Annotated in this window: 203 protein-coding genes and 2 tRNA genes; 49 read left to right on the top strand and 156 right to left on the bottom strand. The window is 44.9% G+C overall.

The window, feature by feature from the left end; genetic code table 11:
- Positions 1–219: 219 nt before the first annotated feature.
- The 5 genes from ACESPQ_RS08180 to ACESPQ_RS08160 all read right to left on the bottom strand — a co-directional run bounded on the left by ACESPQ_RS08180 (position 220) and on the right by ACESPQ_RS08160 (position 2,379).
- The gene (locus tag ACESPQ_RS08180; RefSeq protein WP_038274627.1) at positions 220–438 is read right to left on the bottom strand and encodes a hypothetical protein; all 219 of its coding nucleotides are present in this window, start codon (positions 436–438) and stop codon (positions 220–222) included.
- Positions 423–629, bottom strand: coding sequence for a helix-turn-helix domain-containing protein (locus ACESPQ_RS08175; protein ID WP_257379359.1), 207 nt, complete (start codon positions 627–629; stop codon positions 423–425). Before ACESPQ_RS08175 ends, ACESPQ_RS08180 begins: the two co-directional genes overlap by 16 nt.
- 225 nt (positions 630–854) lie before the next feature.
- Entirely contained in the window at positions 855–1,220 is a 366-nt protein-coding gene (locus ACESPQ_RS08170; RefSeq protein WP_257379358.1) for an ACT domain-containing protein, read from the bottom strand.
- A gap of 28 nt (positions 1,221–1,248) precedes the next feature.
- On the bottom strand, positions 1,249–1,812 hold the full coding sequence (locus tag ACESPQ_RS08165; protein WP_257379357.1) for a YdeI/OmpD-associated family protein: 564 nt from the start codon (positions 1,810–1,812) through the stop codon (positions 1,249–1,251).
- Between the two features lie 39 nt (positions 1,813–1,851).
- Entirely contained in the window at positions 1,852–2,379 is a 528-nt protein-coding gene (locus ACESPQ_RS08160; RefSeq protein WP_002609732.1) for a GNAT family N-acetyltransferase, read from the bottom strand.
- Between the two features lie 367 nt (positions 2,380–2,746).
- Here ACESPQ_RS08160 and ACESPQ_RS08155 point away from each other — a divergent pair, with 367 nt between their 5' ends.
- Complete coding sequence (locus ACESPQ_RS08155) at positions 2,747–3,880, top strand: tetratricopeptide repeat protein (protein ID WP_109770890.1); 1,134 nt, start codon at positions 2,747–2,749, stop codon at positions 3,878–3,880.
- Between the two features lie 633 nt (positions 3,881–4,513).
- Here the strand turns inward: ACESPQ_RS08155 and ACESPQ_RS08150 are convergent.
- From ACESPQ_RS08150 to ACESPQ_RS08100, 11 genes are all read right to left on the bottom strand, one after another.
- Positions 4,514–5,272: an inositol monophosphatase family protein gene (locus tag ACESPQ_RS08150; protein WP_109770888.1), complete on the bottom strand. Its 759-nt coding sequence runs from the start codon at positions 5,270–5,272 to the stop codon at positions 4,514–4,516.
- A complete protein-coding gene (locus tag ACESPQ_RS08145; RefSeq protein ID WP_002609726.1) occupies positions 5,257–6,078 on the bottom strand; it encodes a PHP domain-containing protein in 822 nt (273 codons plus the stop codon). The genes ACESPQ_RS08150 and ACESPQ_RS08145 overlap by 16 nt, the downstream gene beginning before the upstream one ends.
- The gene (locus ACESPQ_RS08140) at positions 6,075–6,776 is read right to left on the bottom strand and encodes a phosphonate C-P lyase system protein PhnL (RefSeq protein ID WP_002609724.1); all 702 of its coding nucleotides are present in this window, start codon (positions 6,774–6,776) and stop codon (positions 6,075–6,077) included. The genes ACESPQ_RS08145 and ACESPQ_RS08140 overlap by 4 nt, the downstream gene beginning before the upstream one ends.
- Positions 6,777–6,781: 5 nt before the next feature.
- Entirely contained in the window at positions 6,782–7,423 is a 642-nt protein-coding gene (locus tag ACESPQ_RS08135) for a chloramphenicol acetyltransferase (RefSeq protein ID WP_373144240.1), read from the bottom strand.
- Positions 7,393–8,562, bottom strand: coding sequence for a phosphonate metabolism protein PhnM (gene phnM, locus ACESPQ_RS08130; protein WP_118003037.1), 1,170 nt, complete (start codon positions 8,560–8,562; stop codon positions 7,393–7,395). The genes ACESPQ_RS08135 and phnM overlap by 31 nt, the downstream gene beginning before the upstream one ends.
- A gap of 10 nt (positions 8,563–8,572) precedes the next feature.
- Positions 8,573–9,415 carry an ATP-binding cassette domain-containing protein gene (locus ACESPQ_RS08125; RefSeq protein WP_008728556.1) on the bottom strand — a complete coding sequence of 281 codons (843 nt, stop codon included), beginning with the start codon at positions 9,413–9,415 and terminating at the stop codon, positions 8,573–8,575.
- Entirely contained in the window at positions 9,415–10,263 is an 849-nt protein-coding gene (locus ACESPQ_RS08120; RefSeq protein WP_109770893.1) for an alpha-D-ribose 1-methylphosphonate 5-phosphate C-P-lyase PhnJ, read from the bottom strand. The genes ACESPQ_RS08125 and ACESPQ_RS08120 overlap by 1 nt, the downstream gene beginning before the upstream one ends.
- Entirely contained in the window at positions 10,247–11,359 is a 1,113-nt protein-coding gene (locus ACESPQ_RS08115; RefSeq protein ID WP_109770887.1) for a carbon-phosphorus lyase complex subunit PhnI, read from the bottom strand. The genes ACESPQ_RS08120 and ACESPQ_RS08115 overlap by 17 nt, the downstream gene beginning before the upstream one ends.
- A 4-nt stretch (positions 11,360–11,363) precedes the next feature.
- The gene (gene phnH, locus ACESPQ_RS08110; RefSeq protein ID WP_257334631.1) at positions 11,364–11,942 is read right to left on the bottom strand and encodes a phosphonate C-P lyase system protein PhnH; all 579 of its coding nucleotides are present in this window, start codon (positions 11,940–11,942) and stop codon (positions 11,364–11,366) included.
- A gap of 10 nt (positions 11,943–11,952) precedes the next feature.
- Positions 11,953–12,375 carry a phosphonate C-P lyase system protein PhnG gene (gene phnG / locus ACESPQ_RS08105; protein ID WP_009270830.1) on the bottom strand — a complete coding sequence of 141 codons (423 nt, stop codon included), beginning with the start codon at positions 12,373–12,375 and terminating at the stop codon, positions 11,953–11,955.
- A gap of 199 nt (positions 12,376–12,574) precedes the next feature.
- Positions 12,575–13,324: an AAA family ATPase gene (locus ACESPQ_RS08100; protein ID WP_118003039.1), complete on the bottom strand. Its 750-nt coding sequence runs from the start codon at positions 13,322–13,324 to the stop codon at positions 12,575–12,577.
- 325 nt (positions 13,325–13,649) lie between these two features.
- Between ACESPQ_RS08100 and ACESPQ_RS08095 the strand changes: the two genes are divergently transcribed.
- Complete coding sequence (locus ACESPQ_RS08095; protein ID WP_257376561.1) at positions 13,650–14,255, top strand: hypothetical protein; 606 nt, start codon at positions 13,650–13,652, stop codon at positions 14,253–14,255.
- 167 nt (positions 14,256–14,422) lie between these two features.
- On the opposite strand, the gene ACESPQ_RS08090 is transcribed toward ACESPQ_RS08095, so the two are convergent.
- The 15 genes from ACESPQ_RS08090 to ACESPQ_RS08020 all read right to left on the bottom strand — a co-directional run bounded on the left by ACESPQ_RS08090 (position 14,423) and on the right by ACESPQ_RS08020 (position 26,671).
- Positions 14,423–14,737, bottom strand: coding sequence for a hypothetical protein (locus ACESPQ_RS08090; protein WP_257328298.1), 315 nt, complete (start codon positions 14,735–14,737; stop codon positions 14,423–14,425).
- 484 nt (positions 14,738–15,221) lie between these two features.
- Entirely contained in the window at positions 15,222–15,905 is a 684-nt protein-coding gene (locus tag ACESPQ_RS08085) for a lysophospholipid acyltransferase family protein (RefSeq protein ID WP_002609702.1), read from the bottom strand.
- Positions 15,906–15,911: 6 nt separating this feature from the next.
- Positions 15,912–16,250 carry a holo-ACP synthase gene (gene acpS / locus ACESPQ_RS08080; protein ID WP_008817867.1) on the bottom strand — a complete coding sequence of 113 codons (339 nt, stop codon included), beginning with the start codon at positions 16,248–16,250 and terminating at the stop codon, positions 15,912–15,914.
- A gap of 105 nt (positions 16,251–16,355) precedes the next feature.
- Positions 16,356–16,790, bottom strand: coding sequence for a 3-hydroxyacyl-ACP dehydratase FabZ (gene fabZ / locus ACESPQ_RS08075; RefSeq protein WP_002609699.1), 435 nt, complete (start codon positions 16,788–16,790; stop codon positions 16,356–16,358).
- Between the two features lie 2 nt (positions 16,791–16,792).
- Complete coding sequence (fabF, locus tag ACESPQ_RS08070; RefSeq protein ID WP_257379354.1) at positions 16,793–18,031, bottom strand: beta-ketoacyl-ACP synthase II; 1,239 nt, start codon at positions 18,029–18,031, stop codon at positions 16,793–16,795.
- A complete protein-coding gene (gene fabG / locus ACESPQ_RS08065) occupies positions 18,032–18,763 on the bottom strand; it encodes a 3-oxoacyl-[acyl-carrier-protein] reductase (protein WP_257379353.1) in 732 nt (243 codons plus the stop codon).
- A gap of 4 nt (positions 18,764–18,767) precedes the next feature.
- Entirely contained in the window at positions 18,768–19,694 is a 927-nt protein-coding gene (gene fabD / locus ACESPQ_RS08060) for an ACP S-malonyltransferase (protein WP_257379352.1), read from the bottom strand.
- Between the two features lie 113 nt (positions 19,695–19,807).
- Positions 19,808–20,863: an NAD(P)H-dependent flavin oxidoreductase gene (locus tag ACESPQ_RS08055; protein WP_257379351.1), complete on the bottom strand. Its 1,056-nt coding sequence runs from the start codon at positions 20,861–20,863 to the stop codon at positions 19,808–19,810.
- On the bottom strand, positions 20,856–21,806 hold the full coding sequence (locus ACESPQ_RS08050; RefSeq protein ID WP_002609690.1) for a nitronate monooxygenase: 951 nt from the start codon (positions 21,804–21,806) through the stop codon (positions 20,856–20,858). Before ACESPQ_RS08050 ends, ACESPQ_RS08055 begins: the two co-directional genes overlap by 8 nt.
- A gap of 10 nt (positions 21,807–21,816) precedes the next feature.
- Positions 21,817–22,791, bottom strand: a complete 975-nt coding sequence (locus ACESPQ_RS08045) for a beta-ketoacyl-ACP synthase III (protein ID WP_002609688.1) — start codon at positions 22,789–22,791, stop codon at positions 21,817–21,819.
- Entirely contained in the window at positions 22,778–23,710 is a 933-nt protein-coding gene (locus ACESPQ_RS08040) for an acetyl-CoA carboxylase carboxyltransferase subunit alpha (RefSeq protein ID WP_008817874.1), read from the bottom strand. Before ACESPQ_RS08040 ends, ACESPQ_RS08045 begins: the two co-directional genes overlap by 14 nt.
- Entirely contained in the window at positions 23,707–24,546 is an 840-nt protein-coding gene (gene accD, locus ACESPQ_RS08035) for an acetyl-CoA carboxylase, carboxyltransferase subunit beta (protein ID WP_373144245.1), read from the bottom strand. The genes ACESPQ_RS08040 and accD overlap by 4 nt, the downstream gene beginning before the upstream one ends.
- A gap of 16 nt (positions 24,547–24,562) precedes the next feature.
- Complete coding sequence (accC, locus tag ACESPQ_RS08030) at positions 24,563–25,930, bottom strand: acetyl-CoA carboxylase biotin carboxylase subunit (protein WP_373144236.1); 1,368 nt, start codon at positions 25,928–25,930, stop codon at positions 24,563–24,565.
- Positions 25,927–26,391 (bottom strand): acetyl-CoA carboxylase biotin carboxyl carrier protein, encoded by a 465-nt coding sequence (gene accB / locus ACESPQ_RS08025; protein WP_257328292.1) that lies wholly within the window; start codon positions 26,389–26,391, stop codon positions 25,927–25,929. The genes accC and accB overlap by 4 nt, the downstream gene beginning before the upstream one ends.
- A gap of 55 nt (positions 26,392–26,446) precedes the next feature.
- Complete coding sequence (locus tag ACESPQ_RS08020; RefSeq protein WP_002609679.1) at positions 26,447–26,671, bottom strand: acyl carrier protein; 225 nt, start codon at positions 26,669–26,671, stop codon at positions 26,447–26,449.
- A 517-nt stretch (positions 26,672–27,188) separates the two neighbouring features.
- Here ACESPQ_RS08020 and asrA point away from each other — a divergent pair.
- The 5 genes from asrA to hflX all read left to right on the top strand — a co-directional run bounded on the left by asrA (position 27,189) and on the right by hflX (position 32,081).
- Positions 27,189–28,226: an anaerobic sulfite reductase subunit AsrA gene (gene asrA / locus ACESPQ_RS08015; RefSeq protein WP_002609677.1), complete on the top strand. Its 1,038-nt coding sequence runs from the start codon at positions 27,189–27,191 to the stop codon at positions 28,224–28,226.
- A 1-nt stretch (position 28,227) separates the two neighbouring features.
- Entirely contained in the window at positions 28,228–29,028 is an 801-nt protein-coding gene (gene asrB, locus ACESPQ_RS08010) for an anaerobic sulfite reductase subunit AsrB (protein ID WP_009588553.1), read from the top strand.
- Between the two features lie 12 nt (positions 29,029–29,040).
- On the top strand, positions 29,041–30,045 hold the full coding sequence (asrC, locus tag ACESPQ_RS08005) for a sulfite reductase subunit C (RefSeq protein WP_002609673.1): 1,005 nt from the start codon (positions 29,041–29,043) through the stop codon (positions 30,043–30,045).
- Positions 30,046–30,207: 162 nt separating this feature from the next.
- Complete coding sequence (locus ACESPQ_RS08000; protein ID WP_002609671.1) at positions 30,208–30,576, top strand: hypothetical protein; 369 nt, start codon at positions 30,208–30,210, stop codon at positions 30,574–30,576.
- A gap of 257 nt (positions 30,577–30,833) precedes the next feature.
- Positions 30,834–32,081 carry a GTPase HflX gene (hflX, locus tag ACESPQ_RS07995; RefSeq protein ID WP_257334561.1) on the top strand — a complete coding sequence of 416 codons (1,248 nt, stop codon included), beginning with the start codon at positions 30,834–30,836 and terminating at the stop codon, positions 32,079–32,081.
- Between the two features lie 227 nt (positions 32,082–32,308).
- Here the strand turns inward: hflX and ACESPQ_RS07990 are convergent, their stop codons facing one another.
- Both ACESPQ_RS07990 and ACESPQ_RS07985 read right to left on the bottom strand, forming a co-directional pair.
- Positions 32,309–33,526 (bottom strand): iron-containing alcohol dehydrogenase, encoded by a 1,218-nt coding sequence (locus ACESPQ_RS07990; protein WP_257334540.1) that lies wholly within the window; start codon positions 33,524–33,526, stop codon positions 32,309–32,311.
- 347 nt (positions 33,527–33,873) lie between these two features.
- Positions 33,874–35,403, bottom strand: coding sequence for an NAD(P)H-hydrate dehydratase (locus tag ACESPQ_RS07985; RefSeq protein WP_257334539.1), 1,530 nt, complete (start codon positions 35,401–35,403; stop codon positions 33,874–33,876).
- A 200-nt stretch (positions 35,404–35,603) separates the two neighbouring features.
- Between ACESPQ_RS07985 and coaBC the strand changes: the two genes are divergently transcribed.
- Together coaBC and ACESPQ_RS07975 are read left to right on the top strand one after the other, a co-directional pair.
- Positions 35,604–36,806 (top strand): bifunctional phosphopantothenoylcysteine decarboxylase/phosphopantothenate--cysteine ligase CoaBC, encoded by a 1,203-nt coding sequence (gene coaBC, locus ACESPQ_RS07980; RefSeq protein WP_002609665.1) that lies wholly within the window; start codon positions 35,604–35,606, stop codon positions 36,804–36,806.
- The gene (locus ACESPQ_RS07975) at positions 36,806–37,585 is read left to right on the top strand and encodes a type III pantothenate kinase (protein ID WP_002609663.1); all 780 of its coding nucleotides are present in this window, start codon (positions 36,806–36,808) and stop codon (positions 37,583–37,585) included. Before coaBC ends, ACESPQ_RS07975 begins: the two co-directional genes overlap by 1 nt.
- A 263-nt stretch (positions 37,586–37,848) precedes the next feature.
- On the opposite strand, the gene ACESPQ_RS07970 is transcribed toward ACESPQ_RS07975, so the two are convergent.
- The 6 genes from ACESPQ_RS07970 to ACESPQ_RS07945 all read right to left on the bottom strand — a co-directional run bounded on the left by ACESPQ_RS07970 (position 37,849) and on the right by ACESPQ_RS07945 (position 42,543).
- Positions 37,849–38,310 carry a GNAT family N-acetyltransferase gene (locus ACESPQ_RS07970; protein ID WP_109770876.1) on the bottom strand — a complete coding sequence of 154 codons (462 nt, stop codon included), beginning with the start codon at positions 38,308–38,310 and terminating at the stop codon, positions 37,849–37,851.
- Positions 38,311–38,795: 485 nt separating this feature from the next.
- Positions 38,796–39,956: a DNA glycosylase AlkZ-like family protein gene (locus ACESPQ_RS07965; protein WP_373144233.1), complete on the bottom strand. Its 1,161-nt coding sequence runs from the start codon at positions 39,954–39,956 to the stop codon at positions 38,796–38,798.
- A 35-nt stretch (positions 39,957–39,991) separates the two neighbouring features.
- Positions 39,992–40,858: a YitT family protein gene (locus ACESPQ_RS07960; protein WP_002609657.1), complete on the bottom strand. Its 867-nt coding sequence runs from the start codon at positions 40,856–40,858 to the stop codon at positions 39,992–39,994.
- Positions 40,859–40,932: 74 nt separating this feature from the next.
- Complete coding sequence (locus tag ACESPQ_RS07955; RefSeq protein WP_373144232.1) at positions 40,933–41,568, bottom strand: hypothetical protein; 636 nt, start codon at positions 41,566–41,568, stop codon at positions 40,933–40,935.
- On the bottom strand, positions 41,537–41,893 hold the full coding sequence (locus ACESPQ_RS07950) for a LiaF transmembrane domain-containing protein (protein ID WP_373144231.1): 357 nt from the start codon (positions 41,891–41,893) through the stop codon (positions 41,537–41,539). Before ACESPQ_RS07950 ends, ACESPQ_RS07955 begins: the two co-directional genes overlap by 32 nt.
- Positions 41,890–42,543: a DUF4004 family protein gene (locus ACESPQ_RS07945; protein ID WP_242406393.1), complete on the bottom strand. Its 654-nt coding sequence runs from the start codon at positions 42,541–42,543 to the stop codon at positions 41,890–41,892. The genes ACESPQ_RS07950 and ACESPQ_RS07945 overlap by 4 nt, the downstream gene beginning before the upstream one ends.
- Positions 42,544–42,761: 218 nt before the next feature.
- Here ACESPQ_RS07945 and ACESPQ_RS07940 point away from each other — a divergent pair, with 218 nt between their 5' ends.
- Genes ACESPQ_RS07940 through ACESPQ_RS07930 form a run of 3 tightly spaced genes read left to right on the top strand, consistent with a single transcriptional unit; the run spans position 42,762 to position 47,578 of the window.
- Positions 42,762–43,343, top strand: coding sequence for a TetR/AcrR family transcriptional regulator (locus ACESPQ_RS07940; protein ID WP_002609648.1), 582 nt, complete (start codon positions 42,762–42,764; stop codon positions 43,341–43,343).
- Between the two features lie 3 nt (positions 43,344–43,346).
- Complete coding sequence (locus ACESPQ_RS07935; RefSeq protein WP_257328288.1) at positions 43,347–46,277, top strand: acyl-CoA dehydratase activase-related protein; 2,931 nt, start codon at positions 43,347–43,349, stop codon at positions 46,275–46,277.
- Complete coding sequence (locus ACESPQ_RS07930) at positions 46,274–47,578, top strand: 2-hydroxyglutaryl-CoA dehydratase (RefSeq protein WP_373144229.1); 1,305 nt, start codon at positions 46,274–46,276, stop codon at positions 47,576–47,578. The genes ACESPQ_RS07935 and ACESPQ_RS07930 overlap by 4 nt, the downstream gene beginning before the upstream one ends.
- Positions 47,579–47,888: 310 nt before the next feature.
- Here the strand turns inward: ACESPQ_RS07930 and ACESPQ_RS07925 are convergent, their stop codons facing one another.
- The 14 genes from ACESPQ_RS07925 to ACESPQ_RS07860 all read right to left on the bottom strand — a co-directional run bounded on the left by ACESPQ_RS07925 (position 47,889) and on the right by ACESPQ_RS07860 (position 62,794).
- On the bottom strand, positions 47,889–48,059 hold the full coding sequence (locus ACESPQ_RS07925; RefSeq protein WP_181392546.1) for a hypothetical protein: 171 nt from the start codon (positions 48,057–48,059) through the stop codon (positions 47,889–47,891).
- 49 nt (positions 48,060–48,108) lie between these two features.
- On the bottom strand, positions 48,109–48,555 hold the full coding sequence (locus ACESPQ_RS07920) for a hypothetical protein (protein ID WP_002609641.1): 447 nt from the start codon (positions 48,553–48,555) through the stop codon (positions 48,109–48,111).
- Positions 48,528–48,656 (bottom strand): helix-turn-helix transcriptional regulator, encoded by a 129-nt coding sequence (locus ACESPQ_RS07915; RefSeq protein WP_157133776.1) that lies wholly within the window; start codon positions 48,654–48,656, stop codon positions 48,528–48,530. The genes ACESPQ_RS07920 and ACESPQ_RS07915 overlap by 28 nt, the downstream gene beginning before the upstream one ends.
- Positions 48,657–48,771: 115 nt before the next feature.
- Positions 48,772–49,440, bottom strand: a complete 669-nt coding sequence (locus ACESPQ_RS07910; RefSeq protein ID WP_002609639.1) for a uracil-DNA glycosylase — start codon at positions 49,438–49,440, stop codon at positions 48,772–48,774.
- Between the two features lie 184 nt (positions 49,441–49,624).
- Positions 49,625–50,407 (bottom strand): EAL domain-containing protein, encoded by a 783-nt coding sequence (locus tag ACESPQ_RS07905; RefSeq protein WP_373144228.1) that lies wholly within the window; start codon positions 50,405–50,407, stop codon positions 49,625–49,627.
- Between the two features lie 39 nt (positions 50,408–50,446).
- Positions 50,447–51,343 (bottom strand): sensor domain-containing diguanylate cyclase, encoded by an 897-nt coding sequence (locus ACESPQ_RS07900; RefSeq protein WP_373144226.1) that lies wholly within the window; start codon positions 51,341–51,343, stop codon positions 50,447–50,449.
- Between the two features lie 465 nt (positions 51,344–51,808).
- Positions 51,809–53,152: an FUSC family protein gene (locus tag ACESPQ_RS07895; RefSeq protein WP_373144225.1), complete on the bottom strand. Its 1,344-nt coding sequence runs from the start codon at positions 53,150–53,152 to the stop codon at positions 51,809–51,811.
- 18 nt (positions 53,153–53,170) lie between these two features.
- Positions 53,171–53,728: a hypothetical protein gene (locus ACESPQ_RS07890; protein WP_373144224.1), complete on the bottom strand. Its 558-nt coding sequence runs from the start codon at positions 53,726–53,728 to the stop codon at positions 53,171–53,173.
- Between the two features lie 344 nt (positions 53,729–54,072).
- On the bottom strand, positions 54,073–55,824 hold the full coding sequence (locus ACESPQ_RS07885) for an ABC-F family ATP-binding cassette domain-containing protein (protein WP_118002142.1): 1,752 nt from the start codon (positions 55,822–55,824) through the stop codon (positions 54,073–54,075).
- 163 nt (positions 55,825–55,987) lie between these two features.
- Entirely contained in the window at positions 55,988–56,902 is a 915-nt protein-coding gene (locus ACESPQ_RS07880) for a tyrosine-type recombinase/integrase (protein WP_373144223.1), read from the bottom strand.
- A 453-nt stretch (positions 56,903–57,355) separates the two neighbouring features.
- The gene (locus tag ACESPQ_RS07875) at positions 57,356–58,684 is read right to left on the bottom strand and encodes an RsmF rRNA methyltransferase first C-terminal domain-containing protein (protein ID WP_373144222.1); all 1,329 of its coding nucleotides are present in this window, start codon (positions 58,682–58,684) and stop codon (positions 57,356–57,358) included.
- 30 nt (positions 58,685–58,714) lie between these two features.
- Positions 58,715–61,156, bottom strand: coding sequence for a hypothetical protein (locus ACESPQ_RS07870; RefSeq protein ID WP_373144221.1), 2,442 nt, complete (start codon positions 61,154–61,156; stop codon positions 58,715–58,717).
- 244 nt (positions 61,157–61,400) lie between these two features.
- Complete coding sequence (locus tag ACESPQ_RS07865; RefSeq protein ID WP_008817908.1) at positions 61,401–61,943, bottom strand: NADH peroxidase; 543 nt, start codon at positions 61,941–61,943, stop codon at positions 61,401–61,403.
- Positions 61,944–62,032: 89 nt separating this feature from the next.
- Positions 62,033–62,794 (bottom strand): YwaF family protein, encoded by a 762-nt coding sequence (locus ACESPQ_RS07860; RefSeq protein ID WP_002609622.1) that lies wholly within the window; start codon positions 62,792–62,794, stop codon positions 62,033–62,035.
- 105 nt (positions 62,795–62,899) lie between these two features.
- On the opposite strand from ACESPQ_RS07860, the gene ACESPQ_RS07855 reads away from it, so the two are divergent.
- Positions 62,900–63,178 (top strand): ParB N-terminal domain-containing protein, encoded by a 279-nt coding sequence (locus tag ACESPQ_RS07855; protein WP_002609621.1) that lies wholly within the window; start codon positions 62,900–62,902, stop codon positions 63,176–63,178.
- Positions 63,179–63,334: 156 nt separating this feature from the next.
- Here ACESPQ_RS07855 and ACESPQ_RS07850 read toward each other — a convergent pair whose 3' ends face one another.
- From ACESPQ_RS07850 to ACESPQ_RS07785, 14 genes are all read right to left on the bottom strand, one after another.
- A complete protein-coding gene (locus ACESPQ_RS07850; RefSeq protein WP_002609619.1) occupies positions 63,335–63,883 on the bottom strand; it encodes a DUF1836 domain-containing protein in 549 nt (182 codons plus the stop codon).
- Positions 63,884–63,994: 111 nt separating this feature from the next.
- A complete protein-coding gene (locus ACESPQ_RS07845) occupies positions 63,995–65,275 on the bottom strand; it encodes a hypothetical protein (RefSeq protein ID WP_109770866.1) in 1,281 nt (426 codons plus the stop codon).
- Between the two features lies 1 nt (position 65,276).
- Positions 65,277–66,023: a hypothetical protein gene (locus ACESPQ_RS07840; RefSeq protein ID WP_009270854.1), complete on the bottom strand. Its 747-nt coding sequence runs from the start codon at positions 66,021–66,023 to the stop codon at positions 65,277–65,279.
- A gap of 9 nt (positions 66,024–66,032) precedes the next feature.
- On the bottom strand, positions 66,033–67,334 hold the full coding sequence (locus tag ACESPQ_RS07835) for a hypothetical protein (protein ID WP_257379338.1): 1,302 nt from the start codon (positions 67,332–67,334) through the stop codon (positions 66,033–66,035).
- A complete protein-coding gene (locus ACESPQ_RS07830; protein ID WP_373144219.1) occupies positions 67,331–68,767 on the bottom strand; it encodes a hypothetical protein in 1,437 nt (478 codons plus the stop codon). Before ACESPQ_RS07830 ends, ACESPQ_RS07835 begins: the two co-directional genes overlap by 4 nt.
- Positions 68,768–68,770: 3 nt before the next feature.
- Complete coding sequence (locus ACESPQ_RS07825) at positions 68,771–70,180, bottom strand: hypothetical protein (protein WP_373144217.1); 1,410 nt, start codon at positions 70,178–70,180, stop codon at positions 68,771–68,773.
- A gap of 13 nt (positions 70,181–70,193) precedes the next feature.
- On the bottom strand, positions 70,194–71,009 hold the full coding sequence (locus tag ACESPQ_RS07820) for a hypothetical protein (protein WP_008728542.1): 816 nt from the start codon (positions 71,007–71,009) through the stop codon (positions 70,194–70,196).
- The gene (locus ACESPQ_RS07815; RefSeq protein ID WP_002609607.1) at positions 70,987–71,736 is read right to left on the bottom strand and encodes an ATP-binding cassette domain-containing protein; all 750 of its coding nucleotides are present in this window, start codon (positions 71,734–71,736) and stop codon (positions 70,987–70,989) included. Before ACESPQ_RS07815 ends, ACESPQ_RS07820 begins: the two co-directional genes overlap by 23 nt.
- Before the next feature lie 57 nt (positions 71,737–71,793).
- The gene (locus ACESPQ_RS07810; protein WP_002609605.1) at positions 71,794–72,168 is read right to left on the bottom strand and encodes a GntR family transcriptional regulator; all 375 of its coding nucleotides are present in this window, start codon (positions 72,166–72,168) and stop codon (positions 71,794–71,796) included.
- Between the two features lie 133 nt (positions 72,169–72,301).
- Entirely contained in the window at positions 72,302–73,009 is a 708-nt protein-coding gene (rpiA, locus tag ACESPQ_RS07805) for a ribose-5-phosphate isomerase RpiA (protein WP_373144216.1), read from the bottom strand.
- Entirely contained in the window at positions 72,960–74,363 is a 1,404-nt protein-coding gene (zwf, locus tag ACESPQ_RS07800; protein ID WP_373144214.1) for a glucose-6-phosphate dehydrogenase, read from the bottom strand. Before zwf ends, rpiA begins: the two co-directional genes overlap by 50 nt.
- Positions 74,360–75,772 carry an NADP-dependent phosphogluconate dehydrogenase gene (gene gndA, locus ACESPQ_RS07795; RefSeq protein WP_373144212.1) on the bottom strand — a complete coding sequence of 471 codons (1,413 nt, stop codon included), beginning with the start codon at positions 75,770–75,772 and terminating at the stop codon, positions 74,360–74,362. Before gndA ends, zwf begins: the two co-directional genes overlap by 4 nt.
- 12 nt (positions 75,773–75,784) lie before the next feature.
- A complete protein-coding gene (locus ACESPQ_RS07790; RefSeq protein ID WP_002609598.1) occupies positions 75,785–76,717 on the bottom strand; it encodes a lactonase family protein in 933 nt (310 codons plus the stop codon).
- 237 nt (positions 76,718–76,954) lie between these two features.
- Positions 76,955–77,575, bottom strand: a complete 621-nt coding sequence (locus ACESPQ_RS07785; protein WP_118002131.1) for an ECF transporter S component — start codon at positions 77,573–77,575, stop codon at positions 76,955–76,957.
- Positions 77,576–77,823: 248 nt separating this feature from the next.
- Between ACESPQ_RS07785 and ACESPQ_RS07780 the strand changes: the two genes are divergently transcribed.
- On the top strand, positions 77,824–78,291 hold the full coding sequence (locus ACESPQ_RS07780; protein WP_002609593.1) for a GNAT family N-acetyltransferase: 468 nt from the start codon (positions 77,824–77,826) through the stop codon (positions 78,289–78,291).
- A gap of 713 nt (positions 78,292–79,004) precedes the next feature.
- On the opposite strand, the gene ACESPQ_RS07775 is transcribed toward ACESPQ_RS07780, so the two are convergent.
- Both ACESPQ_RS07775 and ACESPQ_RS07770 read right to left on the bottom strand, forming a co-directional pair.
- Complete coding sequence (locus ACESPQ_RS07775) at positions 79,005–79,754, bottom strand: hypothetical protein (protein WP_118002128.1); 750 nt, start codon at positions 79,752–79,754, stop codon at positions 79,005–79,007.
- Positions 79,745–80,713 (bottom strand): P1 family peptidase, encoded by a 969-nt coding sequence (locus ACESPQ_RS07770; protein ID WP_002609589.1) that lies wholly within the window; start codon positions 80,711–80,713, stop codon positions 79,745–79,747. Before ACESPQ_RS07770 ends, ACESPQ_RS07775 begins: the two co-directional genes overlap by 10 nt.
- 394 nt (positions 80,714–81,107) lie before the next feature.
- Here ACESPQ_RS07770 and ACESPQ_RS07765 point away from each other — a divergent pair, with 394 nt between their 5' ends.
- Positions 81,108–82,079 carry an Rpn family recombination-promoting nuclease/putative transposase gene (locus ACESPQ_RS07765; protein ID WP_118002129.1) on the top strand — a complete coding sequence of 324 codons (972 nt, stop codon included), beginning with the start codon at positions 81,108–81,110 and terminating at the stop codon, positions 82,077–82,079.
- A 901-nt stretch (positions 82,080–82,980) separates the two neighbouring features.
- Here ACESPQ_RS07765 and ACESPQ_RS07760 read toward each other — a convergent pair.
- From ACESPQ_RS07760 to melA, 7 genes are all read right to left on the bottom strand, one after another.
- Positions 82,981–85,209 (bottom strand): Ig-like domain-containing protein, encoded by a 2,229-nt coding sequence (locus ACESPQ_RS07760; protein ID WP_320077662.1) that lies wholly within the window; start codon positions 85,207–85,209, stop codon positions 82,981–82,983.
- Positions 85,210–85,663: 454 nt separating this feature from the next.
- Positions 85,664–86,734, bottom strand: coding sequence for an amidohydrolase family protein (locus ACESPQ_RS07755; RefSeq protein WP_002609585.1), 1,071 nt, complete (start codon positions 86,732–86,734; stop codon positions 85,664–85,666).
- Positions 86,731–87,825: an ABC transporter ATP-binding protein gene (locus tag ACESPQ_RS07750; protein WP_002609583.1), complete on the bottom strand. Its 1,095-nt coding sequence runs from the start codon at positions 87,823–87,825 to the stop codon at positions 86,731–86,733. Before ACESPQ_RS07750 ends, ACESPQ_RS07755 begins: the two co-directional genes overlap by 4 nt.
- A gap of 12 nt (positions 87,826–87,837) precedes the next feature.
- Entirely contained in the window at positions 87,838–88,674 is an 837-nt protein-coding gene (locus ACESPQ_RS07745) for a carbohydrate ABC transporter permease (RefSeq protein WP_002609581.1), read from the bottom strand.
- 1 nt (position 88,675) lies between these two features.
- Entirely contained in the window at positions 88,676–89,551 is an 876-nt protein-coding gene (locus ACESPQ_RS07740) for a carbohydrate ABC transporter permease (RefSeq protein ID WP_373144207.1), read from the bottom strand.
- Between the two features lie 56 nt (positions 89,552–89,607).
- Positions 89,608–90,888, bottom strand: a complete 1,281-nt coding sequence (locus tag ACESPQ_RS07735) for an ABC transporter substrate-binding protein (RefSeq protein WP_373144205.1) — start codon at positions 90,886–90,888, stop codon at positions 89,608–89,610.
- Between the two features lie 45 nt (positions 90,889–90,933).
- The gene (gene melA, locus ACESPQ_RS07730; protein ID WP_373144204.1) at positions 90,934–92,268 is read right to left on the bottom strand and encodes an alpha-galactosidase; all 1,335 of its coding nucleotides are present in this window, start codon (positions 92,266–92,268) and stop codon (positions 90,934–90,936) included.
- Between the two features lie 176 nt (positions 92,269–92,444).
- Between melA and ACESPQ_RS07725 the strand changes: the two genes are divergently transcribed.
- A complete protein-coding gene (locus ACESPQ_RS07725; RefSeq protein WP_002609572.1) occupies positions 92,445–93,455 on the top strand; it encodes a LacI family DNA-binding transcriptional regulator in 1,011 nt (336 codons plus the stop codon).
- Positions 93,452–94,420, top strand: a complete 969-nt coding sequence (locus tag ACESPQ_RS07720) for an N-acetylglucosamine kinase (RefSeq protein ID WP_118002125.1) — start codon at positions 93,452–93,454, stop codon at positions 94,418–94,420. The genes ACESPQ_RS07725 and ACESPQ_RS07720 overlap by 4 nt, the downstream gene beginning before the upstream one ends.
- Before the next feature lie 220 nt (positions 94,421–94,640).
- Here ACESPQ_RS07720 and nagA read toward each other — a convergent pair whose 3' ends face one another.
- The 3 genes from nagA to ACESPQ_RS07705 all read right to left on the bottom strand — a co-directional run bounded on the left by nagA (position 94,641) and on the right by ACESPQ_RS07705 (position 98,595).
- Entirely contained in the window at positions 94,641–95,765 is a 1,125-nt protein-coding gene (nagA, locus tag ACESPQ_RS07715; RefSeq protein WP_002609568.1) for an N-acetylglucosamine-6-phosphate deacetylase, read from the bottom strand.
- 61 nt (positions 95,766–95,826) lie between these two features.
- The gene (gene fusA, locus ACESPQ_RS07710) at positions 95,827–97,911 is read right to left on the bottom strand and encodes an elongation factor G (protein ID WP_002609566.1); all 2,085 of its coding nucleotides are present in this window, start codon (positions 97,909–97,911) and stop codon (positions 95,827–95,829) included.
- Between the two features lie 12 nt (positions 97,912–97,923).
- Positions 97,924–98,595: an ankyrin repeat domain-containing protein gene (locus ACESPQ_RS07705; protein ID WP_002609564.1), complete on the bottom strand. Its 672-nt coding sequence runs from the start codon at positions 98,593–98,595 to the stop codon at positions 97,924–97,926.
- A gap of 403 nt (positions 98,596–98,998) precedes the next feature.
- Here ACESPQ_RS07705 and ACESPQ_RS07700 point away from each other — a divergent pair, with 403 nt between their 5' ends.
- From ACESPQ_RS07700 to ytvI, 4 genes are all read left to right on the top strand, one after another.
- On the top strand, positions 98,999–99,454 hold the full coding sequence (locus tag ACESPQ_RS07700) for a MarR family winged helix-turn-helix transcriptional regulator (protein ID WP_002609563.1): 456 nt from the start codon (positions 98,999–99,001) through the stop codon (positions 99,452–99,454).
- Positions 99,451–100,086, top strand: a complete 636-nt coding sequence (locus ACESPQ_RS07695; RefSeq protein ID WP_002609561.1) for an HAD family hydrolase — start codon at positions 99,451–99,453, stop codon at positions 100,084–100,086. The genes ACESPQ_RS07700 and ACESPQ_RS07695 overlap by 4 nt, the downstream gene beginning before the upstream one ends.
- Before the next feature lie 9 nt (positions 100,087–100,095).
- Entirely contained in the window at positions 100,096–100,908 is an 813-nt protein-coding gene (locus tag ACESPQ_RS07690; protein ID WP_044906917.1) for a putative ABC transporter permease, read from the top strand.
- Between the two features lie 390 nt (positions 100,909–101,298).
- Positions 101,299–102,375, top strand: coding sequence for a sporulation integral membrane protein YtvI (gene ytvI / locus ACESPQ_RS07685; RefSeq protein WP_009270872.1), 1,077 nt, complete (start codon positions 101,299–101,301; stop codon positions 102,373–102,375).
- Positions 102,376–103,048: 673 nt separating this feature from the next.
- Here ytvI and ACESPQ_RS07680 read toward each other — a convergent pair.
- Positions 103,049–103,672, bottom strand: a complete 624-nt coding sequence (locus tag ACESPQ_RS07680; protein WP_008728528.1) for a flavin reductase — start codon at positions 103,670–103,672, stop codon at positions 103,049–103,051.
- A 259-nt stretch (positions 103,673–103,931) separates the two neighbouring features.
- Between ACESPQ_RS07680 and ACESPQ_RS07675 the strand changes: the two genes are divergently transcribed.
- The 5 genes from ACESPQ_RS07675 (at position 103,932) to ACESPQ_RS07655 (ending at position 108,937) form a co-directional block, all read left to right on the top strand.
- Positions 103,932–104,423: an RNA polymerase sigma factor gene (locus ACESPQ_RS07675; protein ID WP_002609553.1), complete on the top strand. Its 492-nt coding sequence runs from the start codon at positions 103,932–103,934 to the stop codon at positions 104,421–104,423.
- Positions 104,420–105,292 carry a DUF3298 and DUF4163 domain-containing protein gene (locus ACESPQ_RS07670; protein WP_002609552.1) on the top strand — a complete coding sequence of 291 codons (873 nt, stop codon included), beginning with the start codon at positions 104,420–104,422 and terminating at the stop codon, positions 105,290–105,292. Before ACESPQ_RS07675 ends, ACESPQ_RS07670 begins: the two co-directional genes overlap by 4 nt.
- Positions 105,292–106,662 (top strand): polysaccharide deacetylase family protein, encoded by a 1,371-nt coding sequence (locus ACESPQ_RS07665; protein ID WP_257334667.1) that lies wholly within the window; start codon positions 105,292–105,294, stop codon positions 106,660–106,662. The genes ACESPQ_RS07670 and ACESPQ_RS07665 overlap by 1 nt, the downstream gene beginning before the upstream one ends.
- A 332-nt stretch (positions 106,663–106,994) precedes the next feature.
- Entirely contained in the window at positions 106,995–108,362 is a 1,368-nt protein-coding gene (locus ACESPQ_RS07660) for a polysaccharide deacetylase family protein (protein ID WP_109770850.1), read from the top strand.
- Positions 108,363–108,436: 74 nt separating this feature from the next.
- Positions 108,437–108,937, top strand: a complete 501-nt coding sequence (locus tag ACESPQ_RS07655) for a nitroreductase family protein (protein WP_002609547.1) — start codon at positions 108,437–108,439, stop codon at positions 108,935–108,937.
- A 132-nt stretch (positions 108,938–109,069) separates the two neighbouring features.
- On the opposite strand, the gene ACESPQ_RS07650 is transcribed toward ACESPQ_RS07655, so the two are convergent.
- The 12 genes from ACESPQ_RS07650 to ACESPQ_RS07595 form a co-directional block, all read right to left on the bottom strand.
- Positions 109,070–109,483 carry a VOC family protein gene (locus ACESPQ_RS07650; RefSeq protein WP_373144203.1) on the bottom strand — a complete coding sequence of 138 codons (414 nt, stop codon included), beginning with the start codon at positions 109,481–109,483 and terminating at the stop codon, positions 109,070–109,072.
- 65 nt (positions 109,484–109,548) lie between these two features.
- Complete coding sequence (locus ACESPQ_RS07645; RefSeq protein WP_373144202.1) at positions 109,549–110,466, bottom strand: isoaspartyl peptidase/L-asparaginase; 918 nt, start codon at positions 110,464–110,466, stop codon at positions 109,549–109,551.
- Positions 110,467–110,849: 383 nt separating this feature from the next.
- Complete coding sequence (locus ACESPQ_RS07640) at positions 110,850–111,800, bottom strand: L-lactate dehydrogenase (RefSeq protein ID WP_002609542.1); 951 nt, start codon at positions 111,798–111,800, stop codon at positions 110,850–110,852.
- 104 nt (positions 111,801–111,904) lie between these two features.
- Positions 111,905–112,855, bottom strand: a complete 951-nt coding sequence (locus tag ACESPQ_RS07635; protein ID WP_373144201.1) for an L-lactate dehydrogenase — start codon at positions 112,853–112,855, stop codon at positions 111,905–111,907.
- A gap of 417 nt (positions 112,856–113,272) precedes the next feature.
- Positions 113,273–113,623 carry a class Ib ribonucleoside-diphosphate reductase assembly flavoprotein NrdI gene (locus ACESPQ_RS07630; protein WP_002609538.1) on the bottom strand — a complete coding sequence of 117 codons (351 nt, stop codon included), beginning with the start codon at positions 113,621–113,623 and terminating at the stop codon, positions 113,273–113,275.
- A 398-nt stretch (positions 113,624–114,021) separates the two neighbouring features.
- Entirely contained in the window at positions 114,022–115,065 is a 1,044-nt protein-coding gene (locus ACESPQ_RS07625; protein WP_002609536.1) for a ribonucleotide-diphosphate reductase subunit beta, read from the bottom strand.
- A 12-nt stretch (positions 115,066–115,077) separates the two neighbouring features.
- The gene (locus tag ACESPQ_RS07620; RefSeq protein WP_373144199.1) at positions 115,078–117,594 is read right to left on the bottom strand and encodes a ribonucleoside-diphosphate reductase subunit alpha; all 2,517 of its coding nucleotides are present in this window, start codon (positions 117,592–117,594) and stop codon (positions 115,078–115,080) included.
- Positions 117,595–117,729: 135 nt separating this feature from the next.
- Positions 117,730–118,332, bottom strand: coding sequence for a type II toxin-antitoxin system death-on-curing family toxin (locus tag ACESPQ_RS07615; RefSeq protein ID WP_373144244.1), 603 nt, complete (start codon positions 118,330–118,332; stop codon positions 117,730–117,732).
- Between the two features lie 77 nt (positions 118,333–118,409).
- The gene (locus ACESPQ_RS07610) at positions 118,410–118,679 is read right to left on the bottom strand and encodes a hypothetical protein (RefSeq protein ID WP_233105560.1); all 270 of its coding nucleotides are present in this window, start codon (positions 118,677–118,679) and stop codon (positions 118,410–118,412) included.
- Between the two features lie 694 nt (positions 118,680–119,373).
- The gene (locus ACESPQ_RS07605) at positions 119,374–120,012 is read right to left on the bottom strand and encodes a hypothetical protein (protein WP_002609530.1); all 639 of its coding nucleotides are present in this window, start codon (positions 120,010–120,012) and stop codon (positions 119,374–119,376) included.
- 198 nt (positions 120,013–120,210) lie between these two features.
- Complete coding sequence (locus ACESPQ_RS07600) at positions 120,211–122,838, bottom strand: heavy metal translocating P-type ATPase (RefSeq protein ID WP_109770847.1); 2,628 nt, start codon at positions 122,836–122,838, stop codon at positions 120,211–120,213.
- A gap of 16 nt (positions 122,839–122,854) precedes the next feature.
- Positions 122,855–123,118 carry a metal-sensing transcriptional repressor gene (locus tag ACESPQ_RS07595; RefSeq protein ID WP_002609526.1) on the bottom strand — a complete coding sequence of 88 codons (264 nt, stop codon included), beginning with the start codon at positions 123,116–123,118 and terminating at the stop codon, positions 122,855–122,857.
- 344 nt (positions 123,119–123,462) lie between these two features.
- On the opposite strand from ACESPQ_RS07595, the gene ACESPQ_RS07590 reads away from it, so the two are divergent.
- Positions 123,463–126,282 (top strand): glucosaminidase domain-containing protein, encoded by a 2,820-nt coding sequence (locus ACESPQ_RS07590; RefSeq protein WP_373144198.1) that lies wholly within the window; start codon positions 123,463–123,465, stop codon positions 126,280–126,282.
- Between the two features lie 79 nt (positions 126,283–126,361).
- A complete protein-coding gene (pepF, locus tag ACESPQ_RS07585) occupies positions 126,362–128,131 on the top strand; it encodes an oligoendopeptidase F (protein WP_373144197.1) in 1,770 nt (589 codons plus the stop codon).
- Between the two features lie 191 nt (positions 128,132–128,322).
- Here pepF and ACESPQ_RS07580 read toward each other — a convergent pair whose 3' ends face one another.
- Together ACESPQ_RS07580 and ACESPQ_RS07575 are read right to left on the bottom strand one after the other, a co-directional pair.
- Positions 128,323–129,294 carry a serine hydrolase domain-containing protein gene (locus ACESPQ_RS07580; protein WP_257376601.1) on the bottom strand — a complete coding sequence of 324 codons (972 nt, stop codon included), beginning with the start codon at positions 129,292–129,294 and terminating at the stop codon, positions 128,323–128,325.
- Between the two features lie 444 nt (positions 129,295–129,738).
- Positions 129,739–131,184 carry a leucine-rich repeat domain-containing protein gene (locus ACESPQ_RS07575; RefSeq protein ID WP_373144196.1) on the bottom strand — a complete coding sequence of 482 codons (1,446 nt, stop codon included), beginning with the start codon at positions 131,182–131,184 and terminating at the stop codon, positions 129,739–129,741.
- 302 nt (positions 131,185–131,486) lie between these two features.
- Here ACESPQ_RS07575 and ACESPQ_RS07570 point away from each other — a divergent pair, with 302 nt between their 5' ends.
- Positions 131,487–131,687 (top strand): cold-shock protein, encoded by a 201-nt coding sequence (locus ACESPQ_RS07570; protein WP_002609517.1) that lies wholly within the window; start codon positions 131,487–131,489, stop codon positions 131,685–131,687.
- A gap of 99 nt (positions 131,688–131,786) precedes the next feature.
- A complete protein-coding gene (locus ACESPQ_RS07565; protein ID WP_002609515.1) occupies positions 131,787–132,269 on the top strand; it encodes an HD domain-containing protein in 483 nt (160 codons plus the stop codon).
- Between the two features lie 156 nt (positions 132,270–132,425).
- Here ACESPQ_RS07565 and ACESPQ_RS07560 read toward each other — a convergent pair whose 3' ends face one another.
- From ACESPQ_RS07560 to ACESPQ_RS07510, 11 genes are all read right to left on the bottom strand, one after another.
- Complete coding sequence (locus ACESPQ_RS07560; RefSeq protein ID WP_257376602.1) at positions 132,426–133,106, bottom strand: hypothetical protein; 681 nt, start codon at positions 133,104–133,106, stop codon at positions 132,426–132,428.
- Between the two features lie 13 nt (positions 133,107–133,119).
- A complete protein-coding gene (locus ACESPQ_RS07555; RefSeq protein WP_009270888.1) occupies positions 133,120–133,734 on the bottom strand; it encodes a class II aldolase/adducin family protein in 615 nt (204 codons plus the stop codon).
- Positions 133,727–134,977, bottom strand: coding sequence for a 3-oxo-tetronate kinase (gene otnK / locus ACESPQ_RS07550; protein ID WP_257376603.1), 1,251 nt, complete (start codon positions 134,975–134,977; stop codon positions 133,727–133,729). The genes ACESPQ_RS07555 and otnK overlap by 8 nt, the downstream gene beginning before the upstream one ends.
- Before the next feature lie 101 nt (positions 134,978–135,078).
- A complete protein-coding gene (locus ACESPQ_RS07545) occupies positions 135,079–135,921 on the bottom strand; it encodes a class II fructose-bisphosphate aldolase (RefSeq protein ID WP_002609507.1) in 843 nt (280 codons plus the stop codon).
- An 11-nt stretch (positions 135,922–135,932) separates the two neighbouring features.
- Complete coding sequence (locus ACESPQ_RS07540; RefSeq protein ID WP_002609505.1) at positions 135,933–136,313, bottom strand: cupin domain-containing protein; 381 nt, start codon at positions 136,311–136,313, stop codon at positions 135,933–135,935.
- A gap of 22 nt (positions 136,314–136,335) precedes the next feature.
- Positions 136,336–136,977: an aspartate/glutamate racemase family protein gene (locus tag ACESPQ_RS07535; RefSeq protein WP_257376604.1), complete on the bottom strand. Its 642-nt coding sequence runs from the start codon at positions 136,975–136,977 to the stop codon at positions 136,336–136,338.
- A gap of 44 nt (positions 136,978–137,021) precedes the next feature.
- Complete coding sequence (locus ACESPQ_RS07530) at positions 137,022–137,852, bottom strand: PTS system mannose/fructose/sorbose family transporter subunit IID (RefSeq protein ID WP_002609500.1); 831 nt, start codon at positions 137,850–137,852, stop codon at positions 137,022–137,024.
- Entirely contained in the window at positions 137,849–138,658 is an 810-nt protein-coding gene (locus tag ACESPQ_RS07525) for a PTS sugar transporter subunit IIC (RefSeq protein ID WP_002609497.1), read from the bottom strand. The genes ACESPQ_RS07530 and ACESPQ_RS07525 overlap by 4 nt, the downstream gene beginning before the upstream one ends.
- Before the next feature lie 15 nt (positions 138,659–138,673).
- On the bottom strand, positions 138,674–139,159 hold the full coding sequence (locus ACESPQ_RS07520; RefSeq protein WP_373144195.1) for a PTS system mannose/fructose/N-acetylgalactosamine-transporter subunit IIB: 486 nt from the start codon (positions 139,157–139,159) through the stop codon (positions 138,674–138,676).
- 10 nt (positions 139,160–139,169) lie between these two features.
- Positions 139,170–140,297, bottom strand: a complete 1,128-nt coding sequence (locus ACESPQ_RS07515) for a 4-hydroxybutyrate dehydrogenase (RefSeq protein ID WP_373144194.1) — start codon at positions 140,295–140,297, stop codon at positions 139,170–139,172.
- Entirely contained in the window at positions 140,281–140,703 is a 423-nt protein-coding gene (locus ACESPQ_RS07510; protein ID WP_373144193.1) for a PTS sugar transporter subunit IIA, read from the bottom strand. The genes ACESPQ_RS07515 and ACESPQ_RS07510 overlap by 17 nt, the downstream gene beginning before the upstream one ends.
- A gap of 247 nt (positions 140,704–140,950) precedes the next feature.
- Here ACESPQ_RS07510 and ACESPQ_RS07505 point away from each other — a divergent pair, with 247 nt between their 5' ends.
- Positions 140,951–141,706 carry a DeoR/GlpR family DNA-binding transcription regulator gene (locus ACESPQ_RS07505; RefSeq protein ID WP_118002116.1) on the top strand — a complete coding sequence of 252 codons (756 nt, stop codon included), beginning with the start codon at positions 140,951–140,953 and terminating at the stop codon, positions 141,704–141,706.
- A 13-nt stretch (positions 141,707–141,719) separates the two neighbouring features.
- Positions 141,720–142,538 carry a sugar phosphate isomerase/epimerase family protein gene (locus ACESPQ_RS07500; RefSeq protein WP_373144192.1) on the top strand — a complete coding sequence of 273 codons (819 nt, stop codon included), beginning with the start codon at positions 141,720–141,722 and terminating at the stop codon, positions 142,536–142,538.
- A 351-nt stretch (positions 142,539–142,889) separates the two neighbouring features.
- Here ACESPQ_RS07500 and ACESPQ_RS07495 read toward each other — a convergent pair whose 3' ends face one another.
- On the bottom strand, positions 142,890–144,224 hold the full coding sequence (locus ACESPQ_RS07495; protein WP_373144191.1) for an MATE family efflux transporter: 1,335 nt from the start codon (positions 144,222–144,224) through the stop codon (positions 142,890–142,892).
- Positions 144,225–144,287: 63 nt separating this feature from the next.
- Between ACESPQ_RS07495 and ACESPQ_RS07490 the strand changes: the two genes are divergently transcribed.
- On the top strand, positions 144,288–145,082 hold the full coding sequence (locus ACESPQ_RS07490) for a MerR family transcriptional regulator (protein ID WP_002609482.1): 795 nt from the start codon (positions 144,288–144,290) through the stop codon (positions 145,080–145,082).
- Between the two features lie 63 nt (positions 145,083–145,145).
- Here ACESPQ_RS07490 and ACESPQ_RS07485 read toward each other — a convergent pair whose 3' ends face one another.
- The gene (locus ACESPQ_RS07485) at positions 145,146–145,772 is read right to left on the bottom strand and encodes a GNAT family N-acetyltransferase (RefSeq protein ID WP_002609480.1); all 627 of its coding nucleotides are present in this window, start codon (positions 145,770–145,772) and stop codon (positions 145,146–145,148) included.
- 188 nt (positions 145,773–145,960) lie between these two features.
- On the opposite strand from ACESPQ_RS07485, the gene ACESPQ_RS07480 reads away from it, so the two are divergent.
- On the top strand, positions 145,961–146,767 hold the full coding sequence (locus ACESPQ_RS07480; protein WP_118002114.1) for a MerR family transcriptional regulator: 807 nt from the start codon (positions 145,961–145,963) through the stop codon (positions 146,765–146,767).
- A 300-nt stretch (positions 146,768–147,067) separates the two neighbouring features.
- On the opposite strand, the gene ACESPQ_RS07475 is transcribed toward ACESPQ_RS07480, so the two are convergent.
- The 7 genes from ACESPQ_RS07475 to ACESPQ_RS07445 form a co-directional block, all read right to left on the bottom strand.
- On the bottom strand, positions 147,068–147,523 hold the full coding sequence (locus ACESPQ_RS07475) for a hypothetical protein (RefSeq protein ID WP_002609477.1): 456 nt from the start codon (positions 147,521–147,523) through the stop codon (positions 147,068–147,070).
- A 341-nt stretch (positions 147,524–147,864) separates the two neighbouring features.
- The gene (locus ACESPQ_RS07470; RefSeq protein WP_373144189.1) at positions 147,865–148,956 is read right to left on the bottom strand and encodes an ABC transporter ATP-binding protein; all 1,092 of its coding nucleotides are present in this window, start codon (positions 148,954–148,956) and stop codon (positions 147,865–147,867) included.
- Between the two features lie 15 nt (positions 148,957–148,971).
- Positions 148,972–149,142: a DUF6903 family protein gene (locus ACESPQ_RS07465; protein ID WP_002609472.1), complete on the bottom strand. Its 171-nt coding sequence runs from the start codon at positions 149,140–149,142 to the stop codon at positions 148,972–148,974.
- Positions 149,142–151,313 carry a 1,3-beta-galactosyl-N-acetylhexosamine phosphorylase gene (gnpA, locus tag ACESPQ_RS07460; protein WP_373144186.1) on the bottom strand — a complete coding sequence of 724 codons (2,172 nt, stop codon included), beginning with the start codon at positions 151,311–151,313 and terminating at the stop codon, positions 149,142–149,144. Before gnpA ends, ACESPQ_RS07465 begins: the two co-directional genes overlap by 1 nt.
- A gap of 13 nt (positions 151,314–151,326) precedes the next feature.
- On the bottom strand, positions 151,327–152,193 hold the full coding sequence (locus tag ACESPQ_RS07455; RefSeq protein WP_002609469.1) for a carbohydrate ABC transporter permease: 867 nt from the start codon (positions 152,191–152,193) through the stop codon (positions 151,327–151,329).
- Between the two features lie 12 nt (positions 152,194–152,205).
- On the bottom strand, positions 152,206–153,087 hold the full coding sequence (locus ACESPQ_RS07450; protein WP_002609468.1) for a carbohydrate ABC transporter permease: 882 nt from the start codon (positions 153,085–153,087) through the stop codon (positions 152,206–152,208).
- Between the two features lie 73 nt (positions 153,088–153,160).
- Positions 153,161–154,495 carry a carbohydrate ABC transporter substrate-binding protein gene (locus ACESPQ_RS07445; protein WP_044906992.1) on the bottom strand — a complete coding sequence of 445 codons (1,335 nt, stop codon included), beginning with the start codon at positions 154,493–154,495 and terminating at the stop codon, positions 153,161–153,163.
- 568 nt (positions 154,496–155,063) lie between these two features.
- Here ACESPQ_RS07445 and ACESPQ_RS07440 point away from each other — a divergent pair.
- Together ACESPQ_RS07440 and ACESPQ_RS07435 are read left to right on the top strand one after the other, a co-directional pair.
- Positions 155,064–155,465, top strand: a complete 402-nt coding sequence (locus ACESPQ_RS07440; RefSeq protein ID WP_118002111.1) for a hypothetical protein — start codon at positions 155,064–155,066, stop codon at positions 155,463–155,465.
- 142 nt (positions 155,466–155,607) lie between these two features.
- The gene (locus tag ACESPQ_RS07435) at positions 155,608–157,065 is read left to right on the top strand and encodes an arylsulfatase (protein WP_002609462.1); all 1,458 of its coding nucleotides are present in this window, start codon (positions 155,608–155,610) and stop codon (positions 157,063–157,065) included.
- A gap of 444 nt (positions 157,066–157,509) precedes the next feature.
- Here ACESPQ_RS07435 and ACESPQ_RS07430 read toward each other — a convergent pair whose 3' ends face one another.
- The 8 genes from ACESPQ_RS07430 to ACESPQ_RS07395 all read right to left on the bottom strand — a co-directional run bounded on the left by ACESPQ_RS07430 (position 157,510) and on the right by ACESPQ_RS07395 (position 166,757).
- The gene (locus ACESPQ_RS07430; protein WP_002609460.1) at positions 157,510–158,910 is read right to left on the bottom strand and encodes a HAMP domain-containing sensor histidine kinase; all 1,401 of its coding nucleotides are present in this window, start codon (positions 158,908–158,910) and stop codon (positions 157,510–157,512) included.
- A complete protein-coding gene (locus ACESPQ_RS07425; protein ID WP_002609458.1) occupies positions 158,910–159,569 on the bottom strand; it encodes a response regulator transcription factor in 660 nt (219 codons plus the stop codon). The genes ACESPQ_RS07430 and ACESPQ_RS07425 overlap by 1 nt, the downstream gene beginning before the upstream one ends.
- Before the next feature lie 189 nt (positions 159,570–159,758).
- Entirely contained in the window at positions 159,759–161,093 is a 1,335-nt protein-coding gene (gene glmM / locus ACESPQ_RS07420) for a phosphoglucosamine mutase (RefSeq protein ID WP_002609445.1), read from the bottom strand.
- 19 nt (positions 161,094–161,112) lie between these two features.
- Entirely contained in the window at positions 161,113–162,495 is a 1,383-nt protein-coding gene (locus ACESPQ_RS07415; protein ID WP_002609444.1) for a YbbR-like domain-containing protein, read from the bottom strand.
- Complete coding sequence (gene cdaA, locus ACESPQ_RS07410) at positions 162,495–163,895, bottom strand: diadenylate cyclase CdaA (RefSeq protein ID WP_002609443.1); 1,401 nt, start codon at positions 163,893–163,895, stop codon at positions 162,495–162,497. Before cdaA ends, ACESPQ_RS07415 begins: the two co-directional genes overlap by 1 nt.
- A gap of 667 nt (positions 163,896–164,562) precedes the next feature.
- Positions 164,563–165,246 (bottom strand): hypothetical protein, encoded by a 684-nt coding sequence (locus ACESPQ_RS07405; protein WP_257328263.1) that lies wholly within the window; start codon positions 165,244–165,246, stop codon positions 164,563–164,565.
- The gene (locus tag ACESPQ_RS07400; protein WP_002609440.1) at positions 165,236–165,574 is read right to left on the bottom strand and encodes a PadR family transcriptional regulator; all 339 of its coding nucleotides are present in this window, start codon (positions 165,572–165,574) and stop codon (positions 165,236–165,238) included. Before ACESPQ_RS07400 ends, ACESPQ_RS07405 begins: the two co-directional genes overlap by 11 nt.
- A 412-nt stretch (positions 165,575–165,986) precedes the next feature.
- Positions 165,987–166,757, bottom strand: coding sequence for an HAD-IIB family hydrolase (locus ACESPQ_RS07395; protein WP_002609439.1), 771 nt, complete (start codon positions 166,755–166,757; stop codon positions 165,987–165,989).
- Positions 166,758–166,862: 105 nt separating this feature from the next.
- Between ACESPQ_RS07395 and ACESPQ_RS07390 the strand changes: the two genes are divergently transcribed.
- Entirely contained in the window at positions 166,863–167,024 is a 162-nt protein-coding gene (locus tag ACESPQ_RS07390) for a hypothetical protein (protein WP_008816879.1), read from the top strand.
- A gap of 81 nt (positions 167,025–167,105) precedes the next feature.
- Here ACESPQ_RS07390 and ACESPQ_RS07385 read toward each other — a convergent pair whose 3' ends face one another.
- From ACESPQ_RS07385 to serC, 3 genes are all read right to left on the bottom strand, one after another.
- Positions 167,106–169,319, bottom strand: coding sequence for a DNA topoisomerase (locus ACESPQ_RS07385; RefSeq protein WP_109770834.1), 2,214 nt, complete (start codon positions 169,317–169,319; stop codon positions 167,106–167,108).
- A gap of 438 nt (positions 169,320–169,757) precedes the next feature.
- Entirely contained in the window at positions 169,758–170,924 is a 1,167-nt protein-coding gene (locus ACESPQ_RS07380) for a phosphoglycerate dehydrogenase (RefSeq protein WP_002609435.1), read from the bottom strand.
- An 11-nt stretch (positions 170,925–170,935) separates the two neighbouring features.
- Positions 170,936–172,021, bottom strand: a complete 1,086-nt coding sequence (gene serC / locus ACESPQ_RS07375) for a 3-phosphoserine/phosphohydroxythreonine transaminase (RefSeq protein WP_257334159.1) — start codon at positions 172,019–172,021, stop codon at positions 170,936–170,938.
- A gap of 245 nt (positions 172,022–172,266) precedes the next feature.
- On the opposite strand from serC, the gene ACESPQ_RS07370 reads away from it, so the two are divergent.
- A complete protein-coding gene (locus ACESPQ_RS07370) occupies positions 172,267–173,145 on the top strand; it encodes a LysR family transcriptional regulator (protein ID WP_109770833.1) in 879 nt (292 codons plus the stop codon).
- Between the two features lie 343 nt (positions 173,146–173,488).
- Here ACESPQ_RS07370 and ACESPQ_RS07365 read toward each other — a convergent pair whose 3' ends face one another.
- Positions 173,489–173,821: an AzlD domain-containing protein gene (locus ACESPQ_RS07365; protein ID WP_257328259.1), complete on the bottom strand. Its 333-nt coding sequence runs from the start codon at positions 173,819–173,821 to the stop codon at positions 173,489–173,491.
- Positions 173,818–174,507, bottom strand: a complete 690-nt coding sequence (locus ACESPQ_RS07360) for an AzlC family ABC transporter permease (RefSeq protein ID WP_009588646.1) — start codon at positions 174,505–174,507, stop codon at positions 173,818–173,820. The genes ACESPQ_RS07365 and ACESPQ_RS07360 overlap by 4 nt, the downstream gene beginning before the upstream one ends.
- 634 nt (positions 174,508–175,141) lie before the next feature.
- Here ACESPQ_RS07360 and ACESPQ_RS07355 point away from each other — a divergent pair.
- A tRNA-Ala gene (locus ACESPQ_RS07355) sits at positions 175,142–175,217 on the top strand.
- Positions 175,218–175,333: 116 nt separating this feature from the next.
- Here ACESPQ_RS07355 and ACESPQ_RS07350 read toward each other — a convergent pair.
- The 22 genes from ACESPQ_RS07350 to ACESPQ_RS07245 all read right to left on the bottom strand — a co-directional run bounded on the left by ACESPQ_RS07350 (position 175,334) and on the right by ACESPQ_RS07245 (position 195,985).
- A complete protein-coding gene (locus ACESPQ_RS07350; protein WP_373144182.1) occupies positions 175,334–176,389 on the bottom strand; it encodes an ABC transporter ATP-binding protein in 1,056 nt (351 codons plus the stop codon).
- Positions 176,390–177,070: 681 nt separating this feature from the next.
- Complete coding sequence (locus ACESPQ_RS07345; protein ID WP_002609426.1) at positions 177,071–178,315, bottom strand: hypothetical protein; 1,245 nt, start codon at positions 178,313–178,315, stop codon at positions 177,071–177,073.
- Positions 178,316–178,571: 256 nt separating this feature from the next.
- Entirely contained in the window at positions 178,572–179,156 is a 585-nt protein-coding gene (locus tag ACESPQ_RS07340; protein WP_002609425.1) for a hypothetical protein, read from the bottom strand.
- Positions 179,157–179,216: 60 nt separating this feature from the next.
- The gene (locus tag ACESPQ_RS07335; RefSeq protein WP_002609424.1) at positions 179,217–179,597 is read right to left on the bottom strand and encodes a hypothetical protein; all 381 of its coding nucleotides are present in this window, start codon (positions 179,595–179,597) and stop codon (positions 179,217–179,219) included.
- 480 nt (positions 179,598–180,077) lie between these two features.
- Positions 180,078–180,908: a hypothetical protein gene (locus ACESPQ_RS07330; RefSeq protein ID WP_002609423.1), complete on the bottom strand. Its 831-nt coding sequence runs from the start codon at positions 180,906–180,908 to the stop codon at positions 180,078–180,080.
- A 49-nt stretch (positions 180,909–180,957) separates the two neighbouring features.
- On the bottom strand, positions 180,958–181,572 hold the full coding sequence (locus ACESPQ_RS07325; protein ID WP_009588567.1) for a CpXC domain-containing protein: 615 nt from the start codon (positions 181,570–181,572) through the stop codon (positions 180,958–180,960).
- Positions 181,573–181,753: 181 nt separating this feature from the next.
- Positions 181,754–183,547, bottom strand: coding sequence for an aminopeptidase P family protein (locus ACESPQ_RS07320; RefSeq protein WP_002609421.1), 1,794 nt, complete (start codon positions 183,545–183,547; stop codon positions 181,754–181,756).
- Positions 183,548–183,657: 110 nt separating this feature from the next.
- Positions 183,658–184,089 (bottom strand): hypothetical protein, encoded by a 432-nt coding sequence (locus ACESPQ_RS07315; RefSeq protein WP_008728512.1) that lies wholly within the window; start codon positions 184,087–184,089, stop codon positions 183,658–183,660.
- Between the two features lie 49 nt (positions 184,090–184,138).
- Positions 184,139–184,963 (bottom strand): signal peptidase I, encoded by an 825-nt coding sequence (locus ACESPQ_RS07310; protein WP_008728510.1) that lies wholly within the window; start codon positions 184,961–184,963, stop codon positions 184,139–184,141.
- Positions 184,964–185,070: 107 nt separating this feature from the next.
- Positions 185,071–185,559, bottom strand: a complete 489-nt coding sequence (locus tag ACESPQ_RS07305) for a hypothetical protein (protein WP_002609418.1) — start codon at positions 185,557–185,559, stop codon at positions 185,071–185,073.
- Between the two features lie 135 nt (positions 185,560–185,694).
- Entirely contained in the window at positions 185,695–186,612 is a 918-nt protein-coding gene (locus ACESPQ_RS07300) for a LysR family transcriptional regulator (RefSeq protein ID WP_002609417.1), read from the bottom strand.
- 99 nt (positions 186,613–186,711) lie between these two features.
- Complete coding sequence (locus tag ACESPQ_RS07295; RefSeq protein ID WP_002609416.1) at positions 186,712–187,149, bottom strand: PaaI family thioesterase; 438 nt, start codon at positions 187,147–187,149, stop codon at positions 186,712–186,714.
- 69 nt (positions 187,150–187,218) lie between these two features.
- The gene (locus ACESPQ_RS07290; protein WP_002609415.1) at positions 187,219–189,150 is read right to left on the bottom strand and encodes a hypothetical protein; all 1,932 of its coding nucleotides are present in this window, start codon (positions 189,148–189,150) and stop codon (positions 187,219–187,221) included.
- 197 nt (positions 189,151–189,347) lie between these two features.
- Positions 189,348–189,836, bottom strand: coding sequence for a hypothetical protein (locus ACESPQ_RS07285; protein ID WP_002609414.1), 489 nt, complete (start codon positions 189,834–189,836; stop codon positions 189,348–189,350).
- Between the two features lie 6 nt (positions 189,837–189,842).
- Positions 189,843–190,715 carry a YitT family protein gene (locus ACESPQ_RS07280; protein WP_002609413.1) on the bottom strand — a complete coding sequence of 291 codons (873 nt, stop codon included), beginning with the start codon at positions 190,713–190,715 and terminating at the stop codon, positions 189,843–189,845.
- On the bottom strand, positions 190,712–191,857 hold the full coding sequence (gene alr, locus ACESPQ_RS07275; RefSeq protein ID WP_373144178.1) for an alanine racemase: 1,146 nt from the start codon (positions 191,855–191,857) through the stop codon (positions 190,712–190,714). The genes ACESPQ_RS07280 and alr overlap by 4 nt, the downstream gene beginning before the upstream one ends.
- Before the next feature lie 2 nt (positions 191,858–191,859).
- Complete coding sequence (gene dat, locus ACESPQ_RS07270; protein WP_109770818.1) at positions 191,860–192,750, bottom strand: D-amino-acid transaminase; 891 nt, start codon at positions 192,748–192,750, stop codon at positions 191,860–191,862.
- 16 nt (positions 192,751–192,766) lie between these two features.
- Entirely contained in the window at positions 192,767–193,192 is a 426-nt protein-coding gene (locus ACESPQ_RS07265; protein WP_002609408.1) for a PTS sugar transporter subunit IIA, read from the bottom strand.
- Positions 193,193–193,207: 15 nt separating this feature from the next.
- Positions 193,208–193,684, bottom strand: a complete 477-nt coding sequence (locus ACESPQ_RS07260) for a PTS system mannose/fructose/N-acetylgalactosamine-transporter subunit IIB (RefSeq protein WP_002609406.1) — start codon at positions 193,682–193,684, stop codon at positions 193,208–193,210.
- 4 nt (positions 193,685–193,688) lie between these two features.
- Positions 193,689–194,342 carry a bifunctional 4-hydroxy-2-oxoglutarate aldolase/2-dehydro-3-deoxy-phosphogluconate aldolase gene (locus tag ACESPQ_RS07255; protein WP_373144176.1) on the bottom strand — a complete coding sequence of 218 codons (654 nt, stop codon included), beginning with the start codon at positions 194,340–194,342 and terminating at the stop codon, positions 193,689–193,691.
- A 23-nt stretch (positions 194,343–194,365) separates the two neighbouring features.
- Positions 194,366–195,214 (bottom strand): PTS system mannose/fructose/sorbose family transporter subunit IID, encoded by an 849-nt coding sequence (locus tag ACESPQ_RS07250; RefSeq protein ID WP_002609402.1) that lies wholly within the window; start codon positions 195,212–195,214, stop codon positions 194,366–194,368.
- Positions 195,215–195,217: 3 nt separating this feature from the next.
- Entirely contained in the window at positions 195,218–195,985 is a 768-nt protein-coding gene (locus ACESPQ_RS07245; protein WP_002609399.1) for a PTS mannose/fructose/sorbose/N-acetylgalactosamine transporter subunit IIC, read from the bottom strand.
- A gap of 397 nt (positions 195,986–196,382) precedes the next feature.
- On the opposite strand from ACESPQ_RS07245, the gene ACESPQ_RS07240 reads away from it, so the two are divergent.
- Complete coding sequence (locus ACESPQ_RS07240) at positions 196,383–198,716, top strand: PRD domain-containing protein (RefSeq protein WP_257376621.1); 2,334 nt, start codon at positions 196,383–196,385, stop codon at positions 198,714–198,716.
- 128 nt (positions 198,717–198,844) lie between these two features.
- Here ACESPQ_RS07240 and gltX read toward each other — a convergent pair whose 3' ends face one another.
- Positions 198,845–200,305 (bottom strand): glutamate--tRNA ligase, encoded by a 1,461-nt coding sequence (gene gltX, locus ACESPQ_RS07235; protein WP_002609395.1) that lies wholly within the window; start codon positions 200,303–200,305, stop codon positions 198,845–198,847.
- A 116-nt stretch (positions 200,306–200,421) separates the two neighbouring features.
- Positions 200,422–200,497: transfer RNA gene (locus tag ACESPQ_RS07230), tRNA-Gln, on the bottom strand.
- A 762-nt stretch (positions 200,498–201,259) separates the two neighbouring features.
- Between ACESPQ_RS07230 and ACESPQ_RS07225 the strand changes: the two genes are divergently transcribed.
- The 8 genes from ACESPQ_RS07225 to ACESPQ_RS07190 all read left to right on the top strand — a co-directional run bounded on the left by ACESPQ_RS07225 (position 201,260) and on the right by ACESPQ_RS07190 (position 211,868).
- Positions 201,260–201,742 (top strand): PTS sugar transporter subunit IIA, encoded by a 483-nt coding sequence (locus ACESPQ_RS07225; protein WP_002607508.1) that lies wholly within the window; start codon positions 201,260–201,262, stop codon positions 201,740–201,742.
- 5 nt (positions 201,743–201,747) lie between these two features.
- A complete protein-coding gene (locus ACESPQ_RS07220; RefSeq protein ID WP_002607509.1) occupies positions 201,748–202,593 on the top strand; it encodes a PRD domain-containing protein in 846 nt (281 codons plus the stop codon).
- Between the two features lie 82 nt (positions 202,594–202,675).
- On the top strand, positions 202,676–204,073 hold the full coding sequence (locus ACESPQ_RS07215) for a PTS transporter subunit EIIC (protein ID WP_002607510.1): 1,398 nt from the start codon (positions 202,676–202,678) through the stop codon (positions 204,071–204,073).
- A gap of 60 nt (positions 204,074–204,133) precedes the next feature.
- On the top strand, positions 204,134–205,024 hold the full coding sequence (locus tag ACESPQ_RS07210; protein ID WP_002607511.1) for an alpha/beta hydrolase: 891 nt from the start codon (positions 204,134–204,136) through the stop codon (positions 205,022–205,024).
- Between the two features lies 1 nt (position 205,025).
- A complete protein-coding gene (locus ACESPQ_RS07205; RefSeq protein ID WP_257337877.1) occupies positions 205,026–205,916 on the top strand; it encodes an alpha/beta hydrolase in 891 nt (296 codons plus the stop codon).
- A 4-nt stretch (positions 205,917–205,920) separates the two neighbouring features.
- Positions 205,921–207,225 carry a glycoside hydrolase family 32 protein gene (locus tag ACESPQ_RS07200; RefSeq protein ID WP_257337879.1) on the top strand — a complete coding sequence of 435 codons (1,305 nt, stop codon included), beginning with the start codon at positions 205,921–205,923 and terminating at the stop codon, positions 207,223–207,225.
- A complete protein-coding gene (locus tag ACESPQ_RS07195; RefSeq protein WP_118002089.1) occupies positions 207,222–208,160 on the top strand; it encodes a carbohydrate kinase family protein in 939 nt (312 codons plus the stop codon). Before ACESPQ_RS07200 ends, ACESPQ_RS07195 begins: the two co-directional genes overlap by 4 nt.
- A 453-nt stretch (positions 208,161–208,613) precedes the next feature.
- Positions 208,614–211,868 (top strand): DEAD/DEAH box helicase, encoded by a 3,255-nt coding sequence (locus tag ACESPQ_RS07190; protein ID WP_373144174.1) that lies wholly within the window; start codon positions 208,614–208,616, stop codon positions 211,866–211,868.
- A gap of 60 nt (positions 211,869–211,928) precedes the next feature.
- Here ACESPQ_RS07190 and ACESPQ_RS07185 read toward each other — a convergent pair whose 3' ends face one another.
- The 5 genes from ACESPQ_RS07185 to ACESPQ_RS07165 form a co-directional block, all read right to left on the bottom strand.
- On the bottom strand, positions 211,929–212,117 hold the full coding sequence (locus ACESPQ_RS07185; RefSeq protein ID WP_118002087.1) for a hypothetical protein: 189 nt from the start codon (positions 212,115–212,117) through the stop codon (positions 211,929–211,931).
- A gap of 149 nt (positions 212,118–212,266) precedes the next feature.
- Positions 212,267–213,643: an aminopeptidase gene (locus ACESPQ_RS07180; RefSeq protein ID WP_002607516.1), complete on the bottom strand. Its 1,377-nt coding sequence runs from the start codon at positions 213,641–213,643 to the stop codon at positions 212,267–212,269.
- Positions 213,644–213,721: 78 nt separating this feature from the next.
- Entirely contained in the window at positions 213,722–214,501 is a 780-nt protein-coding gene (gene murI, locus ACESPQ_RS07175) for a glutamate racemase (protein ID WP_109770809.1), read from the bottom strand.
- 425 nt (positions 214,502–214,926) lie between these two features.
- Positions 214,927–215,181: a 1-deoxy-D-xylulose-5-phosphate synthase N-terminal domain-containing protein gene (locus ACESPQ_RS07170; RefSeq protein ID WP_257334721.1), complete on the bottom strand. Its 255-nt coding sequence runs from the start codon at positions 215,179–215,181 to the stop codon at positions 214,927–214,929.
- A gap of 417 nt (positions 215,182–215,598) precedes the next feature.
- Entirely contained in the window at positions 215,599–216,543 is a 945-nt protein-coding gene (locus ACESPQ_RS07165; RefSeq protein WP_373144172.1) for a PD-(D/E)XK nuclease family transposase, read from the bottom strand.
- Positions 216,544–216,864: 321 nt separating this feature from the next.
- On the opposite strand from ACESPQ_RS07165, the gene ACESPQ_RS07160 reads away from it, so the two are divergent.
- A partial coding sequence (locus ACESPQ_RS07160) for a [FeFe] hydrogenase, group A (protein ID WP_373144171.1) occupies positions 216,865–218,315 on the top strand: 1,451 nt, incomplete at its 3' end.

Below are 218,315 nucleotides of genomic sequence, written 5' to 3'. Positions count from 1 at the left end.
GGTTTTGCGGGTGATTAGCAGATAGGATACTAGAATATGTACGATATGATTTCATATTGGAAACCCTCCTTTTGTTGACATCATTATTCCACGGACGTGAGAGAAACTTAAGGAAAATTTCGTGAAAAATAGAAAGAAAACAAGGATGAAAAGTAATATGGCTGCATTCATCCCCCACCTGTTCATCGACCACTGAGGTGGGCGTATTCTGCCTGCTTTTTAAATAAACACCCCCATACCAAGCAGACGCCATGAGGAATGATTCGGAAACATACAGAATGGAATGCCGGCCAGTGCCCAGAACATAAATCCCACTGCTACGCTTCTGCTTATCCTGCTTTCCTTCATCAGAAACCCCTGCGCCATCTCTTTGCTTACATAATACCCCTTCTCCTCAGTACCCTCTTTACACGTATCATCCTTTAACAGATAATCCACGGACATTCCGAATATATTTGACAGCTGCAACAGCTTTTCCGTTTCCGGATAGCCCTAATTATTCTCCCGCTCTGCGCGCCTTCGGTGCATTTGCTGATTGCCTGCCTGGTCATTTTGATCTGCTCTGCCAGCGCCTCCTGTGATAGTCCCTTTTCCTTTCGCAGCTTCAACAGCTTTTCTCCTAAATTCATAAATCTGCCTCCTCACTCAAACACAGGTACATCATACCAAATCTCCATGTTATCTTCCATAGCTTTTCGCATGCACTTGCGCAACGCTGCGTTGCATTTCTGAATTTTGCTGTGATTCTTATAAAAAAACCCTGTCGTTAGATTCGGCAAGGCTTTTTTACGATCGCTTTATCCTAAATCTGATCGAAATCTTTGCGGCGTTTTCTTTCCTACGGTATGATTTCATCACAGGATACGATAGCCTGCTTCTGCAAGTATCCTCACTGCATTCTCAAACTGCTCCTCCTTCATCAGGATATAATCGGTGTTGTACGTAGATATGGCAAAGATGCCGATGCTGTTTTTCGCAAGCAGCGTTGAAATCTCGGACAGAATGCCGATCAGGGAGAAAACCAGAATTCCCTGTATGCGAAATGCCTTCCAGTGATCTTCACGCTCGATGGTATTTTCCGGTACCTCCTCCTGTAAACAGACAAGTGAATTTTCCTCATCTGTTTTTCCTATAAAGCAATAGGTGCTGTTCAAATTCACCATGGAATAATCCACCACCTTGCATACGGAAAAGCTTCCGTCCAGTTTTTTCAGCTCCATAAAATCTCCTTCTTTGCTTTCTCCAAGCTCACATTGGCTTTAAGTTTTTTTCCAGCCGATCCATCATCCATGCAAGACGCCGGCTGCGGCCCGCTTCTGTCTTTGCATCAAGATAAGCACGTGTATATGTCTTTTTCACCGATGCCGGCATCTTCTGAAAATTAGTATAAGCCTGTGCATTTTCCTTTAACAAGGCAGCAACTGCCGCAATCTGTTCCTCGCTGATTGCAGAAGGAGAAGCGGCGTTGTCCCACTGTCCGTTCTTTTTCGCCTCTTCTATTTTCCTGCGTCCGTATTCCGTCATGGCACCGCATACTTCCAGCTCCTGAACCAGCGCCTTGTTTTTCTGTGACCATTTGCTGCCAGCTCTTCGCGGCGCAAAATACTTCTTGTAGGATGTATCATCCATCTTCTTCATCACGCCGTCAATCCAGCCAAAGCAAAGTGCCTCCAGTAAAGCATCGTTTGCGGACAGTGTTTCCACCTCCTTTGTTTTGCCAAATTCCAGCCACACCCCTTCCCTGCGCCGGCAGTTTTCGCTCAGCCATTCTCTGAATGCTTCCCGTGTTTTAAATCGCAAAAGCTCGCTCATACATTTCCTCCTTTCTTAAGCTGCTGGTTTCAAATCACGTTATCCCAGCAGTTCTTTTTCTGTTATGACTTTTTCAAAGCCCAATTCATGCAGTGTCAAAGTATCATCAATAACCTCATGATAGATGCCCTTCGCCTGAATAAACCCGTTTTTCTCATACAGCCGGATGGCCGGTGTATTGCTGTCCACCGCAAACAGCCGTAAAACATCTGCCTGCCGTTCCTTTGCACAACGCATTGCTTCCCGTATCGCTGCTCTGCCAACACCCTTTCCCATCGCATCCACATGCACACCAAGGCGGTCAAGATACAGGGCTTTCTGTCCTGATAGATGCCAGTCGACGTGCTGTTCCCCCTTATTATGCTCGCATAATGCAAACGCAGCCAGTATCCGGGCATCCTTCTGCAGGACATACATACGCTCCTGTTTAATATCCTCCGGAAAACAAATGCAGGGATACACCGCATCCCATATACAGATTTGCTGTGCATACATATGTGCAATAATAGCTTCATACATAACCTGCAGCTGAGGCAGATCCTGTTTAACCGCTTTTCTAATGATCATACCGAACTCTCCTTACGCTTTTAAAAGTCGCCTGAATGTGTTTCCTATGTAATAACGATTACATATCCTATAAGCCACAGACTTATTTCCCTTACCCAAGCCTTTTCTTACCGTGCTGATCCCGATACAAGCGTCAGGTTTTTCATTATTATAACAAAATCAAACAGAATATGTATCTCTTTCTGCCATTCTTTTCTTTTTTGTGTAATCTAACTGCCTGCTTCATTATGATCAACAGGAATCAAGCAGGGTACATCTGTTGCATTTTTGTAAATTATTTACAATTTTTATTGGAAAATCATCTCCCTTTATTCCCTTATAATTAAAAAGAATGTATAATTTTAATGTCGAAATATAGGAGCATATTATGCCACAGGATACATACGATTTTAACCGTATAGATTTGAATGAGATTTACAGTCTGTTTCACACAAAAGATGAACGCAGGCTGGATTCCGTTAAGGAATTCATAGAAGCAGAAAACTATATGAAGGCTATTCATAAACTGAATGAGTTTTCTTCAAGCAATGAGCCCGCTGTCATTTTAAAGGGTATCCTTTTCCTATACCTAGGGGATATGCAGAAGGCCATTTCATTATGGAAGCCATATATCAAAAAGAATAAGGCGCACCCTCTGATGATGAGATACTATGCCATCGCCTGTCATTCCAGTGAAAAGTACAAAGAAGCAGTAAGGGTTTTTAAAACCGTTTATCCAACGGATACCAGAAAGGATGAAATCGTCTTATCGTATGCATCTTCCTTAAAAGAAGTACATAAATACAAGACGGCACGGAATCTTATACTGCCCTTTTATTCCTCCACTGTAGGAGATGACCTTATAGCTGTTATTCAAAATATGGAGTTTACAACCCTTCTTCTGGAGCTTGATGTACTGTTACAGGATGAAGATTCCTTTTCTGCACACTTTGCGCCCTATTTGTCACAGCTTTCCTCTGTTATGATTTTTGAGGATGCAAAGGAATTACTGGCATGCAATATCGTCATTTTGTCGGGTTATATGTCCACAAGGCGCTGTGAATGGCTGGCACCGCACTTTTATGAGCTTGTCAGGCTGACAGACAAAAATAACTATTTAAAAGACACGCCATATGAGATCGCCGTAAAGCGCGGCTATACCAGCTGGGAATCCTACTTTTATCAGCAGGATGAGCAGGTGCCAAAACCGTTGAAGGAGATTGGTTTGTACCCTCTTGAAGAATTGGAAATTGATGATGAAGTAAGTCAGAGTGTTATCTGCTGGAATGCCGCAAAGCTCTATCAGACACAGCCGGAATGCTTTCGCTATATGCGCAGCACGTATCCTCACACCTGGAATAAAATAGAATATATCGTGGATAAATTTAAAAGCAAGCCAACGGATTATCAGAAGCAGGTGGAGAAAAGGATCATGCTCTATGTGGATTATTCGCAGCAGGAATTACATGAAGAACTGGAAAGAAGATATAAAAAAGCTTATAAGACTGAGCATGACAGCTGACAGCCTTCTATATATGAAAATACGAGTATTCGCATTTGGTTCATTCTTACCTTAAAGTGTTTAAAAGAGAGGATTCAATTCCTATTGAACTACAGTCATGTTGAATTCTCTTTTTTTAATTTACCCGCTATCGGGCAGAAATCCACATTTTTATATACCGTTTTTCTATAAAACAAAGTAATTTAAGATAATACGCTCTATGTATCCATTTGATATTGAAATCATCTATGGTATTCAACGCTATATCTGATACAATCATAAGAAAACAGGAAGTATCGTTCACTTCTTGTTTTTTATATACGCTGAAGCAATCAGCTATTTTCGACTTTGCTGAGAAAGGTTTAAAGGCTGGCGTTCAAACCAAACGCTTATCGTATAGTTCACCGGCTGATTCAAGGTATGCCTGCATAACAATTCCTTGGCTATATCATAAATCACGCTTTTTCTCTATCGTGTGCTTTCGTAAAATAAAAGCAGGAAAAAAACAGCCTGCTTACTATAAACTTGAATGTTACATGAAAAATAGCATTTATAAGAAAGAGAATCCGCAAAACTTGATTCTGATCAATTATCTGATACAGATTTTTCTTATTCTATGCTGAATCAATATCACCGGCCTTTTTCTAATACATATTACAAATATTCCTTTTCCACCATGGTGATCAGTGATCTTCGGTTTGCGAACATAGCAAATGTGCCTGTGGTTGTAAAGAAGGTATTCTGAATGCTGTAGGCTCCCTGCACCTCCTCCAGTATGATTGCCGCAGCCGCATAGTCCCAGCATTTCACATGGGCAGACAGATACAGATCACTCAATCCCTGTGCAATCTGTACGATACTCAGGGATGCACAGCCCAGATAGCGATGGGCACGGAATTCATCCTGCATGGTTAACGGATCACTGCCATAGGTTCTTTTTATATAACCCAGAACGTGCAGGCCGGCATCCAGAATACATTCCCTCGCTTCTTTTTTGCGCAGCTGTGCCATCCTCTCCCCGTTTTTCCATGCTCCTTTGCCATGAACTCCAAGGAACAGCTCATCCCGCATGACATCATATACGATGCCGAAGACGGGCTGCTGCTTATGATAATAGGCCAGCGATATTGCGAAATCCCGGTGCCGGCTTACAAAATTCGTTGTTCCGTCGATCGGATCCAAAATCCATAGATGATCTCCGCGTTCCCTGACACTTTCCTCTCCCAGAAAGCTGTGTGTCGGAAATTTTACATTGAGAGCATTGCGAATCTGTTCCTCTATGCTGCGGTCGTATTCCGTTACCAGATCCTGAAAATCCGTTTTATATTCCGGTGTCACTTCGGATACGCGGCGCAGCTGTGCCCCGCAATCTCTTACCAGCTCTATCGCAAATTCTATTACATCCTGCTGCATACACTCACATCCTCATTCTTCATAAAGGGGTTCACCTGCCCAAGCACCGGTTCCTCGCCATAGCGTCCATGGGTATCGCTGCCCCCTGTTTCTATCAGCTTATACCTTTTTGCGATGGCATGCAAGTCATCCACCTGCTTTTGTCCGTGTGAGCTGTGCCAGGTTTCAATACCATCCAGTCCGATCCGGACATATTCGGGGATCGATCCTGTGACGCGTGAGATATAGGGATGTGCAAGCACGGCGATTCCCTGATCCTTATGAATGGCCCGTATCGCCGCTTCTACTGAAACAAAGGAGGCAGGACATACACAGATTCCGTTGTTTTTGAACAGTTTTCGATAGACATCGGAATATATGGTATCACTGTAGCCGTGTCGTATCATGATGTCCATGATGTGCTGCTTGTAGATAGCTGTGGATTGCTGTGCAATGCATTCCACTTCCTTCAGGCTAATCTGATAGCCGTGATCAATCAGCTGCTGCACCTGCCATAGGGAAATCGCTCTTCTCTGACGCAGAGTCGCTTCACACAGGGCATCCACATGCGAGGTGTCTTCTCCGAAGCCATAGCCGAGAATATGCACCTGCCGTTGTGCAACCTCATCAAAGGCACTGATCTCGATCCCCTTGATGAGCGTACAGGGCAGCAGATCGTACGGGATGTGACGGTATGCCGCAAAGGTATCATGATCCGTTATGGATATCATCTGCATCCGGCTTTCTTTAGCAAGGCTGAGAATCTGTGCCACCGTCAGTGAAGAGTCACTGCAAACGCTGTGTATGTGAAGATCAATACGGTTCATGCCATCATTCCCTTTTGCATATTGTACTCCCGATCACACAGCCCCTCCATGAATTCCAGATCATGAAAGATACCGAGCATGGTCGTTCCCTCCAGCTTCAGCTGCTCAATCAGATCACGGACCTTCTGCTTGCTGGTATGATCCAGACTGGCGGTCGGCTCATCCAGCAGCAGTAAACGCGGCTTCTTTACCATGGCAGCCGCAATGTTCAGCCGCAGCTTTTCTCCTCCGGAAAAGGTATTGGGATACATATCCCAGAGGGCCGGCTCCAGCTCGAAATGCTCCAGCATATGCTGTGCCCTGCGACGGGCGGTATCTTCATCCGCCCCCATTTCCAAAACCGCCTGTTCAATAATCTGCCGTGCAGTCGTTCGCGGCATAATGCGCAGAAACTGGGAAACATAGCCGATTTCCTGTTTGCGTAGATAAATCATCTGCCGCTCACTTGCCTGACAGAGGTCTAGCATCCCGAATTTTTCACTATCATACAATATCCTTCCCTTCTGCGGCAGATTGGTTCGGTAAATCCCCTTCAAGATCGTCGATTTCCCACTGCCGCTCTTCCCTGTGATTCCGATAAATTCCCCCTTCGCAAGATGCAGACTGATTCCCCTGCAGGCATGAATTTCACGCCTGCTGACATGCATGGTAAAGCTTTTTTCCAGATTCTCGATAACCAGTAAATCCTGTTGCTGCATATGGTTCACCCTTTCCTGTATTTACGGATAAATATGTCAATGTCCAATGAAAAATCATCAATTCGACTGCGGAATACTACATCCTCCCAGTTCCACCAGGCGATATCCAAAAGGGCGGCAATCTGCTCGCAGTCAAAGCGAAAACGAAGAATTTTTGCGGGGACCCCTGCAACGATTGCATAGGGTGGAACATCGTGTGTCACAATGGCACCACTGCCAATTACGGCTCCATCACCGACCTTCACGCCTGCCTCGATCAAGGCGCCATGCCCGATCCATACATCATGTCCGATTTCTGTCAGCTTGCTTCTGCGCTGCTCGAAAAAGGCTTCATCATCCGTATCCCGAACACCGTACATTCTGCGCCGGTAGGTGATATGATGAGTCGTAGGGCGTTGCAGGGGATGCTGGGTTGCTCCGATGCGTACATTTCTTGCGATATCCACAAAGCTGTGAATGATCGTGTTTTGTATCATCGCATACGGCTCGCAATAGGAATACCTGCCAAAGGAACTGTTTTCAATGACACTGTGTGCGCCTACCTTATTATATATAGAAAAGCTTACCTGGTTTAGCTCTACATCCTGTTCGATGGTTACTTCTCTGCTCAGCATGGCTATACCCGGTAATGGTTCTGTGCGATGCACATACCGTCCACAAAGACCTCGGTGATTGCCGGCAGCTCGTTGGGCAGGATACGGATAATCAGCAGGTCGGCCTTTTTACCTTTTTCAATGGAACCGTAGTCCCGATCAATGCCGGTAGCCCGTGCAGGGTGTATGGTCACCTTATTCACCATCTCTTCCAGACGCTGTCCCTTCTTAGTCATCAGAAATACTGCATGCAGAAGGCTTGCCGGATAATAATCACTGCATAAGATATCCGCTGCATCCTGTGCGATAGCGTCCGCCGCATTCATATTGCCGGAATGACTGCCGCCCAGCAGAATATTCGGTGCGCCGACAACCGTGTACATACCGCGTTTCTTTGCTTCCCTGGCTACCTCCAGCGTGATAGGAAATTCCGATATGGTTGCCCCGAACTTCTGCACCACATCCAGCTTTTCAATCGTATCATCATCATGTGAGGCGATCGAGATGCCCTGCGCCTTTGCCAATCTGGCAGCCGTTTGCATATTCTCCAGTGTCAGCTTGTCGCTGTTCATGCGGCGCGCCACCTCTTCCGCAACCTCCTCCTCACTCATGCTTCGGGCATTGCGGACATAGCTTTTGTATACCTCGATATTACGGTACTGCCCCTGTCCCGGTGTATGATCCATGAAGGAAATGAGGTGAACACGCTTTTGACGCAGATAGTCCAGCATCAGTGGAAACTGCTTCTGATTGTCGATTTCAAAGCGCATGTGAAAGCGGTGATGAATCAGATGCAGCTGCGTGTGGCTTTTTTCTATGATATCCGCCAGCTGCCTGACGAGCTCGGGACGTCGCATGGGGGAAGCTCCGACTCCCTCCCAGATACTAACGGAGTGAAACATGGTGGTGATGCCATGGGTACAGCATTCCTTTTCGAATTCATATACAGCCAGCTCCATATCCATGATGCTGCTGGGGCGCGGTGCCGCCATGGCCTCGATATGATCCGAATGCATATCGATGAAGCCCGGTGTGATGTATCCCCCATAGGCGTTGTACACCTCATCAATGCGCATAGAGGAAAGCTTTGCTTGTGGAACGATATCATAGATACGCTCCTGTTCAATCAGCAGAGCGTGATCCTTTAATATACCATGCTCCTGTACGATGTTTCCATTTATGATTGCAATCATGATGTTCTCCTTATAATAATGAATATACAAGCTGCTGGGTATAAGGGTGCTGCGGATCCTCCATGACCTGATCGGTCAGTCCCTGTTCAATGATTTCCCCATCCAGCATAACAATCGTTCGATCCGCCAGCATGCGAATCACCCCCAGATCATGCGATACCACAAGCATGGATACCCCCAGCTCCCGCTGTATTTTCTTAATCAGGTCTAATACATTTGCCTGCACCGATAGATCCAGTCCGGTTGTGACCTCGTCCAGCAGAAGAATCGGCGGATTGTTGCTGAGAGCCTTGGCAATCTGAACACGCTGCTGCATGCCGCCGGAAAATTTCCTCGGCTCCTCCTTCATGCGGTGCACCGGAATTTTCACAGCGTTTAGCAGCTCCTCACCGCGTTCACTCATAGCCTTCACATTGCGCTTTCCTGCCGCGATCAGCTTTTCAGCGATGTTTCCCATGCTGGAAAAATTCATTTTCAATCCGAGATAGGGATTTTGATATACCATGCCAAGTACGTGATTGCGGATATAGCGCTGCTGCTGGGCAGTCAGCTCAAAGATGTTGGCAGCTCCGTTTTTATAGGTACGGATTGTACAGCTGCCCCCTGTCACCTCCTGGTCAAAGTACAGGCACTGCATCATGGTGGACTTGCCGCTGCCGCTTTCTCCCACCACGCCAAGAATCTCCCCGTCATATACATCAAAGCTGATATCCCGGCAGGCATATACGGTTCCGCATTTCGGGCAATAGTTTCCCTGCAGCTTTACTGAATGGCTGCGGCAATGGGGACAGCCCTCACCAAAGCGTTTGTTGAGATGTGATACACGCATCAGCGGTACATCGTTGTAGTCCATTATGCTTCCCTTCCTTTCGCATTCAGGCGTTCCAGACACTGGCTGGTATCATTGCACTGGTAGCTGACACTGCCATTTGTTTCATCGATGATTTCATCCAGATAGACATGAGATGCCCCGCACAGCCGGCAGCATTTCCCCTGAAAATCTTCGGTCTCGAAGGGATGATCATCAAAGTCCAGCGATACGACCTTCGTATAGGGTGGAATCGCATAGATTTTCTTTTCCCGTCCGGCTCCCAGAAGAATCAGCGCCTCGCTTCTCATCATTTTCGGATTGTCAAAGCGGGGGATGGGAGAGGGAGCTGTCACATAGCGGTCGTTTACGAGTACCGGATGATCGGCACCCATGGTTACTCTTCCATATTTCATAATCTGTTCAAAAAGCAGCAGCCAGGCCCCGGTATATTCCTTTTCGGCATGCAGTCGTCTGGTTGCACGCTCGCTTGGCTCGTATTCCCGCAGCGGTTCCGGTGTTGGTACCTGTAAAATCAGAATCTGGTCTTTTTTAAGAGGTACCTCCGGTATACGGTGACGCGACTGTATGAGGGTGGCAAGAGCCGTATGCGTGGTCAGCTCTACTTCCGTGGTGGCCCTGATCAGATTTTTGATACTGATGGCATTGACGCTTTCATCACTGCCCTGATCAATCACCTTAACAATATCCCTTGGACCGACCAGCGAAAGACTCAGCTGAAGCCCGCCGGTTCCCCAGCCTCTGGCAATCGGCAGCTCCCGGGACGCAAAGGGCACCTGATATCCGGGTATACAGATGGCCTTCAGTGAGGCTCTGCGGATTTCCCGCTTGCTGCCTTCATCGAAGAAGGCAAAATTATATTTCTTTTTCATCATCGGCCTGTTCCTTCTTTGTTTTTCTCATGCTGTTTAATTTCGATTGAAATGTGACATAGTGGGGAAGCTTTAAGTGCGATATAAAGCCGGTTGCCTCCACCGCATCAATATGGTAGAGCACAAATTCCTCGTCATTGACCGCAAAGCCTTTATCCTCGCTTTCCAGGCATGTATCCAGAATACTCATAGCGATTGCCTTGGTTTCGTTCTGCCCCATGGTGATACCATAGCCGACCTTAAATTCCAGCTCCTTTTCCCCATTTGGATCGGTTATGGTAACCGGGATCAGACTCTCTACCTCTGTCACCTTGATTTCTCCGATATAATAGGAATCCTCCTCATGCTCTGGCTGCAGGGGATCCGGAACACTGATTGGCAGCTGCCCCACACGCAGCTCCCCCACTGTCGGATGCACAACACCATAGCCGCGCAGGGAAGCATAGCCCAGTGCGGTTACCGCCTGCGTCATCCCTCTGCTTAGAATCTGCAGACGCTCACTGCGCTGCGTGGGAAAGCTGAGCATCTGCTTTGTGGCATCCTTCGGAGCACGATTATCATTTTCCACCGGTGGCAGCAGCCCTTCCCTGCGCAGATAGTCGCTGACCCTTGGAAGGCGCAGATCTGTTTTCTCTTTGGTGCATTCCTCACTCAGAAACGCCTCCACATACTGCTTCAGCTCCTCCTCACGCTCCTGCAACAGATCAAAGTCAAGCAGGCGGTGTACGTAATCATAGCTCGTACCCAGAAGCTGTCCCTGTGGGATATCCTTAAAGGCTGCGGATATTCTGCGTTCGACCTCCATTTCCCGACTGTCAATAATATGGGAGTAGTACCTGCGCGGCAGTGTGGAACGATAGCTTCGCAGCAGAAATACCGCCTCCTCCATACTGCCCTCTCCCTGCTTGATTGCCAGTGCGGCGAGGGAGGGGTCGTACAGACTGCCTTCACTCATCACCTGATCCACCAAAAGCCGCATGCCCTGTTCAATCTGATCAACGCCGACACCGGCGCCCTTTTTGACACGTTCATATTTTAATCGGCGCAGGCTTTCCTCAATTGCCTGTTCGCCGCCCTTTACCGCAACATATGCCATTGTCCTATCCCCTTTCCACCTGTGTTGTTCTCGGCAGCGCCATACAGTTCGCATCCGCATCGATCAAAAGCATATCGAAGCCCAGAGGGAATTCCTCATTCATAAGAGCGCGGACCTCCACCCAGTCACTGTTTAGCGGAGAAGCAATCGTATGTGCGTGCGGTATGCCGGGACCTCGTAATATCAGCTCGTCTCCCTCCTGCAGAGAATCACATTCCACAAGTAGCGTCGCTCCCAGATGCGGATCCTCCAGCGTGCCTGTCTGAACCTTCTGCATGATTTCACACAGTCTGTCCCTATGCTTCCCTGTCACAATGACATGTGCTGCGGTTTCCAGCGAACAGCTTTGACAGTAGGTCAGTCTGGCGATGCTGTCTGTCAGCTGTTCCTCCTCCACAGCATGAAAGCTGGTATCCGCATCCAGCAGCATATACAGCAGTACACCGGTAGTAGCCCGGCATGGCAGCCCAGCCTCCAACCTGTCCGCCTCCTGCCTCAGACTTACTATTTCACCGGGATAGGCGAAGGCATGAACTACCTGACGGTAGGCATGCTGTATATCAAATACCATATCAAAGTTCATGTTGTTCTCCTTACACATCCATCGTTTCAAAGTTCACGCGTGTTTTCAATATACCTGCCACATGTCGTGCATGTGCAGCATCCTGCTTCTGTTTCTCCTGAGTCAGAGCCTTTTCCAGCTGATCCACACCGTCAAGCGCTGCATTGCAGGCAGCGTCGATCACTGCCAGAGCATAGGATTTCTCCAGCTCATTTCCCTGTATCAGTCCAATGCCGATTGTATCCCTGCACTTTACTCTGGTTTCGCTGACCAGCACCTCTCCCAGATAAAAGAGGGAATGCTGTGCGCTTTCTCTCATACGAAGCATTGTCAAAGCATTTTTCGGTTCCTCAATGACATGAAACTGCGTCTGCTGTTCAAAATATTGCGCCCACTGTGTGAGGAATTCATTTGAACAGTGTACCAGAATCCGGGTTCTTTCTTTACGTTTCATAAGCTCCTCCTTGTTACGAGTATAGCTTATCTTGTAGCCAAGAGAGGTTTGTTAAGCGGTTGTAAACATTGTGTATGGAAATGATGAAAAAGGTGTAAAAAAAGACATTTTGACCGTGGCATATCGATCAAAATGTCAATTTGTAGAAACAGAGGAAGCAGACCCTGCTTATGGGAGGCAGCTCCTGCCGCTTTTCACTTCATTCCTCCAGCAGATAGCTAAGATAGCGTTCGGGCTGTTCAAGAAATCTTCTTGTCAGCTGGTAGTGCTCGGTATCCTTATAAGAAACTTCCTGAATGCCTGCTTCTGAGAATTCCAGAAGCTTTGCATAGGGATAGGCCATAAGCATGGGAGAATGGGTGGCTATGATAAATTGAGAGTTCTGTTGAACCAGTTCATGCACCTCTGCAATCAGTGTGAGAATGCGGGAGGGAGACAGCGCCGCCTCCGGCTCATCGAGCAGATACAGCCCATTGCCGCCAAAACGATTGTGAATCAGAGAGAGGAAGCTTTCCCCGTGAGACTGCCGGTGCAGGGATACTCCGCCATAGCTGTCGATGATATGGCGGGAACGATCCGGATATTGATCAAGCTCGTCGATATTAGAGGCGAGATTGTAAAAGCTCTCTGCGCGTAAGAAATAACCGTCTTTTGGATAGTCGCCTCTCCCCAGCTGAATATGTTCATATAAAGAAGAGTGGGAATCCTGTGTTGAAAAGTTGAAATTTCTAGTGCCTCCTTCCGGGTTAAAGCCGTAGGAGACAGCGATTGCTTCCAAAAGAGTGGATTTTCCAGTACCGTTTTCTCCGACAAAGAAGGTGACCGGTGCATCAAAGGACAGCTGACCCATACTACTCAGACAGCGAACGGCCGGCAAACTTGCAAGATAGGAGTCCGCAGCAGGCGGTGTTGCAATTTTAACATTACTGATATATCTGTTTTTTATCATGTGTGCTCCTCCTGAGAATCCGGTGGTTATAAACCGCATATCGTATGGAAATTCTGGATGCATTTCTTGTATGTATCATAACATATATTTCAGAATTACGGGGATATGCTTTATCTAAAAAGCAGGCAGAATACGACCACCTCAATGGTCGATGAACAGGTGAAAGCTATGCTTCGTGATCAGGTGGAACAAACTTCAGATGTTAAGGAAAGCTTAGAGGTTTCCGATTTTAAATCTGGAAACGGTTCACAAATATCGAAACAGGCATCGCTTTTTCAAGCCGTCATATCCCTGGATCGACCTCAGTGATGAAGATTACTTATGTATGATCGGGGCAATAGGTAAGGATAAGCATGGAACGTTTCACCCTACAGGCGCAGGCTTACTCATGTTCGGCAACGAATATCGAATCATACGCCATTATCATGAATATTCTCTGGATTATCGTGAAATGCTGGACCCCACGATTCGCTGGACTGACCGCTTATACTCCTCTTCAGGCGAATGGACGGGAAACCTCTTTGATTTTTACTTCCGGGTCTACAACAAAATTATTCTAAATGTAAAAGTACCATTTAAAATGAATGGTGGTGAACGGGTGGATGATACCCCGGTTCATCGAGCACTGCGTGAGGTACTTGCGAACTGTTTGGTGAATTCCGATTTTTATGTTCCTAGAGGCATTGTAATCAAGCAGAAAAACTATATATTGATTATTGAAAATCCGGGTACGATCTGTGTTGGAAAATATCAAATGAAAGTTGGAGGCGAATCAGATCCAAGAAACAAAGCATTCATGAAGATGTTTAACCTGATCGGTTTGGTGAGCGTGCAGGCAGTGGGGTTCCGGAGCTATTCTCTGTATGGGATCAGGAGGGATGGATGGAGCCGGTTATTGAAGAATCATATAATCCGGGACGCACGATTTTAACGTTGACGTTTGTAAAAAAGGATGAAGAAGCAAAACTGCGGGAAGAAAACACTTCAGCAATATGAAATGATAATCGCTATGATGCAGCCGGATGTATGGTATCGCTCTTCTGACTTTCTCAGTTGCTGCAGGTGAAGGAGAGAAGAATTCAAACCCTATTAAGAGAGCTATGCGAAAACGGCTGCATCGAGGATAATGGTCTGATCAAAGGGAAAAGATATAAAAAAGCCCATAATTAAACAGGTGTTAATGATCAGCGTCAAATAATTATGTACAAGATCTTTTAATTCTAAACCAGTGACTAAGTTTGCATATTCAATGGCAATTACTTCTTCAAAATATTCTTTATGCCTTTCCTTTGAATAATTCAAAAAATCTGTAAAACATTTTTTGTACTGATTTATAGTTGAATCTTTATAATGTTTTTTGTGCATTATATCAATTAATGCATCAGCACAATGCGATATTTTAATTTTGTCCATAGTTAGGACCTCCTTCGTGGTTGATTCCACAAAAGAAGTATTTGCATATAAAAAAATAATGTAAAGTGGTTTCGCTCAATTCCCTTATAAATAAAGGCTTTAAAACTTCTACTTTACATTATTTCTAACTTTACATTATTTCCAACTTGCCGGACACCCTTTAGTACCATCGCTTTGCGTTCTTCACTAGCCTTCCATTCCATTAAGTTTTCAATTGCATTACGTTCCAAGGAAATCACCGTCCTTTCATTGTTAAATCTAGCTTGACACAGTATTCCTAATATATCCACTTATATTTTGCACATTTTCCTAATAAAAACATATCATTAAAAACACATTTTTCTAAAAATAGGATGATCTATCTCGGATATTGATGCATATCTAAACAATGCTTGTCACGCTTTATTTTATGGATTTAAAATGTCACTTCCAATAGGATTATAGAACAAAAATAACGGCCGCATGAATCAGCCGTTATCTCTCTTTATGCTTCATCCAGAACCCGCTGCATTTCCTCCTGCAGTTGTACAGTTACACCCTCCGCCTTTAAAGGCTTGTAATCTTCATAATACAGCGGCTTTAGGATATGAATATGAAACGTTCCCTTATGCTTCATCACATCCATATAGTCGTAGGAATTTTTTAATACTATAGGAACAATGCAAGCCTTTGCCATAAACGCCGGCTGCATGGAGCCAGCCTGCATGGGATGCATTACACCGCCCTTGCTTCTGGTTCCCTCCGGGAAAATCAGCAGATTATCCTTCGCCTTGAGCCGTCTTGCGGCCTCCCGCAGCATACGAATGGCACTTCCGCGATCCTCTCTGTCAAATAGTATGACCTCCAGTGTCTTTGACCACGCAGCCACATACGGCACCTTTTCATTTTCTTTTTTGGAGATAAAGGTAAACGGCAGATCAAGGACAGCCATCTGTAGCAGCATATCGAATTCGCTCTGGTGATTGCATACAAACAAAATCGGCAGATCCTTAGGCAGCTGTTCCTGAAATTGTACATCCAGTGTCACACGATAATGCGACAACAGCCTTTCCGACCATTTCTTCATACATGCATACCGCTGTGCAAACGGTTTTTTCCGTACAAGGACAGCATCGATCCAGCTTCTTGGAATGAGCCAGAGAAGATACAGACTTCGCAATATATACATAAACACCTACTCCTTCATCGCCGCTGCATAGGCAATGGCATATTCTTTTTCATGAGATATGGATACCTCTACCTGAAGACCTGCGATATAGCATGTGGGAGCACCAGCGGCATCCGCAAGAATTTCAACAGCGGAAAGGACATAGGATTTCTCCTTATGCACCGCTTTGATAACCGCCTCCTTAGCCGCAAAGCGACCTGCCAGCCATTCCGCACGGCGTTCTTTTGGAATGCGGTCAAACAGCTTTCGCTCCTGTTCACTCAGCACACGCAGAAACGATTCCTTTTCCATAGCACGTTTTATTCTTGCGATTTCCACAATATCACAGCCTACTCCAAGCAGCATAGCCCTACCTCTTTTCCTTATTATATACGGGCGAAAAGCGATATATTTCCACCCGTTGTGCGCAGCAGTTGTTGAGCTGGAAATGCGTGCTGCGTACACGGTTTTTTATTTCTTCGGATCTTCCACCGCAAACATCATTTCCGCAGTCAGTGCAACCTCACCATCCACGCTAGCAACGGCATTCACGAAGGCGATACCCATACGTTCTCTGGTAACCTCTGCCTCCAGCTTCAACACATCCCCGGGAATCACCTGACGCTTGAAGCGCGCCTTGTTGATACCGGCAAACAATCCGATTTTCCCTTTGTTTTCTTCCTTGCTCAGCAGCATGACTGCCACGGTCTGTGCCAGCGCCTCCAGCTGCAGGACACCCGGCATGATTGCCTTCTGCGGAAAATGTCCGAGAAACTGCATCTCATTGGCACTGATGCATTTGATTCCCACAACCTTGTTTCCCTCGATGCTCTCAATGCGGTCCACCAGCAGAAACGGATAGCGGTGCGGTATGATTTTCTGAATATCATCACTGTTATAGATCATGCTTACTTCTCCCATCTGCGAATAAGGATGCTCGCATTATGTCCGCCGAAGCCCAGAGAATTGGACATGGCGATACGGATATCCGCCTGCTTCCCCTCATTGACCACAAGGTTCAGATCACAGGCAGGATCCGCATGACGATAGTTGATCGTTGCCGGCACAAAGCCGTTCTTCACTGCCAGTGTCGAAATGATCGCTTCCAGTGCCCCGCTGGCACCAAGCAGGTGTCCGGACATGGATTTCGTGCTGGATACATACGGCTTCATCGCTACAGCACCAAACGCCTTTTTCACAGCCAAAGTTTCACTGGCATCATTGAGCGGCGTGCTGGTTCCATGCGCATTGATATAATCAACATCCGCAGCTGTAATAGCTCCATCCTCGATTGCCATGGTCATGGCACGGGCCGCCTGTGCTCCATCCGCAAGCGGTGCCGTAATATGATTGGCATCACAGGTACTGCCATACCCGATGACCTCCCCATAGATTTCCGCATTTCTGGCAAGCGCATGCTCCAGCTCCTCCAGAATCAACACACCGGCTCCCTCTCCCATAACGAAGCCCTTGCGATCCGCATCGAAGGGAATAGAAGCACGATTGGGATCCTCTCCCTCATGCAGTGCCCGCATACTCGCAAATCCTGCCATCGCCACCGGTGTTACTGCCGCTTCACTTCCCCCGGCAGCCATCACATCCTCATAGCCGTCACGAATGCGGTGGAAGGCTTCTCCAATGGCATTGGTTGCCGCCGCACAGGCAGTCACCACACTGGAAACATTGCCGTGTGCATCCATATCAATGGCAGCACTTCCCGCTGCCAGATTGATCAGGGACATGGGAATGAAATACGGAGAGATACGGCTTGGTCCACGGCTTTCAATCGTCTGGGACGCGCCCTCAATTGTGGAAATACCACCGATTCCCGAACCGATGATCACACCAAAGCGATCGCGGTTGAATTCCGCATCCTGCAGACCGCTGTTTTCATATGCTTGCTTTGCGGCTATTCGTGTAAATTGTGTAAAGCGGTCATTGAATTTCAGATCACGCTTTGTGAAATACTGCTCCATATCCAGATTTCTGACCTCACCGGCCAGCTTGGCACGGAAGTCACCCGCATCAAAATGCGTAATCCTATCAATACCGCAGCGGGAGTGCTGAACACTGTCCCAGACCTGCTCCACATCATTTCCAATCGGGGATACAACGCCCATCCCTGTTATGACAACTCTTCTCTTCATTTACATCACCATCCCGCCGTCTACGGCAATAACCTGCCCTGTGATATAGGTACTGTCCTCACTGCACAGAAACTTCACCACGTTGGCAACATCCTGAACTGCTCCGAATTTTTTCATCGGTATGGAGGCAAGCGCACTTTCCTTAACACTGTCTGCCAGCTTGTCCGTCATCGCAGTAGCGATAAAGCCCGGCGCAACGGCATTCACACGGATACCTCTTGACGCAAGCTCCTTCGCACAGCTTTTCGTCAATGCAATCACGCCGCCCTTACTCGCTGCATAATTGGCCTGCCCCATGTTTCCGCATAATCCGACAACACTTGCCATATTGACAATTGCTCCGGATTTCTGTTTCATCATGATCCTTGCGACATGACGGATACAGTTGTAGGTTCCCTTCAGATTGACGCGGATAACATCATCAAAATCCGCATCGCTCATACGCAGCAGCAGATTATCCTTTGTAATACCGGCATTGTTTACCACGATATCCAGATGTCCGTATTCCTTTACGATTTCCTCCAGCATGGCCTTTACCTGCTCTCCATCGGAGATATCGCACTGTATCATTTTGTGATGACCTTCAGGATCACACTGTGCCAGAACCGCACGGGCTCCCTCTTCACTGTGTGCATAATTAATGATCACGTTGTATTCCTTTGACAGGGTAATCGCAATGGCTTCCCCGATTCCACGGGATGCCCCGCTGATAAATGCAGTTTTTCTTTCCATAGCCTTATCCTTTCATATAATCCAGCGTTTCCGCAAGACTTGCCGCATCTTCCACATGCAGTATGTTCACATCCATGCCCTTTGCACATTTCTTTACAAAGCCGCTGACCGCCTTGCCGGGACCTACCTCGATAAAGGTATCGACACCGTCTGCCAGCATATTCCTTATGGTATCCTCCAGCAGTACGCTGTGTGAAATCTGTTCGCTTAACAAATCGATGAGTGGACGGTCCGCAACACGCGCGGTAAGATTATGCAATACCGGGATGCGCGGTGTCTTCAGCTCATATCCAGAAAGCACCTGATGCAGCTGTTTTCCGGCATCCTGCAATAAGGAGGAATGAAAGGCACCGGATACCTGTAAGGGGATCACTCTTCGTGCGCCTGCCTCCAGACATTTTTTTCCACATGCCTCAACCGCTGCTTTTTCACCTGTGATGACGATCTGTCCCGGACAGTTGTAATTGGCGATTTCACATACACCGATATCCTGTACCGCTTCACAGGCGTTCAAAATCGCTTCTTTATCCAGCATCAATACCGCAGCCATCGCACTCGTTCCTGATGGAAGTGCATTGGCCATCAGCTTTCCACGTTCCCGCAAAATTTCTGCGCCTGCCTGTACTGAAAAGCAGTCCGCATAGCACAGAGCACTGTATTCTCCTAGACTCAGTCCGGCAGTCACATCTGCATGTATGCCGTTTTCTTGTAATACAGCCGCTGCCGCCATTGCGTGGGCAAAAATTGCCACCTGTGTATATTGTGTATCGTCCAGCTGCTCCTTTGGTCCTTCAAAGCAAAGCGTTTTCACATCAAAATCCGTTGCTATGCTGTCGAAGACCGCCTTTGCACTGTCGTAGTTTTCATATAAATCCTTTCCCATGCCGGGATACTGTGCTCCCTGACCGGAAAACAGAAATGCTGTTTTCATGCCTGACTCCATTTCCCCGCGCATCCTGCGCAGTTCCTACTTACTGATAAACCGTTCTCTATTTAACTGATACTTTACGTTTTTAAGCTCCTGCATTTACGTAAGCTGATACATTACGCACACAGCTCCGCCATGAGATCATGCACACTCACGATGTCCGTAACACGCCATGCATTGGCTCCTGCGAATACCAGACCGTTTTCCACATCGCCCTCTACCGAATGCACGAGTGCATCACTGATACAATACGGTGTGGAGGCAGGAACACACGGCTTCATGCAGCCAATGCAGTGCTTTGGGGCAATTCTGCCCTTTGACGCATTGCGCATGAACGCTGTCATCACAGCACGGCCCGGAAGTCCTGCTGGACTCGCCACCAGCGTAATATCCTCTTTCCTGGCGTTTACGATTTTCTGCTTGAATGCCAGATCCGCATCGCATTCCGTTGTTGCGATAAAACGGGTTGCCATCTGGACACCGCTTGCACCGATATTCAACAATGCCGCAATATCCTCACGGGTATACACACCACCCGCCGCAAATACCGGAATGCTTGTCTGGTATAGTTCCTCATATGCCTGTATTTCCTGCAGTACCTCACAGACCAGCTCGGAAAGCTCCTTCACTTTGCCGGACAACAGCTCTTCCTTCTTAAAGCCCAGATGTCCGCCCGCCAGACTTCCCTCCACAACGATGAAATCCGGACAGCGATGATAATGACGATCCCAGCTTTTCAGAATCAGACGCGCGGCACGACCACTGGATACAATCGGTGCCAGAGCCACCTGATCGCTGCCTTCCACAGACGGCAAATTCATCGGCATACCTGCACCGGAAATGATAACATCCACGCCTGCCCCAATGGCAGCCTTCACATAGTCCTCATAATGATGGGATGCGACCATCACATTGACACCCAAAAGACCTCTGCCCCCGCTGATTGCTCTGGCTTTGGCTGCTTCCTCATATACTGCTTCCATGTTGCAGGCAAGGGGGTCCTTCCAGAAATTTTCTTTGCGATATCCCGGATGTGCCGCAGAAATCACACCCATGCCGCCTTCCTTCATGACAGCACCGGCAAGATTTCCCAGCGAAACACCAACTCCCATACCACCCTGAATAATCGGCTTTTCCAGATACTTTGAACCAATGGGAATGCGTTTACTCATAGCACAGTTCCTTTACCGCCTGCTGCAGCGTTACCACCTCTTCTTCACTTTCGTGAATCAAAGAGTCGAGGATATCCTGTAACGGACGGATATCCTTACACATACCGGCAACCTGCCCCATCATAACAGAGCCATGACGCATATCACCTTCCAGAACGGCTCTTCGCAGACCGCCCAGTGTCAGCTTTTCCATTTCTTCCTTATCAGCTCCGCTTTGTTCCAGCTTCAGATATTGCAGCGCCATCTGATTTTTCAGAATACGGACCGGTGTTCCCGTACTTCTGCCGGTGACAACAGAATCCATATCCTTCGCCTTCATAACAGCCTTTTTATAATTTTCATGGATTGGACATTCCTCTGCCAGCAGCAGACAGGTACCGACCTGCACACCTACAGCGCCCAGACACAGTGCTGCATTCAGCTGCCTGCCGCTTGCGATTCCTCCGGCTGCCAGAACCGGAATGGACACAGCATCCACGACCTGCGGTACCAGTGACATGGTCGTTGTTTCTCCCACATGACCGCCGGATTCTCCACCCTCGGCAATGACGGCATCCACTCCGGACTTTTCCAGGCGGCGTGCCAGTGCCACACTTGCCACAACCGGAATCACCTTACAGCCGCTTTCCTTTAAAGCCGGAATATACGGTCCCGGATTGCCGGCACCTGTGGTAACCACCGCAACCTGCTCCTCGCAGATCACCTGCATGATGGCCTGCGTATGCGGATTCATCAGCATGACATTGACGCCGAACGGCTTATTTGTTAACTGCTTACAGGTACGGATTGCCTCCCGTGTCTGGTGCTCATCCATGGCACCAGTTGCGATAATGCCAAGTGCGCCGCAGTTGGATACGGCTGCAGCAAATTCCGGCGTTGCGATATTTGCCATCGCTCCCTGGAAAATCGGATATTTGATTCCTAACAATTCATTTATTAACATACAACTCTCCTTACAGTTCGATATAGCAGCCGGCCCAGGTAAAGCCTGCACCAAATCCGCTCAGAACGATTTTCATACCCGGCTGCAGCAAGCCCTTCTCACTCATTTCTCCCAGAGCGAGCGGAATACTTGCGGCCGAGGTGTTTCCATATTCCTCAATATTGATATACACATGCTCTTTGTCGATGTGCATGCGTTTGCATACGTTGTTGATGATTCTCACATTTGCCTGATGCGGTACGATCCAGTCGATATCCTCAATGCGTTCCCCTGCCTGTTTCAGTACATCCTCAATGGCCTCCTGCATGGCTTTCACCGCAAAGCGAAAGGTCGCATTTCCTTCCATGCAGACCACGGAGGGCTGATAGGGCTGTTCTGAGAACAAGGGTCTTGGTTTGGGTGCATCACTGTGAATCACACCGGCGGCATCTCCCATACTCCCTGCAAAATGCAGCATACGCTTATTCGTATCCTCCTGCTTCACGATGGCAGCTCCGGCTCCATCCGCAAAAATGATACAGGTGGAGCGATCGTTCCAGTCCAGCTGCTTGGAAATGACCTCGGCACCGATGATAAGGGCACACGTCACCTGTCCTGCCGCAAGCATGGCATGGGCACTCTGCAATGCGTACAGAAAGCCGCTGCATGCCGCATTCAGATCAAACGCCATCATATGCTGATTGTTCAGACCCAGCTTTTCCTGAATCAGACACGCCGTGGAAGGGGTTGTCTGATCCGGTGTGAAGGTTGCTGTGATGATCAGGTCAATCTCTTTTGGATCAATGCCGGATTTGTCGATTGCCATACGGGCCGCACGTGCACCAAGATCACTCGTATTCTCTTCTTCCGAAATATATCTGGCACGGATTCCCGTTCTGCTGGAAATCCATTCGTCATTCGTATCGACAAAGGTGCTCAGCTCCTCATTGGTAACGCGGCGTTTTGCCAGCGCATAGCCCAGTCCCTTGATGCTACAGCTCTTCATAATTTGCCCCCATCACTCGATATTTTTCATACCGCTTTGCCAGCAGTACCTTTTCCTTTTTCTTGCACAAATCATCCAGAACATTTTCCAGCTGCTCCCGCAGATGCTCGACTACATAGTCAAAGCAGATATGCGCGCCGCCCTTTGGTTCCGCGATAATCGTATCAATGATACCCTTGCGCTTTAAATCCGCTGCCGTAAGCTCCATCACACCGGCTGCCTCTGCCGCTCTGGATTCATCCTTCCACAGAATGCTCGCAAAGCCCTCCGGGGAGAGAATGGAATAGATGGCATGCTCCAGCATCATGATGTGATCCGCAACCGAAAAGGCAAGTGCACCACCGCTGCCGCCTTCACTTAATACGATGGCAAGCACCGGGGTACGGATTTCTGAGAACACTGCCAGACACTGCGCAATGGCTTCCGCCTGTCCGCGCTCCTCGGCACCCTTTCCCGGATACGCACCCGCAGTATCGACCAGCGTAATGATGGGACGGTGAAACTTCTCCGCCTGCTTTGCCAGTCGGATTGCCTTGCGATAGCCCTCCGGATGCAGCATTCCGAAGTTGCGCTGCATGTTTTCCTCCAGCGTCTTTCCCTTGCTCTGGGCAAGAACGGTTACACTTCTTCCATGAAAGGTCGCAATGCCGCCCTGACAGGCCGCATCATCTCCATAGCAGCGATCACCATGCAGCTCCATGAAATCCGGAAACAGTGCCCGGATATAGTCTGCAGCCTTTGGACGCTTGGGATGGCGTGCCAGATAAACGGTATCCCAGGCATCCAGCTGCAGCATTGCTTCCTCTCGTAAATGATCGATCTGTAAACGCAGCTCATCGGCGTGAGGATCCATGGCATCCAGCTTTGCCAGCTCGGCTTCCAGAACTGCAATGCTGCTTTCTGCTTCCTTTATGCTCATGATGCTCTCCTTTCGTGCAGCTTCAGGATACGCCGCAAGGTATCCCTGCTGTCCTTTCGCTCCACAATCGCATCCACAAAGCCTTTTTCCAGCAGAAACTCTGCCTTCTGAAAGTTGGCCGGCAGCTCCTCCTTGACCGTGGAGGCGATAACACGTTTTCCCGCAAAGCCGATCAGGCAGTCCGGTTCACTTAGAATGATATCCCCCAGCATGGCGAAGCTTGCGCTTACCCCGCCGGTTGTCGGGTGTGTCAGATAGGATATATACAGCAGCCCTGCATCACTGTGCTTCGCAAGTGCCGCACTTGTTTTTGCCATCTGGACAAGAGAGAGGATTCCCTCCTGCATACGCGCTCCGCCGCTTGTCGTAAAAATCAGCAGCGGCAGCTTCTTCTTCGTCGCATATTCGATGCAGCGGGTAATCTTCTCTCCGACGATCTGTCCCATACTGCCCATAAAGAAATTGCTGTCCATCACGGCGATCGCACACGGAAAGCCGCCAATGCTCGCTGCACCGCAGACAACCGCTTCCTGCAGACCTGTTTTCTTCTGCAGGCGGGAAAGCTTCTCCTCATAGCCCGGAAAAGCAAGCTGCTCCTTTTTCAGAAAGAGCCTTCGATCCAGCTCGGTAAAGCTGTTTTCATCCACGATCTGGCGTAGGCGTTCCCGTGCGGTCAGCTTCATGTGATGTCCGCAATGGGGACATACATACAGATTGTGCATAAGATCCTCAAACAGGATACTCTCCTTGCACTGTGGACAGCTTTTATACAGATTATCCGGAGCCTCCAGCGGTTCTCTTACCGGCAGAGTACGGCGTTTTTTAAACAGGTCCAGACGGTTCTTTCGTACCTTAAATAATTGTTCCATCCTCTTTCAGCTCCTTTATAAATGATTCCATAAAGCCGGTATCGTAGCGGCCGCCGACAAATGTCGGATGATGCAGTAACAGATACTGAAATTCGATATTGGTTTCCACACCCTCGATCAACAGCTCCTCCAGTGCGGAGCGCATCCGCTTGATGCATTCCAGACGGGTATCCGCATAGGTGATGATTTTGGCAATCATGGAATCATAGTATGGCGGTATTTTATAATCGTTGTATACCGCACTTTCAATGCGCACACGGCGTCCCAGCGGAAAGTTGATAAAGCTCACCTGTCCCGGACTGGGCGCAAAATTATATTTGATATTCTCCGCATTGATACGGCATTCGATGGCATGACCACGGCAGACGATATCCTCCTGCCTATAGGCAAGCTTATGACCATCCGCAATGCGAATCTGCTGCTTGATCAGGTCGATGCCGCATATTTCCTCGGAAATGGTATGCTCCACCTGGATCCGTGTATTCATTTCCATGAAATAGTATTCTCCACGGGCATCCAGCAGAAACTCGATCGTTCCCACACTGTCATAGCCGACACTTTCTGCGGCACGCACGGCATCACGAAGCAGCTTTTCACGTACATCTTCCTTTAATATATGGCAGGGCGCCTCCTCCAGCAGCTTCTGGTTGCGTCGCTGACAGGAGCAGTCACGCTCATACAGATGCACGACATTCCCGTGCTTATCCGCCATCAGCTGCACCTCGACGTGCTTCGGCTCAACGATGAATTTTTCCATATAGACGGCGTCATCCCCAAAATTTGCACGGGCCTCCGCTTTCGCCGTATCAAAGGCATCCGCAAGCTCTTCGGCACAATCCGCACGGCGCATTCCGCGTCCGCCTCCTCCGCTGCTTGCCTTGATCAGCACCGGATATCCGATTTTCTCTGCCATGGCTGCGGCATCCTGTACGGTTTCCAACAGATCCTTACTGCCGGGAATGACCGGTACCCCGGCCTCCATCATACAGCGGCGGGCGTTGTTCTTATCTCCCATCTGCTCAATCACATCCGGATTGGGACCGACGAAGATCAGACCACACTGCAGCACCAGTCGGGCGAACTTCGCATTCTCACTCAGAAAGCCAAAGCCCGGATGAATCGCATCACAGGCTGTCATACAGGCTGCGCTTAGGATATTCTTCATATTCAGATAGCTGTCATTGGCTCTTGGACCGCCGATGCATACGGCATAATCCGCAAGCTGAACATGCAGCGCCTCTTTATCGGCAGTGGAATACACCGCAACTGTTTCAATATTCATTTCCTTGCAGGTACGGATGATTCTAACCGCGATTTCTCCACGGTTCGCAATGAGAAGTCGGCGGATCATGCGGCCTCACCGATGCGGATCAGCTCCTGATCAAATTCCACCATCGCTTCATTGGTTATCAGAATCTCCTGTACGATACCGTCCACCGGGGAAGGAATTTCATTCATGACCTTCATGGCTTCGATAATACACAGGACATCCCCCTTTTTCACCTGCTGGCCGATTTCCACAAACGGCGTTCCTCCCTGGGAGCGGGCATTGTAATAGGTGCCGACAAGCGGCGCCTTCACCCAGGTCCCCGCTGCCTTCTTCACTTCCACTGCAGGAAGCGGTGCAGTCTGTGGTACTGCTGCCACAGGGGGAAGCGGCTCCGTTATCACCGGTTCCATATGCACAGCCCTGCTGTCCGCAGCTGCCCCCTTCTCCATTTTTATTTTCATGTCATCCACTTCCAGCTCCATTTTGTGAAGTCCGCTTTCCTCGAAAACGCGGATGATGTCTTGGATCTTATCTGTATTCATGTACTTACCTCCTACGGATTTTAAAAAAGCCAAGGTATCTTGGCTTTTCTCTTGTTTACGCTTTGCTTTCCAGCAGGCTTACGATATCTGCTACGGTAACCAGCTTTGCCAGCTCTTCATCCTCAATGCGTACATCAAATTCTGTTTCCAGCTCCAGAGAAAGCTCCACGGCTGCCAGGGAATCAATTCCCAGATCATCCTTCAGGTTTGCTTCCATTTTAATCATATCTTCGTCGACGTTGATGGCCTCCATCAGTACTTCTTTTACTTTTTCAAACATACTTGTTCCTCCTGTGCAAATTCACTTTGACTGCTACCAGAATAACACTACTGGTAAAGAATGTCAACTATTTTAGTTTTAGATACTAGATTTAAAAGTAAATAATAACCCTAGTATTGATTACTAGGACGATATAATTCGATAATTTTGACGATATGAATCCCAAATACACAATATGCTTTGAAATTCAAATTGAATTATAGTACTTTGATTGTCAAAAGTAAATAGTTTGAACTTCAAATGTGTATTTTCACATATTTTCCCATAATCAGGAAGACGGTATCTGCCCTGCGCTGCATTTTCATGCACTTCTCCTGCACATACACGGAGAAAGCAGCACCATCCGTCAGACATTACCTGTATTTATAGAGATATTAGGATTGCTTATACATTTGTGAACATATTCACTTCGCCAGGGAAAGGGATTACAATATCTTTAGTACCGGTATGCATGACATGCTCTGTCCATGCATATGGTGGTTGTAAACATAGAGGAAGCACGTGAGGAGGACGACATATGTCATTTCAACTAACACTCGAGGAAGTGAATCAGGTTTTTGACACACTTCGGCAAAGCTATCGGATTTATGCTCCCAAGCGACTGAAGAATGCGGGGCGCTACTGCAATACCGATCTCATCCGCTATCAGGAAATCCGCAGTATGGAGGAAATCGAATGGGAACAGCGCAGTGACTATTCCCCGAAGGAGGTTTTCTACCCGATCAACCAGACGCTCTTTCATTTCACAGAGCATTATTTTCTGGAAAGTCAGGCAGATGAAAAGGACCTGCTGATATTTGCACGAAGCTGTGATATTCACGGCATTAAGCGGCTGGATAAGATATTTCTGGAAAACGGGCCGCAACCGGATCCCTATTATAAACGAATGCGGGACAAGGTGCATTTCATCCTGATGGAATGTCCGGAAAACGGCTGGGAATCCTGTGCCTGCTGTTCCATGGGAACAAATGTCACAGACGAATATGACCTTGCCATGCGTCCGCTGAAGGAAGAGGGACGCGTACTGGTGGAATGTCGCAGCGAACAGCTTGCGCATCTGTTTTCAGCATTTGAACACGCAGAATTTCAGCCGAAATTTGTCAGGGAAAACAAAACGACCATACAGGTGCCGGATATCCGTGAGGATATGGTAGACTCCATCCGTACACTGGAAATGTGGAAGGACTATCAGAGTCGCTGTATCGGCTGCGGTGCCTGCAATTCTGTCTGCATCACCTGTTCCTGCTTCAACACGGTGGATACGCCCTATACGGAAAACGGAAAGAGCGGAGAACGCCGCCGGACATGGACCGGCTGTATGAACGATGATTTCACGACGGTAAACGGCGGTCATGCCTTCCGGGATGAGTATAAGGACCGTATGCGCTTTAAAACCATGCACAAGGTATATGATTTCAAAAAACGCTTTGCCACGGACTATCAGATGTGTGTAGGCTGCGGCCGCTGCGATGATATCTGTCCGTCCTATATATCCTTTACGCACATCATCCAGCGTCTTCATGACGAGGTAGAACACATGAAGGAGGAGAAATGATATGAACAACCCATGGCTGCCGCAGAAGCACCGCATCCTGAATATCATAGAGGAAACCGATCTGGAATCCACCTTTGTTGTCGAATTCAGGGATCCGCAGATTCGGCATGGACAGTTTTTCCAGCTTTCTCTGCCGAAGATCGGAGAAGCTCCGATTTCCGTATCCAGCTTTACCGACTCCACCGTGGAATTTACGATTCGCAGAGTCGGCACACTGACCAATGTCCTGTTTGATCTTCACGCAGGGGATGATATCTATATCCGCGGTCCCTATGGCAACGGCTTTCCGCTGGAGGAATTCAAGGGAAAACACATTGCTGTCATCGCCGGAGGTACCGGCGTGTCCCCGGTGCGCAGTACCCTGCATCATTATCTGAACAATCCGCAGGACTGCAGAGATGTTTATGTCATCGCAGGCTTTCGGGATGCACAGCACGTTCTGTTTGAAAACGACCTGCGCCAATGGCGGCAGGCGAAGCATTTCCATACAACGCTGACACTCGATCACGGAGAACGCGAAGGCTTTCAGGAAGGCTTTGCGATGAATTATGTTAAGGATATCCCGTTTCAGGATTTTGGGGAGGAATATGCCGTTATCATTGTCGGCCCTCCCGTCATGATGAAGTTCACCGCACAGGAATGTATGAAATACGGCGTGACAGAGGACCATATCTATGTTTCCTTTGAGCGGAAGATGTCCTGCGCCCTTGGAAAATGCGGACACTGTAAAATCAATGAAACGTATGTTTGTCTGGAAGGCCCTGTCTTTCCGTATACCAAAGCCAAAGGGCTTGTGGATTAGGAGGTAAACGATATGTCACAGGATATGAATATCAACGCCCTTCGTACCAACTGCTTCCGTCAGTCCAAGGTCAAGGGTGAATACATGCTGCAGATGCGTGTTCCCGGCGGTCTGATACAGGCAAAGTATCTGAGCTTCGTCGAGCATCTGGCAGAAGCATACGGAGACGGCACCTTTCATTTTGGTTCCCGCCAGTGTTTTGCCATCCCCGGCATCAAATATGAGAATATCGATGCCGTCAATAAAGAGCTGAAGGACTATCTGGAGGATGTTGAAATCGCCCAGTGCGGTGTGAAAATGGAAACCGATGCCGGCTTTCCGACCATCGGTGCCCGCAATGTCATGGCCTGTATCGGCGGTATTCACTGTATCAAGGCGAATATCAATACACAGGATATGGCAAAAAAGATCGAACAGGAGGTATTCCCGAGTCATTATCATATCAAGGCTGCGGTTGCCGGCTGTCCGAATGACTGCGCCAAGGGACACTTCAATGATTTTGGAATCATCGGTCTGACAAAGCCGACATATCACAGCGATCTGTGTATCGGCTGCGGCTCCTGCGTAAAGGCCTGCGAATCCCATGCGACAAGAGTGCTCAGTCTGAAAAACGGCAAAATTGAAAAGGATACCTGCTGCTGTGTCGGCTGCGGAGAATGTACGCTGGTATGTCCGACCAATGCCATGCAGCGAAGCCCGAAGCCGTTTTATCGAATTCTGATTGGCGGCCGTACCGGAAAGCAGTACCCGCGAATGGGAAAGACCTTTGCAGATTTCCTGAGTGAGGATGCCGTTCTGGCAATCCTGCGCAACTGGCAGGATTTCTCCGCTGAGGTGCTGAAGGGACAGCCGCGCTATCTGCATGGCGGTCATCTGATTGACATGGCGGGCTATGAAACGTTCAAGGAGCTGATGCTGAAGGATGTCAAGCTGAATCCCGAGGCAAGAATTGCGGAAAATCTCTATTTCGCAGAAACAGAATATCGGGGAAGAATTCACGTCAAGCCTGTGAAATAATTTTGAGCCTTCCATGATATTCCCTACCTGAAGCATGTTCCCTGTATAGCGATACATCCGGGTATTACTGCCCGGATTTCTTCATTCTGCACACTTTTCTTATAATTCATATACTTTTTATACAACATATGATGTAGAAAAGGCAGGAAGGAGGAGCATTTCATGAAACGATCTGATTTCTTCACAATGGAAAACGGAATTCTGCATATCACATCCAACGCTCATACGTATCCCCTATCTACACTGATCAGAACAGAGCTGCTGCTCAGACCACTCAGTCACAATAATCTCAATACCATACTAAACGGCACGCTGTTCAGCGGAAACGGCTATGAGCCCCTGAACATCTATCTTCGTCTGCAGTTTCAGGATGGGACAAACGAGGACATGCTGTTAACACCAAAGCCTGTCATTCGCCATAATCTGGATTATTATGAGATTGTACGGCGCGGACGCAAGCTGCAGGAAATACTGAATTACTGGCTTCGGGAGATAGAAGCCACAGGAAAACCTGCGGCACAGCCGCTTTAGGCTTTCTTAATCCGGAATACAATCGCTTATATAAGCAGATTGTAAAAGAGCGGATGCCTGCAGGCATCCGTTTTTTACCGTATACACCTTCCTGCAGTCAGCGTGCAGGCATGCACATCATAGCATTTTCCCCTTCCCTGACAACGCCTGCGTATAAACGAAATCCGCATACTTTTACAGGATTGATTCGCAAATCCGAATTCTTTTCATAAACTGCAGGAAAACATGCTACAATAAGATACTAGAGGAGTGATGTCATGCAGCAGGTTATCATCGTTCTGGCGGATACCACAGAACAAGCAGAGAAAAACGAGGAATTTATTGAGCTGGTACAGGCAGCCGATATGGAAATAAAGGAAACCTTTAGACAGAATCTGAAAAGCATTACGCTGAGAACCTATATCGGTACCGGTAAATGTGAGGAAATTCGTGCATACCTGCAGGAGCAGGAAATACAACGCGTTGTGTTTAACCACGATCTGAGTCCCTTGCAAATCCGCAATCTGGAGGAAATCCTACAGACGCCGGTCATGGACCGTACAGAGCTCATTCTCGCCATTTTTGAAAGCCGGGCAGTCACACGTACCGCAAGACTGCAAATTGAGTGCGCACAGCTGAAGAAGCTGCTTCCCCGTCTGATTGGTGCCAATACACAGCTGGGAAGACAAAGCGGCAGCGGAAAAAACAAGGGTGCCGGAGAAAAGCAGCTGGAGCTGGATCGAAGAAGAATCAATGCACGGATTCAGGAGCTGCAAAGAGAGCTGAAGAAAATAGAGGCACAGCGCTTCAATCAGCGGCGGGCAAGACAGAAATCCATGCTGCCGCTCGTATCGCTGGTCGGCTATACAAATGCCGGAAAAAGTACCATCATGAATATGCTGCTGGAGCACAGCAGTCCCTATGAGGAGGATAAAAAGGTGCTGGAAAAGGATATGCTGTTTGCCACTCTGGACACCAGTATCCGCCATATCGATCTGCCGGATGGAAAATCCTTTCTGTTGTCCGACACCGTCGGCTTTGTTTCCAATCTCCCTCATGATCTGGTGGAGGCCTTCCATTCTACACTGGAGGAGGTGCAGTATGCTTCCCTTCTGGTTCAGGTTGTAGATGTATCCAGTGAGGAATATGCAAGACAGATGGAAATCACGCAGGAAACGCTGCAGCAGATCAAGGCTGCCGACATCCCGATGATTACCGTCTATAATAAGTGCGATCAAAGCGGATATCAATATCCGCAGGTACATGCGCATGATCTATATATGAGTGCCAAAGAAAAAGCCGGGCTGCAGGAATTACTGGATCTGATCCACAGTCACCTGTATCCGGATGAAAAGCATGTGGAGCTGCATATTCCCTACCAGCAGACCGGTATCTATTCCCTGCTGATGAAGCATGCACATGTCATCAGCCGCAGGGATGAGGAAGATGGTATTCATCTGGATGCAGTGCTATCGGATACGCTGTATCAAAAATACCGCAACTACATCATCTGCCTGAAAGATTAAGAATGACAACGCTGTATCCAGCACGAATTGCTTTTATACCCATCGGTTTACAGGATGAGAAAACTGGTGAAATCGAAAAAACCACACAGCTTTGCCGATGTGCAATCATACGATATGGAGACTGACAGCTGATCCAGGACAAAAACGGATAATCGGTTCACACCGGCTATCCGTTCTTTTTATATGCTATAAAGAAAGCATTTCACTATCTCTTTTCGATTTCTATACTAGAAATCCACTTCTGTATCATAATAGCAGCACTTCAGAAGCTTGACCATTTCCTCCTGGCTTGGCTGCCGCGGGTTGCTACCCGTGCAGGCATCCAGAATGGCATTTGCCGCAATATCCTCGACACGTGCCAGGAATACGTCTTCACTTACAAAGCCTTCATCAGCAGGTAATCCATCTTTTCCATAATGTGCGATACAATGCGGGATATGCAGCGCATCACTCATTTCACGTAGGTAGGCAATCAACAGCTCCACCTTTTCCTCATCACTGGAACCGCCCAGATGCATATAGTCCGCAATCACACCATAGCGCTTTCTAGCTGCTTCGTCCTTCGCATTGAATTTAATAACCTTTGGCAGATACATCGCATTTGCCGCACCGTGAATGATATGGGCTCCCTGATCTGCGAACACTGCCCCTGTTTTATGTGCCATGGAATGAACGATTCCCAGGAGTGCGTTGGAGAAAGCCTGTCCAGCCAGACACTGTGCATCATGCATCGCCGCACGGGAATCCATATCCCCGTTATAGGATTTTACCAGATGCTCCTTGATCATTTCAATCGCATGAATTGCCAGCGGATCGGTAAAGTTGCTGTTGGCTGTGGAAACATAGGCCTCCACGGCATGTGTCATGGCATCCATACCCGTATGTGCGACCAGCTTGATCGGCATCGTCGTTACCAGATCCGGATCGACGATTGCTACATCCGGTGTAATCTCAAAATCCGCAATCGGATATTTAATACCCTTTTGATAATCTGTGATGATGGAGAATGCGGTAACCTCTGTTGCCGTACCGGATGTAGATGAAATTGCACAGAACTGTGCTTTTCTGCGAAGCTTCGGTATACCGAACACCTTGCACATATCCTCAAATGTAATTTCCGGATACTCGTATTTGATCCACATCGCTTTTGCCGCATCGATCGGTGATCCTCCACCCATCGCAACGATCCAGTCCGGTTCAAATGCAAGCATTTCATCCGCCCCGCGCATAACGGTTTCCACTGACGGATCGGATTCGATGCCTTCAAATAAGCGAACCTCCATACCGGCTTCCTTCAAATACGCAACGGCACGATCCAGAAAACCTCCGCGGCGCATGGAACCTCCGCCGACACAAACGATTGCCTTCTTACCTTCCAGTGTCTTCAAAGCCTCCAAAGCACCTTTTCCATGATACATATCTCTTGGCAATGTAAATCTCTGCATGTCTGTTTTCCTCCTTATAGGGCTTACAAAACCCTTTCTATAGTTACATTCTACGCCTAAACCTATCGAAAAACAACCACTTTGTGTATATTTTCACAAGAAATTCATTCTTTCATAAACAGGAGCCGGATCAAAGCGAATATAAAAAAGAGACACCCGCATTGATGCAATGATCGGGTAGCTCTTTCTGACCTTCCAAATAGATTAGGTTATACATAATCCCATCCTTATTCGTGGTATCCTTTGACACATCAACATTATCCCTGCGGCTGATATATGCTTTCTGTTGGATAGGAAACAGAATCATTCGCTGTAATGTAAATCGTCTTTCAAAGAAACGCAGTGTATCACCTTTTCAGCTTCCGGTAGGTATCGGAAAGCACCGCAATCAGATCATTTGGCTGTATGCTGTAGGCATCCATTCTCTGTATGAGCTCATCTGCCGCGCAGGCATGGACATATACAGCGGCTGCCGCTGCCTGCAGCGCCTCTTTTCCCTGTGCATACAGTCCTGTAAGAATACCGCACAGCACATCCCCGCTGCCCCCCTTGGCAAGTGCATGATTGCCGGCCGTATTCATATACATATCGTCTTTCCTGCAGATGATCGTATGCTGATCCTTTAATACGAGCACGGTATTCTCATACCGCTTCACAAATTCCATGGCACACTGCAGAGGGTCCTTCAGCACTTCCTTCACACTGCAGCCGCACAGATAGCTCATTTCCTTCGGGTGCGGCGTCAGGATCGTAACTGCAGGACGATGCAGCAGCTCCATCAGCTTCCCTGCCTCATACAGGGCATCCCCATCCAGCAGACAGGGACGATCACTTTCCAGCACAGCACGAACCATCGCCTGTGTCACCTCACCCCGTCCCATACCGTTTCCAATGGTGATCATATCATATGCATTCAGATTGCGCTTCAACAAATCAACGGAAATCATAGAAAAGCTTCCATTCATTGACGGAGCCGGCAGCAGCATGCTCTCCTCCAGCTTCATGGAAATAATCTCAGAGATGCAATCCGGCAGAAACAGCGTCAGCGTCCCTGTCCCACTCTGCAGCGCAGCCTTCGCCGCAAGCGTTATTGCCCCGTGCATATAGGAGCTGCCTCCAACCATCATCACCCTGCCAAAGCTTCCCTTGTGGGAATGTGCATCCCGCTTTGGAAGAAATGCCCGCACAGTATCCTCATCCAGCAAATGAATGCTGTGTTCGATATTGGCTTTCACAGCTTTGGGAAGCGTTATATTTTTAACGATGATATCCTTGCAATAGCTGCTGCCCGGATACAGCAGCTGTCCCCTTTTCAGACATTCAAAGGTGATGGTTACATCACTTTGTACGGCACAGTTCATAATGCTGCCGGTATCCCCGTTAACTCCACTGGCAATATCGATACTGATGACATGCTTATTCAACAGATTCAGATACAGAATCAAAACATCATAGAAGCCTTCAATATCGCGTGACAGTCCCGTTCCAAACAACGCATCGACAACTACCTGTGCCTCATCCAGTGCCGGCTTGATCATCTCCATGTCCTGCGTCCTCATGATTTCTATACCATAGCTTTCCGCAATTCTGGCATACACAGCCTCATCATGACTCATACGGTCATAAGGAACACTGCAGTGGATACGGACATGTGAATAGCCCTCCTCCACCATGAGACGTGCAAGGGCAAAGCCATCCCCGCCATTATTTCCCGGACCGCACAGGATCATGATCCGGCTGTCCTTTGCGACATGCTCGCGGATATAGTCCATAACCGCCATCGCTGCATGCTCCATCAATATGATACCGGGAATGCCGTATTCATGAATCGCCTCCGCATCCATTTTCCGCATATCCTCTGTATTTACGATTTCCATAAGCTCCCTCCTCACGCTTTCGTTACCTATATTATAATAGCAATCAAAAAAAATTGCATCGAAATTATAAAAGGAAGTGTAAATATAAAGGAATGTTTCATTTGTGAATTTTTTATCTTTTTTCGCTTTGAAACAGTTGTGATGCGGAGAATGTTGCGTTATAATAGTAAACGACTTATAAAGAACCTGTGAGGGATACTATGAAAAAAACAGTTGTATTGGGAGTCAGCGGAGGTATTGCGGCCTTCAAGGCGGCACAGCTGACCAGCAATCTGATCAAGAAAGGGTATGATGTGGAAGTCATTATGACACAGAATGCCACGGAATTCATCACCCCCTTGACCTTTGAATCACTAACAAAGCACAATGTGATGGTTTCCACCTTTGAAAAGGTGGCGGATCGCAGTGTTAAACATATTTCCATTGCACATCGTGCGGATATCTTTGTCCTTGTACCGGCAACCGCAAATGTTATTGCCAAAATTGTTCACGGCCTTGCGGACGACATGCTCACAACGACCTTTCTGGCAGCTGACTGCCCTAAGGTGATCTGCCCTGCAATGAATACCGGCATGTATGAAAATCCAGTCACACAAAAAAATCTGGAAGCCGCAAAAGCACTCGGCTATGAGCTGGTGGAACCGGAGGTTGGATATCTTGCCTGCGGAGATACCGGAAAAGGAAAGCTTGCGGACATCACACATATCGAGGAATGCATTTGCCGTATTTTGGAAACCACCGGACTTCTCAGGGGAAAGCGTGTACTGGTCACAGCGGGACCAACCCGTGAGGCCCTGGATCCGGTACGCTTTATTTCCAACCATTCCTCCGGGAAGATGGGCTATGAGATTGCCAGAGCAGCCCGTGACATGGGAGCGGATGTAACATTGATCAGCGGTCCTGTCCAGCTGAACGTCCCGCATGGAGTTCGCGTCGTGCAGGTTGTCAGTGCACAGGATATGTTTGAAGCCGTACAGAAGGAATATGCAGACTGCGATATCATTATCAAGGCTGCCGCTGTCGGTGATTACCGCGCACAGAAAACAGAAGAAAACAAAATAAAAAAACAGGGAGAATTTCTGGAAATCACCTTTGTGAAAAACCCGGACATTCTGGCATGGCTGGGTGAGCACAGAGTATCAAATCAGATTATTTGCGGCTTTGCAATGGAAACCGAGCATTTGCTGGAGCATGCCGCTGAAAAGCTGAATAGGAAAAACTGCGATATGATCGTAGCCAATAACCTGCATGAACAGGGAGCCGGTTTTCAGGGGGATACCAATGTGGTTACTCTGCTTCAGAAAAATCATACAGAAACACTGGATCTGATGAGCAAATATGAGGTAGGCGTTGAGATACTTACACGTCTGGCTGCTCTCAGCAAGGAAAGAGGAGAAGCCTGATGTTAGTAGTCATTGATATAGGAAACACAAATATTACAATCGGAATCTATCACGGGGATAAGCTGATCGGCAATTATCGCCTGACAACCAAAATGAAACGCACAAGCGATGAATACGGGTTTATGGTCATGAACTTTCTAAATGCCTCCAAGGTACAGCCTGCGGATATAAAAGATGTCATCGTATCCAGTGTCGTACCGAAAATCATGCATTCCTTCCTGAATGGAATCCGCAAATATATGCATAAGGAGCCGATTCTGGTAGGTCCCGGAATCAAAACCGGTATCTCTGTAAAGGCTGAAAATCCAAAGGCCGTCGGTGCCGACCGTATCGTGGATGCAGCCGGAGCCTATTATGAATATGGAGGTCCGTGTCTGGTTGTCGATTATGGCACAGCCACCACCTTCGATTATGTGGATGCGAATGGAAATTTCGAATACGGTGTCATCACCCTGGGAATTGAAACCGGGGCACAGGCAATGTGGACACAGGCGGCCAAGCTTCCGGAAATTGAAATCAAAAAACCCGCAAGCATTCTGGCGAAGACAACAACAACAAGCATGCAGGCCGGACTGGTTTACGGCTATATCGGACAAAGTGAATACATTATCAAGGAATTCAAAAAGGCACTGGGCGTTGACATGAAGGTCATCGCTACCGGCGGCCTTGGGAAAATTATATATAAGAATACGGATGAAATTGATATCTATGATCGTAATCTGACCTTCAAGGGTCTGAAATACATTTACGAAAAGTATACTACAGAGAAAAAGAAATAGATTTCTGCAATAAAATAGTTTATTACCTGATTGCGGGTAATTCAAAACATCGAGAATGTGAAATGATTGTTTTAATCCATAGAATTTGAATTCTCCCTTTTGTAAACAACCTAAAACAAAAAAGAACCATAAAAAATACGTCTGCTCTTCAAGAAGAGGCTATGACTATCGTGCAGCTTATAACGCCACATGTCATACGACGTATTTTTTTATTTGGTAAACCTCCGTATTCGCATCCATGTGATGTGTGTTACAGTCTTCCTTTATTTCAAAAGCTTCTTCATATAAATCACATCCTCCATCGGATTGTCATAGTACGGCTCCGTTTCCTGAAAGCCGAAGCGCTTATACAGCCGGATGGCACTTTGTAAGGGTTCGATCGTATCCAGTACCATGCACGAATAGCCATCATCCTTCGCAAGCAAAAGAATCGTTTCCACCAGCTTCTGTCCGATTCCCTGGCCCTGATAGGACGGTTTCACATACAGCCGTTTCATTTCACAGCATTCCTTACTCAGGCGATGATACGCTACACAGCCCGAAACACAACCGTCATCCGCAACAGCAGCCAGCAGTCTTCCTTCTGTTCCACTGTATTTGCGTAATAAATCACGCAGTTCTTCCTCCAGCTTTTGAAAGCTTAGATCCCTTCCCAGCATCTGCGTGTATTCCCGAATCAGCTGTTCGACTTCCATCAGACAGGTTGTTCCATCAATCATATGCATAAATTCATCTCCCTGCTAATAACCATATTCTATATTCTGAAAGCATTGTTTCATAACAGTATTGTACTATCTGCATTCCGCATTTTCTACCCTTTCTCAATCTTTTTAGGTTTGTATGCTGTGTCTGCATCTGTGTGGTATAATACAAATAAAGACGAGGAGTTGATTACATGAAACGATTGCCGAACATTCTCGGATACGGCATTGCCTTCTACAAGAAAACCTGTACGATCAAAAGGGGTAAATAATTTTGATAGAAAGCTACTATCTGCTTATTGCAGGAAAACTACACAAACATGTTTAAATTCTCACATTATAAAAAGCTTCTGGTAGAATCCCCATATACCAGAAGCTTTTTTTACCTATACTGAATGTCTGAAAAGGACTGCTGTGTACTGGCGGCACAAAGCGCAGCATAACAGGCTGAATAATCGCATGTATCTCTTCAGCTACCAGTAACAGCCACTGAAATGCGATACCGGCTATCAAAGCCTGCTGATTTCGACCAGAATCCTCTGCCCGAGAAACTGTTCATATGCCTGTATCCAGATATGCAGACTCTTGGTGTCTATGTCTGTGAACAGTGTGATATGCAGCTCATTCACCGTTTTACGCTTCTTTGACCTCCAGATACCGCAAATCCTTCCACACTGAATCACAACACCGGGATTTTGCACTGTTTTCCATACCATGCGCTGTAATTTACAATCCTCCAGAAGCAAAGAGCGGTCCCAAAGGTCGAGAAAAGGATCATGTGGAGAAAGCAGTCGTACGGATTCATCAGTCTGTTGCTTTTCATAGGTATCCTTGTTCCAGATCGAATACTCTCTTTCCTGATACCTCACAGAAACACGTTCATGCTCAGAAAGTGCCCATAGACGCCTTGCCTGCGGCAGCTCCATCCCTGTCCATTTCGCAAAGCCCTTTACATCGCCTGGCCCGTATGCATGAAGAAACCGGCAAACCAGTGCGCAGCACACAGCATCACTGATACTGCCCGTTTTCGAAGCTGCGTTAGGAAAGGATGCAAATGTAGGTGAGCCCTTCTGTCTGGGTCCAAAGGCGATTCCCCTTTGAAAAGAAGCCGGCCGCAGCAAAAAGGAAACAATCGCCTCTCCATACAGCTGCCCTTTCGCAAATGGAGAAGCAGACAGCCACAGAGAGTGCAGGGAGGCGGGAATGCGTTGAAGCATGGCAGCAGCCAGCACCTGATCCAGTCGCTGCTTGGACACAACCGGTTCCTTCTCCAGTACCTGCAGGCATTGCATCAGCTCCTGCAACAGCACCGAAAAAGGAACACCGATTTCTTTCTGACAATAGCGCAGCCCGTTTGTATAGATCCAGGACTCCCCTTCCTCTGCACAAAGTGCATCCAGATACACCGCTGCATCATGAAGCGGAAAAATCCACGGTGCACCACGCAGACTCCATGCCTGCATAATCCCCCTGCCCTCATCCAGTTCCTGCTGCAGCTGCCATGCACTGCATGAACGCAGCCGGTTAAACGCCGCACACAGCCACGTACCGGGGGGACTGTTCTGAAACCCGCATACCCCCGCCGCTTCTGGTAAAGAATCTGTCGGAGTAACCAGATGATGTGCCTGAAAAAGATGGCTTCGTACCTCTTCCCTTGTGATGGTTCGCATAAGCAGCCTCCCTTCTATAGAGAAAAAGCGATTATTTACAACCGCTTCTCAAAATTCCCACTGATGCTCATACCCTCGTTGAAGATGACAAAAGCCCTGGGATCAATCTTATAAATGATTTTCTTCAGCTGTGTTACCTCATATTTGGAGATGACCGTGACAAGAATATGCGTATCTGTCTTCGTATACGCTCCTGCCCCCTTCCAGTAGGTAACCCCCCTGCCCATTTCCTTCATAATACTTTCCTGTACTTCCTCCTCTTTGGTGAAAATCATCGCTGTCATATTAATATTCTGATAGTGCGTCTTATCGACAACGAGATACATACAGGCTGTATAGATAATGGAATAGATCGCCGTGGTTACATTAAACAGAATCGCACAGACACCGAATACCAGAACATTGATGATATTGGAAAGACGTCCAACGCTGAAATCTGAAAACTTCTTTGTGAAGTATACCCCCAGAATATCCAGTCCGCCACCGCTTCCGCCACTTCGAAGAGCCAAACCAATACCGAAGCCGCAAATCAAACCGCCAATCAGACAGGCCGCAAGCACATCGTCAAGAATCGGTGTGGAGGGTATCATAACGATCGTAAAGGCAACCGTCTGTGTCAGGACACAAAGCAGCGTCTTCACAAAAAACTTTCTGGAAATGCTGCGATATGCCAGGATAAATAAAGGCACATTCATTAAAAAGTTGATAATACCGGCGATATCCAGCTGACCGAAGTCCATATGGGCATACTGCGCCAGCACTGTACGGATAATCTGTGCCATACCAATCACCCCGCCACTGTACAAATCCAGCGGTACAATGAACAGGTTCAGGCCAACGGCAAACAGAAAACCGCCGATCACAACATACACATAGTCATACATAATTTTTTGCAATTTCATACTATCACCATCCCCTGCAATCGTAAGAATTATATCATAAAAGCCGGTAAGCGCAATCCCTACCGGCCGTTTTTCTATTTAACAATTTTTTCACAATCACCGTCAATACTGCCGATGCGGCAGGTACTATCATATACCAGCTTGCCATCGCAGGTAATGTGATCAACACGGCAATGGCTGGACAGATGAATTTCGGTCGCACTGATGGAATGACAGGACATATTGCAGGCAGTCAGCTGACTGCACTCAATATTGCGCGCCGTATTTCTCTTTTCCGGCCGAAAGCCGAACAGACCATGGAAAATATGCTGACCATGACCATAGTTGATCCGGATATCATCACCGAACAGATCATTCAGGGAAGCACAGCCTTCAATACGGACCTTGTCGGCATTCACCTCTCCCTTATTGTTCAGGACACCCTCTACATAAATCTCATCGGCATACACCCGGATACCATCGCTCTTCACAACACCCTCGATATCCAGACGTCTTACACGAATATCCTTTTTACAGGTCATAACCCCCTGCACATCCATGGTGCCACCCTTTAAATTCCCGCTGCACTTGCAGGTACCCTCGATGCTTAAAACCTCAAACTCCAAATCGCCGTTAATCGAGCCGACACCTTCAATATCAATACGGCCGTATTTACCGCCGGAAATCGATCCGATTCCCTCAATCGTTGTATTTATGTGATCTGTATTCATACCAGCGAACCCTCCTTGTACATAATAAACGCAGTCCGATTGCAATGCAGATAATCGCCATCCAGACAGGATATGTCAGCTTTACATCAATCCACGCATTGGCATCTGCCAGAAAGTAGCAGCCTGCCAGCACTGTAAATATATTATAGAAATGCAGGCCGTGATCCAGCATGCTGTAGAGTGCAGGCAGAATCAGCAGCATGGTCCACCAGCCGGGAAAGAATATGGTGAAGTCCCACCAGTCCAGCTGCGTTCCCAGATAGCCGATCCCGATGGCGACAAACACCAGTCCCCAAAGAATCCGTTTTACGCGATATGTCATCATGATCTCATCTCCTCTTCATCAAATGTAAACTGAAAGGTTTCCTTGTATTTCAGCTTAATCGCATTGCTTAATTCATTCAAGTGGATGGAACGTATTGCAACAAGGCCGTCATCCAGATAAACCTCACTGCCTTCCTTTTTCAACAGAATATACAGGTGTCCCTGCGCCTGCAATAGCTCCAAGACATAATCCGCACTGTGCAGTTCACTCATCCTTTTACTTAAAAATGAAACGGCATGCGTACGTTCCTCCTCTGTAATTGCACTATCAACCATCGCCTGGGACAGGGCAATCATAACAAGCACCTCCAGAAATACGAAGCTGTCCTTGCTCATGGCATCCATGAAATCCGCTGCCACATCAATATCCAGCTCATCGAAATGCTCCAGATCCTCCTCACAGAACAGACGGTTGCTGACCTCCGGTGTCAGAATCCGGGCAAGCTCCTCTAAAGAATAGCTGTCCTTCAGCTGCTGTATGGCATGAATGCGCTTGAGTATCTTCTCCTGGGGGAAATAGGTTTCCTGCCCTGTCGGACTGGAGCGCTTGACAAACCATTCCTCGGGAATCAGACCCTCCCGTTTCCACCGATACAGCTGGCCATACGAGATGCCGGTCGTCTTCAGTAGATCCTTCTTGGATATTTCCATTGTATCACCTCTAACGTAACATTGTTTTATTACACCTATATATTAACAAAACATTGTTACATTGTAAAGAGGAAATTTTAATTTCTACAGAAAACGGTTACACATTCAATAAGAACAACACTTTTATGAATTCTGTCTGAAAAAAGGTGCAAATCTATTGACCGGCGGTCATTATAGGTATAAACTATAAAAATGTATAAATAAAGGAAGTGTTTTTTGTGGAAGAATCCGTAAGTAAACGATCACGCATTCAGGATGCTGCTGTCGCACTGTTTCATGAGCAGGGTGTGGAGGCAACCTCTGTCAATGAGATTGTCAAACGAGCAAATGTCGCAAAAGGGACGTTCTATGTATATTATAAGGATAAGAAGGAATTGATTTCTCAAATTCTTACCAAGCAGCACGGCTGTCTGATGAACGATATCCTCAATCACTCCTATGAGGCTGCACTTACTAACAGCACCTGCTGGAAGCGCACCTTCATCGACGAGCTGATCACCTATTATATTCAGCATCCGAAGCTGCTTCGTACGATTCAGAAAAACATTGCTTCTATATTGGATACAAAGGAACATCGGGATATGGTGTTTACCCATATCGAACGCATGCCGGATTTTCTGAAGCTGCTGAGGCGGGAACAGGAAACAGAAAAGAAAGCACTCAATCGTTTTCTGATGATGATGGAAATCATCGGATTTGTCTGTTACAACGCTATTTTCTTCGAGCAGCCGGATTCCATAGAGGAGATTCTGCCTGAACTGCGGGAAACGATGTTCAAAATGCTTGAGAGAAAGGAGTAGCCTATGACATATAAACTGGGAATAGATGTAGGTTCCACAACCCTGAAGGCAGTGGTTCTCAACGATCAGGATGAGATTGTGTACAAGAGCTATGAGCGCCACAAATCCAAGGTACGGGAAATGAGTGTTTCCAAGCTGAAGGAATTGCGAGAGCTGTTACAGGGACAGAGAATCGCACTTGCCATTACCGGCAGTGCGGGCCTGGGAATCGCAGATGATGCAGGTTTTCCTTTCGTACAGGAGGTATTCGCAACAGCCCAGGCTGTGCGTAAATATTATCCGGCAAGTGATGTTGTTATTGAGCTTGGCGGAGAGGATGCCAAAATCATCTTTTTACAGGGAACGCTGGAGGAGCGTATGAACTCCACCTGTGCCGGTGGTACCGGAGCGTTTATCGATCAGATGGCAACCCTGCTGGATGTCGATCTGGAAACGATGGATCAGCTGTCCCTGCAGCATACCACGCTGTATCCGATTGCATCACGCTGCGGTGTATTCGCAAAAAGCGATGTGCAGCCGCTGATCAATCAGGGCTGTGAAAAATCAAACCTTGCGGCAAGTATCTTTCAGGCGGTCGTCGATCAGAGTATCGCCGGACTGGCACAGGGAAGAAATATTGAAGGAAACGTATTGTTTCTGGGAGGTCCCCTGCATTTTCTAAAGGGGTTGCAGGAGCGCTTTAAGGAAACACTGAAGCTCCGTGATCAGGAAGCGAATTTCCCGGAGCTCGCCCCTTATTTTGTAGCACTGGGAAGTGCCGTCTATGCGGCAAATGAGGCTGTGGATTTCTCCTATGAGGAGCTGCTTGAAAAAATGGAGGCTATGGCTGCCAAAAAGATACAGACGCAAGGTCTTCCCCCACTCTTTGAAAGTGATGAGGATTATGAGGAATTCAAAAAGCGCCATACCAGTGCCAGTGTGGAGCGCAGTGATATCCACACCTACAGGGGCAATGCCTATCTGGGCATCGATGCCGGCAGTACCACAACCAAGCTGGTGCTGATCGATGAACAATGCCGCATTTTATATGAAAGCTATGCCGGGAATATGGGAAATCCCGTGGATGTTGTACAGAAGGAGCTCGCAAAGCTCTATGCCCTGATGGAGGACCGCATTCACATCATACACAGTGCGGTAACGGGCTATGGGGAGGAGCTGATGAAGCATGCCTTCCATCTGGATATCGGTGTTGTGGAGACGATTGCCCATTACCATGCGGCCCACTACTTCAACCCGCAGGTAGACTTCATCATCGATATCGGCGGTCAGGATATGAAATGCTTCCGGATTCGTGATCATACGATTGATGATATCCTGTTGAACGAAGCCTGCTCCAGCGGCTGCGGAAGCTTCATTGAAACCTTCGCAAAAAGCATGGGCTATGATATTGAGGAATTCGCCCGCATGGGGTTATCCGGAAAGCATCCGGTGGACCTTGGAACACGCTGTACGGTCTTTATGAATTCCAGTGTCAAGCAGGCACAGAAAAACGGAGCCAGCATGGAGGATATCTCTGCCGGCTTATGTATGAGTGTCGTAAAAAATGCATTGTATAAGGTCATACGTGCCAAAAGTCCGGATGATATCGGGAAGCAGATCGTCGTACAGGGAGGAACCTTCCTGAATGATACGGTGCTGCGAAGCTTTGAGCTGGAGCTTGGAAGAAACGTCATTCGTCCAAGTATTTCCCATCTGATGGGGGCATATGGAGCCGCATTGATTGCAAAGGAGAAAAAAGCCACTGCATCCTCTCTTCTGAAAAAGGAAGATATTGACAGCTTTACGCACAGCTCAAAGGCCTTTCATTGTGCTCTGTGCACCAATCACTGCAATCTGACCGTAAACACCTTTGCGGACGGGGCAAAGCATATCGCCGGCAACAAGTGCGAGCGTCCGGTGACCGGAAAGGTCAATAAGGAAAAGCTGCCGAATCTGTATGATTATAAATATGAGGAGCTGCTGAAGCTGAAGGGGGTTCCCGGCATCCGGGGGAAAATCGGGATTCCGCTTGTTTTGAATCTGTATGACAACCTTCCCTTCTGGCATTCCTTCTTTACCAATCTTGGCTATGAGGTCGTCTTGAGCGATCGTTCCAGCAAGGCACTGTATTCCCTTGGACAGCATACGATTCCAAGTGATACGATCTGTTATCCTGCCAAGCTGGTGCACGGTCATATTCAGTCGCTCATCGATAAGGGCCTGCAGACAATTTTCTATCCATGCATGACCTACAACGTCAATGAGGACATGGGAGACAATCATTTCAACTGCCCGGTCGTTGCCTATTATCCGGAGGTTGTGGAAGGGAATATGAATCTGGGACATGTAAAGTTTCTGTATCCCTACGTATATCTTGAGGATAAGCGTATCTTCGATCAGAAAATGTTTGAATATTTCAAAGCCCAGCAGATGGATATTCCGTTCAAGGATGTTCAGGCTGCCAGCAATCACGCCTATTTCGCCTATCAGCAGTTTAAGGACCGCGTGCAGGAGGAAGGTCGCAATGCCATAGCGTTCGCTCGACGCAATCACCGTGATGTCATAGTGCTTGCCGGACGTCCATACCATGTCGATCCTCAGATCAATCATGGAATTCACAGACTGCTGAACAATTTGGGATTCGTCGTAATCAGTGAGGACAGTATCGCTAAACAGGCCGTGCTGCCAAGTGTTCACGTTTTAAATCAGTGGACCTTTCACTCCCGTATGTACAATGCCGCACATTATGTGGCACAGCAGGAGCATATGGAGCTGATTCAGCTGGTAAGCTTCGGATGCGGAATCGATGCGATTACCGCAGATGAGGTTAAGGATATTCTACGAAGCAATGGAAAGCTGTATACACAGATTAAAATCGATGAAGTTGACAACCTCGGTGCGGTGAAGATTCGCTGCCGCTCACTGCAGGCTGCCATGGAAGAAAGGGAGGGATGAGTATGTCACATGTAGAATTCACGAAGGAAATGAAAAAAACACATACGATCCTTGTACCGATGATGCTGCCGATTCATTTCCAGTTCCTGCGCAATATTTTGTGCAAGGAAGGTTATCGTGTGGAAATCCTGAAAACAGAGGGACAGCAGATCATTGATGAAGGCTTAAAGAATGTGCACAATGATACCTGCTACCCCGCCCTGCTTGTAATCGGTCAGATGATCGATGCATTGAAAAGCGGAAAATACGATACTGCACACATTGCGCTGGCAATCACCCAGACAGGAGGCGGATGCCGGGCTTCCAACTACATCCATCTTCTGCGCAAGGCACTGGTTCAGGCCGGATTTGAGCATGTTCCGGTTATTTCTGTCAATTTTTCCCAGCTGGAAAAGAACAGCGGCTTCAAGCTGACTCCTAAGATGCTGCTGAGATTATTATATGCATTTTTATACGGAGATATGCTGATGTGGATCAAAAATCAGTGCAAGCCGTATGAATTGGAAAAGGGCAGTACAGATGCACTGGTAACCACATGGATCGATACGATCACCGCGCAGTTTGATTCCCTGTCCTATATGCGAATGAAGCATAATTATCAGGAAATGCTGCATGATTTTGCAGCTCTGCCGAGAAGCCAGAAGCCGAAAATTCAGGTGGGAATCGTCGGTGAGATTTATATGAAGTATGCCCCTTTGGGCAATAACGAGCTGGAGGACTTCCTGATTCGTGAGGGCTGTGAGCCCGTTGTCAGCGGTGTTCTTGACTTTGGTCTTTACTGCCTTGAAAACTCGCTGATCGATCACGCGTACTACGGGCGTAATAAAAAGAGCTACCGCTTCATTCAGATGGCGGATAAGCTGATTCAGAATATGCAGAAAAAAGCCATTACCGCAATACAGAAGCAGGGAACCTTCCGTGCACCGGATACCTTTCAGGAGGTTATCGAGAACAGCGAAGGAATCATCAACCGCGGGACCAAGATGGGAGAGGGATGGCTGCTCACCAGTGAAATGGTCACTCTGATCAAAAACGGTGTGCATAATATTGTCTGCTGTCAGCCGTTTGGCTGTCTTCCCAACCATATCGTTGCCAAGGGTATGACCAGAAAAATCAAGGATAAATATCCGATGGCAAATATTGTTGCAGTGGATTATGATCCAAGCGCAACAAAGGTCAATCAGGAAAACCGATTGAAGCTGATGCTGAGCAATGCGCGGTTAAGCGAACGCTTTGCAAAGGAGGATGAGGAGGCTCTTGCAAGTGAGCGACAGCGCAAGCTTGCCAGCTCCCGTTCATAAGCAAAAACAGTCCTGTATCTGAATTACTCAAATACAGGATTTTTTTTACATCGAATGCTCTGCAGTTTTTGTAAAGGTGCTCCTTTCGTTTTTGAAGCTAATACAGCATATACGCCACTGTTCACCGGTTGCATACTTATCTATATGCCATAGATGATGGGTATTCTCGACCTTGTGAATATCGATACAGCTCCTACATTTATAATCGAAAGTAAAAATAACATGCTCTTTTTACCAGTAATGCTCCTCTTTTGATAATATAATCGACACGATTCCACATAGGATTCCTCCGATTGGAAATACAATCCAGCTAACATTCCAAATATTCCATATAAAGCTGATAAGCAGATAAACAGCCGCACCACTTACCAATCAGCTCATCGTCTTTTTCTGCCATCTGCGCATAAGCAGTTGTTCGCTGATAGGTTTCTTTTCGCATACCGTAATATACAAGAAGCAGTATGGCAATTGTCACAAGCATGATATTCAGGTAGCTTCATTTCCAACAGCTGTTCAATGACGATACTGAATCATATAATCCCAATGGAAGTCACAACAATACTATTAAATATCCTATGAAAGCCATCCAGCTCATATGCAGTATAGATATCCTGAGGAATTTGCGGATATCTGCGCTTGAATGCGGTATCCTTCATACCGAAGAAGACAAGAATAAGGATTCCAATAATTGCGAAAATCAGAAATACAATATTCAACATGTCTTCATTATCCATAGAAGGTTTCAAAAAGCAATAGGCACAAATCCCCGCAAGAATACAACCAATTCCAACGGTGATTCCTTTCGTTTTTGTCAGCTCATGGGTCTCATAAGTATCACGACTCACACCGGAATTCTCTTTCATATCCCCTTTCAGTAAATCATACAGCGTACAGTGGAACAGCTCACAAATCAGCATCAGCTTATCCAGCTCAGGATAGGCACTTCCATTTACCCGCTCTGCGCGCCTTTGGTGCACTTACTAACCGCCTGTCTTGATACATTCAGCTTATCCGCGAGATTTTCCTGTGAATAGCCATACTGCTTCCTTGCCTCTCTCAAATTTTCTTCAAATTTCAATTTAATCACCTCGTCATCATTGTATAAAAACGGGCTGGCTTACACCACCAACCCGTATTAGCGCTTTGTATTATTTTGTCAACCAATGGTAGCATTCCCCTGTTTTAAGAGATTTTCAGTCAATCTGCCAGTCAATCTGCTGCTGTCCATGCTCTTGTAAAAAGGCATTCGTCTTTGAGAAATGACGACATCCGAAAAAGCCATAATCTGCACTGAACGGACTTGGATGTGGACAGCTTAGGATCAGATGAGCAGGATTTGTTATCAGTGTGCTCTTTTCCTTTGCATTCCTTCCCCATAACAGAAATACGATAGGCTTTTCACGCTCATTCAGCTTGCGAATGATCTCATCCGTTAAAATCTCCCATCCTTTGCCACGATGGGAATTTGCCTGCCCTCTACGTACTGTTAGAACAGTATTGAGCAGAAGCACGCCTTCCTTCGTCCATTTTGTAAGCTCTCCATGAGGCGGAATACTGCATCCCAGATCATCATGCAGCTCCTGATAGATATTTACAAGAGACGGCGGAGGATTTACTCCTTTTTTCACAGAGAAGCACAGACCATGTGCCTGTCCCGGACCATGATATGGGTCTTGCCCTAAAATAACAACCTTTACATCCTGATATGCTGTATAACGCAATGCATTGAAAATATCATACATACCCGGATAAATTGTCTGCGTTTTATATTCTTTTGCCAGAAAAACGCGCAGTTTCTGATAATACTCCTTCTGAAATTCATCCTTTAACAGCTCGTCCCAGTCATTTCCAATTTGTACCATGTTATCACCTAGTTGTATTCTACCGCATTTCCTTATAAAAGAAAACCGTTTCTGCAGGAAAACAGTACAGAAAGCGGTTTTTTTATCACTATTTACAGCTATTGCAAGTAACTGTAAACACGAAACAGAAGTGTCATGATAAGTCCGAGTATCTGTCACTCACACATTTAATATTATATTCTTTTTATCTAAGATATTTCTCAGCAAATTCAGTTGCTGCTATCGCACGACTGACCAGAAACCCCTGCCCGATATCACAGCGCAGCATCCTCAGGTCAGCGTATTGCTCCCTGGTTTCAATCCCCTCACAAATTACCTGCATACCGATGCTGTGAGCCATTTCAATGATTTTCCAGAATATTGTCATCTGGCGGCGGTCCGTATTGATTCCATTCAGCATCCCTTTATCCAGCTTCAGTATATCCGCATCCACCTGACTCAGCATACCGATACCGGCATATCCTGTTCCAAAATCATCGATAGCAATCTGAAAACCGGCAGCATGTATATCCTTCATAAATACCTGAAGGTCATTTGCATTATCTGTAAATGCAGATTCTGTCAGTTCAAAAACAAGCTTTTCATGAGGTATTGCATAGGAATCCACAATTTCACAAAACCTTCGTAGATATTGGCGCTCTTTTATATGCAAACGGGACTGATTTATGGAAATCGGCAGCAGCTCTTTCCCTTCATCGAGGCATGTCCGCATAAATTTACATAGCTTATGTAATACATAGAAATCAAAGCCAGATATCACGCCGTGCTTTTCAAATAGCGGGATGAATTCATCCGGAGATACACAGCTGCCATCCTTTAAAAACCAGCGGGACAGAGCTTCACCGGATACAACGCTCCCGTCACTTAACAGAAACTGCGGCTGTATGAACAACTGGAAGGTATCCTCCTGTATAGCTTTTACTGCTTCCTCAAGCAGCTCACTTCTGCGGTTTTTCTGATCCAGCATCCAATCCTCAAAATAAACAAAATCACTGACCCGGCTATTTCATTCCACATACTGCATTGCCAGTACTGCTTTATCCAGCATAGACTTTATACTTTCCCCACAGGCATCCTGAATCAGATAAACACCACCGATATATTGCAACGTATGCTTTAGACAGGACACGATAGGTTCGTCCAGCAGATGTTTGCGGATACAGTGCAGACGGTTATAAAAATCATCTATGCTTGTAAACCGTAAAAGTGCCGCAAAGGTATCCTTTTCGATACGCGCACACAGCTCGTCCTTCTGACAGAAGGATTGCAGGTTGCGGGCAATGCTTTTCAATACATCATCACCAAATGCATAGCCGTGAATCTGATTGATAAAACGAAAGTCACTAATACCAAATTTGAAAAGCGCATATTGCTGGTTTGTATGCTGTAGCAGCTCTCTTGCCGCTTCCACGAACCCCTCCAGATTAAAAATCTGCGTCAGTGTATCACAGTGCTGATTATATACAGGCAGCTTCGCTGCATTATGATGAATTCCCGAATTTTCACGCTCTGTAGCGTCATCAGAAAGGGATTGATGTATGTGGCGGATTTTCCATCCCCCTGCTTCCATCTCCCATACCAGAGAGACCTTCAATCTACACAGCAGTCCTGATCCGTGTGCATGCTGTATACAGGTATAAGCTACGACTGCAATATCCTGTTTTTGATATATGATTTCACAATAGACATCCTGAAGATGAACCATCTCCCCATAGATAATGGAAACCTCCTGTAAAGCACGCTCCACTTCCTGCATACCATGACATAAAGCTGACCGGTGTTCTCCCATCATGGATATTTCATTAGAAAGATATTCTTTTAAAAGCTCGAAATCATGCTCCTCAAAATAAAGACGGATCAGCTCAATGCTCAGCTTCTCCAGCTTCGCCTGTTTTCGTGACATACATATCATCCCTTCATTCCCCGTTAAATTCTATTAATATTATCTTTTTAGTACAACCCCGTAAACAAAAACCAGACATATACCGTTAGGCGGCATATGTCCGATAATTCTTTTGCTTATTTAAAATTTTATGTAACCCTTTTTACAATCCTATTGTAATCTATTTTTGTACTTATTTCAATATCTTGTAAGATTTATTATCACGCGGATATCACAAATTTCTACAGGATGCATATTGAGAATTTCACAATATACGAAAAGTGAAAACATATAAGCTTAGCAGCCTGAAGCACCTCTGACGAAAACAATCATAGAGATCAATAATCTGTATGCGAAAGCAGGAGTCTAGAATTCAATAATGATTAGGAAAATCAGATTGTTTTTTTGGACACGCTTTGTATACATAAGCTGTCCATCTCTGCTTCACTGCCCAAATGCAAAGCATAAGAAGCTTGCATTCTTCTCTTAAAGCTGTCTGGATAAGCAAATACTGCTGATATCCGATGCATGCCGATAATATCGCTGCATGAGCTGAAAGAGTTCATTGTTAGATACGTCCTCAGTAAGAAATGCCCTTTTCTCCTTTTGAACAATCTTTCCCACCTCACAGCTTTGAATCATTGCATCACACATATGAATAAATTGCTCTACTGACTGCTCCTGGTCCTCTGTTAAGGTATCATGCTGTACGGTAAAAATCATCTGCTCCATCTCCACGCTCATATGCCAGAATGCAGACAGCAAATGGCGATAAAGCTCGATATTCTCACTGCTGCCTTGCAGGTACTCCAGTATCTGGTCATACACCATATGAAAGCTGGTTAATGCGTCCATAATGATACCGTAATCCAGCGGTGCATGCAGACTCCCCTGCAGAATACGCAGATAGGAATGCTGCATATGAAACATCCGCTTCATGTTTGCTTGAAACAATCCGCTGCGACTGGTAGGAAAAAAGAACCGGTTGACGATCAATACAAGCAGAATTGCCACAGCTACATAGGTAAGGCGCATCTCAATCGCGATTGTTTCCTGCATGGCAAGCGAAGTCAGTGTGATGGCAAAGCAGGTAGAGAACATTGCCTGAATCCAGGTGCCCGGTGTTGCACAATACATCAGAGATACGACAATGCTGGCAAATAGAAAGTGTCCTGCAATGCCGGGAAAATGCGGAAGTACCAGATAAATAACCGTACAGCCGAAGACTGTTCCGATGAATCTGGTTTTCAGACGATAGGCGCTTTCCTCATACATGGGCTGCAGCAGCAGAAATGCATTCAGCACCAGCCAGTAGGAATGATCCAGCTTCGACAAACGGGCGAATAGAAATCCGCAGAGCAGAACCAGAGAAAGACGGCTTGCAAAACGAAATTCAAAGCTGTCCATACGCAGCCGATTACGCAGCTTTCGTTCCTCCGGCAGCTTCCATTCCTGATGGACTGCTTCTTTTTTGTTATCCTGCAAATCCTTGAGAATCTGCAAAAAGAGCTGTAAAAAGTTATGCAGAAACAGGGAAACGGCATCCTGCTTTTTTCGGCAGGCAGTAAACAGCTTCTGCCCTTCCTTCAGCAGTATTGAATTATCCGTACAGTTGAAATTCTCGGCATGCTTCAGGAACTGCATACATCTTTGTAAAAGCACCTGCTGCTGTTCACTGCATACAGGGATATTATCCATATTTTCCAGGAAATAACTGCTTCGCTGCAGAAGTAATGCAAACAGGTAACGCAGCCTTCCCTCCTTCGTCGCGATATAGGTGAAGCCGCGGCTCTGGTATGCCTGCTTATAAAGCGATCTCTGAATATTCACCAAATCTTCCTTCCGCTGCTAATCTGTTTTCTGTTTAAGATAGGCATCCAGCTGTTCCTGTAAAAGCGCTATCCCTTTTCTGGCCAGTGCATAATCATCCTCTCTGCGATGTCCATAGGAGGACAGCAGCAGACAGCATACTGCAAAACCAAGAGAACAAGCCATTACCAGCAGATAGGTCATGAAATCTGTATAGGGTATCGGACGCAGCTGTAAAAAGACAAACCCCATGGCACTTGCCATATATCCCTTTTGATTAAACTGCGAGGATTGCAGAAAGACAAGAAGAAAGGGTACTGCGATATTCAGCAGCACACAGGCAAGCAAGGAATGCGATGCCAGAAATGCCAGTATGCTCAATGCCATCTGCACAAAAAACATGATACATAATCTGCGCGGTGTTTGCTTCCTCTTTCTGCGTATTTTATAGAGCAGAGTCACAAAGGATACAACGATCACATACTGTACACCGAATAATACAAGAATTGCATAAAATAAAAACAAAAAGAAAAGAATGTCCGGCAGGGCATCCAGGATTTTTCTCTTAGCTGTCTGGTATAACACATCCGGTTTCAAAGATAAACCACTTCCTTTTAAGAGCCTTATTATACCATAATATGAAGGATACGTAAAATGTATACGGACTCGTAATTGTCGTCCCGTATGCAGTTTTCCAAAGTCCTATACCAATCATGCTAAGCAGTAAGCAGCACTGCTTCCTATTACAAACTCCTTTTATTTTGAAATGTGCTGTTGTAAAGGCTGATAGCACATAAAGCAATGTAACCTTCCTGATTTGAAAACAGGCGGATAGCATAGATGACATATGATACTTACGTAATTTTCCATTTGAAGCCGAATTTTCTGTTTCAACAAAAAAAGCCGGCAATACTGTCAGCTTTTCTGTATCCGTGATTTTATTATTTTCCCTTCGCGTTTTCAATTTCCTGCTTTTTATCCTCCAGAAACATCCAGCGCTCCATTTTCTCTTCTATGCTTTGTTCCAGAATATCGCGTTGATCTGCCAGCTCCTGTATCTTCTTGAAGTCATCTCCGGCAGCATTCATTTCCATGTCCAAATGCTCCAGCTGTTCCTGCAAAGCTGCTATATCCTCTTCCATATGCTCCAGCTCCTGCTTTTCCTTACTGCTCATACGAAGCTGCTGCTGTGAAACCCGCTCGACTTTTTTCTTTTCCTTCTTCTCTTTTGCTGTTCCCAGTTCCATATAGGCACTGTATCCGCCGATAAATTGCTGTACATTTCCGTTTTGAAATACAAACAGCTTATCGCATATACGATCCAGAAAATAGCGATCATGGGATACCACAATGACTGCACCGTTAAAATTATCCAGGTAGTCCTCAAGTATCTGCAGGGTCTGGATATCCAAATCGTTGGTAGGCTCATCCAGGAAAAGAATATTCGGTGCCTGCATCAGTATTTTCAATAAATACAGACGGCGGCGTTCCCCTCCGGATAATCTGCCGATAGGAGTATGCTGCATTCTGGAATCAAACAGAAACCGTTCCAGCATCTGTGATGCACTGTAGTTTCCCTCCAGTGTACGGATCTCATTACCGCTGTCCCGGATATAGTCAATCACCTTTTGTGACATATCCATTTCCTCGCAGCCCTGACGAAAGTACGCAAGCTTAACTGTTTCACCAAGCACGACGCTTCCCTGATCCGGTTCTATATCCTTTGCCAGTACATGAAGCAGTGTACTTTTGCCGCAGCCGTTTGGTCCCAGAATACCGATACGATCATTTCTAGTAAGCGTATAGCTCAGATTCTGAAACAATACATGACTCCCATATGCCTTGGAAATCGCATCGATCTCTATCGTTTTCCTGCCAAGACGCGAAGTTATCGTATCCAGCACAACCTGTCCCTGTTCTTTTACAGATTCCATATCATTCAGCTTATGAAATCGTTCGATACGCTCTCTGCTCTTCGTTCCCCTCGCCTGTACGCCCGCACGCATCCATGCCAGCTCCTTGCGAAGAATGCTTTGACGTTTCTTCTCCTGTGCCGCCTGTATGCTTTCTCTCTCTGCCTTTTCCTGCAGATAGGTGGAATAGTTTGCATGATAGGTATACATACTGCCGCGGTCAATTTCCATCATGGTATTGCATACACGCTCAAGAAAATAACGGTCATGCGTCACCATGATCAATGCATGTGCATAGCGGATCAGATAGGCTTCCAGCCATTCGATCATCTCATTATCCAGATGGTTGGTAGGCTCATCCAGAATCAGCAGATCACAGGGCTTCAGCAGCGCTCTTGCAAGGGCAACCCGCTTTCTCTGTCCTCCGCTCAAATGGGATATATTCAAAGAGCTGTCTGAAATCCCCAGCTTTCCCAGGATTGATTTTGCTTCGAATTCCTGTATTTCCTTATCCATAGACAGTATCTGATGAAGAATGGTATCGTCTTCATCAAAGACAGGGTCCTGTGGCAGATAGGATACACGCAATCCGCTTTTTTTCGTGATAGATCCTTCCTCATAGGTTTCCAGACCTGCCAACATACGCAGCAGAGTTGTTTTCCCTGTTCCGTTTACTCCGATCAATGCAATTTTATCCCGGTCCTCGATGGCAAAACTTACATCGTTGACAATTTCTTTTATGTTCTGGCGTTTGCTCAGATGCTCTACTGATATCAGCATATTCTCACCACTTTCCTGCCTTATTTTATCACATCCGTCAAAAATAAAAAAGGTGAAGTCCTTATCGTATGTAATTTGTTTTATAGTCGTCAAACAAGGCGCCACTGACATATAAAAAACAGGAAGCAAACAGTACCTGCTCATTTCCTGTCGTGTGCATCTATCAATCCGCATCCTGCAGCACCTTTACATATTTATAAAAGGTGGCCTTTTTCAGTGAGGTCCTTCTGCGGTAGGTCTCCAGCGGGATATGGTTTTTCTGACAGTATTCCACCTGTTCCCGAAAATCCTCCGGCAGGCTTGCACGCGGTCTTCCATAGCTCCTCGCTCCCTCTTTCTTCTTTTCCAGCGCCTTCACGATTCCCTCGCACAACTCCTCATTCATCGGTACCTTGCGCACTCTGCTGGATATTGTGGTCTGATAGACAAGTGGACAGCTGACCGTTCCATCTTCGTTATAGGTCATCACGCGATTCAGCGATTCATCCACCTCGATCAATCGCCTGGACAGACAGATATCCTCGATCCGCAGTGCACTCACCTCTCCGATGCGAAGACCCGCATGGATAGCGATCAGCACCGTCAGCAGGGAATTTTCCTTATATACAGGCGTGATGGCAGCTGTCAGACGCTTCTGTTCCTGCACGCTCAATACGCGGACCTCCTTCTTCACTTCCTTTGGATATTCCACACAGCGGCAGGGATCATAGGAGACGATACCCAGCTGGATCGCCCGCTTGAAGGAGAGCTTCAGGACCATGACATGCTCCTTCAGTGTTTTGACACCCAGACCTCCCTTTCCATCCAGTCTGCCGTTCTCATGCTTGATATTCACATAGGTCTGGAGGATAGGTTCTGTAATCTCATTCAGCGGATAATCACCGAGCAGAGGGCAGATATGACTGTAGATATAGCTGCGGAAGCTGGCATAGGTGTTCGGCTTTGCGTTCAGCTTCACAAAATGCTCGAGGAAATAGAGCAGCCACTCCTCAAGAGAGGGCATATGATCAAAGGGATCCTCACTGCGGCCATAGCGCAGGATATCCTCTGAAGCGAGAACACGTTTCTTGTTCAACATAGATAAGACTCCTTTCACAAAAAAATTCCAGTACCGGATGCGCACACAAAAGGACAGAGGAAAACAAGGTCCGCTGAAAAAGAGTGTGAAGCAGAAAGTATTGGAATCAACGTTGAAAACCATAAAAAGGGAAATCCTACAAAAAATTGCGAAATTCTCCACAAATTCCTACAAAAGCATTTACAAACTGTGACGCAGGTGTTATAAATATGAGTGTAAAGATCATTACATGGACTTACAGTAAGGTACTGTAGGACAACACACCAGCGACTGAAGAAGGTCGTTTTTTTATACCTGTTTTGTCACTATCGTTCCCTTTGCTTCTACATATTATCACATTTAAAGAATAGTGGAGATACGAAAAATCCCCCTAAAAAAGGGGTTTGAATAACTTTTAGATAAAAAAAAGACGCTGTTTGCGCCTAAACTCATGGTATCTGATGCAATTCTGCTTTAGTGAATCCGCAGTCCCTTGGGATACTTGTTTTTTAAAACCATGCCATCCCCCTTGGCAAAGCCGAGCGCATATCCTTTCCACAGCATCTGCGTGTAACCCTTATACCCTGCTATTGGCAGCTGCTGCCCCTGCAAAAAGCTGAGACATTGCGCATCATCCATCTCATAACACTGTTTCATGCCCGCTCCGTAAGCATTGGAAACATAGAAATGCTGATGCGGCTCCAGACGATTTTTCACGACTTCACCAATCTGACAGCCCTGTCGAAGAATACGGATGTCCTTCAGCTTTAAAAATGGCTGTTGCATGGCATATATACGACCGCTATTTTCATATAGAAAGGCAGGCTGCTCCTGCAGGGACTGCTTTATAAACTGTGTAGCGAACACCGGAACCACAGCCGGCTTTTCTTCCCGTTTGCGACTCTCTGCCTGCACGCCATGCTTTCTGAATTTTGCCACAAAATGACCTTCTCCCTGATCCATAGGAAAAATTCTTCGCAGCTTTTCCGTATCCAAATCCAGATAGGGCAGACCACTCCGTCCAAACGCAACCCCGCAGTCCACAAGCTCCATATCCGGATGCTGCTCCATGAATGCATATACCACCTGTTCATTTTCCTCCATGGAATACGTACAGGTTGAATACACGAGCGTGCCATCCTCCTTTAATGCGGCATAAGCACTATCCAGAATGTGCAGCTGCCGCTGTGCACAGGCAAGCACATGCTCCTCACTCCAGTCATCCATTGCCTTGGAATGCTTTTTAAACATGCCTTCCCCGCTGCATGGGGCATCCACCAGTACTCGGTCAAACCAGCCACTCATTTCCTTTGCGATTTGCTGCGGATGGGTGTTCGTAATCATGCATCGCGAAAAGCCGAGGCGTTCCATATTCGATAGCAGAATCTGTGCCCGCCTGCTTTCAATTTCATTACTGACAAGAAAACCACGATCCTGCAGCTTAGCAGCAATCTGCGTGCTTTTCCCACCGGGTGCCGCACACATATCCAGCACCCAGTCATCCCGCTGTACATCCAGAACCTCAACAGCACTGGCGGCACTTGGCTCCTGCATATAGAACAGACCTGCCAGATGCGCAGGATGATTACCAAGCCCCTTTATGTCCTTTGGTATATAAAAGGACTCCGGACAGATGGAGGATGGTTGGCAGGCACATACCTTCAAGTCGTGAAACTGATCGACAGACAGCTTTGCCGTATTCACGCGAAGCCCGCGATAAGCGTCCTCATCCAGCGTTTTCAGATATTCCTCATATTCCTCCTGCAGATATCCCTGCATACGTTTTAAAAATTGTTCGTTCATAATCTTCCTCACTTATTCCAGCATATTTTATCATATATTTCCGTTTTTCTCATCACAAAACAGCTCTTCAACTATGCATGTTCTTTTCACAAGCTGGTGTGTGATCAGAGTAAGCAGGAGCAGATAGCCTGCGGACACAAGCAGCGGAAGAAACAGTGACAGCAAAATCGTGACCGCTGCCGACAGCTTCATATAGATCATCAGGACGAATACGGATACTACCAGCGTTGCCATCAGGCAGCCTGCGACCGTATGCCTGCGAACCAGGGCAAGGATATGCTGCACATAACATCCCTTCAGTGTGTGCATGTTCTCTCCAAACATATAGTAAATGCTCATTTCCTTTCTGCCATCCTCCATAATCGATTGCAGCAGATGCACCAGCAGGGCGATGGAAAGCAGCATGGCAGCACCACCGCTGATAAATAGCAGAAAGCTCATTTTTTTGAGATCGACAACGAAAAACTGCAGCAGGCGGGAACGGCTGAAAAACGCGGAATAGGTTGGATGCTGCCGCAGATACTGCAATGCTTTCCGCATGTCCGTTTCCTTTTCTGAATGGAAATAAACACTTTGTATCATGGTATTGGGCTGCATGCAGTCTGCCACTGCCTCCTTGTTCATCAAAATACTTCCCTCATTCTTGAGATAATCCTCCATATAATCCCAGGTAATCGGAAACAGAAAGCCCTTGATTTTCACTGTTTTCTTCATCAGCGTGCTGTCATCCGGTGCTGTATCGATAGCATAGGCCTGCACCTCAATTGTTTTACCGATCCAGTTTTTAATAAAGCTGGTATAATCCGCCTCCCGCATATCCCAGGAAGGGAGTGCATCATCGCGATATCCTTCCAGATAGCGGGAGCGATATCCCAGACGCAGCGCCATGGAAAAGTCCAGCAGGACCTCATCCTCCTTAACCATGGACTGATTCTTCCCATCATTATCCAGATGCAGCTGTTCTCCGTCATAGAAATAATAGGCATTGGCATAGGGAATCGGATACAGATTCCCTACCTCATAGGAGCGCAGTGTCAGCTTGTCAATGAAGCGCTTTGAGGATGGAACAAAGGTCTGTTGCTGCTGATTGCTGTGCTCCTTATGGAAGCCGGGATATACGTATAGCGAACCGCTGTTCAAACTGGAGGAGCCGGTTGTGCTTCCGGCATATCCGCCCATATTTAATGAAAGATTGCTGTTGGGCTGATCCTCTGCTATGATTCCGGTTACGGTGAGCGGAAATCCATACCAGCTTACAGCCTGATACAGATAAAATTCCGGCGGCTGTACACCGTATTGAGAAGAAAACAAATTCAGGGCTGTCTGATATGTAATTGCGGTTTCATAAATATTGCCGGGATAATGACCGTAGATTTTTTTCAAGCCTGCCCTTTCCACAGTATCCATTTCAATGATTGTATAGCTGTCCGCAGAGGTCAGATAGGAGGACTTTATGGCGATATTGCTGTCTACAGGAACATAACCGGCAAACACATCGCCCTTTAATTCCTTTTTCAGGGTTTGTACATCCGCATCCTGCATCGGTACATATTTCTTTTCATAAATTTCTCCACTGCTTCCGGTGGCATGCTTTTCTATAGCGATGCTGGTCAGATCGTTCTGCTTCAGATACAGCATCTCAATCTCTGTAACATCCAGTGTTGTTGAAAACACAGCAGTGGATACAAGAATCAGAGATGTCAGAATCAAAAGCATCAGCAGCAGATATTTCAGACGGAAGCGGTGATGCAGTCGGGTCTGCATCCGCTTTACTATCCGTGGCTGCAGCTGAAACTGTGTTTTCGAGACTGGCTGCTGCGGATATGCACTTCCCTGTCCGCAGGAATCTGATATGACATACCCGGCTTCGAATTCAATGATGCGATCACTCCATGGATAGCTGTTTTCATCCTGTACTACCATTACCAGAAGACCAGCGCTCAGCTTTTTCAGCAGCGGAAACATCCTTCCCCATTCCCTTGTGGAAAACGGAGAGCTCGGCGGATAAACAACAAGCACACGGGGGTGGCGCAGCAGGATGCGTAAAAGCACCATTCGGATATGATCATCAAAGTCCAGATCCTCTATCCAGGTCTCTTTTTTGCCATACAACCCCCACTGCCTCAGCAGATCATCCAGCTCCTGTTCATCTTCATCATAGCTCATGCGGATATTATCTAGCACAGAACGCTGCTCCAGCAGCTGAAAATCGCAGAATAAAGACGCAGTGCATACGCTGCGATAACGGCACTGCTCCTGTGGTGTAAAGTATTCCATGACTTCTTCCCCATAAACCATGGAACCGCTGCAAGGCTTATGCAGACCAGCAAGCAGTCTAGCGAGCTGCAGCATCAGCGATTCGTCATCTCCGTGGATGCTGATAAAGCCGGCATCGGGAAAGTGAAAAGACACATCCTCTATGCGATGTGTTTTCTCTGTGTTTTCCAGTGTGATACGGTTCAGTTTCAGCATGACATCCATCCTTTTCCTTAGGTATACCGTATCTGCAGGGAAATGTCAATTTTCGTTCCTGCATTGTAAGAAAATGTTTATGAAATCAGAGACAGCCTCTTATATTCGTATATATTCGTATATGTTTTTCAGGATATTCCTTTCTGAAGAAAGCGCTGTGCTCCTGCACGTAAAGCTAACCGCTTGCTTTTCCCTCCTGCAAAAAAAGACAGCCGTCACAGCTGTCCAGATTCTATGATATATGTTATTTGAAATAGCGATCCAGCAGACCCTTGAACGCTTTCCCATGTCTTGCCTCATCACGAGCCATTTCATGTACTGTGTCGTGAATTGCATCCAGATTCAATGCCTTTGCACGTTTTGCAAGATCAAATTTACCTGCAGTTGCACCGTTTTCTGCATCTACACGCATTTCCAGATTTTTCTTTGTGGAATCGGTGATCACTTCACCCAGCAGCTCTGCAAACTTCGCAGCATGCTCAGCTTCCTCATATGCTGCTTTTTCATAATACATTCCGATTTCCGGATAACCTTCACGGTGAGCTACACGTGCCATTGCCAGGTACATACCAACCTCGCTGCATTCACCTTCAAAGTTCATGCGCAGATCGTTCATAATATCTTCCGGCGCACCCTGTGCAACACCGACAACATGCTCTGCTGCCCAGCTCATTTCACCTTCCTGCTTTGTGAATTTTTCAGCAGGCGCCTTACAGATCGGACAAAACTCCGGAGCTGCATCCCCTTCGTGAACATAACCGCAAACACTGCATACAAATTTAGCCATAATCAAATATCCTCCTTTTAACTTTACAATCCTATTGTATTACAATCTGGTAAAATTTGGAACTTATTTGACCGAATTTCACAGAATTGTCACACAGACCCCTGCATATCCTGTTTCACACGGTACACTCTGCGCAATAGAAATACCACTGCACACTGAATGAGAAACAGTGCCAGCAGGATAGTCGGCAGAAACATCATGATTCCCGTAATGTGATACAGACTTGCGATAAAGCTGATCTTCGGTGGAATTCCGACAAACATATACTGCGTATGCAGATTCAGATTGATAATAAACGCTGTTGTAAACATGCCGCAGATAATCAGAAAATTTTTTTTCATATAATGGTACTGCAGCAATGTACGGTCCTGCAGCTGTATGAGTGCAAATAAAACAAAGGAGGCATGGAGTATGTAAAAGTTAATGGTCCGATAAGACAGCACCGGATACAGCTCACTGATGTTGGCAGGATACACCATGGCAATCAGACCGGCACAAAGACCGACGACACCGCTGAAAAACCGCAGGGTGTCCTTCTTCAGATAGACTGTCAGTGCATTCATATAGACGCACAGAGAGCAAAGCTCCAGCGGCAGGATCTGATGCCACACCTGTTCATGGCAAAACAGAAACAGCCAGGTTGTATACAGCAGCTCCTCCACTAGAAAGTAAATCGCCATTATGACCTGCATTCGCCGCTGTTTTCCGGCATCCAGACGCCGATAATAAGAAAACAGCGCCGTAATCAGAAGTATCGCCAGAGCGAGAAACAGCATATGGTAGAGGCTGAATGCCGTAAACGGCACAGCCATATTTCTAATATCCGTATAAAATGTAAAAAAATCCTTCATCCCTATCACCTTTGCTTATTGTAACATATTTCACAGGTTTTGCGTATACGATTAAGATTTCTTCAGATTCTTTCAAAAGTATGATAAAATGTCTCTGGTGATGAAATGAAAATAGAAGCAGCAGCGCTATCGGAAATACAATTTAAGGAATGCGCCTATCCCAAGACGTTAAAGGACAGTCTGAAACGCATCGGACTTAACTTTCCTATCCATGTTCGAAAGCTAAGGGACGGCTATCAGTGTGTGGACGGAGCCAAGCGCCTGAGTGCCATACAGCAGATTTTAAAAGAGGATCCAGCTTTTCACAAGTTTCAAAGCATTCGCATACTCGTCGTGGAAACCGCAAGAACAGCTCCTCCGTATCATCTTCACAACCATCATTGATGAGGAGGTTCTTTGCGTATAAGGCTTTAAAAAAGGGAATTCAACTTTGATTGCTCTGCAATCGGTGTGAATTCCCTTTTTTGTATCGTCCAAAGGAAGCATTCCCTGATGGTAACCAGCTTTTTTGTGATATGGAAACAAACAGGCAGAGGATTTTTATAATCGTGCAGTATAGGAATTTTGCAGATGCAGAATCTTTTCTGCGACCAGCTTGCCCGCAAAGGACATCGTAGCCATTTTGATTGCCGTATTCTGCACGGTGATTCCCTCCAGAAGAAAGGTGCTGTCCTGATTTTTTAAATGATCTGCGACTGCCTTAATCGCTGCTTCCTGCTCCTCACAAAACAGATTAAAGGCTTCCTTCAGACCATTGATGCCCGCCTGATATTCAATTCCCTGCTTCACCTCGCTGATCGTCAGCACCTGCTTCAAAATGGTGATTGCAATCAGATAGGCGATATGCATGCGGTTATAGCGTTTCTTTTCCGCCTTGGGAATCAGCTTCAGCTTAACATAGTTATTGATCATGGCAGCGGTCAGAATCGTATCATTTTCTTCATCAAACAGATTTTGCAAATATCCTTCAATCAGCGTTATTACCTGATCCAGATATAAATCAAAGTTCGGCAGCTCCTCCCAGCGGGGAAGATGAAAATCCTGAAGTGTATCGCTCCACAGAATCAAATCTCTGCGCAGATTGCTCATGTGTGTTCCTTCTTTCTATTATGCGTTATAGTAATAGTATACGGTATTCCGGCATTTTTTTCTACCACCAGATTTTTTGAATGAAAAAAAGACCGTGACAATGATCACGATCTAATCCTTGAAGCCATACGCATACACATCCCGCACGTTCACATACGGCATAGCGGGAATTGTCTGGTTTGTTTTATCCCGCAGCTTTTTGTAAAAGGCCGAGGCTTTCTCATCCTCCTCAAAATCTCCCTTCACATAGCCGTCAAATACCATCTTTGACTGATCGAATACACTGATTTCCAGAAAATGCTGTGCTTTGTTTTCCGGCTGTCTCAGATTCAAGGCAAACAAACGGCCGTCCTGCAGCTTGAACTTGGAATCTGACAGTGAAATCGGTGAGGTGATATCCATCACCAGTTTATCCTGCTCATACACCTTCAGGTAGCTCTTATCCTGCTGTGAGGTTAGAATTAAAAGCCTTCCATCCTGTATATCAAAACGGTGAAACACTGTATTCTTTGGCAGCTTTTCTTCCTTAACGAGCTTGCCCGAAGCATCATAGACCTCCAGCCAGCCCTGATTATCACGCAACACTGCTGCGTACAGCTGATCATGATAGCTGATTACATCCGAAATGCCATTCACCTTTGCATCAAAGCTTATAAACTGTTTAACCTTACTCGCTTTTTTCGCCTCCTGAACATTTGGCATGGATTCGCTCTGCAATGCTTTTTCCACCTCATAAATGCGATATTGCCCACTGCTGCCGTTTCCGGCAACATACAGCGGAACGAGTGTTTTCCCCTGTACCGTCACATATGGGTGGCGCAGTCCCCCTCCCTTCTGCAATCCCGCTTTTTCCGGATTGCTTTGGAAATACAATTGTTGATCCTTTTGATGATATACGATATTGCTGCGGGGAGTCTGGAAGCGCTGCTTCAGTCCGCTTGGAAAGCAGGCATAGCCCTTATCTGTTTTCACCAGCAGATCGACAGCTACCTGCTTTATATTGTAAAAATCCGCTTTTACCGGTTCTTCATACCGGTCATCCGTTATCGTTCTGCTGATTTCCAGTTCATAATCCGTTAATTGTTTTCCATCTAAAAGAGTAGGGATATACAGATAGAAGCCCTCATTCAGAGAATCATATTCCATGGCGAGCTCTTCCTGTTCCTTCAGAAACGAGGTCGTGTAGCTTATATCTTTTCCTTTTCCACTCAGCTCCCAGCGCATGGAAGCATCCGCAACTGTCATTGTATATTCCAGCCCTTCCACCTGCTGCATATCTCCGCTTGCTTTTTCCAGTGTAAAGGTGAAGGACGGCTTGTGCAAATACAGAGCGGCGCTGACAATCAGAAGAACTGCAAGCAGCACAGGAAGAAGAATCATATGACGTTTCATATCATCGACCTCCGTACTGGTTGCGATTCATGGAATTGCGAAAGCTCAGCACCATCAGACCAGCCAGCACCAGCATCAGAGCCAGCTGCATACCGCGCTGTACATCAAACTGTATCCCGCTCGGCATGCCCCATACAAACAAAACACCTGCAATATTGGCAATGCACAGGATATAGCTTTGCAGCCTCTGGTAATATACCCCCAGATACACTGTCATAGCGGATACCGTCACAATACTGCTTACGATGATCAGAAGCTGGGTTATTGTCAATGGGAACAAGTATTTCAGCATGCCGCTTCTGACAATGGATAAATAGAAACCGTTTTTCAGGTTATAGAAGGGGGCAAGCGTCATATAGTACCGGTATCCGATATAATACACCGCATACTGCAATAACAGCAGTATGACGATGGCACTGATATTCATAAGCAGCTCCGACAGCATAAATGGCACACGGGATTGGGGAAGTATCAGATAGCGATGCAGTGCATTGGAGCGCAGCTGCATGTAGAGAAGTGTTGCCACCTGATAAACGATCACCACACTGAGGGCAGCAAGAAACAGAAGCAGACATGGCCGCGAGCCGAAATATACCTCATAGCGGACCCAGCCGAGCTGTTCTCCCTTCATCAACAGGGCAAATAAACAGAATGCCAGATACAGCGCAAATACGATACCGTAAAATTTATAGCTTCGCTTCCACCGGTAAAACAGAAGCAGATTCAGATTTTCAAATTCCTTTGTCATATTCTCCACCTACCTTGTACTCAAAAGCTTGAGATTTACGATTGATCGTCTGTCATCAAACAAATAGCGCTGTATGATTTTCTCATAGCTCAGGCCCTCGTTTAAATCCAGATAGCCCAAACGATCATCCTCCTGATAATCGCCATACACCTCACTGCTGTACAACATCCCTTTATGATTTGCGGCCATGATACGTATTGTCTGGTTTCCCTCCTGCATACAATACAGGACACCCTGATCATATTGCAGCTGTAAAGGTCCACTGCTGCCCGCGTTAACGGAAATGTTCACCCTGTCTATTTGCTTCAGGCTTGCGTTTTTCTGCTCATACACCTGGAATACATATTCAAATCCATTTCCATATCCAAAGAGAATATGGTTGTTTTGATCCAGCAGCAGTACAGGCTCCATGATATCCGCAAGGGCAACAGACAGAGCTGAGCGATCCAGCTGCTTTCCATTGCTGTCATAGGTATACAGAGACAATTCATTCTTTTCCATAACCAGAGCGATTACACTTTTTTCGGTACTCACCATTCCCAGAATATCCTGTTTTCCCAGTGGCAGTGATACAATGCGCCTGCTTTTGCCATTCTCCAGCCGATAGATACCGCCGGGATTTTGATCAAAGGTAACCTGTGAAAAATCATACATAAACTGCAGGGGGGATACGATGAAATATCCATGCGCATCCACAGACATGTCCGACAGGCCTGCCGATGCTCTTGCATTCTGATAGAGGTCATCACCTGTCAGGGAGCAGGAAAGAGAGCCTTTGGGGTCGTTATCAAAATAATCGCATCGAATCAAAGAGCCCAGCTTGTCTTGTTTCCATCGAACTTCAAAAGCTATATCCTCCTGCTTATTCTCTCCATAGGCTTGCGGGTCAAGCAGGGACAGGCGGTAGGATACGGCTTCTACGCCGCTGATCATATGGGTGATCTCCATGTCGTCTGGTTGATCAAATCCGGGATTCTCGATGGAGTTCTGCTTGATATGCTCATCGAATACCGGTGAAATCTGAATATCCACTGTATTGGTTCGGTCTGTCAGCACATCGCTTTTGACATAAGCAGCCTGCAGCTTATCCCCCTTTCCCGTAACCTGCCAGACATTCAGATAATCTGTCACCATAAACTGATAGGAGAGATTTTTGATGGCGGATGGATCCCCGGTCACATCAAATTCACCGTCAGCCGTTTTCCGCAGACCAATCTGCATATTGTTCTTTTGCGACCAGACACCGAGCGCTCCCAGTATGGGCAGCAGCAGAAATACCGGCAGTATATAGCATATATATTTTTTCATCATACATCACCATCCTGTACAAGGCGGAGATTTTGCAGGGTTCGTTTCTGTGTATTCAATACGTAGGACATTATATTCTCATACGCATTGCCTGTGGTAATCTGCGTGGCATCCGGAAGAACAAGCTTACTGTCATCCGTATAATCTCCCAGCAAAGTGCTTCTGTACAACAGCTTTTTGTTTGTCTGTGCCGCGACATATAAAGCCTTTCCATCGTCATTTACAACAATGTGGAGAATCCCCGTATCTTTCTTATAATGCAGCAGCGTGTTCGCATAATTTCCGCTGATATCCGTGATATTCAAACCATTTAACGGCATGTGATCGATTTGCTTAAATTGTTCCTGTTCCATACCATATATCAACAGATCCCGATTGTTTCCATCATATACAGGCTCCTGTACGAACAGTACATGCTCCTTTTCCGGCAGCAGCATCATCCGATTGGTATTCTGTAAATCAAATGAAAACTGAAATTCATCAAGCAGAACACCCTTTGAAGAATAGGCTCTGCCATACAGATAGCCGTTCTTTTCCACGACGGCGATCAGCTTTCCCTGAAATGCCTCCATATATAAAACTGTTTCCCTGTTCACATCCATGGGAACAAGCTGTGTCAGCTTTCCGCTTTCCTCAATACGATAGATTCCGGTAGGATCCTTTTCAAATTCCACCTCATTAAAATTCACCCCGAACTGCAGTGCTCCAATCGCAGTAAAGCTTTCTTTTCCCAGCTTCACAATCGGGGCGTTTAAAAAGCCGTAGTTTTTTAAATTCCCGTACTTGTCATCTGCATTTCCAACGCTGGCTTGCGGATATACATAGACTCGTTCCTGATTTCCTGCAGATTCTTCGTGATATGTGACGGTCAGATCACGCTTTCCGTTTTTGGTTTTTACCGTAAAAAGCTGTATGTTATCCTCACCGTCACTGATCAGCGCACCACCCTCAACATGATGTCGTCCGACCACAAGCTCATAGGACAGTCTCTCAATCTTATTTTCATAGGAATGAATCGATACATCGTTATAGAAATCCGCATCACTCTGCTTATTTTCTTCACTCATCGGCATCGTTTTTTCATCATATTTCGGTGAAACACTCACAGAGAAGAATACCTCTGCATCATCCCCAACCATCATCTGGTGTTGCTTGTATCCCTTCGGGTCATAGCTGATTTTAAAGGATTCTCCCTGCGCATCGATTCGCCAGGCATTGCTTCCTTCACCGCTGTACCCTCCCAGATTGGTATCCGCGATATAAAAGGAATATGCTAAATCTTTAATGGCATCCGGGTCGCCTATACGTTCCCCCTCCTGTGCAATCGTACTCAGCTCAACATGGAAATCGTTGCGCCTTGTGTAAATCAGCTGGGAAAATAGGACAATGAGACAGAGCAAGCCTATCGGCAGATACCCCATATATTTTTTCATCATACATCACCATCCAATGGAGAGATCACTCAGCCTACGCCTCTGTGTATTCAGAAAAGAGAAAACGATATTTTCATATGAATTACTCGATGCCGCATCCGACAGCGCCAGATATGTATCATCATTATAATCACCATACAGAAAGCTGTTATACAGAACCTTTTTGTTCGTCTGTGCACTCACATATAGACCGTTGTCATCATTCATCTGAATACTATACAAAATCTGCTTCCTGCGATCATAATGCATACTGATATACAAGCCATAGGACCCGTACATGGACGTATTCGTTTGTGTTTCCATCACCATGCGATCCAGCTTCTGAAAGGCATTGTCCTTTACATCATACATTACAACCGTATACTTCATGTTATCGTAGATCGATTGAAGCTGAAATAACAGTGTACCCTGATCCTCACTTACCATGACCTTGCCGATTTGATCAAGGTCCATTTCCAATCGGATTTCATCCAGCAGCTTTCCTTCTGTGGAATACAGACGACCGTACAGCTTACTGTCCTCTTCCTCGACGACTGCCAGATGATTATCCATTGCACACATAGAGATCAGGGTGCCCTTTTTTATATCCTTATGAACGATTTGCGTAACCTTCCCCTGTGAATCAACCTTGTAAATTCCGGTTGGATCGTTATCAAATTTCAAATTGCCGAGATTCACATCAAAATCAAGCGCGCTCACACTTACAAAGAAATCATCTTCGATTTTAACATCATAGATCGTCTGCAGGGCGCTTCCCTTCAGATTCCCATATATATCATCTGCATTTCCTCCACCATATGTAGAATAGATGTAGATATCATCCTCTGACTGTCCTTCCTGCAGGGTATAATTGACTTCAATCTCCTTTTTCCCACTTTTCGAACGCAAAACCGCACTTTTCTTAGTCTTGGGAAAATTTACTGTATTACCATATCCGTAATCGCTGTTATCGATGATGATATCATAGGTAAGATGATCAACCTTTCCGGAATATGTGCAGAACGGAATCCCGTTGTCATAGGTGGAGCATTCCTTTGTCATAGCCCCGGGATTCATCGTTTCCGCATCATAGCGTGCCTGAATAGATATATACAGCATTTGCTTTTCTGCATTTTTTTTCATATGTGCCATATAGCCAGCAGGGTCATAGGTGGTTGTAAATGTATCCCCAACCGCATCCACGCGCCATATGTTTTCCAGTGCATGTATGTTCCTGCTTGACGGATAATCGTCCATGATATAAAAGGAGTATTTCAAATCCCTGATAGCATTTGGATCGCCAACGCTTTTATGTTCCTGAGCTGCCACCGTGCTTAGTCCGATAGCAAAATCATTACGCTTGCTGTAGACCAGAAGAGAAAAGACAATGATAATACTCAGCATACAGAGTGGCAGATACCCCATATATTTTTTCACATCCATCACCTGCCTACCATGCACTTTTTCGTGTTTTCCGATACAGACCTGCCATCATGACTGCCCCCAGTATACACAGATACAGGCGGTACCAACCCTTATAAACGAACACTTCATAAAACTTCAATAGCTGCAGTGTGAATCCGGTCGGCTCCTCACCAATCGCCAGTGACATGTTCATACCGAGAAAATAAAACACAATTGGAAACAGCACATACAGCACAATCATGAACAGAGCAATTTTATTTTTACGGAAGCCGAACCTTCCGATACATACGACAAACAGGGACATCAGAACACTGTACAGCAGCTGCGTCAGATACCCGCTGATGCTCAAAGGAAGAAACATACCGGTATAATGCTGCGTACGCGTCATGGATAGGAAAAATCCGTTATGTAACAGCTGCTGCGGCGATTTCATTTCATATAGCTGATAGCCTGCATAATAGACAATGCTCTGCAATACGTACAGTGCATACAGACTCAGCAGGGTGAACAACACATTTGAAATAATCAAATCCAGTCGTGAAACCGGAAGAATCAGCTCTCTGTCCTGTACATTGTATTTCCAGTGCAGCCGCTTCAAATCAAATACAGAATACAGCAGCCACAGGAACACAAGGAGTGGAAAGGTAAGTGCACATGTCGGATTTAAAAGAAATTCATTATAATAGCCTCTCTGAAAATAGCTTATATCCTTCAGCATGATCGTAATCAGCGGCAGTGCAATCAAGGTTACAGCAAACAAGGCGTAGATTTTGCCTGTGCGGTGAAGCTGATAGTACATCAGCTTGGAAATATGCTCTCTATGCGTCCGGAAGCTCAACATGTGACTCACTTCCTTCCTCAAACAACAGATTCACGCGGTTTGGATCATATTTTTCGATATCGTTTAAGCATTCCTTCAAGGAGATTCCCTGCTCATGAAGTTCCTCCATGACCACATCCTGTACAATTCTGCCCCGACGCAATACCACCGCACGGTCGATGACCTGATCGATATCATCGATATCATGGGAGGATATCAGCACGGTTTCCTCGTCATTCAACAGACTCAGCAGCATCTTGACGGAATCCTGCTTTGAGAAAACATCCAGATTGGAAAACGGCTCATCCAGCAACAGCAGATGTGCCCCCTGTGAGAATCCGGCGGCGATTTCCACCTTCAGCTTCTGACCGGCAGACATTTTCTTCAGCTTCTTGCGGCTGTCAATTTCAAAATGCTGGAGAATGCGGTCATAGCGGTTGCCGTTGAAACGCGGATAGAAATCCTTTAGAAAGGCGCCATAGGCCTTCGGACTCATATCCGGTAAAAAGCTTAATGTATCCGTGATATAGGCGATATCCTCAAAGATATCCTTGATTGCCTGTTCCTTCCACTGTATCGTTCCCTCCTGATAGGGCAGAAGCTGCAAAATCGTTTTTATCAGCGTTGTTTTACCGCTTCCGTTGCTTCCCACCAAACCGATGATCTGTCCCTTTTCACAATCCAGACAGATATCGAATACCCCCTGACCGTTTCCGTAATCCTTTGTAAGATGTTCCATATGCAGCATACTTCGTTCCCTCGCTTTCTGTATTACTTAAGTAGTACACTTTTTATAAACGAAAAATCAGATGTCCCAGCGTGTGCTCAGAATAGCTACCACCTTTTGAAACGGCAGCCCGCATTCGCGGCAGTTGGCGATAAAATCATCCACGGTTTCCTGTATCATTTCCTGCTGCAGGCGTTCCATGATTTGCTCATCAACGTATACAACGCTTTTCACATTGCTGATTGTCCGCAGGATTCCTTCCTCCTCCATCAGCTTATACGACTTCTGCACCGTGTTCGGATTGATGGACAGTAAGGACGCCAGCTCTCTTCGTGACGGCAGCGGCGTATAAGCAATAATACTTTTATTCAGAATTTTACGCTTGACATGCTGGATGATTTGAAGATAAACGCTGGTTTTACTATTGAGCTTCAGATCGCTGAATACGTTCATCGTATCACCTCTTCAAGTGTATTATATAAATAGTACACCGCTTTTGTCAACACCCCCATTGCGTTTCATAACAAAAAGGACTGTTTCGTCCCGCGTTTCACGAGATAAAACAGTCCTTCACCTGTTAAGCAGCTTACCAGATGGTAACACCTGTTGTTTCTGCTGTTATACACATAGCCTCCATATGAAAATAGCCGGTTTCCACAACGCCTGCGATATGCACAAGCTCATCATGAGCCTCCTGAATCGAGCGGGATGCCGGTATGCGCACATCCAGTATAAGGTTTCCGTTATCTGTGATAAAAGCGCTGTCCTGCTGCATTCGCAGTATTGCATCATATCCCCGATTCGTCAGTGTCCGCCGCACAAAGGGATGGGAAAACGGTACAAGCTCAATCGGAAGCGTATAATCCTCAATTGTTTCCACACGCTTACCTGCATCCATGATCCAGATTACCTGCTCTGCCGCCTCGGCGAGTATCTTTTCACGGACAAGCGCACCGCCGCCGCCCTTGATTGCCTGCTTCCGTGAATTGATCTGATCGACACCGTCAATCACCAGATCGATGTGATCGATGACATCCGGTTCCACCACGCAAAGACCTGCCTGCTGAGCCAGCAGCTTGGAGCCAAGAGAGGAGGAAACGACCTGAAGATGCTGTTTGTCTGTATGTCTGCCCAGCTCCTCAATCAGCCAGCGAACCGTACTTCCTGTCCCCAGACCAAGCACCATATGATCTTGCACATAGGCTGCAGCCCTTTGTGCACTGCGCCGTTTTAACTCCTCCAGCTCAGACATCGGCATGTGACCAGGTGTGGTGATGGCGCTGCAGCAGCTCATCCGCTTCCTTCGGACCGGCACTGCCCGCCATATAGGTGGCAAGCGGCAGGCGCTCCCTGCGATAGCGCTGACGCAGCTGTTCCACATAATTCCAGCTGCTTTCAATCTGATCCCATTGTGAGAACCAGGAAGCATCCCCCTGTACAGCCGCTGCCAGCAGACGCTCATAGGCCTCCGGTGTGTTGATGCGGTTCGCATCAGAGCAGCTCTGACAGAAATCCATACTGGTTACTTCGATTTCATCACTGTCTCCCGGCTTTTTGATATTGAACTGAAAATACACACCCTCTGTAGGCTGAATGCGAATCAAAAGAACATTGGCTGCCACATCCGGATTGGTCTTTTTAAAGGTGATGACAACCTCCATCTCACGCTCCTTCAGTTTCTTACCCGTACGGATGTAAAACGGTACATCCCTCCAGCGCTCATTATCCACAAACAGGCGCAGTGCCGCATAGGTTTCCGTCATGGAATCATCCGCCACACGATCCTCCTTTTGGTAATGAAAATACTGTCCGAGCACAACACTGTCCTTCATATCCAGCTGTTCCACCGGACGAAGGGCATGCAGAACATCAAGCTGCTTCTGATGCATATCCTCACCGAAGAAGGAGGAAGGCTGTTCCATGGCTGTTATGCTCAAAATCTGAAACAGATGATTCTGCACCATATCCTTTAATGCACCGCTTTGATCATAATAGCCGCCGCGGTTTTCCACCCCGACCGTCTCCATGGCGCTGATCTGCACATGCTCGATATACTTAGCATTCCATACATCCTGAAAAATTGGATTCATAAAACGGATTGCCTGCATATTGCGCACCATTTCTTTTCCCAGGTAATGATCGATATGGAACATCCGGTCTTTTGTGAAGAAGCGTTCCAAATCCTCATTCAGAACTCTGGCAGATTCCAGATCTTCTCCAAACGGCTTTTCAATGATGACCTTTCCCGTACAGGCCTTTTCCACCTGTTCCAAACCTTTTGCTATCACCGCAAAGAAGCGCGGGGCAACGGCGAAGTAAAAGACATGATTGTGCAAATGCTGTTCTTTGTAAAACGCATTCAGCCTTTCGTAATTTTCCAGCCCTGTAAAATCCATCTGCACATAATGGATCCTTCTGGCAAAGCGCTCAAATTCATCAATGCGGTAGGGAAGACGGGCATACTGCTTGATCCATCCTGCAGCCTCTTCGCAATAACCGACATGATCATAGTCTTTGCGTCCGATGATCACAATGGAGAAGTCCTCTTCCAGCTTACTTTGCGCCTGCAGATTATACAGTGCAGGCAGCAGCTTGCGAAAGGTCAGATCGCCGGTTCCCCCGAATATGGTAAAGGTCAGCTGCTTCATGCCCACCGCCTCCATTCATGGTGAAAGCTGCCTTCCTCATCCACACGCTCAAAGGTATGCGCACCGAAATAATCACGCTGTGCCTGAATCAGATTGGCTCCGACATGCGTTGCACAAAACAGGTCCAGATAGCTGATGGCGTTGGCCATCGCCGGAACCGGGATACCGCTCAGGATTGCCTGCGCACCGATCTGCCGCAAATTCTTTTCATAGGATACCACACGTTCCTGAAAGAAGCTATCCAGCAAGAGATGCGAAAGATCCGCCTGTTGTTCATATGCTCTGGTGATATCATTTAAAAATTTTGCCTGTATAATGCAGCCGGCACGGAAGATTGACGCGATTTTTCCCAACGGAAGCTCCCAGCCATAGGAAGCACTTGCCTGCTTCAGCAGATCAAAGCCCTGTGCATAGGCAATGATTTTTGCCGCATATAAGCCCTGACGAACCTCCTCTTTAAAGGCATCCGGATTGGAAATCTCTGCAATTTCAACATGCGGATACTGTTCCTCAGCTGCTTTTCTGTTTTCATTATTCGACATTACACGGGTATTTCCGGCAGCTGCAATCATGGAAACATCCACACCCTGCTTCAGGGCTTCGATGCTTGTCCAGCGCCCGGTACCCTTCTGCTGTGCAGCATCCCGGATACAGTCTACCAGCTCCTTGCCACCTTTATCGTCCTGTTCGCGGAAAATATCGGATGTGATGTGAATCAGAAAGCTGTTCAGCTCTCCCTTTTGATATTCACTGAATATTTCTGCCAGCTGCGCATTATCGAAATGTCCGACATGCTTCAATAGCAGATACGCCTCTGCAATCAGCTGCATATCCGCATACTCAATACCGTTATGCACCATTTTCACATAATGTCCGGCACCGTTTTCTCCAATGTAGGTGCAGCAGGGTGTGCCTTCCTCTGCCCGTGCTGCGACAGCCTCCAGAATCGGACGGATTTCCTCATAGGCTGCTTTGTTTCCTCCGGGCATGATGCTCGGTCCAAAGCGCGCACCATCCTCACCTCCGGAGATACCCACACCGAAATAATGCAGTCCCTTTCCTTTCAGATACGCCTCTCTTCGAATGGTATCCTCGAAGAAGGAATTACCGCCATCCAGTATGATGTCACCCTGCTCCAGCAATGGAATCAACTGCTCTATGATGGCATCCACCGCTTTACCCGCCTTTACCATCAGCATGACCTTACGCGGCTTTTCCAGCGATGCAACCAGCTCCTCCAGCGTGGAATACCCAGTGAAATTCTCATGCGGCCAAGCTTCCAGCATATGCTCTGTCACCGCATAGCTGCGGTTATAGCCGCCTACCTTATATCCGTGATCTGCCATGTTCAATGCAAGGCTTCTGCCCATGACAGCCAGACCTACCATACCAATATTGTTCGTTCTCATACGTGTTTCCTCCTATTCGTAAAATACGATGCTGACACCCTCCGGTATCGTATCCGTATGTGCCTTTTCCTCCAGCATTCCGCTTATGTGATCAATTTTAAAGGCAACCAGATTGCCACTGCTGCGGTTCGCCGCAAACAGATAATCCCCCTGTGGGGACAGATTGATGTCACGCGGATGATCGCCGCCACTGGAAATGCGCTGCAAAATGCGCCATTGGGCAATATCAATGACATATAGCTGATTGATTCCGCGCACGGAGACATACAGCGTTTCACCACTGCTGCTGATGCGGATTGCGGCACCTCCGCCCTGTTCCCCTTCTTTCAGCAGAGAAAGCTTTCTGGTGATAACACCACCCTGTTCCATATTCATTTCAAATACTTCACAGCTGTCCTCGCTGATCATATACAGGAATCTTCCATGATCGTCCAATACACCATGTCGGATGCCGGTTCCCTTCGGAAAGGAAATAGCACGTATCAGCTCCATGCTCGTGCGCTCATATACATATACACGATCCAGAAGACGGCAGGGAACCAGTATGGTTGCACCGGTCAGTATTGCCTGATGAGCACCTGCCTCATGCTGAATATGCACAATGCTTTCCTCATGCAGCCCTTCCTCGCTGAAACGATAGCGTATCAGGGTACCGTCATGATAATTTACCGTGTAAACACAATCCTCATCCTGAACCACATAACAGGCGGTACTGTTTTCCAGTCCTGCAAGCAGCTCTCTGCCATTCGCAAGAACACAGAGTCTGGCATCCGCAAGCTGTGTGGGAAACGCCAGTCTGTTTTTATAATATGACAGATACTTTGCATCCTTGACAGGATAAAACAAATCCGTCTTTACAAATGCATCCTTCTGTACATCATACAGGAAGGAATAAATTCCTTTTGCGGGCGCATAGGTTCCCACAAAGCCTTTTATTTCATTCATAGTGAATACCTCCAGTATTTACTTTATTTTTTAAAGTCACATTGTATACCTATCATACAAAAGTATTTCCATAATTGCAAACATCATGCACAAAAGATAAGAAGCGAATATGAAAACCGGTATCCTTTTCAGCAAGCATAAAACTGTTACAGAGGATCGTATATCGATGAATTTATACGTAAACGCAAAAAAATCAAATCCCCTGTTTACATTAGAGAATTTGATTTATAATCGTATTTAATTAAATTTTCTGGTGATCGGCCTGATTGCCTTACATACCAGCAGGGTCGCAACCGCTCCTAAAATCGCCTCGGCAATTCCATTGGTTGCCACAACGCCAAGCAGAACTGCGATCAAGGTATCGTAAGCAACCTTGATGGCATCCGCATAAGCACTCCCAAAAAACAGGTAAATACCACCAAGCACCAGAACGGTATTGGTAATTGCCCCGGTTAATGCTCCGACGATGATTCCAACATTTTCGTTAATCCCCTTCCTGTACAGCTTTTCATAAATAAGACCGGCAAGATATCCCAGCAGAATCCTTGGCACAAAGGCGATAAGCAAACTCATCCAGTTTCCGCCGATTCCGCCAATCGTTACAAAGGGGGAAAAGCAGAATGATGTCAGTGTCGGACGGAATGTCGCATTAAGCACACTGGTCAGTCCGAATACAAAGCCCAGCTGTGCACCTGCCTTTTTACCGAGTGCTATCCCGGCAATGATGACGGGTATATGCATGGTCGTCGCGCTGATCGGTCCGATTGGCAGATAACCCAGGGGTGTGACTACCAGTATGATCTGGATAGCCAAAAACATGGCCATGATGGACATGTACTGCGTTTTTTTCGATTTCATATGTGTCCTCCTACTCTCGCTCTCTTACAGATGCGATGTCTATCGAAAGATGTCCTTCCGTATTGCCCCATTCTTTACAGGTCCAAACAGATCCTGTCAGAATATCTTCTATACACGGATGACGCATTTATTATAATACAATTCCCATTCTCTGCCAATAACTTTGTGTATCTTTTCACATGATACCGATTACATGGCTTCTGTATTTTCCGTGTGCTATAATAAGTCCACAAAAAGGAGGCAGGATTATGGAAAGGAAAGCTTTTACGGTGCTCTCCCTGCGTGAACAGCCGCAGCTTCTTAAGGTGGCAGCACAATGGTTTCACAGCAAATGGCAGATTCCCTGTCAGGCTTATGAGGATAGCATGCAGGAGTGTATTACAAGTACTGCCTTCATTCCGCAATGGTATGTAATTCTGGATTCATCAGGAACAATCATCGCCGGTGCAGGACTGATAGCCAATGATTTTCATGAGCGTAAAGAATTAACGCCAAATGTATGTGCCTTGTATGTAGAGAATGCGTGGCGGGGCAACGGATATGCAAGGACGCTGCTAGATCACATTCGCAGGGAGGCAGGCAGCGAAGGGCTTTCACGGCTTTATCTCATCACTGACCACACCGTATTTTATGAAGTCTGCGGATGGGAATATCTATCCTTGATCAGGGAGGACAGCGGCGATTCTATCCGGATGTATACCGCCAAAACTCTATAAGCACGCAAATAGGCAGTATTTGCAGGATTGTGGTATGACAGCATTCTTTTTCTTCAGCTTCAACAGCAGCTTAACAATCAATGATGGTAAGCATTTAAAATAGGAAATCCACAGCCTTACTTCACAGGCGTAAGAAGCTGGATTTCCTTTTTCATAAACACTTAAATGCAAGCCCTTCTGCTTCTCTGCATTATTTACCCCTGTACTTCCTTAATTGCTCAGATACCAGAATTCCACAGGATACCGCTCCCAGCATAAAAAGAGCTCTGCGGCATGCAAGGACAGCTACATCCGGAGTATGCCGCTTTGCAGATAACGTACTTGCATTTGCCGTTACACACGAAAAGCATACACACATTAGAGAAATCCGAATTGCATATTTCACGTTGATACACCTCTTGTTCATCTGTAAAAACCCTGCTCATGCATAGCTGTTTCTATTCCTATACGTTTAGAAATACAGATTTTTCAGACATATTTGTATGAAAAAGATACTTTTTAATGCAATTTCGGTAAAAAAAAGAAGCTTTTCAACTTCATACAGTTAATTTATAAATGTATACAATGCTGTATATATTAGATATATATAGTATACTTCCCCTCGATATGAATGACAATAATTTTCTATAAAAGTTTAGATTTATATCACAAAACGGTTATCCATAAAAAAGACAGTATCCATTATAAATAGCGTATACTGCCTTCATCCCATATTATTCGCTTCGCTTCTTTTCCAGTAAGTGCAGTCTGGCATAGCCATCCAATACCTGTATCAAGCCAAGATCACAATACCCTTGTCGTTCAAACCAATCTTTCGTCCCGTTGGGAAACGTACTTTCCTCATCACATATCACCAGTATTCTCCGGTAGGTTTTAAACAGCTCTTTCTCCATACACTGCAAGGGCCAGGCCTTATAGTCTGCCTCTTCACTGGAATGATATACACATGTTAAAAAAGCCGTGTGCGCATCCTTGGGAATCGGATATGGAACCTGTAAGGATGGCATCCATTCAACACCACCTACGATTTGTCCCTCCAGCTGATGGATAAAACCAAATGTGGTGAGTCCGCAGGAGCTGAGAAAATCCGATTTTTTCTTCATCTGTGCGCAATCCGCACACAGTATGCATCCCTTTGCGGTCAATGCCAGGGTTTCACTGGTAAGTGGAAGCAATTCACCTCTTTTTTCCTCGTAGGACTGCTCAATAACATACGGTTTCTCCCTTGTAATGGCTCCATCCCGCACTCCCTTTAATACCGCAGCTGTAACAGGACCATACCAGTGCAGCTGCTGATTGAAAATAGTTAGAAAAGGATAATACAGCTGTTTTTCAAATGCAAGCTTTTCCTGACCTGTGATATCAATGCAGGTTACATCATCCATGGCAGCTTCTTGAAACAGCTCCAGCATTTCTGCAATGATAGGACACTGATATCCCCAGTGATAGAAGGTTATTTGCATATTACATCACTATGGGCCGGTAGCCCATAAGCTGATTCTGCGTGTAAAACCGCGCGTTTGATCGCCTTTGCCATCATTTCTGTCGCAAGCATACCGACAGCATCAGCCATAACCTCAACCTCACCACTGCTGAGTACAAATATAGAATCTCCATCACTCATGGTATGTACCGGATGAATCGCTCTCGCATAGCCATTATGTGCAATTCCTGCAATCTTGGTACACTGCGCCTTATCAAGCTTTGCATTTGTCACAATACAGCCGATTGTCGTATTGCCTTCCGGCAGCTTTCGCAGAGCATCCATTTGTTGAAACAGAACATCCTGTGCCTTTAAAACTGATCCGCTATGGGAATCATAAACACCCGCCAGCAGCTCATTTGTTTCATAATCCACTACATTTCCACAGGCATTTACAGCTACGATAGCAGCAACCTGCAGGTCACCAACCTGTATACCGCAGGTTCCGATACCACTTTTCATAGCATGCTCAAAGCCCAGCAGCTTTCCAACGCTCGCTCCTGTCCCCGCCCCGTGATTTCCTTCTAATACCGTATCATTTTCTGCGTCCACGCATGCCGCATAGCCCATTTCCTTATCCGGCCGGACATGTGCATCGCCAACGGACAAATCGAACAAGCTCGCACCACAGACAATAGGAACCTTGGCTACCTGCATGTCAAAGCCTGCACCGTGTTCTTCCAGATACTGCATGGCACCACTGGCAGCATCAAGACCGTAGGCACTGCCTCCGCTCAGCATTACAGCATGAATTTTCTGTACCATATTGATCGGATGCAGAAGATCGGTTTCTCTGGTAGCCGGCCCACCGCCTCTGACATCGACTCCCGCAACTGCGCCATCTCTGCATAGGATAACGGTACAACCTGTCCCCGCCTTCTGATTCTCTGCCTGCCCAACCTGAAAGCCTTTGATATCTGTAATTTTTATTTCCTTCATGTTTGCTCACCTCTGCCCTTATTGTAGCATAAAGCGGTTCCTACGAAAAAGATTTTATGGGAAAGAGCTTATGAAATATACCATTCACACAGGTAAACCATGTGCGAGCGCCACAGCGTGTAATAACGGAAATAAAAATAGCAACATGATTCTGCATGAAAATACTTTAAAATCTTTTGATTGCAGTTATTTACGGGATAAAACAGCCGTCTCCTAAAAGTATGCTGATAATTTATACGGAAAGGTCCTATAGAAGATTGTATAGTAGTTTGCATGCTCATGTATCTTATAATTTAGAATCAATGAAATATCAATAATTTGTGGATTTTTTAGGAATTTGACAGATTCCATACGTATAGAAGGGTGTAAGGAACCCTTACGGAATGGAGGACATATGAATGTCAGATGCAACAAATCAACTCAACTACAGTTATTTTTTAAGTACACCCTTTCCCGTGAGGATGAAGGCTCTGTGTACGCCCGCAACACCATCATTGAGCGTGTTACCGGAATCCGGGTAAAGGAAAGCACCGTGCTCAATCCCAATCTGGATCCGGGCATCATTGGAAAGAAGCGCATCATTCTGGATGTTCATGTGAAGGATGAACAAAATCGCCATTTCAATATCGAGATGCAGACGACCTACAAGGGATTAGCAGAAATGATGCGATTTGAATTTTACGGTGCCAGAGCATTGAACAATCAGCTCAACAGTGGTAAGAAGTACAGGGATTTAAAGCCGGTATATCAGATTATTTTCATTGACGAATATGCATGGAACAACAGAAATCTGATCAATCACTATCAGATGCGCAATGAGCAGGGAGAGAATGAAAGCTACTATCCGCTCATCCTTCGTACCTATATTCATATGCCGGCAATCAATGACATCGTAAAGGAGAAGGAAATGCAGAGGCTGAATGACTTTGAACAGCTGATATACCTGTTTGAAAATAATGAAAAAAATGATATACTGAAGTCAAAGGAAAGGCTGGTGAAGGTATTCATGGATAAGTACGAGGAAATGCAGAAGGATGACGAGCTGTGGTCAACCGCAATGGCGATTCAGATGGGAGAGGCACGTTACCGCTATGGCTTGGAAGACAGCTATGAAGAGGGGATGAAAGAAGGAATCATGAAAGGGAAAGAAGAAGGTAAAATTGAAGGAGAGAAAGTTGGTATACACAAAGGTAGAATAGAAGGAAAGATATCACTGCTGCTCCAGCTGCTGGATAGTAAATACCATGAGGATTGCTCAGTCTGGCTATTTTCTTTGAACAATGAACAGATAGAGAATGTATCCAGCTTGATACTGACATGTAATACATTGCAGGAGCTAAAGGATCAGGTTATGATTAGCCAATAATCATACATAAATACGTAGAGAAACTGTTCTATAAGCTTACACTTATAAAACAGTTTTTCATTTGCTTGTTTCCCCAAATTCATAATAATATTGGAAATGATTGCAACGAATGTACCTAAGCAGGACTTTTGCTTGTTTATGAAATAAATACGAAGGCTGTTGCATAATGCAAATCACAGGGCGATAATAACCCTTTTTCTGTTTAATAAAGTTTTTCATATGGACTAAACATTCTATTCTGTTGGGCATTCCCTGTCTTTCTAGGAATTGCTATCACTATCTTTTCTAATTATATATGTGATTACAATCCTTGACTCTGACAGTGTGTCATAGTGTATACTTGTCATATACAGCAGCAGGATGCCTAATTGGAAACATTAACGGCAATCAGCTTTGTGATTTAAAAAGGAGAACTGTCATGAAGGAATGTGAAGAATGCTACAGCATCAATAATCGCTCAACACCTATATTGAATCCCAGAGATTGTCTGGAAAATCATCTGCAATACATATGTGGAACCTGTGGCAGATGCATCTGCGTGAATAGGACGGAGAAAAGTGGTCTACAAAGATGGAATTTCCCTTTCAAAACACTGGAAACCGCCAAGCTGTATCTGCGTAGTGCTGATATTTGTGCAGAAACAAATTGCGGAATCTATGAAATCAAAAATGAAAGAGGACGATATTCCTATAAGATTTTTAATAGCCCCTCCATTGCAGCCGCTTATACTAACAACCATAAGGTATGTCTCAATGAGAAACCTCTATATCAAAGAGAGAGATTTAAACGATATCCAAACGCTGAAATAAGACGTTTAACTTCTCATGAAGTTGACATATATCTAAAGGAACAGAATGAGACAAAATAAAAACCGGCAATCCGGTTTTTATTTATGACGATATTATTTCATCAATTGTTTTCTTTTACGCTGAATAGCAATAATTCCCATCGAAACTAATCCAAGCAGTGCAAATGCTGTAAAGAGACCTGCATTTGTTGTATCTCCGGTATTCGGTGATTTCTTATCATTGGATGGTTTTTCAGGTGTTGACGGTTTTTCTGTAGCTGCTACTTTTTCATAAACAGGTTTTACAAGCAAATCCTTGGTTACCTTCGTAAAATCAGTATCCCATTTCACAAAACGATAGCCTTCAACTTCCGGTGCTTTTGGTGCTGTTGCCGCTTTGTTAGCTTCAACCTTTTCAGTTCTCAGCACTGCGCCATTCATATCGACAAAGACAACATTATAAATCGTCTTTTCTGGTGTTGGTGTCGGTTCTGGTGTTGGCTCTGGTTTTGGTTCCGGGGTAGTTCCGTTATCATCAATTTTTTTATCCTCATATACGACAGCATAAGTAGAGAAACGATCTGTTCCAAAGGTTAAAATATTCTTATTATGCTCTGGTACTATTTTATTAACAGCTCCATTATGAACACGAAGTATATAGAATTCTCTTCCTTCTGCTAATAGATTCTCAGGGACCACAACAGTGAATTTCATAGGGGTACTCAGATTTGTAATATTTCCTAATACAGTATCATCTGCTTTGATTAAGACACTCAGGTCAAGATACATTGCCACTGTTGCTGTATTATTACTTTCAGCGGTCAATGCTTCCAGTTCCTTTTGAATTTTTTTAGCATCAGCCTGTACTTGAGCATTACTGGAATCAGCCTTCTGCACATCTGCAACAACCGTTACTGTCTTGCCTGCTTTTGCAGCTTTAATAACAGCATTAGCTGTATCTGCATCTGTGAACTCACTGGAGCCTGCAATAATCTGATCAGTTACATCTTTCAATAACTGTTCTGCTTTCTCATCATTTACACCCACCTTGATTTCATCAGTAGGTTTGGATGTATCAATAGAAGGAGTTTCTACTGCTACAGGCTTGGTAACCGTAACAGTACAGGAAGCTTTCTTACCGCTTTCTGTTTCCGCTGTGATTACAGCTTTACCAGACTTCAGTGCAGTAACCTTTCCGTCTTTTACAGTTGCTATTTCAGGCTTATCACTTGACCAGGTTACCGTTTCAAGAGTTCCTTCAGGTGCCAGAACGGCTGTTACTGTTTTGCTGGCTCCTTCCTCCAATGTTAATTCGTTTTCAGATAAAGTTATATTGCTTGCAAGCGGTGCAACGGCAAATCCGTCACTAGTCTTGAATGCCTTATATGAATTACTTACATAAGCAGTTGGGTCTGTATTGAAAATACCACCATTAACCCTCACATTTTCTTTTGCATTCGCCCAATCAGATACAACCCATTCTTTATTTTCATTTTTGCTCCATGTATATGCAAGTAAAGCTTCGCTGCTGCTTGATGTAAAGGTTCCTCCTGAGATTGTCACATTTGGAATAGAGCTATAACCAGGGCGATTTACAACAGAAATAGCTGCACCATCCGGGATAGCACCATCTCCTGTTTTGCTGTTTCTTTTGTCTGCTCCGGTACCTGAGACAGTACCTCCGTTGATATTCATTACAGATAGATTACCGGAACATAATTGAATACCAAGATCACCTTTAACAGTACCACCATTGATTGTGATTTCCCCGGTCTGTGGATGATAAATTGCTGCACCTGTACCATCAGGATCTGCATTAGAAATAGAACCACCATTTATCACAATCGTGGTACCATTATTATTGAGACCATTACCAGCGATGCCATACCACTCACCTTTTAAGCTTCCGTTGTTCAATATCAAGCTGGAATTAACAAATACTCCCACTGCACACTGATACCCGAAAATTGAACCAGTACCAACACTATCATTGACTGTCATTGATGAATTATACAGTCGAATCGGTGCATTTGTTTTACCAACACTATCATTCAGCTCCTGTTTAATGTTTAACCCATTGAGGTCTAGTGAAAAGGTTTTATCTTTTACATCAATAGAAGCTGTCAAATTTATATCTTGAAGTAATTTGATTGATTGTCCTTCTTGTACTGACTGAATCGCTTCAGACATCGATGCATAGGATGTACCATTGATCTCAGCAACAGCATTTGATACAGTTTCATTCGTCTTTTCCGTTTGTACATCTGCCGCATACAAAGTGGTTGGCGTTACGCATACGGCAGTTAGAGCTATCGTAGCAAATAACGTTAATAATTTTTTCATACAGTATGTATTCCTCCTTTTTCCATCTTTCAAACATTTAAAAATAAGAAATTCGTATTATCTATCCCTCCCATCTCAAAACGTATACATATATGAATGAAAGGAAAATAGACAAATATGAAGGAAAAAGTGTATTTTTTCAGTAAAAATAGTCTAAAAAAGCAAGTTTTTCAACCTGCTTTCTGCTATCTATTATGTTATACGTTTGAATACAACTATAGTATAGCGCTTAAAATGGCACTTTGCAACCATTCTTTTTAAAGGATATTTGTATGACACACATATGATTTTCTGCAAAGCTCATATGATACAGAAGAGATTATCCGATTTCTGTACAACAGAAAACAACATAAAAAGCTGCTTTGACAATCTCTATTTCAATAAAGCTTTACTTGACAGTAATAATCCTATACAAAAAAGCAATAGTTGCATGAAAACCATTGCTTTTCAAGGCTTATTTATTCTGTAGCAAAAACTGCTGTTCATCCATATTCATAATACGACATGCATTCTGATAATAGACTTTTCGCAAAATTTCATCCGATAGACCGATTCCATAGATTCGCCATCTCCCCTGTCCCGGAAGCTCGCCATTTGGCTGATATGGAAAATATTCATCCATGGATTCCAGAAAACGGTAATAAATGGAATGCTGTCCCAGATCCAGCGGACAGCAATCCGTTCCGAATACAATGCGTTCTGAATACGTTTCAAAGAATGTTTTACTGGAATAGGGCACTCTCCCCAGCTCTGCTACACGCGCCGCCATATCCACATACATATTATCGTATCGATCCAGACGCAGTGCAACATGCTTCAGATTTTCCGCATAGCTGCCGAAATGTGCAATTATAAAGGTTGTTTGCGGGTGGTTCTCCACCATACGATCCTGCATATCCATAAGTTCTTCAAAGCACAACTGCCCCGGTTTGCCAAACTGCCAGTCAGGATGACAGTTCAATTCCTCAAAGCGTTCATTATGACGATCAGCAGGCTTAAAAAACGCTACTGGATCCGCAATATGAATTAAAATTGGCATGTGCAGTTCCGCTGCTGTTTGATACACAACATCCAGACGCGAATCATCTGTTCGAATATACCTGCCGTACGTATCCCTGTATTCCAGTGAAATGACCTTCCACATCTTGATACCGCGTGCTCCCTTCCGATAAGCTTCCATCAAATGATTACGCACCCATTGCTTGAAATCCGGATCATCAATTCTGGATACATCGATCCATACAAATGTAGTTATATAATTCTCAAAACCCTCCGTCTTACGAATCATGGCATCAAGCTCATTTCCCCAGACACCATCAAGATTCACGATATGTGCAACGCCAACATCCTGCAAAGCTTCGACATAATCCGCAGTATGATACAGTGCCGCATAACCGGGGCCGGGAACCAGATTACCCATATGTGTATGCATATCGAATACCGGAAATTTCGGTTTGCATATCGGATGCTGTGGTGTTATACATTCTGCATACGGGTCAAACTGTGATAAATAGAGATCGTTCATGAATGAATTGCCTCTTCTGTTTCCGGATCAAAGAAATTCATACGGTTCGCATCTATCGTCAGTTTCAGCATCTGATGCGGCTGCAGCTCCATACGCGCATTTACCTTGGCAACCATCGGCGTGTTACCGATCGTCCCATGCAGTATATATTCATTTCCCAGCAGTTCCTTTACATCCAACTGATAGTCTATGACAGATTTTGGATAGGTCTGTGCTACGATTTCCTCCATGTAGATGTTTTCCGGACGGATTCCCATGATAATTCTTTTATTCTCATAGGTTTTCAGACTCTCCTTCGCAAGATTATTTACTTCAATTGAATGTGCATCAAAGCAGAACATACCTTCCTTATACGTTCCCTCGATGAAATTCATAGCTGGACTTCCTAAAAAGCCTGCCACAAACATATTAGCCGGATGCTCGTAAATTTCCTTCGGTGCTCCGATTTGCTGGATATACCCATCCTTCATAACAACAATGCGGCTCGCCATCGTCATAGCCTCTGTCTGATCATGAGTAACATAAATTGTCGTCGCTCCGATGCGTTCATGCAGCTTTATGATTTCAGAACGCATCTGCACGCGCAGCTTGGCATCCAGATTAGATAACGGCTCATCCATCAAAAACACCTTGGCATTGCGGACAATTGCCCTCCCCAGAGCAACCCTTTGCCGCTGTCCGCCGGATAGTGCTTTTGGCTTGCGTTTCAGATATGGTTCGATTTCCAAAATTCGCGCTGCTTCGTGAATACGCTTATCTATTTCATCCTTTGGCACCTTTTTGATTTTCATGCCGAACGCCATATTATCATAGACACTCATGTGCGGATATAGCGCATAGGATTGAAATACCATGGCGATATCACGGTCCTTACTTGGCACATCATTTTCCAGTACATCATCAATATACAGACTGCCGCTGGATATTTCCTCGAGACCGGCAATCATGCGAAGCGTCGTGGATTTACCGCAGCCGGACGGACCTACAAAAACAATGAATTCCTTATCCTTGATTTCCAGATTGAAATCAAAAACAGCCTGTACCTTATTATCATATATCTTATTTATATTCTCTAACCTTAAATTTGCCATATCTGCTCTCCTTTATTTCATACCTGTCATCGCGATACCCTTGATGAAATGCTTCTGGAAAATCATGAAAACGACGGTAACCGGCACCATAATCAATGCAGAAGCAGCCATTGTTGCGGAAAGGTCAGCCATATGCTGCGATGCGAAGAAGGACAAAGCCAACGGCAACGTCATTTTCTTAACCTCATTCAGCATAATCAGTGGATTCAGATAATCGTTCCAGTAATTCAGGAATGTGAAGATAGCCAATGCACCAAGTGCTGGTCGTATCTGAGGAATAATGATTTTCCAGAAAATCGTGAAATCTCCTGCCCCGTCCAGCTTAGCACTTTCAATAAGCTCTCTTGGTATCTCATCACAAAACTGCTTGCATAGATATATACCGAAGGCGTTTACGAAGGAGGGTAGAATCAAAGCGCCTGCACTGTTATACAATCCCAGTGAATTGATCAAAAGGAATGAAGGAATCATAGTTGTCTGTGCGGGAACCATCATACTGGCAAGCAGGATGGCAAACAATAGCTTTTTGCGTTTGAATTGAAACTTTGAGAACACATAGCCTACCAGTGCGCTGGTGAAAAGAATAATGACAGTATTTGTCACCGTAATAAATGCACTGTTTTTAAACCAGGTGAAGAACGGGGATTGTGTCAATACCTTTTCATATCCACTGAGTGTTGGCTCCAGCGGCAAAAGATGTCTAGGATTAACCAGAATCTCCTGTGTGCTTTTGAAAGAATTGGACAGCATCCAGAAATACGGCATGATGAAGAAAATTGCAAGGATCGCAAGACCGATAAAGATACTATAGCGGACAGCCTTTTGTTTTGTCATTTTATGTTTTTTCATATCAATACTCCCATTCTACCTTATTAGCACGCTGCTGGATGAGGGAAACAACCATAATAATCATGAACAATGCCAGAGAGATTGCCGAAGCATATCCCATGTCCTTAGTTTCAAAGGCTGTCTTATAAATATAGCTGGTCAAAACCAATCCTGAATTCTGCGGGCCATTACGAACTGCCATGACAGCGAACTGCGCAAATGCCTGAAAGTGAGAAATCAGTGTCATGATGGTCACAAATGTAAAGGTTCGCTTCAGCAGAGGCAATGTGATATGATGGAATTTCTGCCAGCCGCTGGCACCATCCAAATCAGCTGCTTCATAGAATTCACCAGGGATTCCATCGATACCTGCCGTAAAGAGGATGATGTTGTAGCCGATATCTGCCCATATAGAGAATACAATGATGGACCACATGAGCACATCAGGGTTTCCAAGCCAATTCACCTCTGCTAAACCAAGGGTACGCAATGCCATATTGGCCAGTCCGTTTGTGGTAGGTAAAATACTCTTTGCCCAAACTACACTGGAAGCGACCAGGGGGGCAACACATGGCAGGAAGAAAATCATACGGAAGAGACTTCGGGTCTTGTTAGATTTAAACATACTGATCAGCTGTGCAATTCCCAAGGATATCACGATATTCAGTGCAACGGTAATCACAACAAAGAACAATGTGTTTTTCGTTGCTTTCCAGAATACTGGATCCTGTACAAGACGGACAAAGTTATCTAAACCTACGAAATGGTTATCGGATCGTAAAGGATTATAATCAAAGAATGATATCGCAAGACCTCCGATAATGGGACCAATCATAAAAATCATAAGATGGAGAAAGATTGGAATCAGGACGATGAGAATGAATTTTTTGTTTTTCAATGGGTTCACCTTCTTTTAGATTAGGGAAGATCGATGTCCTCTTCCCTATACTGGCATTATTTTTTTATAATACCGTTTAATTCCTTCTCCATAGTAATTAGTGCCTGATCAACATTTTTAATATCACCGCGTACCAGCTTTTGGAAGGTTGCATTCACCTTTTCCTTAAACTGATCTGTATTGAAATGACCAATGAATTGCGACTTGTCAAGAATTTTCACAAGTGGTTCGGCATATGGCATCTGTTTGATAAATTCCGGATTGGATGCGACAGATTTTTTCGGAGGAATTTGAGAGCATGCGATATTATGTTTCATCAGCACATCATCCTGGAAGAAATATTCAAGAAATTTGAATGCTGCTTCCTGTTGCTTGCTGTTTCCATTAACCGCCATAGACCATCCAGTTTCTGCAGCAAATGCCGGCTTATCACCAAACCATGGCATAGATACATAATCAAAATCTTTTCCATATTCCAGTCCGAAGGAGGTGGTGCCCTCCGCAATTGTCCACGGACCGCGCGGAACCATAACAACATTTCCTGCATACAGCTGCTGATATCCTTCCATATCACCGCCACCATCAAGACCTTCCATCGTTGTGACACCATCGACCTTCACCATATCATACAACTCCTGCAGTGCTGCCTCTGCCTGTGGTGTCTGCAGATTGAAGCTACCGTCCTCGTTTTGATAGGTGCCTCCAGTGGACAGAATCATGGACAGGAACATATATGGTACAGAATCCCAATTCACAAAATCAAAGCCCTTGATTGTAATGGTGTCCCCATCCTTTTTCGTAGCTTTTTTCGCTGTTTCTCTTAATTCCTTCCAGGTGGTAGGAGTCTTCAAATTATGTTCACTCATCAATTTCTTATTGACAAGCATAGCACCATTTTCAATATTGAATTCCATTGGCAGACCATACAGCTTGCCTTCATATTCCAAAGCGCCAATCGTAGATGGGTACACATCGTCATGAATGGTCTTTGACAGATTTTCCGGTATCTCAGCAAGCGCTCCGGTACTGGCGAAATCCAGACCCCAGCCGCCCCATAGCTCGTAAATATCCGCTCCGCCTTCCTTGGAAATCAAGGATGTTTGGACCTTGGATTCAAATTGATCATATGGGAAGAATTCGAAATTGATATGAATATCCGGATTCTTTTCCTCAAATTCACTGGCAATTTCCTGATAAGAAGCTGCCCATGGTTCATTCTGGTGTCCCCAGAAGGTCAATTCCACCTTATCCCCATCAGATCCCCCGGAAGATGAACTACAGCCGAACATCGTTGCACTTAACAGCGCTGATAATCCACAGCAAACTAATTTTTTCATCGATTTTCTCCTCGCTTTGCTTTAATGTTTTGATTTACTCCCGTCTTAATTCTTCAAATCCAGTGTTTTGAAATATGTCAGATAGTCTTTGTTTTTATGCAGCATTTCCTGTACCATATCGTGAATTTCCTGCATACTCAGTACACTTGCCGTCAATGGATCAAAGAGTATCGCCTCAAAGATCAACTGTGGATCGCCGTTTAGCGCTCCTTGTACAGCAAGCTCCTCGATGCGAGCAGAATGATCCACCATCAGAGCCAGATGATCCGGAAGCGTAATCTGCTGAATGGAATGAATCCCCTTGCTGGTCGCAACAACCGGAACCTCCACACAGGCATTCTCCATAACGTTTCGAATATAGCCTTTGTTTCGCAAATTGCCGTTGAAGAAATACGGTGTGTGATCTCCGAAGATGGCATTGAAGATATTGGATGCATATTCCTCTCCCCGTTTCAAATCAATGTCTCCTTGATTCACCCAATCACGGTACTCCTGTTCCCAGGTATCCTCACGTTCCAGATATTCATCCAGAATATAGGCATATGCTCCCGGATTCCAGCCGGTTCCATGCGTACAGTAGGTTTCAATCAGATCCTTGCGTTTGCGGAACCAAGGATTATATTCGGAATTGTGCCCACTGGATTCGGTTGGAAAATACCCCAGATGCCGGTACATCTCGATTCGAACCATTTCCTCATTGGCAACCTCTTCTCGCTGAATAGCATTCTGAATCAGCGGATAGGCATCTTTCCCCTTCCATTCGTAATTTAGATAGAAGGCCTGATGATTGATACCGGCACAGGTATAGGAAATCTCCTTTGGATCGGCTCCAATCCAGTTTGCCAGCATTTCTGCTGTTCCCTGTACACTGTGGCACAAGCCAGTGACATTAACTTCTGTCTGCGTTTGCAGATAGCTGACCAGCATTGCCATAGGGTTTGTATAATTCAATACAATGGCATTCGGACAAAGCACCTCCACATCACGAATGATATCCAGTAGAACCGGTGCCGTACGCAAAAACCGAAAGATGCCAGATGGCCCGCGTGTATCTCCGACACAGATATCAACTCCATATTTCTTTGGAATTTCGATATCATGCCGCCAGACTTCAACACCTCCCTGCAAAATAGTGATCAATACACCGTCAGCATCCTTTAAAGCCTCTTTGCGATCAGTTGTCGCATGAACGACTGCAGGATACCTTCCTGCCTCCACAATGCGCATAACACCATCCTTGGCATATTTCAGACGTGTTTCGTTGATATCCATCAGCATGATTTCACAGTCTCTGAAAGCATCAAATGTCAGGATATCCCTTACCAGTCCTCTGGTAAAGTCAAGAGAACCGGCTCCAATAAATGCAAATTTCCTTTTCATAAACAGTTTCCTTTCTTTGTTTACTAAACATTTGTTTATTGTTTAGTTGATTGCAACCACAGTATACCGCAACACTTTCCGTTTGTAAAGGCTTACAGACAATATTTTTACTAAATTATTTGCTTTTTCCCTAATTTTGTTCTATAATGTTTAGTAAACAGAAAGGAGATGGTTATATGTCAACACTTCGCGATGTCGCTAAGTTGGCTGGTGTATCCCTTGCCACTGCATCCCGTATCCTATCCAACGATGAATCCTTCAAAGCGACAGAGGCTACACGAAAAAAAATTGAAGATGCAGTCCGTGAACTGAACTACACCTTCAAAAGCAAAGCCAAGACCAGTAAATACAATATCGGCTGTATCATGGCAGTTACTTCAGAGAAATACGGTGATCCCTTTTTCAATTCTATTTTAGCATCCGCGGAGGAGGAAAGCACGAAATATGGGATGGCAATTTCTTCCATAAAAAATTACAATGAATTAAAAGATCCCGCTATTTTATCGGAAATGTGCAGACAGAATCTGGATGGACTGCTTTTAATGGAGGATTTGCCAAAGGATACCTTCGCAGCTTTAACAGCATCCATTCCTTACATCGTAGGAATCGATCCATACTGCTGCGACTATAACAACGTCGGATTTGATCATATTGAGGCAACCTTCCAGGTGATGGATCATTTTCTAGCCTGCGGATGTCGCAGAATCGCCTATATCGGTGGCGGAGCGCCAAATACCTGCTTTTTAGATAGCAAGCGGATGATCGCATATCGTGAATCTCTGCGCAAAGCAGGAATTCCCTATGATCCCTCAATCGTAATTGATTGCGATTGGGATATTGAAAAATGTGTGCAGGAAACCGAACAGCTGATGCTGCAGGAGAATCGCCCAGACGCTATTTTCGCGGGAAGCGATACACTCGCATCCGTCATCCTTGGAAAGCTGTATGAAATGGATATTCGCTGTCCAAGAGATATTTCCATCATCGGTTTCAACAATCTTTCCACCACTGCACATATGATTCCACCGTTATCCACGGTGGATGTACCAACACACGAAATCGGAAAACGTTCGGTTCAGCGGCTGTATCAGCTGATCCATGAGCATGATGAGACGATACTCAATATTCTGTTACCAACAAAATTCATCGAACGAAACTCTACAGCACGAAAGGATATGAAAGAATGAACTATTATCTGGGAGTAGACGGGGGAGGAACCAAGACAAAATTCATCATCTGTGATGCATTTGGCAGAGTACAGGCGCAAAGCATACAGCCTACCTGTCATTATCTGCAATGCGGATTGGATGGTGTCACCAAAGTCATGCAGGACGGCCTGTATGACTGCCTGAATAGCAGTGCGATAAAGGTAGAGCAAATCGCCGCTGCGTTTATCGCCTGTGCAGGATATCGGGATATAGAAAAGGACAGTCCCGCCATCGAAAGGGCTGTCAAAAAAGCTTATCCGCAAATACCGCACATGCTAGGCAACGATATGGAAAACGCATTGGCAGGATCCCTGGCTGGAGCTGCAGGAATCAATGTAATCGCAGGCACCGGTTCCATAGGACTTGGAAAAAATGAACAGGGGCAGATGTGCAGAAGCGCAGGATGGCACCATATCTTCGGTGGTGATGAAGGCAGTGCCTACTGGATCGCCTGTCGGCTGATTCAGCATTTCACTAAACAAAGCGATGGCAGAGAACCAAAAACTGCATTATATGAAGCTGTGAAAACACAATATCATCTACAGGAGGACAGTGATATCCTAACCACTTGTGTTGTGAATTGGAACTTTGACAGAACCAGAGTTGCCGCGATGTCGCAGACAGTGTTTACACTTGCAAAGCAAAATGATCCTGTCGCAATGAAAATTTTTCAGGAAGCCGCAAAAGAGCTTGCTGATATTTATCTGGCGATTTACCGGCAGCTGCCCTTCACTTCCAAGAATATCCCTGTTTCCTATAGCGGCGGCGTATTCAAAAGCGGTAGCTATATTCTGGAGCCGTTAAAGGAATATTTGTCCATCGAACCAACATTAACGCTGACTGCGCCAATCCTTTCTCCCGATGCAGGCAGTATCATACTTGCAATGCAGCACGACAACCGCTTGATAGATGAGAAAATCATTCAAAATTTACGCACCTTATAGCTGATTTTCATCCATTTCTTCGTATAAAGAAACACACTTTGGAAGCCTTATGCTTCAATACATGTGTACAAGCTACGCTATTCACATACAGAAAAGCTGATACCTCCCCTGTTAAAGTACGGTTTATAAAAAACGCATTATCCTAAGAAAATGTGCAGTCTGCATATATGCTCAAATAAGCTGTTTTTGTTGTTGAAGAGACGATTTTCCCTGCCTTCCTCTACATAAAATATTTCCTTTGCCAGACCCTGTGTATATGAAACGCATCATCCATTAACATCAAATCCGCATCATAGCCAGGCTCTATTGATCCTTTTTTCCAGCCATACAGCCTTGCGGGATTATATGCCGCCATACGCACCGCACTTTCCACACTGCAACCGGTATATCTGCACATATTGCGCAGGGCAGTATTCATTGCCAGCGTGCTTCCTGCAATTCGCCCGGTTTCCTTTACCGTAGCTTTTCCATCCTGAATGACAATATTCTTGCCGCTAAACGGATATTCTCCATCCGCTACCGCCTTATATGGATTGGCGTCACTGATGAGTATGATGCGATCATCCCCTAAAGCACGATAGGTGGCATGTACGACATCCGGATGTACATGAAATCCGTCCACAATCAGCTCGCACATCAGATCGGAAAGCAGTGCACCTGTCACCACACCGGGATTACGGTGCTCATGCTGACTCATCGCATTATACAGATGGGTAATCCCCTTTGCTCCGTTTCTCTGAGCCTGCATCACCTGCTGTGCATCTGCCATGCTGTGTCCGATATTCATGACAATGCCCTGCCTTGTCCCCTCCTTGATCAGTCTTTGCGCATCAGGCAGCTCCGGTGCTATCGTCATTGAGGAAACATGGGAAGAAACACGCAGAAACTGTCGAAATTCTTCAATATCCGGCAAACGCAGAAATTCTTCCTTCATGACAGCCTTCTGCTTCGGATTCAGAAACGGTCCCTCCAGATGAATACCGAGTAAGGAATCCGATACCTGCGAATCCAGCAGCTGCAGCCGCTCCATCGTCATTGCATGATTCTCCACAACCAGGCTGGCCAGAAAACCGGTGACCCCTTCCGCATGCTCCAAAGCGATGATTTCCTCTATTGCTTGGGCAGTACACGTATTAAAATCGAAGCCGCCGATTCCATGCGTATGTGTATCCAGCAGCCCCGGTGCCAGATACAATCCCTCTGCATCAATAACCTGCTCGGCATGAGGAAGCTCACATTCCGAAGCGATATCCAAAATCGTGCCATCTTCGATCAGAACGGCTTCCTCCTTCACACACCGCTGTGCATGCATAAGCACTCGTGCATTTCTTATCATTGTCTTCATTTATGTTTTTCCTTCTTTCATAAAGAACACGGGAACCTGCCATGCAGATCCCCGTCTCTGTTTATTCTTCCGCTTCTTTCTTATGCTGTGCAATAATACCGTCCGCAATATTCGATGGTACCGGCTCATAGCGGTCAAAGCTTTGTGTATATACTCCGCGTCCCTGTGTCATCGCACGCAGCTCGATCGGATATTTCTGTACTTCAGCCAGCGGTACCTGTGCTGTGATTTCCTGATAGCCGTCAACCATATCCATGCCCATGATTGCTCCACGGCGCTTATTGAAATCGCCGATGATCGTACCGGTGAATTCATCCGGTACCTTAACGGTAATATTCACGATCGGCTCCAGCAGGATCGGCTTCGCTTCCGGAATACCTGCCTTATAGGAAAGACGGGCAGCCAGCTTAAACGCCATCTCACTGGAATCGACATCATGATATTTTCCATCCAGCAGAGTTGCCTTGATATTGACTACCTTGTAGCCTGCCAGCAGACCATGCTGCATACATTCCCGAAGACCTGTTTCCACCGCCGGGAAATACTGACGCGGAACGGCGCCTCCGAATACCTTTTCCTCAAATACCATTTCCTCTTCATCCGGATTCGGTGCAAATTCCACGAAAACGTGCCCAAACTGTCCATGACCGCCGGATTGCTTCTTATGCCGGCCTTCACCGACTGCCGTTTTCCGAATTGTCTCATGATACGGTACCTTCGGTGTTTCCAGGCGCACCTCCACCTTATATTTGTTCTTCAGCTTATTCAGTACAACATCAATATGCTGATCACCGATTCCATACAGAATCGTCTGCTTGGTTTCCTTGTTGTTTTCCAGACGCAGGGTAGGATCCTCCTCCACCATGCGTGCAAGCGCACTGCTCATTTTATCCTCATCATTCTTGGAATTCGGGAATACCGCCATACCAAGCATCGGCTCCGAGAATTGAATCGGTTCTACCAGATAGTGCTTTCCCTTTTCACACAGGGTATCATTGGTCTGTGTAGCCTGCAGCTTGACAACGGCTCCAATATCACCCGTAAACAGCTTTCCAACTGCCGTCTGGTGTTTCCCCTTGACGATAAAGATGGTTGAAATCTTCTCCACCTGATCCTTGGTTGCATTATATACGACAGAGTCACTGCTCATCACACCGGCCAACACCTTGATATAGGAAATACGTCCGACAAACGGATCGACAACCGTCTTGAATACCTGTGCACACAGCGTTTCCTTCTCATTTGTTTCCAGCATAACCGGTTCCTTGGTTTCGGAATCACTGACCATGATACTTCCTGCTTCTCCATATGTCGGGAAGTATTTCACAATCAGATCCATCAGACGCTCTGTACCGACACTATGCGTAGCACTTCCGCTGAACACCGGTCGAATTTCTCCATTCCGCACACCCAGACGTACTCCTCTTGTCAGCTCCGCCTCGCTGAATTCCTCACCGCTGAAATATTTTTCCATCAGCTCATCATCACTCATGGCAATCGCTTCCGCAATCTGATTCTTATATTCGGCAACGATATCCGTCATATCCTCCGGTACCGGCTGTGCCTTGTTCGGATCAGCCAGCGGTCCTTCAAAATACCATGCCTTGTCACGCAGAATATTCACGGAGCCGATGGTCTTTCCATTTTCCATAATCGGAACTTCAAACGGAATAACGCTCTTACCAAAGGTTTCCCGCAGAACGGAATATGCCTGATCAAAGGATGCATTATCCTCATCCAGCTTATTCACAAAGAAGATTGTCGGAATGGAGCGCTTCTGTGCTGCCTCCCATGCCTTGATCGTCCCGGGCTGTACAGCATCCTTGGCATCCACGACAATCAGGGCACTGTCTCCAACCGCGATTCCCGCTTCCGCACCGCGAATAAAATCCGCATACCCCGGTGTATCGATAAAGTTGATTTTGCAATCCTTCCACTCGATCGGAACCAGCGAAGCATACACGGAGATACCGCGTCGTATTTCCTCCGGATCATAATCAATCAGTGAGCTTCCCTCACTCGTAACACCAAAGCGATCACTCGCCTTTGTAAAATACAGCATACTTTCCATAACTGCGGTTTTACCGACACCGCTGTGTCCGAGTACGACTACATTTCGTACCTCATGGCTCAGATAGTCTCTCATACAGGCTACCTCCTACTTCAGTATCGGCTTCAGCTGAGCCAGACAGTCTTCGCGTACATAGTGAATTGCCTTGTGACCTTCCTTATCAATCAGGTCCTTATCCGCACCGTTTGCCAGCAGATCCTCCACAAGTCCCACATATCCGCCATATGCCGCACGCATCAATGCCGTACAGCCATTGTTATCACAGAGATTCACATCCGCATTTCGTTCAATCAGCATACGGATAACATCCTTTTTAAATGCAACGCAGGCTTCCATTAACGCACTTCTGCCCACCTCATCCTGCGCATTGATCTCAGCACCGGCATCCAGCAGCACCTCAACGCAGCGATCATGTCCAAGAAAAGCAGCACGCATCAGCGCAGTTCTGCCGCGATCATCCGACGTATTCACATCCGCACCTGCTTCGATCAGCTTCTTGCAGATGGTTTTATTTCCTTTCTTCGCTGCCCCCATAATGGCGGTCTTTCCTTTATTATCTTCCAGATTTACCTCTGCACCATTATCCAGCAGCACGCGTACGATATCCTTGTAATCACGCTTGGCAGCACGCATCAGACCCGTTCTTCCATCACCGTTCTGATAGTTGATGTCAGCACCCTTCTTGATTTCCGCACATACCGTTGCAAAATCACCGTTTGCACATGCATCCCAGAATGCTTTGTTGAATTTCTGATCCATTTTAATTCCTCCTTTAGTTTATACTGAATCATCTGAATAAAAAAACGGACGCAAAGCAATCGCACTTTACATCCATTCTAAGGCCGCGAAGAAACTACGTACATCTTCATCAGGTACGTCAGGGAATGCACTGTCTGTGTCAGGTTTTTTCATGATTCTGTTTGCTGTCACAAAACACACGCCCCTTTCTTGCATCACTTCTAGTATAGTTATATTGTATCTTATTTTATGATTTTTGCAAGCGATTTCATGTATATTTTGCCGTTTTTTTCGTTTCGTGAAAAATGAAAATGTTTCATGGAATTTTCGCCTCCCGCTTCCTGAAACCAAAGCCCATTGACAGCGAGGGCACACAGTTGTAAAATATGTAAATCACATATAATAAGGAAAGGAAGTCATGCATATGGATATTTCACTGTATGAACAGCAGGTAGAGGAATTGAACCGCAAGCTGACATTTCAGCGTTCCCGTTATCTGAAGGAAGAATACGAGCACTATCGCATTACCGACATGCAGTATTCCGTGCTCTCCTATATACAGCAGCACCCCTGCACCACAATCGGTTCTGTCGCAAAGGCACTGCACACCGATGCAGGCAATATGTCGGCTCTCTGCAAAAAGCTGGAGCACAGCGGCTATCTGATTCGCAAAAAAAGGGAACAGGATGAACGTATTGTGGAGCTTTGCACAAGTCAAAGCGGAGCACTTTGCGTACAGACGATATCGCGTAAGATCCAACAGCACTATGAGGAGCAGTGGAAGCAGTACAATTATAAGGATAAGGAAATCATCGTGAAGGGACTGGAGAAGCTGAACCAGTTTCTGGATGCGATTATGCGAAAGGAGAACATGCGATGACAAAAAAAGGAATTCTGTTTGACATGGATGGAACGCTCATCAACACCTATGAGAATATCAACTTCAGGCAGGCACTGAGCGAATTGAAAACGGTACAGAAAACACTGATTCTGAAAATACTGAAATCCCGCGTTCGCAGCTTTGCGGAAATGGAGACCCGCATTTTGCAGGAGGTGGAGGACCCTGCGGAAGGAAAGGAGCTTGTACGCCGGGTGAGTGATTTTCTGCTGGAGCATTACGACAACGCCCCGTTGAAAAAGGATGCACTCATGTTTCTGCAGTATGTAAAGCAAAAGAATTATAAAATCTGTCTATGCACCAACAATGCGACAGAAATCGTATCCCATATATTGCGGGAAAAGCACATGGAAGCCTATTTTGATTATGTGATAACCTCCCAGCAGGTTACCCGCTCCAAGCCGGACCCCCAGATGTATCTGGAGGCATTGCACAACATTGATCTAACCGCAGAGGAATGCATTGTGTTTGAAGATACCGAAAACGGCGTTATGGCAGCGCGCAATGCCGGAATTGATGTGATCGTAGTGAATGACAAGGAAAAGCGCAAGTACAGTGATGCCCTTATGACGATTCGCGATTTCGGCGATTACCGTCTGTATCAGGAGTTTTAAGAGGATCGTATGGAGCTTATCTTATATTTCTTCCTGTACAGCTTTTTCGGCTGGCTCTGCGAATGTATCTACTGCAGCATCCCCGCGCATACATTTATCAACCGCGGATTTCTCGCCGGTCCCTACTGTCCCATCTATGGCTGCGGAGCACTGGCGGTGCTTCACATTCTCGATCCTTTCGGTTACAGCATTCCCCTCATGTTTGTTATGGGCATCGTCGTAACAAGCGCCCTGGAGTATGTTACGAGCTGGGGCATGGAGGTTCTCTTTCATACCAAATGGTGGGATTACTCAAGCTATCCATTCAACATTCACGGCCGTGTCTGCCTGAAAAACTCCCTGCTGTTCGGCTGTATGGTGCTGGTTGTCTATTATCTCATCCATCCGGCAATCCAGGAATTTGTGCATCTGTTTTCCCCCGGGATGCAGACTATGCTATGTACAGCCGCTCTTTTCGGGTTTGGCTATGACCTGTTTAACACAGCACTTGCACTGCTGCGCAAGAACAAGGATTTTCAGGAAATCGAGGAAAGCATCCGCGAGCTGCGGCAGGAATTTGCGAATGCCAGCATTACTTTGCTTCAGGAGAATCTAAGCGATGCGGTAGCACGGGTTCTGGATTCCACCAATGCGGATGAGATTCTTCTGGAGCGTATCGAAAGGCTGCGACAGCGCATTACATCCCTTCACACCAAACGCAAACGCACCCATATCCGATTACAGAAGGCATTCCCGACAAGAATAGAAGCTATCTCACGGATCAATGCAGAGCGGCTGTTTTCCATCATCAATGAACGCAGAAAAAAAGAGGACGGGAAGTAAATGAGTCCTTACTTGATCGACGGTAAATTTAAAGCATAAGAATTCAACACGATCGTATTGATCGACAGAAGCTGTATTCACTCTGTTAGCACACACACAAAAGTAAAAAAGAACCGTAAGCTGTATCTGTATTCCTGAGTATATGACAGGAATCCGCACACTTCTCGGTTCTTTTTTTCTATACTGTATCTATACTCTCTGTATAGCATCAAAAATAGGTTTTCCAAACCCGGACACGCCCTGCCGGACAAGCACAAGGCAGCTTGTGCAAACATCATCCGCCACCGCTGTTCTTTCATACATCAGTTGTTCAGCATTGCAATCCGTCTATAAAGCATCTGACACAAACATTTCCGCGGATTACGAAGCAACCGCAAAGGAGGAAGTATTATGAATACGGAAAAACAAAGAGCCTTTATCATCCATTTTGTTTACAGCTGCCTCATACTGGCACTGCTGTATCTGTTTCTACGCTATGTGATGTATGCGATCATGCCCTTTCTGATTGGTTTTCTGATTGCCTTCATGCTGCGTCCGCTCATCAAAAGGCTGACAGCGCTGAGCGGCGGTCATGAAAAGCTTTGGTCATCAATTGTGATTCTGGTCTTTTATGCGACCATCGGTGCCTTTGTGACACTGCTATTTATGAAGGGCTTTGCATTCCTGAAGGATTTTGTGGAAGACATACCAAGACTGTATCAGCAAAATCTGGAGCCGTTTCTCAACGATACGCTGGGAAATGTGGAAAGTGTATGGAAGGAGGTGGATATCACAGGTGCGCAGGCCATCCAGTCCTTTCTGGACGGACTGCAGTCTTCTTTATACAGTATCATATCCTCCCTGTCCAAGCATCTGGTATCCCTGTTCACCGGCTTTGCGTCCTCCCTTCCCAATCTGCTTATCGCCTTCTTCTTCGCCATCATATCCTCCTTTTTCTTTAATGCCGATTATCCGCGCATCATAGCCTTTTTTATCCGGCAGCTTCCGGAGAAGGGAGCACAGATCGTCTTTACCTCCCGGCACTATTTCACCGATACGATTGCACGCTTCGCCGTCGCCTATGGCAAAATCATGCTGCTGACCTTTTTCGAGCTGACCGTCGGACTGCATATACTGGGGATTGAAAACGCACTCGTCATTGCCTTTCTGATTGCTATTTTTGATGTACTGCCTGTGCTTGGAACCGGTGGCATCATGCTTCCCTGGATTCTAATCAGTTTTTTGAACAATCAGGTGAAAACAGGTGTGGGTCTGCTCATTCTGTATCTTGTCATCACCGTGATACGCAATATCATTGAACCGAAAATCGTTGGAAAACAGATCGGTCTGCATCCTCTGCTGATGCTTATGTGCATGTACCTGGGGGCAAGGCTGTTCGGCTTTCTTGGTATCTTCATACTTCCGATTCTCATATTGATTGTACAGAATTTAAACGATACCGGCATCATCCATATTTATAATTCGTAACTGTACTACGTATATTCATGTATTCGTAAAAGGGTCATCCCTGGAACATCCTGCGATGTTCTTTTTTATCGCTTTTTCGGCTGTCTCTAATGAAATCATAAATACCAGCAGGTGTGTAAATGCGGGAACCGGATGCTACCTTCCGCACTGTAGCATGCTTCCACTTTATTGTATTTTTATCGGATACAAGTAGGATACATGCATTTGCTACCTTATATACGGAAGAAAAAAACAAGGAGGGTCGTGATATTTACATGAAAAAGAGCAAGCACGTATGCAGACGTTTCCTCTGGAAATTATCTGGTAAATAAAATAGGATAGCGCTACACAAAAGGATTGCTCTCAAGCTGCTTGTGATTAACGCTTCTCTGTATGCAGACTTTCGTAGGTAAGCAATTGCGGTATACTGCCATATGCCCCCTGTCTGCTTCTGCAGGCAGAAAAAAGAGCCTGCTCAGCTATTGCCACTGACCAGACTCACCTGCACGTATATGATTTTAAATGTCATCAGAAGAAAGACTACTCTTTCCTCTGCTGCATGTATGGCGAACAGTCTCTACATATGCATAAGGCTTATAAGTATGCAACTGCCTCTTCCAATCAGCTGCATGGCATTCCCCGCCTACAGTGACTGTGCATGCTCCTATTCAACAACTGCCGGATTTGTCTTTGTTTACAGCTTTTCAAACAATGCCGCAGGTGCACCGCATAACGGACATACATAGTCCTGTGGAAGCGGATCTCCTTCATAGATGTAACCGCAGATTGTACATCTCCAGCCGCTTTTTTCACTCTTTTCCTGATAGCTCGGTGCATTCTTCGGGGTAGCTCCGTTTTTCACCTGATGATAGTAAGCATAGGTCATAACCTCTTCCTCACTGAGCACTTCTGCCTCTTCCACTTCCCCAACAAACATGACATGCGTACCCAAATCAAGTGTTTTTACAACCTTGAGACTGTAGCGTGCCGCCATGTGCTCACTGGGATAGGGAACCCCGTGTGTATCTCTTCGGTAAGTGCACTGCGCGAATTTGTCATTGTCCCTGCTGGAACAAAAGCCGAAATTTTTAATGATATCCATACCGCAGTTCTGCGTCAGCACGACTGCACTGAAGCGTCCTGATTTTTCAATCAGCTGCTCCGTATAATTGTCCTTGTTCAGGGTTACCGCAAGCTGTGCAGGAGATGAGGTTACCTGATGCAGGGTATTTGCAACGCAGCCTGCATCCTTTCCCTCTGAAGTAGTTGAAATGATGTATAAGCCGTAGCTCAATTTAAAAAATGCTGTTTGATCCATATTGCTTCCTCCTTTAATATTAAGAATTATTCTTATTTTATACATACAGTATGCGCCTTTTTCAGACATTTGTAAAGAGAATTGCCCAGTCTTCATTTAAGCTTTTTTAAGAAGTTCTCCGTATGCGCAAACAGGGTTTCATGTCATAATACATATGAGCAGGATTCGACTGATTTATACAAATTTCTATAAATTTTTCAAACTTTCTTCCTGTAATATGCGTCTAATAACTGAAACAGCAAGATAGGAGACACGGTACATGAAACAGCGACTGCATCCGGACGATCTGGAATTCTATTTAAAATCGAATGAAAAACGCCTGTATCGTCTGGCATATTCTTATATGCATAGCGATGCAGATGCCAAGGATATGCTGCAGAATGCAATCCTAAAGGCATTTACCGGTCTGACCAGATTGAAAAACATGGAGTATATGGATACCTGGTTCTACAGAATTCTCATCAATACCTGTCTGGATCAAATCCGTAAGCAGCGTCGGGAATCTGTATATCCGCTGGAGGAAGACATCATGCTGCAGGAGCATACCGACATGCTGCTCAGTGAGGAGCTTCATCAGCTGCTGTTTGCATTGGATCCGAAAACCAGAACCATTCTCATCCTCCGCTTTTTCGAAGACCGCAAGCTGGATGAAATTTCGGATATCCTGTCAATGCCTTTAAGTACCGTAAAGACACGGCTTTATAAAGGATTGAAGGACATGCGTATACAGATGGAGGAACAGGATGTATGAAAAAGGTAGATAAGCTACGACAGGAATATGAGGAAATACAGACACCGCAGGATTTGGACAGCTTTATGGATACCTGCATCGATCAGGCACAGAAAAAGCAGAGCCGCTTTACCTTTTACAGGCTATGGAAGCCTGCGCTCAGTGCTGCCCTTATAGGCTATCTGATTGTGCTGAACACCGTACCGGCGTTTGCCCAAAGCGTATTCGCGATTCCTCTGCTGGGCGATGTCTCCCGTATTCTGTGCGTGCGAGAATATCAGAAAACCAGTGATGTGGATTCCTTAAGCGTCAAGGTTCCGGAGGTGAAAAACACGGGAAATCCAGAGATGGAGGAGCGTGTGAATAAACAGATTGAGGAGCGCATCAATAAAACCACCGAGCAGCTGTATAAGGACAGTGCACAGGTTCGGGAAATGATGAAAAAGGAAAAGGTGGAATCGCTGACCGCAAAAACAGAGGTCACAATCGATTATAAAATCACCTGTAATCAAAAGAACCTGTTATCCTTCCAGATTATGACAAACTATCAGCTGAATACCTCCATGCAGGAATATCAGACCTTCAATCTGGATTTATCCAGTGGAAGAGACATCACACTGCAGAATTTGTTTGGCAAGGATTATGAGGATATTATTAACACCAGTGTCCGCAGACAAATCAAAGAGCGTACTGAGCAAAATGAAAATGCAAGCTATTTTGACGGAGCGATGGGATTTCAGGGAATCCGTAAAAATCAGCCATACTATATTGACAGCAAGGGAAACGTTGTCATCATCTTTGAAAAATATTCCATTGCCCCTGGGTATATGGGAACACAGGAATTTAAAATACCTTGCAGTGAGCTTCACAAGTATACAGGAGGAAAGTAATGATGAAACAGGAATACAAACGGAACAGACATGTCAACCCAAAGCGGCTTATACTGCTGATACTGATACCGGTTCTGCTGCTGGCAGGCGGCTTCGGGATTTATAAAATCATGGCTGAGGATGCGTATGCGGCCTACAACACCTATGACGAAAGCAATAAGAAGGAAGGTACGATGGAGCATTTCACCGAGGAGAAGGAGGATACCTATTATCTTTCCTTCTATTATCCGAAGTTTGAAGATAAACAGCTCAATGAAATCGTACAAACCTATCGCAGTACAAGTATACAGACAAAGCGCAAGCATGAAGGCATGCAGTATATCGCGATTGATTATGCCAGTGAAAAGCTGTTTGATCAGTATGTGAATCTAACCTTTATACAGAAGATTTATGATGCTGATGAAAAACAGGTGGATGAAGTCAGAAATCACTATACCTATGATACCAAACAGAGAAAGCTGATCACCGTGCAGGATGCCCTGCGTCGGGATTATGTGCAGGTGGTAAAAAAGCTGGCAGAGACAGCAGGCATAAAAACCCCCAGCATCCCTTCCCTGCAGGTGCAGGTTGAAAAAGACGGGCTTATGCTCTATACCGGCAAGGAAACAAAAGGGATGGCCCTTCCCTATAAGGAATATAAGAAATACATCCGCCTTGCGAACCGAAACATTCCTTCACTATATCAAAAAGACGCGATCATTCCGACAGAGCAGAAGGTGGATCCCAACAAGAAAATGATTGCCTTCACCTTTGACGACGGTCCGCATTGGCAAAATACACAAATCATCATGAAGGAATTTGAGAAATACAACGGACGTGCCACCTTCTTTATGCTGGGACAGAATGTGAAGGACGACACGACCGGTGTGGATCACACGGATATCGTTCGCGACATGTATAAACGCGGCTTTGAGGTGGGAAATCATTCCTGGGACCACTCCATGCGGATCGCTGCAAGCAAAAGTGATGCGATGAGCAAAGCTGAAGTAAGTGATGAAATTTATAACACACAGGACGCCATATTTGCGGCATGCGGTGCGGATGCGACGATGTTTCGTCCACCCTATGGTGCATTGAATAACAATGTACGCGCCGTATCCACTCTGGATTTCGCACTCTGGGATTTGGATACTCTAGATTGGAGCAATAAAAACGCAGATATCATCACCCAGAATATCATGCAGAATGTGCATGACGGCTCTGTTATCCTACTGCATGATATCCACGATTTTTCCAGAGATGCCATCCTGCAGGTGCTGCCGAAGCTGGAGGCAAAGGGCTATCAGTTCGTTTCCCTTTCCACTCTTCGCAAATATAAAAACGAAGAGCTGGTAAATGAAAATATCGTCATCCCTGCCTCCATGAAGTAACATCATATCAATTCGCTATAACAGCAGTCTATTCGATTCAGTTGTATTGCCATACCGCTGCAGGTATGGCTTTTTTGTACAGCCTGTAATGCAATCCTATGTATGCAAGACCGTTTGTAATGCCTATGCAATTGGAATCCATATGACGACAATACGCAACCTTCCATATGAAATACACAGTGGTATTCATTGCTACAGGATCCATTTCGCCAACAGACCTCATTATTTCCCATATCTTACAGAGCTATGAAATTTATGATTTTTCAACCACCACAAGGTAATTTATGTAAAAGGATGCTATAATATTACCGGATAGCTGTTTTGGAGGGATTATGAATACGAGAAGAAAAAAAATAAGGAAGGATCGACTGGCAATTTTACTGGTACTCTGTGCCGTGGTGATAACCACAATCGGCTTCGGAATATGGAAAATCAGCGGCATGCTGTTTCATGATCCGTACGAAACATACAAAGCCTATGAAACAAAAGGAAAAGATTACGGAGATATACAGCAGGTCAGTAAAGAATATGAGAACGAGGCGTTTGTATCCTTTACCTACCCTGCATATGAAGAAAAGGAATTAAACAGCCTTGTCAAGGCATACGAGAAAAAGACTGTGCCAGCGGCCGGTAAGACAAAGAAGCAGATTACAAGCATTGATTATGACAGCTCACTGCTTTTTGACCGCTATGTGAATCTGGCATTCCACAGACACACATACAATGTTGATGGTGTGCAAACGCATACAGAGACCACGTGGATGCTGTATGATAAAAAGCAGAAGAAGCAGCTGGTGCTGGAGGATGTATTGCGCCGTGAGTATCTTGCTTTGGTGAAAAGGCTGGCCGGAGAACAGGGCTGGAAAAAGGATATAAAGCGTGATACTAGTGCCCTTTCCATGACAAAGACAAGCCTGCGTATCCATCTGGATGAAAAGCATACCGTTTCCATTCCATATAAGGAATATAGGAAATACATAAGACTGAAGGATTCCCATATACCGTCATTGTACCAGAAGGATACAGCGGTTGCCAGGGCACAGCCAAAGGTTGACCCTAAAAAGAAGATGATCGCCTTTACCTTTGATGACGGGCCAAGTGCCTATACCTCGGAGGTCATGGATATATTTGAACAATACGACGGACGCGCCACTTTCTTTATGCTTGGACAAAACGTGGAGGCAAACCGTGATACAGTAAAGGAAATGTATAACCGCGGCTTTGAGCTGGGGAATCATTCCTGGGATCATTCCATGGATCTTGCGGCTTCCAAAAAAGGATACATGTCTGTTCCACAGGTCACGGAAAACATTTATAAGGTTCAGGATGCAATCTATGCCATCTGCGGTGCAGAGCCGCAATATTTCCGTCCGCCATATGGTGCGGTAAACAACAATATGCTGAAGGGCAATCATCTTGGCTATGCGTTCTGGGATATCGATACAAGAGACTGGTCCAGCAAGAATGCCGCCAGCATCACTGCTGCAGCATTAAACGGGGCAAAGAACGGCAACATCGTTATTTTGTTTCATGATATATATGAGCCAAGCGTGGAAAGTCTGAAAACCATCCTGCCGGAATTAAAGAAGCAGGGCTATCAGTTTGTCACCTATTCCACTTTAATGAAATATGAGAAGGACTACCTGTTGAAGCTGGATGCCGGCTACGGCGTACCGGAAGCATACGCAAACGGTCATTAGATCTGCGCATTATTCGCAGGTCTTTTTTCTTCATTTGTGCTATACTGAAGAAAAAGGAAAAGGAGGAAAAGCATATGCTTACTGAAATATGGACAAGGCAGAGTATACGCCGCTATGAAGATCGGACAGTAGAAAAGGAAAAGCTGGAGGAGCTACTTCGCGCCGCCATGCATGCGCCTACGGCAAGGAATACACAAAGCTGGCGATTCATGGTGATTCGCAATCGGAAAGCTCTGGATGAGATGACAACCCTGCAGCCTTATACAGGAATGATGAAAACAGCGCCCTGCGCCATTCTTGTGATGGGTGATCAAAAAGCTACCGATTTGGATGAATATCTGTACTGTGACTGCAGTGCCGCGATCCAAAACATCCTGATAGAAGCACGGCATCAGGGACTGTCAACCTGCTGGTGTGCCGTGGGACCGCGAAAGGAGCGCATAGATAACTTTCGCAATTATTATAAACTGAAGGAGGATTTACTCCCGGTTGCGGTTATTGCTGTGGGCTACGGTTGTGAAGATAAAGAAATTGCGGATCGCTTTGACCCAGACAAGATTTCATACTTCGACTGATGGATGAAGGATACGTTTCTCGTAAATGAAAATACGCAAAGGTGTTATAGGAAACCTTTGCGTTTTCAATTTTAAAAATCACGATGCTGCAACAGTCCTGAAAATGTCTTTTCATTACCAGATCCATTTGCTTCAGCTACCATGCCTGCTGTTTTCAGTATCACTGCTGATGTAAGGGAAGTATTTCCGCCTGTCATAGCATGTAATCTCCAGTTCAATACCTTCACTGTCCTTCAGAAAAAATGCATCATAGTCCTCACAGTATTCCGGATAAAATCTTGGCGCATGAACAATCTGCATCTTCATCTGCATGACCTGCTCGTATAAGCGATCCACTGTTTGCGTATCGTCTACCATAAATGCCACATGATGCAAAGCTCCAGGCTTCCTGCGGCTAAGCTTTTCCTTTTCAAAACAGCTCCGCGGACTGACAATACCGATGGAAAACGCCGCATGATGGTATTCTATTATTTCATATGTATTTGCTTCCTTACGATCATATTCCTTATAACAGATCAAAGCCAAGCAGTGGCAGAAATTGATCATAAAAGCGTTCTGCACGTTTTAAATCACGAACGGTGACATGCAGATGATCAAGTAAAGGAGTCATATCAATCACCGCTATATTGCTTCAACCACACTTCATCGGCAGGAAAACAGCGATGAACTCCGTTTTCATATGCCGCGACCATGAGGGTTACCTCACCATCCTGTGCCACAACATAAGGAAATTCCTTTAAATTTGTCACAGCAGCACAGTTCCCCTTTGTATCCATGGCAATCATGGATATGGCATCACAGTCGTTTCCAGCCTGCTTCATACGTGCCATATGGGTATCCAGCACCTGAATCAAAGCATCCTGTACGGCTAACCCTGCACGCATCAGATCAACAACCCGAACAGACAGACAGCCACGCATAATATCTTCTCCTAGACCGGTTGCCGCTGCACTGCCGGCCATTGCGTCACTGTAAAAGCCGGAGCCGATGACCGGGCTGTCCCCCACTCTGCCGGCATGCTTTAAAAACAACCCGGAGGTAGACACACCCGCAGCCATTTCATCATCCTTTGCGGCCAGCACGCAAACCGTGTCATGACCGTCATATGCCTTTAAATCCGCATCCTTCTTAGCCTGTTTCCAACGCTGCTTCGAAGCCTCGGTAAGATTATTTGCAAAAGCGAAGCCTTCCTCCTGTGCATAGCCTTCCGCTCCCTTTCCGGCAAGCAGACAATTGCAATGCTTCCCGCACAGGGATGCTGCGACCTCGATTGCGGATGCCACATTCTCCATCTCAATCACACCGCCAAAATTTAATGTTTTTCCATCCATATAGGCTGCATCCAGCTGCACATTCCCGTCGATATTGGGAAGACCGCCCTTTCCGACCGACACAAATTCCTCGCGCTGTTCCACATCCTGTATCGCTGTTAGTATGGCTTCCTTTACACTCTGCTCCCGCAAAACCGCTGCTCCCCTGCGGATACCGTCAAATGCCATCTTCCAGGTTCCTATCATCGTCTGCTTCATTGTTCATTCCTCCGTTTTCATCTGATGTATGCTCACTCTGTTTTTCCATGTTTATTATACAGGAAAAACGCGCAGGGATGAAGCATAATTCACATGCTCGCATACCGTAAGCTCTTAGATCCTTCCATAAATTATTTTGAACCTCATACTGCTGTACCTTCCAAATGACCGGTATAAAAAAAGAAAGCCGGCAAATTTCCGGGTTCTTTCTTACGTTAGGGTATTTGCAAAAGGGAGACTTTAGCTTCTATTGATAACTACAATAGTATGGATGTCTCCCTATATTAAGTTTACCCACAATTGAGAAAGAACCAATCCCTGTAAGCAGGGATGCCTGACTTTCCATTTTCTGCACACTGGACTGGCAATGCGCTGTTTGTTTTCTATAGCAGCGGATCAACTGCATCCGTGTTGATATCACGAATTGTTTCACAGCTCTGGTTAAACTTCGCCTGATCCACTTCATTCAGATCCAGCTTTACGATTTCACGGATTCCCTGACGGTTGACAACTGCCGGTACACCGATATACAGCCCCTCTTGACCATATTCGTTATTCTGATACGCAGACACTGTCAGAATAACATTCTCATCATCCAGAATGGCATGCACCAGCCGGTTCAGCGACAGTCCGATTCCATAATAGGTGGAACGCTTGCGCTTCACGATTTCATACCCTGCCTGCTGTACATTTGTGTAGATGTCATGCAAATCGGATAAATCTCTGCCCTTTTCATCCAGCAGGTCCAGCAGATTCTTGCAGCCGACATAGGCATTGGTCCATGGCACAAAGCTGGAATCTCCATGCTCGCCCATGATATACGCGTGAATATTGCTGGTGGAAACATCCAGATATTCGCTCATCATATAGCGTAGGCGGGCTGTGTCCAGAATCGTTCCGGAGCCGATGACACGCTCCGTCGGCAGTCCGCTCACCTTTTGCGCAACATAGGTCATGGCATCCACCGGATTGCTGGCAATAACCAGGATACCGTCAAAGCCGCTCGCCATAATCTGCTCGGTTACGCTTTTCATAATCACCGTGTCTCTCGCTGTAAGATCCAGACGTGTTTCCGTCGGCTTCTGTGTAACACCGGCTGTTATCACAACGACTGCCGCATCCCGACATTCCTCATAGCCACCTGCCTTGATACTCATCTTACCTCTTGCGTAGGGCAACCCATGCTGCAAATCCATCGCCTCTCCGATCGCCTTTTCCTGATCCACATCGATCAGCACCAGCTCGTCGATTCCTCCGGTATTCAAAAAGCTGTACGCCATGCTCATACCGACAAAGCCACAGCCAACCAGTACGATTTTTCTTTTCTCATTCATAAAGAAACTACCTCCAGATATTCCAATCATTCTTTACTTTACCATAAAAAAGAAGATAAGAAAACAGCAATCATTTCCTTATCTCCTGTAGAAAACTGTCTGAATCAAAGCAGCGGATCAATGATGTCCCGGTTGATTTCTTTCAAGGTCCTGCAGCTGCTGTCAAATTTAGCCTGATCAACCTCATTCAGCTTCAGGCGGATCACCTCACGGACACCCTCTCTGTTCACAACTGCAGGTACGCCGATATACAGGCCCTTTTGTTGATATTCCCCTTCCTGATAAGCGGAAACGGTCAGAATGGCATTTTCATCGTCCAGAACAGCATGCACCAGACGGTTTAAGGAAAGCCCGATACCATAGAAAGTCGCTTTCTTGCGATTGATAATTTCATATGCCGCCTGCTGCACATTGGTATAGATATCATGCAGGTCGGACAGCGGCTTTCCTTTTTCATCCAGCAGCTCCAGCAGTGATTTGCTTCCGACATAGGCATGTGTCCACGGAACAAAGCTGGAATCGCCATGCTCTCCCATAATATAGGCATGCATGTTGGAGCTGGATACATCCAGATACTCACTCATCATATAACGAAGGCGTGCCGTATCCAGAATCGTTCCGGAGCCGATGACACGCTCTTTTGGCAGACCGCTGACCTTCTGTGCGAGGTATGTCATGCCATCCACCGGATTGCTGGCAATGATCAGTATACCATCAAAGCCGCTTGCCATGATGCTTTCCACAACGCTCTTCATAATTTTTGCGTTCTTCGCTGTCAGGTCCAGACGTGTTTCCTCCGGCTTCTGGGCAGCTCCTGCTGTAATCACCACAATACTCGCATCTATGCAATCCGCATAATCTCCTGCATAGATTTCCATTTTACCTCTGGCATACGGCAAGCCGTGCTGCAGATCCATCGCCTCTCCGACTGCCTTTTCCTTTGCGACATCAAGCAGCACCAATTCGTCAATTCCTCCGGTGCTCAGAAAACTATATGCCATGCTCATACCGACAAAGCCGGTACCAACCAGTACGATTTTTCTTTTTTCACTCATTGTGAAGCCTCCTTTGCATGGGTTTTCACTATATGTTACCCATATCTAACCAAAATATACCACGCACTTGAAAAAAGTGAAAGAAAGATGACCGAAAAGCTGTACGACAGTAACCATGACGAACAAAAACCGGTATATGAAAAGACCGTATGGAATTTCCAATGGGATTGCAGAGAATTTCAATTAAAGGAGAAAACCATACGATAGTAGCTTATCATCAGAATCTGAATCCTTCCTTTTGCATACACCCTAAGGTAAGAAAAGAACCTTTCCTCAGGCATCATCAGTAGACAATTCACATTTGAACCATACATTTGTTCGTATCGCCTTCCTTTGATTACAAAAAAAGATCAGAAGCTGCATATAGACTGCAGGCATCCAATCCTTCTTGTGACCGCATAGATTATGCGGACATACTTAGCGAATCATCTGTTTTATTTTCTCAACATCCTCTTCACTGCCCTCACCATCGACCTTGTGCAGACAGGGAACATTGTATTTTTTTGAGATGATATCCCCCGCCCAGCCAAAGGTTGCGGCATGGCGCTCTCTGCTTCCTCCGGCTACAACACCCTTTAAGCCGTCAGGGTTGTTTTCCAGGAAGCTCTCCACGATGTTTGGAACGACACCATTCCCATCCGTATAAGTAAATAGAATGTAATTACCCTTCACCGTTTCTGTACCGTTTTCTATTTTCATTGCGTCAATCGCAAGCTTTTCAATCAATTTCTCTGTTTTACCCATTCTGGATGCATATACATACGTCATACTGTGACCTCCTTGTTTATCTGCATAAATATTACCATAGGCTAACAATCAAAGCAACTCTCATGCCCCGCATTGTATATGCTTGAATATGAGAGCAGGTGTATGCATCACTTTTCAGGATTACAGCTAGTTGCTTGTGCAGACCTTTTGCATATATCATGCCTGCAATTTCAAACCGGCTTTATAGCTGCTTGCTTTTCTTCTCTGTCTTCCTGCAATTCATACCTGTACTTTGCATTGCCTGTACAATTACGGTATCCGTATGAAACCGCAGTACGATGAAGCATGCTGTTCCATTAGAAAAAAGGATTCCATACGATTACATCCGCATCCTATGAAATCCTTTGCATGATGTATTAAAAAACAAAGGATAGTAGAAACATGGTTTTTATAGCTGCCTACAGATCATCCACCAGCGCACTGCTCTTCGCATAAGCGGAGGAGCGTGCTTCAAAAAAATCGGTTTTGATCAGATTGGCATTCGCATACATGGATACCCATTCCATGGATTTCGGTTCATTTTCAAAGCCGTCATACAAGGAACCGAAGCCAAGAGAATTGCTGCGAAGATTTCCCAGGTAATGAATGTAATCGGATACCATTTCCATTGTCAGTCCTTCGATATGATTTCCTATCACATACCCTCCCCAGCGAATCTCCTCCTCCACACCATGGCGAAGCATGTCCTTATATTCCTCAATCAGCTCTTCCGTAAACAGCTGCGGCTCCTCTTTTTGCAGCTCCAGAATCATAGAGCGAAACAACCATAGATGCGTATTTTCATCCCGGTTGATATAGCGGATTTCCTGTACGGAGCCCGGCATTTTTCCCATGCGTCCCAGATTATAGAAAAACATAAAGCCGGAATAAAAGTAAATACCCTCCAGTATATAATTCGCCATCATCGTTTTCATCAAATGTCTGCCGTCTCTATGTGTCTGGAAATCATTATACAGATCCCCGATGAATTTGTTTCGATTCAATAAACGCTCATCGTCCTTCCACTGGTACAGAATATCTGTGCGTTCCTGCGGTGAACAGATGGAATCCAGCATATAGCTGTAGCTCTGAGAGTGAACAGCCTCCTGAAAGGCCTGTATCGTCAGACACAGATTCACCTCATTGGCGGTTATATATTCCCCTACATTGGGCAGATTCGCTGTCTGAATGGAATCCAGAAAAATCAGAAAGGACAGGGTTTTGTCATATGCCGTTTTCTCTGCCTCACGCAGCCTGCGGTAGTCCTTCACATCCTGATTCAGGTTGATTTCCTCAGGAATCCAGAAATTGTTCATCGCCTGACGGTACCAGTCGGATACCCAGGTATATTTCATGTTGTTAAAATCATTCAGATTGGTCGTATTGCCATTGATCATGCGGCGCTTTCCGACCTCGCAATCCCCGTGTTCATTAAACAGAGGCTTTCTTACTAAATCACTCATACATACTCCCTTCTAGGATGCGCAGGATTCGCATTCCTCTACTTCCAATGACTTGCTGCGAACATAATAAATCGTTTTTACACCATATTCCCATGCGTGAATATACAGCATCAGAACCTGGCGCAGGGTAAATTCATTGGTGATATACAGATTGACAGACTGTGCCTGGTCAATATGACGCTGCCGGATACCGGCCGAGCGCACCACCCATTCCTGATCGATCAGATGGGCATTCTTATACAGCCAGAAGGTTCTCGCATCCAAATCTGGTGCAACACGGGCAATCATACTGCCCTTTTTTTCTTCCAGATAATATTTATTCATAATCGGATCCACACCGGCCGTTGTTCCTGCGATGATGGAGGTGGAGCTTGTCGGTGCGATTGCCATCAGCCATGCATTGCGCATTCCCTGCTCACGCACCTGCCGAAACAGCCGGCTCCATGCATCGGATGTATAGCCTCGCTTTGTGAAATAGGCACCGCTTTGCCAGTCACTTCCTGCAAACATGGAATAGCTACCCTTTTCCCTAGCCAGTGCAGTGCTTGCCTGAATCGCATAGTAATTGATTTTTTCAAAAAGGGTATCCGCATACTGCAGATGCTCCTCGGACTCAAACCGCAGATTCTGCTTAACCAGCATATGATGATAGCCGCTGACTCCCAGACCGATCGGGCGATATTTGCGGTTTGTGATTTTCGCATAGGGAATCGGATAATAATTCAGATCGATTACATTATCCAATGCGCGTACAATAACATGAATGATATGGGAAAGCTCTTCCTCGTTGTTTACATCAATATTCCCCAGCGACAGACTTGCCAGATTGCAGACGACAAAATCTCCCGGCTTACTTTCATTAACTACCACGCTCTCTCCGTCGATTTCCACAATGCGGCTTTCTTCCAGCTTTAGCGCCTTCATATTCTGTGCGATTTCCGTACAGAGATTGCTGCAGTAAATCATACCGGCATGTGCATTTGGATTCATACGGTTCACATGATCACGGTTAAAGGTAAACGGTGTACCGGTTTCCACTGCCGATTTCAGAATCAGACGTACCAGATCCTTCACCACCATTGTGCGCTTGGGAACACGCGGGTCCTGCACACAGTCAAAGTAGCGCTCTTCCCATTCCTCACCATAGAAATCCTCCAGGTGATAGCCCTTGATTTTATGAATTTCATGCGGACACATCAGATACCAGGTCGCATTCAAATCCTCTTTTGCCATCTTCCAGAACAGGTCCGGATAACAGACAGCTGGAAACACATCATGTGCCTTCATGCGGTCATCCCCGTTATTGGTTCTCAGATTCAAAAACTCAGGAAGATCCTTGTGCCAGGCATCTAGATAGACAGCGACTGCCCCCTGACGAACCCCCAGCTGATCGACTGCGGTCGCCGTATCATTGACAAGCTTAATCCAGCGTATCACACCCCCGGCAGCTCCCTCAAAGCCGCGGATATCACTGCCGTTTGCACGAACCTTGCCAAAATACAGTCCCATTCCACCGCCGTATTTGGAAACCTGTGCGAAATTATCCACACTCTTATAAATATTGTTTAAGGTGTCCTCTACCGTATCGATGAAGCAGCTGGAAAGCTGATGATACGGCTTGCGGGCATTGGACATGGTTGGTGTTGCCATCGTTACCTGCAATTGAGAGAGAATATCATAGATCTGCTTCGCCCAGTACATGCGATTCTGTTCCGGCAGTGCCAGATGCATAGCGATACCCATGAACATTTCCTGCGGTGTTTCCAAAACCTCATGGGCATGGGAACACATCAGATACCGTTTTTTCACGAGCTCCAGACCGCTGTAGGTAAACAGGTAATCGCGCTCATCCTTCAGATATGCGCCCAGCTCATCAATCTCCGCATCACTGTATGCCTTCCGTATATAATCACCGTAATAGCCCTGTTCTTCCAGATATTTCAGTTTTTTACTGAATACGGGAAGCTCCAGCTTTTGCATGCGGGCACTGATTTCCTCATGCAGCGCATAGGAAAGAAAGCGGGAAGCGATATATTCCCATTTGGGTGCCTCTTTACTGATTAACTCAACACTTGCCTTCATCAGCATATGCAGCCGCTCATCACTTTCCATATCCTCTTTCAAAAAGGAATGAAATTTCATGAGCAGATGACGCAGATCATAGCCCTCATCCGGATAACGCTGCTGAATATCCGCCAGTATGCTGTAAAGGTCTTCCTTTTGCAGTGCATGGACAAGATCCTGTACCACCTTCCTGGATTCCGTTCGCTTCTGACGATACAGAATATAGTTTTTTGCTTCTTTATAAAACTGATGCTGCATCAGTTCTTCTTCTACAAGATCCTGAACGACCTCTACACTCAGCATCGGCTTGTCTGCCGCTGCTGCTTTTGTTATGTCCTCAATAATTTCCTTAAGTACCGCCTCTTCGATGAGCGTCCCGGTACTGCGGAATGCTTTTCTGATTGCCTGTGCAATCTTCTCTCCTTCAAATTCCTGAAGTTGTCCATCTCTTTTCTGTATCTTCATATACATACCACCTATCTTGTATTAGTATAGGTGGATTGTGACAGTTCACGCAACTTAAATGCCTAAGAAAAAACTGCCAGTTCCTTGCAGAACTCCTGAATATAGCAGCTCATATTCCGTTTGCTTCATAAAACATCAATTCTTTATTAAAAAATTCATCACCAGTGCTATCATGATTTCCTTTTCTTCCGGCTTAGATTCAGCAACCATCGGTGTGATGGCAACCAGTGCACTATCACTGATAATTTTTTCACCATTATGAAGCAAGGCATTATTCTTATTTAAAAATTCCAGAAACAATGCTGCTGCTATTCGTTTACATCCATCAGCGAACGGATGGTCCTTAATAAGAAAGTATAAAAGGTTTGCCGCCTTTTCTTCCAGTGTTGGATAAACCTCCTGGCTGAATACATCCTGATATACAACCGCCAATATACCGGCAACTTTTCCAGGCTCTTTTTCCACTCCGAACACATCCGAATCAAAGCTCATTTTGTCAATGAATTCTCTGCTTTCTTCATAAGTCAACTGATAAACACATTTGGTTCCATCCGGTTTTTTCAAGCTCTGGTGATCATAACTGTCAAGCAATTCCAAGGCTGCAGTGTATTCTTCAACCACCTGAAGAACCGAGTCTGCATCAATACCGGCGATTCCGGCAATAATGCCGGATTGTAGTCGTATTGTTTTATTTAAATATTGCAGCCTTTTCTCATTAACTGCATAGCCTTGAACCATGTAATCTTTTAGGATTCCATTTGCCCATTTACGGAAGTTCACGCCCCGATGTGATTTTACTCGATACCCAACAGATATTATACATCCAACGTATAAAAAGGTACAGGCTGCTTAACACCGACAACACGTATTTTTTGCGTGTTGTTATCTTTATCAACTTCCTTTTCTCTAAATACATTATTGATATGTTTTCTTACCGTTTTTTCATCACGTCCGAAAAGCTCCGCAATTTGATTCGCACTTAACCACACTGTATTTTCTTCAGGGCTTACAGATACATCAATCTGTATCTCTCCATCATGAAATACGATTACACTTAAATCACGATTCTTAAAGTTCTCTACCATTTTTTCACCTGATATTAACTTGTCAGCATCTACCTTTCTATGATATTCTTTTCATTTGGAACAGCGACAGCAGACAGCAATCTAATTTCGTGTACTGCCTTATAATTTTCTTGAAACAGCATAGTATTATTTTTCTTTTTATATTTTGGACACAAGGCGGGTAGTCGCTTTCATATTCAGAAAGAACCTCCTCGATAAGCAGAGAACAAAATTTATCCCTTTCCTATCATGTATCAACTTGATTATTTTTACAGCGTGATATGAAGTGAAGTGTACAAAACCTTAATCTGTGAAGCTCACATTTTTTCCAATTATACTTATATTACAGATCAGCCTGCGGATAAAATCATGTCGAGGTTATAGTGTGTCAAGGCTCTTTGAATATTTCTTTATCCTACTTTTCGAACTACCGGGTAATTCTCGGTAGTTCCTCTAATGTTATAGATTTCAACATGTTTCTCTTTTTTTACTTCAAAAGGAATCGTATAGCTTATATCCTCTCTTAAGATGTATTTTGTAATTGTAATTCATTTTACTCAACAAATAGCCGTTCGCATGCCCTTCAGCGGTGATATAACGTTCCATACGCAATATGAAAAAGAGATTTCAGAAATGACGGTATTCGGCATTCAAGAAATCTCTCTATCTATCACTTTTACTTAAAGTAAGAAGAGATACACAACTGCTACTTATCCTATTTTTTCATCAACTGGTTGATTTTCATCTCATACGGAGTTCCTTTAAGATCCTTTGACGCCGCCTGCAGATGTTCCTTCTTTTTCTTTTCATCCTTCAGATAGCTGTACTGCAGCGCCAGCATATAGTGGAACATACCCTTCTGCGCTTCCTGCAGCTCTTCATTCTTCAGCTGTTCCTCCATATCATCAATATAGCTGGTCTTTTCTTCCAGCAGAATATCGTAGATGACCTGACACTCCTGAGTAATGCTTTCATCCGCAATCTTTTTCATACGCTCCAGCAATGTTTTACATTTCTTTTTGCTATCCTCGTCCAGATAGTAATAAAATGCTTTTATGACAACATCCAGCTCCTGCTTTTTATTCATCCGCATGCTCAGAATCAAATCAAAGCACTCTTCAATTTTTTTCTTATCCGCTTTCATGATATAGCCGTTTAAACGCATATATTCACGGTTGAACGGAGGATAGAAATACTTGCAGGGAAGAGAATCCAGAAGCTTGAAATACGCATCGAAATCACCCTGCTGCATATGCTTTAACAGCTTCTTCAAAATACTCTGCTTCCATACCTGTGTGCCGACAATCAGTACGATTGTAATAACGACGGCCAATATAATAATTTTATAGTCCATAGTACACCTCAGTTTTCATTAAGATTATTGTACTATATCTTGTCGCCTTTTTCACTTAAAATTTTCATTTTCTGCAAAAACAACAAAATTCCTATACAGCGATGTCTTTTTTGATTGCGGCTGAAAGCCTTAACAGCAAATACTGCATTCATGGCAGAGCATATAGTCATTCATATGATAAAAGCATTTTGTATAAGCTCATGTAAAGTTACGAAGGCGAAGTGCATTGCTGACAACGCTCACTGAGCTGAACGCCATCGCAGCACCTGCGAATACCGGAGACAGCAGCGGTCCGCCAAACAGATGCAGCACACCGGCCGCAATCGGAATACCCAGCGTATTGTAGAAGAATGCCCAGAACAGATTCTGCTTGATATTGCGTATGACAGCCTTAGATAAACGGATTGCCGTCTCCACATCCTGAATATTATCCTTAACCAACACGATGTCCGCACTCTCCACTGCAACATCACTGCCGCTTCCGATGGCGATGCCGACCTCACTTTGTGTCAGAGCAACTGCATCGTTGATACCGTCCCCGACCATGGCAACGACTTTCCCCTGTGCCTGCAGCTTTTTGACCTCCTCCCCCTTTTGATCCGGAAGCACCTGTGCAATCACATGGTCGATTCCTGCGGTTTCCGCAATCGCTGCCGCTGTGATTTCATTATCGCCAGTCAGCATGACCACATCGATTTGCTGTTCACGAAGACGGCGTATGACATCTTTCGTCTGCGGCTTCAGCTGATCTGCAATGGCAATAATTCCATATATATGAGAAGATGTGCCGATCCATACAACTGTTTTTCCCTGCTGCAGCCAGGCCAGCTCCTGTGCGGCATATGCATCACAGGAAGCCCCTGCCAGCTCCAGAAAGGTGCGGCTTCCCGCATACCATGTCGTATCATCTTTAATACCGCTGAGACCGCGCCCGTTATGTGTTTCAATATGCGTTAATACAGAGCCGCTGATATTTTCTTCCTTCGCTTTTTCCAGAATAGCCGTTGCCAATGGATGACGGCTTCCTGCCTCCAGAGATGCGGCAATCGCAAGAAGCTTTTGTCTATCATCGGCCGCGATATCCGTAACCACCGGCTTACCGATTGTCAGTGTTCCGGTTTTATCAAACACAATTGTATCAATACTGCTCGCTGTTTCCAGCGCCTCTCCGCTCTTCATAAAGATACCGAACTGTGCCGCCTTGCCGGTTCCCACCATGATTGCCGTCGGTGTTGCCAAACCAAGCGCACACGGGCAGGCGATAACCAGCACACTGACAAAAATCGTCAGCGCAAAGGCAAAATCCTGTGTGGAAAGATACCAGAGCAGTGCTGCCACAAAGGCAATCGCCATAACCGTTGGCACGAAATACAGGGAAATCTTATCCGCAATACGTGCAATCGGAGCCTTTTTGCCCTGTGCCTCCTCGACCATACGGATAATTTTCGCAAGTGTGGTATCCTCCTCTACCGCATTGCATTCCATCACAATTCTGGCATCGAGTGCAATCGTCCCCTGGATCAATGCATCCCCCTGCGACTTGGAAACTGGCATACTTTCCCCCGTCAGCATGCTTTCATCCACACTCGCATGTCCTTCCTTTAAGATACCGTCTACTGGAATATGCTCTCCCGGCTTTACTACAAGCAGATCACCGATTGTGATTTCCTCTGCCTGAATTTCCACCTCTTTACCGTCTCTCAGCAATGTCGCATTGCTTGGGCGAAGCTGCAGTAATGCAGAAATTGCACCGGTCGATTTCTTCTTCGAAATGCTTTCCAGATGCTTTCCAAACTGTACCAGTGCCACAACGACACCGGCAGATTCAAAATACAGGCTGTGAACGGCATGCAGATTGCCCTGCAGTATGGAAATCAGAGAATACAGTGAATACAGATAGGCACTGCCCGTACCGACTGCCACCAGCGTATCCATATTGGGTGCCTTGTGGAATAATGCCGTAAACCCTCTGGTAAAGAAGTGGCGACCCAGAATGAGAATCACTGTCGCAAGGAGAAACTGAATAAAGGCGAAATTGAATGGATGTGTATCATAATGAATGATATCCGGCAGCGGCAGTCGGATATTGCCCAGCATATGGGACATACCGATATACAGTAAAACAAAGGCCAGAACCAGTGTGGTATAAATTTTAACTGCCTCATAATCCTTTTTCACAGCTTCTTCCTTTCGCTCCACATGAAGCGCACCGTGATACCCGGTATTCTGAATAATTGCCAGAATCTCCGACAGCTTGATGTTATGCGGGTCTGCTTCCACTGTTGCCGTATTTGTGACAAGGTTGATGCTGACAGCGGATATTCCTTCTGCTTTATTCAATGCATGCTCCAGCGCAGCGCTGCAGGACGAACAGGTCATTCCATCCACATCGATGCGATATGTCTTCTTCGCTTCCTCCAGCAGCGTGAAGCCGGCCTTTTTCACTGCCGCTGCCCACGCCTCGAAATTCTTTTTCGTAAATGTGATGCGCACGGTATTCATTACCAGATTCACACTCGCCTGCTCAATTTCCTCAAAGCGGCTCAATACCCGCTCTACAGCTGCACTGCAGGCGGCACAATGCATGCCCTCAACACGATAGGTCTGCTGCTTGGCAGCATCGCGCTCCTTCATATGAAAGCCGCCCTTTTCCACAGCCTGCATGGCCTTTTTTTCGTCAAAGCCGTCCGTGAAGCTGACCACCGCTTCTTCCATAACCAGATTTACAGAAGCATCCTCTACCGCTGGCTGACGCTTCAATATTTTTTCTACCGAGGCTGCACAAGCTGAGCAGTGCATCCCTTCTATTTTATATGTCTTGTTCATAAGATTTTCCTTCCTTCTATTTCAGCAGTGCCGAAATTACAGCTTCGATTTCACTGACCTTTTCCTCGGCATCCCTTTCTTCAATAGCAGTCAGTACACAGCTGTGCAAATGTCCGCTCAGAATATGCTGATTTGCTTTTTTCAGCAGAGCCGTCGATGCTGAAATCTGATTTGATATATCAATACAATAGCGTCCTTCTTCAATCATGCGAATGATACCATCCAGCTGACCGCGTGCAGTCTTTATATTCTGAAGTGCTTTTTTTCGTTCATCGTTCATCGCTTTACCTCCCCCAGGGGGTGCCCTGGTACAATCTATTATAGTAGCTGCCTTTTCTGCTGTCAACTCCTATGCCTTTATGAATTTTTCTGTTGAAGAGGATTGCGGAAAATCACCTGCTTTATGCCCGCATGCCGCTTCCTTAGTGTACCGATTATGCGTTCCTGTATTCCTTTTCCAATCACGCATCCTCTTTGCGCAGGCATTTAACAAGGATCCTATCTATGCTATCCTTTCATAAAATATGCATAATGAAATCTTACAATTTCAATATATTTCTATACTTTCACATGTCCTGCACACGATTGTACGATATAATAAAGACATGTGTGGAGGTTATCGACATGATTAAGAAAAAACTGTACATCCTTATGCTGAGCCTTTTGATCACGGCATCCCTTACTCCGGTATCAGCCAGTGAAAAGACGCTGCAGGATGATGGAACATATCACATTGTCAGTGTGGAAAAGGATGGTACCTATACAATTCTTGAGGACAGTGACACCTATGCCAGGGCAAAGGTTCTCTATACACTTCGTAAACGCAGCTATGACAATCTTGCAATCACCTATGGCAGTAGCTTTCTGAGTCTGGAGCAGGGGGTTGTGGAATTTGCGACAGCCAAAGACTGCACGCTGAACATCACCTATACCAATGATGAAAATGGTGAAGAAGGCTATACCAACGGCTGTTATGGTATTGACGCGGCATTTCTGGAATACAATCCCGGAACACAAAAGGTAAAGTTTCGTTTGTCCGGTGTTACCGGATGGGCAGATGCGGCCGATGTCACCATCTATCCGATTGAGCAGGTTCCCAATGTTTCCTCATTTACGGTAAAAAACAACACTTTGCAGCATCAGCTGAAATCCTCACTCGCAACCGCTGCCTATGACAATGTCCTGCAGCTGGGAAACGCTCCGCAGCAGCTGAAGGAGGGCGTTACCTACTATAGCTATGATACCCATTATTTCTATGATGATTACGCTGTGATGATCGAAGATTATCGAAACAGCAGCTTTGCGCATGCGGTAAATGCCAATGCTCCCTACTATAATTATTATCAGTATCTGAATCACCGCTCTACCAGCGCCTATACACAAAAGGATGTGGACGGCTATCTGAAAAACACACTGGCTCTGCAGCATACGATTACCGCCTTTTACGATAAGGACAACTATATCCATGATGTTTTGACACAATCTTTGCTTTTACAGGCGGAAGCTGCGTTTTTCCAGTATCAGAATCAATTCGGGGCAAATGCGCTGATGATGCTTTCACTGGCGGAGAATGAAAGTGCTCTGGGAAGAAGCTATCTCGCCTACACCCGCAACAATCTGTTCGGACATGCAGCGTATGATTCCGCCGTTGAGGAAAATGCCTCCCGCTATACCAGCACCTCAGGCAGCGTATATTCCCATGCCATGCATTACCTGTCCAATGCGTATATGAATCCCAGCCAGTTTCAGTTTCACGGCGGCTTCTTCGGAAACAAGGCAGGCGGTATGAATGTATCTTACGCATCCGATCCCTACTGGGGAGAAAAAGCAGCCCAGTACTTTTATGAAATGGATCACGCCATGGGGGACAGGGATCACAACCGCTATGCGCTTGGAATCGTGAAAAATACCGGTGTTTCCATATATAAAAACGCTGATAAAAAAAGTGATGCCGTATACAGCATCAAAAAAGGCTATGATGCAGCCCTGATTCTGCTGGAAAAGCTGGAGAACAAGGATGGCGTCTGGTATCGGGTACAAAGCGACCCTTCCCTTGACAAAGAGCAGAAGCAGCAGGAAGGAAGCTACAATTTCAAAAACAGCTATGGCTTTGTGAAGGCAGAAGATGTTTCCACAGTGCTCAACAGCAAGCAAATCCAGGATAAAGCCTATGTGGATATCACCTTTGATGCCAATGGCGGTACATTTTATCCCAAAGATAAATCCATCATCCTGCAGGTGGAAACCGGAAAGACACCGGTGATCCAGGCACCGGTTAAGGATCATGCCCTCTTTTCTTCCTGGGATATACAGCTAAAGCCCGCAGGGGAACCGTTGACCTACAAGGCAACATACAGGGATGTCAAGCAGATTGTGCTGACGCAGATGCCGCTTACCACCTATGATTTAAATGAATCTCTCGATGTCAGTGATGGCAGAATCCGCGTGGATTTTGCGGATGGTACAAGTAAGGAGGTTTCCATGACCACCGATATGGTGGAGGGCTTCTCCAGCAAAAAGAAAGGAACCAAAACACTGAAGGTGACCTATGCCGGCTGTACACTGAATTATGAAATCAGGGTATCCGACGAGCTGACGAAAAAGCAGGAAAACATGCAGCAGCGAGCTGCGGCAATCATTAAGCTGTACGACGGGAAAACGGATTTAAACGATGAGGCTCTGCAGGAGCTGGAGCAGTTCCGCAAGGATGTTACCGCATTCCCTCTTACACCGCTCGCAAATGAACAGATCCGTCTTATCGACCGGATACTGCAGGAAAATCTGAAGCCCCGCTACAGTGTCATCATCAGGGATGACAGCCATGATCTGCAGGTATCCGGCTTATCCATGGCACGGATACAGGAAACCGGCTTCCTCAATACCTTCCTGCCTAAAACGATTGTCCTCAAGGTAAAGGATTCCATGGATGAGGAGCAGAAAGCACTTGCAGAGAAAGTAGCCAAGGCAGACGGAACCACTGTTGAAGAAACCTTCTCTATCGAAGGAACGGATGATTTCTCCTCCCTGAAGCTGAAGCAGGAGGCTGTATTCTCAATCAGGAAGCCGAAGGACAGCAAAAATAAACGCTACCATATATATTATGTGGATGGGCAGGATGTCTATCAGATTCCTACCGAGCAAAGTAAAAGCCGCATCCGCTTTACAACGGAAAAGCTTGGCAGCTATGTTCTGGTATCCACAAACCAGCGCAGCATACAGGAAGCAGACGATATTGCAGAGGTGAATACGATCGCCTTGAACGGAAAGAACTATATCCTTCGCTATGTCCTGTTGCCATGTCTGCTGCTGGCACTGCTTGTATGTCTGTTTCTCACACTCCTTGTATACCGCAGACGGCATCCGAATCTGCGTCTAAAAAAGCCGTGGAAGAAAGCAAGAGCGGAAAAATCACAGTACAAAAAAGATGAAGATGATATGCAGTAGGAAAGAAAACAGAAGAAATCACATGCTTCCTTGTGATTTCTTTTTATTTGACATACAATACTATATGAGGTGATCATACATGAAACGTAACGAAATAGATTCACAGCTGACCTGGGATCTGCGCTTTCTCTTTGAACATCAGGAGGCCTTTGAAGTGCAGTTTGCACAGGCACAAAAGGAAATCGGATTGTTGCAGGCTTCCCTTTCTTCTCTTGCGGATGACAGAGCCAGCTTCATCAGCTTTATGGAGCATCAGGAAACACTGGAACGCTATCTGGATAATCTTATCAGCTATGCGAAGATGAGCAGTGATGTAGACCCTGAAAATATGCAGAATCAGGAAAATCTGGCACGCAGCTATACCCTGTATCAGCAGGTGAATCAGGCATTATCCAATCTGCCTTTACTTCTGATTCAAAACAGGGAACAAATTGAACAGTGGCTGCTGGAGGATGACTGTCAGGATTTCCGCTACCCGATGGAAGAGGTATTCCGTACTATCCCACACCGGCTGAATGAAGAGCAGGAGGCTTTGCTTGCACAGGCGGGAGAGCTGATCCGCAATCCGCAGGAAACCTTTGAAAGCTTCCGTTTGCAGTTCGAGCCTGTTCTGGTGAATGGAAAAGAGGAATTCCTGAATGAAGGAACCTATCAGCAGTTCCTGAAAAACCGTGACCCCAGAGTACGAAAGGAAGCCTTTGAACATTTTTTCACCGCCTATAAAACCTATCAGAATGTGTTTATGAATCTGTTGAGCGGGCATGCCAAGGGCCAGATATTCGAAGCCGGATTACGCAATTTCTCCAATGCTCTGGAAGCCTCCCTGTTTGAAGACGGCGTTGACCGATCGCTGTTTGACAAGGTGCTTTTCATGGCAAATGAAAAATACATCGATGGCATTCACCGTTACTTTGCGGTTCGCAAGCAGGTCAGCGGACTTGCTGTTCAGCATGTGTACGATATTCAGATACCACTGGTGGATGCGGTGGATATCACCTATTCTATCGATGAGAGCTTCGATATTCTCAAGCATGCCCTTGCACCGCTTGGCGAAGACTATGTGCAGCTGCTGGATCAGGCAAGAGAGGAGCGCTGGATCGACTTTCTGCCATGTGCAGGTAAACAGGGTGGAGCATATTCCGGGGGGACCTATGATTCCCGCCCGTATGTACTGACCAATTTCACAAACGATTATCCGTCTCTGAGCACGCTGGCGCATGAGCTGGGACATTCCATGCATTCCTGGTATTCCCGTCACCATAACCGGCCAATGCTTTCTCAGTATACGATTTTTGTAGCCGAAGTGGCATCCACTGTGAATGAAATTCTGTTGAACCGTTATCTGCTGGATCACAGCGATAGTGAGGAAGAGAAAGCATATCTTCTTTCCAATCTGCTGAATCAGCTTGTCGGCACGCTTTATCGGCAGCCGATGTATGCAGAATTCGAAAAGCAGCTGTATGCCATGCTGGAAAACAAAGAAGCAGTTTCCTCACAGAAGCTGACCTCCCTGTACATGGAGCTGTCCAGGCGGTATTACGGGGATGCTGTTGAGGTGGATGATCTGCAGCGCTATCATTGTTACTACATACCGCACTTTTATTTCAATTTCTATGTATATAAATATACCTTGGGTATGTCGGTGGCATTGAGCTTTGCGAAGAAGATACTTGCCGGAGATACAACGGAGTATCTGGAGTTTCTCACCAAGGGTGGCAGCGAGTCACCGCTGGATGAGCTGATCCATGCCGGTGTTGACCCGAGAGTGGACAGTATCTACGACGATGCCTTCACCTTTTTCGAAAAAACACTGGATGAATTCAGTGAACTGATGAAGGTAAAACGATAATCCCTTTATAACAGGGCAACTATTGCAGGGAAGCCTTGATGTTCCCCTGCGGCTGTACCGATAGCTTAACAAATATTATCCATGTAGCTGAAAAAGAATGCAGAATCTTTGGATGGTAAGCATCCGTAAGGATTTTGCATTCTTTTCTTTTACTGTAACGCTGTTATATTTCTGCTTGCCTCTGCTTTGCTTTACTTTCTAAATATCGGTTCGATCTGCTGTTTAATCAAATCCATGCTGTCTTTTGCTTTAGGATCAAACCTGCACATGAGGGATACAACCAGCTGTTCTCCGGTATTCACATAAATAATGTTTCCTCCATCCCCCATTGCCGCAAATCCGTCTTTCTGCTCATCGATCCACCATAAATAGCCGTATGGCAGATTGCGCTTTTTCCAGCGGCTGTGCTCCTTTGTGCTTTCCTCAATCCAGTGCTTTGATACCAGCTGTTTTCCTTCCCATACACCGCCATTCAAATACAGCTGCCCGATATCTGCCATTTCCTTTGCCGATAACGCCAGTCCCCAGCCTGCGGATTGCAGTCCCTTTGCGTCTGCTGCCCAACCGCTGATGGAGGCTGACTGATTGAATGCCATCTGTTCTTCCTTATCTTTAAATATCAGTTCCTTTTCCACAGAAATTCGCAGCGGGGCAAATAATTTCTCACGTGCAAAAGCAAGCACAGATTGTCCGGTTGTCTTTTGTAAAATACCAGTCAGAATATCCGGTCCAATCAGCGGTGTATAACGGAATTTCCCGCCCCTTCCCTTCAGCTGCTCCAGTGAAAACCGCAGCCAGTCATCACTTGTAAAATATTTTATATAGGGTGGAATTCTATATTTATATGCCGCTGTCATGGTGATGACATCCTCCAGTGTTACTTCACCCTTTGCATACTCTTTCTCCCGGGCTGCATACTCCGGAAAAAAATCCAGAACCCTTTGCGACACATCCGCAATGTACCCTTCATCCATTGCGATTCCCAGCAATATGGATACAATACTTTTGGTCACGGAATACACATGCATTCTGCTTTCGGAAGTACATCCCTGAAAGTATGCTTCATACACCGACACACCGTTTTTTAATACATTCATCCCACAAATATTCTTGTAATTCCTGTTGATCAATGCTTCCATTTCTGTTATTTTCATCTGTTCCATGCAATTACCTCCGCAGTTTCTGCCTATATCTTACAGTTTTCCCTCAGGGGAAGGTCAAGGGGGATAATGCAGAAAGCTTCGGCTGCACAAATACAGTGCTCATAGGGCTGGTATTTCGTTAGCATATCAACGAATCTCGCACGTTTTCAAGCGATAAAAGCCTTATGAAGATATCCTTTTTTCGATTGTGCAGATCTCTTTTAGCTTACGCCTCCTTCCCTCTCTACGCAAGGCCTTAGTAGAACCATATTCTCTTTCCAGATTCTCTTTTTGCCTTGCTATGCTAAGGAAAAGATGTACAGTGTTTCCCCTCAACTCCGTTTCACAAGACGCAGCAGCTTTTATCTGCTTATGAGCACAGAAAAGCCTGTGGTACACAGCAGTATACACACAGGCCTTCATTCATAATCAAAAGCAAAGAAATTTACATTTTTTCAGACTGTCTCAATATGAGAATTTCTCGTAGTATTCCATATCCTCAAGAACTGTGATATCCTCGATTGGGTTTTCATCCAGACGAAGCTCATACAGATTCTTCAGCCTGGTCAGCGGTGTCACATCTGTTACATAATTCGCCTTCAATGTCAGGGAGCTCAGATATATACATTCCTCCAGCGGGGATAAATCCATTACGCCATTGTGATCCAGCCGCAGGGAGCTTAAATTGATCAGCTTCTTCAGCGGTGAAAGATCTGTAATGACATTGTTGTATAAATCAATCGTACTCAGATTGGTTAAATCCTTTAATGGCGTCAGATCAGAAATATTGTTGTGGGAAAGCCCCAGACATTCCAAATTGATCATATCCTCAAGAGATTCAATACTGCGAATATCGTTGTTTCCGACATCCAGGGTTGTCATATGCTCACAGCCCTTTAAAACCTCGATATGCTTGATATGATTGTTGAAGACATTCAGCTCTACCAGATCCTTTGCATTCTTCAAAAAGTCGATGTCCTTCAGGAAACAGCAGCTGGCTTTAAAATAGCGAAGCAGCTTCATTTCTTTTAAAATTTCCGTATGCTCCACACGGTTTTCACTGATATCCAGCTTCTCCATCCTGATCAGACCCTTCAGATTACGTAAATCACAAAGTCCGCTCTGCGTAGCACGAAGATCCTTTAAATTCTTCAGCTTCTTCAGGAATGAGAAATCCTTAATATGGTCAAAGGAGATATCAAGGACCTCCAGATTCGGAAATTCCTCCAATATACTTAAATCACGCAGATATTCACAATTTGAAATATTCAGATTGCGCAGAGAATCCTTCATATACTGCAACGGAGATAAATCACAGAACAGATTGGTCGATACATCCAAAACCTCAATGTGCTTCAAATAGGTCAGATCGGCAATGTCATACAGCCACATCTTGTTCATATGAAGCTCCTTCAGCTCATCCAGCATACCGAGAATGCTGAGCGGGAACGGTCCGTTTTCAATTCCGACATACAGCTTCTTCAGCTTCTTGACATTTTCCAGATATACCAGATTGTCCACCTTGCTGCGTTCCAGATTCAATTCTTCCAAATTGATCATTCCTGCCAGTGCACTGATATCCATCGTATACAGGTTATTGCGTGAAATATCCAGCCGCAGCAGCTGCCGGAATTCCCTCAGCGCCTGAATGTCACGCAGCATATTCTTGGACAGATTCAAAACTTCAATCTCCCGCAAATCACGGATCGGTGTTAGATCCTCAATGGCATTTCCGCAAAGGTCCAGATACTTCAGATTAACCGCATATTGCAGTCCTTCCAGAGAGATAATTCCACTGCTTCTGGCAGAGAGTGTCGTCAGCTCTTCCAGCTTTTTTTCTGTGATATCCGCTTCCTCGATCTGCAGGGTTCTGGCGATTGCAGCTCGCAGCATTTCATCCTGTATGATCATAAACATTCCTCCGTTTCTTTTCTTGTATGCCTATATTATACCCCAAAAGATTAAAATCTGAAACAGCTTACACAAAAAAACACGAATCATGAAAAAAGAGAAAAACAAATCCTTCCAATTCACGAAATAATGATTGACTTTCGGTTTTGAAAGTGATATTGTTTAAGAGTAATAAAAAGCAATAATTATGATTTCACAAGTCTGGAATTGTATTTATGTGTTTCAATGTACGAATATCCAGTTTTGTGATTTTTTTATACATTGGAGGGCTTCTTATTGACACACGTATAGGAGGTACTAAAATGAGTACAGGTAAAGTAAAATGGTTTAATGCAGAAAAAGGTTATGGATTCATCACTTCTGATGAAGGTAAGGACATCTTCGTTCATTACTCAAGCATCCAGAGCGACGGATTCCGTACACTGGAAGAAGGACAGGCTGTAAACTTCGACGTTGTTGAAAGCGATCGTGGACAGCAGGCTGCTAACGTAACTGTAGCGTAAGCAAAACCGTTCTTGGATCATGACCTCGTGCATGATCCTTTTTTTTGACTGTGCATATCCTGTACGGAAATGATACAATAGAAGAAAGGATGTGATGTCATGGATCGCTTAGAACTTATCCGTGAACAAACGGATGCCGTCATTCAAAAGCTTGTCAAGGAAGAGGAACGCAAATTTGCATATATCCACACGTACGGCGTTGCACAGGCTGCAGCTATGCTGGCCACTTTGCGAAAGCTGGATGTGGAGCTGTGCTGTATTGCCGCCATGCTGCATGATATAGCACTTTACGCCCAGAATTGTCCGCATCTGGGTCATGCACAGCGCAGTGCGGAATATGCGAAGCTGCTGCTGGAGAAGATGGAGGTATTCAGTGAAGAGGAAATCCGGATACTGACCCATGTTATATCGGTGCATTCCGATAAAATGAACCGACATGACGGACCGATTTCAGAGCTGCTGAAGGATGCGGATGTTTTGCAGCATTATCTGTATAACCCGAAAATTGAGTTATCGGAAAAAGACAAGGTACGGCTGTTTTATCTGCTGGAGGATTTGAATTGTGCGCAGGTAGAAAAATAGCTGTCTATATCTGCAAGCAAATTACGCGTAAAAAGGAGTATTCACAGGGGATGTCCCTTGTATACTCCTTTTCCTTTTCTAATTTTCCCTAATTGTTCCGTTTTTAAGCTACAATTCTGTATTCAGGATAGCTGTGGCTTTCCTCATACTGCTGCTCTATAAGCTCACCTCTTTTTTTTCATTCTTTCGTCGGTAACAGATAGAGCATTTCTGCATGAGAGGAAAGGAGACAGCCATGGTATTCCCCAAAACAAGCATACTGATCCAGGTACCCTCGCGCAGCATTGTAAAATCCAGGGAAAACACAGCAACAAGCAGCAGACTGCAGGTGATGAAGACAGCATCTGCACCGCAGCGCAGAAAATTGAAGGGCTTTTTATATTTTTTTGAAATCACGACAATCAACTGTTCAAACGGCTGTTTCACAAGATCAGCAGCCATGGTAAGCGCAACACCAAAGGACACAAGGATAATCCCCACTGCCAGAAACACCCATTGCATAGGATACGATACAGGGCGAATATCCGCAAGAAACGCTATATCATAGCAGGTGAGATTGATGATAATTCCCTGAATCCAGCACACCGGTAGCTGTAAAACCTGAAGCTTATCAAAGTCCTTCCGCTGTATCAGCAGCTGCAATAAAACACATAGCAGATAAAAGTACATAAGAAGTGTGCCGCTTTTCATACCACTGATAAGTGAAATACATTGCAGAAAGGCTGTCAATGCAGTTTGTCCAAGACCGGATTTCATCATGAATGAAAGTCCCAGAGCTACCCCTGTAACACCAAGCAGCATTTCTATGAATTGCTCTAATTTCCAAGCGTTAGCCATATATGCCCGTAATCTAATGAGGTATAAAATCGATATCCTCATCCGGACAGCTTTTCAGCATCGCATATACATGGGCACTGCTTTCCATTTCTTCAATAAGATCAAACGCATGATACACATCTTCTGCTCCTGCCACGATTCCGTGATGTTTCAACAGCAATATCTTCGGTTTTGTCTTCGTTTTATCCTTGAAATGACAAAACAGTGCATCACTTCCCGGCGGCGCATACGCAACACATGGGATATTTCCTTTTGTTTGCATAAACAGATAAGGAGTATATGCAAACAGGTTTCTGACATGAGACTCCGCATCTGCATAACAGGACAGTACGGTAGCATAAAAGCTGTGTGTGTGAATCACCGCCTTATACGCCTCGCTTTCTTGATACAATGCCAAATGCATGGGATATTCCTTGCTTGGCTTTCCATACAGAATAGTCCCCTGCATATCCACCTGTGCGAAGTCTTCCTGCCGCAATCTTCCAAAACAGCTTCCGCTCCTTGAAATATACATACGATGTTCATGGAGAAAGCTGATATTTCCTGTCGAGCCGCCAACAAGTCCTTTCTGAAACAAGGTATGCGCACTCCAGATAGCGGCATCCAGCTTTTCCTGTAATTCACTCATGTGTGTTCCCTCCTATTGCCTTGATGAAGAAATCCTCTGCACCGAAATTACCGGATTTCAGAATAAGAGTAAGACGCTCATTCTTCAATGGAATCAGTTCAGGAACACCGGGATCAACACTTTTTCCGATACAAAATCCATCAAAGCCCAGCTGCTGCATGACAGCTCCGGAGGTTTCTCCGCCCGCAACTACGATACGTTCATATCCGCACGCCAAAGCAGCGCTGCTAATCTCCCCCATGATCTGTTCTATACATTTCGATGCTTGATAGAAGGCTTCATCCTTTTTTAGCTTTCGCATATCCCGTTCCACCGCATCACTGTAAATCAGCACCGGCTGTGTCTGTTTGTTTGCATATGTCAGAATATCCTGTGCGGTAAGCTCTTTATTCATCACACGGTTTGCATTTACAGGATAACAGCAGCCTTGATGCTTTCGGAAATACTCAATTTGACATCTAGTCGCAGCCGAGCAGCTTCCACATAGCAAAATCGTCCGCCCATGCTTCCGTATCTGATTTTTTTCCGAATGCAAAAAAGCATCGTTCTGTAAGACATGGGCAAGCAGTCCAGAGCCGCCGGTAAGAATAGGCAGATCCTTAAACGCTTCCGCTATCCGTTTTCCATCCTGCTCTGTTTCGTAATCCGGTACGATATAAAACTTCTCATATTCGCATTTCAACGCATGGATCGTTTGTTTCCATTCTCCCTCACAAAGCTCCTCCTGCCGCATAATAAAGCAGGGGTATTTGCTTTGTGGCTTCATCAGATTGGGGATATAGGAATCCCACATTGGATTCAAGGGATGATTTTTCAACGGACTATCACTTAATTTCTCACCATTGACGTACAAATTTCCATCCTTTACTATGCGATGATTCACTGGTAAGGAGGGGCATAGAATTGTAAAGGGCTGTGCCAGATATTCCAACAAGAAATCAGCAACGACTCCGATATTCCCCTGAGGAGTGGAGTCAAAGGTTGAGCAGTATTTAAAATATATTCGTTCACATCCGTTTTCCTTGAGGAAATCAACAGCCTTTTTTGCTTCCGCAACAGCCTCATGGGGAGAAACGCTCCTTGTTTTCAAAGCGATAACAGCCGCATCACACACCTGCAGCTCGTTTGGAACTGCGTTGTACATAATGGTTTCAGCACCGCTTTTTTCTAAAAAGCTGGCCGCATCCCCTGCACCTGTAAAATCGTCTGCGATAACACCGATTTTTATATTTTTCATTTCCATATATAGCTCCTTTTTCGGTAAGAGGATAAGTTCCCGTTTACAGGAAACAGTTCCCGGTTCAGGAACAACTTCCATACTGCGGGAACTGCTGTACGCTTCCTTTACCCCCAGGCCTTTCCAGCCTGATCAAACAATTCAACGTAATGAGCCAGACGATCCTTATACCCCTTTTTGAAGGCAGGTATCAGCTTCCATTTATCAAAATTCGGATCCTTGATGAAGTCTTCCAGCTCCTCTTTTCCTGCAACGATCAGCTCAGTAGCCAGATTAACCTTCTGAATTCCTGATCGAACTGCTTTTCTGAGATTTTCATCCCCCGTTCCACTTCCGCCATGCAGGACAAGCGGTGTTTCTCCACATGCTTCAACGAGCTGCTTTAATCGCTCGAAGTCAATATGTGGTGTTCCCGTGTAGCGTCCATGTGCGGTTCCTATGGCAACTGCCAGACAATCCACACCGGTTTCCTTGATAAAATCTGCCGCTTCTTTTGGAACGGTAAGATTATTTACTCCGTCTACAGCATAATTGTTTCCCATACCGACATGTCCCAGCTCGGCCTCAACACTGATTCCCAGCGGTCTGCACATTTTTACGACTTCCTTTGTCTGTTCCACATTTTCTTCATAGGATAAGCTGGAACGATCAACCATGATAGATGTAAACCCGGAATTGATAGCGAGCATAATATCCTCATAGGATTTTCCATGATCCAGATTGATTGCGACAGGTACTGACACCTTTTCTGCAAGATCCCGTATCATATGTATAAACCACGGAAGATCCGTATGAATAAACGCATTGACATCTACAATCATGGGAGCATGGTATTCCTCAGCTACCTCCAGCACGGCCCTTACCGTATCCTCACTTTGTACATTGGGTGCGGTAACACCATATCCTCCTTTCTTTGCATGATCGAGTATTTCTTTCATTGTAACTAACATAATAAGCACCCTTACCTTTCGTTATCCTCCGGCCTGCAGTTATCACCCTGGCCATATATAAAGACGATTTCTACGCATCCACCTTCATCATAGTGGAAAGCATGCCATTCATTTTCCGGGATATGAAGAATCATCCCCTCCTCTAATGCAATGGTTCTTTGCAAATGATGCGCATCATTCCCCCAGGATACATACCCGTTTACCGATTTTGTGATGATCACGGTTTCCTCTGCATGTGCATGCGGCTCCATGATGCCATATTCTTTTCTGTATAACGCATATCCCACTGTCATTTTATCGCTGTCAAAGCAGCTGTTTTTACCAACGGCGCGTATTAGTCCACGTCCGCAAAGTGCATCCACGGTGATGCTATTTTTATTTATATAATCCATACAGACTCCTCCCTTTCCCTACTTAAATCTCCTTCAGCTGCTGCAGACCCAATGGCAGACTCGTTACTATTTTCTCTCTGCCCTGCGTGATATATTGTATCGCATTTGCCATACTTGCCTGTGCCAGTACGATCACATCATATGTGTTCAAATGCTCCTGTATCACTTCTGCGATCCTTTGGTCATGCTGTTCTCTGTCAATTTCATATAATTCAAACACGTAGGGAATCAGGATACAGGTGATGCTTTGCTCCTGTGACTTCCGTTTGCTTCGAATTAAATCGGAGGTCGGCTCCAGCGTACTTTTCACCGTTCCCAGAACGAGAATGTTATTTCCTGAGTTCACCGCTTGATCCGCCATTGGCTCATCGATTTTATATAGCGGTATATCCAGGAGCTCTCTGGCGATATCCGCTGCTTTGCCAAGAGAAGAGCAAGCCAGTAAAAGCGCGTCACTTCCATTGTTTTTCGCAATACATGCATATTGAATAAATCGTTCGATTATGGATGCACTCATCCTGCCGCTGCACTTTATATCATTTAGTAAAGAATCATCTAACACGTTTACAATATCAAATTCATCCGGATAAAGCTCCCGTATCATTGCAGGTATCGTTGTGGTTGTCGCAAGGGTGGTGTGCAGAATCGTCAATTTCTTTCGCATATAGGTTTCCTCCTTTTATCGTCATGAATATTTCATTTTGAAGTCTAAACGATATGCACCGCTGCCATTAGCAGGGAAAGAACAAAGATTCCGACCATAATCCAGTTGATGTTTACATTTTTATCAAGCAGTTTTTTACAGCCGAATGTCAGCAGGAGCGGAACAAGTCCTAAAAACAAGGTATCCAAGGAGGACTGTAATGCGACCGCTTCTCCGCCAGGAATCGGAATGGAAATCGCTGTTGTAAATTTTACAGTAGATGCTGTCATTGCACCAACCATAATCAGACCAAGTATACCGGCGCATTTTGTCAATATCTTTAAGGTACCATTCTGATACATATTTGTGATAAAGCTGGAACCGCTGATAAAGCCGACATATCCCAAAGAGAAGCGCAATGCCATCGTACAGCCGTTATAAATCAGAAAGAAGAGAATCGGTCCAAGGATAGAACCCTGCAATGCAAAGCTGATACCAATACCTGCCGCAATGACACGTACGACACTGAACAGCAGGGAATCTCCGATTCCTGCCAGCGGCCCCATAAGCGCTGCTTTGATTGCGACGATGGAGCTTGTATCAAAGTCATCTACTTCACTGTTTTCTTTTTCCATGGAAGCAACCAGTCCAGCCAGGAACGGATAGATAGCATTGGATACGTTACAAAATTGAACATGACGGTAAAGTGCTTCTTTTTTCTTTTCCGGCTGATCTTTATAATAACGGTTCAGTGCCGGCATAATCTGCCACAAAAATCCGATTGCCATCTGTCTGGCCTGCCCGCCTACCCTTGAACAATGTGCATTCAGTGAACGCCAGCAAATGGAATTGATCATTTTCTTATCTTCTCTTGATAAATTATTTGTCAGTTTCATTGTAAGAAATCCTCCAGTTCCTCATTTGAATCATTTGTGTCAGCACATGCGATTGGGTGCTGTTTCATTCTATTGATTTCAAAATCACGCATGGCTGTCGCTACCACGATGACAATACCGATGACTGCAATCGCGATGATTGGCAGCTTCATATAGATAAACATAACGAAGCCGAGCAGATAATAAATACCGATTTCCTTTGTCCAAATCATTTTCATCAGCAAAGCCAGACCAACTGCCGGAAGCAGCTGTCCGCAAACGGTAAGGCCGGTCATGACAACATCCGGAATGGAATCCACAAATGCTTCAACTGCATTGTAGCCCACATATACACCGAAGAATACGATAGCAGCAAAGAACAGATTTTTAGCCAGCCAGACGCCAAAGTTCAAGTAGATGAGAAGCCCTCTTTCATTTCCCTCGAGTGCCCATTTATCCATTAAGGTTGTGAATACGGTCAGGAAAATATTATTTACAAACATGGTTACAAATCCCATCAGAATCCCGATAGGTACAGCAATCGTCAAGGCTGCCTGCGGATCCAGTGTAGCATTAGTTGCGAAGGCTACCGCAAATACGGTTGCCGCAGAATGGTCCGCTGATATCTGTCCACCGATATTGACAGACCCCATAAATACAGCCTCCAGTGTTGCCCCGATAATCAGCCCCTGTTGCAAATCCCCAAGCAAGAGTCCTGTAACCGCCCCGATAAAGATTGGTCTGTCTGACATGCTTTGACCAAACATCCAGTTTCCGGCATAACAGATGAAATAGGACAATGCAGATAATAAAGCGACGTTTAACATATTCAATTCCCTCCTTTAATTGTTTTCCAGCAGCTTTTTCACACTGATTTTAGGATTTGTCGGTATAACCCAGTGAATGGTTTCCATATCAAGCTTGGCGATTTCTTTCAATGCTTCCAATTCCTTTGGTGTACAGCCGACATCCGTATTCAGCTGCTTCTTTTCCGATGCTGCTTCAAAGCGCCCGACATTCGCTACATTTATCGATTCCACCTTGCAATTGGTAGCGATTTTCAAAGCATCCTGAATACTATTGGTTAAGACAAACATCTTAACAGTCTCAGATTTGGGATTATTAAACACCTTGATGGCATCATCAACACTGCGAATCAAAACCTTCACGCCATTTGGAGTTGCCATTTTCAATGTCATCTGCTGTACCTCGTTTTTTGCCGCCTGATCATTTGCCACTACCAGATGATTGGTAGCGAAATGCTTTGACCATACGACTGCTATCTGCCCATGAATCAAACGATCATCTACTCGAATTTGAATTATCATACGTTCCTCCTTAGATGCAGCTTTTATAAATCGCTGCTAAATCATTGCTGTTTAATACGCAGGGTGAATTGACAAGCAGCCGCTGTTGCTTTTCATACACGCTGACTGCCCATGTGTCACAAATCCCCTCATCGATCCCCAATGCTTTGAAATCCGGACATGGATAGATTTCAGATAACAACTTTTGTAGTCCTGAAACAGAAGAAATATCTGCTGGCAGATCCTTTAAAGCATTTTCAAGCTTGTATAATGGTATATTCTTTTTTTGATAGTATTGCAGAGTCTGTGCAAATACGGCATAGACTGCTTCTCCATGGGCAAGCTGATAGTTCGCACCCAAAGGAAAGGACAGTGCATGCATGGTGGCACATCCCGCTATACTGAAAGCGACTCCCGCCATATTGGCACAAATCAGACTTTTCTGCATATCCTGAGGGAGCTTCTTTGTTTTTCGTGTCTCCTGCAGATTTTCCACAATACCTGAAATCGCACTTTTAGCATACATATCTGTATAGGGGTTTGCCTTGGGTGAAAGCAAAGCCTCAATCGCATGTGCCAATGCATCGATGGATGTGAGTGCAAATGTCTTATACGGCAGCGAGGTCAGCAGTTCTCCAATCAGAATCGCTTTATCCGGGAACAGTGCATCCATCTGCAGACCAAGCTTACTGTGCAGGGAAGGAAATTCCACAACGGAAACATTGGTTACCTCACTTCCGGTTCCACAGGTTGTCGGCAAAGCAATCAGCTCCCGCGTTTTACGTACTTCTCTTTTATCGCTGTACAATTCCTGTACGGATCGGCCATCACCGAATACACAAAGCTTTGAAACATCAATCACAGTACCGCCGCCGATTGCGATTATACGCTTGTATGGATACGCATTTGCTACTTTTAATATGTCATCCACCCATTCCTCTTTGGGCTCCTTCGTACCGTATGCATCCATATTCAGAAGAACAGCCTTTCCCAATGCATTTGTCTCTTTGATTTTTTTCATCTGGGAATTACTCGTGATTACCAAATCAGTTTCCTGCAGCTTTAAGTTCTTCAAACAGACGTTCAGATCAGCTTCCTGATAGATTTCCCCTTTCATACGAAATAGCAGATGCAGCTTTGTCTCATGCGAAGAATTCATCCTCATCACCTTCCTTTGTCTCGCATGAGGACATCTTCACAAGCTGTAACTGACATTCCTTCAGCATGCTTTCCATCCGTTCAGCAGTTAAACAATCATCGGTCATAGCCGCTGATAAAACAATCGGCAGATTCATACCGGTAACAATCGGAATATCCTTTCCGCTTTCCATTACCATTGCACTAACCTGCTGATTCACACTTCCTCCATAGATATCCGTGAATATGATCGCTTCCCCCACTTCTGCAGAATCCACAAACCTCTGGAGCTGTTGCAGATAATCACTGGAAGTGTCTACATAAGCATCTACCGCAGCAATCATTTCTGATTGTCCCAGGAAAAACTCCAAGGTATCCTTTAATCCGGAAGCTAATCTGCCATGCGACGTTAATAAAATCCTTTTCATTTCATCACCTCTCGTCCACTTTATACATCTATATAACCACAACTTAACAACAATTTCAACATATTTTTAGTATTTTATTGTTATTTTTGTTATTTTTTATTTTCATATTTTGGATAAATTGGTGATATGAAGTTTAAATTTGGTTATTTTATAGGTAAATTGTTGTTATTTTCATATCAGTTTGATATAATATACTCAGCAAATGCATAAATTTATATCATTTATAAGCTGGAGGGAAGGATTGCATATGATAAACAACCAAAGAAAAAAAGAGATTATAGAGTATTTAAGTGATACAGATTACCGAACATTAAAGGATATAGCCGATAAATTTGCTATATCGATGAATACTGCACGAAGAGATATCAATGAATTAGCAGAAGAAAACCTGGTTAAGAAATTTTATGGCGGCGTCAGCCTGGCTAGGAAAAAGGACAGCACCTTTCAAAGCAGAATCGCCTCACATATCGAGGAAAAGCAAAGAATTGCGAAATACGCTGCAGCACTGGTGAATGATAATGACCTGCTGTATATTGATTCAGGATCCACCACTTCCTTGTTAACAGACTATCTGCACAGGGATTTTCATTTAACAATCGTTACAAATAACATCTATGTTATTACAAAGGTGATCGAGGTCGTGAACTGGGACTTGATTGTTGTAGGATCAAGATTGAAGCATTCTTCCTGTTCCCTCATAAACGTGTATGACTGGGATTATCTGAATTCTTTAAATGTAAATAAAGCTTTTCTGGCCACAACCGGATTAACCATACAGGGTGGTGCTACAAATCCGGATAATGCGGAAACAATTATTAAAACAAGCATGATGAAAAGAAGTCAGGAGAATTTTCTACTGACCGATTCATCCAAATTTGATCGAACTTCCTTAAGAACCTTCGCCAATATCGAGGACTTCGATAAAATTATCACATCCGGATCTGTACCAAAGCATTTTGTAGAATACTGCGCAGCTGGCAGCACACAGCTCATCATTGCATAAGGAGGAGCACCGTATGAACATAGGCTGCTGTATTGCCACAAAGGACATACCCCTGGCAAAGGAATTCGGATACGATTATGTTGAATTATCCGCAAAAGAAATTATGAAAATGGATACGGAGCTATGGAAACTAAAACGTAAGGAAATTTTGCATCCGGGTATTCCGGTATTGGGCTTCAGTGCTTTTGCAGATGAGCAGATGCCTTTGATTGGCCCATCCGCACAGGAGGAGGTCTGGAGTGCTTATTTGGATATATTATTGGAAAGAGCCTCACAGCTTCATATAAAAAACATCGGTATCGGCGCCCCAAAAGCCAGAATGATACCATCGGAGTATGATTATGGGCTTGCAACACGGGAAATGGAATATTTTCTATATACGGCGGCTAGGAAAGCAAGCTCCTATGATATCACGATATTGTATGAAGCGCTGCATCTGAAAGAATGTAATTTTGGTAATCATACGCAGGAGTGCTATCAAACTGTAAAGCATATCCATTCACCAAATCTGAAGCTGGTATATGATGTATATCATGCGATAAACACCGGTGAACAGTATGCAGACAGCCGCATGTGCTTTGATGAGATAAGACACGTTCATATCAATTCTTGGGATCAAGGACTGCAACGATATTTCTTATTTGAAAAGGATTTACCCTATGTAAAAGATCTCTGTGTATTTCTGCAATCCGTGGGATATGATAACACGATTTCCGTGGAAGCCTTTGATGCGGATTTCCCAGAAACAGGGGCTGCCTCGGTATCTATTATAAGGGAGGCGTTATACGAGGCAGAAATCAAACATCCATTATCCCGTACACCTTCTCTTTGATAGAGCTCACCTTTTTCTAGGTTCCTAAATTTTTTTTCATTCTCTGATGAAATATGAATACCGTATGCGTCAATTTCTACGAAGAGTCAAGCACAGCAAGAAATGTATACTTATAAGGTGGTAAAGCGATCAGAGGATATTGTGTCTGTGCACTGCTGTAAAACGAAGAAAGAAAAAGAATGATTTACATAGCAATTCAGATATATATAAAAAAAGGGTATTCCGCTCTATTGTCAATCGGCTGGAATACCCTTTTTTGCTCATAACTGGTAGGAAGCTGTTTTTTTAGAATATTGCAGGGTTAACTGCGAATAGCCTGTGCGAAGGCTATTTCTGACTTTCAAATCCTTCCTATATCTGTTGCAGTGCCTGTTCCTCATGTATCTGTGCCTTTTTCTGGCTGCGCAGCATACACCATATACTGACCACCAGTGTACTGCTTTCACATACAAGCGTTGCATACCAGATTCCTTCACCCTGAAACAGCTCTCCCATAATCCATATAGATGCCGCGATCAGCACAAAGCCGCGCAGCAGCGATATGGCAAAGGAATAGCCGCTTTTCTCCACAGCCGCAAAATAACCGCTGCATACGATATTGTAGCCAATTACCAGATAGCACAGAGAATAAATTCGAAAGGCATGAACGGTATAGGTGAACAACTCGGCTCGTGATGCATCAATAAAAATCGAAACAAGAGCCGGTGTCATAAACAGACAGATTGCCAGCGCCAGCATTGACATCGCAAACGTGGAGTACAGGGCATAGCGCAGGAATAAACGGCAGGTGTTTTCCTCCCGGCGCCCTCGGTAAAAGCTGACCAGTGGCTGCATCCCCTGTGATATTCCCGTAAAGGTCATCATGACAATATTGTAGATATACGTGATAACGGTATAGGTCACCACTCCGTTATCTCCGATATGCTTTAAAATTGCATGATTGAACAGAAAAATAATCGTACCGGCAGACAGCTCGGTAATAAAATCCGCAGTTCCGATGGGGACAATACGCTTGTAAACCGATAAGTCCATCGTTGTTTTACACCAGTGAATCGTCCCTCTTTTCCCAAGAAAATGAATGGTAAACACGGTAAATGTCAAAACCTGGGACAGACCGGTCGCAATCGCCGCTCCCCGAATCCCCATCCCCACATGCACGACCAGCACATAGTCCATGACGATATTCATCACCGCACCAACCGATACAGCCGCAGTTGCCAGCTTTGGGAATCCATCCGTTTTGACAAGCACCTCCATGGAATAAGATACGATAAAGAAAAACGTAAACCAGATCAGCACGCCAAGATAATCATGCACATAGGGCAATGTTACTTCACTGGCTCCCAGAAACAGGGCAAGTTCATTTTGAAATACCAGCGCCAGCAAAGTGATGATCAAGGCACAGACGGTCAGAAAAATCGTGTTCCTCGTGAATGTTTCATTTGCGCTTTTCATATTGTTTTCTCCACGGAAGATGGCTACAACCGTACTCGTTCCAACAGAGAAGAGAATGGAAAATGCAAAGATGAAATTGACATACGGCATGGAGATATTCACTGCGGAAAGTGCATGCTCGCCAACAAAACGGGCTACGTAAATACCGTCCACCATCGTATACAGATTGAAGACCAGCATGGATACCACGCTGGGAATTACAAATTTAAAAAACTGCTTTTTATGATTCATATTATAACCTCACTTGCATAGATATCATAAACCCTGGTATAATACCAGAGTCAAGAGGTAAATATGAAAACATACTATAAAATCAATGAAATTTCAAAATTATACAACATCGGACAGGATTCCCTGCGTTATTATGAAGAGCTCGGTATTCTTCATCCCATGCGGGACAAAAACAACTACCGCCAGTATACCACCAGTGATATTCATCGTCTGAATGTAATTCGCGATCTTCGTAATCTGGGGTTTTCCATGAAAAGTATTCAGGACTATCTGGAGAACCGAACCATCGCCAACAGTCTTTCCTTCATGGAGGAAGAGGAGCGCATCATCAATCAGAAGATTCAGGAGCTTTATCAGCTAAAGGTTGATATTCTGCATCGCAAGGCGTCTTTAAAAGCGTGTCAGCAGCTGCAGATGGAGGTGATAGAGCTGATGCGCCTGCCTCAGCGCAAATGTGTAGCCTTAAAAACAGATACTGTTCATGATGATGTGGAATATCAGCTGATGAAGCTGTCAAAGGAATACGAAAAAAACATTTATACGATTGCGAATTTTAATACCGGCTTCTTTCTGGATGTATCCGATCGTGAACATATTCACGCTTCCTCTGTTTTCATTGCGGGGGAATCCCTGCAGGACTGGGAATTCACACTGCCTGCCGGAACCTATTTGAATCTATATTATCAGGGTGCACGCGATAAAGCGCATGAGCATTTAAAAAGGATGCTGAAATACTGTGATGAAAACGGATATGCCATTGGACGCCATATTATGGAATTCTTTGTTATTGATACGCATGAGACCCGTGTGCAGGAGGAATACATCACGCAGCTGCAAATCGAATTGGAGAATATATAGATTATTGTTATAAAACCGTACAGGGCACACAGCTTTGTACGGCTTTTCTTATCTTCTTTTCCTTTAGCAGGTGACGTCATACAGGAAGAACTTCATCAGTGCCTGTTGTCCGGCCAGCTTCACAACCATCTCTGTTTCTCCTCTTCGCTGCATTCCACGGTGCTCATAAAAGCCGTAATTACAGCTAATGTCTGTGTAAAGATAAAAGCTTTGAATATTCTCCTGACGCATATAAGTAAGCGCAGCTGCATAGAGCTGTTTGCCGATTCCCAGACCACGCACAGCTTCATCCAGGACGAAGAATGACAATTCTCCTCCATAGGTTTGCCCGCTACCGTCTAACAGCTCCTGATCAACATTACGAATCTTACCGTAAAAGGAACAGATTTCTCTGCCTTCTCTTTTTATAAGCAAACGCACGATAGCAAGAAGGCTTTGCAGCTTTAGGGAAAACGGACAGCGGTGCTTCTGTATATGTTTTGCCATAATGATACCACAGGGCTTTCCGTCAACGATTGCCACGGCAGTGAAGGTTTGATTGGCAAGACAGGAGTACAAATATACATGTGCGAGTCTGGCTGCTGTATCAGAAGAACAGAATGCATCATATTTCCAGGTTTTGCGTATCACATCCTCCAGAGCAGGTGCATCCTCCTTGTAAAATCTACGAATAACGACCGTTTTGTTCATGATGTTCACTTCTCCTTTATTCTTCATTCTATCAGGTGTATAATCATCTTAAAGTATCCAGTAACTGTAAAGTCAAGAAGAAACATGCCGATTTCCCTAATATTGGGACGGCCAGTATCCCCTTTTTATCGCTAAAACTATTTCCGGATTCAATTCTGTTACATATCGGATACTGAAGGAGGAATTGTATGAAGCTGCCGCCATGGAAAATGACAACTGCACAATTTGCGAAGCTGCATGGTCTGAACAAACGGACACTGCATTACTATGATGAGATAGGATTGTTTTCACCTGCCTTCAAAGGTGAGAACGGATATCGCTATTACGATTACCGACAAAGCATGGAGTTTGAATATATCCGCATGCTGAAAGACCTCCATATGAGTATTGAAGAAATCAAGGAATATGAAAGTAACCCAAGCAGTGCCGGCTTTTTGAAAATTGCCGATACCAAGCTTACCGAAATTGAAAAGGAAATTCAAAGGCTGCAAATGACTGCGGATTCCTTACAGAGAAGAAAGGAACAGCTGCTCCTTTGTGAAAGCGTAGAGAATCTTGAAATCCGTTTAGAGAAACAAAATGAATGTACAGTATCAACGATTCCCTATCCTGATGGCGATGCCTCCATTGCCGTTTTGTTTCATCATATGATGAATGCCTTCGGCGCACAGCAGCTGCGTGATTTGAATATGGGCTGTTTTCTATCCCTTGATAAGGTGCAAAATAGAAACCTGGACAGCTATGACGGTTTGTTCACCACAGCAATTCTTCCGGATACGGATACTATGGTTATTCCAGAGGGAGCCTATTTATGCGGATATGCAAAAGGTGACTGGCAGCAAATCCCGCAGCTGTATGAGGCTATGTGTACCTATGCAGAACAGCATGAAATCATGCTGTCGGGTCCTGCATGGGAAATCGGTCTAAATGAATTTGCGATTTCCTCAATGGATGCTTATGTGACAAAAATCATGATGAAAGCAGACAATGCTTGACTTTCCACCTACTGTACACTATACACTGAATAGGAAAAGGAAGTGTCGAATGAATTTGTCGAGATACTCCTTCTAGCATTATGATCAATCTTTTACGGTGTTCTTGTCATATTGTTTCTGCTGCTATGCTTCCGAGTGAAAAAGTAGTTCTTTCCTATGAATGAGGATAACTGAAACAGCTGTTTTTTTACTATGTCGAATACTGGATATCTCATCCGATTTAGCGCAGTTTCATCGCTATACAAATTATGAAGTTATCACAAAGAAAAACAGCAGTCATGTACCGGCTGCTGTTTTCATTCATTTACGTATCATAGGGGCTCTGTTGCCCTTTATCGTATAAGGAAGCTTAGCAACTGCTTCCAGTGTTTCCTGCATACAGCTGCGTATATCCTCGCAAGCATAGCCCTGCTCTTCACATTCCGAAAGGAACTCTTCTATGACTTCCTCATAACGGTTTTTATGCTCAGTGTTGCGTTTTTTCCAGTTGATTCCGGCAAAGGCAGGTAGAATATTCCAGTTTACAGAAAGAATTCCCAGCTTCATCCATACTGCCAGAATAGGATAGCCTGGATAATGCTGCCAAACGGTCGCATTGTCATTGCTTGAAACCTCATCATCATGAAATCTGACAGTATACGTCTTTGCATAATCGCTGCTGTCAACAAGCGCCTCCTGCTCCTTCACTACAATACGGTCATCTGCCAATGCACTGTATGCCTCATATACCTTTGCTATCGGGGGTAGCTTTTCCACATCATCACCTTCTTTCTATTAGAATACCACGATATATACTGCCTATAAAGTAGTTTTCCACTTTTCCACATTGTTTTCCACATTTGGTGGAAAACTAAAAAAAAGACCGATACCTGTGATGAAATACCGGTCTTGCAGCGATTTCCTTTCCATAAGGAAAGAAAGCATCTTTCTTTCCTATTCTTTATACATTCCCATACACCGCCATACCATACGATATCCGGCTGCCAGATACTGCATGATATGGAGGCTTCACCGTACAACGTATCTGAAAGAGGAGGGACGATTGCACTGAACGGCGTCTATGTGGAATGCCTGCACCCCGTAAGGGATGAAAGAACCTAAATAATTGTTTCTTCTGTTTCCTTATCGAAGAAATGAACCTTGCTAAGATCCATAGCCAGCTCGATATCCTCATGCGGTCTTGCTTCAATGCGGGCCGCTACCTTTGCCTCCAGACGCTGTTTTCCAAAGCGTCCGTGCAGGATAAACTCATGACCGAGCAGTTCACTGACCTCAACATCGAACATGAAATGTGAGGTAGGATAGGTATCCGCAACAATGCCTTCACCATGCAGATCCTCCGGACGGATACCCATGACAACCTCTTTGCCGTCATACGGCTTCATAGCCTCGTGGAACATATCCGGCATTTCGATGCGCTGATCGTTACAGATAAACGCATTTCCCTGATAGGTTCCCTGCAGGAAGTTGGTCGCAGGTGCCCCCAGGAATCCTGCAACAAACATATTCTTCGGATTGTTGTAAATTTCCTTTGGTGTACCGATCTGCTGGATATAACCGGCCTTCATCACAACAATGCGATCCGCCATGGTCATCGCCTCTGTCTGATCATGGGTTACATAAATCGTTGTCGCATTGATGCGCTCATGCAGCTTGATGATTTCACTTCTCATCTGTACACGCAGCTTCGCATCCAGATTGGACAATGGTTCATCCATTAGGAATACCTTTGCATTGCGGACGATGGCACGCCCCAGCGCAACACGCTGACGCTGACCGCCGGATAATGCTTTCGGCTTACGATCCAGATAGTCTTCAATTTCCAGTATACGGGCAGCTTCCCGTACACGCTTGTCGATTTCTTCCTTCGACGTCTTTTTCAGCTTCAGACCAAACGCCATATTATCATAAACACTCATATGCGGATACAATGCGTAGGACTGGAAGACCATGGCAATGTCACGATCCTTTGGTTCTACATCATTCATCAGCTTGCCATCGATATAAAATTCCCCGGCGGAGATATCCTCCAGTCCTGCAATCATACGCAGAGTTGTTGATTTTCCACATCCGGACGGACCTACGAATACAATGAACTCCTTATCCTTGATTTCCAGATTGAAATCAAAAACGGCCTGTACATTATTATCATAGATCTTATCTATATGTCTTAATGATAAATCTGCCATTTTACTTCCTCCTTCTTATTTGTACTTTCGATTGTATACATACAGCTCTGCGAGCAGTCCGGCCAGTCCGGCAATCTCCAATCCCAGATTTCCCAAACCAACGGTTTTCTGTCCGATGACGATCATGCCAAGGAACACAAAGAACAGAACTGCCATGATAATATTCTTCACAATATTGGTTTCCATTATTTCATCACCATCCATCGTATTTCCCCAGGCTGCAGTGTGACATGTTTGCAGTTACCTTCTCCGTCATACACACCACTTTCCTGGATTTCATTTGTATTATTCAAAATCGCATACTGCTTTGACTGCGGATATGCGTGAACCTCACAATACAGGTTGTCCGCATACCATTTCTTGAAGGCTTCCTCCTTGCATGCCGCATAATAGAGGGCACGCAGCAGGATTCTCGTATTCTGGGTGCTGTATGGAAGTCCTGCAATATATACACAGCGTCCTTTTCCATACGCATGGGCTGCCATGTTCACTTCGCCATCGTTATATGCGATGATTTCCGTATCCTCATACAGCGCATAGATATTCTTCATTCCTTCACCGAAATCCAGCGGCTCCACAACATCCTCTGTTATGAAGTGACTGTCTGCCGGTGTATGGAAATATTTGTCCGTATGCAGCGTGAAGCCAAGCTCCTTATCCACACCGAACGCATCTGCCAGCTGGAAGAAACGTCCGCCATGCTCACAGGCTGTCGGCTCTCCGATTCCTACAAGTCCATGTCCGCTGTACACCCATGCACGCAGCATGCTCACCAGCTTCTCATTTTTCCATATATCACCCCCGGAGAATGCCGTATGCGCATCTCCGGCATTGATGATAACATCAATATCCGCAGGAATACCATTTTCCAGCAGCTCATCAAAGCTGATAAAGACAACATCCACACTGGCTCCACTCAAGGATTCCAGCATCCCGTTATAGGAGTAAATCTGTTTGCAGTACAAACCATGCGCCACCATATAGGCATGCCAGCTGCGTAAGGCTCCCCAGTGATTGAGTATGGCCACCTTCAGCCCGCAGTATGGTGTCTGATCATGTACGATATCGTAAATCTGACGGAATTCCTCACATACCTTTTCAATATATTCTACGAATTTCGGGAACTTATAGGCAAGGCTTGGATATCCGCCATAACCGATACGGTCAATCGGCTTGCGCATGATGGCGCGTCTGGCACTCAGCCAGTTATCCACCGCTTCAATTACCGGATCATTTCCTTCATGAAAGGTATCCGGAAAGAAATACGGAAGGAATCGCCCTTCATGATATTTCACACCGGGAATATCGGAAATCAGACGAAGGGTTGCACCGCCGCCGACACTTCCGACCACAGCATCCAGTCCGATGGAAGAAAAGTATTTACCATACGGCTCGGTACCGATCCAGTTATCACCGAGAAACATCATTGCTTCCTTACCCGCTTCATGTACCAGATCCACCAGCTCTTTAGCCTTACCGCTTACAAAGCGCTGTGTAAAATCAATATACTCCTGATATTCCTTTGTCGGAACACAGAACGTGGAATTATAATAGCCGTTTTGTATAAAAACCTCCGGGCGCAGGCGATAGCCCTTTTCCTGTTCAAATGCCAATATTGCTTCCGTGGATACGCTGGCACCATAGCCGCACCAGTCCACAAATTTTTCCTTCGCATAGTTATTGAAAATCAGCGTAAAATGATAGAAGAACGTTGTAAAGCGCACAATATCACAGCGCTTATTCTCTTCCTCCTGCAGCCAGTGTTTCAAATATTCCACAACATAGCCGCTGCTGAACGGCTTGCGTACATCAAACGGTATTTCATGAGGCTTGTCACCCCAGTCATTGGTGATATGATTGTACATCTGTGTCGGATCCCAGAGAATATAGGCAAGAAAGCTGACCGTATATTCATGGAACGGCTGTGCATGATGCACGATAACCGTATGCTGCTTTTGATCCAGCTCCCAGTCATCTGCGGAAATCACAGTCCCACTGGTACGGTCAATAACCTCCCACCATTGCTTGGGATCATGGTCGTAATCCGGTGTGACCTGCTGATCGAAGTAGTCTTTGGCAAATGCAATACAGACATCATCTTCGGTTGCCAGTGTATGCGCACTCATCAGATAAATCTGCTGGCATTCCTCCATGTGCTGTTCAGCGAATTCATTATGCCCTCTGGCTACGAAATATGTGGTATATATCTTCGCATCCAGATTCCGGATTCCTTCATCTAGCTTTGTGCCGTCGCTGTCACGGATTGCATCCGCACCCCAGCGCTCCAGCAAATCCTTTGTTTCTTCCAGAAAATCGCTTTCTCCTGGCAATGTAACTCTGCCGAATGTTTTTTTCATAGTCGTGTTGCTCCTAATCTTTCAGACCTCCAAGGCTCATGCCCTGGGTCAGTTTCTTCTGTACACAGATATACAGAATCAAAGTTGGTACCATAACGATAACAAGACCGGCATACATGACACCGTAATTCGCCTGCGAGCGCTGATCCGCCATCAGAAATTTCAATCCGACAGCCAGCGTTGCATTGTCCTTATCCATCAAGGTAAACGCCATGATATACTCATTCCAGAACGCAAGGAACTGGAACAGAATAACGGTAATGATACTTGGTCTGGCCATTGGAATCATGATTTTCGTCATTGTCTTGAAATAACCGCAGCCGTCAATCAGTGCTGCTTCCTCATACGCCTTCGGCAGCGTCTTGAAGTAGCCGCTCAGCAGATAAATCGTGAACGGAAGACTGGTCGCTGCATTCACCAGTGCCAGCATGACCTTATTATTCAGGAACACCTCCACACCGAGCAGTTGATCCGCCTGAAACAGCATCAGATAAATCGGCAGCACAATATAGTTTACATTGACAAACAGGCCTGCCATAAACAGGGCATTGAAGAATTTCTTGCCCTTGAACGGATATCTTGCCAGAACATAGGATGCAGGCAGTGCCAGCACCAGCAGGAAAATCAGACCGAGCACGGTGACAAATACGGAATTGATGAAATACTCTCCCATGCGGGCCTTTTCCATCGCATCAACGAAGTTACTCCAGAGAAACTGCGTCGGCATGGACCATGGATCGCCAACCAGATCCAGCTGTGATTTCACACTGGACAGAAATACCCAGGCAACCGGAACGATGATGCTGATGGCGAATACAATCATCGCCACGTAGACGAATATCTTATACCAGGCATGAGAGGACATTTTTTTCTTATTCATAGCTCACACCTCCTAGAATTCCAGAACATCACGTTCTGTGATTTTGTTCAGTAAACCGGACAGGGCGAAGGAGAAGATAAAGGTGATGACACCGATTGCCATACCATAGGAATAATTTCCTCCGAATGCCTTGTTATACATATAGTTCAGCGGTACTTCACTTCCAAGATCTCCATTCGTATTGATCTGAATGAACATAAAGCTTAGATTGATCGTGGAAATAACGAAGAAGGTCAGTGTTGTTCGGATGTTGTTCCAGATCAGTGGAAGCGTAATCATGAAGAACTGTTTTACCTTTCCTGCCCCTTCCAGAGCAGCCGCCTCATACAGGTTTTCCGGAATGGACGACATACTGGCCATATACATAACCATATAGTAGCCGATTGCCTGCCATACCAGTGCAAAGATAATGGAATATAATATGATACCGGAATCTCCCATCCATTGCTTCTGCAGCATACCCAGACCGATCATTTCAAGAAAACTGTTCAGCAATCCGTTATCCGGTGCATAAATTGCCGAGAAGATACCGGCGATAACAACAATACTTAAAATATTAGGAATGTAGAAGATGACACGGAAGAAGTTTTTCCCTTTGAATTCTTCTCTTGTCAGCAAGGTCGCAAACAGAACAGCGAGTACAACGGTAAACAGCGTCACCATTACAATGATCAGAATCATGTTCTGCATGGATTCAATAAAACGCGAATCGGTAAATAAAATTTTAAAGTTGTTCAATCCTACAAACGGGGCATCGCCGACGATTCCCGTTTTCCCGTACAGAGAGTAACGGAATACGTTGAAGGTAGGAATCACCATAAAGAGAATCACAAGAATAACCGCCGGTGCCAGACAGGCAAAGACAAATCTTCTCTGTGCTTTCTTTTTATTCATTACTTAACCCTCCTTTTCTAAAAAGCAGTGAGCGATTCGCTCACTGCTAGTTCAATAAATCATGCTCACAAATTTATTTTACTGGATGCTCACTAATCGTTTTCCAAGTTTTCACTAATTCACTGTTCCACTTTTCAGCAGTAGTCTTACCAGTATTGATATCATCAGCTGTGAAACATAATACCTTCTTCATGTCTACATCAGGGATAGCCGCAGAGTCAAATGGTGCAAATGCGCCGATAACTGCAGTAACATTCTCGTCATTGTATACATTGTACAGCTCTTTGTTAACGCCTGTCAGCTTATCAGTAATACCGTTAACAGGTACAACACAGTTGTATTTCAGCATGATGTTTGCGCCTTCCTCAGAATAGATAAATTTCAGGAATGCTTTTGCGTCGTCTTTGTTCTTAGCTTCGGAAGGGATCCAGCACTGCTCTGTAAAGGTCGTGATGGCTTTCTTTCCGTCTTTTGTCAGTGCAGGCACTGCGCTTACACCCCATTTGAAATCCTTCGGAGTTGTAGCTTCCATTTCACCAACTACCCAGCTTCCGTTTGGCATGAACAGCGCCTTACCGTCGATAACAGCCTGCTGGTTCTTTGTGAATCCGTCTTTTACGTTAGCATTTGCAACCGTATTCGGTTCCATGTAATCTTTTACAAGACGTCCGATGGTATCGGTAACTGTCTTACCTTCTTTTGTTTTCCAAGCCTCAGAATCGTAGTTCAGCAGCTTGCTCAGCAGATCCTGTCCGCCGGCTTCCTGAATAACGGAAAGGATTGTGTTATCCAGATATCCTGCTGTTGCATACGTGAACAGAGAAACCTTGCCTTCTTCTTTCAGCTGGTCACCAAGCTTGAACATATCATCCCAGGTCTGAGGAATTTCATATTTCTTTCCTTCGCCAACCAGGTTTGCATTGTAATATAAACCACCAGGTGTATACATGATTGGTGCCAGATAGTTTTTGCCGTCACCATAGAACTGAGATACCGGGTTGTTTACGAAATCCGGATTGATGTTTTTCTTAACATTTTCATCTGCGAATACATCAGAGATGTCTTCCACCTTCTTGCTGTTCAGCTGAGTTTCTGTAAACTGGCTCTGCTGTCCCAGGTTGTAATAAACGATATCGGAATATTCCCCTTTGCTGTTTTCCTTGTTCAGAACTGCTGGTAAGTCCTTCTCAAAACGAAGCTCAATCTTGACATCTTTATTTTTTGCTTCGAATGCCTTCGCCATTTCCTTCCAAACTTCTTCACCGTTTCCTCCAGAGAACGCATCAAATTTAACGATACGTTTTTCGCCGTCACTGCCAGAAGATGCATCATCCTTCTTGCTGCTGCAGCCTGTAACAACGCTTGCGGCCATTAACCCTACACAAGCAAGTGCTACCATTTTTTTCATAATGAATTTCCTCCTTCATCTGGATATGTTTTCCATACCTAAATATTACTGAATGTAAGCGTTTTATGCAATGCATATATTGTTCTGTTTTTTATAGAAATTGCTTTTCAAACAATAAAATGCAAGAAACTGTAAATCTTTTCAGAAATCACATTTTTTACATTTCTTTACATTCAAAGACAACCATCATTATATAAGATAAATCGAAGAAAATAAATAGTATTCATACAGTTATTCTTCGATACAAACAAAAATACAAGAAATTTTAACAAGAAATACCAATTTACAAGAACTACATATAAATTAAATTCCTTTTTATTGACGCTGTATATGAAGTCAGTACTTATAAAATAGCTGTACATGATGAAAGAGCAGGCTGGCAACAATCAGAAATCAGGTGACAAATTGTTTGTCAGAAAACATACAGTCAGCAGGTTGCACAGAAGCATAGCCGCCTTTTCGCACGACATTCCACACCCTCCGGTTTCCATTTTTTCCATTTTTTATTTTTGTGTCAAAAGCGTGCTATAAAATCGTACTATACTATAGATAGAGAGGAGGGATTTTCATGAAGTACGCCAGCTATCTCTATTCTCTTCTATATCCGTATCTGATGCTGTTATCTCAATATCCTATTCATACCGCCTATAAGAACATGATGCAAACATATGATTTCACCGAGTACTATCTCGTCTTCTGCAGTATTTTTCTTCTGACTGGTATCTCCGTATTCCTCCTGTATCACTGTTATCAAGCGATACAGCCCCGTATACGCTATGGAATCGAGCTTGTAAACCTCATTCTTCTCGGCTCGTACGTTTACAGCTTTTTCAGCGGAAATCAGCTTCTCCCGGTATTCTCCATCCTTCTGGTCAGTGACTTTGCTCGGGGATTGACCATGGTGTACGCCGGCTTTACTCTCTGTGATATTATCAAAGGCGCCATTTCAAAAATTCATCCTGTTTCATAGTATTATCATACGGTATCCGCAGAGGATACCTTTTTCAACCTGCAGGTTTCTTGTCCAGTTTTTTCATATAATTGCCACAAAGAACGTTACACATTTCCTTTTTCCACTCTTTCCTATATAATGAACGTTAGAAGGTGAAATTATGAAACAGAATGTGAACGTACTATTGATTGTCTGTGATCAGTTTCGGGGGGATGCTTTATCCTTTGCGAACCATCCGGATGTTAAAACCCCTTATCTGGATTCCCTGGCTGCGGCTGGTGTCTTTTTCTCCCATGCTTATTCAGCCACGCCAAGCTGTATCCCCGCACGGGCCGCCCTGATGACGGGAAGAAGTCAAAAGCGGCATGGACGCGTCGGTTATCTTGACGAGGTGGAGTGGCGTTATCAGCATTATATGGCTGAGGAATTTTCAAACAGCGGCTATCAGACGCAGTGCATAGGCAAGATGCATGTACATCCTCCAAGACTGACCTGCGGCTTTCAGAATCTGCAGCTCCACGACGGTTATCTGGGCTGTTATCGCAGCCTGGATATTCCGCACTGGATGCATCAGGATGTCAGTGATGATTATTTGCAGGATCTGCGCAATGTGCTGGGAGAAGATGCAGACATCAATACCAGCGGAGCGGAATGCAATTCCTGGGTAACGCATCCCTGGATTTATGAAGAGCGCCTGCATCCGACCAACTGGGTTGCAGATAAAAGTATTCGCTTTTTAAAAACACGGGATCGCACCCGGCCGTTTTTCCTCATGTCCTCCTTTGTTCGTCCGCATCAGCCCTTAGATCCTCCTAAAGCATATTTTGATATGTATAAGGATAAAGAGCTTCGCTCACCGGCTAGCGGTGACTGGGATCCGCAAAACGGAGCAGGTGCGGCTGGCAGAATTTCAGACTCCATATACGGCTGCTGTGATGCTGCTATGCGAAAGGATGCCATGGCCGGCTACTATGCGGCAATCACCCATGTTGACCATCAGCTGGGCCGCATCCTGACAACGCTGAAGGAAGACGGCGTCTATGACGATACCATCATCCTGTTTACCAGTGATCACGGAGAGATGCTGTTTGACCATAATTTATGGCGCAAGGTCTTTCCATATGAAGGAAGCACCCATATTCCGTTCCTTGTGCATATCGGTAAGCATATAGCGGATATCGTACCACATACTGTCAATGGCATTACGGAGCTGCGCGATGTCATGCCGACGCTGCTGGATCTGTGCGGGCTGCAAATCCCCCATACGGTGGATGGATGCTCTTTGAAGGATTGTATCCTGCAGGAAGCTGAATCTGTGCGAAGCTATCTGCACGGAGAACACAGCTTTCACGATAAGCTCTCCAATCACTATATCGTTACTCAACAGGATAAATTTATATGGTACAGTGAAACAGGCGAGGAACAGTATTTTGACCTGAGCCGGGATCCGCAGGAAACACACAACGCCATCCTGGATGAGGAGTATCAGTCACGTATAAGCGAGCTTCGTGGCATCCTCATTCAAACACTAGAGAATCGAGAGGAAGGGTTTAGCGACGGCACCAGACTGATCTGCCGCAAGGCACAGGACATCCTACAGAATGTGCATGATTACTAACCGCAGGAAACTGCGGTTTTTTTATGCCCTGGGCAACCTGCTGTTGATACATACAGCGGTATGATGGATAACGTGCTGCATATCTGTTTACCTTGAAGACCTCACCCTCATGATAAAGTCCAAGAGCCAATGCAGCCACAATAAAAAAACAGGCGGCATGCATATGAATGGAAAGCACAGGCAGCCTCCTGTACAAAGCATGAGTAGACAAGAGTCGGGTATTCCATTGTACGGATAACATCCAAGAAGGTCTGCGCCGATATGGGTTCCTTCTTACTTTAGGTGTTGGAAAAGGGAGAATTCAACTTCTATTGATAATTACAATAGTGTTACATTCTCCCTTTTTTAAATTTACCCTCAGTTGAGTAAGAACTTCGATATCATCACAGACATTTTCCAGCTTTCCTACGCATGGAAACTGAAGCACATGGTATCCGAGCGTTTCTACCGTCCTTTTTTCACCGGATTTTTCGGCTTGTAAATACGGAAGATAACTCCCTCTGCCATATTCTCTCCGACAACCTCATAGCCATTGGCACTGACAACCTTTGCCACAATCGACAGACCCAGACCGAATTTTCCGCCCTTTCCCATCTCATACGGCTTAAACAGCACCTTCAGGCGATCCTCATCCATACAAGGTCCGTCATTGGAAATGGTCAGACCCTCTTCCTCACTCAGATGGATATCAATCGTTGTTTTCGCATACCGCAATGCATTTTCAATAATATTCTCCACGACTACGCGCCACGGCTCTGCCAGTCCGTCAAAGTAAACCTCCTCCAGATTTGTCAGGATCTGAATATCCGAGCGGATGAATCTGGTGTTCTGCACAACCGTTTCCACGATTTCCTCCATATTGGAGCCGATTCCCTCACAATCCTGAGAAATCAGATATTCCACGCGGTTCATGAACAGCAGGGAATGTACCTTCTGTTCCAGCCGGTCGGCATTTTCAATAATAACATCGACGCTTTTCTCCAGTGTATCATACGGATAAATACCGTCCTTGATGCTTTCACCGTAGCTTTTGATCGTCGCAATCGGTGTTTTCAGGTCATGGGAAATATTGTGAATCATTTCTTCCTTCGTCTTTTCCTGCTTGCGCAGCTCTTCCCGCATGCTTACAAGTGCATCCGCCAGCTCGCCGATCTCATCCCGCCGGTTTACACGCAGGTCCGCATCCTTGCCAAGCTTGACACGTTCGATATAGTTTCGTATCTGATTCAGGGGGTGAATCAGCGTCAGTACCCACATCATCATAATGATGAAGAAGAAGCCGACAACTATCACCGTGATATAGACAACGCTGTTAATCAGTGAGTTCTCCAGCTTGCCCATATTGTCGCTGTACATCTTGCTAACAAGCAGCTGGTCATCTGCCACCTTGTAAATGCTGTAGTAGGAATCCCGATCTCCGCTGACCTTCTTCACGATTCCGTGATGAATCTTATCGCCTGCCGTATAACGGGCATTGATACTCAGAATGTCCTGTGCAATGGCTTTCCATTCGGAGCTGTTCAAATCCATATCCGAGGTGTTTTTACCTGCCAGCGTAACATGCGTGGCACCATCCAGCGTCTTATCCACCCGCACCATAAAGATATCGATACCGGCTGCGGAGTTGATCAGCTGGCGCTGTTCATCATTGGTACTATCACTCATAGCCCAGCTTTGCAGCGTCGAATCCAGAGTACCATACATCTGTTCACGTATCACAGTGGTCACATTGCCGTTGATGTAGACAAAGAAGAAGACCGCAAAAAATGTGACAAAGAAAAAGATTAGGGCAAACAGCTGCTGTGTCAGTGACAGCCGCTTGACAAATTCATTAAAACGCTTCATTATCCTAAACGGTATCCGTAACCGTAAATGGTATGAATGTTCAGATTCGGAAGCTTCTTACGCAGTCTTCGCAGCGTATCATCCACAACACGGTCACTTCCGAAATAATTTTCCTCCCATACACTGGTCAGAATCTTATCCCGGTTGAACGCCATTCCCTTGTTTTTGATAAACAGCATCAGCAGATCAAATTCCTTGGTTGTCAGATCGATTTCCACACCGTGATCAAACACCTTGCGCTGTTCCTCATCCAGCTCATAGCCGTCCACCATGATCCGGTTGTTGTCATCCTTATAGACGCGCTTGATGACATTGTTTACGCGCAACACCAGCTCCTTTGGGGAAAAGGGCTTCGTGATATAGTCATCGCTTCCTTTTTCCAAACCGATGATACGGTCAAATTCCTTATCTCTGGCAGACATGAAAATAACAGGGATATCCCTCCCCTGAAGGCGGATTTCCTCAATCAGATCAAAACCGCTCTTGTCATCCAGCATGATATCCAGAATCCATAAATGCACATCATCATCCATTACATGCGCACTTGCTTCTTCATATGTATAATAAGAACGTACTTCATAGCCTTCCTTTTTTAAATACTGATTCACCAGGTCGTTGATGGCCTTTTCATCCTCGACAACGCAGATTACTTTCTTCATTAACATCACCTCATACCCCTATTTTAGACTAAATTATGTGAAAAAAAAAGCTATTTTTCAAAGTAGCTGCTTTTCACATGGATTTCTCACATTTGCCGCTGTGTTTCCACTCAATTTCCGACATTTCTCGACATTTCCCGGGAAACGTAAAAAGACTCCCCCAAAGGGAAGAGCCTTTCACACAATATGTTATAGTCCTTTTTCTTTAATGAAATCCACAATACGGTTTACATATTCCGCACACAGTGCATCGGTTTTGGCTTCCACCATAACGCGCACCAGCGGTTCTGTCCCACTAGGACGAACAAGGATTCTTCCCTCGTCACCAAGCTCCTGTGCTACTGCATCCACTGCCGCAAGCAGCTCCTTATCCTCCAGAGCGGCATGCTTGTCATGTACCGGCGTATTGATCAGCAGCTGCGGATAGATAAACAGATCTGCACACAGCTCCTTCAGGGATTTCTTTGTATCCACCATAATTTCCAGCAGCTTCATCGCAGTCAGAAGACCGTCTCCGGTATTCGCATGAGCATGAAAGATGATATGTCCGCTCTGCTCACCGCCGATGGAATAGTCATGCTCCTTCATACATTCAAACACATATTTGTCACCGACAGCCGTCTGCTCATATTTCAGACCCTTGGCCTTCAGTGCGTGATACAGACCAAGGTTGCTCATCACCGTGGTCACAACAACATCATCGTGCAGAATTCCCTTATCGTACATATAGCATCCGCAGATATACATCGTGTGGTCGCCATCAATCAGGTTTCCGTCCTCATCAACAGCAATCAGACGATCCGCATCTCCGTCAAAGGCAAAGCCGACATGGTAATTGCCTTCCTTCATCATACTCTGCAGCTCCTCGGGATGTGTGGAACCGCATTTGGTATTGATATTGATACCGTTTGGCGCAGAATGAATCACCTCAACGGTTGCCCCCAGCTCGCTTAAGGTTTCCGCTGCACAGCTTGTTGCACTTCCGTTGGCAAGGTCCAGCAGAATGTTCATGCCGGAAAGATCCATCGGAACAATTTCCTTCAGCCAGGATTCGTACAGCTCCAGACCTTCCTCCCATTCGATCACACTTCCGATTTTCTCATTGTGTGCAACTTCGATTGACACTTCGTTGTCGATATATTTCTCAACCTCCAGCTCAATCTCCGGATTCATTTTACAGCCGTCTCCATTAAACAGCTTAATACCGTTGTCATGGAATGGATTATGACTGGCGGAAACCATGATTCCACAGTCGAAATGCTCCTTCTGAATCAGATAGGAAACCGCAGGAGTCGGGCAGACTCCCAGCAGATATACACTTGCTCCGCAGGATGTGGCACCAGCTGCCAGACCCATTTCAAACATATCGCTCGAAAGCCGTGTATCCTTTCCAATCAGAATTTTCGCATGACGGTTTTTTCCATAGTACCATCCCAGGTACTGTCCGATTTTTACCGCCATATCCAGTGTCAGCGTATCATTGGCGCGTCCTCTGGCACCATCTGTTCCAAAATATTTTCCCATATGTGTTACTCATCCTTTCCTATTCGTCGGCTACACTGCCTGTCGCAGTCACCTTAACACTACCATTCTTCAATACGTAGGTTGCCAGCTTGTTCTTGCCCTCTACGATCAAAGGCTGTTCATACGTACCTGCCTTCTCAATCTTTGAAAGATCGACATACACCTGCAGCTCCTCTTTCTTGATTTTGCTGATGATATCCTTCGCTCCCTTGACCGTTACATCTACACTGGAGGAGCTTCCCTGCGCAACCGTGAAATTCAGTCCGTCAATGCTGTTTTTAAAGGCAATCGGCACATCCCTGATGACCCGCTCCTTCGTATCCGTCAGCTTGATGGAGATGTTGGCAATATTGCTGGAAATCTTCGTTACACCGTTCGGCATAATGATTGGCATGGAAATCTCACGATCGCTCGTCAGTGTAGAGGCCGGTATGGTAATCGGTATCTCGTTAATGTTATCGAGCACAGACTGCTTCGCATAGATAGTCACATGATCCTTATCCAGCTTATAGGATTCTATTGATTTATCATTTGGAATCACACCGGTTGGATTCAGTGTGATCGGTACGTCTTTGCTTGGTTTGGTTACCTTGACACTGGCTTTCAGTGTATCCGGTATAATGTCCACCTTCATAAGGTTTCCATCTGCATCATATGCAACGATGTTTGCTTTGGTTTCAAAATCTGTTTTCACATCCTTATCCACCTTGATCAGTGCTTTTACAAATGCAATTTTATCCAGGGTATCGCTATCGGAGCGAACCAGAACCTCACCCTGCTGCAGCTGCGGTTCCCCCAGGTCATATATGGAATCCATCTGCTGGCGGTTGACGAAGTCATAGCCGACGGTAAAACGCCGTATGGATTTCTTCTTTATCGTAACAACGACGGTGGAAGGCTCCAGCACAACCTCCACACGCGCAGGCATCGCCTCCGTTGTCAGCTTCACCTCATGCGTGCCCTCGGTCAGATCGGTCATATTCGCTATCACCTTGAAATTCTTCTGCTGTTTAACGCTCTTGATATCCGTCAGATCTCCGATGATGCGCACCTTGACCGTCTCCGGCAGACCGCTTACCTCATAGGCCTGATTTGATAAGACCTGAGATACCGGAAATTCGCCCAGATCCTCAGCACTCTTCACATTCTCGAGAAAGTTCGCCCCTTGGGAATTAAAGGTCACGTAAAACAAAATAGCTAGTATCAGCGCAACGACCTTGCCGTGCTTCTGATTAAACAGCAGCTTATCCAGCCATCCGCTGATCCAGCGAAAGAACTTGCCGACCTTGATTTCCACATTTGCATAGGTTCTGGCAAACGTCTGACTCTTTTCGGCAATCGCCTTGGCCAATTCGGTCTTGCCTTCCGAGCTTAATTGTGTTTTCTTTTTTTTCTTTGCCATTAGGAATCTCTCCTTTCTGTAGCTTTCTCAGGAGTTTCTTCATCCTCATCCGCTTTCTCATAATGCAGAACGATTGCCTCAGGTTCAATAACATCATTAAACAGATCACTTGCCATATTCGTCATAATGGTTTTCCCTGTTTGCTCTTTCGGCGGCTCCTTCTTCACTTCTGCTTTTTTCTTACGGCGTGTTTTTTTCACAGGCTTCGTTTCCTCTGCCGCTTTTTGTGATTCCTCTTTTACAGCGGCAGCCGGCTTTTTCCTTACTGCCGTTTTCCGCTTCTTCGGCTTTGGTTCATCCGCTTCCGCAGCCGATTCTTCCTTCTTCTCCGAGTCGGTTACGATATTTTCAAACAGGGCGTCCAGCTTCTCATCCTGTTTCTGTGTGAGGTCCTCGATATGCAGTCGATCCACTTCCTGTTCAACGACAACAACATCCTTTTCCTTCTTATCCTGTTCTTCGCTCTTTTTCTTTTTTGTATAACGCTTGTCTGCCGCTTCCTTCTTTGTCCGCTTGTTTTTTCCCTTAAAGTAATGCGCAAATACGCCCGGCTTCTTACCGTCGTAAGGCGGCGGTGTGCTGACCTGCTCGGCAGGCTCCTCCTGATTGTCATGCACGGCAGTGCTTTGCTGCTTACAGACAACATTCATTAAGAATTCCCGCAGACTCGCTTCGGAAATCACGGTCAGCTTACCACCCTCCGCTATGGAAATATTACCTGTTTCCTCACTCACGACAATGGTGATGGAATCGGTGATTTCGCTGATTCCCACCGCAGCGCGATGTCTTGCTCCGTAGCTTGTCGGAAGCTCTCTGGTCGTTGGTGGAAAATAGGCAGCCGCACAGGCGATTTTCACACCCTGAATGATCACGGCACCATCATGCAGCGGCGTTCCGTATTGAAAAATGGAACAGAGCAGCTCGCTGGATACAACGGAATTCATCGGTGTCCCGGTTTTGATATAGTCACTGAGAGAATGTCCCTGTTCGATGGATATCAGGGCACCGGTCTTAGTCTTCGACATTTCCGCACAGGCCTTGACCAGCTCATCCACCAGATTTTCACGTTCATTGATCGTCAGCGTGGAAATACGGGAAAATACATTGGTTTTACCGATTTTCTCCAGAATACTACGAATTTCCGGCTGGAAGATAATGATGACCGCAACCACACCCCAATTCATGATGGAATCCGCAAGATTTGCGACGGTGTGAAGTCCCAGAAAGCTTGCAGCGGAACGTATAATAATTATGAGCAGTACCCCCTTGAATATCTGGATGGTACGCGAATTGTTTTTCACGATTTTCAGGCAGTAATAGACAAGTGCCCAGACACAGGCAATGTCCAGCAGCTGCTGAATCAATTCCCGTAAATTGTTCAAAGTGAAATAATTGAGCATAAAAACACTCCTCTCGTATTTTATATTATAGCACAAAGTACTTCGTCTACCTATAGTTTTCTGATGTTGGTTAAGCCTTTCAGAAGCATTTTCCGTTCTGAAAAGCCCGTTTTTTATTGATATAAAAGAAGCTGGAAAAAAAACAGAAAAATCCGTTACGGAATGCATACTTCCTCGACGCAACCTGACACCATCATACAGCCGCCTTATATTCCTGACTGTAAGAAAGACACAGGGCGCTCTCTATCGCATACCGTATCAGATACAGGATGTATCCTATACCATGCAGGAAAAACTGCTTTAAAATCGTCAAGGAGGACTGCATCCCTCATGAAACTGGTACAGTGCTCTGTAACATCATAATCTAAGGTGTAGCACACCTTCAGAAAGACACAGTTTACAATCCCTAAGCGCAACGCCGAAAAACCTGCAGCTACCTTCTGCCTCACCCGGCGGATTGCTGCATCGGACACCCCCAAAACTTATGATCCTCTGTGAAGCCCTCCGCTGCAAAACACGGTACCGCTGATTATCGGGCGCCATTTATTATGATCCTTAAGCTTTGCGTATCCACCAGAAAGCGTACCCTTTTTTCTTTGGATACATACTCCTGCTGTCATACATATTGACATGCAGCAATTCACGCATGACTTGAGGTTGTGCAGCGCTACGCTTCCTCCTGCATCCCCCGATATAAACGAAACTGCTTTTCTAATAGAAAATGATAGGCAATCCAGGATAGAATACAGCTAATCGCCAGAAGCGCAAGCAGCCACAGTGGTATGGAAAGCATCCCTGTGGAAACATGAAAGCAGGAACTGAGTAGGTAGAGAACAAATTTGAAACCCACAGCTAAAACGCCATATGCGATCAAATATGTGTACCATGCGCCCAGAATACGGTGAAAGCTGCGCCGGTTATGCCATTGTACTAGCACAGTGCTTCCTAGAATGAGCATGATATAAAACATGATGGTCTTCCAGGACACAAACAGCATACCGTTTTCCACATATTCGCTCTCATCAATCCCCATTCCGATAACATCAAGCAGCGCCCACAATACCATAAGGGAGGACAGCAGCCTCCACCAGCGCAGCAGCTTTTCCAGCCGTGTCTCCTGTACCGCATTCGCACAGACGGCATCACAAAATTTCTGATAATCGCCAAATGCTTCCTCTACCTTGAGTCCGCGCGTTTGACTTTCCAGTGCCATAGCCAGAATATCGTCTCGAATATCCCTTGCGACCAGCAGGGAAATGTCCTTACTGCTCAGATAGCGCAGCATATCCTGATATACGATCATGTATTCATGGTTGAGATTTGCTTTGTCGTTATATTCATTACCGGTCATCGTTCCCACCTCCTTCAAACAGCTTGTCGATCGTTTTTGCCAGCTTGCTCCATTCCGTATAAAAATCCCGAAGATACACGCGGCCTTCTGTTGTGATCTGATAATATTTGCGCCTGGGTCCCAGTGGAGAATCCCTTTTTTCCGCACGGATATAGTGCAGCTTTTCCAGCCGCAGCAAAATCGGATACAACGTTCCTTCTGTGACATCAATCCAGCCGGCTTCCTTCATATTCATGAGGATTTCATAGCCATAGGTCATATGCTGTTCAATGATTTTCAGGATACAGCCCTCCAGACTCCCTCGCATGAGCTGTGTTTTATCGTACATGGACTCACCTCTACTTTGCGACACAAGGTACTTTCTTCATCTATATTGTACCACAAGGTAGTCGAGAGTCAACAGGAATCTACCAGACAAAGACAGCTCTTCCATATATATTTTCTATTACGTCAAAGCTCATGTTAAAGCATTTTCACATAGGAACAAATACGAGATACCCGGAAAAGGTATCAGACAAGAGATATGCAAGGAGCTTCCCCTGCTGTATATTTACGCTGTAAAGGCTAATCGGTTGTTATGCAGGCACGAAAAAAGAGCATACGTTATGCCCTTTCTAAACAGCCACATTGAAACTCCTTTTTACACATGGTTTAAAAAGGATCTGTCACACAGCCTTTCCTTTATGAAACGATGACCTTATTTCCTAATAAAGCAAAACACACCTGTACGATTTCACTGTTTACAGCTTCATCAGAAATGCAATGCATTCCTCAATACTGATAAACACATGCTCTGCCGGCTCCACGATTGCACTTCTTGCATGCATCATGGCACAGCCGTGAAATTCCTCAATCATGGGAATATCATTAAAGGAGTCACCGATGGCATAGATGGCATCATGCTCCAGACCAAGATGCTGTTCGATGAAATACAGTCCCTCTGCCTTGGAAACACCCTCCGGCACGATATCCACACAGTTCACATTCACATAGGCAACAGCGTAGCCCTTAAAGTTCGTATTGATGTAATGACTGATCTCCTCCGCAAGCATGGTGTCGTTCAGGGAAACAACCAGCTGGGATATCTTCCCGCGGTCCAATACCTCCTCCTCATGCTCGTTTGTATCCGGCATATTGCCGTATTTATGATCAATCTGATTCTCATCCACGGAAAATTTAAACCGGTGAAAGCCGTCATTGATAACATACGATACACAATCCAGGGTTTTGATATATGCGATGATATCCAGCGCCTTGTTGAAATCCATATACAGCACCTGCAGACGTTGAAAATCACGGTCATAGATCACACCACCGTTATTTGCCACAATGAAATCAAATTCTATCTTATTTTTTTGAATCTCCGTCTGTATGGACTCCATACTTCTTCCCGTAACCAGACCGAACATGTTTCCCGCTGCACGAAATTCATGTATCGCATGGACATCATTTATATCAACCAGCTCCTCTGTTCGAAGAGTACCATCATAATCACTAGCCAGAATTTTCATACGCATATCCTCCATACATTCATTTTACCAAGTTTCAATAAAAAAACAATGTTTATGTATAAGATTCATAAGCTTTTCCCATACTACTATCAGGAGGTGTTAGAAATGGCACAGAAGAAATACCGCCCAGGAATGAACTGCGAAAAAACCGGCAAATACACATGCTATGACAAAGATGGCAATGAAATGTACGGTGACGTAGACGTTGAAAAGGGCAGACGTTTTCCTCCTTCACAGGAAGAAGGATGCTACTACGAAGAACAGTAGTATCTGTTCGGCTCTGTAGAACTTATACAATGGTATAAGAAAAAAAATTCCCATTCTCTTTATGAGATTGTGGGAATTTTTTTATGTCTTCTTCTGCTCCGCATGAAGGGCTGCTTCTGCAACGGACTGTTTTGCGGACGTATCCTTTTTCGGCACATCCACCAGACGGTAGACTGCCCGTCCGTTTCTGACACCCAGCTGCAGCACCTTAATGATTTCCTGCTCGCCCTCTTTCAGCTTCACCAGGCAATATTTATCCTTTAACAGCTTTTCCGCCATGGGCAGGGTTACCTCTTTTTCAATCGATTGAAAAAAACGGTCCTCCTTCCACAAAGCGAATTTACAGCCGTTGCGATAATTCACACAGCCAAAGCCCTTGCTGTTTTCAACAATTTTATTCCCACAGACAGGACAGATACCGACCGCCTTGCGATCATCGTCGATTTCCACCTCACCGGATACACGAAGATGGGAGTAATCCTTTTTCAAATGCGGCACAAAGGCTTCCAGCACACTGTCCACCAGGGTTTTCACATCGGCATTGCCTTCCTTGATATCCTCCTGAATCACCCACCATTTTGCGGTCAGATCCGGCTTTTTGATTTCCTCCGGCAGCAGGTGGTAAAAGTCCTTTCCCAGCTGAGTAGAGATAATGTTTTTCCCCTTCATTTCCACATACCGGCGTTTGATCAGCGTCTCCACGATCTGTGAGCGGGTCGCACTTGTTCCGATCGAACCGTTCTCTCCCTTTTTATCCTTATCCTTCTTCTTCAGAATATCCTTGATTTCCTTATCCTGTACATATTTGGCAATACTGGTCATATCCCGGATCAGACTGGCTTGGGTATAGCGCTTCGGCGGATTGGTTTCCTTTTCCTGTAGTTCACTGCTTACCAGCTGTATCGGATAGGTGCCCTTCGGCAAATCGAAGCGGCTGTCATCCTCTTCCTCCTCCTGGCTGTCCTCCTTCTCCGGCGTAAAATATTTCTTATAGCCCTCATCCAGCACATAGGTACTGGTCGCTCGCAAATCCCCATATTCCGTTTTGATTATCGCACTCAGCTGCCGTTTACGAATCGGCGGCAGAAACTGCATGATGTAGTACCGGCAAATTTCCTCATACACCCTTCGCTCATCCGGAAGCAGCTGCGCGATATTGAAATCCGACATGGTTGGAATAATGGCATGATGTGCCGTCACATATTTGTCGTTAAAGCATTCGGAATGCAGCTTGTAATCCACCGGATACTGCTCATTCAGCTTGCTCATGACATGCGGCAGCACCTTGTCAGCCTCCTGAAAATGCTCTTCCTTTAAATACTGAGAGTCACTTCGATTATAGGTAATGGCCTGATAGCGGTCACGTAATGTCTGGGTAATCTGGTCCGTTTTGCTCAGATCAAAGCCGTATCTGGCATTCATATGTGCCTGCAGCTTTGCAAGGTTAAAGGGCAGCGGCGGCTTCACATCCATGAATTTCTCATCGATTTTCACCTTCTGATCCGGCTTGTCCATGATATCGCGTTCCATATCCTCCATGATATTGCGATGCAGAATATGCTTTCCATCATCCAGTAGATCACTTTTCGGTTTCAGCTGAAAGCGGATGGACGTGTCGGGCTCTGCGATATGTCCACCGGTATGCAGCTCATAATATTTCTGCTTCACATGATGATCAATGGCCTCATCACGCATGACGATCAATCCCAGCGTTGGACTCTGCACACGTCCCACGCTCATGCCTTTTCTTCGCAAAAGCAGGGAAAACAGGCGGGAATAATTGATTCCCACTACATAATCCGCAACTGCACGGGCATAGGCGCTTCTACCCACAGCACGCAGTTTTTCATCATTATCGATCAGATCATGAAAGGCCTTTTTGATATTTGCCGGCGTATTGTCATTGATATATACCCGTTTGACCGGCTTTTCATTTTGTGCGTAATCCAGAATTTCGTCAATCAGAAACTGTCCCTCATCATCCGGGTCACCTGCATGGATGATCTGGTCACACTCCTGCATCAGTGCCATAATCTGTTCCACACGGTCCTTTTTATTTCCATCAGGAACCAGCTTCCAGTTTTCAAAGCAGATCGGAAGATCCTCTTTTTTCCATTTTTTATATTTCCCATCATACTCATCCGGCTCACACAGGCGCAGAAGGTGTCCGTATGCCCAGGTGATAATGACATTCTGCTTACGTATGACGCCGCGGACTTCCTTACCGCTGCCGTCAATCGCAGCCGCAATCGCTCTACCCAGCTCCGGCTTTTCCGCAATGATCAAAGAACGCATCGAATTCCTCCTTTGCACGATCCTAAACAAATACATAGAATTATATCAGAATTCTCTGAAAATTTCTAATATTTTTCAAATCAGCGTGACTGGCAATGAGACGATAACCTTTATATAAAAGATAATCTGTATATATAATAAGAAAAGCAAGCTCATCTGCAATTCGTATGGAAAAACAGCTGCTATCAGCAGGATATCTCCTGTAATCAGCGAACGTTATCTCCAGTATGCTACAGATAATATCTAACTCCCTGTATATTTTGACAGTCTATGAAAGCTTACAGTGTTGTCTGTACTGACATCTCCTGTAACGCAAATCATATTTTTTCTGTTTATACCTTTTAAAAAGAAACTAAAAAAGGCACCTTGTGAAGTGAATCCCTTTCCTTTGACTGTCCAAGCTTTGGGGTTCATTTCATTGAGGTGCTTTTCGTTACATTATGCCTTTGCAGTAATCAAACGCGCATTGATAATGCCTTCCCGGCTGCGCAGTCGTTCCATCAGTTCTTCACTGACTTCATCATTGGTATCAAGGATCATATATGCATAATCCTTTTTCCCCTTATTTGCCATATTTTCGATATTCACACCGACATTGGCAAGTGCCGTGGTAATGGCACCGACCACATTCGGCACATTCTTATTGATAATGCAGATTCTGTATTTGCATTCCTGTGCAAGCTGCATATCCGGAAGATTCACAGAATGGGTAATATTTCCCGTTTCCAGATACTCCATGATTTCATTGGCAGCCATAACCGCACAGTTTTCTTCACTTTCCGGAGTGGAGGCCCCAAGGTGAGGAACTCCGATCACCTGCTCATACTGCAACAGCTCCTTTGTCGGGAAATCCGTTACATAGGCTGCAATCTTTCCTTCATCCATCGCCTTCATCATCGCCTCATCATCGATCAGACCGCCGCGTGCAAAATTCAGCACACGCACATCGCTCTTCATTGCCGCAATCGCTTCCGCATCAATGATATTTGCGGTTTTATCACTGAATGGAACGTGTACGGTTATATAATCGCATTCCTCAAAAATCTGCTTCAGATTCTGTACATGGTGCACTCTTGCCTTTAAGGTCCAGGCGGCTTTTACAGAGATGAACGGATCATATCCGAAAACCTCCATATCCATAGCGGCTGCGGCATTGGCAACCAGTACGCCAATCGCACCAAGTCCGATAACGCCCAGCTTTTTACCTGCAATTTCCGGACCGACAAAATTGCTTTTTCCTTTTTCCACAGCCTTGGAAATATCGTCACCCTCCAGAGTCTTGACCCATTCGATGCCCTTTGTAATCTTACGGGAGGACATCAGCAGTCCTGCCATTACCAGCTCCTTCACGGCATTGGCATTGGCCCCCGGCGTATTGAAAACGACAATTCCCTGTTCACTGCAGCGATCCAGCGGTATGTTGTTTACCCCTGCTCCGGCTCTGGCTATACATTTCAGATCGGTGGGAAATTCCACATCGTGCAGCTTCGCACTACGCACCATAATAGCATCGTACGTGTCAAAATCCTCAGAAAATTCATATGCACTCGGATCAAACTGATTGATCCCGGCATCCGCAATTTTATTAAACAGCTTTATTTTCATAGTTATCTCCCTTATTTATGTTCCTCTTCAAATTTTTTCATAAATGCAATCAGTGTCTGCACACCCTCCAGCGGCATGGCATTGTAGATAGATGCACGCATTCCGCCAACTGCACGGTGCCCCTTCAGATTGCTCATACCGGCTGCGGCACTTTCCTTGGCAAACAACGCATCCAGCTCTGCATTCGGTGCACGGAAGGTTACATTCATCAAAGAGCGATCCTCCCTGCGTACGGTGGTTGTATAGAAAGCACTGTTATCCAGATAGTCATACAGCAGCTTCGCCTTTTCTTCATTTCGCTTCTGCATGACCTCGAGTCCGCCCATTTGTTCAATCCATTCCAGCACCAGCCCCAAAATATAAATTGCATAGGTCGGCGGTGTGTTGTACATGGAATCCTTGTCGGCAAGGGGAGCATAGTCCATCATCACCGGTGTGAAATCCTTTGCATGTCCGATCAAATCTTCACGAACGATTGCGACTGTCAGACCGGCACACCCCATATTTTTCTGTGCTCCGGCAAAAATGATGCCGAATTTGGATACATCCACCGGCTTGGACAGGATGTCACTGGACATATCGGCAACAATCGGCACACCGTTCGTTTCCGGAACATATTTCCATTCGGTACCGTAAATCGTATTGTTCGCACACAGATATACATAATCTGCATCCTTATTCAGCTGCAGCTCCTGCAGAGCGGGTATATAGGAATAATCCGCATCCTTGCTGGAGCCTGCAAGAACGATTTCCCCGTATTTTTTTGCTTCCGCATACGCCTTATTTGCAAAATATCCGGTCACGATATAATCTGCCGTACCCTTCTGCAGCAGATTCAGGGGAACCATGGAAAACTGAGAGGTTGCTCCTCCCTGCAGGAACAAAACCTTATAGTTATCCGGTATATTCATGATGGAACGCATTCGTTCCTGTGTTTTTGTAATTATCGCATCATAGGCTTTGGATCGATGACTCATTTCCATAACCGACATGCCACTTTCCTCGTAATTCAGCATCTGCGATTGCGCTTTTTTCAACACCTCCAGTGGCAGCATGGATGGACCAGCTGAAAAATTGTAAATTCTGTTTTCGGCCATAATCAGGCACCTTCCTTTCCTCTTATACTTCATCCAACAGCATGTTTTTCTGTTAGTAAGCACTATTATAGCACAAATGAAATAAAATGAAAGTTAAAATGAAAAATTGATGTAACATTTATGAAAGAGTTTTCTCAACGTAAACAAAACAAGTACATCTGTACACATATTAAAGACACCTGTTTTTCTTTCGCTCTTCTTTTATTCGTGGTATACTTACCTTACAGAAATTGGGAGATGAGAACATGCTGGATTTTCGTTTATATACATTCCTTACGCTGTCTGAAACATTAAATTATACGAAGGCTGCGGATATCTTATGCATTACACAGCCTGCGGTTTCGCAGCATATCAAATATATGGAAAAGGAATATGACTGCAAATTGTTTTTTTATGACGGAAAGCAGTTGAATCTGACGGCTCAGGGTAAGCTGCTGGCTGAGAAAGTGCGTACCATGGTTGCGGATGAGAAAATGATCCGCAGTCTGCTGAAGCAGAATCAGAAAACACCCGCCCTGCGCTTTGGTGCCACGCTGACGATTGGGGAGTTTATCCTGCCACAGCGCTTGAACAGCTTTCTCGCTGAGCATACGGAGACCTCTTTGTGCATGATTGTGGAAAACACAGCAACCCTTTTACAGATGCTGAACAGCGGGGATATCGGCTTCGCCTTTGTTGAGGGATATTTTCCAAAGCAGACCTATGACTGGAAGCTGCTGTCGCAGGAGCGCTATGTCGCGGTAAAAGGAAAGCATTATACCTTGCAAAAGGAGGTTCGCTGTTTGAAGGATCTGGTGCAGGAAACACTGATTGTTCGGGAAGATGGCAGTGGTACCAGAGAAATACTGGAGCGCGGCATGCAGGAAATCAATTTATCCATCGCCGCCTTTCAGAGGGTGATTGAAATCGGCAATGTACAGGCTATCAAAACGCTCGTCAGAAACAATCAGGGAATCAGCTTTCTGTATGAAGCCGCCGCAAGAGAAGAGATAGAAAAAGGAGAACTGGAAGTGATCGACCTGTATGATTTCCATATTCTCCATGAATTTAATTACATTACACTGAAGGATTCGGTATTCAAGGAACAATATGACGCCTTCTTTGCATCTGTGTGCCGGCCATGATGATTGTCATGGCTTTTTTTATTTGAGTTTTTCATACTTGCTCAGCACCCTGACACCGTGCTTCGTTACCTGACAGACCTTTCATACCGTGACGGCTATTCAGAAGCCAAAAGATCAGACTGCTCTGTGTGGTAAAACTGCGTAAACAAAGCGCGGTATAAGAAATTTCCCTAAGATCTGCGGCTTATGACTGTAAAATGTGATGTGTCTGTATCCCATTTCTAAAGCACACACAGCTTTCACAGTTTCACGGAAAAAGGGTGTCCCTGTACAGAATCCATCAATACGGAACACGCCTTTCCTTATCATTACGTTTTTAGTTGGTTCAAAGCATCCTTCAAAACTATGCAAACACCAGCTGTACCAGCATCATATAAAGCAGGGTTCCCCCGATGATACTGATCATATTATTGCGTTTCCACACATGAAGAAGTACGACACTCCCGATTCCCAGCAGCTCCGGCAGACCGTACGGATATTGAAAAAAACTCGTATTGCGTACACAGTAGACAATCAGACAGAGCATGATCGCCATAGGCAGCACATTCCCCAGATATACAATTTTCCGCGGGAGTGCTTCTGCGTTCTTGAATATCATAAAGGGAAGCGCACGTGTCAGAAAGGTGCAAACTGCCGCAACTGCGATAATCAGCAGGCTATCCGTAATACCTATCATGATGCATCCTCCTTTTTTTCCACCTTGTCCTGAAAGATGACAAGCAGAATGACCAGCAGTATGAGCGCCGGCAGCAGAAAGTTAGATAACTGAAACAGCGCAGTGGAAATGAGAATCGCGGCTATTGCGATATAGACAGCACCATGCTGCTTCGCTGCCAGCCACTGCTCCACAAAGATGACAGTAAACAAAGCTGTCATTGCAAAATCGATTCCCGTGGTATCAAAGGCGAGCAGAGAGCCGATGGTTGCACCGAGTACGGAACCTATTATCCAATACAGCTGATCAAATAACGATATACAGAACATCAGCTGTTTCCCCTCTCTGCTTTCCTTATTCGGAATTGCACACAATAAGGAATAGGTTTCATCTGTCAGGGAAAACATCATATACCAGCGTTTCTTTCCCATCGCCGGAAAGCTCTTCAGAAATGAAAGACCATAAAACAGCTGCCTTGCATTTACGGTAAGTGTAACCAGTGCTACCTCCACAAGTGAAAATCCGGCATGAAAGAATGTCAGTAAAACAAACTGCATACTTCCGGCATACACACTCAGACTGATCAAAAACGCCCAGAGCATGGAATAGCCCTGCTGCTGGCAGAGAATACCGAAAGCGATTCCCAGGAATACATAGCCGACCATCACAGGAAAGCTGAGCCGCAGTGCCTCCTTTGCTATTTTCATACAACATCACCCCTCAAAAGTTTTCTTATATTTTAGACGATTTCTCTTTCGCTTGCAATCCCCTATTCTTTTTACGGATATATCATAAGCATGCAGTCTGCTTATTTACAGTTGACCGTCTTGCAGGGAACACACTGACTGGATGGTAGCCAAACTATCACGAATCGTGTAAAGCATGGAAGCTGTATGCTTATGAATGCAGATTACATACCTGCCTTTGCATACACGTTACCGCTATGGCTTTAAGGACAGCTTTGAAGATGGGATGGAAGAAGGAATCATAAAAGGTTTTAAGCAGAAGGTAGAGAGGAAGGGAAAAAGAGGAATCAAAAAAGGCAGAGTGGAAGGCTCATGTTACTTTCGAAGCCGACAGTTGGAAACCAAGTTTCATGATAGCCGCTTACCGCGGCTGTATACCTTACAGCAGAGCAGATTGAACAAATCTTCAGCCTTATGTTTACTGTCATAACCGGAGGAAATAAAGAATCAAATCAAAGCTTCCTTGCAAGTGAAGGATCGCTTTGACTTTCAGGATTCCTTGTTAATCGATACCGTTTATCATTTTATCAAAAAAATCAAAAAAAGCATTGACAAGGCTATCTGCTGCATGATATATTTATTAAGCAATCGAGATGGGGTGTTAGCTCAGCTGGGAGAGCACCTGCTTTGCACGCAGGGGGTCATCGGTTCGATCCCGATACGCTCCACCATGATAGATCAGAAGAGATTCCTAACGGAATCTTTTTTTGTGCTTTGTTTAAATGGTATAAAAAAATAAGCCGATTCCACATTCTTCAACAGGAGAAAATACGGGAATACGGCTTTTTTATTTCATCTTATATATACGATTTTGCGTACAGGCATCAAACAGAAGTACATATTCCCAGTCAATCCAGAACCGGATTTTCTCCATGCGCTGATGGATATGGGAAGTATCTGACTTCATAATAACGACTCCCTCTTCATATTGGATATGATAATACACCTGCTCACCGGACTGTTCAACCAATACAATGCTGCCGCATATACCACCTGTTGATACCTCAATGACATGTTCACAACGCACCGCCAGTATTACGGAAAGATTTTTATCCTCTGACAGCCATGGTATCTTCTGCTCATGAAAGAGAAGCACCCCCTGTGCAAGGACTGCTGTAAACTGATTGATATCATATACACCTAAAAAAGAGGCAGTAAACAGATTGATTGGATTTTGATAAATGGCAATCGGATTTCCCATTTGCTGAATCTCTCCATCCTTCATAATAATCAGAATATCCGCCAGTGTCATTGCTTCCATTTGATCATGTGTTACATAGAGAAAGGTGGCACTGTTTTTCTGATACAGCTGCGCAATTTCAATTCGAAGCTGTGTCTTAAGTCTCGCATCCAGAGAACTCAGAGGCTCATCCATCAGAAACAACGACGGTTTTCTTATGAGTGCACGGGCAATCGCACAACGCTGTTTTTGCCCACCTGATAAATCACGCGCTTTGCGTTCCAGTAAGTCACAGATACCCAGCACTTCACATATCTGATAGACAGCTTCCTTTATATCCTGCTGCTTCATTCCGCTGTGAGCAAGACCGAAGGTTATATTCTCAAAAACACTCATATGAGGAAACAATGCAGCTTCCTGAAATACCATGGAGATACTTCTCTGAGCAGGTGTTTTCTGATTGACAAGCTGATCATCAATATATATTTCTCCTGAATCCGGAGTCAGAAATCCTGCGACAAGCTGAAGCAATGTCGTTTTCCCACACCCGGATGGACCTGCAAGCACAATAAAGCTTTTTTCCGAGAGCTCGAGATGAAAATCGCGTACTGCCTTAATATCCCCATAGGATTTTGTTATATTTTTCAATAAGAGTTTACTCATGCACATCTCTCCATATTCCACATTAAGTGTAGCCGAAGAAAACAAAAAAAGCAACCTTGTCGAGCAAAGCTGCTGTTCTTGTAATCCCCCATTCGTATTGATTTTGTAAACAGTATCAGTTTATTTACTAAGAGTGTACATGAGAATAAACGGGCTTGGGGAAGACCATTTTCACAATCTCCATCAATACGATTCCCATATGATCACCGAAGTGATCCCCAGTGTCTCGAAGCCCACCCTCTTCAAGACACCTATATGTTACTAGAAATAGTGAATTTATACAATGGATTTCACGCAAGTTGACATTTAATAAAAATTTTGGCGATTATTACAGTTTTTCAAGAAAACCGTCAACTCGGGCTGTAAAAGAAAAAACTTCTTATGAAAAGAAGTAGTTTTCAAGTATTAGATTTTAACGTTTACATATCCGCCGCCACTTGCTACTGTAAATCCCTTATTTGTATCTACAGCTAAAAAGAACGCACTTGCTAATCCCAGACTACATAAACTTGCAATCAATAATTTTTTCATTACTTTTGCCTTGATATTCTATTAAGACCATATGCATATCATCTCTGACATAAGAATGATATGTTAAAAATTGATTTAACTCAATAGAATCGGCTTAAGTTAATGTTTATATTGAAAATCTGGTTTTAAGATACTTTTCAAGAAAAACCATCAACTTAATTTGGTATTTAAAAAATGTTCAAAATAATGCAAACTTTTATAATGACCTGTTCGTTCAACTAGTTTGGTTAATTCAAATCTGAAAATATCTATATCAATATCATCTGTTATTTTAGGAAGAATTCTCTTGATAATAAAGTTTTGTTTTACAAAATCCGGAACATTTTCATCAAGACTAAAATATTTATACATCATTCGTATTTCTATAGGATAACCAGATAATACACCTTTTTCTATAACAGGCATTTTTATCGGTAAATCCAAATGATTTTGACAATCTGCTATATAAATCAAATGCGGTACAAAAACTCCATCATAATAATCTAGCATCAAATTGAAATATTCTAATGCTTTTTCATAATCTTTTCTGTGATGATAGTAAGATGCTATATTTGAATATAATTCATAAATTTTTATATTCGGTATCTCATTTCCTTTTAAGATTTCATTCACTTCATTAACAACACTGTCAATTCCTTTATTTGATGCATAACTATACATTATTATTTCATAATTATAAACATCTATAAGTCTAATAAAATTCTTACTTTGTCTAAATATGCATTTAAGTTCGCTTATCATCGTAAACATCTCAAGGTATTCTTCACTCACTAAATAATAATGTAAAACGATAATTTTTAAACAACTTAAATTAACATTTAATAGATTTAATTTTTCAATCAGGTTATAGTACTTCTTTAAATCTGTTTTGCACTCGATCTTCAATTTAGCAAATAATAAAACTTTGAATACATCATTCCAAACAAACACATCATTATTAAGTAAGCCTTCATAAACGTATATTCGTTTCTCATTTATCAATATGTCTGATTTATAATAATTATATAAATCCTTCAATATATAGTAAAATTCACCATAATATACATATCCTTTGAAATTTTCTAACAATCTTATTCCTCTATTACATGCATGTAATAAGGATTGTATTTGAAAATACTCAATATCTCTTAAAATCCCTTTAATCAGCTTTTCTATTTCATCATCAACAATTGGAAACTCACCAAATTTCAAATCCAGCTTATCCAACAATTCAATATAAACATCCTCAGATCTGCTCAATCCGCCAGCTTCGATATTCTTTAACGTATTTATACTGCAAATGCCATCACAAAATTTCTTCAGAGTAAAACTATTTTGTGTATTACCCCGCCGTTCTTCTCTGTAAATGCCAATCAGTTTACCGATAACTGATAATCTATCTCTACTAACATTCATATATATCCCTGCCTTTAACTTCACTCTCTAGTAATGCTACTCATATATTATAGAGGTTATTTCCAATATTTGGAAGTTAAAATCACATAAATGTCACATTCTTACTTCTTTACTATAGCTTTTCACCGATTATTGTCAAAAAGATAGTAAATCGCCGATGATTAAAGGTTAGCTAATGCCTCTTATCGCTTCTGTAATGTATGCAGAAAAAGAGCTGTGATGAAACAGCCCTTTAAAATATTGTGGGTATAGCTTTTTAGGATAGTTGTAGAGATTGCAAAATCGCAGGTCGAATATCATCTTCAACATCCAGTATATTCATAGCATCCACCGCACTGACATCGATTTTCTGCATCAGTTTTTTTACATAAACTAGTGTTGCTTCCACTTTTCCCTCTTCCTTGCCTCTTTGCTCAATGAAATCGCTAAAGTTGCACATCGTCATGACCTCCTGATCTATCTCCTTCTCCATTAGTATACCATACGTCTTCTGTAATTGTTCCATTTTATCCTCTATAACGAGATTTTTTATAAACAAAATCTTTAACAGCTCTAAAAGCCTCTGCTTGTTCTCATCCTCCTGCTCTACCGCATTCGGAATATCCTGCGCTTTTCGTATGCCTTCCTTCTTTGGATACACCATGACCGCTGTGAGCAAGTCATAGTCCTCCCTTTCGGCATGCCATATCTTTGTTTCACATGTTTCCTGTATCTTATAGGTGTTGATGACATCATTCTTTTGATTGTTATGTCCGATACAGATCCAGATGGAACAGACCTTTTTGATCCTGTCATAATCCGAATGCTGAAATCCATCCTTTGGATGCTTCTGTCTTGCCATCAATCTACTGCAATAATACAAAGCACGCTTGATCAGAGGATAACCGGGATCATCCTTTGCCTAGCTTTCCAGATTGATGATCATGCGAACTTTCTTATCCGCAGGTGTGCTCTTCTCGGCTTTCTTCTGCTTCATGGGGATTGTCGCCTCGAACTGAATATCGTATTTGATCTGTGCCCCCGGTATGGCTTCATCCGTGACCTCAACCTGCTGATCATCGATATATTCACAGTCTGCTGTGTTTATAGAAGACATTTCGATATAGGACGGTATGTCCTCCAGTGGAATATCTGCGTATTCCGGAATACAGCCCTTCATCACATAGGCGAGAATCTGCTTGTTTGATAATAGCTTTTTACAGTACATGTCATATTTCTTTTTATTATCATAGCAGCTAATCATAGCTGCTGCTTCTGTTTTCATTTTTGTTGTCATAATCATATCCTTTCTTTCTCCTATTGCTATCTGTACTTTAAGGATATGATCCGGTGGTGCTCTTGCTCTGCTGTTGTTTTTATTAGCATATAGAGGTTCCTGCTGTTTCGTATCATACGCAGGAACGGATGCAACAAAAACAAGGCAGTCCTTACCGCCGACAAGCGGTGTTCAGCTGCTGTAAGCTACTTAATAATTGTAAGGAAGGAATGAAAGCATAAGAAAAAACACTTCTAGCAAGCGGTTGAGCTACCGAAAGGCCGGGGCTTTTGCGGATGAATACCATGTGAATGCAATGTATTATTTATATAGTTTCTCATAGACCGACCTCTCCTTTTTTTGTATCTACAGTGTAGCATATCCCCTGTCAAAAATACAGAAAATTCTATAAAATCTCTATGTCATAAAAGAAGTGAAAAGCTAGTTTTCTGCCTCACTGTAAAAAAAGCACCCACCTGGATGCCAATATACGTTCGCAGTCTTGTTTTAACCATTCGCTTCATTTTTCACCAGAAAGATATGCAAATACTCCATCGGCTGTACAACCTTGGAAATGATACGGTATATATAACCGGCTTCCTCCAGACTGCCTTCCAGAGGAAGCCCCTGTGTTATAACTGCATTCATGCTTCTGTATGTCAATATATCATATAGAAAGCTGTTCTTTTCCTTCAGTAGCGAAATCATCTGCTTTGCCTGTTCAAAATCCTCCTCCTTCATAAGATAAAGAAATCGAATAAAACAGCAAAACGCATCATTCCTTCGATATTTATCAAGCAGCTCTCTGCAGGACTCCAGCTCCTCAAAATACAACGCAATGCTCATGAGATAGTGCCGCACCTGAAACAGATCCTCGGGATTCAGATTTAAAATCTCCTGAAACTGTCTTTGCGCCTTCCTCATATATCCGGCCTCGTACAAAGATGCCGCATAAGCGAACTTGATATGAAACAACGGCTTTGCTTCATCAAATTCAAAAAAATCAGATGCATCCCGCAGAAAAAAATCCTTTCCCAGATTCATAGTTGCCAGCTCCATGCCCTCTTTCAGCATACCGAGCTTTCTGTACATATTCTGTTCATTGATTCCCAGCACTAGGTAAGCCTCGATACAGTCTGTGCAAATCCCCAGCGCTTCTCTTGCAATCGTCTGTTTCTTTTGCGAGCTGCGGCAGTGATTGGCTTCCTCCAGCTTTTTCAGTGCGTCGCGATACGTATTCTGATTTGTATCCTTTACCGGATGTGTTTCATCCAGAAAGGCATCCAGTGTCATCTGGAAGGTAATGCCGATATCTGTTGTATCTGAAATATGATTCATATAGAGTCCCTCATCATTTCCCTTATTATATGCCAGTTCCCTATATTACTCAATGACTTTCGTTCGACTGTTTCAGATAATCTACTGCCCAGTAACTGTCAATTTCCTCAAACTGATTCTTTTGCGGTGGCAATTTCGAACAGATTGCATCATAGGATGTCTTCCATATTCCAATCACATCCTCTTCTTCATCATGCTGTACATGAAACCAGATCGTATCTGTCTCCTGATCCTGATAGACGACATTCTTCGGCAGCCTTCCCTTTTTCTTCTCCCGCAGAATGATTTTTAATTTCAGAAGCTCCATCGCCCGATCATCCAGCTTATCCTCCAGCATTCTGATTTTCTCTGCGACCTGCGACGGATCGCAAAGGTAGCGGCGGATACAATTTTTTTCAGACTGAAAAATAGAAAAGTCCTTATCTGTCAAATCACTTTTTGGCTTAACCAGCAACACAAAGCGATGCTTTTTATCAACATATATCATCGTATGGAGAAAGGTATTGATTTTTCCACAGCTTGGGCAGGCTTTTTTAAAGAATACCCCCTCCAGCAGCTCCTTACGAAACTGCGGCTCCATCTCCGGCATGATCAAGGTTTCACTCTTTTTATGTGTTTTGTAAAAGCAGCGGGGACAGGTAAGCTCCACCAATATAGATTTCATAATATCACCATATGTAACATTATACCTGTAAGCGGGCATATTGCAATAACAAAACACAGGAAGGATGATTGTCCCATTCTGAAACAGCGCCAGCAATACGATATCAGTGCTCCCTTTTAGCTGCCACATCCAAAAAGCTTCCTGACATCAAAAAGACAGAGCGACCGCCCTGTCCTGTTTATTATATTTCTCTGGTTGCGTATTTCAGCCATTCCTTTTCCGCTTCATTCAGATAAGGAGAAACCTTGGCATACACCTCTTTGTGATATGCATTCAGCCACGCAATATCATAGCGCGTCATCAGATCAACATCTAACCCATCCAGATCAAATGGTACGAATGTGATCGTTTCAAAATACATGAACTGTCCGTATTCGTTTTTCTCACCTCTGCGTACCACCAGCTCATTTTCATGCCGGATACCATGGGAGCCTTCCACATAAACACCGGGCTCATTGGACTGGGTCATCCCCTCCTCCAGAACACAGCTGTCATTTCTTTCCGGTACCACTTTCCAGCGGAAGCCGTTTGGCCCCTCGTGTACATTCATCAGATGACCAACACCGTGCCCTGTTCCGCATTTATAATCGATTCCCATTTCCCATAACGGACCTCTTGCGAGAATATCCAGATTCATACCGCGGCAGCCTTCAAGAAATTTTGCCCTGCTCAGCTGAATCATGCCACGCAGTGCACATGTATAGTGTGTACGGATTTCATCGGAGATCGGTCCGAGGACAAAGGTTCTGGTGATATCTGTTGTGCCCTCCAGATACTGTCCTCCACTGTCAACCAGCAGCATCCCCTCCGGCTTCAGCTCGACATTGGTTTCCTCACTGGCACTGTAATGCATCATTGCGGCATGCTCCTTGTATGCGGAAATTGTAGAAAAGCTCAACCCCAGATTGTGTTCCTGTTTTCGACGCAGACTTTCCAGATAATCACTGGCACTGATTTCCGTAATTGTTTCCTTGCCGATGTTATTCTTTAGCCAGTACATGAATTTCGTCATGGCAACAGCATCCTTGATATGCGCCTTGCGATTATTCTCCAGCTCGATTTCATTTTTTCTTGCCTTCATCAGCTGGGAAGGATTCGGACAGTCTACGATGCGAATCTCCTTCTTCAGATTCTGTGTGATTGCATAGTTTACAACACCTGTATTCAGCATAACGCACGCATCTGCCGGAATGGTTTTCACAAACGCATAAATATCATCATATGCATGTACCGCTACAGCATTTTCCCTGAAGTTCGCAAGCATCTGCTCATCCAGCTTATTCTCATCAATAAAGATATGATTTTCATTATGGGTGATTACCAGATAACATAGCATGACAGGGAAACAGCTGATATCCCAGCCGCGCATATTCATCATCCATGCGATATCATCCAGAGAGGTTACGATGTGATGTGTTGCGTTTTGTTCCTGCATTGCTGTACGGATATCCGCCAGCTTATCCTTTGTACTTTTTCCACTGTATGCCTCTTCCAGAAAGAAGCCTTTTTTCGTAGGCAGTGGCGGGCGTTCCTCCCAGATCATCCCGACAAGGTCTTCCTGCGCGGAAATGGTAACATCCTTATCCTTCAGCTCCTCCATAATGTCATGTACAAGTTTGGTATTCATGACACGTCCATCAAAACCAAATACACCGTTTTTGCTCATATGCTCACGAATATATGCAGGTATGGCAGGTACCCCCTCTTCTCCCTGCTTCATCAATTCAATCGTGCTGTCCTTCAGCTGATTTGCCGCCTGAATAAAATATCTGCCATCTGTCCATAAGGCAGCACAATCTCTGCATACGATCAGGGTTCCTGCCGAACCGGTAAATCCGGACATGAAGCTTCTCGCCTTAAAATGCTCTCCGACATATTCAGTTTCATGAAAATCGGATGTCGGAATCATGTATACGTCCATATTTCTTTCATTCATCAATGCTCTTAATTGTTTCAATTTTTCTATTACCGTCATAAGTTCCTCCTTCAATCATCACAGTAACCATTGTACTCCAAAAGAAGGAAAATGAATATAGATTTCACCTTAAAATTATGGTTTGTTCCTCTGTTATCTTATGGCACGCATCAGAAGTTTGCCTGTTCCAGCTGTGCAGTGAGCTGAATCATGATTTCCCTGTTATGCAACCTGTCAGCATCTCCCTGCATGATAATAACGACGGGATGCGTCCCCTTTACCTGCATACCGGTATCATATATTTTCGTATCCAGTGTATCACTGACATCCTGTTTGGTTTGTGCATCATATGCCGTTACCTTCATATCCAGATATGTATTATCAAGATCGGCAGTATCACCCTCCACATGAACACTGGTTGTGCCCTTGTAGGTCATAATGCTGTCCAGCTTTTGTTTCATTTCCATATGCAAAGCATCGGTTGTGACCCGTATTCCCTCTTTCAATGTGATGCTATTCTCCCATAAGCGAAACATTGCAAATGTAATCAATAGCACAGATAGTACAGTTGCTATTCTTATATATACCATATCTCTTTTCATAGCCATATCCTCCCAAAAAAAACCAGTCATTTAGAGTATGACCGGTTTCTTATTTTTTATAGCTCAGGATATGAATTTTGTAGTATTTCGCTTCCTTCACGTCATATACGGTATAGTTGAATTTGGCATGCTCTTTCGAAGCAACGATGTCCTTACCAGTGAGGAACCATTTATCCTTCTTAATCAGCTTCTTCTGCTCATCATATAGTTGAATTTCCGCTTTTACGAAACGCACTGCGAATTTTGTATCATTGTGCAGCTCTCCACAAAGGACGCAATGCCCTTCCAGTGCTTCAAATTTCACTGCATCCACATAGAGTGTTTTCTGTTTTTTCAACACCTGCTCTTTTTCTTCCCATCTCGTACGTATGGTCTTATTGAACAGCCAGATTACAGCAAGCTCTGCATACAGCAGGATACCGAATTTACTTTTCAGAAAGAGAAAGATTTTACCGATAAAGGGGATATGAAACACATAGGTTCCGATGATATCCTTTCGCAGTGTCTTATACATGTCCAGATTATCCTTACCCTCTGCATTGGTGCGGTATATGGTATTTCCCTGGAAATCTTTTTCTGTTTTATTAAAATGGTGTGTTAATAATATATCATCACCAAAGCGGTCTGCCTTAAAGGTGATAATATCACCTTTATTCAAATGCAGTGGTTCTTCTGGATCAAGAACCTTCGTACAGACAAGTGAGAAGGTGGGAATGCGGGGCTCCATACTGTCTGTTAATACAGCATATAGGCGATAGCCGGTAACCTGTGCTGTTTCATCCGGATATTTTGCCATAAGAAAAGTATAGGCTGCCAGTAATACCACAACAACCACAAACACGATATTTGCTATGCGTTTGATTCCTTTTCCCATAAGTGCTCCTACTTTCCTCTTCTATATTTTATAAGATTATTGGAAGGTTGAAAAGATGTTTTTAAAAAAGCCGTCGGATGACGGCATTCTTTCAATGTAAGAAACTTCTAAGGTGCAACTGTAGCGTTCTCTAAAGTACCAGTCACCTCAACTTTAAGAGCTTTAGTCAAAGCTTCTGTTGCATCATCACTGGTTGGTGTAATTGTGACCGTATATGAATTTGCTGCATCAGTAACATTTTTATCAACACCAGTAGTAAGATCAGTACTACCTTTTTTAAATGTGACATCTACTCCTGAAACAACTGCATCTGTTGTCTTATCTTTAACAACTGCATTTAATTTTAAATTAGCTTTGCCTCCCGTTCCTGACACATTAAAATCAACAGTACCTGTAGCTACTGGTTTCTCACCATATGTTCTTGTCTCTGTTTGTGCATATGTTGGTGTAGAAGTAGTCGCAATTGTTACAGGACTATCAAAGCTTAATTCTCCAGAAGAAGTTGCTTCTGTTGTGTCCCACGCAGCGAATGTCCCTGCGGATGTAGCGATAACAGCACCTGCTGTTAATAACGATAATAGTGTACTCTTTTTCATATCATTGTTCTCCTTTTCAATGGTTTTAAGAATAGGTAATATTTTCTGTTACCTTTTACACTATTATTGTAATCCTTTTGGGAAACTTTGTATAATACCAATAACCCGCAAGCCGGTTATGCATTTTAGGTATAGCTACATATCTGCATAGGTTTCATGAATAATATTAAGAAACACCTTTCCTGCTTCACTCAGCACTTCGCGCTTTCTTCGGATGATCACAAAATACTTTTGAATATCACAGTTTCTGATGCGCATGCTGTGGATATGTGAATGCTTTAATTCCTCAATCTGCCATTTATTCCCCAGCATAAAGGCATCCGTATGATTCAGCATGTTGATAATCGCATGGTAGTTGCTCATTGTGATCGTTTTCTTAAATCTGCTCAGCTGCACACCATCCATTGTCAACGACATATTCAGATTCGAGAAAAAATCATATGGCAGATGAATCAGTGTGAAATCCAGAAAATCCCTTGCATCCTTCTCCTCCACCAGCTCATCCAGATTCTTCTCGTTGATATGAACGTACAGCGGTCCTTTTCCAAGGATATTCAATTCAATTTCCTTGGCATCCGCCATCTTACGATAAATACTCAATTGATAATCATTTAAAATCGTGATTCCGATTTCCGACTTCATTTCACTGACATTGGCCAGCACCTGCTCCGCCGTTGTTTCTACCATATGAATCTCTGTAGTTGCTGATTTCATATGCTTATAAAATTGTAAAATCAAATCATCCCGTAAGAATACGGAATCCACGGATACCGTCAGCTTGCTGTACAGCTTTTCCTCACTGACATCCTTTAAACGCTCCAGCACCTGAAACTGCGAGAGGATTGACTGTGCATAATAGTACATCAGTCTACCGGTCGGTGTCAGCGTAACCCCGTGATTGCTACGGATAATCAGCTCTTTCCCCATTTCTTCCTCTAATGACTGTATACTTCTGCTCAGACTTGGCTGGCTGACAAACAGCTTCTCCGAAGCCTTGTTGATGCTTCCACTGTCGACCACTTCAACGAAGTAGCGTAATTGTTGGTTTTTCATCTCTCATTCTCCCTAATTGTGGACATTTATGCTCATTATTATGATAACATAAAAGACAGATTTCTACGTATGCAGATTCTGCCTTTTTCTGTAAAATTATTATTTTGTATTCATAATATAGGAACCATTCGCTGTTGCGACTACCTTGCCGCTTTTCTTTGAGCGTGCAATAGCTCTGGTCTGTGACATTCTGCTTCCTGCATGATCACAAATTCCTTCCACCAGCAGCGTATCGCCACTGCTCACACCGCCAACATAGTTAACAGCCATTTGTATCGTTGGTGTAAACACTGCATTCCCGCTCACATACGATATACATCCCATCGTAATATCCAGTGCTGTCGCAATAATGCCTCCATGCAGATTTTTCGCCGGATTCATTTGCCAGTCTTTCACCGGAAAAGCCAGAATCACACTTTTTGTAAGAAAATCCGCGGTTACCAGCTCCATATCCATCATGGAATTTATCGTACCTTCATCGCGTACTCTCTGCTTTACAAAATACTGAATACGTTCATGGAACTGTTTTTTATCCATATATATCACATCCTTACCTGCCTATTATACTCCTTACAGGAAAGAATTCACACAGTTTGCACAATGAAATCATTTCTGCTTCCAGTTCAATATCCGGATTTTGTAATCATAAACACCATATACTTCATAAGCTGTATAGGAAAATTCTCTTGTTTCTTCCGGCTGTAAAAAATCTCTGCCGCAAAGATACCATTTCATTGTCTTTATCACATTACGGAAATCATCATACAATTCAATTTCCGCTTTAATATACTGTACAGGAACAGGTGTTTTATTGATCACTCTGCCGGTTAATACAGCAAATCTGCTGCTGCAATCGAATTCCATATCTTTCAAAAGGATTCCCTGTTCTTCCTGCATTTCCACAATTGGTGCTTCTTCCACCTTTGATTTTTCTATTTCCTCAGGTTCAGGCATTTCCTCCTGCACATCCGTCTGCCTGCTCTTGTTGATATCATATTTTCTGTTGAAGTTCGGATATTCCTGTTGTTCTGCTTCTACCCGCTGTGGTGCTTTCACACCGTGCAGCAGCTCCTGCACCTCTTTTCGGACTTCCTCCAGCAGTTCCTTATCTACACCGGCATCCGCAGTGTAAACATCATTTGCTGTTACCTGTTCTTCTTCATGAAATTCCTTCTCTGCAATTTCATCATTTTCCACCATTACTTCGTCTGGATCGCTGGATGGATCTTCTGTTTCCACCGGATTTTCTTCTACCAAAGGATATTGTCCGCCTTGCAGTGTTTCCTGTATACTGGTTACTACCGGTTCCAGAATGCCGATTGCCTGAATATGCAGTTGATTGTGCTCATTTGGTTGGTACTGCTCTTTTTTTTCTTTGACAGCTTCCGCAGGACTTGCCGTAGCGGTATCCTGATCCGATTCCTCTTCGTTTGTATTGATTGCAATCAGTATATCCTGTAGCTCAGCCTGTGTAAATGTAGCTCCCCCCTCTCGCAGATCAATCGTTTGTTCTGGCTTTGATTTTCCAGAGGATGTATGCTGAACCAGAGACTCCTGCGTATTCTCTGATCTCTGTACATGCTTCCCCTCTGCATCCGGGTGCTCCTGAATTTCCTGCTGTATTTTCGTTGGGCCTGCCGGCTTCTGATGCTTCTGCTTGTACACAATCGGCAGCAGCTCCTCATCATCAGCCGCTTTCCTTTGTTCCATCAATGCTTTTTTCACTGCATGGCGCTTGCGTAAGCGCTGCTTTCCGGTCTGTTTCGGAATCTGCTGTTTTGAAGCCTTGCCTGCTGCTTGTAAAATACTGTCGGCAGCTGCCTGCTGTTTGGCTTTCGCAGTCTTATCTTCTGTTCCCTTTGCCTGTCTTGAAATATCTTCCTTTGGAGTCTTTAGCAGCGGCTTCTCTGCATCTGGCTTCACTTCCTGCCCGTGCGTAACCTCTTTCTTTTCATCCACTGAGCGTTGATCAGGATCCAAAGCATTCTTTTTCGCAGACACCTCTATACCCGCTTTTCCTTTACGCTCCCGCAGCACACCCTTTATCAACAGCAGCATGGTGCTCAGGATACAAACGCCCAGCACCACGGCATACGTGATTTTACCATAGCTGCTTTGCAGAAATTCATACACCCTGCCCATATACTTTATATGAAAGAGATAGGAGCCTACCAGATCCTCATGTCTGGTTTCATAGGTATCATAATAGCTGCTGTCAGGGGCCTGCGTAATGTAAAAGGTTTCCTGATTTCGAACTTCACTTTTCACAAACATATGCGTTAAGATAACCGATTCCCCAAACCGCTCTGCCCGAAAGCTGATCAGCGTGTTATTTTTTGGTTCCTCGTTTTCTTTGAAGGTCTTTACAAAGATGAGAGAATCCTGTTCGATCGCTTTTTCCTTGTTTTTACCGGTAACCTGTATCATCCGGATATGCAGAAGATGCTCGCTCTGTTCCGGAACATAAATCAGAATCGTTACCAACAGTAAAAGTATTAGAAAAAAGCCTTCCAGAATCCATGACAGTTTTTGCTTCATATCGTATCCACTCCTGCTTGCACTGCTGTATTGTCTACCGTTATTCTATCATAGATTCCAGCTTATAAAACGCCAAGAAAGTCCTTATTTATAAGGTTTTTACAATTTCTTTCCGCAAATCTCAGCGTAAACATAAATTTGTGTTTTTATCTTAAGATTTACAAAAAAAGCCTCCGACAAGCAGTCGCAAGGCAGCCTTAAGCAGCATTGTGCTCAGACTCAAAAATATCTTCATCCAGAAATACCATACGCGGTTCATGGCAGCTTTGCAATACATCCGGAATCCCCATTAAATCCACACCGCAGAAATGGGATGCAGCATGCTGTGCGGCGTTTCCTGTGAGGGGTACATACAGATAGGCTATACCGCAGCAGTAAGCGGATGCTATAAAGCCTCCCAGCTCTTTTAGTTGCTGATTCCCTATAATCAGCAGGCTGCTATCCTTTTGACATCCGCTTTGATACAGGAATCGGACGATTGCCTCCAGATGATCAAAGGTCTTGATATGCGCTGTACCGGGAACAGTATAGCATGCAGCTTCAGGAAATTGCGCTGTGATATCCTTTTTTATTTCCGCCGGTACATCGGATTCACAAAGAATCAAAAGCTTATCCGCTTTGATATAGGCGTTAAGTTGTTTTACGATTCCCCGGCAGTGATATACCTGCTGTTTTTCTGTTTGCATCCTGCTTCACCTGCTCTTTCTCTTTTCATTGATCAGCTTTGGGAAATAACCGCTGATACGCACATGATCGAAGAAGATCACAAAGGCCTGTTCATCACAGCCCTGTACCTTTTTTTTCAAATGACCGTATTGTCCTCTGGTAATTGCCACCATCATGACCTCCTTCCTGCGTCCGCTGTAGCCGCCTGTTCCATCCCAGACAGTAACACCACGCCCCACATCCAGGATCAGCTGCTGCTTCAGTTCATGATTTTCCGTGATAATCAAAGCAGCCGATTCTGCATTATCCTCGTGAATGCGATCCAGCACGAAGGACAGGATACAGCTGTGTACAATGGAATATAAGGCTACCTGACTGTCGTAAATGAGAAAACAGAGTAGATAAATCACCGTATTGACCAGCAGATAGATACTGCCGACACTTCCTTTTCCTGTTTTTGTCAGATACAGTCCGATGATGTCAATACCTCCGCCGCTCCCGCGCCCCTTGAAGAACAGCCGTGTACCATATGCACATAGAAAGGAGCCAAGCAGGACAGAGATAAAGACATCCTCAACCAGAGGCGCTTTGGGCACCGGAATCAAAGACAAAAACAAAGATTCAAACAGTATGACGATTGCCGTATGCACGGCAAATGTTTTCGCCAGCACCCTGGCAGCGAGAATGATCATGAAGATATTCAGGATCAGATTTATAATCCCGGCGATATCAAAGGAAAGTCGATAGGGCAGGATATGGAGCAGCAGATCCCTGAGCAGCTGGGCGATTCCTAAAAACCCGGCACTGTAGATATGCAGCGGAACCAGAAACACATTCATCGAGAAGGAAAACAGCAAAGCTCCGCTGATACAGTACAGCCAGTCCTGTGCTGTCTTCATACGATATAGCGCTGAACGCGATCACTCATTCCCACCGCGATTTCTCCTGCCGTCCCCTGTATGATTTGGCCAAGCAGATAGCTGCTGACTGCCCCGGTTCCATCATCACCACTCAAAAGTGCATATTCCCCAACCTGCACTGCTTCTATATCGGTCACATCCACCATGAACATATCCATGCATACCTTTCCAATCAAAGGTGCCGGCCTGCCATGTATGGAAACATAGCTCTGCGGGGACTGTGCGATACAGCGTCGGTAGCCATCCGCAAAGCCTGCCGCCAGCACTGCGATTCTGACAGGCTGTTTTGCGATAAAAGCATGACCATAGCCCACCCCTTCTCCCGCTGCAATATCCCGCAGCAGGACGATTCTCGCTTTCCAGACAAGCACCTCCCGCAATGGTATCAAGCGCTGCTCCGGGGCTGAGGCAAGACCAAAGATATAGGCACCGACACGCACCATGTCCATATGCATATCTGGAGCATGTATCGCTGCCTTACTGTTGCATATATGACAGATGCCCGTATCGATTCTTCGTTCCTGCAACGCCCGGATGCAGCTTTGAAAGCGCTGATACTGCAATTCGGTAAACGCCAGCTCCCTTTGATTGCTGCCGGCACCGTATACCAGATGGGTATACATCCCTGTTATTTCTATATTCGGCAGTGAAAACAGAGGAAGCAGCTGCTCCACGCAGTCTGCTGTAGAACTACAGCAGTCGATTCCCATGCGGTGAAAGCCGGTATCCAGCTTCAAATGCACGGCAGTCTTCAGGTTCATACCTGCACAGCACTCGGAAATATGGGAAAGAAACATTGCGGAAAAGGCACTGAGTGTGATGTTGTTTTCCGCAGCCAGGCGTATTTCCTCATCCGATACATAGCCAAAAACAAGAATCGGCTTTTCTCCTGATACGCTTCGCACACGCAACGCCTCCTGCATGGTGGCTGTTCCATACCAGTCGCATAAATCGTCCATCGCCTGTACACACGGCTCGATTCCATGACCGTACGCATTCCCTTTTACGACTGCCATAAACCTCGTTCCTGCTGTGAGATGCCGCTTCAGCTGCATCACGTTTTCCCGAATTCGCGCTGTATGGATTTCTGCATAGGTTCGGCAGCTGATGTTTTCTTCCATACCTATTCGGCTTTGCCGCACTCCGCAATGATGGCGGCTTCATATGCTTTTTGCAGCTGCTTCAAAATCGGTCCGGGCTTTCCATCCCTGATCGTATGCCCGTCCACCTTTAAAACTGCACTGCATTCCGTATTCGTATCAGCGACAATGACCTCATCTGCGGCATACAGCTCATCCAGTGTAAAATTGCCTTCACGAAATGGTATCTGTTCCTGCTCACACAGTGCCTCCAGTATTTTCTTCGTCGTACTGGGCAGAATATCCTCATTTTCAACATGTGTCAGTATACAGCCGTCCTGAACAATCAGGATTGAGCCGGATTTTTCTTCCGTGACAATACCGTCCTTTACCAGAATCGCCTTCCCTGCCCCTTTTCTCTTTGCCTCAGAGCGCGCCATGCAGTTTGGAATCAGATTCAGTGTTTTTACATGACAGTATTTCCAGCGGATATCCTCCACACTGATCGCAGTTGTTCCCGCCTGGATTTTCTTCACATTGCGGGGAGCATGTACCGCAAAGCCGGACAGCACCGGCCTTTGATCCTCACGCCCGGGATACAGATGGTTTCGGATACTGGCATCCCCTCTTGTCAGCTGCATATACACATAACCGCTGTGCAGATCATTCTCCTCAACCAGCTGCTGAAAGAAGCCTTCGAATTCCTCCCTTGTATACTGCAGATTGAAATCAATGACATCCGCCCCCTGAAACAGACGGTCGAGATGCCGCTTTAGACCAAACAGCTTCCCATTGTATACACGAACGACCTCATACAGACCGTCTCCGAAGACATAGCCGCGGTCCTGCAGAGAAATGTGGATATCCTGCTCTTTGACCATAGCTCCCTTCCATAAATATCGTTCCCCGATTCCTTTTTTTTCTATTCCATTCATCCTTATATCCTTCTTTCTATTCCTTGCATGCCGAATAGCTTATTTTCCCGCTCAGCATCCCGTATGTTTCTTTGAACACCTCATCCATGTGCTCCTTCAGCTCATCAAAATTCATGAATTTACGGGAGGTCACAGCTTCCAGAAAAATCGGAAGGTTGATACCGTAAAAGCATTCCAGCTTTTTCTCTTTATACAGTCTGCCGATTGCCTTTGCTGTGACATTGCAGGGGGATCCTCCCAGTAAATCTGTCAAAACGATCACACCGTCCCCTTCATCCGCCTGTTCGATTGCCTTGTATACCTTCTGTTCAAACTGTTCAATGCTGTCTCCGTGAAACAGTCCCAGATGTGCAACATTCCCGATATTTCCGACAATCAGCTTTCCGCTGCTGACAAAGGCTTCTGCCAGGGGTCCATGTGTGGCGAGTACCAGTCCTATCATACGACGTGCCCTCCCCTAGGCTGCGTCTTTGATTTCGATTCGCTTATCATCCGGTACGACTCGAATATAGACGTCCATGCCCTTGCTCTGCATAGCCTTGATGCTATTCATTTCTTCCTCATTCACCGCAATGTTGCGATACAGCTTTCGTCTGTCTGCCCGGGCACCGATTCCGCCGATTCCCACTTCCTGTATCGGAACACCCGCATCATGCAGATCCGCGAAAACCATCGGTGTTTTTGCGAGCAAAAAGATACGTTCATCCTCACTGCCTGCTTCTTTGAGATAGGAGATGGCACTGCTTACGGAAAGCACCTCCAGCTCCAGACTGCTCGGCATTGCGGATTTCATGATCATTTTCATAAAGGAATCCTTTGCGGCTTTATCATCCACAATAATCACCTTGCTTGCTTTGGTATGCAAGACCCAGGCCGTCATGACCTGCCCGTGTACCAGCCGGTCATCAACGCGTGCATATACAATATTTTTCATACAATTATTCCTCTTCCTTCTGCAGACAGGCGATAAATGCCTCTGCGCGGTGCTGCAATTCCTCAAAGCGCCCTTCCTGAATCGCACGCTTATCCATCAAGCGTCCGCTGATACCATAGCCGGTGCAGCCGACAGCCGCAAATTCTGCGATATTTTCCTCGGTGATTCCCGCAGTCGCAATGAATTTCACATGGGAAATCGGTCCCATCAGATCCTTAATGTAGGAGGCTGTCATTCTGGCAGCCGGAAACAACTTAACATAATCCGCACCGTATTCATGTGCATCCAGTACCTCGCTGGGGCTCAGTGCTCCCGGAATGGACAGCATGCCCAGCTCCTTTGTTTTACGAATGACCGCTTCATTGACATTCGGTGAAATAATATAGGCAGCCTTTGCCTGATACGCAAGCTCCACCTGTGCAGGACTGACAACCGTCCCTGCCCCGATCGCCATACGGCCTCGAAAATGCTCCTCCAGCATGGTGATCGCATCCAGTGTTTCCTTATAATCCTTGCTTTTCTGATCGAAGGTGACCTCCGCCAGACGGATGCCGCCCTTATACAGTGCTTCCATCGTCTTGAGGAGGGTGTCACCATAGACACCCCTGCAAATCACGATAAGCTTATGCTCCTCCAGCATGGCTCGAATTGTATCCATATAAACTCCTTTCTTCGTTTATTTTAGAAGAATCCAATCAGCACACCGACAATAGCGATGGCAATCAAAATCAGTATGATCTTAGATGTTGAAAGCTTTTTCTGCAGCAGGAAGTAAGAGAGAAAGACAAAGCCAACCGGCAGTAAGCCCTTGAATATCGCATCGAAGATGGTTTCCTGCAGGACCATGTCCGAGCTTCCCAGATGCAGCACCGTGGAAGAAGTAACCGTTACAGTCGTAGCCGCAAGCCCTCCCAGGGTAATGGCTCCAACTGCCGTAGCCAGCGTCATAAAGCGCTCCAGCTTTCCGCTCGCAAACAGACCGTTGACAGCTTCCTTTCCCTTTTTATAGGAGGTCTGGAACATCCAGTAGCAGGGCACCATGACATAGAGAACGGTTACGATCATATAGAAGATCGGACCGAAGAAGTTGCCGTCCATTCCCATACCGATCGCAATGGAGGCAATGATAGGGATTGCCGTTCCCTGTCGCAGAGCATCAAATACACCTGCCAGCGGTCCCATCAGTCCGGTTTTGATTGCGCTGATGTCCTCGCCTTCAATTGGCAGTCCGTTTGCACGCTCCTCCTCAAGGGAGCATACCAGCCCCATGATGATGGAGCCGCCGTAATACCCGGCTGTATTAAAGAATTCCATGTGTCGCTGGCACGCATTCACAAATTCTTCCTTATCATCACCATACAGCCGCTTCAGCACCGGTCCCAGACAGCCCAGCACACCGGGTGCCTGCAGACGCTCGTAGCTCAGCGTTGCTTCTCCAAGCAGATGCCAGAGAAGAAAGCATTTATTTAAATCGGTCTTTGTCAGCTTTTTCTCAGTCTGTACGTTGGTATCTGTTATCTGACGTTCCATACTCTACACCTCTTCCTTTGCTCGGTTGAATTTGAGATCAGCATACAGGGATGCAATAATGAAGGCTACAACTGCAATGACAATCATTGGCACATTGCCGTAGATAGAAAGCACGAAGCCCAGCATAAACAACTGAATAATATTCGGACGGTTGGACAGCAGCCGCAGGATGATCGCAATACCCATCGCCGGCAGTATCTGTCCGATCACGGTAAGAATCTGCATCGGCGTTCCCTTTAAGGCGTCCAGCACCTGTGTAGCGACATCTGTTCCGAAATACAGGATTCCGAAGACCGGTACCGCAGAGATACAGAAGGTTGCAATCTGTGCAAGTACGAATTGTACAAAGTAAATCTTTTTCATATCCCCCTGTGCGGCGGCACTGTCCACCATGTGTACGAATACGGAGTTGATGGTGCTTCGCAGATTCCATACGATGGTCCCGACAAGACCAAAGGATACGGCAATCGTAACTGCGACCTCCGGAGTGGCTCCAGTTGCTATCGCCAAAGATGTTCCGACAACCCCTGCAATGCCGGGATCGCTTGGAATTGCACCTCCGACATTCAGAAACCCAAGAACTACGGTATTGATCGTCGCACCGATGATCAGACCATTTTGCGGATCCCCCAGAATCAGACCGACGATGGTGCCGGATACGAGCGGCTGGCGAATGGATACGTGTACGATTCCTGTAAGCCAGGGTGGTGAGCACAGCGTCATATAATACAAAATTCCGATAAGCGCTGCCTGTAAAAAGTTAATTTCCATGTTTTTTCTCCTCTCATGTTGTTTGAAAACCTAGTAGCTACTGACTGTTTACACACATACTATAATCGCTCAAAAACCTCCCGTCAAATAACGCAAAAGCACAGTTTTTTTTACATTCGTGTCACTTAAAAGATAGAAAAAGACGGTGATATTTTCCAATATATGCAAATTATTTCAATATCCGCATATGTGTGCTTTTATTACCCACACAAACTATATCCGTGCTATAATAAGTGTGCAAGCAGACGGCATGCGTGCATTCTGCAGCCCGGAAATTCAGCACCAAAAAGTGGAGGAAGTGTGAAAGAAAATCAAATTTATGAAAAGACAAGTAGCTTGAAACGTCTTTCATGCAATGCCTGTGTCCGCGTGCAAAACGCGGGGAGTGGAGGAAACTATGAAAAAAGCACCTCGAATGAAGGATATTCAAAACCTGATTGCCAGCTATACGGCAAACGGCATTACAGCACACACCTATGATTTCAGCAGCTGTAATGCGCATGACATCGCATTGATTCTGAAAATTGATCGAACCAATGTATCCCGCGTTCTCAATCAGCTGCATCGTGAAAACCGGCTCATCAAGCTGCAGGGACGCCCTACCCTGTATCTCGACGCCGGTGTCATTCACTCATTTTCTACAGAGCCGGTTCCGTATACACTGCCGGTGGGAAGAGATATTCAGGAATACCTGCATCAGGATAAGCCTGTGCGCGTGCGGGAGCACAGCAGCAGGCAAACGCTCACCTACACCGGTATTCATGCGAACGAATCCCTGCATTCCCTGTATCAGGAGCTGTTGGCGATTCTCATGTATCCCCAAGCCCTTCAAAGCTTGGCGCTTTGTGCCCCCTATGGAGAAGGCAAGCATCATTTTCTGAAATTTTTTATAGAAAAGGCGAAGGAGCTGCAGATGCTTGGCAGGCATACACAAATACTGGAGCATGTGCTAAGCGATGCGGCAGATGAGCAGAATCAGATTTATAACATGCATCCGGAGACCCCCGCCTTCCTCATTCTGGATGTACAATGCAGTGATATGCACATTGTACAGCAGGTGGCAGAAAAGCTGCAGAAGCAGCATGCCGCCTTACACAGCAGCTGGAAAGTATGTTACCTGTTTCATGATGCAAATGCGGATATCGCACAGCTGCAGCGGTTTATAGACTATCCGATGGTGTTTCCCAGCTATGAGATGCGTACGCTGAAGGAACGTCTGGAAATCATATTCGCTGAAATACAGCGGCAGTCCGATATTCTGAATCAAACCATCTGTCTGCATAAAAATGTAATCACCTGCATGGCACTTGCAGACAAAGCATATACCACACACATTTCCCTGCAGGAGCTGCGCCGTTCCATCATACGGGCACATTACAGCTTTATTCAGCGCAAGGCCAATGTCATCGATATCACCTTTGAGCATCTGTCCGATGGTATGCTGAACAGCATTCGGGATGTATCCTCCCGCTTTGCACAGCTGCACAGTATCCTCGATCTGTTTGACGGTGATGTGCTTTATTTCATACCGCAGACCTCCTGCCGCTTCTTTACCGCACTGCATCATGCCGTCCTGAATGAGCAGCATCTGATTGACAGCAATGATGATGAGCAGATCGTTTCCATCTGTAATTCCATGCTGAAAAAGACTGAGAAAATAGAGATCAATACAATTCGCTCCATCTTTGTGAAAGAGCTTTACGATCTGATGTTCCCGCTGCTGGCATCCACCCCGCTCAAGCAGAAGGAGACGATGATCTTCGTTTTATTTGAATATCTGCAAAATCTCATAACGGAATTAAAGAATAACACCTATACCCGCAGCTTTACACCGTCACACGGTCTTGGGACAAAGCGCACGGATGCTGTTACGGAGGATATCGCACAGATCATTCAATCCAAGATGGAGGTTGTGCTGCCGCAGGATGAGCGCATTCTGATCAGTACCTACCTGCAGCTGGCCATTCAAAAGCTGGAGGCCAAAACTCCGATACTGTTTGTATGCCACGGGGAGGATATCGCCGCAAATTATGAAAAATACATACGCTCAGCCAATCTTTATGAAAACTGTCATTCGCTCGATTATTCCGAAGCCTGGCGAAGAAAGGAATTTCACCTCTTCCTCGATCATGTATGCGACAGGATCCAGCAGATCGATAATCATGAGACCCTGCTGCTGTTTAGTGATATCGCTCCGTTAACAGAGATTGGCGAACAGATCAGCAGCCGTCTGCATATCGATGTACAAAGCTATGCCCCTATCTCGCTTCCGCTTATTCTCAATACCATATCCGCAATGAAGCACGGGCATGCACAGGAATACAGCCAGCCGCAGACACCAAGTTTTCCTGCTTCCTCTCTCAGTGAAAATTCCCGAACACTGATTGACCGTATTTCCCGTCAGATACTCCAGCAGTCCCTGGTCTTTCTGGATGCGAACAAGGCTTCCTCCTCTTTGATGGTTGTCCTGTTAAATATTTTGAAAAAGCTGAAGCTCGGTTATAGTGATGAAATTACCATCCGTTTTATCATACACGGTGCATTCGTCATCGAGCGTGCCATCCGCAGCGATCCCCTGCCAAACAAAAAAACACGCGAGATTATCAATTCCCATGCCGATGTGTACAATACGATCAGTCTTGAGCTGAATGAATTGAACAATATTTTCAACATCAGTATATCCAAAGCTGAAATTGCCACGATTACACAGATCTTTCTGGAATATATGTAATCAAAAAAATCATGTGCACCCTTTGATGCCCCGCTTCCGGCTTATACTTTCCTATTTCATATCACAAAAAAACGGACCGCTGCGCTATACCGGCAGTTGTCCGTTTTCTTTATGTATGGATGGAAAAATCAGGCAAGCTCAGCCTCGAGCTTTTCAATCCCCTTTGCAATACGCTTCAGGGTTTCCTCTTTTCCAAGGATATGAGCGATTTCAATGGCACCGCCAGGTGTAAACTGCTTTCCGGTGATGGCAGTACGAACCGGCCATAAAATCTGCCCGTTCTTCATTTCCATCTGCTTCGGTAAAGACAGCAGCAGCTCATGCAGATTTTCTTCACTCGACCAGTCATTCAGCTCTGACAGGGCACTTTGTGCCGCCTGCAATGCCTTATATGCAATTTCATAGGTCGTCTTCATTTTCTTATGAATATACATGGCATTATCATATTCCGGCAGCTCGTCAATGAAATCCAGACTTTCCGGAATAGAGGTCAGAATATCACATCTTGGCTGCAGAATGCGTGCAACCGCCATGATATCCACCGGTCTGTGAACGGATTCCTCGATATACGGCTTTGCCAGCTCACAGAATGTTTCCGTGCTCATCGCGCGCAGATACATACCGTTCATCCATGTCAGCTTGTCAATATCAAAAATAGCCGGTGATTTGGAAATACGCTTAATATCAAACACCTTGATCAGCTCATCCAGTGTATAGATTTCCTGCTCTGTTTCCGGTGACCATCCAAGCAGAGCGATGTAATTCAGAATCGCTTCCGGAAGATACCCTTTCTTCACAAGGTCCTGAAAGCTGGCATCCCCGTTACGCTTACTCAGCTTGTGCTGTTCATCCTTCATAACCGGTGGAACATGCACATAGGTTGGAATATCCCAGCCGAAGGACTGATAGATCAGATTATATTTTGGAGTGGAGGACAGATACTCGTTTCCACGCACAACATGCGTGATACCCATCTGGTGATCATCCACGATATTGGCAAAATTATAGGTTGGATAGCCGTCGCTTTTCAGCAGCACGGATTCATCCAGAATACTGTTATCCACCTCAATGCGGCCGTACACCTCATCATCAAAATACGTTTCTCCATCGTGACGAATCGTCTGACGCACAACATATTTTTCTCCCTTGGCAATACGTTCTCTGGCTTCTTCCACAGACACATGCTTGCATGGATCATCGTATTTGAAAGAGATTCCCAGACTTTCCGCTTCTTTTCTCTGCTTTTCTATTTCTTCCTCACCGCAGAAGCAGTAATGTGCGCCTCCCAGATCAACCAGCTGATCGGCATACTCCTTATACATCGGCAGTCGCTCAGACTGTACATACGGTCCGAAATCCCCTCCGATATCCGGTCCTTCATCATGATGCAAACCGACTTCCTTCATGGTATCGTATATGATTTCGACAGCGCCTTCCACGTAACGTTCCTGATCGGTATCCTCGATACGCAGAATAAAATCTCCGTCCTCATGCTTGGCAATCAGATATTCGAACAATGCTGTTCTCAGATTTCCGATGTGCATATACCCGGTAGGACTTGGTGCAAATCTTGTTCTTACTTTTTTCATACGGGCCTTCCTTTCCATTTATTGGTTTCTATATATAGCAGCAGCTTGGCATTTCCACACAGGGTGCTTCCCCGCAATAAAACAAAAAAGTCGCCGAAGCGACTCTCGTTTTTTATTGGCTGGGGTACTTGGATTCGAACCAAGGAAATGCCAGATTCAGAGTCTGGTGCCTTACCGCTTGGCTATACCCCAATCTCTCAGCGGCAACGACATTATTCTACTTGTTTTCCATGCTTTTGTCAATAGCTTATTTTAAAAAATTCATTTTTTTTCAGAAGACGGTTCCTATTCACCGATTTATAGTATAGAAAACAGCTTATATTTGGTAAAAAACAAAACTATCGCATAGCAGTTGTCTCATACATAAAGAAGTCCCTTCTATGGTATCCATAATTGATTTGTTATTTTTCGATAAATTGAAACTGGAGCTGCTCACCGAAAGGTTAAAAGAAGGAAAATGGCTAATCAAATACAGATATAGCACGAGACCGGTTTTCATGACTTGTATATATAGTAGAGCACTATAATCGCTAAATTGATAATACAATGCAAAAAGAATTACCTTTCCGCATGACATATCCTTATGCAAACAGCCGCTTGAAACGCATCCTCTGAAAAGCTATCCATAATATCTGTATAAGGAATCTAAAAAAAGACGATTATCAACAAATAGAGTATGCAGACTTTCTCAAAAGAGAAACCGATAAAATGCAGGAAAGCCATACTTGCATACGGTGTATATCACCCTGCTGGGTCTCTTGCATTTTGTTATCCTATTATATTTTACATTCTCCCTTTTCACGCGATGCTTGACAGCACTTCAAAATCGTGGGATAATTTTGACGAAATCGATGAGAGTAACTCACCTGAGGCTTAACCAGAGATTTGTGCATAGTACTACGCAGTAAATGAAGGAAGCAAGGAAGATATTTGTTTTCTAGATTAGGAGCGATTATGTTCGGATTGAAAAAGAAAAGCAGAAAAGTGGAATTGGTTTCACCGGTTAACGGAAAAATGATACGCTTACGTGATGTACCGGACCAAGTTTTTGCATCTGAAATGATGGGCCCTGGAGTTGCTTTTATTTCCAACGACGGAAACATATGTTCCCCATGCGATGGTGAATTGATGACTGTATTTCCCACAAAGCATGCGATTGGAATAAAGGCAGAGAATGGAGCCGAAATACTAATTCACTTTGGAATAGATACTGTCCAATTAGAAGGAAGTTGTTTCCATCAAAAGATAGATGCAGGAAAAAAAGTAAAAAAAGGTGATTTGATTATAGAAGCTGATATCGAAGCAATCCTCGAGCAAGGGTATAGCATCGATACACCTATGATTATCACAAATGCAAATGAATTCCATGTTACGATTCATCAGGCTGATGCCGTTACTGTAAACACGGCTGCAGTCATATCGATAGAAAAGAAGTAGAGCATATGGAAGTTATAAAAAAGCTGGGAAATAACGCGGCTATATGCAGGGATCATAGTGGCAGAGAACTGATTGCGATCGGATTGGGCATTGGATTTCCAAAATGTCCTTATATCTTAGATGATTTGAGTAAAATTGACCGCACGTTTTATAACGTTGATGCGGAATATCTAAGTCTGTTTGAAGATATTGATTCAAAAATCTTTCGTATTTCTGCCGATGTTATTGATTTGGCAGTTACCATGCTCAGTGTTCCCTTAAAACAAAACGCTGTATTTACATTGGCGGATCATTTAAACTTCGCTCTTGTTCGTCTGAAAAACGGAATGATATTTACAACACCGATAGCAAATGAATTAAGAGATTTGTATCCGGTAGAAGTAAAAATCGCAAAATATACGTTAAATTTATTACATAAAAATTTAAATGTACAATTACCGGAATCCGAAGTATATGCAATTGCCATGAATATTATCAATTCTGAGGAGACCTACACACGGAATAATCAAATCAGCCTTACAGCAGAATTCATTCAGGAAATCGTGAAGATTATCGAAGGACAGATGAAGGTTTCAATTGATACAAATTCATTTAATTATTCCAGATTTGCTTCTCATATGCAGTATTTATTCAGAAGAAAAAGCCAGTACAGTGAAATCAGCAGCACCAATAAAAAATTATTTGAAGTTTTGAAAAAGGAATATCCAGATACCTTTGCCTGTGTGCTGTTGATCAAAGAAATGATATTTCATAAATTTAGCTGGAGTATTGAGGATGAAGAATCCTTATATTTAATACTCCATGTAAATCGATTGTGTTCCCATGAGGGTGTAACGAATGAGTCGGCATAACCTTTGCACAATATAAACATCATCTGATGCTTATCGTGTAAAGGTTTTTATTTTATAGAAAATCAGAGAGGATAAAACTATTATGAAAAAAGATAAAGCTTTAAAAATTGCAGAAAGTGTATTAGAACAAGTCGGTGGAAAACAAAACATTGCGAAGGTGTTGCATTGTCAAACACGTCTTCGCTTCAATCTAAAGGATGAAAGCATTGCAAATCATGAAAAAATAGAAGCGGTACAAGGTGTTTTAGGTGTTGTAAGAGCCGGTGGACAGGTACAAATCGTAATAGGTCCAGAGGTAAAGGATGTATATAACGAACTGTGTGAGCTGGGTGATTTTGATAACACGGACAGAGAACCTGTTTCTGCCGCAAAAGAAAAAATCACACTGAAATCTATCGGAAATGGAATTTTAGATGCTATTTCCGGAAGCATGGGACCAGCGATTCCAGCCATCGTCGCCTCCGCATTCTTTAAAATGCTGACAGCTATTTTAGGTCCAGAGCTGTTAAATGTCATTGGTGAAGGAAACGATCTGTATACATTATTCACCTTCGTGGGAGACGCTGCATTTTACTTCTTTCCGGTAATTGTCGGCTATACAAGTGCAAAAAAATTCAATCTAAATCCGGTAATGGGGATATTGATGGGCGCAATTTTGATACATCCGACATTTGTCGGTCTGGTGGGTAAACCATTTACTGTATACGGTATTCCCTGCAATGTTCAAAGCTATGCAAGCTCCATTGTTCCGATAATTTTATCAAACTGGGTAATGTCCTATATCGCTAAATTCTTCGATCGTATCGTTCCGGGGGCAATCCGTTCTGTATTTGCACCAGCACTGACAATCGCTGCGATGCTGCCGATTGCATTATGTGTCTTCGGTCCGGCAGGAGCATTCATCGGGCAATATGTAGTAGATGCATTATTCTCGTTGGAAGGAATTGCAGGATTCATCGGGATCGGATTGATTGCGGCATTGTATCCTGTTCTGGTAATGACCGGTATGCATATGGTACTGATTACAACATTATTTCAAATTTTTGCTACCTATGGAAGTGATGGATTCGCCGCAGTAGCTGTTTCCGTCTCCAGCTTCTCTATTATGGGGGTAGGAATCGGTGCTTTCTTCCGATTGAAAAATAAAGAACAAAAGGCACTTGCCCTGTCTTATGGGATAACCGCCATCGTCGCAGGGACCTCGGAGCCGACGATTTACGGTATCTGCACAAAATACAAAAAGCCATTTATCGGACTTTTGGCAGGTGGTTTCTTAGGAGGAGCATATGCCGGTTTAACCGGTGTTATCGATGCGACACTGGTACCATCCTCCAATGTATTTGCAGCATTATGCTTTTTAGGAGGCTCTCAGGCAAATGTAATCAACGGTATCATCGCATGTGCAATCGCTTTTATATCAACCGCTTTATTCGTTTACTTTTTCGGATTTAATAAAAACGAAAAGGATATCCAACGTTAATATCAATGCGATTAGAGAAGGAACTTCTTCCTATAGCTCAGATACACAAAGGAGTGTTCTATGATAAATACAAGGCTTACATTACCGAGTGGTGCGTATGCTGATACGTATATTATGGATTCGGAAATCAATTATTGTGAATACAGAAAGCGACCTGCAATCCTTGTGGCACCGGGTGGCGCGTATGCCGTTCATGCGACAAAGGAAAGTGAACCGGTGGCTATTCAATTCATGCAAATGGGGTATCAGGTATTTGTTTTAAAATATTCGGTAGGCTCAGATCGCTCGCGACCGGAAAAAGGCATTATAAAATCTGCAGTATATCCGCTGCAAGCTGTTGAAATGCTGGAAGCTTTACATATTGTAAAAGAGCATGCCGATGAATGGAACATAGATAAAAACCGAATTTTCTTAATGGGATTTTCTGCAGGCGGACATGTGTGTGCATCTTGTGGTGTACGATGGAATGACCCCGCAATCGTAAAGCAATTAAGCTTTCTCCCGAAAAAAGATGAACTGAAGGCAGCCGGAATTGTTTTAGGCTATCCGTTCCTGGTTCCGAATAGTGATGAATTTTTCAAAAAGCATCCTTTAAAAGCTGTCGAAAAGGTACAGCATATTATGAATTATGTTCTTTATCAATCAGATTTTCCATCACAGAAGGATGTCGAAAAAGTGAATTTGATAAATTATATTTCACAGGATACCGTACCGATGTTTCTCTGGCATTCCATTGATGATCCAGTCATTGATGCTGGAAATTCCACACGCTTTATTTCAAAGCTGTTGGAATATGGCATATCTGCGGAGTATCACTTATTTGGTCATGGCGAGCATGGAAAAGCATTGGAAAACAGTTTAACGCATAAAAGGGATGAGATGATCGATCATCATTTGAACAGTTGGATTTCTCTGGCAGATTATTGGATGAACAGGATAGGTGAAAAGTAAAATGAGAAAAGAAGATTATACGATTTTTGAATATCGAATGAGCAAAGAAATAAAATATGCTGATCTGATTTATAATGAAAAAATGAATGGTATATTCGAAAAAGTCTGTGTAAAAACAAAAACCGCAGGATATGTGGATATGTCGATTTATCGTCCCTTGAGTTGGGATGGGAAGCAGATTTTAAAGCCGGTATTTAACTTTCATGGTGGAGGCAATGTATTGGGATACTATGAGCAGGATGGAAAATATTGCCGTTTATTGGCGGATTTAACCGGCTGTGCTATCTTTAATGTAGACTATGTTGTTGCCCCGGAATTTAAATATCCAAAGCCTTTATTTTCCAGCTATGAAGCAATCGCTGAAATACGAAAACGCTGTGATGAAGTAAGGATTGATAAAGAGCATGTTGTCGTAATGGGACATAGTGCAGGCGGTTATATTTCCGCCTGCTTGACACTGATTGACCGAGACAGAAAAGAACTCGGTATCAAAGGAGCCATTTTAGATTATCCGCCATTGCGACAGGAAATCCGTGCAGAATTCAGAAAAGCGAAGGACCCTTCAAAGGCGATATCCGAAAATAGAATGCTGCAGTATATCAACTGGTATTATAATAGCTTTGATGAGCTGAATGATGAACTCGCCTCTCCCCTACTCGCTGATTTGCATGATTTGCCGAAAACCCTGATCCTGAGTGCGGAATACGATTCTTTAAAAAAAGAAGAAAAGGCATATGCAGATAAAATGCAGAAGGCGGGAGGAGATGTAACCTATGTTGAATTTGCAAATTGCCGCCATGGCTTCACCCATGAATGGTTTGATGAATTTATGCCAGAGGAATCCGAAAAAGCATGGAATATGATGGCAGCATTTATCAGAGGGATAATGTAGAAGCATGGCGCAGAAGAACTTAAACTATCATGTAATGCCTCGAAGGGGCTGGCTGAATGATCCGAACGGCTTGGTTTATTTTAAAGAAAATTATCACATTTTCTACCAGGCAGATGAAAACAGTATGGATGGAAGTGTCAATAAAGCATGGGGTCATTATGCAACGAAGGATTTTCAAACCTATACACGTCATGCTACGGCTGTTTCTCCGGATTCCAAATACGATAAGAACGGCGCATATTCAGGAAGTGCAATCATCAGAGATGACATACTGTATGTATTTTATACCGGTAATGTAAAATATGAGGGCCCCTATGATTTTATTCATGAGGGAAGAGAGCATAATGTAATGCGAGTGGAAAGCCGTGATGGAATAACCTTTGAACATAAAAAATGTTTACTGCGAAACAGTGACTTTCCAAAGGATTGTACAAGGCATGTCAGAGATCCCAAGCTGTTTATGAAGGATGGCCGCTATCATTTAATTTTAGGTGCAAGATTGAAAAATGACACCGGCTGTGTATTGGAGTATGTGAGTGATGATTTAGAATCATGGAAGTATGCTCATCGCTATGTACCGGCAAAAGATACAGGATTCATGATAGAATGTCCGGACTACCTGCAATTACAAGGGGAAGCATTCCTTTTATGCAGTCCGCAGGGTTTAAAAAAGCATGGCTATGAATTTCATAATGTATATGATTGCGGATATTATAAAATCAGCAATCGGCAACTGATTGACTATCAGACACTTGATTATGGATTTGATTTTTACGCAGCGCAAACGTTTTACAACGCAGATCGTAATATACTGATTGCCTGGATTGGGATGCCGGATAATGCATATATCGATCGTTATGAAGCATGGAATCAGACCCTGACGATGCCCCGCTCCATTTTCTTTGATAAGCGAATCATCCAAAAGCCGATACAGGAAATCCTGGATTTGAGAACAGATAGGAAGCTGTATACGAATGATTTTGTAATCGGTAAATCCTGCAATATCGAATGGGATGCAGACTCCGATTTTTCGCTACAAATGAATGCGATACGCTGCGTGTATAGAAATCATAAATTCACACTGGATTTATCTGCATGCAGCTGCAATCGGCAGGAAAGATGCATTACGCCCATAGAAATCCGTCATGTTTCTGTATTCATTGATGAATCTGTATTGGAAATTTTCATCAATGAAGGTGAATACACAATGACCTCACGATTTTATGATGATGAGCACAGCTTACACGTAACAAGCGAGAATATAAAGCAATTTGTAACATACAACATGAGAGGATTCAATATACTATGAAAAAATTATTAGCAATCGGAGAAGCGTTGATTGATATGATTCCAAGCAATACAGGAAGAATTATGGATGTAGAAGGCTTTCAACCAAAAGTCGGAGGGGCACCGTTGAATGTATGCGGAGCATATACCGCATTAGGTGGAGAAAGCGCTATGATTACCATGCTTGGCAAGGATGCCTTTGGTGAAAAAATCATAAAGGAAATGCAACGATTCCATATTCATACAGAGTATATAAAACAAACGAATGCCGCAAATACATCTTTGGCATTTGTAGCCCTGGACGAACATGCAAATCGAGAGTTTTCATTTTATCGGAATATGGGTGCGGATATGCTTTTATCAGAGAAGGATATAGAGGAAAGCTGGTTTGAAGATTGCTATGGTTTGCATTTCTGTTCGGTTTCCCTTGGTGATTTCCCTATGAAAAAAGCTCATAATCGAGCATTGGAACTGGCAAAGAGGAAAAATCTACTTGTATCCTTTGATCCGAATGTCCGTCTTCCTTTATTCGACGATTACGAATATCTGAGAAGAACTATTCACGAATATATGCACTTTGCTGATATCTTAAAAATCAGTGATGAAGAGGTTTCCTTTATATTTGGAAGCGATCATATAGAAGAACATGTACAATATATATTTGATTCCGGTGTAAAATTACTGATTTACACTGCCGGAAAAGACGGTGCAGCTGCCTATACGAAATACAATACGGCATACGCGGATGGTATTGAGGTAAAAGCAGTTGATACCACCGGTGCAGGAGATGGTTTTATCGGATGTTTACTGTATCATCTATCCAAAGATGATATTCATGCTTCTGATTTGGATGGATTAAGCGAACAGCAATTAAAAAGCTACTTGGATATGTGTAATAAATTTTGCAGTATTTCTGTAACAAAGGAAGGTGCTATCGCAAGCTATCCATCCCGGTAGGATTCACGTTAGGCTATCATCAAAAGCATCCTGTAAGCAAGACCCGCTCACACAGCGTTGTGTGTTTCTGTGGTATCTGTTTTACAGGATGCTTTTTACAATATACGAAAAGCCGGTTCCATTGATAACGTACAGTTCTTTTCCATTGGAATTAGAAGGCTCTTGTTATGCATGCTCATTTGCTTGAACATACTTTGCGCTGGATATAGCAGTACAAAATATGAACGCATCCTCCCTCTTTTCGCGAGGATGTGCGTTCATTTACTGACAGCTTGCAGATCGCAGTTGAATGACATGTTGACTATATGCCTTTTGACATATTCTTGGCAAGGTAAGGTCCTCATATGGGGTTCGTATCTTTGTGCAATCCCCATTAACAAATAAAACCACATTTCCATACTTTCGAACAGTTGTGTTTTCTGGTACAATAGCAGAAGATACAGGAGGGATCTCATGAAGATACTTGATTCTGAAATTCAGCGTTTTTTCAATACCAAAAACTGGAAGATCGCATTGCGTTACCATGATCAGGATGTTGTGGATGAAATTGTGATTAAGGAAAGTATTCCTGGCTTTCTATATGAAATAAATGCTGTCGTTAACGTGTACGGATACGAGAATCACTGCATCGTTCTGCTGAATAGTGCGGGTGAAATTCTGGATTTCTCCTGTGAATGTCCGTATTGCGAGCAGCAGGAGCTTGCCTGTGGACATATCGGTGTTGTCCTGCTGATTGTGTACGATCTAAAGCCGGAGTCCTTCCCCTTCACCTACAGCCCGCTGAACCAGAGGGAGGATGCCTTTCGCCGCTATCTGGAGCAGCAGATGCTGGAGCGCTCGCGTTCCTTTATCGACCGCTACGCCCGAAAGGATCTGGCGAAATTTCAGGCGAACACTCTTCTTGACAAGGTACAGCTGCACGCTCATGCCGCATATGACCATGAGCTTACACTGGATTTTAAGATTGGTATTCAACGAAAATATGTCATACGCAGCATCAGCGGATTTCTTGATGCCCTAGACAGGCAGCTGGAAGTTGATTACGGGCGCCAGCTGAAATTCACTCATCACATGCAGGCCTTTGATGAAGCTGCTCAGGCACAGATCAATTTTTTAAAGCAGTATGTCAAGGAGCATGAAACACAGTATTCTTATGGCTACGGCTCCAGCCGCAAGCAGATTACAATTGATTCAAAATCCATGGATGATTTTTATGAGCTTTACAGCAATGATGCCACGGAGTGCATCGATCTGCAGTTTGCGGATGAGGACCGGCAGGAAATCGGACTGCGCATCGATATGCAGGAGGACTTTTTTGTCATCACCACGCTGCTGTCCCTCGATCAGCTTCTGCGTGGAGAAAACCGCTGGTATTATATGGAAGACGGTGTTCTGCAGCGCTTTTCCTCAGAGCTGAGCGAACAGCTGCATGATATGCTGGAGGAGCTGCGTGAGGATCGCCAGATTCTGATACATAAGGATGATATGATCCGCTTCTGTACCTATGTCATCCCGGCAATACGGGAATACGTGCATTTTGAAGGTATTTCTCTGGATACCTTTATGCCGTATCCAATGGAGATTGACTGCTATGTCGATTTGGAGGATAACGGTGATATCTCCATCCGCCTGCTCTATCATTACGAGGACAGCCCCTCCCAGAATGCGTTTGCACCGCATGCCGATTCCTCTTTGGAGCTGGATCATATCCGCCAGTATATCGAAACCTATGCAACACGTCTGGATCCGGATTCCCATATAGCCTATATTGATGAGCATGCCGCATATGCACAGGCCTTTGTCAAACAGGGGCTGGAATACCTGAATCAGATGTGCACTGTATATATCAGTGATGCGCTGAAGCAGATGGAGGCACCGAAAAAGGTACATATGAATGTTGGTGTCCGTATGAAAAACCGCCTGCTGGAGCTGGATGTCACGAGTGTGGATATCCCAAGAGATGAATTATACAGTGTTTTGCGTTCTTATCGTAAAAAGAAAAAATATCACCGCCTCAAAAACGGCGACCTCATTTATCTGCAATCCGAGGGTCTGCAGGAAACCGACGAGCTGCTGCAGCAGCTGCATCTGACACCGCAGGATTTAAAAAATCATACCCTGCAGGTGGATACGTTCCATGCCTTTCAGCTGGATGATTTCGCAGAGCACAGCGATCATGTCGAGGTCATGCGGGGAACTGCCTTCCATACGATGATGGAACAGCTGCGCAGTGTGGAAGCCGGAGCCTATCCATTGAACCCGCATTATGATGCCATCCTGCGTGATTACCAGAAAACAGGCTACCAGTGGCTGAAAACAATGAGCGCCTATGGATTCGGCGGTATCCTCGCTGATGATATGGGTCTGGGAAAAACACTTCAGGTCATTGCATGGCTGGAAAGCATGCATCAGGACCATGATCTGCCCTGCTCCATCGTCATCTGCCCTGCCTCTTTGATTTACAACTGGAAGGATGAGATTCAGAAATTTGCCGTTGATCTGCGTGCCCTGTGCATACAGGGAACCAATACGCAGCGCCAGCAGAAAATCAGCGAGCTGCACGGATATGATGTCATCATCACCAGCTATGATTATCTGCGCAGAGATTATGAGCGCTATGACGGGCACACCTTTACCGCCATTCTGCTGGATGAAGCGCAGTATATCAAAAACCATACAACCAAAAATGCGATTGCAGTGAAGCAGCTGAAGGGCTCCTACCGGTTTGCATTAACCGGAACACCGATTGAAAATTCCCTTTCCGAGCTGTGGAGTATCTTTGATTTCCTGATGCCGGGTTATCTGTATAACTATCATCGCTTCCGTGAGCTGTTTGAACGTGAAATTATCAAAAACGGGAATGAGAAGGCACAGACACAGCTGAAGCGTATGGTGGAGCCGTTTATTCTGCGAAGGATCAAGAAGGATGTGCTGCAGGATCTTCCGGATAAGATGGAACAGGTATATTTTCAGGAATTCAATGCAGAGGAAAAGAAAATCTATTATGCCAATCTGGTATCCATCAATCAGGATTTACAAAAGAAAATGCAGATGGAGGAGGTTGATAAATTTCAGGTACTGGCCATGATGACCAGACTCCGGGAAATCTGCTGTGATGCGCGTTTGCTGTATGAAAATGTCACGCTGCCCTCTACCAAGCTTTGCGGCTGTATGGATCTGCTGCTAAACGCCCGAAACAGCGGCCGCCGTGTATTACTGTTTTCCAGCTTCACCTCCATGCTGGAGCTGATCGAGGAACAGCTGCGTGTAGAAAATATACGGTATCTGAAGCTGACAGGGGAAACCAAAAAGGAGCTGCGGCATGCCTATGTGGAAAAATTTCAGAATGGGGAAGCTGACGTCTTCCTGATTTCGTTAAAGGCAGGTGGCACCGGCTTGAATCTGACCAATGCGGAAATCGTCATCCATTATGACCCGTGGTGGAACCTTTCCGCCCAGAATCAGGCAACCGACCGCGCCTATCGCATCGGTCAGACGAAGGATGTACAGGTATATAAGCTGATTATGAAGGATACCATCGAGGAAAAGATCATGAAGCTGCAGGAGCGAAAGCATATCCTGAGTGACACCTTCATCAGTAGCAGTGAATCAAGCATTACCAGCATGAGCAAGGACGAAATCATGGATTTGTTCACGATGGAGCCCTTTGTACAGGAAGCGGATTTTGATGAAGCCTCCACCGATTAACATCCCGCACTTCTTGCGGGTTCAGGAAAGCTTCCTTTATACGTATATACATATAGAAAATCAGACGGCTGTCAAAGCAGCCGTTTTTCTTTGCGGCATAAGCCCTGTTGAAGGCACGCCACCATAGATAATCTTATAGCGAATATAAATCAAAGCGTATCTATCAGATGTTACAAACCGGTTATTCATGACCATGTCCCCTGATGCATCGTCAATACATACTGCAGGAACCACATCAGCCGTATTCATAGTATGCTCTGATTGGAACCACCGCTCCTTCATCCCCCGACAGGTAATTGCCGTATTCTTATCCGCTATTATGGAGTAACAAAAAGCTGTACAGATGAAGTATACAAGTGTATATCATCCATACAGCATTGACGGTATATATAGAAAGCTTATGCGTGCTTCAGGAATGCCTTATAGCCCTTAGTCGCTTCCCAGATATCAATTTTGCTGGCAATCTCCCATGGCGCGTGCATATTGTGCAGTGCGATACCGCTGTCAATGACCTCCATGTTATACTGTGCCAGAATATAGGCGATTGTTCCTCCGCCGCCCTGGTCAACCTTACCAAGCTCTGCAGTCTGGAAGGTTACATTTTCAGAATCCATGATGTTTCTCAGCTCTGCCATATATTCGGCATTGGCATCGTTGCAGCCACCCTTACCGCGGGAGCCTGTATATTTATTGAATACCAGACCATGTCCCATGAATGCAGAGTTTTTCTCTTCGTTTACTGCTGCATAATTCGGATCAAACGCAGCAGAAACATCACTGCTCAGCATCTTGGAATTTTTCAGTGCACGACGCACATTCAGCTCGCTGTACTCACCAAGACGATCCATAACTTCTGCCACGGTGTTTTCAAAGAAGCGGGAATGCTGACCGGTAGCACCGATGCTTCCGACCTCTTCCTTATCAACCAGCAGTGTCACAGCCGTGCGTTTAACGGATTCTGTTTCCAGCTGTGCCATCATAGAGGTATAGGCGCAGATGCGATCATCATGTCCGTATCCGGCCACCATACTGCGATCCAGACCGTAATCTCTTGCCTTTCCGGCAGGTACGACCTCGATTTCCGCAGATACAAAATCATCCTCTTCAAAATCATATTTTTCCTTCAGCAGCTTCAGAATGTTTGCCTTGACAGCATCCTTTTCCTCACCATCCAGCGGCATGCTTCCGATGGTTACATTCAGGTCTTCACCCTCGATGACGTTGCTTGCCTTTTTGCTCATCTGATCCGCTGACAGGTGTACCAGCAGATCGCTGATTCCTACGATTGGATCGCTGTCATCCTCACCGATATTCAGCTCGATAACCGTTCCGTCCTTCTTCACGACTACACCATGCAGCGCCAGCGGCAGGGTTACCCACTGATACTTTTTGATACCGCCGTAATAATGCGTATCCAGCATTGCGAATTCCTTATCCTCATACAAAGGATTCTGTTTGATATCCAGACGCGGGGAATCCACATGTGCTCCCAGAATATTGCATCCGGCAGCCATCGGCTCCTCACCGATCAGAAACAGTGCAATTCCCTTGCCCATATTGTTGGCATACACCTTATCACCGCTTTTCAGCGTTTCTTTGTTTTTGATGACATCCTCCAGATTGCGATATCCGTAGGTTTCTGCAATCCGGATACTTTCACTTACACATTCACGTTCAGTCTTGCAGTCGGAAATATATTTTTTATATCCTTCACAATATTCGAATACTTCCTTCAATCCTGCTTCATCATACTTTTTCCAAGCATTTTCTCTCATAGTCTACCTCCGTTGTTCACTATCTTCTATTATAATTCGTATTCATGATAAAGACAACTCCAATACTGCCGATTTACCTTATCTTTCCAGAAGCTCGCGGGAAAGCTTCAGAATAGCCTCCTTGTTCAGGGAATTGTATATGCGTACCTCACCTGCGGCAGAGGAAGGCTTTCTGCAAATGCCTCGTTCCTGCAGCAGCTCCTGCACATGACGTGCAGTACCTGCATTGCCATCCACAAGTGCGATATGATCACCAATGAGATTTCGAAGCTGGCTGCGGTAGAACACAAAATGTGTACAGCCTAGGACAATGCTGTCCATGCGTTCCATATCGTAGGGCTTTAGGTATTCACGAAGCGCACTGTTTACCGCTGCTTCATCCTCCAGTCTGCCCGCCTCAACAAGCTCCACCAGCTTTGGACACGGCTGCCGGTAAATGGTATTATCTTCATCAAAGCGGGACATCAGCTGTTCAAACTTTTTTTCCTTCAGTGTAAACTGTGTTGCGAGTACAAGAACATGCTGCTGATGTCTGCCATTTACAGCGGGCTTTAATGCCGGTTCCATTCCGACAATCGGAAGATCGGGATACAGGGTGCGAAGCTCCTTCACACAGGCACTGGTTGCCGTATTGCAGGCAATGACAACGGCCTTGACACCCTGGCTGATAAAAAACGCACAGATGCTGCGACAACGCTTCGTTATTTCCTCTTTTGTTTTTACACCATAGGGAGCAAAGCTGGAATCACCGTAATAGAGATAATCCTCCTGCGGCATAAGAGAACGCAGTTCCTTCAACACGCTGATTCCTCCCAGACCTGAGTCAAAGACACCAATCGCCTTGTCTATGCTGGACATATGTATCAACCTCCAAAATCATATACAATAAACATTATACCCTTTTTTTGGAAAGCTTGCATCTGTTTTGAAGAAAATCAGACACGTTTGCAAAGGAGTAATGATAGTCAGGTTGAACACGCTTCTTTCAGCATATAGCCAGCCGGCAAACAGTTCATTGTATCAGCGGTTGTATGGAAAGAAAAAAGCAGTGGCAAAGCTGTATGCGATACAATTAGAAAGACAGCCGCAAGGTGCTCTTACAAATAGAAACATTCCCGCACACAGAAACAGAACATATGAAAAAAGAAACCGGATAGTATTTTCAAAACCATACCATCTTGGTTCCTTTATCCATAGAAATATGTCCGATGGTGAAGAAATCATGTTCATTCTCCTGCGGGCTTGTATAACCGTCATCATAATACTTCTCCTGTAAAAAATGCTCAGCTTCCTCCTTTCAGCAGCTTATGGCAATAGCTCTGATGCGATACATCAAATACCATTTTATCCATAGGAGAGTCAAATACATAGTGCAGAGCAATCGTTGCTTCCACCATTCCCAGATTCGGACCGATGTGACCGCCATGACGGTTCAGCTTCTGCAGCAGTGCCGTTCGCACTTCATTTGCCAGCACCTGCAAATCTTTCCTTTGCAGGCTTTTTACATCCTGCGGACCCTTTATGTTTTCCAGATACATATGTAAGTCCTCACTTTCCGTTAAGCGCTTATACTTTTTTATGTTACTTGTAGCGCTTGCTTCAAACAGCTGTACACACTGCTTCAAGAACATGAGGATTGTATCATCTGGAGCAATGTCCAAGTCAATACATTCTTTATTATTTCATTTTCCTGCAAAGTTAGGGTAAAGCCTTTTTCTATAATGTACAACTTGATACAAGGGCATATATGTTCGTGAAGCGATTATCTAACCTCAGAAAATCGAAAAGCAGTATGCCATATGTATTCAGAAGCCTCCAACAATAGAAGAGCAACCTTGTCAGGCATACCGCGTTATGTCCATCACGCCTTCTTTGCATAAAGAAGTTGCTTTATGCAGAAACAATAAGGTGATATCACTTGCTTCATATAAGGTCTAAAAGCATGTATGGATATATTATGTATTACTTGAAGCTTTCATTTGATTCTTTATTTCCTCCAGTGTATGACAGGTCAAAATAAGGCTGGAGATTTGCTTAATCTGCTCCGCTGACAATGAACACAGCCACGGTAAGCAGTTTTCATGAAACTTGATTTCCAACTGTCGGTTTAGTAAGAAACGTTCACCTTCTCCTCTACCTTTTATAATCCCCTGCTTTTCGCCTTCCGCTTTACCCTCTTCAAAGCTGTCCTCCAAGCCGTAGCGATAACGTGCCTCTCCCATCTGAATCGCCATTGCGGTTGACCACAGCTCATCATCCTTCTGCATTTCCTCGTACTTGTCCATGAATACCTTCACCAGCCTTTCCTTTGATTCCAGTATATCATTTTTGGCGTTATTTTCAAACAGGAAACAAAGCTGTTCAAAGTCATTCATTTTCTGGATGGCCTTTTTCTTAGCAATTTCATTGATAACAGGCAAATGGATATAGGTTCTTCTAATCAGTGGGTGTTTACTCTCATCTTCCCCCTGCTCATTGCGCATCTGATAGTGATTGATCAGATTTTTATTATTCCATGCGCATTTTTCAATGAAAATAATCTGATATACCGGCTTTAAATCCCTGTATCTCTCACTGCTATCCAGCTGATTGTTCAATGCTCTGGCTCCATAAAATTCAAAGCGCATCATTTCCGCTACACCTGCATAGGTCGTCTGCATTTCCAGATTAAAAAAACGACCTTTCTCATCCTTCACATGAACATCCAAAATAATGCGTTTCTTCCCAATTGTTTTGGGATCCAGATTCGGATTCTGTACAGTGCTTTCCTTTACCTTAATTCCGGTAACACGTTCAATAATGGTGTTGCGGGCGTACACAGAGCCTTCATCCTCACGGGAAAGGGTGTACTTAAAAAATAGATCGTTACTGTAGTTGAGTTGATTCATTGCATTTGACATTTTTATGTCCTCCATTCTGTAAGGGCTCCTTACACCCCTATATACGTATGGAAGATGCTGAGTTCCTAAATAATCCGCAATGAATTGATTTTTTCTACTTTTTTTTAATCCAGATATTTTTACACACCTATCTTTTTAAGCCTTTCTTTGGCAAAGAACATTCTGTATTCCGGCTATATACAAAAATGCATATAAATATCATCTTTTCTATCCTATAATTTAGTTATTTTATCTAATAGCGTTGACTTCCTTTCCAGAAAAAGGTAAAATTAAATCATAATTAAGAATCATTCTTAATTTAACTATAGAGGAGATAAGCTTATGAGTAAACATTTATCCATGGATGTACGGGTTCCCATCGAGGAAGGAAACCCGGCCATTCGCAGAATCGAAAGTCTTTGTATCAAATGCGGACAGTGTCGGGACGTATGTCAGAAACAGATTTCCGTCGGTCATCATTACGATCTTTTAAAAACCGGTGACACTGCTATCTGTATTCATTGCGGACAATGCGCCAATGTCTGCCCTACCGGTGCCATCACAGAAATTCAGGACTGGATGCAGGTACAGTCTGTCATTCAGGACAGCAGTAAAACCGTAATCGCCATCACGTCACCAAGTGTCCGCGTTTCTCTGGGAGAGGAATTCGGTATGCAGCCGGGAAGCTATGTAGAGGAGCAGATGGTAGGCAGTCTTCGTGCACTTGGATTCGATTATGTGTTTGATACCACCTTTGCCGCAGATTTAACAATCATGGAGGAGGCAAGTGAGTTAATTGAGCGTATACAGACGAAACAGCCGCTGCCGCAGTTTACCAGCTGCTGCCCTGCCTGGGTGAAATTTGCAGAAACCTATTACCCGGAGCTGCTGCCCAACATATCCACCAGCAAGTCCCCGATTTCCATGTTTGCGCCAACCATCAAAACATGGTTTGCGGAGAAGGAAAGTCTGGATGCAGATGATATTTACGTTGTAGCCATCACGCCATGTACAGCGAAAAAGTTTGAAATCATGAGAGAGGAATTGAGTGATGCCGCAAATTATCTGGACCGCAAGCCAGCGCAGGACTGCGACCGTGTCATCACAACAAGGGAACTGGCGAGCTGGATGCGAGCGTGCAATCTGGATTTGGAAAGCGTAGAGGAAAGCGATTATGATTCTTTAATGCCAAGAGGAAGCGGTGCGGGCATTATCTTTGGAAACACCGGCGGTGTTATGGAAGCGGCGATTCGCAGCGCATATTATTTTCTGACAAAAAAGCAGCCGCAGGAAGATCTTCTCCAGCTGCAGGCTGTGCGTGGTTTAGAGGGTGTTAAAACGGCTGAACTGACGATTCAGGAGCTGCCTTTGAAGGTGGCGGTTGTTCATGGAACCGATAATGCCAGAAAATTTCTGCATCATATAAAAGAGAGCGGTGAGCATTTTGATTTTGTCGAGGTTATGACTTGTCCGGGCGGCTGTATTTCAGGCGGCGGACAGACAAAGCATATCGGCGAGGATATGGATACTGTTCGGAAGGCAAGAATTCAGTCCCTGTATGATAAGGACAGCACCATTACACTGCGCAACTCCCATGATAATCCGCATATACAACAGGTATATGAAGAGTTCTATGGAAAGCCGCTCAGTGACCTTGCTGAGGCTCTGCTGCATACAAATTATGAAGCAAGAAATGATTTACAGGAGGATCCATCCCGCTATGAAGCCATGTTTCAGGAGGATGTTCCGACACAAAATCCTGTTGAGGAGCCAACTGTGAACATACGCTACCG

The organism is Clostridium sp. HGF2, from assembly GCF_964240115.1.
GTDB lineage: Bacteria > Bacillota_I > Bacilli_A > Erysipelotrichales > Erysipelotrichaceae > Clostridium_AQ > Clostridium_AQ innocuum.
Note: the sequence above shows the minus strand (reverse complement) of the source record. Positions and strands in the feature narration are given on the sequence as shown.

Coding starts and splice junctions, on each gene's coding strand:
- ACESPQ_RS07630 (WP_002609538.1), bottom strand. CDS start 113,623: ATGACGTATGTATATGCATCCAGAATGGGTAAAACAGAGAAATTGATT.
- ACESPQ_RS07515 (WP_373144194.1), bottom strand. CDS start 140,297: ATGAATTCTTCGCATGAGACAAAGCTGCATCTGCTATTTCGTATGAAA.
- ACESPQ_RS07525 (WP_002609497.1), bottom strand. CDS start 138,658: ATGTTAAACGTCGCTTTATTATCTGCATTGTCCTATTTCATCTGTTAT.
- phnH (WP_257334631.1), bottom strand. CDS start 11,942: ATGAACTTTGATATGGTATTTGATATACAGCATGCCTACCGTCAGGTA.
- asrB (WP_009588553.1), top strand. CDS start 28,228: ATGAACAACCCATGGCTGCCGCAGAAGCACCGCATCCTGAATATCATA.
- ACESPQ_RS07185 (WP_118002087.1), bottom strand. CDS start 212,117: ATGAATACGGCTGATGTGGTTCCTGCAGTATGTATTGACGATGCATCA.
- ACESPQ_RS08115 (WP_109770887.1), bottom strand. CDS start 11,359: ATGGCATATGTTGCGGTAAAGGGCGGCGAACAGGCAATTGAGGAAAGC.
- ACESPQ_RS07545 (WP_002609507.1), bottom strand. CDS start 135,921: ATGTTAGTTACAATGAAAGAAATACTCGATCATGCAAAGAAAGGAGGA.
- ACESPQ_RS07265 (WP_002609408.1), bottom strand. CDS start 193,192: ATGATAGGACTGGTACTCGCCACACATGGACCCCTGGCAGAAGCCTTT.
- ACESPQ_RS07380 (WP_002609435.1), bottom strand. CDS start 170,924: ATGAAAATAAAGCTGTTTAATAAAATTGCGGATGCCGGGATCAATCAG.
- pepF (WP_373144197.1), top strand. CDS start 126,362: ATGAAACGTAACGAAATAGATTCACAGCTGACCTGGGATCTGCGCTTT.
- ACESPQ_RS07765 (WP_118002129.1), top strand. CDS start 81,108: ATGAATGTCAGATGCAACAAATCAACTCAACTACAGTTATTTTTTAAG.
- ACESPQ_RS07860 (WP_002609622.1), bottom strand. CDS start 62,794: ATGAAGGATTTTTTTACATTTTATACGGATATTAGAAATATGGCTGTG.
- ACESPQ_RS07500 (WP_373144192.1), top strand. CDS start 141,720: ATGAACATAGGCTGCTGTATTGCCACAAAGGACATACCCCTGGCAAAG.
- ACESPQ_RS07260 (WP_002609406.1), bottom strand. CDS start 193,684: ATGAAAAATATTGTATATGCACGCGTTGATGACCGGCTGGTACACGGG.
- ACESPQ_RS07935 (WP_257328288.1), top strand. CDS start 43,347: ATGACATATAAACTGGGAATAGATGTAGGTTCCACAACCCTGAAGGCA.
- ACESPQ_RS08045 (WP_002609688.1), bottom strand. CDS start 22,791: ATGAAGAGCTGTAGCATCAAGGGACTGGGCTATGCGCTGGCAAAACGC.
- ACESPQ_RS07840 (WP_009270854.1), bottom strand. CDS start 66,023: ATGACAAAGGAATTTGAAAATCTGAATCTGCTTCTGTTTTACCGGTGG.
- ACESPQ_RS07360 (WP_009588646.1), bottom strand. CDS start 174,507: ATGAAAATAGCAAAGGAGGCACTGCGGCTCAGCTTTCCTGTGATGGTC.
- ACESPQ_RS07530 (WP_002609500.1), bottom strand. CDS start 137,852: ATGAAACTGACAAATAATTTATCAAGAGAAGATAAGAAAATGATCAAT.
- ACESPQ_RS07510 (WP_373144193.1), bottom strand. CDS start 140,703: ATGAAAAGGATTTTATTAACGTCGCATGGCAGATTAGCTTCCGGATTA.
- ACESPQ_RS07760 (WP_320077662.1), bottom strand. CDS start 85,209: ATGAAAAAATTATTAACGTTATTTGCTACGATAGCTCTAACTGCCGTA.
- ACESPQ_RS07725 (WP_002609572.1), top strand. CDS start 92,445: ATGTCAACACTTCGCGATGTCGCTAAGTTGGCTGGTGTATCCCTTGCC.
- ACESPQ_RS07605 (WP_002609530.1), bottom strand. CDS start 120,012: ATGGACTATAAAATTATTATATTGGCCGTCGTTATTACAATCGTACTG.
- glmM (WP_002609445.1), bottom strand. CDS start 161,093: ATGGGAAAATATTTTGGAACAGATGGTGCCAGAGGACGCGCCAATGAT.
- ACESPQ_RS07225 (WP_002607508.1), top strand. CDS start 201,260: ATGTTCGGATTGAAAAAGAAAAGCAGAAAAGTGGAATTGGTTTCACCG.
- ACESPQ_RS07735 (WP_373144205.1), bottom strand. CDS start 90,888: ATGAAAAAATTAGTTTGCTGTGGATTATCAGCGCTGTTAAGTGCAACG.
- ACESPQ_RS07820 (WP_008728542.1), bottom strand. CDS start 71,009: ATGTTGAGCTTCCGGACGCATAGAGAGCATATTTCCAAGCTGATGTAC.
- rpiA (WP_373144216.1), bottom strand. CDS start 73,009: ATGAGCTGCTGCAGCGCCATCACCACACCTGGTCACATGCCGATGTCT.
- fabZ (WP_002609699.1), bottom strand. CDS start 16,790: ATGATCTATAACAGTGATGATATTCAGAAAATCATACCGCACCGCTAT.
- ACESPQ_RS07705 (WP_002609564.1), bottom strand. CDS start 98,595: ATGGATCAGAAATTCAACAAAGCATTCTGGGATGCATGTGCAAACGGT.
- ACESPQ_RS07790 (WP_002609598.1), bottom strand. CDS start 76,717: ATGAATGAAATAAAAGGCTTTGTGGGAACCTATGCGCCCGCAAAAGGA.
- ACESPQ_RS07285 (WP_002609414.1), bottom strand. CDS start 189,836: ATGCAAACAGAAAAACAGCAGGTATATCACTGCCGGGGAATCGTAAAA.
- ACESPQ_RS07565 (WP_002609515.1), top strand. CDS start 131,787: ATGGATCGCTTAGAACTTATCCGTGAACAAACGGATGCCGTCATTCAA.
- phnM (WP_118003037.1), bottom strand. CDS start 8,562: ATGATTGCAATCATAAATGGAAACATCGTACAGGAGCATGGTATATTA.
- ACESPQ_RS07615 (WP_373144244.1), bottom strand. CDS start 118,332: ATGGTTCAAGGCTATGCAGTTAATGAGAAAAGGCTGCAATATTTAAAT.
- ACESPQ_RS07290 (WP_002609415.1), bottom strand. CDS start 189,150: ATGAAGCAAAAACTGTCATGGATTCTGGAAGGCTTTTTTCTAATACTT.
- ACESPQ_RS07450 (WP_002609468.1), bottom strand. CDS start 153,087: ATGAATAAAAAGAAAGCACAGAGAAGATTTGTCTTTGCCTGTCTGGCA.
- asrA (WP_002609677.1), top strand. CDS start 27,189: ATGTCATTTCAACTAACACTCGAGGAAGTGAATCAGGTTTTTGACACA.
- ACESPQ_RS07400 (WP_002609440.1), bottom strand. CDS start 165,574: ATGTACGATAAAACACAGCTCATGCGAGGGAGTCTGGAGGGCTGTATC.
- ACESPQ_RS07815 (WP_002609607.1), bottom strand. CDS start 71,736: ATGCTGCATATGGAACATCTTACAAAGGATTACGGAAACGGTCAGGGG.
- ACESPQ_RS07675 (WP_002609553.1), top strand. CDS start 103,932: ATGAAACAGCGACTGCATCCGGACGATCTGGAATTCTATTTAAAATCG.
- ACESPQ_RS07755 (WP_002609585.1), bottom strand. CDS start 86,734: ATGAACGATCTCTATTTATCACAGTTTGACCCGTATGCAGAATGTATA.
- ACESPQ_RS07425 (WP_002609458.1), bottom strand. CDS start 159,569: ATGAAGAAAGTAATCTGCGTTGTCGAGGATGAAAAGGCCATCAACGAC.
- ACESPQ_RS07635 (WP_373144201.1), bottom strand. CDS start 112,855: ATGAGTGAAAAAAGAAAAATCGTACTGGTTGGTACCGGCTTTGTCGGT.
- ACESPQ_RS07950 (WP_373144231.1), bottom strand. CDS start 41,893: ATGATGACATATCGCGTAAAACGGATTCTTTGGGGACTGGTGTTTGTC.
- ACESPQ_RS07170 (WP_257334721.1), bottom strand. CDS start 215,181: ATGTATCTGGAAAACATAAAGGGTCCGCAGGATGTAAAAAGCCTGCAA.
- nagA (WP_002609568.1), bottom strand. CDS start 95,765: ATGAAGACAATGATAAGAAATGCACGAGTGCTTATGCATGCACAGCGG.
- ACESPQ_RS07640 (WP_002609542.1), bottom strand. CDS start 111,800: ATGAATGAGAAAAGAAAAATCGTACTGGTTGGCTGTGGCTTTGTCGGT.
- ACESPQ_RS07925 (WP_181392546.1), bottom strand. CDS start 48,059: ATGCTTGTGACAATTGCCATACTGCTTCTTGTATATTACGGTATGCGA.
- ACESPQ_RS08150 (WP_109770888.1), bottom strand. CDS start 5,272: ATGCAGCAGGATGTAATAGAATTTGCGATAGAGCTGGTAAGAGATTGC.
- ACESPQ_RS07440 (WP_118002111.1), top strand. CDS start 155,064: ATGAAGTACGCCAGCTATCTCTATTCTCTTCTATATCCGTATCTGATG.
- ACESPQ_RS07325 (WP_009588567.1), bottom strand. CDS start 181,572: ATGAAATCTATATTGGTGGAGCTTACCTGTCCCCGCTGCTTTTACAAA.
- ACESPQ_RS07955 (WP_373144232.1), bottom strand. CDS start 41,568: ATGAATACAGATCACATAAATACAACGATTGAGGGAATCGGATCGATT.
- ACESPQ_RS07240 (WP_257376621.1), top strand. CDS start 196,383: ATGAAAAAAGCACCTCGAATGAAGGATATTCAAAACCTGATTGCCAGC.
- ACESPQ_RS07875 (WP_373144222.1), bottom strand. CDS start 58,684: ATGAACGAACAATTTTTAAAACGTATGCAGGGATATCTGCAGGAGGAA.
- ACESPQ_RS08055 (WP_257379351.1), bottom strand. CDS start 20,863: ATGAGTAAACGCATTCCCATTGGTTCAAAGTATCTGGAAAAGCCGATT.
- dat (WP_109770818.1), bottom strand. CDS start 192,750: ATGAATGGAATAGAAAAAAAAGGAATCGGGGAACGATATTTATGGAAG.
- ACESPQ_RS07190 (WP_373144174.1), top strand. CDS start 208,614: ATGAAGATACTTGATTCTGAAATTCAGCGTTTTTTCAATACCAAAAAC.
- ACESPQ_RS07975 (WP_002609663.1), top strand. CDS start 36,806: ATGTTAGTAGTCATTGATATAGGAAACACAAATATTACAATCGGAATC.
- fusA (WP_002609566.1), bottom strand. CDS start 97,911: ATGAGAGACTATCTGAGCCATGAGGTACGAAATGTAGTCGTACTCGGA.
- ACESPQ_RS07465 (WP_002609472.1), bottom strand. CDS start 149,142: ATGGAAACCAATATTGTGAAGAATATTATCATGGCAGTTCTGTTCTTT.
- ACESPQ_RS07345 (WP_002609426.1), bottom strand. CDS start 178,315: ATGAATGTTAGTAGAGATAGATTATCAGTTATCGGTAAACTGATTGGC.
- ACESPQ_RS07665 (WP_257334667.1), top strand. CDS start 105,292: ATGATGAAACAGGAATACAAACGGAACAGACATGTCAACCCAAAGCGG.
- otnK (WP_257376603.1), bottom strand. CDS start 134,977: ATGGAAATGAAAAATATAAAAATCGGTGTTATCGCAGACGATTTTACA.
- ACESPQ_RS07320 (WP_002609421.1), bottom strand. CDS start 183,547: ATGACGGTAATAGAAAAATTGAAACAATTAAGAGCATTGATGAATGAA.
- ACESPQ_RS07480 (WP_118002114.1), top strand. CDS start 145,961: ATGAAGCTGCCGCCATGGAAAATGACAACTGCACAATTTGCGAAGCTG.
- ACESPQ_RS07300 (WP_002609417.1), bottom strand. CDS start 186,612: ATGAAAAACCAACAATTACGCTACTTCGTTGAAGTGGTCGACAGTGGA.
- ACESPQ_RS07670 (WP_002609552.1), top strand. CDS start 104,420: ATGAAAAAGGTAGATAAGCTACGACAGGAATATGAGGAAATACAGACA.
- cdaA (WP_002609443.1), bottom strand. CDS start 163,895: ATGCTCAATTATTTCACTTTGAACAATTTACGGGAATTGATTCAGCAG.
- ACESPQ_RS07445 (WP_044906992.1), bottom strand. CDS start 154,495: ATGAAAAAAATGGTAGCACTTGCTTGTGTAGGGTTAATGGCCGCAAGC.
- fabD (WP_257379352.1), bottom strand. CDS start 19,694: ATGAAAACAGCATTTCTGTTTTCCGGTCAGGGAGCACAGTATCCCGGC.
- ACESPQ_RS07645 (WP_373144202.1), bottom strand. CDS start 110,466: ATGAAGCAGACGATGATAGGAACCTGGAAGATGGCATTTGACGGTATC.
- ACESPQ_RS08145 (WP_002609726.1), bottom strand. CDS start 6,078: ATGAACCGTATTGATCTTCACATACACAGCGTTTGCAGTGACTCTTCA.
- ACESPQ_RS07520 (WP_373144195.1), bottom strand. CDS start 139,159: ATGATAATTCAAATTCGAGTAGATGATCGTTTGATTCATGGGCAGATA.
- ACESPQ_RS07180 (WP_002607516.1), bottom strand. CDS start 213,643: ATGAGAGAAAATGCTTGGAAAAAGTATGATGAAGCAGGATTGAAGGAA.
- ACESPQ_RS07830 (WP_373144219.1), bottom strand. CDS start 68,767: ATGATGAAAAAATATATGGGGTATCTGCCGATAGGCTTGCTCTGTCTC.
- ACESPQ_RS08100 (WP_118003039.1), bottom strand. CDS start 13,324: ATGATAAAAAACAGATATATCAGTAATGTTAAAATTGCAACACCGCCT.
- ACESPQ_RS07280 (WP_002609413.1), bottom strand. CDS start 190,715: ATGAAGACAGCACAGGACTGGCTGTACTGTATCAGCGGAGCTTTGCTG.
- ACESPQ_RS07695 (WP_002609561.1), top strand. CDS start 99,451: ATGACAAAAAAAGGAATTCTGTTTGACATGGATGGAACGCTCATCAAC.
- ACESPQ_RS07865 (WP_008817908.1), bottom strand. CDS start 61,943: ATGGCTAAATTTGTATGCAGTGTTTGCGGTTATGTTCACGAAGGGGAT.
- ACESPQ_RS07770 (WP_002609589.1), bottom strand. CDS start 80,713: ATGAAGGAAATAAAAATTACAGATATCAAAGGCTTTCAGGTTGGGCAG.
- ACESPQ_RS07390 (WP_008816879.1), top strand. CDS start 166,863: ATGGCACAGAAGAAATACCGCCCAGGAATGAACTGCGAAAAAACCGGC.
- melA (WP_373144204.1), bottom strand. CDS start 92,268: ATGAAAAGGAAATTTGCATTTATTGGAGCCGGTTCTCTTGACTTTACC.
- ACESPQ_RS07540 (WP_002609505.1), bottom strand. CDS start 136,313: ATGGATTATATAAATAAAAATAGCATCACCGTGGATGCACTTTGCGGA.
- serC (WP_257334159.1), bottom strand. CDS start 172,021: ATGGCCGAAAACAGAATTTACAATTTTTCAGCTGGTCCATCCATGCTG.
- ACESPQ_RS07970 (WP_109770876.1), bottom strand. CDS start 38,310: ATGCATATGATTGATGGAACAACCTGTCTGATGGAAGTCGAACAGCTG.
- ACESPQ_RS07775 (WP_118002128.1), bottom strand. CDS start 79,754: ATGCAAATAACCTTCTATCACTGGGGATATCAGTGTCCTATCATTGCA.
- ACESPQ_RS07365 (WP_257328259.1), bottom strand. CDS start 173,821: ATGATAGGTATTACGGATAGCCTGCTGATTATCGCAGTTGCGGCAGTT.
- ACESPQ_RS07880 (WP_373144223.1), bottom strand. CDS start 56,902: ATGTTGAACAAGAAACGTGTTCTCGCTTCAGAGGATATCCTGCGCTAT.
- acpS (WP_008817867.1), bottom strand. CDS start 16,250: ATGCTGCTTGGAGTAGGCTGTGATATTGTGGAAATCGCAAGAATAAAA.
- ACESPQ_RS07900 (WP_373144226.1), bottom strand. CDS start 51,343: ATGTCACGAAAACAGGCGAAGCTGGAGAAGCTGAGCATTGAGCTGATC.
- ACESPQ_RS07985 (WP_257334539.1), bottom strand. CDS start 35,403: ATGGAAATCGTAAATACAGAGGATATGCGGAAAATGGATGCGGAGGCG.
- gndA (WP_373144212.1), bottom strand. CDS start 75,772: ATGAGAACGAACAATATTGGTATGGTAGGTCTGGCTGTCATGGGCAGA.
- ACESPQ_RS07855 (WP_002609621.1), top strand. CDS start 62,900: ATGAAAATAGAAGCAGCAGCGCTATCGGAAATACAATTTAAGGAATGC.
- ACESPQ_RS07835 (WP_257379338.1), bottom strand. CDS start 67,334: ATGATGAAAAAATATATATGCTATATACTGCCGGTATTTCTGCTGCTG.
- fabF (WP_257379354.1), bottom strand. CDS start 18,031: ATGAAGAGAAGAGTTGTCATAACAGGGATGGGCGTTGTATCCCCGATT.
- murI (WP_109770809.1), bottom strand. CDS start 214,501: ATGTCCAGCATAGACAAGGCGATTGGTGTCTTTGACTCAGGTCTGGGA.
- ACESPQ_RS07555 (WP_009270888.1), bottom strand. CDS start 133,734: ATGAGTGAATTACAGGAAAAGCTGGATGCCGCTATCTGGAGTGCGCAT.
- accC (WP_373144236.1), bottom strand. CDS start 25,930: ATGATCCGCCGACTTCTCATTGCGAACCGTGGAGAAATCGCGGTTAGA.
- ACESPQ_RS07210 (WP_002607511.1), top strand. CDS start 204,134: ATGATAAATACAAGGCTTACATTACCGAGTGGTGCGTATGCTGATACG.
- ACESPQ_RS07370 (WP_109770833.1), top strand. CDS start 172,267: ATGCTGGATTTTCGTTTATATACATTCCTTACGCTGTCTGAAACATTA.
- ACESPQ_RS07570 (WP_002609517.1), top strand. CDS start 131,487: ATGAGTACAGGTAAAGTAAAATGGTTTAATGCAGAAAAAGGTTATGGA.
- ACESPQ_RS07200 (WP_257337879.1), top strand. CDS start 205,921: ATGGCGCAGAAGAACTTAAACTATCATGTAATGCCTCGAAGGGGCTGG.
- ACESPQ_RS07590 (WP_373144198.1), top strand. CDS start 123,463: ATGATTAAGAAAAAACTGTACATCCTTATGCTGAGCCTTTTGATCACG.
- ACESPQ_RS07910 (WP_002609639.1), bottom strand. CDS start 49,440: ATGGTACAAATTGGAAATGACTGGGACGAGCTGTTAAAGGATGAATTT.
- ACESPQ_RS07295 (WP_002609416.1), bottom strand. CDS start 187,149: ATGGATAAAAAACAGTTCCATGAACGTATTCAGTATTTTGTAAAGCAG.
- ACESPQ_RS07850 (WP_002609619.1), bottom strand. CDS start 63,883: ATGAGCAATCTGCGCAGAGATTTGATTCTGTGGAGCGATACACTTCAG.
- ACESPQ_RS08085 (WP_002609702.1), bottom strand. CDS start 15,905: ATGTATATATTGCGAAGTCTGTATCTTCTCTGGCTCATTCCAAGAAGC.
- ACESPQ_RS07960 (WP_002609657.1), bottom strand. CDS start 40,858: ATGAAATTGCAAAAAATTATGTATGACTATGTGTATGTTGTGATCGGC.
- ACESPQ_RS07625 (WP_002609536.1), bottom strand. CDS start 115,065: ATGAGTGATTTAGTAAGAAAGCCTCTGTTTAATGAACACGGGGATTGC.
- gnpA (WP_373144186.1), bottom strand. CDS start 151,313: ATGAAAAAAACATTCGGCAGAGTTACATTGCCAGGAGAAAGCGATTTT.
- ACESPQ_RS07350 (WP_373144182.1), bottom strand. CDS start 176,389: ATGAGTAAACTCTTATTGAAAAATATAACAAAATCCTATGGGGATATT.
- ACESPQ_RS08050 (WP_002609690.1), bottom strand. CDS start 21,806: ATGTTAATAAATGAATTGTTAGGAATCAAATATCCGATTTTCCAGGGA.
- ACESPQ_RS07255 (WP_373144176.1), bottom strand. CDS start 194,342: ATGGATACAATTCGAGCCATGCTGGAGGAGCATAAGCTTATCGTGATT.
- ACESPQ_RS08020 (WP_002609679.1), bottom strand. CDS start 26,671: ATGTTTGAAAAAGTAAAAGAAGTACTGATGGAGGCCATCAACGTCGAC.
- ACESPQ_RS08155 (WP_109770890.1), top strand. CDS start 2,747: ATGCCACAGGATACATACGATTTTAACCGTATAGATTTGAATGAGATT.
- ACESPQ_RS07945 (WP_242406393.1), bottom strand. CDS start 42,543: ATGGAAATATCCAAGAAGGATCTACTGAAGACGACCGGCATCTCGTAT.
- ACESPQ_RS07215 (WP_002607510.1), top strand. CDS start 202,676: ATGAAAAAAGATAAAGCTTTAAAAATTGCAGAAAGTGTATTAGAACAA.
- ACESPQ_RS07655 (WP_002609547.1), top strand. CDS start 108,437: ATGCTTACTGAAATATGGACAAGGCAGAGTATACGCCGCTATGAAGAT.
- ACESPQ_RS07495 (WP_373144191.1), bottom strand. CDS start 144,224: ATGAATCATAAAAAGCAGTTTTTTAAATTTGTAATTCCCAGCGTGGTA.
- fabG (WP_257379353.1), bottom strand. CDS start 18,763: ATGGAAAGAAAAACTGCATTTATCAGCGGGGCATCCCGTGGAATCGGG.
- hflX (WP_257334561.1), top strand. CDS start 30,834: ATGCAGCAGGTTATCATCGTTCTGGCGGATACCACAGAACAAGCAGAG.
- coaBC (WP_002609665.1), top strand. CDS start 35,604: ATGAAAAAAACAGTTGTATTGGGAGTCAGCGGAGGTATTGCGGCCTTC.
- asrC (WP_002609673.1), top strand. CDS start 29,041: ATGTCACAGGATATGAATATCAACGCCCTTCGTACCAACTGCTTCCGT.
- ACESPQ_RS07720 (WP_118002125.1), top strand. CDS start 93,452: ATGAACTATTATCTGGGAGTAGACGGGGGAGGAACCAAGACAAAATTC.
- ACESPQ_RS07560 (WP_257376602.1), bottom strand. CDS start 133,106: ATGGCTAACGCTTGGAAATTAGAGCAATTCATAGAAATGCTGCTTGGT.
- ACESPQ_RS07785 (WP_118002131.1), bottom strand. CDS start 77,575: ATGAAATCGAAAAAAACGCAGTACATGTCCATCATGGCCATGTTTTTG.
- ACESPQ_RS07620 (WP_373144199.1), bottom strand. CDS start 117,594: ATGAAGATACAGAAAAGAGATGGACAACTTCAGGAATTTGAAGGAGAG.
- zwf (WP_373144214.1), bottom strand. CDS start 74,363: ATGAAGCAGCTGACCTTTACCATATTCGGGGGAACCGGCGATCTGACC.
- ACESPQ_RS07990 (WP_257334540.1), bottom strand. CDS start 33,526: ATGCAGAGATTTACATTGCCAAGAGATATGTATCATGGAAAAGGTGCT.
- ACESPQ_RS07745 (WP_002609581.1), bottom strand. CDS start 88,674: ATGAAAAAACATAAAATGACAAAACAAAAGGCTGTCCGCTATAGTATC.
- ACESPQ_RS07595 (WP_002609526.1), bottom strand. CDS start 123,118: ATGAACGATGAACGAAAAAAAGCACTTCAGAATATAAAGACTGCACGC.
- ACESPQ_RS07330 (WP_002609423.1), bottom strand. CDS start 180,908: ATGAATCATATTTCAGATACAACAGATATCGGCATTACCTTCCAGATG.
- ACESPQ_RS07335 (WP_002609424.1), bottom strand. CDS start 179,597: ATGATTATGACAACAAAAATGAAAACAGAAGCAGCAGCTATGATTAGC.
- ACESPQ_RS08090 (WP_257328298.1), bottom strand. CDS start 14,737: ATGGACAAAATTAAAATATCGCATTGTGCTGATGCATTAATTGATATA.
- ACESPQ_RS07315 (WP_008728512.1), bottom strand. CDS start 184,089: ATGAAAAGAGATATGGTATATATAAGAATAGCAACTGTACTATCTGTG.
- ACESPQ_RS07245 (WP_002609399.1), bottom strand. CDS start 195,985: ATGGAAATTAACTTTTTACAGGCAGCGCTTATCGGAATTTTGTATTAT.
- phnG (WP_009270830.1), bottom strand. CDS start 12,375: ATGAAACGTAAAGAAAGAACCCGGATTCTGGTACACTGTTCAAATGAA.
- ACESPQ_RS07680 (WP_008728528.1), bottom strand. CDS start 103,672: ATGGATCAAACAGCATTTTTTAAATTGAGCTACGGCTTATACATCATT.
- ACESPQ_RS07580 (WP_257376601.1), bottom strand. CDS start 129,294: ATGGAACAGATGAAAATAACAGAAATGGAAGCATTGATCAACAGGAAT.
- ACESPQ_RS07405 (WP_257328263.1), bottom strand. CDS start 165,246: ATGACCGGTAATGAATATAACGACAAAGCAAATCTCAACCATGAATAC.
- ACESPQ_RS07885 (WP_118002142.1), bottom strand. CDS start 55,824: ATGCTGATATCAGTAGAGCATCTGAGCAAACGCCAGAACATAAAAGAA.
- ACESPQ_RS07600 (WP_109770847.1), bottom strand. CDS start 122,838: ATGAACAAGACATATAAAATAGAAGGGATGCACTGCTCAGCTTGTGCA.
- ACESPQ_RS07385 (WP_109770834.1), bottom strand. CDS start 169,319: ATGCGTTCTTTGATCATTGCGGAAAAGCCGGAGCTGGGTAGAGCGATT.
- gltX (WP_002609395.1), bottom strand. CDS start 200,305: ATGAAAAAAGTAAGAACAAGATTTGCACCAAGTCCTACCGGGTATATG.
- ACESPQ_RS07310 (WP_008728510.1), bottom strand. CDS start 184,963: ATGGGAAAAGGAATCAAACGCATAGCAAATATCGTGTTTGTGGTTGTT.
- ACESPQ_RS07470 (WP_373144189.1), bottom strand. CDS start 148,956: ATGGCAGATTTATCATTAAGACATATAGATAAGATCTATGATAATAAT.
- ACESPQ_RS07650 (WP_373144203.1), bottom strand. CDS start 109,483: ATGATCAATTTCTGCCACTGCTTGGCTTTGATCTGTTATAAGGAATAT.
- ACESPQ_RS07250 (WP_002609402.1), bottom strand. CDS start 195,214: ATGGAACGTCAGATAACAGATACCAACGTACAGACTGAGAAAAAGCTG.
- ACESPQ_RS08000 (WP_002609671.1), top strand. CDS start 30,208: ATGAAACGATCTGATTTCTTCACAATGGAAAACGGAATTCTGCATATC.
- ACESPQ_RS08170 (WP_257379358.1), bottom strand. CDS start 1,220: ATGGAGCTGAAAAAACTGGACGGAAGCTTTTCCGTATGCAAGGTGGTG.
- ACESPQ_RS08175 (WP_257379359.1), bottom strand. CDS start 629: ATGAATTTAGGAGAAAAGCTGTTGAAGCTGCGAAAGGAAAAGGGACTA.
- ACESPQ_RS07750 (WP_002609583.1), bottom strand. CDS start 87,825: ATGGCAAATTTAAGGTTAGAGAATATAAATAAGATATATGATAATAAG.
- ACESPQ_RS07305 (WP_002609418.1), bottom strand. CDS start 185,559: ATGAAAAAGAGTACACTATTATCGTTATTAACAGCAGGTGCTGTTATC.
- accB (WP_257328292.1), bottom strand. CDS start 26,391: ATGAATACAGATAAGATCCAAGACATCATCCGCGTTTTCGAGGAAAGC.
- ACESPQ_RS07220 (WP_002607509.1), top strand. CDS start 201,748: ATGGAAGTTATAAAAAAGCTGGGAAATAACGCGGCTATATGCAGGGAT.
- ACESPQ_RS08120 (WP_109770893.1), bottom strand. CDS start 10,263: ATGAAAAAGAAATATAATTTTGCCTTCTTCGATGAAGGCAGCAAGCGG.
- ACESPQ_RS08040 (WP_008817874.1), bottom strand. CDS start 23,710: ATGAGCATAAAGGAAGCAGAAAGCAGCATTGCAGTTCTGGAAGCCGAG.
- ACESPQ_RS07165 (WP_373144172.1), bottom strand. CDS start 216,543: ATGTCAAATGCAATGAATCAACTCAACTACAGTAACGATCTATTTTTT.
- ACESPQ_RS07930 (WP_373144229.1), top strand. CDS start 46,274: ATGAGTATGTCACATGTAGAATTCACGAAGGAAATGAAAAAAACACAT.
- ACESPQ_RS07435 (WP_002609462.1), top strand. CDS start 155,608: ATGAAACAGAATGTGAACGTACTATTGATTGTCTGTGATCAGTTTCGG.
- ACESPQ_RS07455 (WP_002609469.1), bottom strand. CDS start 152,193: ATGAATAAGAAAAAAATGTCCTCTCATGCCTGGTATAAGATATTCGTC.
- ACESPQ_RS07195 (WP_118002089.1), top strand. CDS start 207,222: ATGAAAAAATTATTAGCAATCGGAGAAGCGTTGATTGATATGATTCCA.
- ACESPQ_RS07535 (WP_257376604.1), bottom strand. CDS start 136,977: ATGCGAAAGAAATTGACGATTCTGCACACCACCCTTGCGACAACCACA.
- ACESPQ_RS08160 (WP_002609732.1), bottom strand. CDS start 2,379: ATGATCATTAGAAAAGCGGTTAAACAGGATCTGCCTCAGCTGCAGGTT.
- ACESPQ_RS08140 (WP_002609724.1), bottom strand. CDS start 6,776: ATGCAGCAACAGGATTTACTGGTTATCGAGAATCTGGAAAAAAGCTTT.
- ACESPQ_RS07690 (WP_044906917.1), top strand. CDS start 100,096: ATGGAGCTTATCTTATATTTCTTCCTGTACAGCTTTTTCGGCTGGCTC.
- alr (WP_373144178.1), bottom strand. CDS start 191,857: ATGGAAGAAAACATCAGCTGCCGAACCTATGCAGAAATCCATACAGCG.
- ACESPQ_RS07845 (WP_109770866.1), bottom strand. CDS start 65,275: ATGAAACGTCATATGATTCTTCTTCCTGTGCTGCTTGCAGTTCTTCTG.
- ACESPQ_RS07870 (WP_373144221.1), bottom strand. CDS start 61,156: ATGCTGAAACTGAACCGTATCACACTGGAAAACACAGAGAAAACACAT.
- ACESPQ_RS07660 (WP_109770850.1), top strand. CDS start 106,995: ATGAATACGAGAAGAAAAAAAATAAGGAAGGATCGACTGGCAATTTTA.
- ACESPQ_RS07965 (WP_373144233.1), bottom strand. CDS start 39,956: ATGCGAACCATCACAAGGGAAGAGGTACGAAGCCATCTTTTTCAGGCA.
- ACESPQ_RS07395 (WP_002609439.1), bottom strand. CDS start 166,757: ATGAAAATTCTGGCTAGTGATTATGATGGTACTCTTCGAACAGAGGAG.
- ytvI (WP_009270872.1), top strand. CDS start 101,299: ATGAATACGGAAAAACAAAGAGCCTTTATCATCCATTTTGTTTACAGC.
- ACESPQ_RS07340 (WP_002609425.1), bottom strand. CDS start 179,156: ATGGCAAGACAGAAGCATCCAAAGGATGGATTTCAGCATTCGGATTAT.
- ACESPQ_RS07905 (WP_373144228.1), bottom strand. CDS start 50,407: ATGCTGGATCAGAAAAACCGCAGAAGTGAGCTGCTTGAGGAAGCAGTA.
- ACESPQ_RS08095 (WP_257376561.1), top strand. CDS start 13,650: ATGATCGGGGCAATAGGTAAGGATAAGCATGGAACGTTTCACCCTACA.
- ACESPQ_RS07700 (WP_002609563.1), top strand. CDS start 98,999: ATGGATATTTCACTGTATGAACAGCAGGTAGAGGAATTGAACCGCAAG.
- ACESPQ_RS07575 (WP_373144196.1), bottom strand. CDS start 131,184: ATGATCATACAGGATGAAATGCTGCGAGCTGCAATCGCCAGAACCCTG.
- ACESPQ_RS07505 (WP_118002116.1), top strand. CDS start 140,951: ATGATAAACAACCAAAGAAAAAAAGAGATTATAGAGTATTTAAGTGAT.
- ACESPQ_RS07430 (WP_002609460.1), bottom strand. CDS start 158,910: ATGAAGCGTTTTAATGAATTTGTCAAGCGGCTGTCACTGACACAGCAG.
- ACESPQ_RS07415 (WP_002609444.1), bottom strand. CDS start 162,495: ATGGCAAAGAAAAAAAAGAAAACACAATTAAGCTCGGAAGGCAAGACC.
- ACESPQ_RS08125 (WP_008728556.1), bottom strand. CDS start 9,415: ATGGACTACAACGATGTACCGCTGATGCGTGTATCACATCTCAACAAA.
- ACESPQ_RS08165 (WP_257379357.1), bottom strand. CDS start 1,812: ATGAGCGAGCTTTTGCGATTTAAAACACGGGAAGCATTCAGAGAATGG.
- ACESPQ_RS07780 (WP_002609593.1), top strand. CDS start 77,824: ATGGAAAGGAAAGCTTTTACGGTGCTCTCCCTGCGTGAACAGCCGCAG.
- ACESPQ_RS07485 (WP_002609480.1), bottom strand. CDS start 145,772: ATGAACAAAACGGTCGTTATTCGTAGATTTTACAAGGAGGATGCACCT.
- ACESPQ_RS07610 (WP_233105560.1), bottom strand. CDS start 118,679: ATGGTAGAGAACTTTAAGAATCGTGATTTAAGTGTAATCGTATTTCAT.
- ACESPQ_RS07490 (WP_002609482.1), top strand. CDS start 144,288: ATGAAAACATACTATAAAATCAATGAAATTTCAAAATTATACAACATC.
- ACESPQ_RS07205 (WP_257337877.1), top strand. CDS start 205,026: ATGAGAAAAGAAGATTATACGATTTTTGAATATCGAATGAGCAAAGAA.
- ACESPQ_RS07810 (WP_002609605.1), bottom strand. CDS start 72,168: ATGAACGTATTCAGCGATCTGAAGCTCAATAGTAAAACCAGCGTTTAT.